We start from the raw sequence: 230,686 nt of genomic DNA on the forward strand, positions 1-230,686 counted from the left end.
CCGCCGTCTTCACGGCAACCAGACCCGTAGCGCGCCTGTCCATCCAAGGGCGGAGACGCCGCAAGCGAGTTCGGCCTGCTGCGAACTCTATTCACGGGTGGACAATAATTATCTTCCTCTTGAGGGGGAGTGGTTATCCCGGGCGGGTTTTATTAACGGGATGCCGGTCAAAATCCGGGTGATGAAAGACTGCATTGTGATTACGCCACAGCATACAAGAGAATTATGGGGATGCCTGGATGGTATGAGTGTGGTGAATATAAATAAGCAGAAAGTCGCGCAGTGGTTAAAAACATTTCCAGGCGTTTTAAATGATACCGGCGATATTCCGGTGATTAAGCGTAACGCCTGATAAATATCCCGGCCGGGTGCCGGGATTATTTTTTAATTTCAGACCACCTTCAAAACACCGGCACCCCCAGCCCCATCTTCACCTCTCGCAGTGTCCCCTGCGTCACTCCCTGAGCCCGTTCCGTTCCGCGTTTCAGCATCGCCATCAATTCCCCCTTGTCCTGCATATACATCGCCCGCCGCTCGCGCATAGGGGCGATCAGCTCCTGCAAGCACGCTTCCAGTTCGTTCTTACACACCCGGTCACCCAGCCCGCCCGCCTGATAGTGCGCCTTCATCGTGGCAACCTTGTCTTTGTCCGGATGAAACGCGTCGAGGTAAGTAAACACCACATTCCCCTCAATCTGCCCCGGGTCGTTCACCTTCAGGTGGTTAGGGTCGGTGTACATGGCGCTCACTGCGCGGTGGATGGTCTCTTCGCTGGCGGAAAGGTGCAGCGTGTTGCCGAGCGATTTCGACATCTTGGCGCTGCCGTCGATGCCGGGCAGGCGGCTGGTGTCGCTCAGCATTGCCTTGCAGTGGCGCAACACCGGGGCGGGCAGCAGGCTGTTCATCTTGTGCACAATCTCGTTGGTCTGTTCAATCATCGGCAACTGGTCGTCGCCCACGGGCACACATTCGGCCTTAAACGCGGTAATGTCCGCCGCCTGGCTGATGGGGTAGGCCATAAAGCCGACCGGCAGCGAGCGGGCAAAGCCTTTCTGCGCGATCTCATTTTTCACCGTCGGGTTACGCTCCACGCGGGCAACGGTGACGATGTTCATATACAGCATCGTCAGCTCGGCAAGGGCGGGCAGGGCGGATTGCAGGCAGATGGTGGTCAGGCTCGGGTCGATGCCCGCGGCCAGATAATCGGCCAGTACTTCAGGAATGTTATCGCGGATCTTCTGCGGGTTGCTGCCGTTGTCAGTCAGCCCCTGCAAATCGGCAATCAATACGAACTGGTTGTGCGTCTGTTGCAGCGCCACGCGCTGGCGCAGTGAACCGACATAGTGACCAAGGTGCAGCGGGCCGGTCGGGCGATCGCCGGTAAGAATAGTGGTGCTCATAAAGACTCCTTAACGTATCAATGCCGAAAGGGGTCTTTAAAACATAATAGCCGCCTTTCGGCGGCTATCTGAAAATAGAGAAAACAACTCCAGGCCGCCTTAAGAAGGCTGCCACCAACGGTTTACGGTGAGCACGGCGTGGTTTATGTTCATCTGGTTACCGTACCATGTCTCACACAAAAAACAACAGGGCATGTCATGCTGCAATCGCTCAACCACCTGACCCTCGCGGTCAGCAACCTGCAAAAAAGTCTGACCTTCTGGCACGATGTACTGGGCTTAACGCTCCATGCCCGTTGGAATACCGGGGCGTATCTCACCTGCGGCGATCTGTGGCTCTGCTTGTCTTTCGATGAGACGCGCCGTGTCGTGCCGCCGCAGGACAGTGACTATACCCATTACGCGTTTAGCGTGGCGGAACAGGATTTTGCACCGTTCTCGCGTAGGCTTGAACAGGCGGGCGTCACCGTCTGGAAGCAGAACAAAAGCGAGGGTGCATCGTTCTATTTTCTCGACCCGGACGGGCACAAGCTGGAGCTGCACGTGGGCAACCTCGCCGCACGGCTGGCGGCGTGTCGGGAAAAACCCTACGCAGGGATGACGTTCTATCCGCAGGGCTAATCCTGCGTCATCTCAAACTGGGTGATTGCCAGTGGCTGATACCCGGCCGAGGCAAACAGCGGAGCAAACCGCTCAGGTACGGCAACGGGCGTGCAGATGCCTGGATACAGGGCGCTGAGATTTTGCAGCATCCGTCGCGCGTGACCCTGGCCACGCGATCCCGGCTCCACAAACAAGAACCGCAGCAGCGGTTTCGTGTTGTGCGTGGTGATGGCGGCCCAGGCTCCGGCGCCATCGCTGATAATTTCACAAGGCATCAGGGGCAGCGAAAGCGGATCAAGCTGCCACGGCGTGCGTTCACCGGGGGCTGACCACACCGCCCGCAGCAGGTCGTTAAGCGTGGCTTCGCGAAGCTCCCCGTTCATCCGCACATCTGTTGTTTCGCCTTTAAAGCCCCACAAACCCTGAGATACGCGAAAACCCAGCGCTTTATACAAGGCGATCGCGGCCGTATTTTCGTGGATCACTTCCAGATAAAACGGGCTGATACCTTTGGCTTTCAGCGTGGTGAACAGTGGTGTCAGCATTCCTCGTGCCAGCCCTTTGCCACGGTATTCTGGGAGGATGGCAAACGCACCCAGCCGTGCCGCACCTGCACGGCGCATAATCAGGGCGATGGCTACAGGCTCGTCGCCACGAAGCCAGACGCACGAGTCCTCATAACTTAACCCTTCAGAGCCAAAACGCAGGGCAAAGGCTTCGGGCGTCAGCGAAAACGGGACGAAATAGTCCTGAAAGCAACGCTCCAGAATGTCGGTAAGAATGGCGGCACTAAAGTGAAGAGCGCTCACGGCGGTCAGTTCCATTACCATTGCCCTGTGTCGTGGGGAGACAATCAGTGTAGTGGAAGCTCCGCGTTCTTTCTCACTGAACTTCCAGCGTTTTTAGCTCATCGGTGATGGCTTTATTGCGTTCAACAAGCGAATCACACATCGCCTGATCCGTTTTTTTACCGCTACAGTAAATGTTCATCTGCGCGTTGTTCAGCAACATGCGGTTGTTGAGAGTATTGATTTTGTTTTCTGTCGGGTTTTGTGTGCCATTCGCCAGCGCAAGGCGTAACCCTTCCATAAACGAACAGCTGTTGTGATAGGCCATAAAGTCGTTCAGGGCGCGGCTAAGCGGGTAATCTTTCATGCTGTCGGTTTTTAAATGCTGGACGATAGCCACCGCTTTGGTGTTGCGTGTTTGCTGGATTTTGGTATCCACGGCAGTGACGATCATCTGCTTATAGACCACTTCGTTGACCAGCGATCGTTCTGAATTAGAGAACATCGCCAGCGCCGAGAAAATAGATTTGCTGACCGTTGGCGTCACCACGGTGGCAACGCCGGCGAACAGGCTGGTGAGGGTGCCGGCGGAAATATTAAACATCGCGTCATTGCCATAAATGCTCCGGCGATGGGCCAGGCAAACCTGCTCCGAACCGGTCATCAGGGTGTAAATGGCATCGTTGCGCTGGGCCTGGCATCCCTTTTCATCGTCGACGGCAGTCCCTGCATTGGCACATTCTTTTGTGATAATGGCATCCCGATCATTGAGGTCAGCGGGCTTTGTCGTGCCTTCCGGTACAGCTGGCGGGTTGAGCAGGATCTGCATCAGCGTGTCAGACGTCGTCGTGATGGTGCTATCCACCTCAGGGCTGGAAAACCCCTGATACAGAGGGTTGTTCTGGACGCAGCCTGCCAGGAGCAGGCCGGAGAAGAAAACTAACCCAATGTGTTTCACCATGATAGCGCCCCGGGCGGATTCGTGGAGTCACGATGCCCAATGAGATTTGAGATCTGCCAGCGTTCCCGGGAAATAATTGCAATCCAGGTGACCACGCGAATTACCAGGAATGCCGGGAACCGTGCGACATCCCGCCGGGCCCGTGGGGCCGTCCGTGTATTGCCAAAGCCAGTAGTTATCCCAGTGCACCGGCAGAGTAGGATGCGCGCCATACTGCGCGAGCCATAAACGATGGCCGTGGTAGAACGCATCGCGTGTTGAACCCAGCGCTTCCCGTAGCAAATTGCTGCCGTAAATCACCGGGCGGCGATTCAGTTTTGCAAAGATAGCGTCACTAAAGTCCCTTACTCCCTGGGCCGTCATTTGATTACCGGGAGTGGTTTCAAAATCCAGGGCAACCAGCGTGTTCTGATCCGGGTTGGCATAGGTTAAAAAATTGTCCACCTGCTCCGCGATGTTTGCCGCTGTACCCCAGTGATAGGCTCCCCACAGCAGGCCTGCGGCCAGGGCATCACTCCTGCGATTATCGTATTGATCGTCCCGGCCTTTCCTCCCGGTGGTGGCTTTATGGATCACCGCCGCCAGCCCGGCATTTTTCGCCTGTTGAAAACTGGTCACACTATCCCCGTGGTAAAGATCCACCACCAGGGGAACAGGGCTTAAGTCGATGCTGTTTTCCTGAAGGGGCGCGGTAATACTGTGCGCCGAAGCGGGAGTGCAGGCTCCGGCCCAGATAAAGGTGCTGATGGAAATGCGATACCAGTGGGCATTACCTTCAAAGGCATCGCCAATGACAGCAGCCAGAACCGCCAGCGTTTGCCCGGCGGCCAGCTTTTGAACCACCGGTGCCTGGAGCGACGGTGCGCCCTGGCGAACATTGACCAGCACGGTGGTTGTCACACTGCCTGTTAAGGGAATTTCAGGATAGTTGCTCATCGCTACCTCGCACGCAGTCTGTGTTAACCCGCACCGGATGACGTTGTGTTGTTTGTTGAGGGAGGCGGCGTGGATGCATCACCGTGCGGCGCAGCTTTATAGGCAAGGTATCCCGCATGGCTAATGCCCAGCAGCCAGGACATGTGGTCGGAGACATCAGGGAAGGTGTTGAGTTCTGCCACGGGGTGGGAAAAAAAGTCCCAAAGCGACATTCCGTATATCGCTAACAAAATAAACGTGATGACGAACTGCTGTATTTTTCCCAGATCAGCCGAACCCGCATTGGTATTTTCCTCGCCACGAAAAAGATCCAGCCAGCTGGCCAGCTCAGCGCTTGAGAAAGAAAAGATTTTCCCGGCAGGAATAATGTCTTCTACCGGTTTATTCAGCGCCTGAGAAACCTGCTGTGCAGCCTGAGCGGTGACATTATTATCGGCTTTGGCATTTAAAATGGCGGGCGCCGCCGCCAGTGAGGTCAGTGATATCCCCATAATGGCCAGCAAAGGCTCATTCAGCGTTATTTCGAGTGGGTCTGGTATATCTCCCCGGATCCTCAGCAATGCTGCGGTATATATCGCAGACAAAATCAGCATGGACCAGCACAGCGCCTGTAATTTAGACAGGCTCAGACGGTTGCGGTAATCAATAAAAATGCCATTGAGGCGGCCATTGATGGCATATCCAACCCCCATACAAAAAATAATCATCGCGACGAGCGTCAGGAGCCAGGCAAACTGTTGGTCTTCGATAATGACCGGTGCAGCAATAAATAAAATCAGGCTACCGAGGATCCAAAATAACGTGCCAGAGGATGCTTTAGGCATACACCATACCTTTTTCATAACAGGCGATGTTAATACCCTACTCGGCAGGCATTTTTCCGGCTGTAACAACAAAGCATGAAATAAAAAGGGTTTTTCATGCTTAAGGCTGAAAGGGGATTATCTTCGATCAGGCCTTTATTGGCGGCTGCGCGATGGATCCTGATATGGGGCTGAGGACTTTGACCTATAAAACAGGCTACACTCTGCTTTTGAGCGCTAAATGCTGAGGAAATAACAATGCACTACACCATGAAAGAAAGCGACAACAAAGATAAAGCGGAAGGGACACACGGCGCGGGCGCTTTACAGCAGAAGTTGCTGGATTCCCGTTCGATTGTTATCTCCGGCGAGATTGACCAGGCGCTGGCCGAGAAAGTGATCACTCAGCTGATCCTGCTGCAAAGCATCAGCAACGATCCTATTAAGCTGTATATCAACAGCCAGGGTGGCCACGTTGAAGCGGGTGACACCATCCATGACTTCATCAAGTTCATCCGTCCGGAAGTATACGTGATCGGCACCGGTTGGGTTGCCAGCGCGGGGATCACCATCTTCCTGGCCGCGAAAAAAGAGCACCGTTATTCACTGCCAAATACCCGTTTCATGATCCATCAGCCGCTGGGCGGTGTACGTGGTCAGGCGACGGATATTGAAATCGAAGCCCGCGAAATCATCCGTATGCTGGATCGCGTGAACAAGCTGATTGCTGACGCTACCGGTCAGCCGCTGGAAAAAGTGAAAAAAGACACCGACCGCAACTTCTGGATGTCTCCGGCAGAAGCGCTGGATTACGGCATTGTGGGTAAAATGATCACCCATTATGACGATCTGAAGCTCGATTAAGCCTCACCCAGCGCCCGGCAACGGGCGCTATCTCACCTCAAACACCACCGCCATCCAGTTCACCCTGTTATTTTCCGGAAACGCCGGATAGGGATCGAGCCGCGTACAAGCACCCGCCCAGATAAACGTATTCTCATCAATGCGATACCAGTGTGCATTGCCTTCAACGGCATCGCCCACCACCGCTCCCAGAACCGTGACGCGGCTTCCCGCGGGCAGTTCACAGGCGACAGGCGAGAACACGGATGGATTATCCCTGCGCGTATAGACCCCCGTGGTGGTCTTCACGTTGCCCGTTGCCGGGAATTCAATGAAATCGCTCATCTCAGGCCTCATGACACGCTCTCTTAAGGTAACGATATAAGTCGCTGTAAATCTGGCGCTCACGATAAAGCGTGAAACTGCCAGGCTGTGTCATACGAATGGCTGAATGTGGCGACTTTTTACCCCCCTTTGACCCACGACAAGGCAACCCGGCTTCGGTTTGCGCATAATCGCGCCTGTTTACCTTTTCACTGGTGCTAACCATGGCGTATCAACTGAACCTGAACTGGCCGGAATTTCTTGAAAAATACTGGCAAAAACAACCCGTTGTGCTGAAAAATGCCTTCCCGAATTTTGTCGATCCGATTACGCCTGACGAGCTTGCAGGTCTGGCGATGGAGCCGGAAGTCGATAGTCGTCTGGTGAGCCATTTCAACGGTAAATGGCAGGCCAGCAATGGCCCGTTTGAGCATTTCGACGATCTGGGCGAAACCGGCTGGTCACTGCTGGCGCAGGCGGTGAACCACTGGCACATGCCGGCGGCTGAGCTGGTGCGTCCGTTCCGCGTATTGCCGGACTGGCGTCTTGATGACCTGATGATCTCTTTCTCTGTACCGGGCGGTGGCGTTGGCCCGCATATCGATCAGTACGATGTGTTTATCATTCAGGGAATGGGAAGCCGCCGCTGGCGCGTGGGGGATAAGCTGCCAATGCGTCAGTTCTGCCCGCATCCGGCGCTGCTGCACGTCGATCCTTTTGAGCCGATCATCGACGAAGATCTGGCCCCGGGCGATATCCTTTACATCCCACCTGGATTCCCGCACGACGGTTTTACCCATGAAACCGCGCTGAACTACTCCGTGGGATTCCGCGGGCCAAACGGCCGCGATCTGATCAGCAGCTTTGCCGATTACGCCCTGGAAAACGATCTGGGCGGCGAGCATTACAGCGATCCGGATCTGACCTGCCGCGAACACCCAGGCCGTGTGGAGCAGTACGAGCTTGATCGTATTCGCCAGATGATGATCGACATGATCAGTAAACCTGACGATTTCACGAAATGGTTCGGCAGCTTTGTCTCTACGCCGCGTCACGAGCTGGATACTGCCGCTGCGGAACCACCGTATTCGCCAGAAGAGGTGCTTGATGCCCTTCAGGGCGGTGAAACCCTCACCCGTCTGAGCGGGCTGCGTGTGCTGAATATTGGCGGCAGCTTCTTTATCAACAGTGAGCAGCTGGAAACGGTGGATGCAAACGCTGCTGATGCGCTGTGCCGCTTCACCAGTCTTGGGCAGGCTGAACTCGGCGCGGCATTGCAAAATCCGGCGTTTGTGGAAGAACTGACAGACCTGATTAACCAGGGTTACTGGTACTTCGAGGAGTAATCCTGACTGTGCCTGGTTTTCTCCCTCTCCCTGTGGGAGAGGGCCGGGGTGAGGGCATCAGGCCGCACAAGGTAAAAGCAAAACGGCAACCTCGGTTGCCGTTTTTAGTGTTTTCTCCCTCTCCCTGTGGGAGAGGGCCGGGGTGAGGGCATCAGGCCGCACAAGGTAAAAGCAAAACGGCAACCTCGGTTGCCGTTTTTAGTGTTTTCTCCCTCTCCCTGTGGGAGAGGGTTGGGGTGAGGGCATCAGGCCGCACTATGCCTCCATCGCAATATGGATCGCCTCGCCCATTTTTTTCAATGCATCGCGATTTTTATCTGTTGGCGGCAACGCCACGTTGATCCGCAGGCAGTTGCGGTATTTCCCGGATGCGGAAAACAACGACCCGGCTGCGGCCTGGATTTTCAGGCGGCACAGCTGCTTACTCACGCAGACCATGTCCACTTTTTCCGGCAGCTCCACCCACAGTAAAAAACTCCCCTGTGGGCGCGTCACGCAAATTTCTGCCGGGAAAAACTGCCGCACCCAGCAGGTGTAGGTTTCCATATTCTGCTGATAAATCTGGCGCATTCGCCGCACATGCCGGTGGTAATGCCCGTCACGGATAAACACCGCCACCGCCATCTGCGTGCCCGGCACGTTAAATCCGCCTGCGGCATATTTCATGTGCATCACCCGGTCGTAATAACGCCCCGGTACAATCCAGCCTACGCGCAGCCCTGGTGCCACGGTTTTGGTAAACGAGCTACACAGTATCACGCGGCCATCAATATCAAATGAGTGGATCGTTCGTGGTCGCGGATACTCTGCCGCCAGCTCGCCGTAAATATCATCCTCAACTATCGTGATATCGTGGCGTTGTGCCAGCGCCAGCACCTGGCGTTTGCGCGCCTCTGGCATGATAAATCCCAGCGGATTATTGCAGTTGGGCACCAGGATCACCGCCTTGATGGGCCACTGTTCCAGTGCCAGTTCCAGGGCTTCAATGCTGATCCCCGTTTCAGGATCGGTCGGGATTTCAATGGCCTTGATGTCATACCCGCGCAGCATCTGCATGGTGCCGTGAAACGACGGAGACTCCACCGCCACAATATCTCCCGGTTTGCACACCGAGAGCAGGGCAATCGACAGCGCGCCGTGGCAACCGTTGGTGATCACAATCTCGTTGGGGGCAACGGTTGAACCACCGTCCAGCATCAGGCGGGCAATTTGCTCACGCAGTTCAAACCGCCCGTCCAGCACGTCGTAGCTCAGCACATCGCTGGGGTTGTGCTGCACAATGCGGCTCATTTCCCGCCACAGCGGTTTCAGGCTCGGCTGGTTCAGGTCTGGCGAGCCGCCGCCAAAAGAGATCATCTCTTTGTCGGCACGCGCGTCCAGCAGCATCATCACTTCATCCCACTGGGTGACATCCACCGGGCGCTGCACCGGGCGCGTCATCGCCGGAACGGGGGGCTGGGCTTTGCGCTGCGAAACAAAATAACCGGAACGTGGCTGTGGGGTAATGAGTTGAAGGTTTTCGAGGATCTGATAAGCCTGCTGTATGGTGCTGATACTGACGCCGTGTTCCTGGCTCAGGGCGCGCACGGAGGGCAAACGCTCGCCGCTGCGATACAGCCCTTGTTCAATGCGTTCGGCCAGAATATTGGCCAGATGTTGATAGCGCGTCATGCTGTATCCTCTTTTTACACCATACAGATTGTCAAACCAGTACAGATCGCCGCAAAAAACGACATTCAGATTCTGTTTTAGCGGATCTGTATGTTAAATAAAAGTTGTTTTTGAGTCTGTATTGCATACACCGATTTCCACGATGATAACCCCACTGGCACAGCGAGGAGAACATCATGGAATTTCACGAGAATCGTTCAAAACGTCCGTTTATTGCATTTGTCTGGATTTGGAAAACGGTGAAGAACTGGTATCGCATCAACCGTACTCGCCGCATTTTGAGCCGCATGAGTGATGAACAGCTCAAGGATGTTGGGTTGTCGCGGTTTGATGTGTAGATCGTAGGCCGGGTCAGGCGCAGTCGCCACCCGGCGATTTTTAGCCCAGCAGCTCAAGCGTCTGCTGTTTCGGCCGTTCCAGCAAATCCAGTGCTTCCTGATACGTCCGCACGTTGTTATAGCCCATCACCAGTCCATAGCGTTTGCCCGACCCACGATACCACTCGGAAAGCGCATTCACCTGTAGCTGGTGCTGTTGCCAGCAGCGCGCCACCTCGCGATCGCCGCTGCCTTTGGATAAAAACGCCACAATGTGCATTCCGCCGTCGTTCTGCTCGGTGAAAAACAGATCGCCGTACACCTCCTGCAAGGCAGCGATCATCCAGTCACGGCGGATCTGATACAGCGCGCGCATCTTTTTGAGATGGCGGAAAAAATGCCCCTCATTCAGGAATGTGGTCAGGATTTTTTGCGTGAGTACCGGCTGGCCGCTGGTCACGATGTCGGCGCAGTCGGTAAACGCCGCCACGGTGCTGGCGGGCATCACCACATAGCCCATACGCAGTGACGGCATGATGGTTTTACTGAAGGTGCCCATAAAGATCACCCGGTCGTGCTGGTCGAGGCTTTTCAGTGATGGCAGCACCTTGCGGGTGTAGTGAAATTCACCGTCGTAATCATCTTCGATAATCCACGCCTCGTTCTGGCTTGCCCAGTCGAGCAGCTGCTGTTTACGCGGCAGAGAGAGTGTGACTGCCAGCGGGCTCTGGTGTGATGGCGTGACGATAGCAAAACGGGCATCGTGATGGTGGCGCAGCAGGTATCCGGTATCCATGCCCGAACGATCGACCGGCACGGTGTGCAGACGCGGGACGATGCGCTTGAGCAGCTGTTGCCCCATAAAATAGCCAGGGTCTTCAAACACCACTTTGTCGCTGCGGCTGGCAAGGGTATCGAGGATCAGGCGCAGGCTGCCGCTATAGCCACTGGTGATCAGCACCTGCTCGGCGGTGCAGGACAACCCGCGCGAGATATTCAGGTAACGGGCAATGGCCTGGCGCAGCGGATACCAGCCCAGGACCGGCGGGTTGAGCATCTCTTCCTGGCGCATGGAGCGGGTCGCCTGGCCTGCGAGCAGCAGCCATTTCTTGTACGGAAAGCTGTCGAGCGCCGGGATGCCCGGGCGTAAAAATCCACTGCGTTCACGCTGGCTAATCAGTGATTCCGGGAGCGTGCCGGTGGCCTGTTCCGCAGGCGCGTCGTGCCCGGGTAACAGCAGGTCAGGATTTACCCGCGTGCCGCGTGCGCCCTGGCTGACCAGATACCCTTCTCCGGTGAGAATGGCATAGGCCGTTTCAACCGTTTTGCGCGCCACTTTCAGCTCTTCGGCCAGCACGCGGATCGCGGGCACTTTGTCGCCGGGTTTCAGCACGCCGCGCGTAATGTTGTCGCGGTAGCGGGTATAGATATCGTGATAGCCCGGCTTCATGTCCTACCTCGTTTTGTGGTTTTTGTATCTTTTTACTATGTCATGAACGGCGTAGATTTACCTCATCGCATTACCTGGGCCGCATACAAAAGAGGAAAGACTATGAGCACTCGCGTTAACCACCATAAAGCTACACCTGCACTCGCAAAAGCGCTGTCCGACCTGAGCATGGAAGTGGCAAAAACCTCCATCGACCCGGCGCTGAAACACCTGATTGATATCCGTGTTTCTCAGCTGAACGGCTGTACTTTCTGCCTGGACATGCACTCGAAAGAGGCCAAAATTGCCGGCGAGCGTGAGCTACGCCTGTACCATCTGGCGGCATGGCGCGAATCCCCGCTGTTCAGCGCCCGTGAAAAAGCCGCCCTGGCGTTTACCGAAGCGTTGACCCAGATCGGTGTTCACGGCGTGAGTGATGCCCTGTACCGCAGCGTGGCGGAGCATTTTTCCGATGTCGAAATTTCAGAGCTGAATTTCGCGATTGTGGCCATCAACGCCTGGAACCGCCTGGGGATCACGTCCCGCATGGAGCCCGGCTCGCTGGATGTGGCGTATGGCCTGAATAAGGCTAACCTGGAGTAATTCCGCGCTCACGTACCAGGGCGACGAAAGCCCGTAGCCCGGGTGGGACATGGCGATGCCCGGGGTAGTAAAGACGCAGTCCGGCAAAGGGCTGCGTCCAGTCTTCCAGCACGCTCACCAGTTCCCCGCTTTCCAGCTCTTGCCGGATATAAAGTTCCGGTAAAAATCCCACTCCCAGGCCGGCTTTCACGGCGCGTATTGATGCAAACAGATCGGATGTGGCAAAGCGTGGCGGAACCGCCAGAGCATATTGCTCACCACGTCGCTCCAGCTCCCAGCGATAAAGCCCGCCGTGAGACATCCTCATGCCAATCCCCTGATGATGCAGCAGATCGTCGGGCGTTTGCGGAATACCGTAACGGGCAAAGTGGTCAGGCGTGGCGACGATTAACTGGCGGATGTCTGGCGTGAGTGCCACCGCCACCATGTCCTGCGGCACCGATTCCGCCAGGCGGATCCCGGCGTCATACCCTTCGGCCACAATGTCGATCATCCGTGCTTCGCTGACCGTTTCGACGCGCATTTTCGGGTAACGCTGCATATAGGCAATTAGCAGATTATCCAGAAACAGCGGGCCAATATTATTGGGAACGTTCAGACGCAACGTACCAGCAGGATCGTCGTTATCACTGTGGATCTCTTCGCTGGCCTGGCGGATCTCCTGAAGCGCAGGCCCCACGCGCGCCACAAACCGTTGCCCGGCATCGGTGAGCGCCACGCTGCGGGTGGTGCGGTTAAACAGGCGTGTTTGCAGGCGACTTTCCAGCCCGGCCACCGCATTGCTCACCGCCGTAGCCGACATGCCCAGCTCCTGAGCAGCCGCGCGAAAGCCTCCACGGCGTACCACGGCCAGTACCACTTCCAGCTCAGTAAGTCCTGAACGATGCATAGATTGTCCTGATAATCGAAACAACCCTTGCAGCATAGCGTGGATTATCGAAACGTAAAAGGCGTGCCAGACTGTGTTCACACAGCCTGAGGAGGCCTTATGCGTCACATCGAACAGATCTTTATCAACGGTGAATTTGTCACCCCGCACGGCACTGAACGTTTTGATTTGTACAATCCGGCGACGGCACAGGTGATTGGCCAGGTGCGTCTGGCGGATGAGGTTGATGCGGAGCGTGCCATTGCAGCCGCCAAAGCGGCGTTCCCGGCGTGGGCAAACACCACCCGGCAGGAACGTATTGCGGCGCTGAAGCGGATGCACGCGGCGGTTGTTGCCCGCCACGACGAACTGCTGGAGGCCATTATCGAGGAGTACGGTGCGCCCGCGTCGCGTTCGGCGTGGATGGCCAGTTACCCGGCGGATGTTATCGCCCAGGCGATCGATGCACTGGAATCCTTTGCATTTACGACCACGGCAGGTGCAGCCAGGGTGCAGATGACGCCGCTTGGCGTCGCTGGGCTGATCACCCCGTGGAACAGCGATGCAGGTTTTATCTGCGGCAAACTGGCGGCCGCACTGGCGGCGGGCTGCACGGCGGTTATCAAACCCAGCGAGATGAGTGCCCTGCAAACCCAAATTATCACTGAGGCGCTGCGCGATGCCGGATTGCCGCCGGGCGTGTTTAACATTGTGACCGGGCGCGGCGACACGGTGGGCGAGACGATCAGCCGCCACCCGGATGTGGCGAAAATCTCCTTTACCGGCTCTACTCACACCGGAAAAGCCATTTTGCGTAATGCCGCGGAAAGCTTTAAGCGTGTGACGCTGGAGTTAGGCGGTAAATCGCCGACGATCATGCTGGATGACGTTGATTTAGCGCAGGCGGTGCCGCTGGTGATTCAGGCGGGTTTCATGAACAGCGGGCAGGCCTGTGTTGCCGGAACCCGTATTCTGGTGCCGCAGTCGCGTAAAGCGGAGATGGAACACGCGCTGGCACAGGCTGTTGCGGCGGTGCGGTCTGGCGACCCGCGTGACAGCGCCACCGAGGTGGGGCCGATGGTCAGCGCAAAACAGTGGCAGCGTGTTCAGGGGTACATCCGCAAAGGGACAGAAGAGGGCGCGCGCCTGCTGGCGGGCGGTGAAGGGCGACCAGAAGGTACGCAAGATGGCTGGTTTGTCCGTCCCACGCTGTTTGCCGATGTGAATAACCAGATGGCGATTGCCCGCGAAGAGATCTTCGGCCCGGTGCTGTGCGTGATCCCCTATCGCGATGAAGAAGAGGCGATCGCCATTGCGAACGATACCGACTACGGCCTGAGCGCGCTGGTGCTGGGCAGCGATGCCGGGCGTGCGCAGCGGGTGGCGGAGCAGATCCAGTCCGGCCGGGTGCTGGTCAACACGCTCGCCCATGAGCCAAAAGCCCCGTTTGGTGGGTTTAAACATTCTGGCGTGGGCCGCGAGATGGGCACGTGGGGGATCAGCGCGTTTATGGAGCCGAAGTCGATCCTGAGCTAAAACCTGCCCGGTGGCGCTGCGCTTACCGGGCCTACTCGGGCCAGCGCTCTCCGGCAACAACACTTCGCCATCCACCGAAGCATCCCGTTCTTCCTTCCTGCATTCTCTCCTTAACACCACAACGGAGAGACCATCATGATCGCAGTCCTTTTCGAAGCCAAAGCGGAACCTGCACACCAGGCGCGCTACCTGCAACTCGCGGCTGAACTCAAACCCCTGCTGGCCGATATCGACGGATTTATCGATATCGAACGTTTCCAGAGCCTGACCAACGACGGCAAAATCCTCTCCCTCTCCTGGTGGCGGGATGAAGAGGCCATCCGCAACTGGAAGCACAACGAATACCATCTTGCTGCACAGCAGGAGGGGCGGGCGTCGATTTTTACCTTTTATCGCATTCGCGTTGCGCAGGTGGTACGGGAATATTCCTCCGAAACCGGAGGACACGCTGATGTATGACATTCACGTGATTTTCGAGAATGCCCCCGGTGAACTGGCGCGTTTCGGGCAACTGCTCGGGAGTAATGGCGTGGGGCTGGAGGGCGGCGGGGTATTTGGCGTTGATGCACATTTTCTGGTGGAAGAGGGGGAGAAAGCCCGGCGCGTGTTGCTGGCTGCCGGATTCCGGGTGCAGTCGGTAACAAAACCGTTGATCCGTAAGCTAAAACAGGAGCGCCCGGGGGAACTGGGTGAGATTGCCTCCGCGCTGGCAGTGCAGGGGGTGTCTATCCTTACTCAGTACAGCGACCATGCGAATCACCTTATTCTGCTGACGGATAATGATAAGCTGGCCGCAGAGATAACCGAACCCTGGGCTGCCGATGTTAAAGACCCAATTACCTCCCGATAACAGCGCTGCACTGGAGCAAGCCGTTGCTGCCGTGGCGGCGGCGATGGCCGATCCGTCGCGGGTAAAAATGCTCTGTGCGCTGATGGACGGGCGGGCGTGGACGGCTACCGAGCTGAGCACGGCGGCAGATGTTGCACCGTCGACCGCCAGCGGGCACCTCGCCCGGCTGGTGGAGGGAAGGCTGATTACCTGCCTGTCTCAGGGCAGGCATCGCTATTATCACCTTGCAGGGCACGACGTGGCAGCGCTGGTTGAGCAGATGATGGGGCTTTCCTGGAGCCGCATTACGCCGCCGGAAACCACCGCGCCAAAAGGCATGCGCGAAGCCCGCACCTGTTACGACCATCTTGCCGGAACCGTGGCGGTACAGATCTATGATTTTATGCAGGCGGAAGGCTGGCTGGAGGCAGACGGTTCAGCGCTCACGCTGTATGGCCGTGAGCAGTTCCTGAAACTCGGTATTCTGTTGAGTGCTCATCCCCGTCGCAAGGCCTGCTGCGCCTGCCTGGACTGGAGCGAGCGGCGGTTTCATCTGGGCGGTGAGGCTGGCGCGGCGCTGCTCACGCATCTGGAAAACAAAGGCTGGATCCAGCGGGTGGCGGGGTACAGGGAAGTGGTGGTGACGGCATCCGGGAGGTCTGCCGTCAGGAAGTATTTTAGTCGCTAAATACCTCTGCGCTCTGGTGCCCCTCACCCCAGCCCACAGGGAGAGGGAGAACGTCGCTTTCGCAATTCTTGCTCTTTCACCTCTCGTTTCTTGATACTTACCCTGATAACTATTATCTTGCTCCTGTGAGATGAGAGGACTCCCCCTATGAGTGAAGACGATCTGTTTAGCCGCCGGCCAATGGGCATGAGAATGGCGATGATCGTGCGTCAGTGGCGCGCAGTGATTGACGATGCCATCGTCGATACCGGGTTAACCCAGTCGAGCTGGACGGTGATGATGCAACTTCAGCAACTGGGGGATAACGTCTCTGTCAGCGAGCTGGCGGAAGTGCAGGGCATTGAACTGCCGCCGCTGATGCGCACGCTCACCCAGCTGGAAAAGCAGGGCTATCTGCTGCGCACCACATCGCCTTATGACAAGCGCATCCGGTTGTTAACGCTGACCCCTGAGGGCAAGGCTATCCTGAAAACGCTTACTCAGGTGATAGAAACCTTCCAGGCCCGTGTCTCGCAAAATATCGCACCTGAACATATCGAGATTTTCAGCGCCACTTTGAATCAAATCGCCTGCAATTTGCGGACAATCCGCGAAGAAGATAACAAGACTGAATAACCATGACTCCTGAACAGAAATTTGCCCGCTGGGTAAGGGTGAGTATTGCCTCTTTCCTGCTGATGTTTGTCTATTTTATCCTCGCCGATATCTGGATCCCGCTGACGCCGGACTCCACCGTAATGCGCGTGGTCACGCCCGTGTCGGCACGTGTCTCCGGCTATGTCGCGGCGGTGCATGTGCACAACAACAGTCAGGTGAAGAAAGGCGACCTGCTCTTTGAGCTTGATGCCACGCCGTTTCTTAACAAGGTTGAAGCGGCGCAAATTGCGCTGGAACAGGCGCGTCTGGCTAACGACCAGCTGGATGCCCAAATCAGTGCCGCGCAGGCCAGCCTGAAAACGGCCGAGCTGACTGCCCGCAACGATAAAGTGACGTTTGAGCGCTACCAGAAACTCAGTACCTTACAAAACGTCTCCCAGTCCGATCTGGATAACGTGCGGACCACCTGGCAGAGCAGCGAGCAGTCTGTCAGCTCGTTGAATGCCAATATCCGCAACCTGCGTATTCAGCGCGGTGAGCGGGATGAGCACCGCAACGTCACACTGCAAAAATACCGCAATGCGCTGGATGACGCGGAGCTGAACCTCGGCTGGACGAAGGTCTACGCCGAAGCGGACGGCACGGTCAGTAACCTCCAGCTCAGCCCGGGATTTTATGCTTCGTCGGGCTCTGCTGCGCTGGCACTGGTGAACAACCAAACCGACATCGTGGCGGATTTCCGTGAAAAGAGCCTGCGTCATACCCATCAGGGAACGGACGCTGCCGTGGTGTTTGATGCCTTCCCGGGCCAGGTTTTCCGCGCCCATGTTGCCAGTAGCGATGCGGGGATCTTAGCGGGGCAGGAAGCGGTGAACGGCGAGCTTTCCGAGCCAGAAACCTCTAACCGCTGGGTGCGTGATGCCCAGAGAATGCGTATTCACCTGGCGCTGGATGAGACGCTGCCGAAGCATCTGCCCACTGGCGCGCGTGCCACCGTACAGCTCTATAACAGCGAAGGCCCGTTTGCGCGCTTTTTCTCCGGGATGCAGATCCACCTGGTGAGCCTGCTGCACTATGTCTATTAGCACTCTGGCGCGGGTCTTTACCCCGCACGACAACATTGTCTACACGGCAAACGACTTTCGCCAGACATTGCGCATCGTCTTTGCCGGGATGATTGCGCTCAGCATCTCCAGTTTTTACAACACCAGTTACGGCGTGTTTTTTGTCGTTTATCCCATCATGCTGTTGTCGCTGGTGCCAGTATTTAACCGCCACGTGGCGAAGCAGTTTATCTTCAGTGCGTCGTTAAATTGCATCGAAATGGTGATTATCATCGGTTATTTGTCGCAATGGCCGCTGATCATGACTCTGGTGGTGTTTGCCCTGTACGTGATGCGTTTTCGCTTTATGAGTAAAGGGCCGCTGTTCCTGTTCGGCTCAATGGGCGTGGTGTGTCAGAGCGTAATGCTCAATTTTATGAGTTACCCCACAACGAACTGGCACACGCTGATTTTTTCCAACATCGAAGCCAGCGTGATGGCGGTGTGCCTGAGCGCGCTGATGAACTATCTGCTGCCGGACGTTGAACCCCGCAGGCCGCCACCGTTGATTGAGAAAGACGATGCCCGCGTGCGCCACGAGTCGCTTCTTTCCGGAACCGTGGCGACGCTTATCTTCGTGGTTTTTCAGATTAGCGACCTGAGCGACTCTCTGTCGGCTCTGATGGCCGGGATTTTGATCCTGTTCCCGATGCACTATCGCGGTTCGGTCATGAGCTCTATCTGGCGTGTGGCAGGCGTGGTGCTGGGTTGTCTCTATATTCTGGTGGTGCAGCTCATTCTTTACGATCATAGCAGCCACATGCTGCTGATGATGCCGCTTATCGGCCTGGGGCTGGCGTTTGGCGCGCGTTTGCATGTGATGGAGAAAGTGGGCGCCGGGGTGGGCTTTGCCAGTATCACCACCATCGGCATTATGTTCGGGCAGAACATGCACCCGGACAGCGACCTGGTCTTTAGCGACCTGTATCGCATCACCTCCGTGACCTTTTCACTGGTCGCCACGCTGACGCTGGTTTTTCTGGTGCATCTGATACTTAACTGTTTTGCGCCAACGCGATACGTGATCCGCAATACGTGACACACATATTTATTTCGTTCTGTGCTATCACTGTCGGCCGGTTAATCTGGCGGCAAAAGGAACGGATGAATGTGGCAGACGCGAGCGCTTGAGCTAAATAATCAGGCTTACTGGAACTGGGAAAAGGCCTGCGAGCTGGTCGACTACGCCGTCGCGCATGATTTCAATACCGTGATTGTCGGGCAGGTTGATCTGTTCGACAAACTGGTTTCCCCCAAAGGTTACACGCCGCACCATTACAACGATCGTCTCTCAAGCCAGCAGCGTGCCCGCTGCGTGTATCTCAACCGCCTGGGGCTGTTGTGCCAGCAGAAAGGGCTGCGATTTTATCTTCAGGCGAAAGAGTTCAACTTCCCGACCGATCTGTTGCTGGCACACCCGCATCTGTTTGAAGCGGGCCAGGGCGTGCGCTTTGACGTGGACTTCTGGTGCGGCTATCTGTCTGAAAAAGTCTCCCTGATTTGCCAGCGCATTCCCTCGCTAAACGGCCTGCTGGTGGCCATTTCCAATACTGACGGGCTGTTGCCGATTTCGCGCCCGAACTGGGAACTGTCGGCGCAGGATGATGAAAGCCGCGCGAAACGCGATGATGAACGCAGCTGTTCGCTCTACAGCCGCTGTTTCAATGCGCTATCCCGGGCGATGCAAAACGAGGATAAACATCTGGTACTGCGCGTGTTTCCGGCCGGGAATCACGATCTCGGTAACGTGCTGGAGGCCATCCGCCCGCTGCCCGAAAGCGTGAGCGTGTCTATCAAACTGACCCCGGAACGCTTCTGGCCGTCATTCCCCAATAACCCGGCGCTGCTGGCAGTGCGCGAACGCGAAGTCTGGGCGGAAATCGATCTGGTGGGTGAAGAGGTGGGCTGGGGCATTTTTCCCTTCCCGCGCATTGACGAACTCCAGGGGCGGTTGCTTTGGTGTCGCAGTAATCCGGCTATCCGCGGCGCAGTATGCAAAACCAGTTGGGAAGGGGTCGATAACCACTGGATTATCGGCACCCTCAGCGAGTGCAACCTGGTAGCCTGTAGCCAGATGCTGATGAGCGACGGTGCTCACCAGACCCAGGCGCAGCTGCTGACGCACTGGCTGGACGAATGCTACGGCTGGCGGCCGGACGAGCAGACTCTCGGCACGTTCCAGTCCTTGCTGGAGCAGGCCGGGCAGGTGCTTTATCAGGCCATCTATGTGCGTGACCACGTTTTTCATCGCCACAGCCAGGTGCCTGAAAGCTATGGCCAGGCGGTGTGGAGCCTGTTTGGGCAGCTAAACCGCAACCACTGGCTGCCCGGCTCTGAGCGTGATGTCTTCTTTAGTGCCAGCGATGTTGAGGCTTCTGCGGCCTCCCTTTCACGTATTGCGAAAGAGAAAGACGACGCGGGGGCGGCATCTGCCTCCTTGCGTGAAGAGGCGTTACGTTTTGCTGAAACCGCCGCGTTCCCGTGGGCGCTTAAACAGCGCTGGCTGGAAGAGTGGCAAGGACTGGCGCTTTATTGCCACCTGTTTTTACACGCCCAGAAGGCTTTCTTCACCCTGCGCTTTGCCCGTGAGGTGGAGAACGGCTGGAGCATGAGAGAGATTTGCCAGATCAATATTCAGGAGCTGTATCGCTGTGCCTCCGAAATGGAAGATTACTGCGCGAAACACGCGGAGGCTTCCCCGGGGCTGCATGTGCTGTTCGATGCCTCCCGGGTGCGTGCACTGGCCGACAGCCTTGGCGATGAGCTGAAAGGACTGAAGTAGTTTGATGCGCGTCACATAAAAATCCCGACCGGATATTTTTGTGTGACGCTTCTCGCATCACACCTTTCCCTGCCCGCAAATAGCGTGACGCATGTCACGCGACATTCCTGACCTCTTCCCGCTTTGTGAGTGACCAGGCAGATCGCGACAATCTGCGTGAATGGCCTCTCGCGGCATTGATCAAACTCGCTGATGATACCTGCGTAATGTATTGATTCTGCTTGATATGAGGAAGCTATGTCTCAGGGTGAAGGGCGGTTGGAACAGGGTGATGCAATAACGCATTTTCGTGTCAGCATCGCCAAAGAAGAGCGTTTTGCTGAGTTTTATACGGGAGAAGGGGCTGACGGGCGTTTGCATGATGCCTGCGGGCAGCCAGGCGTATCGTTTTGTCGGCAGATTTTCTGCCAGACTCACGCTCAGCGCAGTGTGGATCCCTCGCAGGCAATGCCTCTGAATCACATCGCCGAAAGCGGTGACAGCGGCATTGTCTCTTTCTCTGGTTTCCGCGCTCTGCCCTTTCACGTCCAGCGCTGGCTGGCCGTCGATATTGTCGCGCCGCATGATGGTGAATATGCCTTTCGACTTGGTACCTGCGGCGGCGTGCGGGTGTGGCGTTCGGGCGAACAGCTCGCCTGCTTTACGCCGTTTACCCGCAATCAGATGCAGCACGTGCTCGTGCGGCTGGCACTGTGCGAGGGGGAAAACAACCTGCTTATCCATCTCGATGAGCTGTTTGAGCGCGACACCGAGTGTTCACTGCACATGGCCTATCTTGATGAGCCCGCGCTCGGCATCATGCCGGTGGCGGGAAACCCACTCCCGGCAAACCCCGTATCGCCTGCGCCTGATGGCAGTCGCCTGCTGGCACTGATAGCGCAACGCGAGTACGGCCCCGAGGCCGAGGCGCTGCTGTATCGCCTGCTAAAACAGGTGAGCGCGCGGGAAGAGGGGTCGGTGTTTTCCCTGCTCACGCTTTTACAACTGTGGAAAAACGCACGGCAGGCGGATTTCCCGGAGCCGCTGTGGCGAAGGGTGAAATCGACCATTCTGGGTTATCGCTACTGGCACGATGAGCGCGGTTGCGATGCGATGGATTTCTGGGGTGAAGATAAAACCCCAGCGTTTCACGCGGCCCAGATGCAGGCCGGGGCGCTTTTCCCTGACGAACGTTTTATTGCCTCTTCACGCTTTGGCCATCAGCAGCAGCGGCTGGGTGAAATGCGCCTGAAAGGAGTCAACGCATGAATAAACAACAGCTGATGAGCACCCTGGAGCGCGTGGTGCGTGGTTTTTGTCGCCTGAAAAATCTTGATGAAGTGGGCGTGAGTGACGGCTTTGCTATCCATTTTGAAGAGTGGGAGTGGGAGGTCGGCGTGGGGCTGTACGGTTTCTGGCGCTTTGCCGATCTCCAGAATGACGCTGTCCTGCAACAGTCGATCCTCGAATGGTATGAAACCCAAATCGGTAAAGGCCTGCCGGAGATGCAGATCAATACCACGGCACCGATGATCGCCCTGGCGCTGGTGGCCGGGCATCATCAGCGCCAGGATCTGCTGGCAACGGTCAATGACTGGGCGGATGCCCTGCTGCGCGACCTGCCCAGAACCGAAGAGGGCGGTTTTCAGCATGTGGTGAAGGAGCAACCCAACACCGGACAGCTGTGGGACGACACGCTGTTTATGACCTGCCTGTTCCTGGGCGTGGCAGGCATTGTGCTCAAAAGACGCGACTTGATCGACGAAGCGGGATACCAGTTTTTGCTGCACACGCGTTATCTCAGCGACCCGGTGACAGGGCTCTGGTATCACGGCTGGACGTTTGTGGATAAACACCACTTCGCGGGCGCGTTCTGGGCACGTGGCAACGCGTGGATAACCGTTGCCATCCCGGAATTTATTGCCCTGATGGGCGAGCATCTTGATGCCAGTGTTCGCCGGTATCTGTCGCAGGTGGTGGCCCGGCAGGTACGCACGCTTTGCGCGTTGCAGGCTGATAACGGCATGTGGCACACGGTGCTGGACGATCCTCTTTCCCCGCAGGAATCCTCCGCGACCGCGGGGATCGCCTACGGGATGCTGCGCGCGGTACGCATGGGGATCCTCGATGAGTCCGTAAGCAGCTCTGCCCTGCGGGCGTTTGAGGCGGTGATCGCGCGGATCGACGACGGCGGGCTGGTGCTTGAAGCCTCACGCGGTACGATGCTCGGCTGGGATCTTCAGTACTATTGCGATATTGCGATGGCACCGGTGCCTTACGCGCAGGCGCTCACGATGCTGCTGTTGCTGGAGATGGAGCAGGGAGGCTGGCTGGAAGAGAAAAGTGGGGCGTAATGCCCCGCTTTTTACAGATGCAGCACCGTCGGGATTTGCGAGAGCAAAAACAGAATCAAACCAATGGTCCCGCCCACCAGCGTGCCGTTGACGCGGATGAACTGCAAATCCTTACCGATATTCAGCTCAATCTGGCGCGACATATCTTCGGCGTCCCAGCTTTTTACCGTGTCGCTGATGTGGCGGGTAAGGAACGCGGCAAAATCCGGTGCAACTCGGTGTGCTGCCTGTTCCAGATGCTCATTAAGCGAAGCCTGCAGGCTGGCATCCGCCATCAGCGTTTCGCCAAACCACTGTCCGGCGTTGGCGATGCGTTGCTTCACGCGCGAGTCTTCGCTTTGCATATCGGTCTTCAGCCACTGGCGAAGGTCGGCCCACATCTCCCCCAGATAGCGGTTAAACGCTTCGTCATTTTTCAGGTAATGCTTGATATTCCCGGCTCTGGCGGCCATTTCCGGATCGTTTTTCAGGTTGTCGATGAGCTTTAGCGTGGCCCTGTCAAACGCCTGGCGGATCTGGTGTGTACGATCGTGGCTGATATCGTCCAGCAGGGTATTCACCGCGTTGGAGATCATCTCTGCGCTCTGCTCCCCCAGCCACTCGGTTGGCAACACCATCGCTTTGCGCGGGTGTTCCGTCTCCAGCCAGTGAACAACCTGTGTGGCGATAAATTCCCGCGAGCTTTCCCGCTGAATAAGTGTAATCAGCCGATTGATGATGGCGTCCAGCAGCACCTGATGGCGATTGTTTCTGGTCATGCTCTCAAGGATGACGGCGCTGGTTTCGGTGAAATCCACCTTGTCGATGGCCTTATGCACGGCGCGTTTGAGCAGGCGTTGGATGCGCCCGTCGTCAGTGAGTTCGAGAAACCCGCTCATCACCTGAATCAGATGCTGCCCCACGCGGCGGGCGTTGTCGGGCTGGCTGAACCAGCCGCCAATCATTTTTGCCGGTTCATAGCGGCGGATCAGCGCCACCAGGGACTGCGTATCAAGAAACTTCTCCTGCACGAACTGGCCGAGATTATCGCCGATCCGGTCTTTATTCCGCGGGATAATCGCCGTATGGCGCGAGATAAACGGAACCGGCACACGGCGAAACAGCGCCACCACCGCAAACCAGTCCGCCAGCGCGCCAACCATTGCTGCCTCGGCAATGGCCTTCACACCCCGCACCCAGAGGGTCTGAGGCAGGAAGAGTGTCGCGATAAATGCTGCGCCAGCAATCAGCAGCAGCGACAGCGCCAGCAGCTTGGCGCGTTTGAGTTCGGTATGTTTTTCCATGGGTTAAGGATAGAGGGAAGCGGGGGGGTTGTGCAAAGTGGGTGAAACATCATTTATTTGCGATTCTGGAATACGGCTTCAGGAACGGGAGCGTACCGAGGGAAATATCGTTTAATTTAACATCGTTTTGTATATTCTTTTTTGTATATACAATCAGGGAAGGGTACACTATGCCTACGGAGTTTGAATGGAATAGCAGCAAGGCGAAAAGCAACCTGCAAAAGCACGGGATCCGTTTTGAAGAAGCGGTTTTGGTTTTTGACGATCCCTGCCATTTGTCTGTGCAGGAGCGTTATGAGAACGGCGAGTTTCGCTGGCAAACAATCGGACTTGTGCATGGCATCATTGTTATTCTGGTTGCGCATACGATCCGTTTTGAAAGCGGGAATGAAATCATTCGTATCATCAGCGCACGTAAGGCAGACCGTAAAGAAAGGAGCCGTTATGAGCATTGTTAAACATAAACGCGGTAGTGCTGCTGAAGTTAGCGTTCATCGCGAGGCTGAACTTCACGCGTTAGCGGAAAAACCCGACACGGAAATTGACTATAGCGATATTCCGGCAACGGATGGGGCGCTGTGGAACGACGCGGTGCGCGGCAAGTTCTATCGACCCTTAAAAACCCAGGCGTCTGTGCGTATCGATGCAGATGTTATGGAATGGCTTAAACGCCCGGGAAAAGGGTATCAGACGCGACTCAACGCTATTTTACGCGAGGCGATGCTGCGCGATCAGAACAAAAAATAGCGCTTAACGGGCAGCGCCAATGGCTGCCCATTCGCTCAGAAGGCGCTTCCCAGTAATCGCCACAGCACCCACCCGCCAAATACCATCAGCACTCCACCCGCGACACGCTCGATAATCCAGACCGAGTGGCTTAACCTCTTCTGCACGGCGGGCAGCCCGATCAGTGACACCACGGCTAAGTCCCACACCAGCACAACCATCACCATCCAGATGCCGCTCACCGCTTGCTGTAGCAAGGTCACGTCCGGTCCCAGTAACGCAGTCATTAACGCCAGGTAGAACAGCGCATTTTTCGGGTTCAGCAAGGCGGAGCCAAGCCCGAGCAGGATCTGTCTGCGCCATGTGGGGATGTGCGGGGTTGTTTCTGTTAGCGAAAGCGGCTGCGGTGTACTGCGCAACAGATGAGAACCTATCCACAGCAGATACAGCGCTCCGCAAAGCTCGATAAGAGTAAACAGCCACGAAAACTGGCGCAGCGCGGTCCATCCCACTATCACCAGCAAAATATACAGCCCGTTGCCTGCGGCAATCCCTATACACAGCCCGGCGCTGCCGCGCAGACGGTAGCGCGCGGCGAAGCCAACCAGCAGGAAGAAGTCCGGACCCGGGCTTAACAGGGCGACAAAATGTGCCAGCGCCAGGGCGAGAAATGCGGAGGGGAAGAACAGTTCCATAGTGACCTCATCATAAAAACAGAGGTCAGGTTAAGGCGATCCAGAATCTATTTATTGTCTGATATTGATCGGCCCGTTGCGTACTGGCGAGGTGTGGCCGCCGTATAGCTCACGAAGGTTTTGTGGAAATGGCTCTGATCGGCAAAACCGCTCTGGTAGCCAACGTCGGCAATGTTATCCCCGACGCGCAGGCGCGCTTTGGCAAACTCCACGCGGGAGATGTTGAGGAAGCTGCCCGGTGTCAGGCCGGTGTCCTGCCTGAAGGTGCGGATCAGCGTCTCCTTGCGCAGCGAGAATCGTTGGGCAAGTTCGTCAAGCGAAGGCGGTGCGGACAGGTCGGCAAGAAACGCCTGCCGTACGCGCTGACTGGTAGAGCGAAGCGCCTCTGCGTTATCCACGCTACGGGGAAGGGCAGAAAGCAGCCTGTCCACGGACGCAGGGGAAAGGGTTTCAACCACCTCCAGGTAATATGTGAAGAGGGCAGGATTGCGAATCACCTGAAGCGCCAGAGGAAGATCGGTGTCGATATAGAGCATATGGTAGCTGCGCGGTTGTCCGGCGACGGGATTGCAGCTATGGGGGGCATAGGCCGGGATCACGATGAGGTCTCCCGGGCTAAGGATGTACTCTCTGTCGTGACACACGCAGCAGGTCTGGCCTTCCACAATCGCGCCGATGGAGAGCTGGGGGTGGCAATGACGTTTGTACGCCTGCGTGCTCTGCCACGTACTGCGCAGCTCAAGGCCTGAGGTGCGATGAAAAGTCTGCCGGATGTGTCGGGTATCGGTCATGGGAACTCCTTCTGGACATTTTTTATACCACGTCAGCGAACCGTATGGCAGCGCTTCATTAAGAACCTTCTGGATATCCCCAACTTTACGTCCACAGTCAGTCATGTTGACTACCCTTTATTCCCTAAGCGGTAAAACAAGGAGATTCGACATGGCTTATCAGACAGTAAATCCTGCCACTCACCAGCTCATCAAAGAATACCCCTCACATACCGACGCGGATATTGAAGCGGCGCTGAAGGCGGCTGATGTGCTCTACCATTCAGAATGGGCGAAGGGCGATATTAATCAGCGTCTGCCGGTGCTGCATAAGCTTGCTGACCTGATCGAAGAGCGCACCGAGGATCTGGCGAAAATCGCCAGTCAGGAAATGGGTAAACTCATCGAGCAGAGCCGCGGCGAGGTGAAGCTATGCGCGCAGATCGCCCGCTATTACGCCGACAACGCGAAGCAGTTCCTGGCCCCGGTGAAGTACGATTCTGAACTCGGTGAGGCGTGGGTGGAGCATCATCCCATCGGCGTGCTGATGGCCGTTGAGCCGTGGAACTTCCCGTATTACCAGTTGATGCGGGTTCTGGCGCCAAACCTGGCGGCGGGCAACCCGGTGATCGCCAAACATGCCAGCATCGTGCCGCACTGCGCCGAGACCTTTGCGCATCTGGTACGCGAGGCGGGCGCGCCAGAAGGGGCGTGGACGAACCTGTTTATTTCGTCCGATCAGGTGGCGAACATTATTGCTGACGATCGCGTGCAGGGTGCCGCGCTAACCGGTTCTGAAAAGGCGGGCAGCGTGGTGGCCGCGCAGGCGGCGAAGCACATCAAGAAATCCACGCTGGAGCTGGGCGGTAACGACGTGTTCGTGGTGCTGGATGACGCAGACCTTGAGAAGGTCGTAAAAATTGGTGTGAATGCGCGACTCAACAACGCCGGGCAGGTATGTACCGCGGCGAAACGGTTTATCCTGCACGAGAAGATTGCCGATGCCTTCCTTGCGAAATTCACCGAGGCGTTTAAGCAGGTGAGGATTGGCGACCCGCTGGATGAAAGTACCACGCTGGGGCCGCTGTCGTCGAAAGATGCGCTGGAAACACTCACTAAGCAGGTTAACGAGGCGGTGAAAAACGGTGCGAAATTGCACTATGGCGGGAAGCCGGTGCAGCGCGACGGGAGCTTCTTCGAACCGACGATCCTGACGAATATCTCGCGCGACAACCCGGCGTACTTCGAAGAGTTCTTCGGCCCGGTGGCGCAGATGTATGTGGTGAAAAACGACGACGAGGCAGTCGTGCTGGCGAACGACTCCCACTATGGCCTCGGTGGAGCAGTATTCAGCCAGAATATTGAACGCGCGAAGAAAATGGCGTCCCGGATCGAGACCGGGATGGTGTACATCAACTGGCTCACCGATACCGCGCCAGAGCTGCCGTTCGGCGGCGTGAAGCGCTCTGGTTACGGACGCGAGCTGTCAGATCTGGGGATCAAAGAGTTTGTGAACCAGAAACTGGTGGTGGTGCATAAGTAATGGCGCAATAAAAAACCTGCCATCTGGCAGGTTTTTTATCTCTGAGGTGGCTTAGAAGCTCACGCCGCCGCCAACATAGGCACCGTCGATCAGAGTGTGATTTGGACGACCGTCTTTACCATCAACGCTCACGTGGCGGTAACCGACTTTCAGCGTCACAGGTTTGATCGGCGTCCAGCTCACGCCGCCGTTTGCTTCCACGTAGTTTTTCACGCTGTTGTTCAGGCCGTCTGGTGCCACATAGCCCTCACCGAACACGTTAATGCTGTCGGTTAAAGCAACGCTCACGCCGCCACCGATTGGGAATGCCACACCGTTATCGCCTTTTTTCGGGCCAACGTAGAGGGCTTTCGCGCCAGCGTTCAGCATCACCGGGCCAACTTCAAAGTTGTAACCTGCGCCAACGCCACCGGTCGTGGTGCCGTCATCGGTATTTTTCAGCCAGTTACCTTCGGTGTACAAACCAGAGGTCGATTTACCCATTTCAACATTCAGGTTGGTGAAGTTTTTACCCTGCTCAATACTCCCGCCCATTGCCAGTGCGGAACCCGATACAGCAGTCAGAGCAGAAAGGATAAGAATGTTAAGTTTTTTCATGAGTATTTCCTCGTCATCAAATTAATCTGAGGACACCTTAACAAGCGATGTTTATGACTGCAAATGTGATGTGGCTCGCAATTTTATGCTGATTTTGTTAATGAATTTATCTTTTGGTGTTGGTGAAAGGTTGGTTTGTCGCGGCGTCAATGCGTAATGTTTTAGCGTTTAGAGTCAGTTTAATTTTTTTCCTAAACAGACGTTGAACAGGCAAGGGATAGTGGTTTGATATGAATTAATTGCGTTTCTTATAATTTCCAAAAATGTTTCAAATGTCACATATGAAAGCGTAAATTTACATTTCTATGCTTTTCGTGACCAATAAAGCAAAGATGTAACTGAGGTCAAAATCTAACGTTCTTCCGAGCTAATAAGCGTTTTTCTACTAAAAGAAGTAGCCGAAATCGTTATCCTTCTTGGATATAATATTTTTTTATAAAATGCAGGTAGGTTTATCATACATTCAGTGTAATTGGTTAAGGATGGGTATGGCAACGACACGGGATTGGAAAGAAGGTTGGGAACATGTTAAAAAAAGAAAATTAGATGTGGCAATATTTATTTATTGTACTATTGGCGTGATCTTGGCTCCAAAGGGAATTCCATGTGGTAATTATATTATGGCAGCCACCTCAGTTATTTTTGTTATTTTTAGCTGTACGCAAAGCAGACGGTTAGCGGAATATTATAAATTCTTTATCAAAGAAAATAACGAAACGACTTTGTCGAAGTCAGCAGGTTGGCTAGTTTTGACATCATGCTTCTTATTCCTGGTATTACTTTTTTCAGTAAACATACTTCTAAATATAGTAACATACTGGATTGCTTTTTTATTCGCCTTAAGTGTTCTCATTAGCTCTGTTTTAACTATATTCGATCTTGAGAAAGAAAAAAACAGTAAAGCTATCGGAATAAGAGTGATCGTTTTTTCAGTCATTCCACTCATTTACATGCTAACAAGCAGTTATTCGGCTAGCCTATTTTTACAGATTAGCAATCTAAATATTACACTCTCACCATGGCTTGAGTATTGTTGGAAGAGTGCAGCTTTTCTAATGTTGTTTTTAATGCTGTCTCAGCCGTTTTGTTATATTTTATTCTTGGCTTTCAGTGATAAGGCGAAAGGATACAGGATTTTTACACTTTTCGGGGCCTTAATCACTTCCATATTTCTAGCTGTTCTTATTCCATCACTTCTTGGTGGCGTGGCTTATTATGTCATAAATTCGGCTACAAACAGTGAATGGCACAACAAGGCTAAGTGTGGTCAATTGACAATCAGTAATCCATGGGAAAGATATTTCGGATTTAATACCGAAAAATATACTGTTTTTTATTCCTTCAGAAATGGCATGTGGGGTTTTGAAGAATTTACATGTAAAAAAAGGCCGAATGGTGATGACTATTATGTCATTGAGTCTTTACCCACTAATAATGTACCCAAGTGGTTAAGATAAAATTCTCTGAGCCTACAGAACATTGTAGGCTCCATGCTTAACAGACTTGTCACATCTTCAAACCCGCAAACGCCGCCCGGATCTCATCTTCCGGCAACTCCAGGCCAATAAACACCATCACGCTCCGCGGTGTTTCGTCACCCCATGATCTGTCCCAGTCGGCGCTGTACAGGCGCTGCACGCCCTGGAACAGCAGGCGGTTTGGCTCGCCGTCTATCCACAGCATCCCTTTGTAGCGCAGCAGCTTGTCGGCGAACGACAGCAGCAGGTTTTCCATGACGCGGGACACGTCGCTGATATCCACCGGGTAATCCAGCTCGACCACAATCGATGACACATCATTTTGCTTGTCGGCCATAAAGTGAAAGCGCGGCTTCGAGGTGACATTCTCTTCCAGCATAAAGCCGTTGGTGTTGAACAGCTGAGACAGGTCGATATCGCCAAAGGTCACGGTATAAACCGGTGCGCGTGAGTTAATGCGCGCCAGGCGCTCGCGCAGTTTTTCGCTCTCGCCCGCCACATCGGTTTTGGTCAGCAGGATGCGGTCGGCGTAGCCCACCTGGGACTGGGCGATGGTGAACTGGTTCATCTGTTCGTCAGCGTGTACCGCGTCGACCAGCGCAATCACGCCGTCCAGCAGGTAGCGCTGGCAGAGGATCTCATGTGAAAAGAAGGTCTGAATAATCGGGCCGGGGTCGGCCATGCCGGTGCATTCAATTACCAGGCGGTCAAAGTCGATCTCCCCGCGATCGCGGCTGTCGAGCAGGTCCAGCAGGGCATCTTCAAGTTCGTTAGAGCGGGTGCAGCAGATGCAGCCGTTGGTCAGGGTTTTGATCTGCGTGGCGCGATCGCCAATCAGCTGATCGTCAACCGAGACTTCGCCGAATTCGTTTTCGATAACGGCGATTTTGAAGCCGTGCTGCGCGTTCAGAATGTGGCGCAGGAGGGTGGTTTTGCCCGCACCCAGAAAACCGGTCAACAAGGTGACAGCAATCGGTGTCATGTATTCTCCTTTAGCAGCAGCGAACGCCGCCTTCTCCACTTCCGCCGTAGCGCGCTTCCTGACGCTCGCGGAAGAATTCGGTGTAGGTCATGTACGGCTTATCCGGATGGTTGGTCTTCATATGCTCAACATAGTTGTCATAGTCCGGGATGCCAATCAGCATTTTCGCCGCCTGACCGAGGTATTTTTTCGCTTCACCTAAGTTACCAAACATTGCAGGTTCCAGATAGAAAAAGCCCGGCAGGGGGCGCCGGGCAGTGTTACCCCTCACCCCAACCCTCTCCCAAAGGGAGAGGGGGAGGAGAATGGATTAATGGTGTGAAGAAGTCTTCACGCCGCCTTCAGGAACCGGCACATACGGGGTTTCTTTATCCGTACGACCACTCGCGTTGCGCACACTCATCCAGGTTTTGATGCCGTAGAAGATGATGCTGTACACCACCACCAGGAACAGAATACTCAGGCCTGCGTTGGTGTAGTTGTTCACCACGATATGGTTCATGTTGGCAATCTGCTGCGCAGTCAGGTCTGCGCCGCCTGCGGCAATCTTCTCTTTGTACTGATTAGCCATGAAGAAGAAGCCTTCCAGCTGCGGGTTGGCGCTGAACAGTTTCAGGCCAAGCGCCCAGGTGGTACAGAGCAGCAGCCACAGCGCAGGTACCACGGTCACCCAGATGTATTTGGTGCGTTTCATTTTCACCAACACAACGGTACCCAGTACCAGGGCAACAGCCGCCAGCATCTGGTTAGAGATACCGAACAGCGGCCACAGGCTCTTCACGCCGCCCAGCGGGTCGACAACGCCCTGATACAGCAGGTAACCCCACAGGCCAACACAGCCCGCGGTTCCCAGCACGCCAGCTACCAGAGAGTCGGTTTTCTTCAGGAACGGCACGAAGTTGCCGAGCAGGTCTTGCAGCATAAAGCGGCCCGCACGGGTACCGGCGTCCAGCGCGGTCAGGATGAACAATGCTTCAAACAGAATACCGAAGTGGTACCAGAAGCCCATGTCCGCCCACGGCAGCACTTTGTGGAACACGTGGGCGATACCCACTGCCAGCGTTGGTGCGCCACCTGCACGGTTCAGAACCGACGGTTCGCCGATGTCCTTCGCCGTCTGCATGATCTGCTCAGGCGAAATCACAAAGCCCCATGAGCTGACGGTTGCCGCAGCGTGTGCGCTCGCATCTTTCAGCTGCGCCATGATCAGCGCCGCGTTATCACCGCCCATCTCATGCAGGTTTGGCATGGTGATGCCCAGACCGGCTGGTGGGGTGTTCATCGCGAAGTACAGACCTGGCTCGATAATGGACGCTGCCACCAGCGCCATGATCGCCACGAAAGACTCCATCAGCATGGCGCCGTAGCCAATCAGACGCGCGTCTTTCTCGTTCGCCAGCAGTTTCGGGGTGGTACCGGATGCAATCAGCGCGTGGAAGCCTGATACCGCGCCACAGGCGATGGTGATGAACAGGAACGGGAACAGTGCGCCTTTCCACAGTGGACCAGTACCGTCGATGTACTGCGTCACGGCTGGCATTTTCAGATCCGGGTTAATCAGCAGGATACCGATCGCCAGACCGACGATAACGCCGATTTTCAGGAAGGTGGCCAGGTAGTCACGCGGTGCCAGAATCAGCCACACCGGCAGCAGGGCAGAGATAAACGCATAACCGATCAGCGCGAAGGTGATGGTGGTGTCTTTGAAGGTCAGCGCCGGGCCCCAGTACGGGTCGTGCGCAATCACACCGCCGAAGTAGATGGATGCCACCAGCAGCACAATACCAATCACCGACACTTCGCCCACACGTCCTGGGCGCAGGAAGCGCATGTAGATACCCATGAACAGCGCAATCGGCACGGTAGAGCAGACGGTGAACACACCCCACGGACTTTCGGCCAGCGCTTTCACCACGATTAACGCCAGCACCGCAAGGATGATGATCATAATCAGGAAGCAGCCGAACAGGGCGATAGTCCCCGGTACACGGCCCATCTCTTCTTTGACCATCTCACCCAGAGAGGCACCGTTACGGCGAGAAGAGATAAACAGCACCATAAAGTCCTGCACCGCACCCGCCAGCACTACGCCTGCGAGCAGCCACAGAGTCCCTGGCAGGTAACCCATTTGCGCCGCCAGCACCGGGCCGACCAGCGGACCTGCACCTGCAATTGCGGCAAAGTGGTGGCCAAACAGCACGTAGCGGTTGGTTGGCACGTAGTTCAGGCCGTCATTGTTGATGACTGCCGGAGTGGCACGCGTCGGGTCGAGCTTCATGACCTTCTGCGCGATGTACAAGCTGTAGTAGCGATAAGCCACAAGGTAGACGGAAACAGACGCGACCACGATCCACAGGGCGCTTACGTGTTCGCCCCGGCGTAATGCGACAACCGCCAGACAGAAAGCGCCGAGGATCCCGAGTAAGGCCCAGGGCACGTGCTTCAGTAGTTTTTTAGTATCCATAGTAAGACCTGGTTTTTTATGTAAAGAAAAAAGGGTCAGGGTTCGTTGTGAGGAGGTATTGATTAATGCTGGAGGGATCGTGCCAGATCCTCGCGCATGTAAAGGAAGGTAAATGGGCGAGTGGTTGTAAGTCGTGGGTAAGCGGTCAAAGATGCGGGCGAGTGGTTCAGACTCGCCTCAAACGGTAAAAATTATGTGATTTAGATCACTATGTTAGCGTCGCTGTCTCTTTCGCCAGGTAGCCTTCCAGCGTATCCAGAAGCTTATCTTTCAGCCATTGCGGCTCCAGAACCTGAATGTCGGGCAGCCAGTAGAATATCAGCGGCAGGATCTGATTCTCGTGCGCAGCCTGGCAACGCAGCGTTGTGCCGCTGTGTTGTTCGGCTATCAGCTCTTGCTCTGGCAGTAAATTTCGGCGTCTGAAGTAGTGTGAAATATTATTGTTTATGAATATTTTCACCTCGAAAGTATCTTCCGAGGCCCACGGGCCGGGACTTTTTTCCAGCAGCGCAAGGGTGCTTTCTTCAGGGGTAAATGTGGCGCTATGAATATCAAACCAGCTTATCTGGCTCAGTGAAAAGGATTTCAGCCTGCTATTTTCGGTGGCTTGTAAATACCATATATTTTTTTTGTTAATGAGTTTGTATGGGTTAATTAGACGCGTTTTGCCTTTATAAACGATCTGGCAAACATTACAGTTTTTAATCGATTTCTCAATATTAGGTAAATGACGGCGAATATCCATTTTCACGGTATGTTCGGCATTGTTGCCCAGAATGAGAATATGATTGTCATCTACGCGAGTTTCGAGCTGTTGCCAAAAGTCGGCATTTCGCTCTGGGAAAAAGTTATCAGCATTCAGGAAGTTAGCAATGGTGTGATGCAACCCCTGCCCGGAGGGTGCTTGTGGTGAGTGGATCAGGCGATATTGCCCATTACCGGTGTGCTCAACGATGGGTGAAAGTGCATTCAAATCACGATACACGGTGCGCTCAGTAATTTTAAATTTTTCCATCAGTGCACTTCGGTTTACCACACCGTTTAAATGTAGCTCTACCAGAATATCGACCAGACGTTCAGCCGAGCGGCTCCGCGTCGCATTAGCCATAAGGTATTCCTGTTAATTTAATGGATCTACGCTGAATTATGCGGGCAGCACTGACACGGGATGTCAGTATTCAGACGCAGTAAATTTCTCTTATGGTTATATAACGGCGTGATTTAGCGGAAACCTTAATATTTTTTGCGGGAAGCCGCGCTGGCCGGGGGATAGCCAGCGCGTAGAGGGGTCAGATGACAGCGTCCATCTCCATCATTACCGGGTGGAAACGGCGTTTAAAATAGATCAGGCCGTGGCCCTCCTGGCTCAGAATGATATTTTTAATTTCAACCAGATAGACCAGATGTGTGCCAATGGTCTGCACCTGGCTTATCTCTCCTTCAAGGCTTGCCAGCGCACCTTTGAGCACCGGTTGTGCCAGCGGGCCTTTTTGCCAGCAGGAAAGCGTAAAACGCTCTTCCATCGCCATACCGGTCATCCCGGCGAAATGACGAGCCATGATCTCCTGCTCGTGGTTCAGCACGTTAACGCACAGTCTGCCGTTCCCCTGAAAAACCGGATTCATGGCGCTGTTGGCGTTGATGCACACCATCAACGAGGGCGGCGTATCCGTTACCGAGCAGACTGCGGTGGCAGTAATGCCGCAGCGACCCGCATCGCCTTCGGTGGTGACAATATTGACCGCGGCCGACAGGCTGGCCATCGCGTCGCGAAAACGCAGGCGTTGTTCATCTGATTGCATTGAAACCTCCCGCTGCGTTATTTCAGCAGCTTGTCCAGCATGTTGATATCGGTGTTGTTGTGCAGGTGCGGTACCGTCCAGCCGTGCTGGTCGTACTCAGACATGCAGCGGTCGACCATCGCCATCATTTTGTCCATGTTGCCGGAGCTCTGCGCCTGACGCAGGCATTGCAGGCGAATTTCGTCCTGGCTGCCGGAGTAGTTGATCTCATACAGCTCATGACGGCCGCCAAACTCGCTGCCGATGGCATCCCACATCAGTTTTAAAATCTTGATGCGTTCAACGTGATCCATACCGTTCGAGCCGCGCACGTACTTCGCCAGATACTGGTCGATCTGCGGGTTGTTCAGGTCACGGGCGCTGGACGGGAGGTAGATCAGGCCGGACGTCACGTTACGCTCGATGATGTTTTTGATCTTCGCATAGGCCATCGGCGCCATCACGCGATAGGTTTGCAGCGCGGCATGATCTGGCAGATACGCGCCGTTCACCCACGGGGTCGCTTCTGAACACATGGAGTCGCTCAGCGCCCAGAACATATTGCGCCAGGCCACCACTTCACCCAGGTCTGCCTGCACGCCACGGAACTCCAGCGTCCCGGTGCACTCCAGCGATTTCTTCAGCAGGGCAGTGATAAAGTCGAGTTTGACCGCCAGACGCACGCAGGCTTGCAGCGGATACATGCGGGCAAAACCACCCTCCATGGTCCAGCGACGGCAGCGGTCGAAATCGCGGTAGATAAGCACGTTTTCCCACGGGATCAGCACATGATCCATCACCAGAATGGCGTCGTTCTCATCGAAGCGGCTGGAGAGCGGGTAGTCGTACGGGGAGCCGGTTGCGCCGGCCACCATCTCGTAAGAGGCGCGGGAGATGAGCTTCACGCCTTCGGCATCCATCGGGGCGACGAACATCAGCGCGAAGTCCGGGTTTTCACCCATCACCTGTGCAGAGCCAAAGCCAATCATGTTGTAGTGGGTCAACGCTGAGTTGGTTGCCACCACTTTTGCACCGCTGACGATGATCCCGGCGTCGGTCTCTTTCTCCAGCTTGATGTAGACATCTTTCACTTCATCGGCGGGTTTGTGGCGATCGATCGGTGGGTTAACAATCGCGTGGTTAAAGTACAGGCCGGTTTCCTGAATGCGGGTGTACCAGTTACGGGCGTTCTGCTCGAACTGGCCGTAGAAGGCTGGGTTAGCACCAAGCGCGCAGCCAAATGCCGCTTTGTAATCCGGCGTGCGTCCCATCCAGCCGTAGCTCAGGCGCGACCACTCAGCGATGGCGTCGCGTTGCTGGCGCAGGTCGTCGGCACTTTTCGCCACGCGGAAGAACTTATGGGTATAGCCACCGCTGCCGGTGTCGGTGCCCCAGCACAGCGTGTCCTGCATGTCCGGTTTGTGCAGGGCGTCGTACATCTGCGCGATGGAGGCCGCCGCATTACGAAACGCCGGATGGGTGGTGACGTCTTTGACGCGCTCGCCGTAGATATAAATCTCACGGCCGTCCTGGAGGCTTTTTAAATACTCTTCGCCGGTTAATGGACGTTTGGTATCAGCGCGGAAATCTTCAGGCTTCATAGGGACCTCGTATCGGAATAGGGTTGTTAAATTTATGTTTTGTTTTTGTTGTTTAATTGAAGCGTGAGAGAGGGGCGGCGTGAAGGGACGATTGGGACAACGGCGGGTACTTTTCGGGTGGGTATTGGAATTGTGATCGGTGTCCCCTCACCCCGGCCCTCTCCCCAAAGGGGCGAGGGGGTAATCGTTCCCTCTCCCCTTTGGGGAGAGGGTTAGGGTGAGGGGAAATTACGACACCGGTACTTTCTGCGCCCGGTAGCTGCTGGGCGAACACCCCACTAAGCGGTTAAAAAAGCGGGCGAAATAGGCCGGATCTTTAAACCCCAGCTGCCAGGCAATCTCGTTCACCGCGCTGTCGGAAAAAAGCAGTAGCCGTTTGGCCTCGCGCAGTTGCCGGTCGAAGATCAGCCGTTTCGGCGGACGGTTGGCGAAGCGGCGGCAGATATCGGTCAGGCGGGATTCGGTGAGATGCAGTTCGCAGGCGTAGTCCGGCACCGTCCAGTGCTGGTGGTAGTGGGTGTCGATCATCTGGTTAAAACGCTGGAACAGCTTCAGCTCGCCGCGTATCCCACTGGCGGCGTGGTCGTCGAGCTTTGCATTGCGCAATAGCAAAGTGAACACCGCCTGGGCCAAAAGTACCAGCGTATGTTCGCGTCCGGGCAGCTGTTCCGTGGATTCACGTTCGATCAGCTGCCAGTAGTGTTTCAGCGCCGCCAGCTCGTCCGGTTTGTCGGCCAGGGACAGGCAGATCCCCGGCAGGCCGAAGGTTTCCCGCGTGCCAGGGTAGAGCACCTCCAGCAGTGGCCAGATCAGATCTTCGCGTACCGTCAACACATGCCCGTCGCTGTCGGATTCGGTGATAAAGGCGTGCGGCACCGACGGCGGCGTGAGCACAAACAGCGGTGCCTGCACCGAATAGCGATGATCGTCGAGCTGAAGCTCAATCTGCCCGGTATCAAGAAAGTGCATCTGAAAGAACTGGTCGTGGCGATGCGCCTGCATGTCGCGGCCAAAAAAGGCCGCCATGCGGGCAAACGACTGATAATGCACATCGTCGGTGCCCAGACTTTCGTCGTACTCCTTGCTGATATCAATGTTGGCGATAGGGCTCTGGCACATGATCGTTCCTCTGTTGATCCCGCTGCGTCATCGGAATGCGCGTCAGCACCAGCGCGCCCACCACCAGCAGTCCGGCCACGAACCACAGCCCGGAGCTAAAGCTGCCGGTCGCGTCGCGCAGAATGCCGATCAACAGCGGGCTGACGGCCGAACCCACATTCCCGATGGCGTTGATCACTGCCAGCGCCACCGCGCGGGATTGCAGGCTAATAACCTGATCCGGTGTGGTCCAGAATATCGCCATAGCGGTAAAGGATCCGGTTGAGGCCATGATGATGCCAAGCAGCTGGATCAGGCTGTGGTCGGTCGCCGAGGCCAGCATCCATCCCGCCGCCGCGAAGAGATACGGCAGGATGGTGTGCTTTTTTCGTTCTTTCAGCCTGTCGGAACGACGGCTCCACCAGATCATCCCGAGGATGGTACAAAATTGCGGGATCGCCGCCAGCAGGCCGATCACGATATTGCTGCTGTGGCTGTTAAAGCTTTGCAGGATCTGCGGCGTCCAGATGTTGATCGCACTCAGCGTGTTGGTCAGACAGAAATAGGCCAGCGTGTAGAGCAGCACCGCCGGGGTCAGCACTTCACGCAGCGTCGAGCGCGGGGTCGCGGCATGCGCAACGGCGTGCTCCTGCTCGCGGGCGATCATTGTTTTCAGCGTCTGTTTTTCTTCATCATCAAGCCAGGTGGCCTGATCCGGCGTGTCGTTAAGGAAAAACCAGGTCACGACGCCGAGCACCACCGACGGCAGCCCTTCCAGCAGGAACAGCCACTGCCAGCCTTTCAGGTTCCACAGCCCGTCCAGGGCCAGAATATAGCCCGACAGGATCGAGCCGAGCATCATGGTCACCGGCATGGCAATCATAAACAGGGCGTTGGCGCGGGCGCGGTGATAGGCGGGGAACCACCAGGTGAGATACACCAGGATCCCCGGCAGGAAACCGGCTTCGGCAATACCGACCAGCATTCGCAGCACGTAGAGCGTCTGCGGGCTGGTGGCAAACATGGTGCAGGTAGAGGCGATTCCCCACACCACCATGATCCCGGCGATCCAGCGGCGTGCGCCGACTTTCGCCAGCATGATGTTGCTCGGGATCCCGCACAGTACATAGGTGACGTAAAACAGCGTTGCCGCCAGGCCAAACATGGTGGATGTCAGGCCCAGATCTTTGCCCATCGTCAGCCCGGCAAAGCCAATGTTAATGCGGTCAAGAAACGAGAAAACAAACAGGATAAAGAGAAACACGATCAAACGAAGGAACAGCTTGTTAATCACGCGATGTTCTACAGCTTTATTATCTTGCAGGGTAGAGGTCGTCATGTTGCGCTCCACATCGTCCGTTCAGTAGACGGATTTATTGTTATTGGTTGATGTAACAGGTCTGTCGATAAAACGGGCTGCCAGCGCTTCGGCGCTGCGGGCCAGCAGGGTGGTATCTACGCCAACGGCGACAAACAGCGCGCCGAGTTCGAGATAGCGTTTTGCCAGGGTTTCGTTAGCCATCAGGATGCCGGGCGCTTTACCTGCGCTCAGGATCTGCCTGATGGCCTGTTCGATGGCGGCCTGCACCTCCGGGTGCTGCGGGTTACCCGCAAAGCCCATGTCGGCGCTGAGATCTGCCGGGCCGATAAACACCCCGTCGACCCCTTCCACATCCAGGATCTGCGGCAGGTTTTTCAGCGCCTCGCGAGTTTCTATCTGCACCAGCACGCACATGGCATCGTTCGCCTGTTGCAGGTAATCAGGAATGCGGTTCCAGCGCGACGCGCGAGCCAGTGCGCTGCCCACTCCGCGGATCCCCGCTGGGGGATAACGGGTGGCGCTCACCGCAAGACGGGCTTCGTCGGCATTTTGTACCATGGGCACCAGCAGGGTTTGTGCGCCCACGTCCAGCAGTTGCTTAATCTGTACCGGGTCGTTCCACGACGGGCGCACCACCGGCTGGCTGGCGTAAGGCGCAATCGACTGCAACTGCGTTAAGATGGTTTGCACGTTGTTTGGCGCGTGTTCGCCGTCGATCAGCAGCCAGTCGAAACCTGCGCCTGCCAGCAGTTCTGCGCTGTAGCTGCTGGTCAGCCCCAGCCACAGGCCGATTTGCGGCTTTCCGGCTTTCAGCGCGGTCTTAAATGCGTTTTCCATGATGCACTCCTACACAAAGCGGCAGCTAATCGAGCCCATGTTGCCGTAGTCCACGTGGAAGGTATCGCCCTTGCTGGCGGTCACCGGGCGGGTAAACGAGCCGCCGAGGATGATCTGCCCCGGTTCAAGCTGCACGTCGTACGGTGCCAGTTTATTTGCCAGCCACGCCACGCCGTTTGCCGGGTGGTTGAGCACGCCTGCGGCGACGCCGGTTTCTTCGATCACGCCGTTGCGATAGAGCAGGGCGGAGATCCAGCGCAGATCCAGTTCGTCGGGTTTAATTGGCCGTCCGCCGAGGATCACTCCGGCGTTGGCGGCGTTATCGGAGATGGTGTCGAACACCTTGCGCGGGCGCTGGGTGTCGGGATCGATGTTGTGGCAGCGGGCGTCGATCAGCTCCAGCGCCGGGATCACATAGTCCGTGGCGTTGTAGACATCGAAGATCGTGCAGTTAGGGCCGCGCAGCGGTTTGGCCAGCACGAAGGCCAGCTCCACTTCAATGCGCGGGACGATAAAACGATCGGCGGGAATGTCGCTGCCGTCGTGGAAAAACATGTCGTCCAGCAGTGCGCCGTAATCCGGTTCGCTTATCTGCGAGCTGGCCTGCATGGCTTTGGAGGTAAGGCCGATTTTATGGCCTTTCAGCACGCGGCCTTCGGCGATTTTCAGGCTTACCCATTCGCGCTGGACGGCATAGGCATCGTCGATGGTGATCGTCGGGTAATCCAGCGAGATCTGACGGATCTGCTCGCGGGATTGCTCCGCCTGATGCAGACGATGCGCGATCAGGGTATGGGTATGTTTGTCGAGCATGGCGATATCCTATTGTATTGTTTTCTCCCTCTCCCCGTGGGAGAGGGCCGGGGTGAGGGCATCAGGCCGCGGAGAACTCCCCTCACCCTAACCCTCTCCCGGAGGGAGAGGGGACTGGCTGTGCCGGTATTACTTAAACAACGCGTGCACGTTGTTCTGTTTGTAATTGAGCGTCGGGTGCAGCTCGTCGAGCTCAAACGACAGCGCCAGGTAGCGCGCCGCCATCAGCTCTGCAAAATGCGTTTTGATCAGCGCAAACAGCATCTCTCCCACCGCCTCGCGGCTTTCCAGGCTGCGCCCGGCCCCGATTTTCAGCGTCATATGGACAAAGGCGTAATCGTGCTTTCCGTCAGCCATCTGCCAGGTGTCCAGCCAGTGCGCGCGGCTACGGATACCGCCGAGCGGGAAAATGCCCGTGGCGGCGAGCGCCTCGTTCACTTTGGCAAACAGACCCGGCAGGTCGGCCTGCTCGCGGATATTGTCAGTACATTCAGCGATAAAATGCGGCATGGTGGTTCCTTAAGCGGGCAGCGGGAAAACAGCGTTGACCTGGCCGGTGCCGGAGCTGGCGAACAGCTCGGTGAGAAACTCCACCTTGCCGTCGTATTTGTCCCAGCCGAGCATCCCCAGCAGCATCACCGTGTCGTGCATATTGCCCTCGCCGTAGCAGTAGTCGGCGTACTCCGGCAACATGCTGCAAAACTCCCTGAACTGGCCTTCGCGCCACAGCTTCACCACGCGCTCGTCCATCTGACGGTCGAACTCGCGGGTGTAGCTGTTCATCCCTTCTTCCGCACGCTGGTCGTCAATAAAACGGTGCGACAATGAACCGCTGGCCAGCACCGCCACCGTGCCGTCGTACTGCTTAATGGCGCTGACGATGGCCTCGCCCAGCTTGCGGCTATCGGCAAAATCGTGAACGGTGCAGAACGCCGAAATGGAGATCACTTTGAAGTGCTTATCGCTGTTCATGTAGCGCATCGGAACCAGCGTGCCGTACTCCAGCTTCAGGCTTGGAATGTTGTGCGCTTTGGCCCGCACGCCGAGCTTCACCGCTTCATCGGCAATCAGCTGGCCGAGCTCCGGGTTGCCGTCGTAGTCGTAGGTCATGTCACGGATAAAGTGCGGCAGCTCGTTGCTGGTGTAGATACCGGAAAAATGATCCGCACAGTTAATGTGATACGCGCTGTTCACCAGCCAGTGGGTGTCGAAAACGATAATGGTATCGACGCCCAGCTCGCGGCAGCGCTTGCTGATCTCTTTATGCCCGTCGATGGCCGACTGACGGCAGCCGTGGTTTTTCCCAGGCAGCTCAGAAAGATACATCGACGGAACGTGGGTGATTTTTGCTGCTAACGCTAAGGTGCCCATATCAGATACCCCACTTTGGAATCGGATGGTTGCCCATCGAGATGCAGACGTTTTTCATCTCAGCGAACACTTCAAAGCTGTACTCGCCACCTTCGCGCCCGGTGCCGGAGGCCTTCACGCCGCCAAACGGCTGGCGCAGGTCGCGCACGTTCTGGGTATTCACAAACACCATCCCGGCTTCGATATTGCGCGCCAGGCGCAGTACTTTGCTCACGTCCTGCGTCCAGATGTACGACGCCAGACCGTACTCCACGTCGTTGGCCAGGCGCAGGCCTTCCGCTTCGTCTTTAAACGGCAGCAGGCAGGCGACCGGCCCAAAGATCTCTTCCTGGGCCACGCGCATCCGGTTGTTCACATCTGCCAGCACGGTCGGGCGCAGGAAGTTACCGCCTTTCAGGTGCGCAGGCAGGTCGGTGGGTTTGTCCGGGCCACCCGCCAGCAGGGTGGCTCCCTCTTCAATGCCGAGGCGGATATAACCCGAGACTTTTTCCCAGTGTTGCTGGCTAATCAACGCGCCGACCTGGGTGTTCGGATCGGTGGGGTCACCCACGCGCAGACGGTTGGCGCGCTCGGCGAAGCGTTTGACGAATTCCGGGTAGATGCTCTGCTGAATGAAGATGCGCGAGCCGGCGGTGCAGCGCTCGCCGTTGATGGAGAAGATGGTGAACAGAGCGGCATCCAGTGCGCGCTCGATATCGGCATCTTCAAAAATCAGCACCGGTGATTTGCCGCCCAGCTCCATCGAGTACTTTTTCAGCCCGGCGTTTTTCATGATGTTGCGCCCGGTGGCGGTGCCGCCGGTGAAGGAGACGGCGCGCACATCGTGATGACGCACCAGCGCATCGCCCGCTGTCGCGCCATAGCCCTGAACCACGTTCAGCACGCCCGCCGGAATGCCGGCTTCCAGCGCCAGCTCGCCCAGACGATCTGCGGTCAACGGGGAAAGTTCAGACATCTTCAGCACTGCGGTATTGCCCAGCGCCAGACACGGCGCCACTTTCCAGGTGGCGGTCATAAACGGCACGTTCCACGGCGACACCAGCGCACACACGCCCACCGGCTGCACCAGGGTGTAGTTCAGCATCGTGTCATCGACCGGGTAGGTTTTGCCGTTCATCTGCTGGCACACTTCGGCGAAGAACTCGAAGTTGTGCGAGGCGCGAGGGATCAGCACGTTTTTGGTCTGATGGATAGGCAGGCCGGTGTCGGCGGTTTCCATCGCGGCGATCTCAGGTACGTTCTGGTCAATCAGATCGCCCAGGCGGCGCATCAGGCGCGCGCGCTCTTTCATCGGCAGGTTAGCCCATTTCGGGAACGCCTCTTTGGCAGCCGCAACGGCCTGGTTTACCTCAGCTTCACCGCCGGAGGCCACTTCTGCCAGCACCTCGCCAGAGGCTGGATTAGTGGTGTGGAAGTACTCGCTTCCCGCCACTTTTTTGCCGTTGATCCAATGGTTTATCTTTTTCATTTTGTCGTCTCCTCACTGACAATTCGGTTTACCAGGCGGCCCACGCCTTCCACTTCCACCACCACTTCGTCGCCAGGCACTACGTCGGAAAGCCCCTTCGGCGTGCCGGTGGCAATCATGTCGCCCGGTTGCAGGGTCATAAATTCGCTCAGGTACGCAATCAGGAACGGGATGCTGAAGATCAGGTCTGCCGTGGTGCCTTGCTGGCGTAATTCGCCGTTTACGAAGGTGCGCAGGGCCAGGTTGTGCGGGTCGGGAATGGCTGCTTTCGGCACGATGTTGGGGGAAATTGGCGTCAGCCCGTCGCGGCTTTTGACGCGCAGATTCGGGCGATAGTAGTTTTCGAGGTAGTCGCGGATGGCGTAGTCGTTACAGACCGTATAGCCCGCGACATAGTCCATCGCGTCGGCTTCACTCACCTTGTGCGCGGTTTTGCCAATGACCACCACCAGTTCAGCTTCGTAGTGCATGTATTCCACGTTGTCCGGGCGTACCGACGTCTGGTGGTCGCCGTTAAAGGTGTTTGGGGCTTTGATAAACACCAGCGGCTCGGTGGGCGGTTTGAAGTCCAGTTCGCTGGCGTGATCGGCGTAGTTCAGCCCCAGGGCAAACAGCGTGGGGTGTGAATGCGGGTTTTGCGCAGGGGTGATATCGCGTTCGTTGACGACCGGGTTTTCCAGCGTCGGGAAACCTTCGGCCAGAATGCGCACCCGATCGCCCGGACGCAGTGCCACGCGGGCCTGCGGTGTGCCGACCAAAATGGCATCGCCAGGATTCAGGGTGGCAAATTCGCTCAGGGCGCTGAGCAGTTCGGCTGCGCTGCGCTGTAAATCTGCGGTGTTCCAGTGGTCTGCTTCGCGGCCATTGATTTCGGTAATGATGGTCAGGTTATCGACGTTATCAACGGCGACAAGCTCACCCAGAGGGCAGAAGCCGTCACGGCATTTGGCTTTGATGGCCGGGCGGTAGAAGCTCTCTTCTGGCAGGCTCACTTCGTTGGCGAGTGCGTATCCTGCGATGTACTCCGCCGCGTCTTCAGCCTGCACCTTGCTGGCGGTTTTCCCCACCACCAGCGCGACCGTGGCCCCGCTTAACACCGTTTCACCTTCCGGGAACGGGATGGGTTCGCCGGCACGGATAACGGTGTTGCCCGGTTTAATAAACCAGACGGCGGTTTTCGGCGGGGTGTTATAGGGGGCTTTTTCAAATGCTTCGCGCCAGGTTTCACGCTGGCTTTGATGATTCAGCGCGACGGCAAAAACAGTACCTTTCATTGACTACTCCTCAGGCCGGAGGTCCGGATTTTGATTTCATTAATATGTTAATGATCTGGTTTTATGCTTTTGCTGTTTGTTTCGCAATCAGAAGTGAAGATTTTGTGATAGGAATAACAATAAACTTACATATAAAATTAAAATTATTTATTTATCATTGTGTTAACAAAATCGCGTTGTTTCTGTTAGACTTTTTGGCAAAAAACGTGTTGTTTATAAAAACAGCTTTTTTGAATTGTTTACTTGTTAATGATTTCCGGGAGTGGCTATGCATGACTCATTAACCATCGCGTTATTACAGGCGCGGGAAGCGGCGATGTCTTACTTCCGCCCGATTGTGAAGCGGCATAACCTGACCGAACAGCAGTGGCGCATTGTGCGCGTGCTGGCTGAACATCCGTCGATGGATTTTCACGATCTGGCGTTTCGGACCTGCATTCTGCGCCCGAGCCTGACGGGCATTCTCACGCGTATGGAGCGCGACGGGCTGGTGCTGCGCTTAAAGCCGGTGAACGACCAGCGCAAGCTGTACGTGTCGCTGACCAAAGAGGGTAACGCGCTGTATGAACACGCCCAGGCGCAGGTAGAAGAGGCTTATCAGCAGATTGAGGCGGAATATACGCCGGAGAAAATGCAGCAGCTGACGGCGCTGCTGGAAGAGTTTATCGCGCTCGGCAACCGCCATATCGCAGAGCGCGGGGAAGAAGAGTAACTCAGGCCTCTGGTTTTGCCAGATGGATGAGCGTGTCGATACGCGCAGGGGAAAGTGGCTCGCGCGGGTGCGGCAGCGGCCAGCCGTACAGCCAGCGGGCGCTGGTGGCGCAGGTTTTCCCCTGGCAGGCACCCATGCCACAGCGCGAGGCGAGCTTCGCCGCCTGCCAGCTTTCGGCATTTTGCACATCGCCACAGCGCACATCTTCGCAGCGGCACAGCAGGGTATCCGCTGTGATAACGTCTTTTAGCGATTTCGGTAAGGCGAATGTGGCATGAAGCGCCCGGGCGAAACGCTGCCAGCGGGCACGGGCGGCAAGAGCTTTTTCTGCCTTCCCGGGGTTATCTGCCGCCATATAGCCCGCAACTTCCCCCTCGGCCAGCGCCAGCTCGCTGCCGCCAAAGCCGGTGCACTCCCCCGCAGCATAGATATCCTCCACGCTGGTGCGTTGAGACGCATCGACCCGGATAGCCTGATTTTCGGTTGCGCAGCCGAAGATAAGACCCGGCTCGAGATTGGGCACCAGTCCGTAGCCGATCGCCAGCCTGTCACAGGCTATTTCCTGATTTTTCCCGCCGTGGCGTACGGTCACGGACTGAAGATGTGCATCTCCCCTGGCATGGATAACCTGGCTTGCCGGGCGATAGTGGGCCGGAAAAAGCTCGCTGAGCTGGAGCAGCTTTTCCGGCCAGCGCCAGAGCCCTGCCGCGAACCGGGCCAGCGCGCTGACCGGCGCCTGTTCGATGATGGCAACGATATTCCCGCCTGCGCGTTTCACCGTACTGGCAACCGCCAGCAGCAGCGGCCCGCTTCCGGCGATGACCACCCGCTCACCGTTGAGCGGCAGGCCATGTTTAATCTGCGCCTGTAACCCACCGGCACCCGTTACGCCGGGAAGCGTCCAGCCGGGAAAAGGCAGGGAGAGCTCCCGCGCGCCGCAGCATAAAATTAATCGCTGCCAGCGGATCGCGCCGCATGTGTCTGCGGTTTCAAACACCACGGAATGCGGTGCAGGGCGGGCAATCAGCCGGGCACCGTTAAGCAGCGTTATGCCTGGCTGTTCCGCCACCGCCTGACGCAGACGTAAGGCGCGCGGAGGCAGCGAAACCTGCGGGCCATCGCGCCAGATTTGCCCGCCAGGACGCGGGTTGTCGTCCAGGACGATAACTGATTTTCCGCAGCGTGCGGCGGCCAGTGCCGCCGATAGTCCGGCTGGACCTGCGCCGAGGACAAGGATCTCGCAGTCAAACGTTCGCATGTTGGCTCCTTTCTATCACCATGTCGGGCTGGCATTCCGTCTGGCAGGCCAGCACTCGCCGTCCATTCACCGTGACGCGGCACTCCTGGCAAACGCCCATGCCGCAGAAAGGCGCGCGCGGCTCACCGCTGACCGAACGGCGCGTCACGCCATCGCCCGTCAGTGCCAGCGCCGCTGCGACGCTGATGCCCGCAGGAACATCACAGGGTTCACCTTCGATAATCAGGTTCAGGGTTGTCATGCGATGGCCTCCTGTTTGTGCAGCCGCGCGGGGAGCCAGGCATCCGGAGAAACGGCCGGATGTTCGCCGAGGATCTGCGCGCAGAGCAGTTCGGCGGTTGCGGGGGCGGTGGTGACGCCCAGCCCTTCGTGCCCCAGCGCCAGCCAGATCCCCGGGCGCGTGGGGTGCGGGCCGATGAGCGGGTTGCCGTCTGCCGATGCAGCCCGAAAACCGCTCCAGCAGCGGATGATATTCAGACTCTCCAGCCAGGGTAAAAAATGACGCGCACGCGCCAGCATGGTTGCCAGAAGGGGCAAATCTATCTCGCGGTCGGTGTTGTCAAATTGGCGGGAAGAGCCAATCAGCAGTTGTCCGGTCGGGCGCGGCTGGATATTAAATGCCACCGAGGTGCCGCCCGCATGGGCGCTGGCACCGTATCCCAGTTCCACCAACTGGTGGCTGAGCAACGGGCCGTAGCGATCGGTGATCGCCAGCTGGCCTTTTTTCGCCCGCAGCCAGTTTTCATCCAGCAGCCTGTTGGCGCCCAGCCCGCAGGCGATGACGATGGCGCCCGCGCGCAGGCGTTTGCCGCTGTGCAGGGTGACGTAAGGGGCATCGACCGCGAGGGCGCGGTCACGAAGATGCGTGACACCGGCATCTTCAATAAACCAGCGGGCGACGTTCGGCGCGTAAACAATTCCGTCTCCGGGCACCCACAGCCCGCCGCGAAGCCGGGAGGTGAGCAGTGGCTCACGCGCGGCAAGCTGGTCGCGGGTCTGTAAGTCGCTGGCGACCTGGTATTGCGCCATCCGCTGTTGTTTTTCCTCTGCCAGCGCAAGCTCCTGCGGCGTTTCCGCCAGCCACAGCGTGCCGCATCCGCGCCAGGCGCAGCTTTCCGGCATGTGGGGCGTCAGTTCCCGCCAGCGCGCCAGAGACCAGGCTGAAAGGGTCAGTTCGGCGGGATCGTCATCCATACACACCAGATGGCCCATTCCTGCCGCCGTTGCGCCTGCGTTGCCGTCGTCTACCAGCGTGACCCGTTGCCCACGCTTTGCCAGTTGCCAGGCGCAGGCGGAGCCGATGATCCCGGCACCTATGACAATGACGTCGGTTTCGGTCACAACGTGATCCCCCAGCGGAACGGATCGTCAGGATTGAGGATCAGCCGGTTGTCGCCGCAGACCCACGCCTCACCGCGGATCGTCGGGATGATTTTGTTGCCCTGTGGCACGAAATGGGCGGTAAATTCGCTGCCGATGATGCTCGCCTGCCGCCAGCTTTCCCCGGGCCGGAGTTTGCCGTCCTCTGCCAGACAGGCCAGCTTGGCGCTGGTGCCGGTGCCGCAGGGAGAGCGATCCCAGGCTTTTCCTGGGCAGAGCACAAAGCTGCGGCTGTCTGCCCGGTCATCTTCTGCGAAGAGTTCAATATGGTCGATAATGCCGTCATGTTCGCCGCGGATCCCCGCGCGTTCTAACCCTTCCCGGATTGCCCATGCATACTCCGTTAACTGCGGGATCTGGTCCGGTATCACGGCGAACGGATGATCGTTGACGAGGAAGAACCAGTTCCCGCCCCAGGCGATATCGCCCGTTACCGTGCCGTGCGCGGTTTCAACCTGCACCTGTTTGCGCCAGCGATACGCCGGGACGTTTTCTACCGAAACGCTGCCGTCTTCGTGCAGCGTGGCGGTCACATCACCCACCGGAGTTTCAATCAGATGTTTACCCGGCTGAATGCGCCCAAGCCAGGCCAGTGAGGCGATCAGGCCGATCGTGCCGTGGCCGCACATGTTCAGAAAACCGCTGTTGTTGAAGAAGATAACCCCCGCCGTGGCCTGCGGTGAAACCGGCTTACAGAGCAGGGCGCCGACCAGGACGTCGTTGCCGCGTGGCTCAAGAATGATGGCTTTGCGCCAGTCGTCATAGTCGTGCGCGAAGCGATCCCGGCGTTCGGCCATGTTTCCTGTGCCCAGGTCCGGAAAACCGTCGATGACCAGGCGGGTCGGTTCGCCGCCGGTGTGGGAGTCAATTACTCTCAGTTCGCTATGCTGCGCTGTCATGGGATCTCCGGAAAGTTAACACCTTGTTGCTAAATGCTGGCGTAAGGCTGGCATTCCTGCTTGATCGCTTTCGCCACCAGAAATGACGAAATCGGCACAGTGACCGGTTTCATTCTTAAGTGAAATTCATATTTATTTCTTATTAATCATTCTGTTGGTGTTGTGGTAAACCAAAAAGGGCAGCTGCGCCAGTGGATGAAACAGGGTAAATCATAAACCTGTGTCAGGATCGCAAAACGCGGAAAGGGCGCTTGATGAGTTAACGAAAAGTTAATAAAGATCCAGCTCACTAATCGGGAGGAAGCGTTATGTCCTGTGTTATTGATGATGTGCTGGCACCCTCGCCAGCGCTGGAAGTGGCTGAACTGAGCCAGATTTGTGAAGGGCTGGCGCGCCAGCGTCCGGACAATATTCAGACGTTGCTTCATGCAATGGCGTTGATTGCGCCGTTGCTGAATGCCATTCCTAATGTGGTGTTTTTTGTCAAAGACGTGCAGGCGCGTTATCTGATGGTCAATATGACCCTGGCGCGTCGCTGCGGGTTTAAGACGGTGGTTTCTCTGCTGGGGAAAACCTCGGCCGATGTTTTCCCTTCCGCGCTGGGGCAGGGCTATACCGAGCAGGATATGCGGGTGTTGCGCGAAGGGGTGACGTTGCGCGACCAGCTGGAAATGCATCTCTATAACGGCCGCGAGCGCGGCTGGTGTCTGACCCAGAAGCTGGCGCTGCGGGATGCGCAGGGCCAGGTGATCGGTATGGCGGGTATTTCGCACGACTTGCAGGAAGCGCAGGCACGGCACCCGGCGTGGCAGCGGCTGGCGATCGTCGACGATCATATCCGCAATCATTACCACCGGCCGATCGCGATGGAGGAGCTCACCGCGCTGAGCGGTATGTCGGTGGCGCAAATCGAACGCTACTGTAAGCGCATTTTCCATCTCACCCCGCGTCAGATGATCCACAAAGTCCGCCTGGAAAAAGCGACTGAATTGCTGGCGGGCGATACGCCGATTACCGATATTGCCCTGCAATGTGGCTATACCGATCACAGCGCCTTTAGCCGCCAGTTCAAGGCCATGACCGGCTCCACACCGCGTGATTTTCGCGTCACGCTGGTCGGGTAAGAGAAACGCACTGTGCTAATTTCGTCATCAAAGGGGAGGAAAACCACCAAGCCGTCGGCCGCCTGAAACGTCAATCTGTCAGTGAATATTCACCATTCATTCACTTTGATTTAACAAATTGACGACAAGGAACCGAACATGAGCAAGAAAGCCATTCACTGGAGCGGTGTATTCCCGGCAGTCAGCACCCAGTTTCGTAGCGACTATTCTGTCGATCTGGATGCCACCCATGCGGTGATGAAAAACCTGGTCAAGGATGGTGTTTCCGGCCTGGTGGTATGCGGCAGCGTGGGCGAGAACACCTCTCTGACCACGCAGGAAAAGCTGCAAATTATCGAAGTGGCGAAAGACGCAGCAGGCGGCCAGATCCCGGTTATTGCCGGCGTCGCAGAATTTACCACCGCCTTCGCGCAGAAGATGGCGAAAGAGGCCGAGCGTGTGGGTGTGGACGGCATTATGGTGATGCCTGCGCTGGTGTACTCGTCAAAACCGTATGAAACCGCGGCCCACTTCCGCAGCGTGGCAACCGCCACTGACCTGCCAATCATGGTCTACAACAACCCGCCAATTTACAAAAACGACGTGACGCCGGACATCCTGGCGACGCTCGCCGACTGCGACAACATCGTCTGCTTTAAAGACTCTTCCGGCGATACCCGCCGTTTTATCGACCTGCGTAACTCCGTTGGCGACCGCTTTGTGCTGTTCGCCGGGCTGGATGACGTGGTGGTCGAGAGCATCGCCGTGGGGGCAGAAGGCTGGATCTCCGGGATGTCGAACGCCTTCCCGCGTGAAGGGGAGACGTTGTTCCGTCTGGCAAAACAGCAGCGCTATGAAGAAGCGATGGCGCTTTACCGCTGGTTTATGCCACTGCTGCATCTGGATGCGCGCCCGGATCTGGTGCAGTGCATCAAGCTTTGCGAAGAGCTTCTCGGTCGCGGCAGCGCCATTACCCGTCCGCCGCGCCTGGCGCTGGAAGGCGAAACCCGTGCGGAAGTGGTAGCGATTGTAGAGAAGGCGCTGGCGACCCGACCACAGCTGCCTGACGTTGGCCTTTAAGAAAAGGAGTGACGATGACTTTACCTCTCTCTGTAACAGGCCAGCAGTTTATCGCCGGACGCCGCGTGGCAAGCGGTGAGGCGACGCTGCCGGGCCTGCGTGCCGCTGACGGTGAACCCACCGGATACCGTTTTTACCCGGCCTCCCGCGAGGAGGCCGCCGCTGCGGCACTGGCGGCGGAACAGGCATTCCCTGTTTATTCGCAGACCTCGCCTGAGGTGCGCGCCCGCTTTCTCGATACCCTCGCCGACGAGCTGGATTTACTCGGCGAGGACTTTTTTGCCATCGCGCAACAGGAGACGGCGCTGCCGCTGGCGCGCTTGCAGGGAGAGCGCGCCCGGACCAGCAATCAGCTACGCATGTTCGCCGGCGTGCTGCGTCGCGGGGATGCCTTCGGCGTGCGTATCGATACCGCGCTGCCTGCGCGCCAGCCGCTGCCGCGCCCGGATCTGCGCCAGTACCTGACGGCGCTGGGCCCGGTGGCCGTCTTCGGTGCCAGCAATTTCCCGCTGGCGTTTTCCACCGCAGGGGGCGATACCGCCTCCGCGCTGGCGGCGGGCTGTCCGGTGGTGGTGAAAGCCCATCCGGGGCATATGGCGACGGCTGAACTCACCGCCCAGGCCATTGTGCGTGCGGTGGAGAAAGCCGCCCTTCCTGCGGGCGTGTTTAACATGATTTTCGGCACCGATATTGGCGCGGAGCTGGTGCGTCATCCGGCGATCCAGGCGGTTGGGTTTACCGGCTCGCTGCGCGGGGGTAAGGCGCTCTGGCAGCTTGCGCAGCAGCGTCCGCAGCCGATCCCGGTCTTTGCGGAAATGTCGGCCATTAACCCGCTGCTTATTCTGCCGCAGGCGTTAGCCACCCGGGCAGAGGTGCTGGCGAAGGAACTGGTGGCCTCTTTTACTCTAGGCTGCGGCCAGTTTTGTACCAAGCCCGGGCTGATCCTCGTCTTGCGGGGCGAAGGTATGGCCCGCTTCACGCAGACGCTGAAAGAAGCGGTGGATCAGGCTCCGGCGCAGACCATGCTCAATACCCCAACGCTTGCCCATTATCAAGACGGCGTCAGCGCGTTTGAGGCACATCCCGATATGCAACGGCTGGCGGGCAATGATGAGGCGGTTCGCGGGCAGGCGCAGGCTCGTCTGTATCAGGCTCCGGTTTCGCTGCTGCTGGCGCAGGATCCGCTGTTGCAGCATGAGGTGTTTGGCCCGCTGGCGGTGCTGGTGGAAGTGGCTGACGAGGCTGAAATGCAGGCGGTTCTGCGCGCCATTCAGGGTCAGCTGACGGCAACGGTTCACGCGGAATCTGACGACGGCCCGCTGGCACAGCGACTGTTGCCTGCCCTGAGCGAAAAAGCCGGGCGCGTGCTGTTCAACGGGTATCCGACCGGCGTGGAAGTGTGTGATGCGATGGTGCACGGCGGCCCGTGGCCTGCCACCACCGATTCACGCGGAACCTCCGTCGGAACAAAATCCATCGAACGTTTTTTGCGTCCGGTGTGCCTGCAAAATGTGCCCGCCGCACTGCTGCCGCCTGCTGTCCAGGATGCTAACCCTCTGAACCTGCTGCGCCTGATTAACGGGCAGTGGACCCGGGAAGCCATTTCCCCCTCTGTTGACTGAAGGGCATGACCATGACGATTCACTCTACGCATCAAACATCGTCCCGCGTTGTTGAGTCGGGGAAATTTAAAAAGCAGCTTACGCTAACTGACCTGACGTTTATTGGTCTTGGGGCGATATTCGGCTCCGGCTGGCTGTTTGCCGCAAGCCATGTGGCCTCAATTGCCGGGCCAGCGGGGATTGCCTCGTGGATTATCGGCGGGATTGCCGTGCTGCTGCTGGGGATTGTCTATTGCGAACTGGGGGCGGCGCTGCCGCGTGCCGGGGGGATTATCCGTTATCCGGTGTTTTCCCACGGTGAGCTGATGGGGTATCTGCTGGGCTTTATTACGCTGATTGCGTTCTCCAGCCTGATCTCCATTGAGATTGTTGCCGCGCGCCAGTATGCGGCGGCCTGGTTCCCGATGCTGACGCAGCCAGGCTCAAGCGACCCGACGCTGCTGGGCTGGGTAGTGCAGTTTTTACTGCTCTGTTTCTTCTTTGGACTGAACTACTACAGCGTCAAAACGTTTGCTCGCTCCAACAACATTATCAGTATTCTGAAGTTTCTGGTGCCGCTGGCGGTTGTCGTCACCCTGTTTACCTTTTTCAAGCCTGAAAACCTGCACGTGCAGGGGGTTGCGCCGTTTGGTATGTCCGGCGTTGAGGCGGCGATCAGCGCCGGGGGGATTATTTTTGCTTACCTGGGGCTGACGCCGATTATCTCGGTGGCGAGCGAAGTACAGAACCCACAGCGGACAATCCCGGTGGCGCTGATTTTATCGGTAGTGTTGTCGACGATTATTTACGTGCTGCTGCAACTGGCGTTTCTTGGCAGTATCCCAACCGAAATGCTTGGTAGCGGCTGGGCGGAGATCAGCAAACAGTTCTCGCTGCCGTACCGCGATATTGCCATTACGCTCGGGATGGGCTGGCTGGCGTTTATGGTGGTGTGCGACGCGATTGTCTCCCCAAGCGGCACCGGCAATATCTACATGAACGCCACCCCGCGCGTGATTTATGGCTGGGCGAAAGCGGGGACGTTTTTTAAGGCGTTCACCCATATTGATAAAGAGTCGGGTATTCCGCGTCCGGCGCTGTGGCTGACCTTCGCCATGTCTATCTTCTGGACGCTGCCGTTCCCGTCCTGGGAGCAACTGATTAGCGTGGTGTCGGCCGCACTGGTGCTGAGCTATGCCATCGCCCCGGTCACGGCGGCGGGGCTGCGCCGTAATGCGCCGGATCTGCCTCGTCCGTTCCGTGTGCGTGCCTTCGGGATTATCGGCCCGGTGTCGTTTGTGATTTCAGCACTGATTGTCTTCTGGTCTGGCTGGGGTACGCTGTCATGGTTGCTGGGATTGCAGATTGTGATGTTTGTGGTCTACGTGATGTGTAAATCAAAAGTGCCTGTCCACACCGTGAGCCTGGCGCAGCAGGTGAAATCTTCCCTGTGGTTAATCGCTTTCTACGCGCTGATTATGCTTTTCTCGTGGCTTGGCAGTTTTGGCGGCACAGGGGTGATTGGTCATCCGTGGGATACGGTGCTGGTGGCGGTGATGTCGCTGGGAATTTACTACTGGGGCGAGCGAACCTGCCTGCCACAGGCTAACTTTACCGGAGACGAAGAAGAGTAGAGGAGTCGGTAATGGAGATGGTAAACCTCTCGTTAACAGAGGCTTATGCGCTGGCACATAAGGTGCTGCGCGGGAACGGATTCAGCGAGGCGCACGCCGCCGCGGTGGCGAAAAACGTCACCCACGGCGAGCGCGATGGCTGCGCTTCGCACGGTTTGTGGCGGTTACTGGGCATTGTCGAAACGCTGCGTAAAGGGAAGGTGTCGCCAGACGTCGAGCCGGTGATCACCGATACCGCCCCCGCCATCGTGAAAGCGGATGCTGGCGGGGCATTTTCCCTGCTGGCGTTCGAACGTGCGCTGCCGCTGCTGATGGAAAAGGCACGGCACAGCGGGATTGCCGCGCTGGCAATCAACCGCTGCGTGCACTTTTCCGCCCTGTTTGCGGATGTTGAACCGCTGACGGAAGCAGGCCTGGTGGCGCTGGCGACCACGCCGAGCCATGCATGGGTGGCTCCTGCGGGCGGCACACAACCGCTGTTTGGCACCAACCCGATCGCTTTTGGCTGGCCGCGCGGCGATAAACCGCCGTTTATTTTTGATATGGCCACCAGTGCGGCGGCGCGTGGTGAGATACAGCTACATCAACGTGCGGGTAAAGCGGTGCCGGAAGGGTGGGGTATCGACAGCGACGGTCAGGCCACCACGGATGCGCAAGCGATTCTCGACGGCGCGATGCTGACCTTCGGCGGGCATAAAGGCTCGGCGCTGGCGGCGATGGTGGAACTGCTGGCCGGGCCGCTGATCGGCGATATGACCAGTGCGGAATCGCTGGCGTGGGATAACGGCGCAGGCGGCCTGCCTTATGGTGGAGAGCTGATCCTGGCGCTCGACCCGACGCGTTTTCTGGGGGATGACGCCGCAACCCATCTGGCACGCGCCGAAACACTCTTTAGCGGAATGCAGCAGCAGGGGGCGCGATTGCCAGGAGAGCGTCGCTACCAATCCCGCGAGCGGGCAAATCGCGACGGCGTGGAGATAACCCATTCACTTTTCAGGGATATATCGGCATTGCTGAAATAATCATCGGGTTCATCAACATAACAAGGGGGATTTTGTCCCTCTTGTTAGTACGTTTTTCGTAAAGTTTTCCTTTTCCAGGCCGAAAATTCTGTTATCTGTCTGATGGAAAGAGAAAACATGTTAAACCGTATCAAGATTGTCACCAGTTTATTGCTGGTCTTAGCTATTTTTGGCCTCTTACAACTCACCTCCGGTGGTCTTTTCTTCAATGCCCTGAAGCATGACAAAGAGAACTTCACCGTCCTGCAAACCATTCGCCAGCAACAATCCACGCTGAATGGCAGCTGGGTGGCGTTGCTGCAAACCCGTAACACCCTGAACCGCGCGGGCATCCGCTACATGATGGATCAGAGCAATATCGGCAGCGGCGCGACCGTTTCTGATTTAATGCAGATTGCCTCTGCGTCCCTGAAACAGGCGGAAAAAAACTGGGCGGATTACGAAGCCCTGCCACGCGACCCGCGTCAAAGCGATGCGGCGGCGATGGAAATCAAACGTAACTACGATATTTATCACGGTGCGCTGGCTGAGCTGATCCAGCTGCTGGGTGCAGGTAAAATCAACGCCTTCTTCGACCAGCCGACCCAGAGCTACCAGGACGGTTTTGAGAAGCAGTACGTAAACTACCTGCAACAGAACGACCAGCTTTACAAAACCGCCGTTGAGGACAGCAACAGCTCTTACACGCAGGCTATCTGGGTGCTGATTAGCGTGCTGATCGCCGTGCTGGTGGTGATTGTTGCCGTCTGGCTGGGTATCAAGCAGGCGCTGATCTCCCCGCTGAACCGTCTGATCGACAGCATTCGCCATATCGCCAGCGGCGACCTGGTGAAGCGCATCGACGTGGAAGGCACCAACGAGATGGGCGAACTGGCCGACACGCTGCGTCATATGCAGGGTGAGCTGGTGCGTACCGTGGGCGACGTGCGTAACGGCGCGAATGCCATCTACAGCGGCGCGAGCGAGATCTCAATGGGCAACAACGATCTCTCTTCCCGTACTGAACAGCAGGCGGCTTCCCTGGAAGAAACGGCTGCCAGCATGGAACAGCTGACCGCAACCGTTAAGCAGAACGCCGAGAACGCCCGTCAGGCGAGCAACCTGGCGCTGAGCGCGTCTGAAACCGCGCAGAAAGGCGGCAAAGTGGTGGATAACGTGGTGCAAACCATGCGCGACATCGCGGGAAGTTCGCAGAAAATTGCTGACATCATCAGCGTGATCGACGGTATTGCGTTCCAGACCAACATCCTGGCGCTGAACGCCGCAGTAGAAGCCGCGCGTGCGGGTGAACAGGGTCGTGGTTTTGCGGTTGTTGCCGGTGAAGTGCGTAACCTGGCACAGCGCAGCGCCCAGGCGGCCCGTGAAATTAAGAGCCTGATTGAAGACTCTGTTGGCCGTGTGGAAGTGGGCTCTACCCTGGTAGAAAGCGCCGGTGAAACCATGGGCGAGATCGTGAATGCCGTCACTCGCGTCACCGACATCATGGGTGAAATCGCCTCTGCGTCTGACGAGCAGAGCCGCGGTATCGACCAGGTTGGCCTGGCGGTGGCGGAGATGGATCGCGTGACCCAGCAGAACGCCTCGCTGGTGGAAGAGTCTGCTGCGGCCGCTGCGGCGCTGGAAGAGCAGGCGAGCCGTCTGACCCAGGCTGTTGCGGTGTTCCGCATTCAGCAGGAGCAGATGAAATCGCGCGAGTTCGGTTCGGCAAAAACCGTTGCGACCCCGGTGATGGCGCGTAAAACCGCGACCGCCGATGCGGGCGATAACTGGGAAACGTTCTAATCCTGCACGCTGTGCCGGGTGGCGGCTTCGCCTTACCCGGCCTACGAATCAGGATGTTGTAGCAATATCAAAGAGGCAGCCGCATCGCGCAGCGAGAGTCATATGCGAAACCGTGCGCGGCCTCTTCCTCTCTTTTCTGCCGCAGTTCAGGCGTTAACGCATCCACCCTTTCAAATCCCAGCCGCGTGTAAAACGGGGCATTCCACGGCACATCACGAAATGTCGTCAATGTCAGTGAAGCCAACCCCAACGCGCGGGCATGTTCTCCTGCACAGGCGATGAGCTGCCGACCGATTCCTTTTCCCTGCCAGTCCAGATGCACCGACAGTTCCACAATAAACAGCGAGGAGGGATGTGCTTCTGCAAGAAGAAAACCCACAGGCTGGTCGTCTACCAGTGCCAGCCAGCTTAACCCGCGTTCGGCGAAAGCGAGATGCTGCGCAACGGCAATGCCGTCACCGTCTGCAAGCCAGGCCAGTTCCGGGTAATCACGAAAGCGCTGGCCTGCCGCGCGCTCGATGGCGGGCAGGCAGGCAACGTCATTCTCTGTGGTAGGGCGAAATGTCATTTTCATGGCGGCAAGTATAGCGGGATTTGCCTGCGCTTAACGGTTTCCCGGATCGCTAATCGGCTGGCGCACAAGGAAAATATACGCAAGCGCCCCAATGGCCGTGACGCATCCGCAGATGATCAGCGCCAGGCGGAATGAATGCGTGGTATCCACGATAAAACCGGTCACGACAGGCGCGAACGATGCGCAGATAAAGCTCGCGAAGTTCTGAATACTCCCGACGGACGCCGTCATGCGGGAAGCCACGGCAACGTGGATCAGTCCCCAGCAGGAGGTGCCGGCAAAATGGATGCAAAACAGCGCCATACCAATCAGCAGCACCGCTCCCATTGAGGTGGTGGCATTGGGCACGACAAAGGTAAATGCAGCCGAACACAGCATTCCGGTGATGATACAGATTTTACGGCTCCTGACGGGGGCCATACCGCCTTTTACCAGCCAGTCGGTGACGAAACCGTTTATCAGCATCCCGGCTGCGCCAAACAGGAACGGGATGGCTGCCATCAGGCCGGTGCTTTTTAAATCCAGGTTATAGGCGGTTTGCAGGTAGCCCGGCAGCCACGCCAGATACAGCCATGCGGTGTAGTTAATGCCGCTGAAGCCCAGCATCATCCCCCACATGGTGCGATTGCGAAACAGGCTGCGCCATTCGGCAAAACTCAGCGGATCGCGGCGGGTATTCACGCTACCGGCATTCAGATAAGCCTGCTCGACGCCGGTGAGGTCGATTTGCTCACGGTTACGGTAGAGCATGTACCAGCCAATCGCGAGAAAGATCCCCAGCACACCGATGGTGATAAACATGCCGCGCCAGCCCATTACCAGCATCATCGCTGCCAGGATGGGTGGGCTGATTGCTACGCCAATGGTCGATGCCGCATTGAACAGCCCCATCGGGCGACCGCGCTCTTTGATGTTAAACCAGTCGTTGATCACCTTGACGCCGCACGGGTTCATCGGCGCTTCACCGATGCCCATCCCGATACGCACCAGCACAAACTGCGTAAAACTGTGCACCAGGCCGGAACAGGCCTGAAACAGCGACCAGAAGAACATCCCGAGGCCGAGCATAATCCGCGGACCTTTGCGATCCAGCAGAGGGCCACAGGGCAGCTGGGCTATCCCATAGGCCAGTGAGAAAACGGACAACAGCACGCCGATTTGCGTTGCGCTGAGCCCGAGTTCATCGCGAATGGTTAAATTCGCCACCGACAGCGAACTGCGGTCGAGATAATTTATGACAGCCGCAAAAAATAAAAGGAACATGGCGGTTGTCTGAATGCGTTTTATTCTGCTACTGCGTTGAACCATTCCCTCTGGCGGGACGGGAATATCGCTTGGTGAGGCCGTATCAAACGACGACCGTGGATCCAGGGTAATATTGTTCTTTTCCACGCCGGACTCCTGAATGTTATATTTTTATTGTTCGGGCAATCTGTTGTTGCCCGAAATGGATTATTAAAATCAGTAGTAAAATAACCTTCACCACCGCTCACGAAATGTTTTTAAATTCAGTCGACTGTTCGTGAGCATAGGTAAGGGATATTTATCCGGCGTTTTAAATTTGATGAAACCGTGCGGTTGATAGACATTTGCTGTTTTTAATCTGTTCTTAATGCGCACCGGCAGTGCTCTGATTGATCGACCGAATCATCGATTGTTTGGCTGAATTCAAATGGTTACACAGTGCCAGGGTGGCATCGAGGTCGCTGCGGCAGATCAACGCGCTTAGAATGGTCATGTGCTCGTCTATCGCGATGATGTTGCGCTGTTTGAGATCGCTTTCATCCCACTGATAGTGGAAGTGGAAGATCACCGAAATTATCTCAAGAGACTGATTAAAAAAGATATTTCCGGCAGCGGAAAGCAACAGGGCGTGAAAGTCGCGGTCAAGCTGGGAAAACATGCGAAAACTGCTGCCGATGCTGTCGCGCAGCATCCGGTGGCGTTCCAGTAGGGTTTTCGCTTCCAGCCAGCGGGGGTCATCGTCAGGCAAATTGAGAAAGTGCTGCAAGGCATGAGTTTCGAGCATTTCCCGCAGCTCAAACAGTTGCTCTGCATAGGCCTGGTCAAACTGCTTCATGCTCCACTGACCGCGTTTTTCACTCTGGATAAGATTGTAACGTCCGAATTTTAAAAGATATTCTCTTACCACTACCGGACTGACGCCTGCGGCTCTGGCCAGCTGTAACTCCGAGAATGTCTCGCCGGCCCGTAGCTGACGCTGATTGATCATGGTGAAAAAAGCCTGTTCAAACAGCCGGGTCTGTTCGGTGAGTGACTGGCTGGTGCAGGCAAAACCATCGTCAGGATCGGGTTTGCGGGTGATGACGTAGTCGCTGCCCACCGGGGTCAGCACGCCGCATTCGTGCAGATGGCTCAGGATGTGGCGCACCGTGGTGCGGCTGATGTTGTACATTTCTGCCAGCGCGCTCTGGGATGGCAACGGCGAGGGGATATGGCCGCGGGCCATATCGTCAATCACCTGGTTAATCACATTGTGGCGTAAATTTTGTGAACGACTCATGCTGGCCTCCGTTTTTGGGTATTAAAACCCGATTTAAAACATTTTTATGAGTGGCTTTTCACAATTTATGTTTTCGGTTTCTCCCGCAATTTATTTTTCATCGATATCTGAGGCAACAGAAAAACGGGAGAGAAAAACCATGTCCACAATGAATGTGCTGATTTGTCATGAGCCAAAGAAATTAATCTGGAAAGAAAGAAAAATTCCAGCGCCAGGCAACGGTGAGGCATTAATTAAAATAAAAACGGTAGGCATTTGTGGCACGGATATACATGCGTGGGGCGGGAATCAACCCTTTTTCAGCTACCCTCGGGTGCTGGGTCATGAAATATGTGGTGAGGTTATAGCACTGGGTGGAAATATTAAAAAAATTAAACCCGGGCAGCAGGTTGCGGTTATTCCCTACGTTGCCTGTCAGCAGTGTCCGGCCTGCCTCAGCGGGCGTACCAACTGCTGTGAGAAGATTTCAGTGATTGGCGTTCACCAGGATGGCGGCTTCAGTGAGTATCTGTCTGTGCCGGTTGATAATTTACTGGTTGCAGAAGGCATTGATCCCCAGGCCGCGGCGCTGATTGAGCCTTACGCCATCAGTGCTCATGCGGTGCGTCGGGCCGCTATTGCCGTGGGTGAGCAGGTTCTGGTGGTGGGCGCCGGGCCGATTGGCCTGGGCGCGGCGGCAATTGCCAAAGCCGACGGTGCGCAGGTGGTGGTGGCAGACACCAGCCCGGCAAGGCGGGAACATGTTATTGCCAGGCTGGGTGTGCCGGTTATCGACCCGTCAGCCGATGATTTTGATGCCCTGCTGCGCGCGCAGTTTGGCGGTTCGCTGGCGCAAAAAGTCATTGATGCCACGGGCAACGCCCGCGCGATGAATAACACCGTGAACCTGATCCGCCATGGGGGAAGCATTGTTTTTGTTGGCCTGTTTAAAGGCGACTTACAGTTCTCCGACCCTGAGTTCCACAAGAAAGAAACCACCATGATGGGCAGCCGAAACGCCACGCCGGAAGATTTCGCCAAAGTGGGGCGGCTGATGGCGGAAGGCAAACTGACCGCCGATATGATGCTGACCCACCGCTACCCGTTTGCTACCCTTGCTGAACATTATGAGAACGATGTGATTAACAACCGCGAGCTGATAAAAGGGGTGATCACCTTCTAGTTGCCATGCAGCGCCCGGGGGTGGGTTGGGCGCTGTTTTTTTCTTTTTCCGATCTGAGCGGCTTAATCTGCGCAGATCAGCAGTGGCGAGTAGAAGTTACTGATCACCATCGCATCTTCAGGCGTGCGCTCCAGCGTGATCAGCCTTTTCTTGCCCAGCGTTAAACCCGCAATGTACTTCTCAAAAATGCCAGCTGGCAGTTCATCGTGACCAAATTTTTCAATCTTCAGGATGGTGATTTCATAGAGCGAATTTTGCATTTTCTGCCAGCTAAACGTTTCCTGGCGGGACACCTGCCACTGATGCTGGTCATTGAAGACGTCCCCATTAAGGGTGAAATACCCGGTGCCATCGGTATGAAAACGCAGGGTAACGCCCCCTTCAAAGCGGAACGAGCTGGTAGCACGCAGGTCGGAAAAAGTTATATTTCCCTGGCAGACAAGGGAAAACGGCGGCGTGTGGCGATACCAGAGCAGCGCCACAACGGCAAGGATCAGATTGAAGGCGATAATCAGCGCCATTTTTTTGCGCGTCATGGTTACCACTCGTAAGTGTAAAGCGTGCGGCAGGCGCTGGCTTTACCCTGTGTCAGGGAGCATTGAGAGAGCACTAACCGCCCTTCGTGACCATAGAAAAGCGTATTTTGAATGTGCAGATAAAAGATGGAGTTCTTCAGACAGGGAAGGTTGCCATCATGCTGGATATTCTGAGCAAGTGTGATGGCCTTGCTGTGAAACACATCTGCCAGCGGGGAAAAGGTGTAGACCGGGCACTCGCCGATGTGGGTCAGCAGGTGCATTTTCGCGTGATCCTGGTTTTGCTTGATCACCAACGACCAGATGCACAGCGCCAGCACGCAAAGGGTCAGCGCACTGCAAAACAGCAGTTCGTAGCGCCAGCGGCGCGGTTTTTTAACCGGCAGACTCTGCGTTTCGGCACTGCGTAGCGGGGTGACCGGAATATCTGCACTCAGCATAAACCCCATTTTGGGCACGGTGACGATGAACCCGGTATCAGGGACAAGACTTGCCAGCATTTTGCGCAGGATGCTGATGTACTGGTTGAGCGAATTATTTGAGCCCTGAAGGCCGCGTTCGTCCCAGACGTCGCGCAAAAAGCCTTCGCGCTCAATGACATTGCCGTGGTGGGCGACCAGCAGTTTCATGATGGCGTTCGCCGTGCCGGTGAGCATCTGAGGCTCTTCTTCTGGCGCACCGATAAGAGAAAACGATCCGTCTTCGTCGCTATAGACGAGGACATCAGCAAGCAGGTATTTCATAGATAATGGCAAAACAGACAGAGAGAATGGAATACAAACGGTGAGTGTTGAGCGCACAGTTCATCAGGTCAGGTTATTATTTTAACTGACTTGTTACCGATAACATTGATCCAGGCGGGTTTTTATTCAGATTAATAAGTGAGCGTTACCACCACGTCATCGCTGAACTCCCCTGTGCCGGTCAGAGGCTGTGCGGGGACCACTCCGTAGATGCTGTAGCTCTGAGTTCCTCCTTGTTCGTTTGACACATTCATCGTGTTACCGCTGCTTTGATCTCCCCAGCTTTGTGTAGCGCTGGCGTCCTGCCACAGCCCGTAGCGCAGACACTGTCCTGTGTTGTTACAGACCTGGCGTTGGTTACCGCTGGAGTGCGCGCCCGTGCTCAGGCCAAGCGAAAAGGCGGTTCCCGCCGGGCAGCGTGCCGTAAGGGTGGCGGTCGAACGGCTGGCGCTGAGTGTGGCAGAGCTGGTGAGCGTGCCAAAGTTGAGTGGGGTGACACGCTGAATGAAACACCCGTCCGTAAGGGTTGCTTCTGCCCGGCTGGAGCCCTGGATTTGTTCGCCGTCAGCAGAGCCGTCCTGGCAGCTTTTTAACGTTTCCTGCGAGCTGGCGCTGTGCCAGGCGATACGCAAATCCATGTTGTATTTGAAATAGCTGCGAGCCGGGAGCTGGCTTTGCCCGCCAGGAATGGTGGCGAGCAACGGGAAACTGCCGCTGACGGTTGTGTTGCTGGCCGCAACCAGGGTTTGCTGCATCAGGTTGCCGCTGGTGGGCAGGCTAAGTTCCTGCGCACGGTCGGTGGCGCTGAATATCCGGAACAGCAGGGTGTATTGCTTTCCCTGGCCATCGCCCACCGACATCATCTGAAACGGCGGGGTGTCGGTACTGCTCAGACAGACATTGATGTACTGCGTGGTGCCGTAGTCGGCCTGGCAGCTGAATTTCACTTTTGTACTGGCTGAGACGGCTTCCCCTGCCACCATATTGCCGAAGTTTATGTCCGCCCCGGATGTCATCCAGCAGCTCATGGCCAGAGCGTGCAGCGGCGTGAACAGTATCAGGAAAATCAGCGTTTTTACCGGCATGGTTGCTCTCCGAGGTTGAAGCGTGATGCCGATGACAGCGTTGGGAGAAGGGCGACGTGGCATGTCCCCTGAGCCATTGTTACCACCAGTTCGCCGGGGAGCGGGGGATCTTCGAGCCAGATAAAGCCATCGCGCCCAACGATGGTTGCCCCGCGTGGCGTGGAGACAACGCTACCCATCGGCAAGGGCTGGTGCCGGGAATTGACCAGCCGGGCCTGCACGGACACCGCGTGATGCACATCGAAATCGACTTTCACCGCCGTCGCCGTGCCGGGCCGGGCGTAGATATTAGTCACCGGGGTCATCACATCCGCAGGCAGGCTCAGCGGATCGATGGTCACTTTACTGTTGTGGTAGCGCGGCAGGTCGGTCAGCAGCAGATAGCCTTCGTCATCGGTTTCACCTGCTGGTCTGTTTTCCAGCAGCACAGGGACATGGCCGATACCGCGCGTGGAGATCAGCGCCAGCCCTTGCTCGTTGTAGCGCAATGCGTGAAGGGTACTATCAAGCAGCGTCAGGCTGCCTTCGCCGGTGGCATACTGGCTGCGGGTATGGTCGCCCCTTTCCATCCCGATGTGCCATTCACCGTAGCGGCTCAGGTTACCCACATCGGCATACTTTTCGCCGTTTTCACCAAAGGATTGCCCCGCCTGCCACGACCAGCCGCCGGTTTGTTCGTTCGGTTGATGGCGATAATCCAGCCGGGGAGTATTACGGCTCGCCTGCACGGAGAGGGTATCGTGGCTGCCAAACGGAATGGTCATCATCAGCTGAACGGTATGGCTGGCGTCTGAGAGAGAGCGGGTGTAGCTCAGCGTGGCCGAGATTTGCAACGGGAGCGTTGCGGACCAGGAGGCGTTGAGATAGCGCTGTTTGCTGCCTTGCAGATTTTGCTGCACCCAACCCGCACCCAGAGTGCCAGCGTGGCGAAACGAATGGCTAACCCACAGGGTATCGCTGCGTCTGGCGGGCAAAGTCCCGCTCATGCGGGCATTATCGGCAAAGTTTTCCTCACTGCGAACGGTGCTGGCAGAAATGCCCGTGCCGTTGCCGTTCCATTGCCAGCCCGTCCCCCATTTTATGCCCTGGCCGTACTGACTGTCGCTGTAGGCAATATGCTGGCTGACAATGCCAGCCCGGGGGGAAATCAGCCAGTCGCTGCCGATACCGGCGTTATGCATTCTGCGCTGCTGCTCGGTATGCAGCGCCAGCGTCAGATGGTTGTTTACGCCGTAACGCCAGCCTGAATCGAGCATTGGCGAAGCGGCATAATCGTCTGAGCGTACCGCGTAGTTTTGCCGGGCCCAGCCAAGATCCAGTGCGCCGCTGCTCAGCCCTTCGGCCAGCATTCCCGGCGCACCGTACAGATCGAGCAGCACGGTACGGCGCTGCCCGTTGATATCGGTGACCACAACCTGCGTCTGCCCGCTACCGGTAAATGTGGGAAGGGTGTCCAGGAGGTAGTCGCCCGGCGCAACGTTCTGGCTGCTCTGCTTTAGTCCGTCAATATAGAGATCGACCGTTGAAGGTAACACCACGCTGTCGCTGTATTGCGCCCGCGGCGCGGTGTTGAGCTGCGGATTGAGCTGGAAGTTCCGCGCGAAATGAAGCCCGCCAAAGCGGACCTGGCGGCTCCAGCTTGTGCCGGTGGTGATGCTATCCCCAAGCGTCAGACTGGTGAGCGACGCCGGGTTATCCCATTGCCATTGCGTCATCAGCCGCGTGTTCGTGCTGCTGCTCTCATCCCCCGCGCGGCTGGAAAAACTGCTGCTCAGCACACCGGGCATCACGCCGGAGGCGGTGAGCGTGGTTTGCGCGCTGGCCTGACGGGCAGCATAAGTTTCGCTGGCATACAGTGAGTAAGCCAGCGTCAGGGCGCTGATGGGTTCGGCCAGCGGATAGCCGGACATATGCTCAGGGGCTTCACTGACCAGATGTTGTTGATTATCCAGCGCGCTGGCGCTCGCCAGGATCGTCGCCTGTTGCGCCAGCGCATCCACGCTGACCTGCACACCGGGCAGTGCCGACAGCTCAATCCACTCGTGGTTATCCGCCGGTGCCCGCAGCCCCAGTTTTTTGATATCGCTGCGGGCTATCCACAGCGCATCACCCGCCACGCGGCAGGCCCAAAGCCCGTCGCGCTCTGCGTGATTCAGGGTGATGGTCAGCCACTGCGTTTGCTCAGCCAGGGGCTCAGCGCGGGCTGAGTGCACTATCGCGAGCCAGAGAAGTAACGCCAGCAGTAAACGGGCGTAAATCAATCTTGCTGGGCTGGTGGTTTTCATTGAGCCAGGCCCGCAACGCGCTGAGCGGATGGCGTGGAGTCTTCTTGAGTGTAAGGACATACATCTGCCCCGGCAGCACGTAGCCTGCCAGGCCTTTCAGTGTTTCGACGACCTGCCCATCAGCTGCCAGAGCCTGCACGTTGCTCAGACGAATATGGTGGTCACCGGTGTTATGGCACTGGATGGTGGCGCCGGAGCTGGCCACTTCGCAGCGCAGGGCGCTGTCGTTGCTGCCGGGTGCCAGAATCCCGGCGATAAACACCGGGATGGAGTAGCGCAGCAGGAAGTGCACCGCATTGCGGTGCGACGCGTCAGGCGCCTCGGCCGGTAGCTCATCAATCACCAGGCGATAGCTCTGCTCCTGCGCGCGTGCGCCAGGCTGCAAAACAATGATGCGCACCAGCTGCTGCTGGCCGGGCGCCAGGCTGGTCATGGCCGGGCTGCTGACCACAGCATCCGTCTGGGTGAGGCGATCCTGGCCGTTTTCCTGCGTCCAGTCATAGACGCGGATCTGCGCATGGATGGGGGTGTTGCCACTGTTGGTGAGGTACAGCGCCGTGGCCCGCTGATCGTTGTCCAGATCCAGCGTCACCGGCGCAACCTGAAGGGTTGCGGCAAGCGCGTAGCGTGAGAGCAGCATCAGCGTCAGCAGCCACAGGGCTACCAGAAGAAAAGGGCGTCGCATGTTCAGTACACCAGATTCAGGGTGATGTCATCGCTGTATGAGCCTGCCTGAGCGGTCGCGAGTGCGCCTGCCTCAATCACGCCATACAGGGTTTCCGATTGCTCCTGACCGTTACCGGTTCCGGTGAGCCCCTCGCTGCCGGTTATCTGGGTCTGTTTGTTTTCGTCGGCGTAGAGTTTCCAGGCGATGCTCTGCGCGCCGCTGCCGGAGTCATCCGGTTTTAGCCAAAAGGTGCCGTTTTCGCTGGTGTCACGGCTGAGGGCTGAGAGGGTAAACGGAGTGCCATTGGTGCAGGTGACGTTAAGTTGCGTACTGGCCTGAATCTCAGCGGTTTCATCAGAACTGTGACGCGAAAAATTCAGGTCGTTGGCGTTAATGGTGCAGGATTTTACGACTTCGAGCGTGACGTGCATGGTCGCCGTTGCGGTGGTATCCGCAGACATCACCGTGGCAGGAAGTAAAAGCGTGGTGCAGCAGAACAGCGCGGGGACAAGTTTCATGGTCTTTTTCCGTTAAAAATAGAGCGACTGCTGTTCCAGCAGGCAGATTTTGCGGTGAAACTCCGCCAGGGTGTGGCAGTGGAATTTTGTCATCGCATTACGCTTGTGGGTGTAGATGGTTTTGGGCGATTTGTTCAGCAGCTGTGCGATGCGCACCAGGCTTATCCCTTTGCTGATAAGCGTGCAGACCCGCAGCTCTGAACGGGTCAGGGTGGCGTTGGGTACGCTTGCGTTGGTGAAATTTTCAGTGCTTAAGCGCAGGATCAGCTGCGACACCGACAGGTTGGTCGGCATCACTTTCACCCGCTCAGAAGGCAGGTAGATCTGGATGTCATTGACTCGCGAGGCTTCGGTAAAAACCAGACTGTGTTTATAGGGCGAACTTTTCATGACCTGTTCGCGCATTCGCAGAATGCTTTCCGGGCTTACGCCATTGCTCCAGAAAATATCTGGCCGGGGGGCCATCATCGTCGAAATAAGCGCTTTAAGGCCGAGCCACAGGAAATAGTTGTCGCTCAGAATGATGATTTGATAATCGGCGTGTGTGGTGTGAGACATGTTCATTTACTTATTCCACAGGTAACCCTGGCCGTAATCCGCCGCGCTGGCGCGGGCAAGTGCAAAGTCGGCAAAGGTTTCAATGCCTTCAATCAGCACCTTGCTGGCCAGCGATTTGCAGCGCTGCGTCAGGTGCAGGAAGTGTTCTGTTTCCGTCCTGCCGGACCAGAACGCCTGTTTGTCGATTTTTACGCCGTAGAATAAAAACTGGCAGGCCAGCAGCTGCGGCAAAATGGCTTCGTAAACATCGTCCGCCCACACCTCAACTCCCCACTGGCGCAGGGACGCTATCCGCTGGCGCAGGGTGCGGGTGTCTTTCTGGTTGAGCTGCACGATTTGCTCAAGATCGGTCACTTCGATGGCAAGCAGTTCCGGGCGCGGTGTTTCCAGGATCAGGCGGGTGTAGAAGTCCTCTTCCAGCAGCAGATCGGAGGTAGCGTTCAGGTAATATTTCCCCCGCGCGTTGCAGTTCATTGCATGACGAAGCTGGGTAAAAAAATGCTGTTTACGCTGGGCAAAGGACATCGCTCTGAAGTAGTGCTCAAGATTGACGTGCGGTTTTGCCGTGGACAACATTTCCCAGGCAATCACATTTTCAGTATGTAATGCCCGGATGGATTCGAATTTGTAGCCAGTTAACATGATGGGGTTGCGTGAGTTCTCGTCGTAAGTTGATGAGTTACGCAGTGTAGGGATAGGGAGTGTCCCAGGATATTTATAAATAAATTTGTCTTATATAAAGAGTTTTAATCTGATTTATAAATTATCTATAGGATTTTGAGCGGTGCTTTGTGCGCCCGACACGATGCCGGGCGCGGAGTGTGATTAACCTTCGTTGCTCACAATTTTGATTTCTACCATCCCGATACCCAGCTTACGTGGCGAGTGGCCGAGGATATTGCCTTCATTGGTAGACTGCGGGTCTGGCGGCGCAATGACCAGGGTATTGCTGCGCGACGGGTTGTCGAAATGCAGCGTGGTGGTGGTGACATCATTGCCGAGCGTCAGCGCCTGAACGGTATCACCGACCCGCACCGGGATTGGATGATGGGCGTTAGGGCCAAATGCCTTCGCGGTGATCACCAGATCGAATTTTTCCGGTAGCGGATGGGCGTATTCGATTTTCACTTCATCACCCAACTGGGCATTGGACCAGCGACCCCAGGATTCAGGGCGCGAGATCCCGCTGAACTGCTTCACCTCTTCCGGCGCGCCGGCCACGTTAAAGATAAAGCTGTCGGCTTTATAACGAATATCGTTGTCGACGATTTTCAGCATGTCGACGTTGCGCTGGTAGCGGGCTGTGTCGATGACCGTATCTTTAAAGGCGGTTTTACCTTTCCACTGGGCTTTATCGACGTGCTGAACGATCTGTTCCCCACCAAGCTGCCCCTGGGAGACACACCAGTCGGTTGAGAGCGACAGCGGCTGCGACCAGAGCTGGCCCATTTTGTAGCATTGGTCTACCCAGACGAAGTTATCGCGCGGGGCGAAATCCGCCAGCTGGTAACGCAGTGGCGCAGAGTATTCACTTTCCGGCAGCGGCTCTACGCGGTTATCCGACACGCGAAGCAACAGCGGCAGGCGGAAATGGCTGCCCGAGAAGGCAATCATGCCTTTCTGCTGATCGATGGTGAAGTCTTTCATCTCTTTCGGGAAGTTCCACAGGCGGATGATATCCGGCTTCCACGCGAGGATTTTTTCCTTCATGTTGAGGAACACTTCCGACAGCGACTGCCCGGACAGGGTGCTGCGGCCCAGGCCAATAAAGTTATCGCCGCCCAGGATATCCAGCACGGTGGCGCCGTTATCCATCGAGTTACGTTTGGTGGCAATCACATCCTGCTGCGGCTGGTCGCCACGCAGAATGAAGAACAGATTGCTACGGTCCTGTTTGTTGAGCTCATCCCATGCGCTGTTTTTCATCGCCAGATGGTCAGAGGAGACAACAATCACCGTATTTTTAAAATAGGGTGAGGATTTGATTTTTTCGATCAGCGCGGCGATATGTTCCTGGCTGCACGTTACGGCGCTAAAGGACTTATTGTTTTTACCGTCGATTTCGTAGCTTTTGCGCTGACAGGTGCGGGACACAAATCCGTCAGGATGGTGTGTATCCACCGTCAGGGCGAACAGCGAGAAGCGCTGGCCTGAGCGGGAAAGTTCTTCAAATTTCTTCCAGGTTTCATCCAGCACGGTATCGTCGTAGAAGCCCCAGTCGTTACGATAGGTGGGGTCGGCTACCGTGGTTTTTAACTCTTCTGAGCCATAAAGATGATCAAAACCGTGTGATTTCAGGAACACGTCTTTCCCGGCAAAACGCAGGTTAGCGCCCTGCACGAAATAATTTTCGTAGCCGGAGTTTTTCAGGATATCGCCAAGACAGATATTCTGCGGGAAGAAGCTCGACATGGACGCCGACGCGTTGCCTTCAAACGGGGCAAACAGCGGAATACCACACTGGGACGCGACCATCCCGGCGATGGTGTAATCGGTGCCGGGTAACTGCATGGTGTGGCTGAAATCAAGACCTTCGTCTTTCAGCGGGCCAAGGTCGGGAGTCAGATTCGGGAACGCGTCGTTATCAAAGTAGGTCCGCTCCAGGCTCTCACCGTAGATGTAAACCAGATTGAGCTTCGGACTGGCGATTTTCTTCGACGGCTCTTTGTAGTACGCAGCAAAATCAGGATCGCCATCGCGCGACTGGGATTTGACCAGCTCGGTGATTTGGTGGAAGGCCGGGCTGGCATCCACTGAGGCCAGTGCCAGGAACAACGCCAGCAGGCTGTAGCCAAAATGATGTGGATGATGCCGGCGACGACGCAGTACCCAGGCAAGCGCACTGAAGATGACGACCAGCGATACCACAATACCCAGGCCAGGAAGTATGTACTTACCAACACCAGCGCCAGTCAGGCTGTTCGTCAGAGTATAAAGCACCGCGTCATTAATGCCGTCGCCCGTAAAGTAATCGCTCGCATATAAGGTAATGTTGAGAACAATAAAAATACCAAGCACCACCAGCGTGGCGATAAACCACCAGGTGTTGCGTCCGGCTTTCCAGGCGTAGACGCCCACGGAGGCAAGAAAAAGGGTTAGGGACATTAACTCTGACAACAGCATATCCTCATGACGCCAGGCGCTTAGCTGGCTAACTGGTTATTTTTTGGTAATACAATGTAATTGCGATGTCGTCTAGCTGCAATTTTAGTGTCACTAAAATGTGCTGTTGTTAGGATTTGGTTTAGAAAACCAATTTTTTGAAGGCGGTCGCATCCTGGCTGGCGGACGCTGAGACTGTGGCAGGTGGTGAAAACGCTCATTTAGCGCCGCGTTGTAAGACTAACGTATTAAACGCGGCGTGTTGTGGCAGAAAATGGGGTCGATCAGGAGATGAAATTCATGCCCTGTTTCAGCACCAGATCGCAGGCTTTGGTTTTCACTTCTTTCGCCAGCGAAGAGTTACCGAGGGTGCTGAGGTTAAGCTGCTGGCCGTTTTGCGCATTCAGCAGGCCCTGAATACCGTCCATATAGTTGGTATCTTGTTTTTGCTCCTGCGTATCCAGACCCAGTTTGCCAAGCACCTGGTTTTTAATGTTCTGGGTGTCGGTCACGGAAGCCAGTTTTTGCTTCGCGCAATATTCCAGAATACCTGCCGCGTTGTTCATGGTGCCTGCGCTCAGGCTCTGGCTGCTGCTACCTAACAAGCTGGTGAGGGAAGAGGCGGACAGGCCACCCTGAGAGCTGCTGCTGCTCTCTTTGGTAAGCTCGTTGGCGGCGCTGGTCAGTGAATCTTGCCATGATGCGGCCTGCGCAACGCCGGATACCAGCAGCGCGCCTAATACTGTGCTGAGAAGAACGTGTTTTTTCATAATTGCTTACTCGAACAAAGCCCGTTTTGGGCCGAAAGTGGAGTCAGTATATACCTCTTGTCGCGCCGGTATTTCCTGGAAATTTCCTAATACTCTTTGCCGGTAACGCGACTGCGATAACTATCCCAGTCAAAGATGACATACAGGCTGTTACCGAGCTTCATACGATCCATCACGCGTTCACCCAGCAGACGGGTCATTTCGTCGATATTGTGGTTAGTCAGCATTCCGGTTGGGCGTTTTGACGAGGAACGGCGGTCGACAATCTGGTTGATGATCACCTTTTCATAGCGAGATTCGGTCTGAACGCCAATCTCATCAATGACCAGTAAATCGACGTTACTCAGGTCGTTAAGCAGCTGTTCTTCGCTGGTTTCGCGGTTGCTGAAGGTGTCTTTCATGGCGGACATGATATCGGCCACAGTGATAATCAGCACCGATTTACCGCGCAGCAGCAGCTCGTTACAGATGGCGGCTGCAAGATGATTTTTCCCGGTGCCGGGCTTACCGCTGAAAATGAAGCTGGCGATGTTACCGTCGAATTCGTCTACATACTGACGTGCGGCGGCCAGGGCGTTCATCTGCCCCTGTGATTCCACTTTGTAGTTTTCAAACGAGCAGTTCTGGTGCAGCGGGCGGATGCCGGAGCGGTTGAACGTGCGCTGCATTTTCATGGCCCGGTTTTCACGGGCGAGGGCAGCGGCGCGGATTTCACCTTGCTCTTTCTGCCAGGCCAGAAGTTCTTCACCGGTCGTAAACGCGGGTTTGACATTGGCAGGCATCATTTTTTGCAGACGTTTCATCAGGTCGCCGACGTTTTTCATTTAGCACCTCGGAATCCATTGGGGATCTGTTTGTCTGGTTCGGAAAAGGCGTTGATATCGCGCTTTGGCTGGCCGCCGTTACTGGCGCGGTTCATCTGAATGCTGCGCGCAAGTTTTTGCTGCCACTGGACATGATGGAACACTTTGCCTTCAGCCTGCCAGTAGGCGGTGAATGCCGCCAGCTCTTCGGGGGTAACGGTTTGCGCGAGCGCAATCCCCCATAACGCGGCCTGGCGCTGGAAATCGGCGTCAGGTTGCCATCCGGCGTACATGGCAAATTTCCCCATCGGCACGGCGACCGGGGCGCTTCCCGGCTCTTCAAAGAACTGGTTATCCAGAGTCACATCGCTCGCTGGGCGCGACAGACGCGCTTCGAGATCCAACAGCTGCGCCAGACGTTCAGGCGTGATCGCATAAAACGCGGGTGCGTTATCAGCGAATACCGCGAGCGTGCCGTTTTCGGCGTTGGTCAGTACACCACGGGGATCGTGCATAAACGCATCGATACCCGCAATGCTGGTGGTCAGGATTCTGGAAGACATAACACTTTCTCTACTGATTACTACGGGCGTGATATGGGCTTATGGTAGCACAGAGAGGAAGAGGGGATGGAGGGGGAAAGTGCAGGTGACCCTCTCCCACCGGGAGCCCGGGTCGCCAGGGTAGCGGCGGTGAGCTACCCTGGCACGTTCATGGGTATTGTGGTGACAGAGTAGCAAGGAACATAAAGTGAACGGAGTAACCACTACAGCCGTATGTTCCCCCTCACCCCAACCCTCTCCCCAAAATGGAGAGGGAGCCTTCCGTGCTCGTATTTTTTGTGGGGATCCCTCAACCCACCGGTAGAGGGAACCAATCGGCCGTGATTACGCGATGATATTCAGCGTCACGTCGATATTGCCGCGAGTGGCGTTAGAGTACGGGCAAACAATATGCGCAGCATCAACCAGTTTTTTCGCTTCGGCTGCATCCATACCTTCAACGTGAATGTTAAGTTTCGCTTCGATACCAAAACCAGTTGGCAGCGGGCCAATACCCACTTCGCCTTCGATAAACGCATCTTTCGGCAGGGAGAATTTATCGCGGGCTGCAACGAACTTCATCGCACCCAGGAAGCAGGCAGAATAGCCGGCTGCGAAAAGCTGTTCCGGGTTAGTCACTTCACCACCCATGCCGCCCATCTCTTTTGGCACACCCAGTTTCACATCCAGTACGCCGTCGGAAGAGGTTGCACGGCCATCGCGGCCTCCGGTTGCTTTTGCTTTGGCAGTGTAGACAACTTTTTCTAAAGACATGGCAGGTTCCTCATCTTGCATTTATACGTGCTATTAAATAGCGTGCGATATATATATGTAAATAAATACGCGTAAAGTATAGCCTTACGCGCGCTGTAGCTGTTGTCGCAAAAGTTCAAGCTGTTGCTTAAGCTCTGCCAGGGTGGCGGTATCACATTTTGCCGCACAACCCACCGCCTGCGGAATACCTACGGCCTGTTGTTGCAGGCTACTTCCCGCGTCGCTCAGGGTTACCACAACCTGACGTTCATCTTTACGGGAGCGATGGCGGTTAATCAGCCCGGCGCTCTCCAGACGTTTCAGCAAAGGCGTGAGCGTGGCGGAATCAAGAAACAAACGTTCGCCAATCTCCGACACCGTAATATCATCCTGCTCCCACAGCACCAGCATCACCAGGTATTGTGGGTAGGTCAGGTTAAGCGGTGCCAGCAGTTGCCGGTACAGCTTGTTAAGCGCCAGGTTTGCCGAGTAAAGGGCAAAACAGAGCTGGTTATCCAGCAGCAGCGCGGGGGTGGTGTCGTTCGTTTTTGCGTTCATGAGATGAATATAGGTAGTGCACGATATAATTGCAAGCTATTTTATGGGCAGGTATAGCGGAGCGCCACCTGAACTGCCATTTTACGATAGTGCTGGCGTTGCGCCTGCTCGTCTGCGCCATCTTCAAACAGCAGCGTAAAGGTGTAGCTGTTAGCAACGTAGTGGAAGCTAAAACTGCTGATAAGACGGTGAAGATCGCGCGCGTCTACCGTCTGATTAAACAGCTGCTTTTCTTTTCCGCGTTGCAGGATCCCGGCGAGAAGTTCCAGCGCACTGCGGTTGACCTGACGCAGGTAGCTCGACTGCTGCATAAAGCGGCCGCGCTGCATGTTTTCCATGCAGATAATACGGATGTAGTCCGGGTGGTCGGCGTGATAATCAAAGGTGGACTCAACCAGGTGCACCAGCGCTTCAACAGGCGGCATTCCAGCCAGGCTCAGCTCTTTTTCACTGGCGCGGATTTGCGTATAAACGTGCTCCAGCGCCAGTAGATAGAGATTTTCTTTGTTTTTGAAGTGGTACACCACCATGCGTTTGGTGGTGCCTGCCTTTTCCGCAATCTGTTCCATGCGGGCGCCGTTCAGCCCATACTCGGCAAAAAGCTCGATGGCGCTGTGAAAAATTTTATCCTTCAGGCTGCCTTCATTGTGGTCGGGGAATTCGCTGCCAGGGTTAGCCACTTCATTTCCTTATCGTCACCAAACGGAATGCAGGGATTATCACCACGGCAGCGCGAGAACACAAATCAAACGCGCGGGCGCTTGCGATACAGCCATAATCCAGGGATAGACAGCCCGATGGAGAGCGCGCCGACAATGGATGAGGCTTTGAGGAAATTACTGAGCAGCAGGATCATTTGCGGCTCGCTGTAGCCGAAGTGGCTGATTTTCACCGCCGAAATCATCGCTGTGTAGGCTGAAATACCCGGGAACATGGGGATAACCGCCGCCACGGTGAAGACCTTCGGATGTGCCAGATACCAGCGCGACCACTGAATGCCAATGCAGCCGACCAGCATCGAGGCCATAAAGGTCGACCATTCGATGTTAAAGCCCGTTGTCATCATGACCATGCGCGAACCGTGGCCGATAGCACCCAGCAGGGCACACCAGGGTAACGCCCGACGCGGCACGTTGAACACCATGGCAAAGCCAACGGCAGGAATGGCGGCCAGAACCATGTCCTGGGCCAGTGCTAACAGAAAATCAATCACGCCCATCCCCGTAACCCCCACAGTGTCATTGCCATTACTACGCCGATACAGGTTGCCAGGGTCAGCAAGCTGGCTATAGCCCATCGTGCGAGGCCGGTATTGATGTGCCCTTTAAACATATCGGCAACGGAGTTTATCAACGGGAACCCCGGCACCAGCAGCAATACGCTGGCTGCCATTGCAATGGTCGGCGTGCTGGCGAACGTGGGCAGGCGCAGCAGCAAACCTGACACGGTTGTCGCGACAAAGGCGGTGATGCAAAAGTTAATTTGCGGGTGCAACTGCCGGTGTGTCAGAAGCTGGCGAACATACATGGCAATACTGCTGGCGAAAAAGGTGATGACTGCTCCGTCCCAGCCGCCATTATTCAGTTTGCAAAAACAGGCGCAGGAGAGCCCAACCATCAACACCACAGCCCAGCGAGGGTAACGTAACGGTTTGATTTGGTTGAAGCGTTTTTCTATCTCGTGCAAATCCAGCAGCTTGTGCTCAGCGAGGATAACAATGTGCTGCACCTCGGTGACGACGTGCATGTTAATGCCGCGATCGTGGTTTTTGCGGGTTGAGGTTAAGCATTGACCGTCTTTAATCGTCGTTAGCACAATGGCGTTGGAGGAGATGGAGCTTTCTACGCTGTCCATCCCTAACGCCAGCCCAAGACGAGTAGAGAGTTCTTCCACCAGGGCGCTTTCTGCACCGTGTTGTAATAGAAAAAGCCCACACTGAATACATAGCCGCGTTACGGCACGTTGCGTTGACTGATCTGCCTGCATGTTTACCCTGAAAAGAAGAAGGATTGCTTGCCTGATGGCCCTGAATGTTTACTTTTAGCACAAAGTGCGGGATCGCTGGCTCTGGGTCAGATCAAGATTTGTGCAAAGAGTTGCAGCGATGATGTGCCGGGGCGTCAGGCGAATAATCATTCGTAATTTGAATATTTAATTCTGGAATATTCAAATTATATATTTAGTTTTGCTAATTTTATATTTTCAATATTATAACGGTAGTGTAATTAAAATTTATTTCTATTTGTGAGATATTAGACCTGTTTGGGGCAATTCTTATACCATCGAGCTTTATCTTAATATCTGCCAGTAAAAATCGTCTTTTCATTCAGGAATGAATAAACATTTATCTGAATGCGTTTAACACTATTTAGTAAAAGAAAGGATTCGGAGGATCTATGTTGCCATTGAATGGTAAACACGGAGTAGTCATCAGCAAGATACCTGTTATGCAGTCTGGCCTGGGCGGGGTAATGGCACGTAATTTCCCTGACTATGAACTGACCTATTGTTGTTCGTTACAAGAACTCACGTTGCTTCAGCTGCGCAGGGCTGACGTTATTATTGCGGATATTTCTGGTGATTACAGGAACCCGCGCGGCACCCTTGAGCAATATTATGGGTTGTTAAATCAATACCGGGGGATCCACTGGATATTCCTGGTTTCTCGTCCGCTTTACGCAAGCGCGGTTGAGCTGCTCATGCGGCCTGAAACAACGCTATTGTCCGATATGGAACCGATAGAAGGCGTCATTACTGCGATTCGTGCTGGCAGAGAACGTGCCGAGCGAATAAGCCAAACCTTACTCACGCCGGATTCCCAGGAGTTCGGTGAAAAGAGTGAATCGTTTATCGCGCTAACCCATTCGGAACGTAAGGTACTGCGTCTGCTGGGTAAAGGTTGGGGAATTAATCAAATTGCTACATTGCTCAAGAAGAGCAACAAAACGATCAGTGCTCAAAAAAACAGTGCCATGCGACGGTTGTCATTGCGCAGTAATGCGGACATGTACGCATGGATCAGCAGTGTACAGGGAATGAGAGAGCTGAGTCTGATGTCAGCCTATGGGGAGTTTGAGGAATGGAAAAGACCACTGCAACAAGACATATCGCCCTCATCGAAAATTGCACAATGAGTGCGATTGGGCTGATGCATCTCTTCGCTATGCCACAACTCAGTGATTATAAGCTGCATCTGTTTACATGTGCCGATAGTTTAAAAGCTGCATTTTCCCATACTTCCTTTTTTTCGGTTATTTATTCACTCTCAGATGCGCGTGAAGAACGCCGGAATTGTCTTTCCTGTATGCGGGAGCTTGCCCTGACTCATAACGATATACAGCGGATTGTATTGGCATCTGATGAGATGGAGGCGAAGCTGGTTAGCCACCTTTTTCCATCCCGTCTTCACGGCATCATCAACAAAGCGGTTCCGCTGATTGAGCTACTGGATGAACTGTCGGCATTGCTGAGTGAAACCCGGCGTGTGAATGACAATATGCTCAATCACTGGTACGTGAGCCATAACCGGCTGTTGAGTCCTACCGAGCGGGCTATTTTGCGTTTTATGTCTTTTGGGTACTCCATCCCGGAAATCGCGACCCAGCTTGAACGCAATATTAAAACGATCCGGGCACATAAGTTTAATGCCATGGTGAAGCTGGGGGTGAATTCGGATGTGGGGTTGCTGGATGCAGCCGATCTTCTTACACATCTTCCTGTTGGGGAAGGTCGCCGAACCGCATTAACTGTTCCGGCGTTTTCGTAATGCTATCCAGCGCCAGATGAGCTCTGGCGCTGCGATTAAATGCAGACATCTACCCATTTTGCCGAGGTTAGCTCAGCCATTCTCTCCGGGGAAATGCGCACTGCGCTGTGAATGGCCCCCGCAGCAGGTAGCACTTCCGGGTATTGTTTTAAGGAGACATCACAATAGACCGATAGAGGGTTTTCCAGCCCAAATGGGCAGACGCCTCCTACAGGATGGCCAGTGACGGTGACCACTTCATCACTGCTGAGCATTCGCGCTTTTGCGCCAAATGTGTCCTTCAGTTTTTTGTTGTCCAGGCGCGCATCTCCCTTCGCGACAACCAGGATCACTTCGTTTTTCACTTTTAACGATAGCGTTTTGGCAATTTGCCCCGGTTCAACGTGATGAGCGGCAGCAGCCAGCGCAACGGTCGCAGTGCTTTGGCTAAGCTCAATCACTTCTATCTCGGGTGCGTTGTCGGCAAAAAACTGCTGTACAGACTGCAAACTCATTGTTTCCTCCTGACAAATATCCTGCGTAATCTGTCATAAGAAATTATGCTCTGTAAATATCTCTTAAGTAACAAATATCCCATATGGCCGATTTCTGGATCGCCTTCACATTCACGGAAACCGGTTACAGTAACCGGTTGCAGAGCGTGAGTGAGAGATTAATACTGATTACGTAACGTCCCCTGTATCCAATAATAAGAGCAAATTATGAAACCATTCCGTTTGAGCAGTACTGCTGGTAAACGACCCGGCAAGGTTGTGAAGCTGATGTATGGAACAACGTGTGGCGTGAATGCGCCCGAAACGAACGTCTGACAGGAGATCTGCTATGTCTGCCAACCATGCTGCGTTTAATCTGATTTTCCGTTTCGTTGAGAACTATGTCAGCCCGATTGCCGGGCGGATCTCCTCCCAACGTCATGTGATGGCTATCCGTGACGGGTTTATCTCCGCCATGCCATTCATGATCGTCGGTTCATTCTTGTTAGTGTTTGCTTACCCACCATTCTCGCCAGATACCACCTGGGGCTTTGCCCGCGCCTGGCTGGATATGGCGAAGCAATTTGAAGGCCAGATCCTGACGCCGTTTGATATGACTATGGGCATTATGTCCATTTATATCTGTGCGGCCATCGCCTATAACCTGGGCAAACATTACGTTAAGTCGCATCAGCTTGACCCGTTCATGTGCGCCATGCTGTCGCTGATGGCATTTCTGCTGGTAGCTGCGCCGAAAACCAAAGGCACGTTGCCGGTAGACAGCCTGGGCGGCACAGGGATCTTTACCGCCATTCTGGTTGCCGTTTACTGTGTGGAATTGATGCGTTTCCTGAAAGCGCACAACATCGGTATCCGCCTGCCGGATCAGGTGCCACCGATGATCAAAAACTCGTTCGACCTGCTGATCCCGGTCCTGGTTGTGGTGTTGACGCTTTACCCTCTGAGCCTGTTGATCCAGTCTGAGTTTGGGATGCTGATCCCACAGGCCATTATGTCTATCTTTAAACCACTGGTTTCTGCGGCGGACTCATTACCGGCGATCCTGCTGGCGGTACTGATTGGCCACTTGCTGTGGTTTGCGGGTATCCACGGGGCGGCAATTGTCTCCGGGATGCTGCAAATGTTCTGGCTGACCAACCTCGGTGCAAACCAGACGGCACTGGCAGCCAGCCAGCCGCTGCCACATATCTTTATGGAAGCGTTCTGGACGTTCTTTATCGTGATCGGCGGTTCGGGCGCCACGATGGGGTTGGTTATCTGCTACCTGCGCAGCCGCTCCGCACACCTGCGTTCGATTGGCCGTCTGAGCGTTGTACCAAGCTTCTTTAACATCAACGAACCCGTTATTTTCGGTACGCCAATTGTCATGAACCCGGTGTTCTTTATTCCTTTCCTGTTGGCACCGATGGTTAACGCCGTGCTGGCGTGGGCGGCAATGAAGCTGGATCTGATTGGACGCGTGATTTCAGTTGTTCCCTGGACGGCTCCAGCTCCTGTCGGCGCGGCCTGGGCACTCGGCTGGGACTTCCGTGCTGCGGTGCTGGTGATTCTGCTGGCGCTGGTTTCCGCCATCATCTACTTCCCGTTCTTCAAAGTGTACGAGAAGCAGCTGCTGGAGCAGGAAGCAGAAGAAGCACAGCGTAATGCCGGAGAGGACAACCAACAGGTTGCCTAGGTAAAAGCAAAACGGCAACTTCGGTTGCCGTTTTTGATGTTTGTACCCTCTCCCGGTGGGAGAGGGCATCGCCGGGAAAATCACACCATTACTTCAGCGTACAATCCCCACATTGCTGAACATCCGGCAAGCGATAGCGCTGACAGCAGGTACGACGAACCAGAAGCCCGTCACGTGGCACAACGGTGCGGAACAGCGGGTTATCGCGGCCATCGGAAAGTTGTTTGGCAAAGAAACAGGACTGGCGCAGGGCTTCGACTTTCTCATCGCCGAGCAGCGGTTTCATCTCCGTCAGATACCAGTGAATTAAATAACCAGTATTACTCCAGATTAGCTTCCCGTTAATTTCACCTGTCTCTTCCAGTGCATCAATCACCGGGATCAACGCGCGAGTGACAAGGCTCTCCATGCGCTCCTGGGCAGAAAGGTGTCCCGCGTGTTTATCTTCATGGAGATCAATCCAGAAACAGGCCGCTCGCCCGGTTTCGTGGAACTCTACGTGGAAAAATTCCGGGGAGAGGTCCAGCATCGCGTCCTGGGTTAACAGGGCCAGCATCATCGGAGGAACCATTAACCCGACATACCACTGCGCCCAGAGGGAGAGCAGCGGTTTGTTTTCCCGCGCCATAGTGGGCTGGTTACGATAGATATGGTCTGAATAGGCGGCAAACAAGGATTGCCGCTCTACCGGAGTACGCCATTGAGCAAGCGTCATGGCGTGATGTGGGTGCGGTTCATCCAGCTTTATGAAATCCAGCAGATGAGCGCGCGTTTCGGCGATTTTCTCCCGAATGGCGTCCGCAAGCGTAACACTCCCCGTGGAGAGACTGGCTCGCCAGAGTAGAGGCTCAACGGCTTGTGCGGTACGAGTGGCCATAGTTTCGGATAGGAATCTAAATGATAATGATTGCCAATCCTAACTATAGATAATACCGATCGCAAGACTTTTGTCCGGGATGTGCGACAGCGCGGTTAAGTCGTTTGCAGCTCTTCGCTGTACAGGATGTTGTTACGCCCCATATGCTTGGCTTCATAAAGCGCTTTATCCGCTTTTTCCAGCGCCGCTTCGACGTCTTCCCCTTCAAAAATGGCAATACCAATACTGATGGTGACATTGGTTGCCACGCTTTCATTAAACATATGCGGGATTTTTAAATCGTACACTTTCTGGCGGATGCGCTCAGCCGTCAGTCGCGCATTCTCAAGTGAGATGTTGGTCAGCAGCACCATAAACTCTTCGCCACCAAAGCGGGCAACGATGTCGCGCGAACGCACAGCGTCACGGATCGCCGCAGAGACGCGGATCAGCGCCTGATCGCCCATCATATGACCGTAGTGGTCGTTGTATGCCTTGAAGTGGTCGATATCCAGCAGCAGAACAAAATGCTCGCCGTTTTCCACCGTTGGCAGGTTATCGAGCCTGGTTTGCAGGCCACGTCGGTTATACAGACCAGTGAGCGGGTCCACCAGGGTGAGGTCGGTAAGGGTTTCTCGCTCTTCCAGTAAGCGGGTAAGCAATTCCTGGGCGAAATTGTCATTACGTCTTTGTAAAACGTGATGAATACCAATAGCCACCATCGGCAGGGCAAAGGAGTAGGCCATTCGCAGCCAGCTGTCATGATTGCTTAACCACAGGCAGACGACAAAAGTTGGCAACGAGTGCAACGTAAATGCTTTGATATTACTGACAAATGCCAGCGAACCAATAAAAAGCACCGTTAATAATGCCATGACCAGATAGGTGGCCTGATCGTGCGTAAGCAACGAAAATTTAGCGGTGATTTGCCAGGCCCATAAAAGACCAAATATCGCTGAAACAACAGGAATATTTATTTTTCGTTTTTTGTTTTTCCAGTGCCAGATGAGCAAACCGATGCTGAGCGTAAAAATAGCGAACAAGGGGATGGATAACAGGCGGACAGAATAGAGCGGGTTTGTTACCGAGAACAGTGCAGAAGCAGCATTCAAGGATAAAAACAAACGTAAAGATAATTGATATTTCTTGTTGACCAAAGAACGCCAGGATTGTGATGTCATATTAGTGCGTTTATTAATATTATTTAATTAAAACAAACAAATAGGTGTTGGTTTGGAATTGTGAGTGCAAAAAAATTCGAATTATAATTATCAGAAAACGGTTACGGCAGTTAACAGGTGAGCAATTTATCACCTTAGACATTTCCTGTCATTATGGGAAAGGTAAAGGTCGATGAATTCTTGTTCCGCGTGCTGACAGGTGATAATTATTATCATATGATATTGATTATCATTATTGGTGTGAGAGAGCTAACCATGTTGAGTAAAGCGCTGGGAAGTGCCTGGGGTGTGTTGTTGCCTGGGGTGATCATTGGCGGTCTGATGTTTGCCGATCTCTCTGTCGACATCTGGAAACTGATTATTGTGTCAGGGTTACTGATGACATCGGCGATGATCTGGCATAAGCAATTACGGCACTTTGTGTTGTTGCCATCATGCGTTGCGCTGGTCAGCGGAATGCTGGTGATACTGATGAGTTTGAAATAAAGAAAAAAACGGAAGGAACATCAGAGGGATAATAAGATAATTGGTGCGAGGGGGGGGACTCGAACCCCCACATCCTAAGGACACTAACACCTGAAGCTAGCGCGTCTACCAATTCCGCCACCTTCGCACAGTCATCTTACTATTTTTTGATATCGCCTCGTTGGTGCGAGGGGGGGGACTCGAACCCCCACATCCTAAGGACACTAACACCTGAAGCTAGCGCGTCTACCAATTCCGCCACCTTCGCCCAGTGCGAGCAATATCAACGTGATTTATGGTGCGAGGGGGGGGACTCGAACCCCCACATCCAAAGGACACTAACACCTGAAGCTAGCGCGTCTACCAATTCCGCCACCTTCGCATACCATCGATACTGTAAAAGTATCGTAACCACGGAGGCGCATTCTAGATGTTTTCAGCTTTTCGTCAACAGAAAAGTGCGCGCTATGCCTTGATTGATGCAAAAATGGTCGGAACAGCGACGTCTGTTTGCCGGAAGGTGCTGACGCTTATCCGGCAAACAGATCCGGGGATTACTTTTTGGCCTGACGCGTCATCACGGTGCGGTACACCTTAAAGCGTCCGGTCTGGGCAATCACTTCGTGGAAGCCGAAGGTTTCATCCAGCACTTTCGGGTACGCCAGGAAGGCGTTGGCGACGATACGCAGTTCACCGCCGCTGTTCAGGTGACGTACTGCGCCGCGGATCAGGGTTTGCGCCGCTTCAAGGCTGGTTTCCATCCCGTCGTGGAACGGCGGGTTAGAGATGATCATGTCAAAGCGACCGGTCACGTCAGAGAAGACGTTGCTGGCGATCACTTCACCTTCAAAACCGTTTGCGGCAAGCGTTGCACGGCTGGCTTCAACCGCTGGCGCACTGACATCACACAAGGTTAAGCGTACTTTTGGTGAATGGCTGGCCAGCACTGTTGCCAGCACGCCCGCACCACAGCCCACGTCCAGCACTTTACCTTTGGTATGCGGCGTCAGGGTGGATAGCAGCAGTTTGCTGCCTACATCCAGATAGTCGCGGCTGAAAACGCCCGGCAGGGTTTTGATGGTCAAATCATCAAGTTGGTATTCGCCCCAGAATTTATCTGCATCAAACGATGGCTGTTTTTCCAGGCGACCGTGGTACAGGCCACAGCGGCGGGCGCTGTCGACTTTGTTCAGAGGCGCGTACTCTTCCAGCATCTGTTCAGCACTGCGCACGCCGCTGCGGTTTTCACCCACCACGAAGATGTCGCAACCCACTGGCAGCAGGGAGAGCAGGTTCATCAGCTGGAACTGGGCTTCCGGTTTATTCTTCGGCCAGTAGTAGATCAGCGTATCGCAGTCGGCGATATCGCTCTGCTCTGCCACCAGGCTAAAGCGCGCGCGCTCGCCCATCTGGCGGCTCAGCACCTGCCAGTGGTGGTAATATTGGGTGTGGGCACGGCTTTCAGCACAGTCGAAACGCGCAGGCAGGTCATCCTGCATATCTCCGGCAAACAGAATACGGCTTTCTTCGAAATCATCACTGTGACGCAGCAAGACTTCACTTGCCGGGGTAAATGCAGACATGAATTGTTCCTCAATAAACTCAGGCGGGGATTATAGTAGGTAGATGGCGCACTTTCGACACATTTGCTATATTTGCGCGCCTGAGAGACAGGAGCTTTCCCTATGACATCCCGACGAGACTGGCAGTTGCAGCAACTGGGTATTACCCAGTGGGCCTTGCGTCGCCCGACGGCGTTGCAGGGTGAAATTGCTATCGCTATTCCTGCGCATGTTCGCCTGGTGATGGTGGCGGAGGCGCTGCCTGCCCTGAATGAAGCCCTTATTGGCGATGTTCTTCTTAGCCTGAAGCTCACGCCCGATCAGGTATTACAGCTGACGCCAGAACGGGTCGCGATGCTGCCTCCTGACAGCCGCTGTAACAGCTGGCGGATGGGAGAGGTAGACGAACTCGCCCTTGAGGGAAGCCAGATCAGCTCTCCCGTACTGGAAGAGCTAAAAGCAAACCCAAAAGCGCGCAGCGCGCTGTGGCAACAAATCTGCAAATATGAACACGATTTCTTCCCTCACGACGCCTGATCTGACGACAGCGTTCGCGATTGAAACACGCGCCCACGCATTTCCGTGGAGTGAAAAAACATTCGCCAGTAACCAGGGCGACCGCTATCTGAACTACCGTCTGGATGTCGATGGCACGATGGCAGCATTTGCCATCACTCAGGTCGTTCTGGATGAAGCAACGCTGTTTAACATCGCGGTCGACCCGGCGTTTCAGCGCCGTGGGCTGGGAAGGGAGCTGCTGGAGTATTTAATTCGCGAGCTTGAAACCCGTGACGTTTTCACCCTGTGGCTGGAAGTACGCGCATCGAATGTCGCCGCCATCGCACTCTATGAAAGCTTAGGCTTTAACGAGGCGACAATCCGCCGTAACTACTACCCCACCGCAGAGGGACGTGAAGACGCCATCATCATGGCTCTGCCGCTTGGATAACTAAAATAAGGTTGTAACGATGAAATGGGACTGGATTTTCTTTGATGCCGACGAAACGCTGTTTACGTTTGACTCGTTCGGTGGCCTACAGCGGATGTTTCTGGATTATAGCGTTACCTTCACCGCTGAGGATTTTCAGGACTATCAGGCGGTTAACAAACCGCTGTGGGTGGATTACCAGAACGGTTCTATCACCGCGTTACAGCTGCAACATCAGCGCTTTGATGTGTGGGCAGAGCGTCTGAAGGTGAGCCCAGGTTCACTGAATGATGCCTTCCTGAATGCGATGGCCGATATCTGCGCGCCGCTGCCGGGTGCAGTTTCCCTGCTGGATTCCCTGAAAGGCAAGGCGAAACTGGGCATCATTACCAACGGGTTTACGGCACTACAGCAGATCCGTCTTGAACGTACCGGCCTGCGCGATCATTTCGATGCGCTGGTGATTTCCGAAGAAGTGGGCGTACCAAAACCCGATCCGCGTATTTTTGATTACGCGCTGGCGCAGGCAGGCAATCCTGACCGCGAACGCGTGCTGATGGTCGGGGACACCGCCGAGTCGGATATTCTGGGTGGCATGAACTCGGGCTTGTCGACCGTCTGGTTGAATGCGCACGGTCGCGTGCAGCCTGAAGGTATCCAGCCGACCTGGACCGTCTCGTCATTGAACGAACTGGAGCAACTCCTGTGTAAACAATGATTGCCTGCCCCCTGTTGATGGGTAAAATAGCCGCAATTTTGTATTCCATGATGCGTGGCGTGCTGCCGCGCTTATAAAAGAAGATTTGATTATGACGTTGTCTCCTTATCTGCAAGAGGTGGCCAAGCGCCGCACTTTTGCCATTATCTCTCACCCGGATGCCGGTAAAACGACCATCACCGAAAAGGTGCTGCTGTTCGGACAGGCTATTCAGACTGCCGGTACGGTTAAAGGCCGTGGCTCCAGCCAGCACGCGAAATCCGACTGGATGGAGATGGAAAAGCAGCGTGGTATTTCGATTACCACCTCCGTGATGCAGTTCCCGTATCACGACTGCCTGGTGAACCTGCTGGACACCCCGGGCCACGAAGACTTCTCTGAAGATACCTACCGTACGCTGACGGCGGTTGACTGCTGTCTGATGGTGATCGACGCCGCAAAAGGTGTAGAAGACCGTACCCGTAAGCTGATGGAAGTTACCCGTCTGCGCGATACGCCGATCCTCACCTTTATGAACAAACTCGACCGTGACATCCGCGATCCGATGGAAGTGATGGATGAAGTGGAAAGCGAGCTGAAGATCGCCTGTGCGCCAATTACCTGGCCAATCGGCTGCGGTAAGCTGTTTAAAGGTGTTTACCACCTTTATAAAGATGAGACTTACCTGTATCAGACCGGTAAAGGCCACACCATTCAGGAAGTGCGCATTGTTAAAGGCCTGGACAACCCGGAGCTGGACGTAGCGGTAGGCGAAGAGCTGGCCGCACAGCTGCGCGACGAGCTGGAGCTGGTGAAAGGCGCGTCTCACGAGTTTGACAAAGAACTGTTCCTCGCAGGCGAAATTACCCCGGTCTTCTTCGGTACCGCGCTGGGTAACTTTGGTGTTGACCATATGCTCGACGGTCTGGTGGAGTGGGCGCCACGCCCGATGCCACGCAAAACCGACACCCGTGAAGTGGTCGCGCAGGAAGAGAAATTCACCGGTTTTGTGTTTAAAATTCAGGCCAACATGGACCCGAAACACCGCGACCGCGTGGCCTTTATGCGCGTTGTGTCCGGTAAATATGAGAAAGGCATGAAGCTGCGCCAGGTGCGTATCGGTAAAGACGTGGTGATCTCCGACGCTCTGACCTTTATGGCGGGCGATCGTTCTCACGTTGAAGAAGCCTATCCGGGTGACATCATCGGCCTGCATAACCACGGCACGATCCAGATTGGTGATACCTTCACCCAGGGCGAAATGATGAAGTTCACCGGCATCCCGAACTTTGCGCCGGAGCTGTTCCGTCGTATTCGTCTGCGCGATCCTCTGAAGCAGAAACAGCTGCTGAAAGGCCTGGTACAGCTTTCCGAAGAGGGTGCGGTACAGGTGTTCCGCCCAATCGCGAACAACGATCTGATCGTGGGTGCGGTCGGTGTGCTGCAGTTTGACGTGGTAGTTGCGCGTCTTAAGAGCGAGTACAACGTTGAAGCGATTTACGAATCTGTAAACGTGGCGACCGCGCGCTGGGTTGAGTGTTCTGACGTGAAGAAATTCGAAGAATTTAAGCGTAAGAACGAGATCCAGCTGGCGCTCGATGGCGGCGATAATCTGACGTACATCGCCCCAACCATGGTTAACCTGAACCTGACGCAGGAACGCTATCCTGACGTTCAGTTCCGCAAAACGCGCGAACACTAATCCCCTCTCAGAGCACGGTTTTCACCGTGCTCTTCTTAATTCCCTGCCTTATTAGACCCTTGCGGAATGTTCTTAAATCATCCCGTTCTTCGTTGTTTCGCCTGTTTTTTGACCGATTCTGAATGCGACACCGCGAGACTGTTCTATATTTAACTCAGTGTTTAACCTCGTCGTCGGGTGAATTGACTGTTTTGTTACATGAAATTGGTTTCCCTTACTGACTGTTGGTTTATTCACAGCATTTACAACTAACGAAAAGGAACGTTAGCCGCTCAAATAGCGAGCAAACTACAGGAACACATCGATGAATATGACAAGACCTAAGATTTCAAAATCTCTGCTGGCCATAGCCCTGGGGTGCATCGTGACAAGTGGTTCTGCTTTTGCAGAAAACACCACGATGGATAAAGCTCAGTCCGCGGCGACAAGCACGGGGGAAAAAATCGATAGCTCGATGAATAAAGTCGGTAACTTCATGGATGACAGCGCCATCACTGCCAAAGTGAAAGCCGCGCTGGTGGACGATAAAAACATCAAGAGTACCGATATCTCAGTCAAAACAGAGCGCAGCGTCGTTACGCTGAGCGGTTTTGTGGAAAGCCAGACCCAGGCTGAACAGGCTGTTGCGGTTACGAAAGGGGTAGAAGGCGTGACCTCTGTCAGCGACAAATTGCATGTCCGCGACAGTAAAAATGGCTCTATGCAGGGCTATGCCGGTGATGCTGCAACCACCAGTGAAATCAAAGCCAAACTGCTGGCTGATGACGTCGTACCGTCACGCAAAGTGAAAGTAGAGACAACCGACGGTGTGGTTCAGTTGTCCGGTACTGTTGATTCCCCGGCGCAAGTTGAGCGTGCCGAAGCCATTGCGAAAGCGGTTGATGGTGTCAAAAGCGTCAAAAACGACCTGAAATCGAAGTAACACATCGCAATTCGTTCTTCTGACTGAGGCCAGAAGACGGAATAACAATTACACCTGGAATCATTAGCAGTGAATGCTCGCGACTTGCGGTCGACATTAACTATGGTAAAGGAGAGTCTTATGTTTCGATGGGGCATTATATTTCTGGTTATCGCGTTAATTGCCGCCGCGCTGGGCTTTGGTGGTCTGGCGGGTACAGCGGCAGGTGCAGCGAAAATTGTCTTCGTTGTCGGTATTATTCTGTTCCTGGTCAGCCTGTTTACCGGACGACGCCGTCCGTAGCGACACACACTCTGACAGCAACATTAAAGCCAGTCTCCGGACTGGCTTTTTCTGGTTTGAGCCTGGCGTAAGGTGTAGGTTACTGTGTATTCACAAAACAAATAACACAGGAAAGCAGAGGTGGGGCAACGAATTCCCGTTACGCTCGGCAATATTACGCCGCTGGCGCTTAAGCCGTTTCATCCCGGCCAGCTTGCACTGGTGTGCGAGGGCGGTGGGCAGCGCGGCATCTTCACGTCCGGCGTGCTGGACGAGTTTATGCGTGCGCAATTCAACCCATTCGACCTTTTTTTAGGCACCTCAGCGGGGGCGCAAAACCTCTCTGCCTATGTCTGTAACCAGCCGGGCTATGCCCGCAAAGTGATCATGCGTTACACCACCTCGCGGGATTTCTTTAATCCTGTGCGCTTTGTTCGCGGGGGAAATCTTATCGATCTCGACTGGTTGTTAGATTCCACCTCCAGCCAGATGCCGCTGGCGATGGACACGGCGTCGCGGCTATTCGACACCGGCAAAGAGTTTTGGATGTGTGCCAGTCGGGGCGACGACTACACGCCGGGGTATTTTTCACCGCAAAAAGAGAACTGGCTCGATATCATTCGTGCTTCCAGCGCCATTCCGGGGTTCTATCGTACTGGCGCAATGCTTGATGGTGTGAGCTATCTTGACGGCGGTATCAGCGATGCGGTACCGGTGCAGGAAGCCGCGCGCAGAGGCGCTAAAACCATTGTGGTGATCCGCACGGTGCCTTCACAAATGTACTACACCCCGCAGTGGTTCAAGCGCATGGAGCGCTGGCTGGGGGAGAGCAGCCTGCAACCGCTGGTGAATATCGCCCAGCGACATGAAGCGAGCTACGGCGCAATGCAACGCTTTATCGAAAAACCGCCGGGTAAGCTGCGGATCTTTGAGATCTATCCGCCGAAACCGCTGCTGAGTATGGCGCTGGGCAGCCGTTTACCTGCCCTGCGTGATGACTACAAAACGGGGCGACTCTGTGGGCGCTACTTCCTGGCAACGGTAGGTAAACTGCTGGCCGAGCACCCGCCTTTCCACCGGCATAAACGGATCATTACGCCGCCTGCTATTGTGGCTAATGACGCGCTGGCTATGCCGGGAGTCGACATTCCACAGGCGAATGACACAACATTTGATAACGAGGATCTGGCGTGACGCACCGCTTTGTCGATACCCATTGCCACTTTGATTTTCCGCCCTTTACCGGTAATGAAGAACAGAGCATCGATCGCGCCGCACAGGCTGGCGTTCAGGCGATCATCGTGCCTGCTATTGAAGCGGCTTACTTCGACCGTGTGCAGGATCTCGCCCGGCGGCATGATGCGCTGTACGCCGCGATAGGCCTGCATCCGATAGTGATTGAGCACCATCTGGACGAGCACATCGACAGGCTGGATGAGATATTACGCACGCCGGAGAAGAAGCGGGTGGCGATTGGAGAGATCGGCCTGGATCTCTATCGCGAAGATCCGCATTTTGAACGCCAGCAGACGATCCTCGACGCGCAGCTCCGGCTGGCAAAGCAGCACGATCTGCCGGTGATCCTCCACTCGCGCCGTACCCACGACAAACTGGCTTTGCACCTGAAACGCATGAATTTACCCCGTACCGGTGTGGTGCACGGGTTTTCCGGCAGTTTGCAGCAGGCAGAACGCTTTATCGGGCTGGGCTATCGCATTGGTGTTGGTGGGACGATTACCTACCCGCGAGCCAGTAAGACCCGGGATGTAATGGCACAGCTACCGCTGACGGCGTTATTGCTGGAAACCGACGCTCCCGACATGCCGCTGAACGGTTTTCAGGGGCAACCTAATCGCCCGGAACAGGCGGCGCGCGTGTTCGACACGCTATGCGAACTGCGCAGCGAGCCAGCGGATGTGATTGCAGATGCCTTGCTCAACAACACCCGCTCGCTGTTTGGCATTGCGCTATAGATAGAGCGCCGGGCGGATCACAGTGATCTGCTCGTTTTCCAGCGCCAACGCCAGTGGCTCAATATCGGCGGGCGTTGCACTACGCCAGCTGGCCGCCTCACCGTAAACCCCCTGGGCATGAAACGCGTTGATCCTCACCGGGACATTGCCCAGCGAGCGAATAAACACGATCAGCGCCTTCACATGTTCCAGATAATCGCACTGGTCAGGGATAACCAGTAACCGCAGTTCGGTCAGCCGGTTATGCTGCGCCAGCAAGCGGATGCTGTGCTTAATTTGCGGGTTTTCACGCCCGGTCAGGTAGCGGTGATGTTCGTTCCCCCAGGCTTTGAGATCCAGCATGGCACCATCGAAAACCGGCAATAACTTCTGCCAGCCGGTTTCCCCGAGCAGGCCGTTACTGTCAACCAGACGGGTCAGATGATGAAGGGCTGGCTCTGCTTTCATCGCCGTGAACAGTGCCACCAGAAACGGTAATTGCGTTGTGGCCTCACCGCCGCTCACGGTGATGCCATCAATAAACGGTGCGACTTTGCGAATGTGCGCGAGGATATCGTCCACGCTGAAGCGTTGCGCCATCGGTGTGGCCTGCTGCTGGCAAAGATGCAGGCAGGTATCACACTGCTTACAGTCGCTTTCCTGCCACCAGACTCGCCCGGCCTGAATATTCAGCGCATCGTGTGGACAATGGGGAACGCAATCGCCGCAGTCGTTGCAGCGGCCGATGGTCCACGGGTTATGGCAGGTTTTACAACGCAGGTTACAGCCCTGAAGGAACAGGGCCAGGCGGCTGCCTGGCCCGTCCACGCAGGAGAAGGGGATAATCTGACTAACTAAAGCGCATCTGTTGTTCATGGCTTACCACCCGTGGCTGGCGATCCAGGATACGCGTATTGCGTGCGGCTTCTTCTCCAAGCCACGTGGTTTGGGTGCGCGACCCTTCCTCGCGGTATTTTTGCAGGTCTGATAATCGCACCATGTATCCGGTCACGCGGACCAAATCGTTGCCCGCCACGTTGGCCGTAAACTCGCGCATTCCGGCGTTAAAAGCCCCCAGACACAGTTGCACTACTGCCTGCGGGTTACGTTTTACCGTCTCTTCCAGGGTCAGAATATCGCTGATGCCTGAAGGATAATGCTGATGATGTGGCGCAACCGCCAGCAGATGGCTAATTGGGTCGGGTTCATCACCGTACGGCAGACGCGCGCCTGGCGTTGTCCCAATGTCTGAACTTATCCCGGACTGCGCGTGCAGCAGGGCATGGTGATTCCAGCCATGCTTCACCGGCGTATTTTCGACAAAGGCGGCGAGCTGTGCGCTGATGCGATAACCCAGCGCGTTGGCCTGTTCATCTTTACCGTAACGCCCGTCGATCCCGGCTTTTTCACACAGCGTATTTACCGCCTCAGCAAGGCCATACATGCCAAACATCGGTACAAAACGATCGGCATCTATCAGCCCCTCTTTCACCAGGAAGCTATTCTCAAAGAAGCCCGATTGTTCATACAGGAAGTCGCAGCGTGCGTTGATGATGGCGATTTGCTGCTGGCAGTAGTGTGGAAGCGTGCGGGTGAAGAAATCATCAGGTGAATCACTCTGTTCAGCAATGGCTTTCAGGTTGAGGCGTACCAGCGTGCTACCGCCACCTGCCAGCGGTAGAGAGTTGTAACAACTGACCACCCCATAACGACCTTTTGTGAAAATTTTATCATTCATCGGGCCGTTAGAAATATGAGGTTTACTGCACTCACAAATATTTTTCGCCACCTCAAGCAGCAGGTCATCTGGTGTAATTTCAGGATCATAAATAAAGGTTAAATTCGGCGCAACCTGCTTCAGTTCAGCATCTGCGCGCAAAATTGCCCGTGTGACAGGTGTATCCATCGGGCCGATATTGGCGTGCATAAAGGCATCCGGTAGTGTTCTGTCGAGATAGCGCCAGAAACGTTTTATTCTGCTATCGATTTCTTCTTGTGTTAGAATTTTAACATACGGTTGCAATAGCGCATCAAGTTGGCCCAGATACACGGGCATTGATGTGACGGATGGAACATGGTGGTAAAGGATGGTTAACAGTGAGAGGGCATCATCAAGATCTTTCGCCCCTTCCAGCTCCAGCCATTCTGAACCGTTTGCCAGAAATTTTGCGTAATCCGGCAGAACATACCGGGGTTTGTAAGGCGCGTGGCCTTCGAACATGTCGCAGATAAATCCCGCGTCCAGCGCCGCTCTGGCGGCCTGTGGCAAAGCAGGATAGGGAAGGGCGTTTTCCGCCTCCAGCGCCAGAAAATGACGTTTTTGCTCAGGTGTGAGTACCGGGCTTGTCACAATGTGCTGGCAACGTTGTTGCAGGGCGTCAGGGCTGGAGTGGGACATATTCACTTCCTTTATTGTTCTGCGATTGATGAGCGGATTGTAGGAAGTCACCCCACGGAGGCTTTTGATCCGACAGGGGTAATCGCTGCTTTAGTCAGCAGTTTGAGTAAAAAAATTTGAAGTTGATCTCGTTACAGCAATGCAAATTTGTACGAAGTTTTCATTAACTGTGATGAATGTCGAAGTGTGAATGCGAGTGGATGTTAGAATACTAACAGAACCGCAAGGTGAAATTTTATACGGCGATGCCGTTGGAGAATGTTATGACCGATTTAACTGCAAGCAGCCTGCGCGCGTTGAAACTGATGGACCTGACCACCCTGAACGATGACGACACCAATGAGAAAGTCATCGCTCTGTGCCATCAGGCGAAAACGCCTGTCGGTAACACCGCAGCTATCTGTATCTACCCACGCTTTATCCCGATTGCACGTAAGACTCTGAACGAGCAGGGCACCCCGGATGTGCGTATTGCAACCGTGACTAACTTCCCGCACGGCAATGACGATATCGACATTGCGCTGGCAGAAACCCGCGCGGCGATTGCTTACGGTGCTGACGAAGTTGACGTGGTGTTCCCGTACCGCGCGCTGATCGCGGGCAACGAACAGGTTGGTTTTGACCTGGTGAAAGCCTGTAAAGACGCCTGCGCAGCGGCAAACGTGCTGCTTAAAGTGATCATCGAATCCGGTGAGCTGAAAGAAGAATCTCTGATCCGCAAGGCCTCTGAAATCTCCATCAAAGCCGGTGCCGATTTCATCAAAACCTCTACCGGTAAAGTGCCGGTTAACGCCACTCCGGAAAGCGCACGCATCATGATGGAAGTGATCCGCGATATGGGCGTGTCCAAAACCGTTGGTTTCAAACCAGCAGGCGGCGTACGTACCGCAGAAGACGCGCAGACGTTCCTGGCCATTGCTGATGACCTGTTCGGCGCAGACTGGGCGGATTCCCGTCACTACCGCTTCGGCGCATCCAGCCTGCTGGCAAGCCTGCTCAAAGCACTGGGTCACGGCGACGGTAAGAGCGCAAGCAGCTACTAATATTTGAATGGCCGGGAGCGCATAGCGATCCCGGCCAACTTCGGGAGGTTACCGTGTTTCTCGCACAAGAAATTATTCGTAAAAAACGTGATGGTCATGCATTAAGCGACGAAGAGATCCGCTTCTTTATCAACGGCATTCGCGATAACACCGTCTCTGAAGGGCAAATTGCTGCTCTGGCGATGACCATCTTCTTCCATGATATGTCGATGCCTGAGCGTGTCTCGTTGACCATGGCGATGCGAGATTCTGGGACCGTTCTGGACTGGAAAAGCCTCAACCTTAACGGCCCGATTGTTGATAAACACTCTACCGGCGGTGTGGGTGACGTTACCTCACTGATGCTTGGCCCAATGGTTGCGGCCTGCGGTGGTTATATTCCGATGATCTCCGGTCGCGGCCTGGGTCATACCGGCGGCACGCTGGACAAACTGGAAGCCATTCCGGGCTTCGACATCTTCCCGGATGACAATCGCTTCCGCGAAATTATTAAAGACGTTGGTGTGGCAATTATCGGCCAGACCAGCTCTCTTGCACCGGCAGACAAGCGTTTCTACGCCACCCGCGATATTACCGCGACCGTTGACTCCATCCCGCTGATCACCGCCTCGATCCTCGCCAAAAAACTGGCGGAAGGCCTGGATGCGCTGGTGATGGACGTGAAAGTGGGCAGCGGTGCGTTTATGCCAACCTATGAACTTTCTGCCCAGCTTGCCGAAGCGATCGTTGGTGTCTCCAACGGTGCTGGCGTGCGCACCACTGCGCTGCTGACGGACATGAATCAGGTGCTGGCCTCCAGCGCAGGTAACGCCGTTGAAGTGCGTGAAGCCGTACAGTTCCTGACGGGTGAATACCGTAACCCACGTCTGTTCGACGTCACCATGGCGCTGTGCGTTGAGATGCTTATCTCCGGCAAGCTTGCCAAAGATGACGCCGAGGCGCGGGCGAAATTGCAGGCCGTGCTGGATAACGGCAAAGCGGCGGAGATCTTCGGTCGCATGGTTGCCGCGCAGAAAGGCCCAACCGATTTCGTAGAAAACTACGCGAAATACCTGCCTACCGCGACGCTCAGCAAAGCGGTTTATGCCGATACCGAAGGCTTTATTTCTGCAATGGACACTCGTGCGCTTGGTATGGCTGTGGTGTCGATGGGCGGCGGTCGCCGTCAGGCTTCGGACACGATTGATTACAGCGTTGGCTTTACCGACATGGTTCGCCTGGGCGACAGCGTTGACGGCCAACGTCCGCTGGCGGTTATCCACGCGAAAGATGAAAACAGCTGGCAGGAAGCGGCGAAGGCGGTGAAAGCGGCCATTACGCTTGACGATAAAGCACCAGAAAGCTCACCTTCGGTCTATCGTCGCATCACTGAATAACTGTATACTGATCTGATCGCTATTTTTTGAAGCACTAAGTACGGAGAACAATTATGAAACGTGCATTTATTATGGTGCTGGACTCATTCGGCATCGGCGCAACCGAAGATGCAGAACGTTTTGGTGACGTGGGTTCCGATACCATGGGTCACATCGCTGAAGCCTGTGCCAAAGGCGAAGCGGACAACGGTCGTAAAGGCCCTCTGACTCTGCCAAACCTGACCAGCCTCGGCCTGGTGAAAGCGCATGAAGGTTCTACCGGCAAAATCGCAGCCGGTATGGACGGCAACGCGGAAGTGGTGGGCGCATACGCCTGGGCGCATGAGCTCTCTTCCGGTAAAGATACCCCGTCTGGCCACTGGGAAATCGCCGGTGTGCCGGTTCTGTTCGACTGGGGCTACTTCTCCGATCACCAGAACAGCTTCCCGCAGGAACTGCTGGATAAACTGGTGAAGCGCGCAAACCTGCCGGGCTACCTCGGTAACTGCCACTCCTCCGGTACCGTTATTCTGGATGAGCTCGGTGAAGAGCATATGAAAACCGGCAAACCGATTTTCTATACCTCTGCTGACTCCGTGTTCCAGATTGCCTGCCACGAAGAGACCTACGGCCTGGATAAGCTATACGAGCTGTGCGAAATCGCCCGTGAAGAGCTGACCGAAGGCGGTTACAACATCGGCCGTGTTATCGCGCGTCCGTTTATCGGCGACAAAGCGGGTAACTTCCAGCGTACCGGCAACCGTCATGACCTGGCCGTTGAGCCGCCAGCACCGACTGTGCTGCAAAAACTGGTTGAAGAGAAAGACGGCCACGTGGTTTCCGTGGGTAAAATCGCGGACATCTATGCCAACTGCGGTATCACTAAAAAAGTGAAAGCTACCGGTCTGGATGCGCTGTTCGATGCCACTATCAAAGAGATGAAAGAAGCGGGCGACAAGACCATTGTCTTTACCAACTTCGTGGACTTCGACTCCTCCTGGGGACACCGTCGCGATATCGCCGGTTATGCTGCGGGTCTGGAGCTGTTCGACCGCCGTCTGCCAGAGCTGATGGAGCTGGTGGGTGAAGATGACATTCTGATCCTGACCGCTGACCACGGCTGTGACCCAAGCTGGACCGGTACTGACCACACCCGTGAGCACATTCCGGTGCTGGTGTATGGTCCAAAAGTGAAACCGGGTTCTCTGGGCCACCGTGAAACCTTCGCGGATATTGGCCAGACAATTGCAAAATACTTTGGTACGTCTGACATGGAATATGGCAAGGCTATGTTCTGATGTCATTGCCCGGTGGCGCTTCGCTTACCGGGCCTACGGTTTTGTAGGCCGGGTAAGGCGCAGCCGCCACCCGGCAAAAACAACAATATAAAAGGAACTGAAGATGGCAACTCCACACATTAACGCAGAAATGGGCGATTTCGCTGACGTTGTTCTGATGCCAGGCGACCCGCTGCGTGCGAAGCACATTGCTGAAACTTTCCTGGAAGACGTGCGTGAAGTGAACAACGTGCGCGGCATGTTGGGCTTCACCGGGACTTACAAAGGCCGCAAGATCTCTGTCATGGGTCACGGTATGGGTATCCCATCCTGCTCCATCTACACCAAAGAGCTGATCACCGATTTCGGCGTGAAGAAAATCATCCGTGTAGGCTCCTGCGGCGCGGTTCGTATGGACGTTAAGCTGCGTGATATCGTTATCGGCATGGGTGCATGTACCGATTCCAAAGTTAACCGTATGCGTTTCAAAGATCATGACTTCGCAGCAATCGCTGACTTCGGTATGGTCCGTGACGCGGTTGACGCGGCGAAAGCGCTGGGCGTTGATGCTCGTGTAGGTAACATCTTCTCTGCCGATCTGTTCTATGCACCAGACGGCGGCGAAATGTTCGACGTGATGGAAAAATACGGCATCCTGGGCGTGGAAATGGAAGCGGCAGGCATCTACGGCGTAGCGGCTGAGTTTGGTGCAAAAGCGCTGACCATCTGCACCGTGTCTGACCACATCCGTACGCACGAGCAGACCACGGCTGCTGAGCGTCAGACCACCTTCAACGACATGATCAAAATCGCGCTGGAATCCGTTCTGCTGGGCGATAAAGAGTAATTCTGTCTCTTCCCTCCCTCTCCCTGTGGGAGAGGGCCGGGGTGAGGGCACCAGGCCGCACCTAGCGCACCGCCCGCGCAATCCACGCTGACAATTCACGTAGCTCTTTTTCCTGTTCCGGGAAATCCACCAACAACGCATCACATTCCTGTTGAAGTACGTCCGGGTGATAAAGACAGCCCTGCAAACGCGCCGCCAGCGCTTCTAACGGGGCCGGGTTCAGGCTATCGGTAAAGACCTGCGTCCGGGTGATATGGCCTTTCTCAACGTCAAAATGCAGCTCCACGCCGCCCCAGGTAAAGCGCTCATCCAGCAAGTGTGAAAACGCCGGGGCCTGACCGAAGTTCCACTCCCAGCTGCTCTGGCGGGCAAAGGTTTCAGCGAAGTTTGGCAGATCGGGCGTTTTGTCGGGTGAAATCACCTCTGCTTCGACGCGTTCACCGTAATGGGCAAAGAACGCCTCGCGGATAGCATCGCAAATCTGTTCGTGCGTGACGCCAGGCAGCAGCTCAACCAGATTCGCCACGCGACCGCGCACGGAAGTGATGCCTTTCGCCTGTAGCTTTTTCTTGTCCGGATTGAGGTAGTTGGCCAGACGGCTGAGATCGGCGTTGAGCAACAGCGTGCCGTGATGGAAACCGCGGTCTTTGGTTTCGCGATACGCCGAGCCGGAAACCTTGCGATCGCCTTCCTCAGTACTGACCACCAGATCGTTACGCCCGGACGCTTCAGCCTGAACGCCAAGCGCATTCAGGGCGTTGAGCACAACGGCCGTGGAGATGGTCTTGTCGTACTCCGGTTTACCCGCCATAAAGGTAAAGCAGGTATTACCCAGGTCATGAAACACCGCACCGCCGCCGCTGCTACGGCGTGCAAGACGGACGTTATCCTCTTCCATACGCCGCGTGTTGCACTCTTTCCACGGGTTTTGCGCCCGGCCAATGACCACGGTATCGGCGTTACGCCACAAGAAAAGCACGCGTTGAGTGGCGGGCATCTGGCGGAAGATGCACTCTTCTACTGCCAGATTGAACCAGGGATCGTAAGAGTCAGAGATAAGCAGGCGTAACGTCGTCATGGCAAAGTTCCTTTTCCGAATCATTCGCCTACTTTATCACTAATCTTTCTTCTCGCTCTCTTCCTCTTCGGGAATCGATTTGCTGGCGGTCAGCAGGAAGGGCGATTGCTGCCAGCGCGTGCGTTTTCCCTGCAACAGGGTACGCGCCAGTACCACGCCAATGGCCAGCGAAAGCAGCAACATCAGGCGCAGAATATTGGTGGTGTTATCCACCTGTTTGGCTTCGGTAGGCAGTGTGTGGGTGTCGAGCGTCAGGCGCAAATACCCCAGTGGGCCATTTTTCCCCTGAATAGGTTCGACGATTTGCTGGTTGAAGTAGCCCCCGGCTTTTTTACCGTCCAGCGCCAGCCTGTCGCGCACGTCGACGTGCTCGCCTGCGCGGGCGATCAGGTCGCCCTGTTCGTCATAGACCCCGGCGTCCAGAATGCGGCTGTTCTCCGTCAGCAGGCGTAATACCTGGCTTATCCGCTTGTCGTCCGGCGTTTCAGTTCGCATAGACGGCGCAACGTTGAGCGTCACCTGACGCGCCAGCGTGCGGGCCAGTTCTTCCAGTTGCGGATTGCGTTGCCGTTGATGATTCTGGCTAAACCATGATGCCCCTTGCATCAGCGCCACCAGGAGCGCCAGACAGATAAGGACAATCACGGCACGATGAAGCCGGAATTTCAGTTTTGCGCGAGCCATATTCCACCTGCTGAAAATTTACGGCTTAATGTTGCCAGAAGTGATGGTTACAGGGTAGCCTCATGCGTTATTTTCCCTCTGGAACCTTCCGGCGCGAACGAAATTACAGGAGCTTCAATGCCGAACATTACCTGGTGCGACCTGCCAACGGATGTCTCTTTATGGCCAGGATTGCCGCTCTCTTTAAGTGGTGATGAGGTGATGCCTCTGGATTACCACGCCGGGCGTAGCGGCTGGCTGCTGTACGGACGCGGCCTGGACAAGCAACGCTTGACGCAATATCAAACCAAACTGGGTGCTGCGATGGTGATTGTCGCGGCCTGGTGCGTGGAAGATTACCAGGTTATTCGCCTGGCCGGCTCCCTGACGCAGCGCGCCACACGCCTGGCACACGATGCCGGGCTGGACGTAGCCCCGCTGGGCAAAATCCCGCATCTGAAAACGCCGGGTTTACTGGTCATGGACATGGACTCTACCGCCATCCAGATTGAGTGCATCGACGAAATCGCCAAACTGGCCGGCAGCGGCGAGCTGGTGGCAGAAGTGACGGAGCGTGCGATGCGCGGCGAACTGGACTTCACCGCAAGCCTCAGACAGCGCGTAGCGACCCTCAAAGGAGCTGATGCCAACATTCTGCGCCAGGTGCGTGATGAGTTGCCGCTGATGCCAGGGCTGACGCAACTGGTGCTGAAGCTGGAAACGCTGGGCTGGAAAGTGGCTATCGCGTCTGGCGGTTTCACGTTCTTTGCGGATTATCTGCGCGACAAGCTGCGCCTGACCACCGTGGTGGCGAACGAGCTGGAGATCATGGACGGTAAACTGACCGGCCAGGTGATCGGCGATATCGTGGATGCGCAGTACAAAGCCAATACGCTGAATCGCCTGGCAGAGAAATATGAAATTCCGGTCGTGCAGACCGTGGCGATTGGTGATGGTGCCAACGATCTGCCGATGATCAAAGCAGCGGGTCTGGGCATTGCTTACCATGCCAAGCCAAAAGTGAATGAAAAGACGGAAGTTACTATCCGTCATGCTGACCTGATGGGGGTGTTCTGCATTCTCTCTGGCAGCATCAATCAGAAATAGTTTTGCGTTTGTAGGCCGGGTAAGCGTGAGCGCCACCCGGCTCGCAGGCGGCACTGAAATAACGAGGTAAACCGTGGCGAAAGCTCCAAAACGCGCATTTGTCTGTAATGAATGTGGTGCGGATTATCCGCGCTGGCAGGGGCAATGCAGTGCCTGTCATGCCTGGAACACCATTACCGAAGTGCGTGGTGTGGCGGCCTCGCCGAGCGTTGCCCGCAATGAACGCCTGAGCGGCTATGCGGGAAATGCCGGTGTGGCGAAAGTCCAGAAGCTTTCCGACATCAGCCTGGAAGAGCTGCCTCGTTTCTCTACCGGATTCAAAGAATTCGACCGCGTGCTGGGCGGCGGTGTGGTGCCGGGGAGCGCCATTCTTATCGGTGGTAACCCGGGGGCGGGCAAATCGACGCTGCTGCTGCAAACCCTGTGCAAACTCGCCGAGCAGATGAAAACCCTGTACGTCACGGGGGAAGAGTCATTGCAGCAGGTGGCGATGCGTGCGCACCGTCTTGGTCTGCCGACCGGCAACCTGAACATGCTCTCGGAAACCAGCATCGAACAGATCTGCATGATTGCCGAAGAAGAGCAGCCGAAGCTGATGGTGATCGACTCCATCCAGGTGATGCACATGGCGGATATCCAGTCTTCGCCGGGCAGCGTGGCTCAGGTGCGTGAAACCGCCGCCTATCTGACGCGCTTTGCAAAAACGCGCGGCGTGGCGATTGTGATGGTCGGCCACGTGACCAAAGATGGGTCGCTTGCCGGGCCGAAAGTGCTCGAACACTGTATCGACTGCTCCGTGATGCTCGACGGTGATGCGGACTCTCGTTTCCGTACGCTGCGTAGCCATAAAAACCGCTTTGGTGCGGTGAATGAGCTTGGCGTGTTTGCCATGACCGAGCAGGGGCTGCGCGAAGTCAGCAACCCCTCCGCCATTTTCCTGAGCCGCGGGGATGAAATCACCTCCGGCAGCTCGGTGATGGTGTTGTGGGAAGGAACGAGACCGCTGCTCGTCGAAATTCAGGCGCTGGTCGATGTCTCGATGATGGGCAATCCAAGGCGCGTGGCAGTTGGTCTGGAGCAGAACCGCCTGGCGATCCTGCTGGCCGTGTTGCACCGTCACGGCGGCCTGCAGATGGCGGATCAGGACGTCTTTGTTAACGTGGTGGGCGGCGTCAAGGTGACGGAAACCAGTGCCGACCTGGCGCTGCTGCTGGCGATGGTCTCCAGCCTGCGTGACAGGCCACTGCCGCAGGATCTGGTGGTATTTGGCGAAGTGGGGCTGGCCGGTGAAATCCGCCCGGTACCGAGCGGGCAGGAGCGTATCTCTGAGGCGGCCAAACATGGCTTCCGCCGGGCGATTGTTCCGGCGGCCAACGTGCCGAAAAAGATCCCGGAAGGGATGCAGGTCTTTGGCGTGAAAAAACTCGCGGATGCGTTAAACGTCTTTGACGACTTATAATTACGTATTCGATTTTGCAGGAGGCACCGTAATTTATGTCAGCATTTGACTATCTCAAGACCGCAATCCGCCAGAAAGGCTGCACCTTGCAGCAGGTGGCGGATGCCAGCGGTATGACCAAAGGCTATCTGAGCCAACTCCTGAATGCCAAAATCAAAAGCCCTAGCGCGCAAAAACTGGAAGCACTGCATCGCTTCCTGGGGCTTGAATTCCCGCGTATGCAAAAGAACATCGGCGTGGTTTTCGGCAAATTTTACCCGCTGCATACAGGGCATATCTATCTGATCCAGCGAGCCTGTAGTCAGGTTGATGAGCTGCACATCATCATGGGTTACGACGAAAAACGTGACCGCGAATTGTTCGAAGACAGCGCCATGTCGCAACAGCCGACGGTGCCGGATCGCCTGCGCTGGCTGCTCCAGACCTTTAAGTATCAAAAAAATATTCGTATTCATGCGTTCAATGAAGAGGGCATGGAACCGTATCCGCACGGCTGGGACGTGTGGAGCAATGGTGTGAAAGCCTTTATGGAAGAGAAGGGGATCGCGCCTAACTGGATCTACACCTCTGAAGAGCTTGATGCCCCGCAGTTCCGCGAGCATCTGGGTACCGAAACGGTGCTCATCGATCCAAAACGCACCTTTATGAGCATCAGCGGGGCGCAGATCCGTGAAAACCCGTTCCGCTACTGGGATTACATTCCGACCGAAGTGAAACCGTTCTTTGTGCGTACAGTAGCCATTCTGGGTGGTGAATCGAGCGGTAAGTCGACGCTGGTCAACAAGCTGGCGAACATCTTTAACACCACCAGTGCCTGGGAGTACGGGCGTGATTATGTCTTCTCCCATCTGGGCGGCGATGAGATGGCACTCCAGTATTCCGACTACGATAAGATTGCCCTTGGACACGCGCAGTACATTGATTTTGCTGTGAAATATGCCAATAAGGTAGCGTTTATCGATACCGATTTCGTCACCACGCAGGCGTTCTGTAAAAAGTACGAAGGGCGCGAGCACCCGTTCGTCCAGGCGCTGATTGATGAATATCGCTTCGACCTGGTGATCCTGCTGGAAAACAACACGCCGTGGGTGGCCGATGGGATGCGCAGCCTTGGCAGCTCGGTAGACCGAAAAGAGTTCCAGACTATGCTGGTGGAGATGCTGCGCGAGAACAACGTGGAGTTTGTCCATGTCGAAGAGTCAGACTATGACAACCGCTTCCTGCGCTGCGTGGAGCTGGTGAAGGAAATGATGGGCGAGCAGGGGTAACTTACCCCTCACCCTAACCCTCTCCCCAAAGGGGAGAGGGGATTGCACAGAGCCGTCTTTTCCCCCTCGCCCCTACGGGGAGAGGGCCGGGGTGAGGGGGAAACAAGCAACTCAAAAAGCCACCACCACTTTCCCGCGCATATGCCCGTCCAGCACTTTACGGTGTGCCTCACTGATGCTTTCCACGCTCAACCCGCGCAGTGTTTCGCTAAGTGAGCTTTCCACCACGCCGTTATCTACCAGCTTCGCCACCTCGTTTAAGATCTCGCCCTGGCGTGCCATATCGGCGGTCTGGTACATGCTGCGGGTATACATAAACTCCCAGTGCAGCGCGGCGGATTTGGATTTGAGTTTGCTCTGATCCAGCGGGTGTTCATTCTCGACGATGGTGCAGATATGCCCCTGAGGCGCGATCAGGTCGCTCACCGCATCCCAGTGGCCGTCGGTATCATTGAGGATGAAAATATAATCCACAAAGTTGATGCCCTGTTTTGCCAGTTCGCCCTTCAGATCGCGGTAGTTCACTACCATGTCTGCACCGCGATCGAGGCACCATTGAGCCGAATCTTCCCGCGAGGCGGTGGCGATCACTTTTACCTTGCTGTTGTGCTTCGCAAAGGGGATCGCAAGCGATCCCACGCCGCCCGCACCACCGATGATCAACAGCGTTTTATCCTGCCTGCCATCCTGAATGTTCAGCCGCTCAAACAGCCCTTCCCACGCCGTCAGGGCGGTGAGTGGCAATGCAGCCGCAGCGGCCCAGCTCAGGCTAGCGGGCTTGTGCCCGACAATCCGCGCATCAATCAGCTGATGCGTGGTGTTGCTGCCCGGGCGGGTGATATCACCTGCGTACCATACTTCATCGCCCGGTTTGAATCCGGTCACACTTGTGCCCACTGATTTAACGATGCCGCTGGCATCCCAGCCAAGAATGCGTGGTTCTTTCAGGCCATTTCTGGCAATGCCCGCGTGCACTTTGGTATCGACCGGATTAATGGACACGGCTTTCACCTCGACCAGCAGGTCGTGTTCGCCGGGCTGTGGCATTGGCTGGGAAATTTCAATAAAAACGGCAGGGTTTTCTGGGTTAACGGCAATGGCTTTAACTGACATGGTGAGCTCCTTAATGGAATGCGTTTTGTTGAGGCTAGTCTATTAAGTGGTCAGTTGCGTGATAAGATGGACAATCAAGAACGAAGTGTTCGTACAGGATGAACAATCATGTTTAAGCAGCTTCAGGATATGGCGCTGTTTGCGCTGGTGGCAGAAATGGGCAGTTTTACTGCGGCAGCGCAAAAGGCCGAGCTGCCAAAATCCAGCGTGAGCCAGCGTATCAGCCAGCTTGAACAGCAGGTGGGGATCAGGCTGTTGAATCGCACTACGCGCAAGCTCAACCTGACCTTTGCGGGCGAGCATTATCTGGTGCATTGCCGCGAGATGCTGGCGGCGAGTGAAAGGGCCGAGTACGCTATTCAGCGGCTGCGGGAAAACCCCAGCGGGCGGCTGCGGATCACCTGCCCGGCAGGGATTGGCGCGACGCTGCTGGCGCATATGAATGCTGAGTTCCAGTTGCGCTACCCGGATGTCTCACTGGATGTTTCTATCTCTGACGATGTGCTCGACCTGGTGGAGTCCGGGTTCGACGTGGCGCTGCGTACCGGCAAACCGCAGGATTCTTCGCTGATTGGCCGTATGATTGGGCACTGCCCGCGCTATATGCTGGCCTCGCCGGTCTATCTGGCGCAGAGGGAGCCACTTAGCCATCCCCGTCAACTGGTGGAGCATCGCTGTATTACCCATAAGTCGTGGTCAGAATGGCTGTTGCAAAGCGAGAGCGAGGATTACCGCTATCTGCCGGATAACGCCCATATGACGGATAACCTGGTGTATGCCCGCGAATGTGCCATTGCTGGCGCGGGGATCACGCTGTTACCCGCGTTTCTTCTGGAGGATAAGATCGAGAAGGGTGCGCTGGTGAAGGTGTTGCCCGAGTGGAACGTTGAAGGGAACGATCTCTGGCTGGCGTACCCAAGCCGCAAGCTGAACTCGCCCGCGCTGATGAGCTATATCGACTTTGCGATGCAGTTTGATGAGGTGAAGCGGTTTTACGTGGGGCGGTGAAACTGTGCGGCCTGATGCCCTCACCCTGGCCCTCTCCCACGGGGAGAGGGTACAAACATAAAAAACGGCAACCGAGGTTGCCGTTTGTTGTTTATTTTGCAATACGCTTGTACTTAATACGCTTCGGCTCCAGCGCGTCGGCGCCCAGCGTGCGTTTCTTGTACTCTTCGTATTCGGTGAAGTTACCTTCGAAGAACTCCACTTTACCTTCATCCTGGTAATCCAGAATGTGGGTCGCGATACGGTCAAGGAACCAACGGTCGTGCGAGATAACCATTGCACAGCCCGGGAACTCCAGCAGGGCGTTTTCCAGTGCGCGCAGGGTTTCGATGTCCAGGTCGTTGGTTGGTTCATCGAGCAGCAGAACGTTGCCGCCAACCTGCAACAGTTTTGCCAGATGCAGACGACCACGCTCACCACCGGACAGCTCGCCTACGCGTTTACCCTGGTCGGTGCCTTTGAAGTTAAAGCGGCCAACATAGGCGCGGCTTGGCATCTCGGTGTTACCGATACGCATGATATCCAGACCGCCGGACACTTCTTCCCACACGGTTTTGCTGTTATCCATCGCATCACGGAACTGGTCAACGGAGGCCAGCTTCACGGTATCACCCAGGGTGATAGAACCGCTGTCAGGCTGTTCCTGGCCAGACATCATGCGGAACAGGGTAGATTTACCCGCGCCGTTCGGACCGATAATGCCCACGATGGCGCCTTTCGGTACGGAGAAGGTCAGGTCGTCGATCAGCAGGCGGTCGCCGTAAGACTTACGCAGGTTGCTGACTTCAACCACTTTATCCCCCAGACGTGCTCCAGGTGGAATAAACAGTTCGTTGGTTTCGTTACGTTTCTGGTATTCGGTGTTGTTCAGCTCTTCGAAGCGTGCCAGACGGGCTTTACCCTTAGACTGACGGCCTTTCGCGCCCTGACGAACCCACTCCAGCTCTTTCTCGATAGACTTGCGACGCGCCGCTTCAGCCGAAGCTTCCTGCGCCAGACGCTGATCTTTCTGCTCCAGCCAGGAGGAGTAGTTACCTTCCCACGGAATACCTTCACCACGGTCCAGCTCCAGGATCCAGCCTGCTACGTTATCGAGGAAGTAACGGTCGTGGGTAATCGCCACAACGGTGCCTTCGAAGTCGTGCAGGAAGCGTTCCAGCCATGCCACGGATTCTGCATCCAGGTGGTTAGTTGGTTCGTCGAGCAACAGCATGTCTGGTTTTTCCAGCAGCAGGCGGCACAGCGCCACGCGGCGGCGTTCACCACCGGACAGGTTCGCGATTTTCGCATCCCAGTCTGGCAGACGCAGTGCATCCGCGGCACGTTCCAGCTGCACGTTCAGGTTGTGGCCGTCGTGTGCCTGGATAATCTCTTCAAACTTACCTTGCTGTGCGGCCAGCTTATCGAAATCTGCATCCGGTTCAGCGTATTTAGCGTACACCTCGTCCAGACCTTTCAGAGCGTTAACCACTTCGGATACCGCTTCTTCAACGGATTCACGGACAGTGTGTTCCGTGTTCAACTGAGGTTCCTGCGGCAGGTAGCCGATTTTGATACCAGGCTGCGGACGGGCTTCACCTTCGATGTCTGTATCGATGCCGGCCATGATGCGCAGCAGGGTGGACTTACCGGCACCGTTGAGACCCAGAACACCGATTTTTGCGCCCGGGAAGAAGCTCAGCGAGATATTTTTAAGAATATGACGTTTCGGCGGGACAACTTTGCCGACACGATGCATGGTATAAACGAATTGAGCCACGTTGGACTTCGCCTCTTTTATCGTAATGAAAATAGGTTTCAGCTGCGAAGTGTAGCCTTTTTCCCGGCCTAATCACAGCCAGGAACGTCAGGAGTGTTAAAACGCGCAAGAAAGGTAAAAAAGTGTCCATGACGTGGCGCGTTGCCGGATGCCTGGTTAGCATAAGTTGATTAGACTTTGACGTGGCAAGACGCTGCAATTGATGAAAAAACAATGAGGAAGAGCTTGTGGAAAAAGCCAAACAGGTGGTCTGGCGTCTGCTGGCTGCCAGCGTATGCGTGATGACGGTAAGCCAGGCGGTACATGCCGATTCACTGGATGAACAACGTAACCGCTACGCGCAAATCAAGCAGGCGTGGGACAACAAGCAGATGGATACCGTGCAGGCACTGATGCCAACACTCAAAGATTATCCGCTGTATCCGTATCTGGAGTATCGCCAGATTACGGACGATCTCATGAATCAACCGACGGTGACCGTGAATAACTTTATTCAGGCCAACCCAACATTACCCCCGGCGCGCACCTTGCAGTCTCGTTTTGTGAACGAACTGGCGCGCCGTGAAGACTGGCGCGGGCTGTTAGCGTTCAGCCCGGAAAAACCGACTACCACAGAAGCGCAGTGTAACTTCTACTACGCAAAATGGGCCACCGGGCAGCAGGATGAAGCCTGGGCAGGGGCAAAAGATCTGTGGCTGACCGGGAAAAACCAGCCTAATGCCTGTGATTCCCTCTTTGGCGCCTGGCGCGCATCCGGCAAACAAGATCCATTGGCCTATCTTGAGCGTATTCGTCTGGCGATGAAGGCCGGTAACACGCGTCTGGTGACAACGCTTGCCGGGCAAATGCCGCCGGACTACCAGACCATCTCAACCGCGGTTATCGGTCTTGCGAACGATCCTAATTCGGTCATGACATTTGCCCGTACTACCGGTGCCACCGATTTTACCCGCGAGATGGCGGCAGAGGCCTTTACCAGCGTAGCGCGTGACGATGTGGAAAACGCGCGACTGATGATCCCACAGCTGGTGCAGGCGCAGCAGCTTAATGAAGAGCAAACCCAGGCGCTGCGCGATATCGTGGCGTGGCGGTTAATGGGGACGGATGTCACTGACGATCAGGCGCGCTGGCGCGATGACGCGGTGATGCGTTCGAACTCAACCTCGCTGGTGGAGCGCCGTGTGCGGATGGCGCTGGGCAGTGGCGATCGTCGTGGGCTGAATACCTGGCTGGCGCGTCTGCCAATGGATGCGAAAGAAAAAGATGAATGGCGCTACTGGCAGGCCGACCTGCTGCTGGAGCGCGGGCGTGATGATGAAGCAAAAGAGATCCTCCACTCTCTGATGCAGCAGCGCGGCTTCTACCCGATGGCTGCGGCGCAGCGGCTGGGCGAAGAGTACACTTTCCGCATCGACAAAGCGCCAGGCAACCCCAATGCACAGCTGATTCAGGGGCCAGAAATGGCACGCGTACGTGAGCTGATGTACTGGAATATGGATAACACCGCGCGCAGTGAGTGGGCGAACCTGGTCACCAGCCGCACGACGGACGAAAAAGCGCAGCTGGCCCGCTATGCCTTTGATAATCACTGGTGGGATCTGAGCGTGCAGGCGACGATCGCCGGTAAGTTGTGGGATCATCTCGAAGAGCGTTTCCCGCTGGCGTATAAAGATCTGTTCGATCGCTATACCAGCGGCAAAGATATCCCGCAAAGCTATGCCATGGCGATTGCCCGACAGGAGAGCGCCTGGAACCCGAAAGTGCGCTCCCCGGTTGGGGCCAGCGGGCTGATGCAGATAATGCCGGGCACGGCCACGCACACCGTGAAGATGTTCAATATTCCAGGTTACAGCAATCCTGTCCAACTGCTTGACCCGGATACCAACATCAACATCGGTACCAGCTATTTGCAGTATGTTTATCAGCAGTTTGGTAACAACCGCATCTTCTCTTCGGCGGCGTATAACGCCGGGCCTGGGCGTGTGCGGACCTGGCTTGGTAACAGCGCTGGTCGTATTGATGCTGTGGCGTTTGTCGAGAGTATCCCGTTCTCTGAAACCCGCGGATATGTGAAGAACGTTCTGGCTTATGATGCTTACTATCGCTACTTCATGGGGCAGAAAGATACCCTGATGAGCGACGCCGAGTGGCAGAGACGTTACTGATCGGCATGGGTTGTGTTATGCTGTACTCGCTAATGAGTACAACAGGCGGCATAACATGACCCAGCATTCCCCTTATTCATCGGCGATGGCCGAACAACGCAACCAGGAGTGGCTTCGTTTTGTGGAGTTGCTCCGTCAGTCTTATGCAGAAGATCTGCATTTACCGCTATTACAGCTGATGCTGACGCCCGACGAGCGTGAAGCTCTGGGCACGCGCGTGCGCATTATCGAAGAGTTACTGCGGGGCGAAATGAGCCAGCGCGAGCTGAAAAACGAGCTGGGCGCAGGTATCGCGACGATCACCCGTGGATCAAACAGCCTGAAGTCTGCGCCAGTTGAACTGCGACACTGGCTTGAGGCGATATTGCTGAAAAACGCCGGATGACGGCTTCGCCTTATCCGGCCAACATATTCAACGATAAATCGCGTTATGGAACGGGCTTAATGCCAGGATCACCGCCTGGTGGTACACGCTTGAACGCGTCAATGCGCCAGCGGTGAACACGCCAATTGCCCCTTCCTTACGACCAATCTCATCGATGCCGGTGTACTGTGACATCACCGGCCCGAGCGCTTCACCCGCACGCACTTTTTCCAGAATAATGGCCGGCAAGGGCAGCGTGGCTGAGCGCGCTTCGCCACTCAGTTCCCGGTTTTCGATAACCACCCAGCTGAATGTCGCGCCTTCGTCGATACCCGCTTCAATCGCGACCCAAAAGTCGGCCCCAGGGCAAGCAGCCTTTGCATTGGCAACGCGATTTCGTGCGCCAGCGCGCGTTTCCTCGCTTCCAAACGGTTGTTCAGGGACACCGCTCTCGACGGATACGGCGTCAATATGGCAGGATCCTTCGCCGAAGATCTCTTCAAATGCCCTTAGAATTGCCTGAATTTTGGCAGGATTAGTGGTAGCAGAGACAACATGGTGCATAATTAAGCTCGATTCAAAAAAACTCATCGCAGTATAACGGAAAAAAAGCATGTTACAGGTATACCTTGTTCGCCACGGTGAAACGCAGTGGAACGCCGAGCGACGTATTCAAGGCCAGTCAGACAGTCCTCTCACCGAAAAGGGTGTGCAACAAGCGTGGCAGGTGGCGGAACGCGCCAAAACGCTGGGCATTACTCACGTTATCGCAAGCGACTTAGGTCGCACACAACAGACCGCGCGTATCATCGCTGATGCCTGCGGCTGTGACGTTACCCTGGAGTCGCGCCTGCGCGAGCTGGATATGGGCGTGCTGGAAAAACGCCATATTGATTCTCTGACTGAACAAGAGGAAGGCTGGCGTCGCACGCTCGTTAACGGTACCGAAGACGGTCGAATTCCTGAAGGTGAATCGATGCAGGAGCTGAGCGTGCGCATTCATGCCGCGCTGGCGGAGTGCCTGAAGCTCCCGGCCGGAAGCCGCCCGTTGCTGGTGAGCCACGGTATCGCGCTGGGCTGCCTGGTGAGTACGATTCTGGGCTTGCCTGCTTATGCAGAGCGCCGTTTGCGCCTGCGTAACTGCTCAATTTCCCGTATCGACTATCAGGAAAGTCAGTGGCTGGCGTCTGGCTGGATTGTGGAGATGGCAGGGGACATTTCGCATCTTGATGCCCCTGCGCTGGATGAATTACAGCGTTAGTGCCTGATAGGGATTAAGAATTCCATCCGCAGATTGATTGGGCGTTCTTCCGGCTTTACATCGCTTGCCGGGTAGTAACGCTCAATATCCTGACCTTTACGACGATTCAGATTCAGCATCGGCATACAGGTGCCGTAAACGGTCAGGATAAACTCCTGAACGCCCGTCCCCAGGCCTTCATACGTGAACATGACGTACTCGCCACCTTCCAGCACGACAGGTTTAGAACCCTGGATATAGCCATTGGCCATTTCCGGCGTTAACGCCGTGGTGTAGAACACTTCCTGCTCGTCATCTTTTTCAAGGCTAGGATGCGTTTCGTTCAGGCCATACAGCAGCGGAGGAATGGCGGGCGCATGGCTCAGGAAATCGCGCCAGAACTGTACGCGCATCTGGTGACGGAATTCGGAAATCTGCTCCAGAGAACAGGAGTAGCTTTGCGTTGTCCCAATCAGATGGGTTTCTGGCAGCGTAATAATTTCATATTTAGGCATGGCGAACTCGCCCAGACGCAGCGGCGGACGCATACCAAAAGAGCTCCAGTCAGGCGAGCGGCGATAGAGCGCAGGCGTCAACGAGAACTGTTTTTTGAAGGCGCGGGTAAAGGTTTGCTGTGAATCAAAGCGGTATTGCAGGGCAATATCCAGAATCGGCCGCGCGGTAAGACGCAACGCGACAGCAGACTTTGACAGACGACGTGCGCGAATATAAGCACCGATAGCATGACCGGTGACATCTTTGAACATCCTTTGCAGATGCCACTTGGAATAGCCTGCTTTTGCCGCCACATTATCCAGTGACAAAGGCTGGTCCAGATGACCTTCCAGCCAGGTAAGCAGATCGCGAATAATTCCAGCCTGATCCATATACTATCCTCATCCTTAAAACAGCAGGTGCCTGATAACAGGTTAGCGGATAATAGCATTTTTTGATGTTTTAGCATTCAGTGTTTTTTTTGCTCATTAATGCTTTTTGCCGCACATTATGGGCGAATATATTCTAATCCTGTGATCTTGCTACATTTTTATCTATCCTGTTGAATAATCGCTCAGCGTAATTTTAAAGAATGGTAACAATATGAAATACAAGACATTGATCTTAACCGCCGCCTTGCTGATGGTTGGCCGTGTGGCCCAGGCAGAACAGATTGGTTCTGTCGATACGGTGTTCAAAATGTTCGGCCCCGACCACAAAATCGTGGTGGAAGCCTTCGATGATCCTGACGTGAAAAACGTCACCTGCTACATCAGTCGGGCGAAAACGGGCGGTATTAAAGGCGGTCTGGGGTTGGCTGAAGATACTTCTGATGCGGCTATCTCGTGCCAGCAGGTCGGCCCGGTAGAGCTGAGTGATAAAATCAAAAACGGTAAAGCGCAGGGGGATGTGGTGTTCCAGAAACGCACGTCTCTGGTGTTCAAAAAGCTGCAAGTGGTGCGTTTCTATGATGCCAAACGCAACACCCTGGCGTACCTGGCGTACTCCGACAAAGTGGTGGAAGGGTCGCCGAAAAATGCGCTGAGTGCGGTGCCGATTATGCCGTGGCATTAATTCAGGGACGAATCATGCAGCAACCTGTAGTCTGGCTGGTTGAAGACGAAATCAGCATCGCCGATACGCTTATCTACATGCTCCAGCAGGAAGGATTCGCGGTGAAGGCGTTTGAGCGCGGTTTGCCGGTGCTGGAAGAGGCGCGGCGGCAGGTTCCTGCGCTGGCTATTCTGGACGTCGGCTTGCCGGATATCAGCGGCTTTGAACTCTGTCGCCAGCTACTGGCGCTGCATCCGTCGCTGCCAGTGCTGTTTCTGACGGCTCGCAGTGATGAAGTGGACAAACTCCTCGGCCTGGAAATGGGCGCGGATGACTACGTTGCCAAACCTTTCTCGCCGCGTGAAGTGTGCGCCCGGGTAAGGACAATCCTGCGACGGATGCAAAAATCTGCCGCGCCCTCTGAAATCGTGCGAATCGGGCAGTTCGAGCTGAACGAGCCTGCGGCCCGAATCAGCTGGTGCGGAGAGCCTCTGCTGCTGACCCGCTACGAGTTCCTGCTGCTCAAAACGCTATTGCAGGCGCCGGGGCGCGTGTTTTCGCGCCAACAGCTTATGGATAAAGTCTGGGGTGACGACGGCGACAGTTTTGATCGTACCGTAGATACCCATATCAAAACCCTGCGTGCCAAGCTGCGGGCGGTGAATGACACGCTTTCGCCCATCAGCACCCATCGCGGAATGGGCTACAGTCTGGGGCTTTATTAATGCGCATTGGAATGCGGCTGCTGCTTGGGTATTTCCTGATCGTCGCCATCGCCGCGTGGTTCGTGTTGTCGATCTTCGTCCAGGAAGTGAAGCCCGGCGTGCGCAGAGCAACGGAAGGCACGTTGATCGATACCGCGACGTTGCTGGCCGAAGTCGGGCGGGATGATTTGCTCTCGGGTAATGCACAGCAGGGCAAACTGGCGCAGGCGTTTTCACAGCTTCATCAGCAGCCATTTCGCGCCAACATTGGCGGCATTCACAAAGTCCGCAACGAATATCATGTCTACATGACCGACGCGCAGGGCAGGGTGGTGTTTGATTCCGCCGGTCTGGCCGTAGGGAAAGATTACTCCCGCTGGAACGACGTCTGGCTGACGCTGCGTGGTGAATACGGTGCGCGCAGCACCCTGAGCATCCCTGACGACCCGGAGAGTACGGTGATGTACGTTGCCGCGCCGGTCAGGGATCAGGGCAAGATTATCGGCGTGCTCTCGGTCGGGAAACCGAATATGGCAATGGCTCCCGTGATCCACCGTAGTGAACGGCGGATACTGTGGGCAGGTGGCGCGCTGCTCGGCATTGCGTTGCTGATTGGCCTGGCGGTTGCGTGGTGGATTAACCGTTCGATTGGCACCTTGTCACGCTATGCTGACTCGGTGACCACCGATGCGCCGCTGCCGTTACCCAATCCGGGGAGCAGTGAACTGCGCAAGCTGGCGCAGGCGCTGGAAAATATGCGCATCCGTCTGGAGGGGAAAAACTACATTGAACACTATGTCCATGCGCTCACTCACGAGCTGAAAAGCCCAATTGCCGCCATTCGTGGGGCGGCCGAAATTCTCACAGAGCAACCTCCGCCGCAGGTGGCCGCGCGGTTTATTGACAATATCCTGGTGCAAAACGCGCGTATGCAGTCGCTGGTGGAAAAGCTGCTCACGCAGGCGCGGCTTGAAAACCGGGTGGAGATTGTGCCGGTGAGTGTCAGTGTTGATACGCTGTTTACGCGCCTGGCTGACACGCGCGCAGCAATGCTGGCGGCGAAAAATATTACGCTTATCTGTGACAACACTTCCCTCAGTGTCGCGGGCGATCCGGACCTTCTCGAACAGGCGCTGGGCAATTTACTGGATAACGCTATCGATTTTACACCGCCGGGTGGCGCCATTAGCCTGATTGCGCGCGAAGCACAAAAGCAGGTGCAGCTTATTGTGACCGATAGCGGAAGTGGGATCCCGGACTATGCGCTGGCGCGCGTTTTTGAACGCTTCTATTCACTGCCGCGTGATAACGGGCTGAAGAGTAGCGGGCTGGGGCTGGCATTTGTTCAGGAGGTGGCTCGTCTGCATCAGGGCGAGATAACGTTGCACAACCGGGAAGAGGGAGGCGCTATTGCGACGCTGACACTTCACCCTCACTTCACATAACTTCAAACTGGCCCCACATAGCCTCGTTACGCTCTCTTCATCACAAAGGAGACGTAATGATGAAATCCCCCCTGTTCTGGAAAGTAAGCACCCTGCTGGGGTGCATCCTGCTGCTGTTAGTTCCGCTGTTTATGGTCAGTAACCTGATTTCGGAGCGCGAGAGCTACCGCAATGACGTTGAAAATACCCTTCGCCAAAGCACTAGCGGACCACAAAAACTGGTTGGCCCGCTGATTGCCATTCCGGTAACGGAGATTTTTTACAAGCTTGAAGATGAGAAGCAGGTTGAATACAAGAAAAGTTATCTGCATTTCATTTTGCCGGAGTCCCTGCTTGTTGATGGCAATCAGCATGTTGAGTCCCGGAGCATCGGCATTTATGACGGGCAGATCTGGAATACGGATCTGAAAATCAAAGTGCAATTCTCAACAGAAAAAATGGCGCAGCTGAAAGGGGAAACCATGACCCTCGGACAGCCATTTATCATGGTCGGGGTTGGGGATTCTCGCGGAATTGGTACGGTGAAGGTGTCAAAAATTAACGGTGAGACGCTGAGCGTTGAGCCGGGTTCGGGCGTTTACGGGGCACTTTCCGGTATCCATATCCCGCTGACGGATAAAGCGCTGGAAGCGAAAACCTTTACGCTGGAGATGTCACTGAATCTGGCAGGAACCGGCAGTTTTGCCGTGGTGCCGGTCGGTCGTAACAGTGAATTGACGCTTACCAGCAACTGGCCGCATCCGGGATTTATGGGTGATTACCTGCCGGTTAAGCACACGATTAGCGAAACGGGTTTCCAGGCGAACTGGCAGAGCAGTTGGTTTGCAAACAATATGGAGAACTGGTTTAGCGAACAACCGTCACCCGAATGGCGCGGCATTCCGGCCTTCAGCGTCACGGTTGCTACGCCTGCGGATCAATACCAATTGACCGACCGTGCCGTGAAGTACGCTATTTTGCTGATTGTGCTGACGTTTATGGCCTTCTTTGTCTTCGAAACCTTAACCGGTCTGCGTCTGCATCCGATGCAGTACCTGCTGGTGGGGCTCTCACTGGTCCTGTTCTATCTGGTGCTGCTTGCCTTGTCTGAACATGTCGGGTTTGGCCCCGCATGGATTATTGCAAGCCTGGTGGGGGCGGCGATGAACGGGATGTATTTGCAGGCGGTACTGAAAAGCTGGCAGAGAAGCGGGGTGTTTGTCCTGGCATTGCTGGGGCTGGATATGGTGATGTGGTTCCTGCTGCGTTCAGAAGACAGCGCGCTGCTGTTGGGGTCTGCGGTTCTGGCGCTCGCACTGTTCGCGGTGATGTACCTGACGCGCCACTTCGACTGGTACTCGCTTTCTCAACCTAAGCATCCGAAGCCGCCCGCAGAGCCGGATGATGAAGCAATGCGGATCTGGAAATAAAAAAACGGCGCGTTAAGCGCCGTTTTTTAATTCGTTATGTACAGGATCACTCCTGTAAGTCACCGCAGAAACGATAGCCTTCACCATGGATGGTGGCGATGATTTCTGGTGTATCTGGCGTTGATTCGAAGTGTTTACGAATACGACGGATAGTCACATCGACGGTACGGTCATGAGGCTTCAGCTCGCGACCGGTCATTTTCTTCAGCAGCTCAGCACGGGACTGGATCTTGCCTGGGTTTTCGCAGAAGTGCAGCATGGCGCGGAATTCACTGCGCGGCAGCTTGTACTGCTCACCGTTCGGGCTGATCAGGGAACGGCTGTTGATATCGAGTTCCCAGCCATTAAATTTGTAGCTGTCTACGCTACGACGCTCTTCGCTGACCGTACCCAGGTTCATGGTGCGGGACAGCAAGTTGCGTGCACGAATGGTTAACTCGCGAGGATTAAACGGTTTGGTGATATAGTCATCCGCACCGATTTCCAGGCCAAGAATTTTATCAACTTCGTTGTCACGGCCTGTCAGGAACATTAACGCAACGTTCGCCTGTTCACGCAGTTCGCGCGCCAGAAGAAGGCCGTTTTTGCCCGGCAGGTTGATATCCATAATGACCAGGTTGATATCATTTTCAGAAAGGATCTGATGCATCTCTGCGCCATCGGTCGCTTCAAAGACATCGTAGCCTTCTGCTTCGAAAATGCTCTTTAACGTGTTGCGTGTTACCAACTCGTCTTCAACGATAAGAATGTGCGGGGTCTGCATGTTTGCTACCTAAATTGCCAACTAAATCGAAACAGGAAGTACAAAAGTCCCTGACCTGCCTGATGCATGTCGCAAATTAACATGACCGGCCTAACGTGACTAAAGTACGTAATTGCGTTCTTGATGCACTTTCCATCAACGTCAACAACATCATTAGCTTGGTCGTGGGTACTTTCCCTTTGGACCCGACAGTGTCAAAAACGGCTGTCATCCTAACCATTTTAACAGCAACATAACAGGCTAAGTGACACCGGACACCCAATAAAACTACGCTTCGTTGACATATATCAAGTTCAATTGTAGCACGTTAACAGTTTGATGAAATCATCGTATCTGAATGCTAGCCTTTGTCACAATTTTTCAATAAACCAACTAGTTGCGGACATTGATTGATAAACAACACGAATCCAATCATTAAAGGGTATTCACACGGCCATTATCATTACAAAACATAAGGATAAGAGGGTTCTGTTAACATTCTAACTGATTGTTCAGTCACAAAATAGTTTAGCGATTTTAATTTGTTAAGAAACGCTATTTCGGTGATTTGTGTTGCAAATTTGTAAATTCGTGCTGCGTAATATGTTGAAGTGCATCACATTTTTACCCGCTAACTGATTAAAAAGAGAGCATAAATGCATCTGTCGATTGTGCTGGTAGCCCCAGCAAGAGCAGAAAATATAGGCGCTGCGGCGCGTGCCATGAAGACCATGGGTTTTACCGATTTGCGTATTGTGGACAGCACGGCGCACCTGGAACCCGCAACCCGTTGGGTTGCACATGGATCAGGCGATATTATCGATAATATAACGACTTACGACACTCTGGCGGATGCGCTGCACGACATTTCCTTCACCGTTGCGACCACCGCGCGCAGCCGGGCGAAGTTTCATTACTACGCGACACCAGCCGAACTGGTGCCATTGCTGGCTGAAAAAAGCGAATGGCTGACGAAAGCGGCGCTGGTGTTTGGCCGCGAAGATTCGGGATTAACCAACGAAGAGCTGGATCTGGCCGATGTACTGACCGGGGTGCCGATGGTTGCTGATTATCCGTCGCTGAATTTAGGGCAGGCGGTAATGGTCTACTGCTATCAATTAGCATCCTTAATGCAAACCACACCGGCTCAGATAACGGGCACCGATGAAAATCAGCTGATGGCGTTACGCGCCCGTTTGCAGAATTTGTTAACGGCACTGGACGTGGCCGACGATCAAAAAATGGCTGACTGGTTGCATCAGCGTCTGGGGCGTCTTGAGCAGCGAGACACAGCAATGTTGCATCGTTTGCTTCATGATATTGAAAAAAAATTAGCCGAGTAAAATGCTGTCATAAGTTTTTACTATGGCGAATGTGTCTGTCTGGAAGGGTTGCATTCGGGAGAATCGGATGAAAATAAATCTGCAAGCAGCGGGAGACGAGAGTGTCCCGAATTGTGATCAAATTAAAAATTCATTGACTTAAGGGGCCCGATCCTTTAACCCTAAAAGAATACAGCACAGACAGATAATAATTACAGAGTACACAACATCCATGAAACGCATCAGCATCACTACCATTACCACAACCATCATCATTACCACAGGTAACGATGCGGGCTGACGCGTACAGGAAAAACAAAAAAAAGCCCGCACCTAAACAGTGCGGGCTTTTTTTTCGGCTATAGGAAACGAGGTAATCCCATGCGAGTGTTGAAGTTCGGCGGTACATCAGTGGCAAATGCAGAACGTTTTCTGCGTGTTGCCGATATCCTGGAAAGCAACGCCAGGCAGGGGCAGGTTGCAACCGTGCTCTCTGCCCCGGCGAAAATCACAAATCACCTGGTGGCGATGATTGAAAAAACCATCGGTGGCCAGGATGCACTCCCGAACATGAGTGACGCAGAGCGGATCTTCGCCGAGCTGCTTCAGGGGCTGGCCGATGCGCAGCCTGGCTTCCCGCTCGCGCAGCTGAAAGCCTTCGTCGAACATGAATTTGCCCAGATCAAACATGTCCTGCACGGCATCAGCCTGCTGGGTCAGTGCCCGGATGGCATCAATGCGGCATTGATCTGCCGCGGCGAGAAGCTCTCCATCGCCATTATGGCGGGTCTGCTGGAAGCGCGCGGTCATAACGTCACGGTTATCGACCCAGTCGAAAAACTGCTGGCAGTAGGTCATTACCTCGAATCTACTGTTGATATTGCCGAATCTACCCGCCGTATTGCCGCAAGCAAAATTCCGTCTGACCACATGATCCTGATGGCCGGTTTTACCGCCGGGAACGAGAAGGGCGAGCTGGTGGTGCTGGGGCGTAACGGCTCTGATTACTCTGCTGCCGTGCTGGCGGCCTGTTTACGCGCCGACTGTTGCGAAATCTGGACTGACGTCGACGGCGTTTATACCTGCGACCCGCGCCAGGTTCCTGATGCCAGATTGCTTAAATCGATGTCGTATCAGGAAGCCATGGAGCTGTCCTACTTCGGCGCCAAAGTGCTTCACCCGCGTACCATCTCTCCGATTGCCCAGTTCCAGATCCCTTGCCTGATTAAAAATACCGGTAACCCGCAAGCGCCAGGTACGCTGATTGGTGCGAGCACTGACGAAGACGGCCTGCCGGTGAAAGGCATTTCTAATCTGAACAACATGGCGATGTTCAGCGTGTCCGGCCCGGGCATGAAAGGCATGGTTGGCATGGCGGCTCGTGTGTTCGCGGCAATGTCGCGCAATGGTATTTCCGTTGTGTTGATTACCCAATCCTCTTCCGAGTACAGCATCAGCTTCTGTGTGCCTCAGGGCGACTGCCTGCGCGCTCGTCGTGCGCTGGAAGACGAATTCTATCTGGAGCTGAAAGAAGAGTTGCTGGAGCCGCTGTCCATCCAGGAGCGTCTGGCCATTATCTCCGTGGTGGGTGATGGGATGCGTACCCTGCGCGGCATTTCCGCCAAATTCTTTGCGGCGCTGGCGCGCGCCAATATCAACATCGTGGCGATTGCTCAGGGTTCGTCAGAGCGCTCCATCTCCGTGGTGGTTGATAATGATGATGCCACCACCGGCGTTCGCGTTGTCCACCAGATGCTGTTCAACACCGATCAGGTGATTGAGCTGTTCCTGATTGGCGTGGGCGGTGTTGGCGGCGCGCTGCTGGAGCAGGTAAAGCGTCAGCAGGCATGGCTAAAGAAGAAACATATTGATTTGCGCGTTTGCGGTATCGCGAACTCGAAAGCCCTGTTGACCAACGTCCACGGCCTGAATCTGGAAAACTGGCAGGGCGAGCTGAGTGATGCAAAAGAGCCTTTCAACCTGGGGCGTCTGATCCGCCTGGTGAAAGAGTATCACCTGCTAAACCCGGTGATTGTTGACTGTACCTCGAATCAGGCCGTAGCGGATCAATACGCTGACTTCCTGCGTGAAGGATTCCACGTGGTCACGCCGAACAAAAAGGCCAACACCTCGTCGATGAATTATTACCATCAGCTGCGTCTGGCGGCGAGCAAGTCACGCCGCAAGTTCCTCTACGATACCAACGTGGGCGCAGGGCTGCCGGTTATCGAGAACCTGCAAAACCTGCTGAACGCCGGTGATGAACTGCAACGTTTCTCTGGCATCCTTTCTGGTTCGTTGTCGTTTATCTTCGGTAAGCTGGATGAAGGCATGAGCCTGTCGGAAGCGACGCGTGCGGCGCGTGAGCTGGGCTACACCGAGCCGGATCCGCGCGATGACCTTTCCGGAATGGACGTGGCGCGTAAGCTGCTGATCCTGGTTCGTGAAACCGGACGCGAGCTGGAACTTTCAGATATCGTGATTGAACCTGTGTTGCCGGCAGAATTTGATGACAGCGGCGATGTCAGCACCTTTATGGCCCGTCTGCCGCAACTTGATGATGCATTTGCTGCGCGTGTTGCGAAAGCCCGTGATGAGGGTAAGGTATTGCGCTATGTTGGCAACATTGAAGATGACGGCGTTTGCCGCGTGAAGATTGCTGAAGTAGATGGCAACGATCCGCTATTCAAAGTCAAAAACGGCGAGAACGCCCTGGCGTTTTACAGCCACTATTATCAGCCATTACCGTTGGTGCTTCGCGGTTATGGCGCGGGGAACGATGTTACAGCTGCGGGCGTATTTGCCGACCTGCTTCGTACCCTGTCATGGAAGTTAGGAGTTTAACATGGTGAAAGTTTATGCCCCGGCTTCCAGCGCCAATATGAGCGTCGGATTTGATGTGCTGGGTGCGGCGGTAACGCCGGTTGATGGCTCGCTGCTGGGCGATACGGTGACGGTTGAGACGGCTGACAGTTTTAGCCTGAATAACGTGGGCCGTTTTGCCAACAAGCTTCCGGCCGACCCGCGCGAAAACATCGTTTATCAGTGCTGGGAAAGATTCTGTCAGGAGATCGGTAAAAACGTGCCGGTCGCCATGACGCTGGAAAAAAGTATGCCGATTGGCTCCGGGCTTGGCTCGAGCGCGTGTTCGGTGGTGGCTGCCCTGGTGGCCATGAATGAACACTGCGGCAAACCGCTGAACAATAATCGTCTGCTGGGGTTAATGGGCGAGCTGGAAGGGCGTATCTCCGGCAGCATTCACTATGACAACGTCGCGCCGTGTTTCCTTGGTGGAATGCAGTTGATGATTGAAGAAAATGGCATCATCAGCCAGCAGGTGCCAGGGTTTGATGAATGGCTGTGGGTGCTGGCTTATCCAGGTATTAAAGTCTCGACCGCAGAAGCGCGCGCGATCCTGCCTGCGCAGTACCGTCGTCAGGACTGTATTGCTCACGGGCGTCATCTGGCTGGCTTTATTCATGCCTGTTACACCCGTCAGCCGCAGCTTGCGGCAAAATTGATGAAAGATGTGATCGCCGAACCGTATCGCACCAAACTGCTGCCTGGCTTTAACGAAGCGCGCCAGGCATCGCTGGATATCGGCGCGCAGGCGTGCGGTATCTCCGGCTCTGGCCCGACGCTGTTCGCATTATGCGATAACCCAGACACCGCGCAGCGCGTGGCGGACTGGCTCTCTAAACACTACCTGCAAAATCAGGAAGGCTTTGTTCATATTTGCCGTCTGGACACGGCTGGCGCACGAGTACTGGGATAAATAATGAAACTCTACAACCTTAAAGATCATAACGAGCAGGTCAGCTTCGCACAGGCGGTAACGCAGGGCCTGGGCAAAAACCAGGGGCTGTTTTTCCCCCACGACCTGCCGGAATTTCCGCTGACCGATATCGATGAACTGCTGAAGCAAGACTTTGTCACCCGCAGCGCCAAAATCCTGTCTGCGTTTATCGGCGACGAAATCCCGCAAGAGCTGCTGGAAGAGCGTGTGCGTGCGGCGTTCGCCTTCCCGGCGCCGGTTAACCACGTAGAGCCTGATGTGGGCTGCCTTGAGCTGTTCCACGGCCCGACTCTGGCCTTTAAAGACTTCGGCGGCCGCTTTATGGCGCAGATGCTGACGCACATCAGTGGCGACAAACCGGTGACCATTCTGACCGCGACCTCTGGTGATACAGGCGCCGCTGTGGCCCATGCGTTCTATGGCCTGAAAAATGTCCGCGTCGTTATCTTGTATCCGAAAGGTAAAATCAGCCCGCTTCAGGAAAAACTGTTCTGTACCCTTGGCGGTAACATCGAAACGGTAGCGATTGACGGCGATTTTGATGCTTGTCAGGCGCTGGTTAAACAAGCTTTCGATGATGAAGAGTTGAAAGTCGCTCTGGGTTTGAACTCGGCGAACTCCATCAACATCAGCCGCCTGCTGGCGCAGATTTGCTACTACTTCGAAGCCGTCGCGCAACTGCCGCAGGAAGCCCGTAACCAGCTGGTGATCTCTGTCCCAAGCGGTAACTTTGGCGACCTGACGGCTGGTCTGCTGGCGAAATCTCTGGGCCTGCCGGTGAAGCGCTTTATCGCAGCAACCAACGCGAACGACACCGTGCCGCGCTTCCTGGAAGACGGCAAATGGGCGCCAAACGCGACCCAGGCAACGCTGTCTAACGCCATGGACGTCAGCCAGCCAAACAACTGGCCGCGTGTGGAAGAGCTGTTCCGCCGTAAAGTGTGGCGTTTGGGCGATCTCGGCTATGCCGCGGTGACGGATGAAACCACCAAAGCCACCATGCGTGAGCTGAAAGCGGTGGGGTATACCTCTGAGCCGCACGCCGCTATCGCTTACCGCGCGCTACGCGACCAGCTGAACCCGGGCGAATATGGTCTGTTCCTGGGGACCGCGCATCCGGCGAAGTTCAAAGAGAGCGTGGAAGAGATTCTGGGTGAAACCCTGCCGCTGCCAAAAGAGCTGGCGGATCGCGCCGACCTGCCGCTGCTGTCTCACGAACTGCCAGCGGACTTTGCCGCGCTGCGTAAGTTGATGATGACCCGAGCGTGATTTTTGTCGGGTGGCGGCTACGCCTTACCCGACCTACAACTGCTCTGAACGTAGGCCGGGTAAGCGCAGCGCCACCCGGCAATAGCAGCACTGAACCGAGGCCGGGTGAGCGAAGCCGCCACCCGGCTTTTTTATGGAGAAATTAAGGAGAAAATAAGCAGTAAAAATGCAGGAATTCCCACTAAATGCGGTCGCTCAGAGATTAGGATTGCAGAGAATAACAACCCCGGTTCCCCTCACGTAATCTCCTTACATCGGCCCACGTTGGGCAAGAATAATAAGGAGTCACCTATGTCTAAACTGAAACCTGCACTCATCGCGCTTTCACTGATGCTGGTCGCTCCCATGGCGGTACAGGCAGCTGAAATCACACTCGTGCCTGCGGTAAAACTGCAAATTGGCGACCAGGATAACAACGGACACTACTGGGATGGTGGCCGCTGGCGCGACCATGACTGGTGGAAGGCGCACTATGACTGGCGTGATAACCACTGGCGCCCGCATGATGAGCATCGCGATCATGATGATCACCGCGACCGTCACGATGATCGTCATGATGACCGCCACGACGACCGTGGCCCAGGGCCAGAGTGGAAGCACCACTAATTAAAAACCCCCGCCATCTGGCGGGGGTTTTGCTTTACTGCTCGTGACGTTTAAACACCATCTCGCCTTTCCCTGACGCTTCTTCGTCAAAGAAATACCCTTCGCTGTTAAACCCGGTGAGTTGTTCGGGCTTTGTCAGACGGTTTTGAATAATAAAGCGGCTCATCAACCCGCGCGCTTTCTTGGCGTAGAAGCTGATCACTTTAAACTTGCCGTTTTTCTCATCCAGGAAGACAGGCTTGATAATTTGGGCATCCAGCTTTTTCGGCTTCACCGATTTGTAGTACTCATCGGAGGCCAGGTTGATCACGATGTTATCGCCCTGCGCGTGTAACGCCGCATTCAGTTTGTCGGTAATGATATCGCCCCAGAAATGGTACAGGTCTTTACCTTTGGCATTTTCCAGGCGGATACCCATCTCCAGGCGATATGGTTGCATCAGATCCAGCGGGCGCAGCACGCCATACAGGCCAGAGAGCATACGCAGGTGCTGCTGGGCAAAATCGAAATCGGCTTCGCTAAACTCTTCCGCCTGTAAACCGGTATAAACATCACCTTTGAAGGCCAGCAGCGCCTGGCGCGCATTGGTCGGGGTGAAATCCGGGTGCCATTCGTGAAAACGCGTGGCGTTCAGATCGGCGAGTTTGTCGCTGATGCTCATCAGCGTGGCAATTTGTGGCGCAGAGAGCTTACGAGCCTCATGAATCAGCTGTTGCGAATAGTCCAGCAGTTCAGGCTGGGTATAACGCTCAGTGGCAAGAGGGCTCTGGTAATCGAGCGTTTTTGCAGGTGAAATCAGAATCAGCATATCCAGTCCTTGCAGGAAATTTAGAGCGACTTTAGCAAAAAATCGCCCTGAATTGATCGATAGCTGTTATCGCCGGGGCAAATCATCCCAGCTGCCCGGGGCGATTTGCGCTTCAATTTCGGGGTAGCGCGAGGCATCAAACACCGGCTGAACGCCAAGCTTGCGCTGGCGAAGGTAATCGCGGGCGATAAGCGTAACCACCGGAGAGAGCAGCAAAATAGCCGTCAGGTTAGTGATCGCCATCAGCGCCATAATGACATCGGCCAGCTGCCAGACCAGCGGCAGGCTGAGTAAAGAGCCCGCCATCACCATCAACACGACCCCGATACGTAGCAGCCACAGAGTACCGCGCGAGTCACGCCTGAGGAAAATGAGGTTGTTCTCGGCATAGAGGTAATTGACGACTATCGAGCTGAAGGCAAACAGGATAACAATAACCGAGACAAAACCTGCCCCCCAACTGCCAGAAAGATTCACCAGCGCCTGCTGAACCAGTTGAATGCCCGCGGCCCCGGGCGTGTGCGACATTGGGCCTGCCAGCAGCACAATCATGGCGCTGGCGGAGCAAATAATAATGCTATCCGTGAACACGCCAATCATCTGCACGATACCTTGCGCAGCGGGGTGAGGGGGCCAGGACGCCGCGGTGGCGGCGGCATTTGGCGTTGACCCCATACCGGCTTCGTTCGAGAACATTCCCCGCTGAAAGCCTGCCGTCAGCGCCTGGCTAATGGTATAACCCAGGGCGCCAGAGGCCGCTTCCCGCCAGCCGAAGGCACTCTGGAAAATAGTCGTAATCACTTTCGGCACCATGCTGAGGTGCGTGGCCACCACGAACAGGCTTGCCGCTACCCACAGAAGTGCCATTATCGGTACCAGCCATTGCATCAGACGGGCAACACCCTTCAGACCCGTGGTGATGGTCAGCAAAATGAAAATCGCCAGCGCCGCGCCTGTTAACCATTCCGGGCACTGGAAGGCGTAACGCATCGCATGGGCCACGGAGTTGGCCTGCACGGTGTTGAAAATCAGCCCGTAGGCGATGAGCAAAAAGACAGAAAACAGCACGCCCATCCAGCGCATTCCCAGTCCCCGGGCCATATACCACGCCGGGCCACCGCGAAACTGGCCGCTTTTGTCCTTCTCTTTGTAGAGCTGGGCGAGGGAGCATTCGGCAAAAGAGGTCGCCATGCCGATAATCGCCGTGACCCACATCCAGAACACCGCGCCGGGGCCGCCGGCGCTAATCGCCAGCGCCACGCCCGCCAGGTTGCCACTGCCAACCCGAGCCGCAAGGCTGGTACACAGCGCCTGGAACGACGTTAATCCTCCCGGTTGCGGGGTGATACTGTTTTTCAGACTTTTGCCAAACTTGCGAATATAACGAAACTGGATAAAACCGCTGCGCAGCGTAAACCATATACCTGCTCCCAGCAGCAGGTATATCATTATCGAACCCCAGAGGATTTCGTTGATAAATGAGAGAAAATCAGGCATTAACGTCCCTCTTGTTGATGCCAATGTGAATATGTAAGCGCTACCACTGATTGACCATGCTGTTACTTAGCACGCTGTTAATATTCCGAGTTTATCATACTATGGCTAAGCGCACTGTCTGCGGTTGCGCTACCTTTCCACCGTGTTATCATCAGAGGCAGACCGGTTACATCCCCCTAACAAGTAAACCTGTCATTTTTCCGCTGCTGGCAAGCTGTCGGTAGTGTGAATTATCCAGGGCACGTTAAAAGAGAAACACTATCATGACGGATAAATTAACCTCCCTTCGTCAGTTCACCACTGTAGTAGCTGACACCGGAGATATCGCGGCAATGAAGTTGTACCAGCCGCAGGATGCCACAACTAACCCTTCTCTGATCCTTAACGCCGCGCAGATCCCTGAGTATCGCAAACTGATCGACGACGCTGTGACCTGGGCGAAAGGCCAGAGCAACGATCGCGCGCAGCAGGTTGTGGATGCAACTGACAAACTGGCTGTAAACATCGGTCTGGAAATCCTGAAACTGGTTCCGGGTCGTATCTCTACTGAAGTTGATGCGCGTCTGTCCTACGACACCGAAGCGTCAATCGCGAAAGCAAAACGCCTGATCAAAATGTACAACGATGCTGGCATCAGCAACGACCGTATCCTGATCAAACTGGCTTCTACCTGGCAGGGCATCCGCGCTGCTGAGCAGCTGGAAAAAGACGGCATCAACTGTAACCTGACGCTGCTGTTCTCCTTCGCGCAGGCACGTGCATGTGCGGAAGCAGGCGTGTACCTGATTTCTCCGTTCGTGGGCCGTATTCTGGACTGGTACAAAGCCAACACCGACAAGAAAGAGTATGCACCTGCTGAAGATCCAGGCGTGGTTTCTGTGACTGAAATCTACGAATACTACAAACAGCACGGCTACGAGACTGTGGTTATGGGCGCAAGCTTCCGTAACGTCGGTGAAATCATCGAGCTGGCTGGCTGTGACCGCCTGACTATCGCACCTGCTCTGCTGAAAGAGCTGGCAGAAAGCGAAGGCGCGCTGGAGCGTAAACTGTCCTACACCGGTGAAGTGAAAGCACGCCCAGAGCGCATCACTGAATCCGAGTTCCTGTGGCAGCACAACCAGGACCCAATGGCTGTAGACAAACTGGCGGACGGTATCCGTAAGTTTGCAGTAGACCAGGGTAAACTGGAAAAAATGATCGGCGACCTGCTGTAATCATTGCGCGTGGCCGGGCTCCCGGTCACGCTACTTCTTTTGTACCCTGTCTGAATCTCCCCTCTGCGTGTATCATTCCCTTTAATCAGTACTTTTTGAATGGAATGGATATGAATACCTTACGCATCGGCTTAGTGTCGATTTCTGACCGCGCCTCCAGCGGTGTTTATCAGGACAAAGGCATCCCCGCTCTGGAAGAGTGGCTGGGCAGTGTGCTGACCACCCCGTTTGAAATCCAGACCCGTTTAATCCCTGACGAACAGCCGATCATTGAGCAGACGCTGTGCGAGCTGGTGGATGAGATGAGTTGCCACCTGGTGCTGACCACAGGCGGTACTGGCCCTGCGCGCCGCGACGTTACCCCGGATGCCACTCTGGCGATTGCCGACCGTGAAATGCCGGGCTTTGGTGAACAGATGCGTCAGATAAGCCTGCACTTTGTGCCAACGGCTATCCTCTCCCGCCAGGTGGGCGTGATCCGCAAGCAGGCATTGATCCTGAACCTGCCGGGCCAGCCGAAATCGATCAAAGAGACGCTGGAAGGGGTAAAAGCCGAAGATGGCAGCGTGGTCGTGCATGGGATCTTCGCAAGTGTACCGTATTGTATACAGCTGCTGGATGGCCCTTATGTGGAAACCGATGCCAAAGTTGTAGCAGCATTTCGCCCTAAAAGCGCACGTCGCGAAACAATCTCCTGAAATTAACAAATATGTGACATTAGCTACAGCCAGGATAGCGTGCAGATAGATTTACGGTATAGTAATTTTTTCTTTACGATCGCCGTAAATATAATTCCACTACTCTGAACACATGGCACGCTATGTCACATAACACCCGACCTCTGAACCGACAGGATTATAAAACGCTCACTCTTGCTGCTCTTGGCGGGGCGCTGGAGTTTTATGATTTCATCATCTTTGTCTTCTTCGCCGCCGTGGTGGGGGAGCTGTTCTTCCCGGCTGATATCCCTGAGTGGCTGCGCCAGGTGCAAACCTTTGGCATTTTTGCGGCCGGGTATCTTGCGCGTCCGCTGGGCGGCATTGTGATGGCCCACTTTGGCGATCTGGTCGGGCGTAAGAAGATGTTTACGCTCAGCATTCTGCTGATGGCCGTACCGACGCTTGCCATCGGCCTGCTGCCAACCTATGCCTCGATGGGCCTTGTTGCTCCTCTGCTGCTGTTGCTGATGCGAATCCTTCAGGGCGCCGCAATTGGCGGTGAAGTGCCTGGCGCATGGGTGTTTGTGGCAGAACATGTCCCGGCGCGTCGTATCGGTATTGCCTGCGGGACGTTAACCGCAGGGTTGACCGTTGGGATACTGCTGGGTTCGGTTGTCGCGACGATTATCAACACCAGCATGACGCAGCAGGCTGTTCACGACTGGGGCTGGCGAATTCCGTTCCTGCTGGGCGGGGCCTTTGGTCTGGTGGCAATGTATCTGCGCCGCTGGTTGCAGGAAACACCTATCTTCCTCGAAATGCAGCAGCGTAAAGCGCTGGCTCAGGAGCTACCGGTAAAAGCGGTGGTGGTGCGTCATAAGAAAGCGGTTGTGGTCTCGATGCTGCTGACCTGGCTGTTGTCGGCGGGCATTGTGGTGGTGATTTTGATGTCTCCGGTCTGGCTGCAAAAACAGTACGGCTTTGCGCCTGCGGTAACGCTTCAGGCCAACAGTATCGCCACCATTATGCTCTGCTTCGGCTGTCTCGCCGCCGGACTTGCCGTTGACCGGATTGGCGCCAGCCTGACCTTTATCGTTGGCAGCCTGCTTCTGGCCGCGTCAAGCTGGGCGTTCTACCATCTTGCGGGAAGCCATCCTGAGCAGCTGTTCTTGCTGTACGGCGTGGTGGGATTATGCGTTGGCGTCGTGGGTGCTGTGCCGTATGTGATGGTGCGCGCCTTCCCGCCGGAAGTGCGCTTCACCGGTATTTCATTCTCGTATAACGTTTCTTATGCCATCTTCGGCGGGTTGACGCCCATTGCCGTGACGGTGCTGATGGGCGTCTCGCCGATGGCACCTGCCTGGTATGTCCTGGCGCTCTCGGTGATGGGGCTGGTGTTAGGTTTCTGGCTGCGTCAGAAACCGGTTGAAGCGCCAGTGCTGGCCCGTTAAACCTGCTTTCGCTCCCTTGCTGCCCGTTTGCCCAGCACAAAGCAGAGCATCGGCAGGGGAAGCGTCACGATAAGCAGCATCCACAGCAGGGTATATACGGCGTCCACACCGTCGTTTTGCAGGTTGGTGTAGAGTTTCACCGGTATTCCCTGCGGGAAGTACGCAAAAATCATCACGATGCCAAACTCGCCCACGGCACGTACCCAGGCAAGCGTGGTTGCTGACGCAAGGCCGGGCAGGGCCAGCGGCAGGGTCAGAAAGCGAAAGCGATTCCAGCCCGACGCCCCCAGCGTTTGCCCCGCTTCGAGAATATTTTTAGGCACCGTTGCGAAGGCCGAACGCGCCACCACGATAAAGTAAGGCAATGCGCCATAAACCTGCGCCAGCACAAAGGCGGCAGGATTGTTTACCAGTGTTGCGCCAAGCAGCGACAGCCACCGGCCAAACACTCCGTAGGGCCCGAACGCCGATACCAGCAAAATCCCCATCGCCAGCGGCGGAGTGAGCAGCGGGATCATCACCAGCAGTTCGCCAATGATCCGCCTGCGCCCGGTGGCCTGAGAAAGCCACCATGCCACCGGAATGCCAATAATGATGATTATCGCCAGCGCCAGAATGCCAAGCCCCATCGATACGGCAATGGCATTGTCGTCCCGCCAGGCCAGCTGCAAGTGCCGCCACGGCGTGACGCTCACAAGCGTAATGAAGGGAATGCAGAGCAACAGCATCGCGGGCAGTGAAAGCCAGCCCGCGACCCAGCCCGGACGTCTTAGCGGGCGTATACGCTATCTCCTTTCGGTGCAGCGTAACCGAACGTTTTGAAGACTTTCTGGCCTTCTGCGCTCTGCATAAAGGTGACGAACTTCTGCCCTTGTTCCACACCGTTTGGCGCGTTTTTCAGTACCGCTGCGTAGAACACCATTGGCTGAGTATGGAGTACCTGATCCTGGCCTTTACTGTCCTTAATAGTGAAGCTGACGGTGTCATACCATTGCTTCGCCATGGCCGGGTTGCTCAGGTTAATTTCGTCCGGCAGGGCGACATACGGCAGATGTGCAGAGCGGACTTCACTTTCATAGCCTGCCGCAGCATCCACCTGGCCGCTTTCAAGGCGCGCTAACAGACCGCCTTCCTGATGGGTTTGCTCCGGGTTTTGCAGTGAGCCTAAGACCTTATCGGCGATGCCTGGCATGTTGTAGTACTTCTCGGCCAGCATCAGGGTGAAGACAATATTCTGGCCTTTCGGATCAACATACGGATCGGTGCGGCCAAAAGAGACATCTTTTTGCGCCAGCAGATTCAGCCAGGAGCCATCTTTTTTCTGGCTGGCTTGTTCAAACTGAGCCGCGTGTTTGCCCTTCGGACTGTAGGCCACCACCATGCTGGTGCTGGCAACCGGTACGGCATCGTCAATCAGCCCGGCGTCTTTGAGGATCTGCATGGGCCCAGGGGTGATAGAGACGAACACGTCGGCCTCGATTTTGTGGCTTGCCAGCAGGCGCGCCATCCCGTACGCACCCTGGCCCTGACCCTGGTATTCACCGTTGTCTGCTTTGGCGAAGGCCGGGCCTAAGCCCTGATCCATAACCTTGCCCATTGAACCGGCGTAGGTCACGCGGATGTCTTTCGCCAGCGCCACGGACGACATTTGCAGCAGCGCAACCGCTGCCAGGGCGTACTTCATTTTTCCATTAGCCATAAAATTATCTCGTTATATATTATTTTGCATAACGAGTGTCCTGGAAAGGTGTAGCGATGACAATGCTTGCGTGGGCGTTGTTGAGATTAGGTTGATGAAACGCAAAAAGCCGGGCGGATGCCCGGCTTTTTGTTAGTGCGAAGGGGTATAGCTCAGGACGATGTTGTCATCCGGGATGTGGGTGAAGTTTGTGATGATCGCGTGGTAATCCGCCAGCGGGTCAACATCCTTAAACAGCGTTGGATAGAAGATTTTGCTCAGTGTCTCAATCGCCACGATGTTGTACGGGTTGTTATAGAAGTGATGGTAGAGCGCCCCGGTATGGCCGGCAGCTACCGCCGGAATGCTGGCAACACCCTGGCGCGCCACTAAGGCATTAAACGCCGTTGCTACGTCGCCTGCCGGTACGTTATAGCCAAACGGGATAATCGCCGTGCCTTTACCCGGGCGTTTAGAGCCGGTCATCAGGTAGTAATCCGGGTTCAGGGAGATAATTTTTTCCACGGAAATATTACCGGTAGCCCCTGGCAGCAGCTGTGAGCCAATGTTCGTGCCGCCAGCGGCTTCAACCAGCCCACCCCAGCCGTTGCGCGCGTGAGTGAAGCAGCAGCCGTTATCCAGCCCGCCGACACCCGCGATAGGTTCGATAAAGACCAGCGGCTTTTTGCTGACGTTCGCCAGGCGCTGGTGGATTTTATCCAGACGCTGTTGATAGAAATCGATATACGCCTGCGCGCGGTCGGTCTGGCCCATGACCTTGCCCAGTAAAGCAATGCTCGGCAGAGTGTTCTGCACCGGATGCAGTTCGTAGTCGACGAAGACTACCGGGATATGCAGCGCCTCAAGCTTCGCCAGCACGCCGGTCTGCACCAGCGACGGTTTAGCGCGAAGCTGGGCGATCATCAGGTCAGGCTGGCGGGAGATCACCGTTTCCAGATCCACATTTCCCTGGTCGGAAAACTTCATGTCGAGGATCTTTTCTGCTTCCGGCCATTTACGCTTCAGCACGTTCCAGGTTTCGGTGTCCTGTTTTTTCGGCAGGTTGTTCCACGCCACCACTTTGGCGAACGGGTTGTCGCGCTCCAGCAGGGCAAGGGTGAAAATGTCGCGACCATCCTGCAAAATGATGCGCTGCGGCTCGTGCTCAATGGTTACTGAGCGGTTATCAAGATCCTTCACCGTCACCGGCCAGTTCTGCGCCTGGGCGAGCAGTGGCGAAAGCAACAGTGCCAGACCGCCTGCGGCAGCGATGATTTTTTTTAGCGTCATGTTTTCCCCGTCTTCTTTTTTCTTATGGTGTTAATCCGTCGACCACCACATGCGGTAGCCCACGGGAACAGTATTCAACCCGACCATCCACGCCATACACGCGCGCCAGGCTGGCTGGCGTGACCACTTCGCCAGGCACTCCACTGGCAATCAGCTCGCCGCTTTTGAGCATCAGGGCATATTCGGCGTGGCGCAGCGCAATATTGATGTCGTGGATAACCACAACGGTGACGATATTGCGTTGCCGCGTTTCCCGGGCAACGATATCCATCACATGAAACTGGTAGTTAAGATCCAGCGCGCTTAAGGGTTCATCCAGCAACAGTAAATCCGGCTCGCGGATCAGCGACTGGGCCAGGCCTATCAGCTGTTTCTGCCCGCCAGAAAGCTGGTCAAGGAAGCTCATTGCCAGATGCGCAACGCCCAACTTGTCGAGAATGGAATAGGCTTCCTGCTCAACGTTATGGCCCGCGCTATTACCGCTGGCCCGTTTCGCCACAATCACCGATTCCAGCGCGTGCAGATGCACGCCCTGAGGTAAAGACTGCGGCAGGTAAACCACCTTTTGCGCCCGCTTTGCCGATGGCAGCGTCATCAGGTCTTCGCCGTTAAGCAGCAGTTTCCCCTCGGCGGGGTTTAAGTCAGCCAGTGCACGCAGCAGCGTTGATTTGCCTGAGCCGTTTGGCCCCAGCAGGGCGGTTATTTTCCCGCGAGGGAGTAGCGGAGTCGTTAACCCATCAATGATCTTTTTCTTGCGATAACCCGTGTGCAGGTCGAGTACGCGAAGGCCGTCGGTCATACGTTCCCCCGGTTACGAATAATGATGCTAAGGAAGAACGGTACGCCAACCAGTGAGGTCACAATGCCTACGGGGATAATGACGCCGGGAACGATGTTCTTGGAAAATACTGACGCCAGAGAGAGCACCAGCGCGCCAATCAGCATACTGCCGGGCAGGTAAAACCGGTGATCTTCACCGAACATCATGCGCGAGATATGCGGCGCGACCAGGCCAATAAAACCGACCGGCCCCACGAAGGCCACCGTTAAGGCAGAGATAATGCTGATGCGTAACAACGTCGTCATGCGCAGCTTTTTCACGTTGATACCAAAGCTGACGGCGCGATCTTCACCCAGACGCAGGGCGGTAAGCTTCCAGGCGTTTTTCAGCGACAACGGCACAATAATCACCAGCGCTACGCCCAGAATGGCAAGCTTATCCCAGGAGGCGCGGGCCAGGCTGCCCATCGTCCAGAAGACCAGCCCTTGCAGGGTATCTTCGCTGGCCACAAATTGCAGGATGGAAATCAGGGCGTTAAATGTAAACACCAGCGCGATGCCAAACAACACCACGCCGGAGGTTGCCACCCTCGTCCAGCGGCTGATGCCATCGAGAATAAAACAGGCAAGCAGCGCAAAGACAAAGGCATTGGCGGGAATAAACCACTTATCGGCAATGCCGGGAATACCCAGACCCAGCACAATTGCCAGCGCGGCACCAAATGAGGCGGCAGAAGAGACGCCAAGCGTAAACGGGCTGGCGAGCGGGTTATTCAGGATGGTTTGCATTTCCGCCCCGGCAAGCCCCAGCGCCATACCCACCGCGATAGCCATCAGAGCAAATGGCAGACGAATGTCCCAGACAATGACGCGTGTGCCGGCATCGGCGGCGGCGGAATTGACCAGCGTATGCCAGAGCGTAGAAACGGAGATACCAGACGGCCCGATGGTGAAATCAAGGAGCAGTGAGCAAATAATGAGGGTAAACAGAACGCCTGCCAGCGCGAAGCGTCTGACGAGAATTTTACGGTAATGTAACGCGACAGTAGTTTCGCCAGACTGATTGCTGGCGGCAAGGCTGGAATTCATCAGATAACCTTATGCAACACAACAGAATCGTTTTATCCCTCTAACGTTCCTTTACGGGTGCTGCCTGATATCCAATATCCGGGATCTGCCAGGCAACACTAATCGCAATGATAATGCTTATCAATTAAATGGAGTGATTATTCGAATTCCGTTTAATAATCGTTGTTTTTGTGATTAAAAAATCAACTCTTTTGCCAGCATTCAAGCTGCCTGCTGGTCATGTACGCACCTGTTACACAGAGCGCGAGCGGGACTAAAAAACTATGATCCATCCGGGTAAACTCCATCATCAGCGTAATGGCCGTCACGGGCATTTGCATGGAGGCAGACAGGAATCCTGCTGCGCCAGTCAGTGCAAAACCGGCCATATCACTGCCCGGAAATAGTCTGCCCAATACAATAAATAACAGCGAACCGAGTAGCGCGCCAATCGTCAGGCCAGGCGTCAGTAAACCCCCTTCGGCACCACCACGTAATACCGCCCAGATAACAAAGATTTTGATGCACACAATCGCCAGCGCCAGTTGCAGCGTCACACTGCCGTCGAGGGTTAACTGCGTCGGGCCTTTGCCGTTACCGGGCAACTGCGGGAACCATATTGATAATGCGCCCAGTGCGGCAAAGGCGACCAGGCTGAAAACGGGCATTTGCCAGTTGCTGCGCACTTTGCTGCGCGCCCGCTGCGTGAGGCGGCGGAAAAGAAAGGCCGCGGCCCCCATTATCGGGCCGGACAGCGCGCCCCAGAAAACCAGCGAGGTCGAGGCAAGTTCGGTGGTGAAGCGATACTGATGCTCATCGCCAAGCCCGAGGGTGGCAATCCAGGCTGCCAGGGCTGATGTGACTACTGCCGCAATCGCGGCGTCCCAGCTAAAGCTGACCAGCAGGACTTCAAGGGTAAATACGGCACCTGCCAGCGGAACATTATACACCGCTGCAAGCCCGGCTCCGGCACCGCAGGCAATCATCAGTTGAATATCGGTAGGGGTAAGCCGCAGATAACGTGCGACGCCGCCTGCAAAGAGCGACCCCACTTCCCGTGGCGCAACTTCTCGTCCGAGCGGGGAGCCCATCGCCACGGTGATGATTTGCAGCAGGGCGTGAATTAAGGTGGTGATGCCAGGCATGGGTTTGCCGGGATCTTTTACCGCGGCACTGATGCTCACGCGTTTTTTGCCATAGCGACCGAGCAACCACCACCCGCACCCGGCAACGATACCCGCGCTCAGAATCACAAAAAACCGGCGCCGGGCGCTGGCATCGGTCACGCCCTGTAAAAAGGTCTGTGGGCCAGTCAGGCTGTCACGGCTGTAGCCGTAGGCCAGGTGTTGAATTTCGTGAAGCAGTAGAGCGAGCAGCATCCCGCCAAGGCCTGCCAGGACTCCGGTGAGAAGAAGAGCGGCCCAGCGTTGCAGCCAGTAAGTTCGGGTTGGAAGGGTTGTCATGATGCGTTGTCTTTATGAAAGGCGGTAAGCCCATCATTTCACAACGTACTTTAACGGAAAATCAATCGGAGCGGGGATTTCGTGCCCGCGAGCGGGCACGAAAGGGGATCAGTGTTTTTCACCAATCGGCAGAACGGTACGACCAAACTGCTCGTTCAGGACTTCGCCCATTGCCAGGTAGATAGCGCTCGCGCCACACACCAGGCCAATCCAGCCAGCAACGTGAACGATGCCTTCGTTATCCACCAGGTGACCAATCGCCAGCAGGGCGAACAGCACGGTCAGGCTCAGGAAGACGAACTGAAGTGCGCGGTTAGCCTTCAGGGTACCGAAGAACATGAACAGGGTGAATACGCCCCACAGGCCCAGATAGACGCCCAGGAAGTGCGCGTTAGCGGCATCTGCCAGGCCCATTTTAGGCATCAGCAGAATGGCGACCAGGGTCAGCCAGAAAGAACCGTAAGAGGTAAAGGCGGTTAAACCGAAGGTATTGCCTTTTTTATATTCCAGCAGACCCGCGAAGATTTGTGCGATACCGCCGTAAAAAATGCCCATCGCCAGGATAATGCCATCCATCGGGAACATCCCGATGTTGTGCAGGTTCAGCAGGATGGTGGTCATGCCAAAACCCATCAGGCCCAGCGGAGCCGGATTAGCCAACTTAGTGTTGCCCATAAGTCCTCAAAAAAATCATCATTAATATGGTGAAATGGTTAAACCCGCGTCAATTCTCCCTGACGGGGCGCGGCATCATAATGGGCGCAATCGATGCCGTCTATGATCTAATCAGGGTGAAATTAAAAATTTTTTTATCCTTCCCCCTTGATGGATGCTGTTGCGACCCCATCTTGTAAGCAACCGCAGTGTGTGGACCTGAAAAAAATCAAATCTGGGCAGTTGAAAAAGCACGTTCTGCCCTTATTACAGGTACACAACCACATGTTGACTGAATTTTTAGTGGAGACGTTTAGATGGGTAAAATTATTGGTATCGACCTGGGTACTACCAACTCTTGTGTAGCGATTATGGACGGCACTACTGCACGCGTGCTGGAGAACGCCGAGGGCGATCGCACCACGCCTTCTATTATTGCTTATACCCAGGATGGTGAAACTCTGGTTGGTCAGCCGGCTAAACGTCAGGCAGTGACAAACCCGCAAAACACCCTGTTTGCGATTAAACGCCTGATTGGCCGCCGCTTCCAGGACGAAGAAGTACAGCGTGATGAAGCCATCATGCCGTACAAAATCATCGGTGCTGACAACGGTGATGCATGGATTGATGTTAAAGGTCAGAAAATGGCACCACCGCAGATCTCTGCTGAAGTGCTGAAAAAAATGAAGAAAACGGCTGAAGATTACCTGGGCGAACCGGTAACTGAAGCGGTTATCACCGTTCCTGCATACTTCAACGATGCTCAGCGTCAGGCAACCAAAGATGCTGGCCGTATCGCAGGTCTGGAAGTAAAACGTATCATCAACGAACCAACCGCAGCGGCACTGGCCTACGGTCTGGATAAAGAAGTTGGCAACCGTACTATCGCGGTTTACGACCTGGGTGGTGGTACCTTCGATATCTCTATTATCGAAATCGACGAAGTTGATGGCGAAAAAACCTTTGAAGTTCTGGCAACCAATGGTGATACCCACCTGGGTGGTGAAGACTTCGATAGCCGTATGATCAACTACCTCGTTGACGAGTTTAAGAAAGATCAGGGCATTGACCTGCGTAACGACCCGCTGGCAATGCAGCGCCTGAAAGAAGCCGCTGAGAAAGCGAAGATCGAACTGTCTTCCGCTCAGCAGACCGACGTGAACCTGCCGTACATCACCGCAGACGCGACCGGTCCAAAACACATGAACATCAAAGTGACTCGTGCGAAACTGGAAAGCCTGGTAGAAGACCTGGTGAACCGTTCTATCGATCCACTGAAAGTTGCACTGCAAGATGCTGGCCTGTCTGTGTCCGACATCCAGGACGTTATCCTGGTAGGTGGTCAGACTCGTATGCCAATGGTCCAGAAGAAAGTGGCTGAGTTCTTTGGTAAAGAGCCACGTAAAGACGTTAACCCGGACGAAGCTGTTGCTATCGGTGCAGCGGTTCAGGGCGGCGTGCTGACCGGTGAAGTTAAAGACGTACTGCTGCTGGACGTTACCCCGCTGTCTCTGGGTATCGAAACCATGGGCGGTGTGATGACTGCGCTCATCAACAAAAACACCACCATCCCAACGAAGCACAGCCAGGTGTTCTCTACCGCTGAAGACAACCAGTCTGCGGTAACCATCCATGTGATTCAGGGTGAGCGTAAGCGTGCGTCTGATAACAAGTCTCTGGGTCAGTTCAACCTGGACGGTATCAGCCCGGCACCACGCGGAATGCCGCAGATCGAAGTGACTTTCGATATCGATGCTGACGGTATCCTGCACGTGTCTGCAAAAGACAAAAACAGCGGTAAAGAGCAGAAGATCACCATCAAGGCATCTTCTGGCCTGAACGAAGCAGAAATCGAAAAAATGGTTCGCGATGCTGAAGCTAACGCTGAATCCGACCGTAAGTTCGAAGAGCTGGTTCAGACCCGTAACCAGGGTGACCATCTGCTGCACAGCACCCGTAAGCAGGTTGAAGAAGCAGGCGATAAACTGCCAGCGGAAGATAAAACTGCTATCGACGCTGCACTGAGCGCGCTGGAAACTTCCCTGAAAGGTGAAGACAAAGCGGACATCGAAGCGAAGATGCAGGAGCTGGCACAGGCTTCTCAGAAGCTGATGGAAATCGCACAGCAACAGCACGCACAACAGCAGGCGGGCGCTGATGCTTCTGCGAACAACGCGAAAGACGACGACGTTGTCGATGCTGAGTTCGAAGAAGTGAAAGACAAAAAATAATCGCCCTTTGAACGGGTAATTACTGGCACGGGCGAAGAGGTTTCCTCTCCGCCCGTGCACGCATGTTAGGGGCAGATAAATAAAGATGGCAAAGCAAGACTATTACGAGATTTTAGGCGTTTCCAAAACAGCGGAAGAGCGTGAAATCAAAAAGGCGTATAAGCGTCTGGCCATGAAATATCACCCGGATCGCAATCAGGGTGATAAAGAGGCTGAAGCCAAATTTAAAGAGATCAAAGAAGCCTACGAAATCCTGACCGATGCACAAAAACGTGCGGCCTATGACCAGTACGGTCACGCAGCCTTTGAACAGGGCGGCATGGGCGGCGGTGGATTCGGTGGCGGCGGCTTTGGCGGCGGCGCTGATTTCAGCGACATCTTCGGCGACGTATTCGGCGACATCTTTGGTGGCGGTCGTGGTCGTCAACGCGCGGCCCGCGGTGCAGATCTGCGCTACAACATGGATCTGACGCTGGAAGAAGCGGTCCGTGGTGTCACCAAAGAGATCCGTATCCCGACGCTGGAAGAGTGTGACATTTGCCACGGCAGCGGCGCGAAGGCGGGAACTCAGCCACAGACCTGTCCAACCTGTCACGGCTCCGGCCAGGTACAGATGCGCCAGGGCTTCTTCGCGGTACAGCAGGCCTGTCCACACTGTCATGGTCGCGGTACGCTGATTAAAGATCCGTGCAACAAGTGTCATGGCCACGGTCGCGTAGAGAAAACCAAAACCCTGTCCGTTAAAATCCCTGCCGGTGTCGATACGGGCGACCGTATTCGTCTGACCGGTGAAGGTGAAGCGGGCGAGCACGGTGCACCAGCAGGCGATCTGTATGTTCAGGTCCAGGTGAAACAGCACGCCATCTTTGAGCGTGAAGGTAACAACCTGTACTGTGAAGTGCCGATCAACTTTGCGATGGCAGCACTCGGTGGCGAAATCGAAGTGCCTACGCTTGATGGTCGTGTGAACCTGAAAGTGCCTGGTGAGACGCAGACCGGCAAACTGTTCCGGATGCGCGGCAAAGGCGTGAAATCGGTTCGCGGTGGTGCTCAGGGTGACCTGCTGTGCCGCGTGGTGGTAGAAACACCGGTCGGGCTGAACGACAAGCAGAAACAGTTGCTGAAAGAGTTGCAGGAAAGCTTTGGCGGCCCAACGGGTGAGAAAAACAGCCCACGCTCCAAAAGCTTCTTCGATGGCGTCAAAAAGTTCTTCGATGATTTGACCCGCTAACACTCGACAGCAGCGCGACATTCTAAAAAGCCCGGAAGCGATTCCGGGCTTTTTCTATTTGTGGGTATATTTCGGGAAAAGCGAATATATACTCAATGTTAATCTGTTTTTGCCGAGTTGTTGGGCTTGGTATTATGGTTTTATCGAGGTATTGTTGTAAAAGAGAGAACTTAAGTGAAATTACTGCACCGTTTCTTTAGCAATGAGGCGTCTGGCGGCATCATTTTGATTATTGCCGCTGTGGCGGCCATGGTGTTGGCCAATCTGGGGGCAACGCGCGAGCTCTATCATGCATTTCTGGAAACGCCGGTCGAGTTACGGGTCGGTGTTCTGGAAATTAATAAAAACATGCTGCTGTGGATCAATGATGCACTGATGGCGGTGTTTTTCCTGCTGGTAGGTTTAGAGGTGAAACGTGAGCTGGTACTCGGCTCGCTGGCCAGCCGTCAACGTGCGGCGTTCCCGGTGATTGCAGCGCTGGGCGGGATGGTTATTCCTGCGCTGCTGTTCCTGGCGTTTACCTGGCAAGATCCGATGGCGCGCCACGGATGGGCGATCCCAGCCGCAACGGATATCGCTTTTGCCCTTGGTGTGCTGGCATTACTGGGTAGCCGCGTTCCCGTGGCACTGAAAATATTCCTGATGGCGCTGGCGATTATTGATGACCTGGGTGCCATCGTGATTATCGCGCTGTTCTACACCAGCGAACTGTCGATACTGTCGCTGAGCGTGGCCGCAGGGGCCATTGCGGTACTGGCGTTGCTGAATATCTGCAACGTGCGCCGTATCGGCATTTATGTGCTGGTGGGTATGGTGCTGTGGACGGCGGTTCTGAAATCCGGCGTGCACGCCACACTGGCGGGGGTGATTGTCGGTTTCCTGGTGCCGCTGAAGGCGCAGGATGGCAAGTCACCGGCAAAACAGCTGGAGCATGTGCTTCACCCGTGGGTCGCCTTTATGATCCTGCCGCTGTTTGCGTTTGCTAACGCAGGGGTTTCTCTGGAAGGGGTCACGCTGGATGGATTGACCTCTATGCTGCCACTCGGGGTGATTGCCGGGCTGTTTATCGGTAAGCCGCTGGGGATCAGTCTGTTCTGCTGGCTGGCACTGAAACTGAAGCTGGCGTCATTGCCACAAGGCACGACGTTTAAGCAGATCATGGCGGTGGGTGTGCTGTGCGGGATTGGATTTACGATGTCTATCTTTATCTCGACGCTGGCCTTTGGCGCACATGCGCCTGAGCTTATCATCTGGGCAAAACTGGGCATCCTGATTGGATCATTACTGGCTGCGGTTATCGGTTATACCTTGTTGAAGGTGAAATTGCCCGGACAGGTTGTTCAGGCATAACAGGAAACCGGGAGAAGGGGAGCCTTCTCCCGATACACTATCAGGGAGAGAAGACGCGATGTCTCATATCAATTACAACCATCTTTACTATTTCTGGCACGTCTACAAAGAGGGCTCGGTGGTCGGTGCGGCAGAGGCGCTCTATCTGACGCCACAAACCATAACCGGGCAGATCAAAGCGCTGGAAGAGCGTTTACAGGGCAAGCTGTTTAAGCGTAAAGGTCGCGGTATCGAGCCAAGTGAACTGGGCGAGCTGGTTTTTCGCTACGCCGACAAGATGTTCACCCTAAGCCAGGAGATGCTGGATATCGTCAACTACCGCAAAGAGTCGAATCTGCTCTTTGATGTCGGTGTGGCGGATGCCCTGTCAAAACGGCTGGTGAGCGGCGTACTGGATGCCGCGGTGGTGGAAGATGAGCAGATCCACCTGCGCTGCTTTGAGTCCACTCACGAGATGCTGCTGGAGCAGCTGAGCCAGCATAAGCTGGATATGATTATTTCGGACTGCCCGATTGATTCAACCCAGCAGGAAGGGTTGTTCTCGGTGAAGATTGGCGAATGTGGTGTGAGCTTCTGGTGCATCAACCCACCGCCGGAAAAACCGTTCCCGGCCTGCCTGGAAGAGCGTCGTTTGCTGGTACCAGGCAGACGTTCCATGCTCGGACGTAAGCTGCAAAACTGGTTTAACTCGCAGGGTCTGAACGTGGAGATCCTCGGGGAGTTCGATGATGCCGCACTGATGAAAGCCTTTGGCGAAGCGCATAACGCCATCTTCGTTGCGCCAACGCTTTATGCGCACGATCTCTACTCGGATAACAAGATTACGGAGATTGGCCGGGTGGATAACGTGATGGAAGAGTATCACGCGATCTTTGCCGAAAGGATGATCCAGCACCCTGCGGTGCAGCGTATCTGTAACCGGGACTACTCGGCGCTGTTTACGCCACCGGCAATCTGAAGACATAAAAAAACCCGCGTTAAGCGGGTTCTTTAAACAAGCAACAACAAGCGGCGATTAAGCCAGTTTGTTGATCTGCGCGGTCAGGTTTGCTTTATGACGCGCTGCTTTGTTTTTGTGGATCAGACCTTTAGCAGCCTGACGATCCACGATTGGTTGCATTTCGTTAAATGCGTTCTGCGCTGCAGCTTTGTCGCCAGCTTCGATAGCTGCGTATACTTTCTTGATGAAAGTACGCATCATAGAGCGACGGCTTGCGTTGTGCTTACGAGCCTTTTCAGACTGTACAGCACGTTTCTTAGCTGATTTGATATTAGCCAAGTCCAACTCCCAAATATGATCTATGTGGACAATTCAAAGGCCGAGGAATATGCCCTCTTTGCCTTCTTTTGTCAATGGATTTGTGCAAATAAGCGCCGTTAATGAGCGACGCTACGTTACGTAGTGATGGCGCAGGATTCTACCAGCTTGTCTGTCGTGAATACAGCTTTTCGGCACAAAAATCGCAGTTCGCGGGCAGATTTTTTCACTCCGAAAGGTCAGCATGATGAAATCATTACGGCTTTCTGTTTTGCGTGAACAATCGTCGGTTAACCTTAACCGCTGTACAAGGTATACTTTGGCGATTTTCACTGTTTTGAGCCAGTCATGAAGCTGATACGCGGCATACATAATCTCAGTAAAGCCCCGCACGGGTGCGTTCTGACCATTGGTAATTTCGACGGCGTGCATCGTGGGCATCAGGCGCTGTTACAAGGATTGCGTAAAGAGGGGGAGGCGCGTGGCCTGCCCGTTGTGGTCATGATTTTTGAGCCACAACCGCTGGAGCTGTTTGCGGGCGAGAAGTCGCCTGCTCGCCTGACCCGGCTACGCGAGAAATTGCGCTATCTTGCCGAGTGCGGCGTGGACTACGTGCTGTGCGTACGATTCGATCGTCGCTTTGCAGCGCTGACAGCACAAAATTTTGTCGGTGAGCTGTTAGTCAAGCGTCTTGGCGTGCAGTTTCTCGCAGTGGGTGATGATTTCCGCTTTGGCGCTGGCCGTCAGGGCGATTTCTTGTTATTACAGAAGGCTGGCCTGGAGTACGGTTTTGACGTCACCAGCGCCATGACCTTCTGCGAAGGTGGGGTTCGGGTCAGCAGCACGGCGGTGCGCCAGGCGCTGGCGGATGATGACCTGGACACGGCAGAAAACCTGCTTGGGCACCCCTTCACCATTTCCGGGCGCGTGGTACATGGCGATGCTCTGGGCCGCACTATTGGTTTCCCGACGGCGAATATCCCGCTGCGTCGTCAGGTTTCCCCGGTAAAAGGGGTCTATGCGGTGGAAGTGGCCGGACTGGGCGAAAAGCCTTATTTCGGTGTGGCCAACATTGGCACGCGTCCAACGGTTGCCGGCGTGCGACAGCAGCTGGAAGTGCACCTGCTGGACGTTGTAATGGACCTCTACGGTCGCCATATAGATGTAATACTGCGTAAAAAGATACGCAACGAGCAGCGATTTGGTTCGCTGGATGAACTTAAGGCGCAAATCGCGCGAGATGAATTAACGGCCCGCGAGTTTTTTGGGCTTTGAACCCGGCTTAAATGCCTACGTGATAAATACGGAACCGAGAATCTGATGAGTGACTATAAATCAACCCTGAATTTGCCGGAAACAGGGTTCCCGATGCGCGGCGATCTCGCCAAGCGTGAACCGGGAATGCTGGCGCGTTGGACCGATGATGACCTGTACGGCATCATTCGTGCAGCCAAAAAAGGCAAAAAAACCTTCATTCTGCATGATGGCCCTCCATATGCGAATGGCAGCATTCATATTGGTCACTCTGTAAACAAGATTCTGAAAGACATTATCGTGAAGTCCAAAGGACTCGCGGGATATGACTCGCCTTACGTTCCGGGCTGGGACTGCCATGGTCTGCCAATCGAGCTGAAAGTGGAGCAGGAATTCGGTAAGCCGGGCGAGAAGTTTACCGCCGCAGAATTCCGCGCGAAATGCCGCGAATACGCCGCCACTCAGGTTGACGGTCAGCGTGCTGACTTCATCCGTCTGGGCGTGCTGGGCGACTGGTCGCATCCGTATCTGACCATGGACTTCAAAACTGAAGCCAACATCATCCGTGCGCTGGGTAAAATCATCGGCAACGGTCACCTGCACAAAGGCGCGAAGCCGGTGCACTGGTGCGTTGACTGCCGCTCTGCGCTGGCAGAAGCAGAAGTCGAGTATTACGACAAAACTTCTCCATCTATCGACGTGGCGTTCCACGCGGTCGATCAGGATGCGGTGAAAGCCAAATTTGGTGTGACCTCCGTTAGCGGCCCAGTATCACTGGTTATCTGGACCACCACGCCGTGGACCCTGCCAGCCAACCGTGCGATCTCCCTGTCTGGTGAGTTTGAGTACGCGCTGGTGCAGGTTGAAGGTCAGGCGCTTATCCTGGCGAAGGATCTCCTTGAAAGCGTGCTGAAACGCGCACACATCTCCGACTACACCGTGCTGGGCACCGTGAAAGGCGATGCGCTTGAACTGATGCGTTTCAAACACCCATTCCTGGACTTCGATGTTCCGGCAATTCTGGGCGACCACGTCACGCTGGAAGCCGGTACCGGTGCGGTACATACCGCCGGTGGCCACGGTCCTGACGACTACAACATCAGCCTGAAATACGGCCTGGAAATCGCTAACCCGGTTGGCCCGGACGGCTCATACCTGCCTGGCACCTACCCGGCGCTGGACGGTATCAACGTCTTTAAAGCGAACGACATCATCGTCGACATGCTGCGCACCAGTGGCGCGCTGCTGCATGTAGAGAAAATGCAGCACAGCTATCCGTGCTGCTGGCGTCACAAGTCACCGATCATCTTCCGTGCGACCCCGCAGTGGTTCGTCAGCATGGATCAAAAAGGCCTGCGTGCGCAGTCCCTGAAAGAGATCAAAGGCGTGCAGTGGATCCCGGACTGGGGTCAGGCGCGTATCGAATCCATGGTCGCTAACCGTCCTGACTGGTGTATCTCCCGTCAGCGTACCTGGGGCGTGCCAATGTCTCTGTTCGTGCATAAAGAGACGCAGGAACTGCACCCGAATACTCTGGAACTGATGGAAGAAGTGGCTAAGCGTGTTGAAGCTGACGGCATTCAGGCGTGGTGGGATCTCGACTCCCGCGACATCCTGGGCTCAGACGCAGACAACTACGAGAAAGTGCCAGATACCCTGGACGTGTGGTTCGACTCCGGTTCAACCCACTCTTCCGTCGTTGACGTGCGCCCGGAATTTGCCGGTCACGCTGCCGACATGTATCTGGAAGGTTCTGACCAACACCGTGGCTGGTTCATGTCATCTCTGATGATCTCCACCGCGATGAAGGGCAAAGCGCCGTACCGTCAGGTACTGACCCACGGTTTCACCGTTGATGGTCAGGGTCGCAAGATGTCCAAATCCATCGGTAACACCGTTTCTCCTCAGGATGTGATGAACAAACTGGGCGCAGACATTCTGCGTCTGTGGGTGGCATCAACCGATTACACCGGCGAAATGGCGGTGTCTGACGAGATCCTGAAACGCGCTGCCGACAGCTATCGTCGTATCCGTAACACCGCGCGTTTCCTGCTGGCGAACCTCAATGGTTTCGATCCAGTGAAAGATATGGTGAAACCGGAAGAGATGGTGGTTCTGGATCGCTGGGCGGTAGGCTGCGCGAAAGCGGCACAGGACGATATCCTGAAGGCCTATGAGTCTTACGATTTCCACGAAGTGGTGCAGCGCCTGATGCGCTTCTGCTCCATCGAAATGGGCTCGTTCTACCTCGACATCATCAAAGACCGCCAGTACACCGCGAAAGCGGACAGCGTGGCACGTCGTAGCTGCCAGACTGCGCTGTATCACATCGCAGAAGCGCTGGTGCGCTGGATGGCGCCGATCATGTCCTTCACCGCAGATGAAATCTGGGGCTACCTGCCAGGCGACCGTGAGAAGTATGTCTTCACCGGCGAGTGGTACGAAGGTCTGTTCGATCTCTCTGCCACTGAAGCAATGAACGATGCCTTCTGGGACGAGCTGCTGAAAGTGCGTGGCGAAGTGAACAAGGTTATCGAGCAGGCGCGTGCTGACAAGAAAGTCGGTGGCTCTCTGGAAGCGGCAGTAACCCTGTACGCGGAACCTGAGCTGGCGGCGAAACTGACGGCACTGGGCGATGAATTGCGATTTGTCCTGTTGACCTCGGGTGCGAAAGTTGCGGATTATGCCGAAGCTTCTGCGGATGCCCAGCAGAGCGAACTGCTCAAAGGGCTGAAAGTCGCACTGAGCAAAGCCGAAGGTGATAAATGCCCGCGTTGCTGGCATTACACCACTGATGTCGGCCAGGTGGCGGAACACGCAGACATCTGCGGACGCTGTGTAAGCAACGTCGCCGGTGACGGCGAGAAACGTAAGTTTGCCTGATGAGTAAATCTCTCTGTTCAACAGGACTGCGCTGGCTGTGGCTGGTTGTGGTAGTGCTGATTATTGATCTGGGCAGCAAGTACCTGATCCTCCAGAACTTTGCTCTGGGGGATACGGTGTCGCTGTTCCCGTCCCTTAACCTGCATTACGCACGTAACTACGGCGCGGCGTTTAGTTTCCTTGCTGACAGCGGTGGCTGGCAGCGCTGGTTCTTCGCGGGTATCGCTATCGGTATCTGTGTGATTCTGGCGGTGCTGATGTACCGTTCGAAGGCAACGCAAAAACTGAATAACATCGCCTACGCGCTGATTATTGGCGGTGCGTTAGGTAACCTGTTTGACCGCCTGTGGCACGGCTTTGTGGTCGATATGATCGACTTCTACGTCGGCGACTGGCACTTCGCAACCTTTAATCTGGCCGATAGCGCAATTTGTATCGGTGCGGCGTTAATCGTGCTGGAAGGCTTCCTGCCGAACGCCGCCGCGAAGAAGCAGGCGTAACAAAACCAGCCGGGTGGCGCTGCGCTTACCCGGCCTACGGTTAATGTAGGCCCGGTAAGCGCAGCGCCACCGGGCAAAACAAGCGAGCAATTTGCATGTCTAAATCCGTACAGAGCAACAGCGCAGTCCTCGTTCACTTCACGCTGAAACTGGATGATGGCTCCACAGCTGAATCCACCCGCAACAATGGTAAACCTGCCCTGTTCCGTCTGGGTGATACCACTCTCTCCGAAGGTCTTGAACAACAACTTCTGGGTCTGAAAGAGGGCGAGAAAAAGGCGTTTGCGCTGGAGCCCGATGCGGCGTTTGGTGTGCCAAGCCCGGATCTGATTCAGTATTTCTCGCGTCGTGAGTTCATGGATGCGGGTGAGCCTGAAATCGGGGCTATTATGCTCTTTACCGCTATGGATGGCAGCGAAATGCCTGGCGTGATCCGCGAAATCAACGGCGACTCCATCACCGTAGATTTCAACCATCCGCTTGCCGGGCGTACCGTCCATTTTGATATTGAAGTGCTGGAGATTGATCCGGCACTGGAGGCCTGAAATGCAGATCCTGTTGGCTAACCCGCGCGGTTTTTGCGCCGGTGTAGACCGCGCTATCAGCATTGTTGAAAACGCGCTGGAAATCTACGGCGCGCCAATTTATGTGCGTCATGAAGTGGTGCACAACCGTTACGTGGTTGATAGCCTGCGCGAGCGTGGCGCTATCTTTATTGAGCAGATCAGTGAAGTGCCGGACGGCGCGATCCTGATTTTCTCTGCGCACGGGGTTTCTCAGGCGGTACGTAACGAAGCGAAAAGCCGTGATTTGACTGTGTTCGACGCCACCTGTCCGTTAGTGACCAAAGTGCATATGGAAGTGGCGCGCGCCAGCCGTCGCGGTGAAGAGTCGATCCTGATTGGCCATGCGGGTCACCCGGAAGTCGAAGGCACCATGGGGCAGTACAGTAACCCGGAAGGGGGCATGTACCTGGTCGAATCACCGGAAGATGTGTTTACCCTGGACGTGAAAAACGAAGCCCGTCTGTCGTTCATGACCCAGACCACGCTCTCTGTGGATGACACCTCTGACGTGATTGATGCGCTTCGCCAGCGTTTCCCGAAAATCGTCGGGCCGCGTAAAGACGACATCTGCTACGCCACCACCAACCGTCAGGAAGCGGTACGCGCCCTGGCTGAACAGGCTGACGTAGTGCTGGTTGTCGGGTCGAAGAACTCCTCTAACTCCAACCGCCTGGCCGAGCTTGCGCAGCGTATGGGGAAAGCGGCATTCCTGATTGATGATGCAACAGACATTCAGGAAGCGTGGGTTAAAAACGCCACCTGCGTCGGCGTCACTGCCGGGGCATCTGCACCGGATATTCTGGTTCAGAACGTGATTGCCCGCTTGCAGGAGCTGGGTGGTGGCGAAGCGATACCGCTGGAAGGACGCGAAGAGAACATCGTTTTCGAAGTCCCGAAAGAACTGCGTATCGATGCTCGCGAAGTGGAATAATCCCTTTTCAGATAAAAGGCCAGCACCTCCTGTGCTGGCCTTTTTTTTTGCCAATCTTTTATCGTGATGACTAAATCATGTCTTTTACTGATATTTAAGTCGGTTTCACGTTAAATTCTAATTATCGGTGTTTTCAGTTGGCAGCCTTCACTCAGGCTGGTTAATCTGAAAACGGTTTACATCATTTTAACGTAAGAGAATAACTATGCATGATGCACAGATCCGTGTCGCCATTGCGGGCGCGGGTGGACGTATGGGTCGCCAGCTGATTCAGGCGGCACTACAGATGGATGGCGTGGCACTTGGCGCGGCGCTGGAGCGTGAAGGTTCATCGCTTCTCGGAACCGATGCCGGTGAGCTGGCAGGTGCAGGCAAGACGGGCGTTAGCGTACAGAGCAGCCTGGATGCCGTAAAAGATGACTTTGATGTGTTCATCGATTTCACGCGCCCGGAAGGGACGCTGAACCACCTGGCGTTTTGCCGCCAGCACGGTAAAGGTATGGTGATCGGCACCACCGGTTTTGATGATGCCGGTAAGCAGGCCATCCAGGATGCGTCAAACGAGATTGCGATTGTCTTCGCCGCTAACTTCAGCGTGGGCGTAAACGTCATGCTGAAGCTGCTGGAGAAGGCGGCGAAAGTGATGGGTGACTACACCGACATTGAGATTGTCGAAGCTCACCACCGCTATAAGGTCGATGCACCATCGGGCACGGCACTGGCGATGGGTGAAGCGATTGCTCATGCACTGGATAAAGATTTGAAAGACTGCGCGGTGTACACCCGCGAAGGGCACACCGGCGAACGCGTTCCAGGCACGATTGGTTTTGCAACCGTTCGTGCAGGTGACATCGTCGGCGAACATACGGCGATGTTCGCCGATATTGGCGAACGTGTGGAGATCACGCATAAAGCCTCCAGCCGCATGACCTTTGCAAATGGTGCCGTACGTTCGGCTTTGTGGCTAAAAGGCAAAGATAATGGTCTTTTTGACATGCGAGATGTGCTCGATCTCAACAATTTGTAAGATTTATTACCCATCGTGATGTGGTTATTGCAGTCGTAATGTGTTGATTGCATAGGGCAATAATTTATTGCCCTTTTATTTTGTCTTTTAATCCTGTTTTGTTTATTGAAGCGCTCAAATATCACATTTTTCCTCTGATTTTGTGTTGCGGTTCTGTAAATTTTGACCATCTGGTCTACTTTTTATTGTGCCAGGACGAAAATTTCCATTAAACTTGCCGCGCAAGCGTTTTCTGATGTGATTTACTTGATCTTTTTGTCGCTTAAACCGCATTCCAGCCACCAGGCTTGCAAAAGAATAAACAAAATATCCGTTTTAAGTTGACTTTTACCCTCTGAATACCCAGAATGCCGCCGTTTGCCAAAAATCCGCTGGCAACACATTTGCATTGCTTCATGACGTGGTTATGAATTAATATGCAAATAAAGTGAGTGAATATTCTCTGGAGGGTGTTTTGATTAAGTCAGCGCTATTGGTTCTGGAAGACGGAACCCAGTTTATCGGTCGGGCCATAGGGGCAACGGGTTCGGCGGTTGGGGAAGTCGTTTTCAATACTTCAATGACCGGTTATCAAGAAATCCTCACTGATCCTTCCTATTCTCGCCAAATCGTTACTCTTACTTATCCTCATATCGGCAATGTCGGCACCAATGCTGCTGACGAAGAATCCTCTCAGGTACATGCGCAAGGTCTGGTCATTCGCGACCTGCCGCTGATTGCCAGCAACTTCCGCAATACCGAAGACCTCTCTTCTTACCTGAAACGCCATAACATCGTGGCGATTGCTGATATCGATACCCGTAAGTTAACGCGTCTGCTGCGCGAGAAAGGTGCACAGAACGGCTGCATCATCGCGGGTGATAACCTGGATGCGGCACTGGCGCTTGAAAAAGCGAAAGCCTTCCCGGGTCTGAACGGTATGGACCTGGCGAAAGAAGTGACGACAGCCGAAGCCTACAGCTGGACGCAGGGGAGCTGGACGCTGGAAGGCGACCTGCCGGAAGCGAAACCAGAAAGCGAGCTGCCGTTCCACGTGGTTGCCTACGATTTCGGTGCCAAGCGCAATATCCTGCGCATGTTGGTTGACCGTGGCTGCCGCCTGACCGTGGTTCCGGCGAAAACCTCTGCCGAAGACGTGCTGAAGATGAACCCGGATGGCATCTTCCTCTCAAACGGTCCTGGTGACCCGGCGCCGTGCGATTACGCTATCGACGCGATTCAGTCCTTCCTGGAAACCGATATCCCGGTCTTCGGTATCTGCCTCGGCCATCAGCTGTTGGCGCTGGCGAGCGGTGCGAACACCGTGAAGATGAAGTTCGGTCACCACGGTGGTAACCACCCGGTGAAAGATATCGACAACAACACCGTAATGATTACGGCGCAGAACCACGGCTTCGCGGTGGATGAGGCTTCCATGCCTGCTAACCTTCGCGTAACGCACAAATCGCTGTTCGATGGCACCCTGCAAGGTATCCACCGTACCGATAAGCCTGCGTTTAGCTTCCAGGGGCACCCGGAAGCCAGCCCTGGCCCGCACGATGCTGCGCCGCTGTTCGATCACTTCATCGAACTTATTGAGCTTTACCGTAAGACCGCTAAATAATCAGGAGCCGAGAAGACAATGCCAAAACGTACAGACATAAAAAGCATCCTGATCCTTGGCGCTGGCCCGATCGTTATCGGCCAGGCCTGTGAATTTGACTACTCCGGTGCGCAGGCGTGTAAAGCGCTGCGTGAAGAGGGCTACCGCGTCATTCTGGTGAACTCTAACCCGGCAACCATCATGACCGACCCGGAAATGGCTGATGCAACTTACATCGAGCCGATTCACTGGGAAGTGGTTCGCAAAATCATCGAAAAAGAGCGCCCGGATGCGGTGCTGCCAACGATGGGCGGCCAGACTGCACTGAACTGTGCGCTGGAGCTTGAGCGTCAGGGCGTGCTGGCAGAGTTTGGTGTGACCATGATTGGCGCCACCGCCGATGCGATTGATAAAGCAGAAGACCGTCGTCGCTTCGACGTGGCGATGAAGAAAATCGGCCTCGACACCGCGCGTTCCGGTATTGCACATAACATGGAAGAAGCGCTGGCTGTTGCGGCTGACGTGGGTTATCCGTGCATCATCCGTCCTTCCTTCACCATGGGTGGCACCGGCGGCGGTATCGCTTACAACCGCGAAGAGTTCGAAGAGATTTGCGAACGCGGTCTGGACCTTTCCCCAACCAAAGAGCTGCTGATTGATGAGTCGCTGATTGGCTGGAAAGAGTACGAGATGGAAGTGGTACGTGATAAAAACGACAACTGCATCATCGTCTGCTCCATCGAAAACTTCGATGCGATGGGGATTCACACCGGTGACTCCATCACCGTTGCGCCAGCCCAGACCCTGACTGACAAAGAGTATCAAATCATGCGTAACGCCTCGATGGCGGTACTGCGTGAAATCGGCGTTGAAACCGGCGGTTCTAACGTTCAGTTCTCGGTGAACCCGAAAACCGGCCGTCTGATTGTTATCGAAATGAACCCGCGTGTATCCCGTTCCTCTGCGCTGGCCTCTAAAGCAACCGGCTTCCCGATTGCTAAAGTTGCCGCGAAACTGGCGGTGGGTTACACCCTCGACGAGCTGATGAACGACATCACCGGCGGCCGCACCCCGGCGTCCTTCGAACCGTCTATCGACTACGTTGTGACGAAAATTCCTCGCTTCAACTTCGAGAAATTTGCTGGCGCGAACGACCGTCTGACCACCCAGATGAAATCTGTGGGCGAAGTGATGGCAATTGGCCGCACACAGCAGGAATCCATGCAGAAAGCGCTGCGTGGCCTGGAAGTGGGTGCGACCGGCTTTGACCCGAAAGTGAGCCTGGATGACCCGGAAGCGCTGACCAAAATTCGCCGCGAGCTGAAAGACGCGGGCGCAGAGCGTATCTGGTACATCGCCGATGCCTTCCGTGCTGGCCTGTCCGTAGACGGTGTGTTCAACCTGACCAACATCGACCGCTGGTTCCTGGTGCAGATTGAAGAGCTGGTTCGTCTGGAAGAGCAAGTGGCGGAGCTGGGCATCACTGGCCTTGACGCTGATTTCCTGCGCGTGCTGAAGCGTAAAGGTTTTGCCGATGCGCGTCTGGCAAAACTGGCAGGCGTACGCGAAGCAGAAATCCGCAAGCTGCGTGACCAGTACAACTTGCACCCGGTTTACAAGCGCGTGGACACCTGTGCGGCAGAATTTGCGACCGACACCGCGTACATGTACTCCACGTATGAAGATGAGTGCGAAGCGAACCCGTCAGTCGACCGCGACAAGATTATGGTGCTGGGTGGCGGGCCAAACCGTATCGGCCAGGGCATCGAGTTCGATTACTGCTGCGTACACGCCTCTCTGGCGCTGCGTGAAGACGGTTACGAAACCATCATGGTTAACTGTAACCCGGAAACCGTATCGACTGACTACGACACCTCTGACCGTCTGTACTTCGAGCCGGTAACGCTGGAAGACGTGCTGGAAATCGTGCGCATCGAGAAGCCAAAAGGCGTCATCGTGCAGTACGGCGGCCAGACCCCGCTGAAACTGGCACGCGCGCTGGAAGCGGCCGGTGTACCGGTTATCGGTACCAGCCCGGATGCGATTGACCGTGCAGAAGACCGTGAGCGTTTCCAGCAGGCGGTTGACCGTCTGAAACTGAAACAGCCTGCGAACGCCACCGTGACCGCGATTGAGATGGCCGTAGAGAAGGCAAAAGACATTGGCTACCCGCTGGTGGTGCGTCCTTCTTACGTACTGGGCGGCCGCGCAATGGAAATCGTCTACGACGAAGCCGACCTGCGTCGCTACTTCCAGACTGCGGTAAGCGTCTCTAACGATGCGCCAGTGCTGCTCGACCGCTTCCTGGACGACGCGGTAGAAGTGGACGTTGACGCCATCTGCGATGGCGAAATGGTGCTGATTGGCGGCATCATGGAGCACATCGAGCAGGCGGGTGTTCACTCTGGTGACTCTGCATGTTCTCTGCCAGCGTATACGCTGAGCCAGGAAATTCAGGACGTGATGCGCCAGCAGGTACAGAAACTGGCCTTCGAGTTGCAGGTTCGTGGTCTGATGAACGTCCAGTTCGCCGTAAAAGACAACGAAGTGTACCTGATTGAAGTGAACCCGCGTGCGGCACGTACCGTACCGTTCGTCTCCAAAGCGACCGGCGTTCCGCTGGCGAAAGTGGCGGCGCGCGTGATGGCAGGCCAGACGCTGGCTCAGCAGGGCGTGACGAAAGAAATTATCCCACCGTACTACTCGGTGAAAGAGGTGGTACTGCCATTCAACAAATTCCCGGGCGTTGACCCGCTGTTAGGGCCAGAAATGCGCTCTACCGGGGAAGTGATGGGCGTAGGCCGCACCTTCGCAGAAGCGTTCGCAAAAGCGCAGCTGGGCAGTAGCTCCACCATGAGAAAATCAGGCCGTGCATTGCTCTCCGTTCGTGAAGGCGATAAAGAGCGCGTGGTTGACCTGGCCGCTAAGCTGCTGAAACAGGGCTTCGAGCTGGATGCAACCCACGGTACGGCGATTGTGCTGGGTGAAGCGGGTATCAATCCACGTCTGGTGAACAAGGTGCATGAAGGTCGTCCGCACATTCAGGACCGTATCAAGAATGGCGAATACACCTACATCATCAACACCACGGCGGGCCGCCAGGCGATTGAAGACTCCAAGCTGATTCGCCGCAGCGCACTGCAATACAAAGTGCACTACGACACCACCCTGAACGGCGGTTTCGCAACAGCCATGGCGCTGAACGCGGACGCGACCGAGAAGGTGATTTCGGTGCAGGAAATGCACGCGCAGATTAACAAGTAAGTACAAATGCCCGGCGGCATTCCGCTGCCGGGCATTATCCCCACCTTCAGAACCTTCTGGTTTTCCATCCGCTTTCAGTCAGTTAGCCTAAAATGGTTAGGTCGATAATGAAATCCAACTGAATGCAGGGGAAAACACCATGCAAAATAAATTACTTATCACTTCTGTCTTTGCTGCCGCAGCACTGTTCACTGTCGCGGGCTGTTCCTCTAATCAGGCAGTAAAAACCACCGATGGCAAAACCATCGTCACAGACGGGAAACCGCAGGTTGATGAAGATACTGGCCTGGTGTCATACAAAAATGCTGAAACCGGTAAAACGGAGCAGATTAATCGTGACCAGGTGAAATCGATGGGTGAGCTGGATAACTGATTGATGACGCTGGCCCCTGCGGGCCAGCGTTGTGCTCTAGAGCAGGTCGTTATTGATTTTGACGACAATCTTGCGCAGTGGAGCGCCGGCATCAAGTGCACTCATCGGGCGGTGTAATTCCCCCGGGAACAGGATAGCCAGCTCCAAAGGATGGAGATGGATCAGCGATTCACTGCTGATGTCTTCGCAAAAACCAATGTCGTGAGCCGCATTAAACGGGCCATCGGGTGTGATGGTCAGCCCCTTATTGCCTGCGCCAATAATCTCTTCCCCTACCAGAACGATATGAATATCTATGTACTGACGATGGTACTCCGGGCGCTGTTCGGCCAGCGGGCACGTTTCGCCTTCGGCGACGGTAAAAAAGAGATTATCGCCATCAACGGTATATTTACCCGCAGGCAGGCTAAGCGGATCCTGGGCGATAACCGCCTGTAACGCGTTGCGGATAACCGGCGGATAGAGTGCATTTTTAGCCGCTGCGGTTAAGGTATCGATAATCATGCCAGCACCTCCCTGGAGTGCGCTTGTTCGAGTAACGTTAAGGCGTTCGCCACGATCTGCGCGACCGTCGGGGCAATATCAATGGCGACAATATCGGTTTCGCTGCTGTCGGGGGCTTCCAGTGCCGCAAACTGGCTGCGCAGTAATGCCTCCGGCATAAAATGCCCTTTACGTTGCTGCATTCGGGCCAGAATGCAGTCGTAATCGCCCGTCAACCAGAGGAAGCGGACCTTGTTGCTGCCTTTGCGCAGCTGGTCGCGATAGCGTTTTTTGAGCGCCGAACAGACCAGCACGCCGGATTCATTCTTCTGCTCAAGGCTAAAAATGACGTCAGAGATACGCTCAAGCCACGGCTGACGATCGTTATCATCAAGCGGCTGGCTGGCCGCCATTTTGACAATATTCTGCCGGGGGTGAAGGTCATCGCCATCGATGAATTTAGCCCCCATCTGCTGTGCAATGGCATGTCCGACCGTTGTTTTCCCGGTGCCTGATACGCCCATCAGGATGATACATTGCCCTGTCATAGCGCCTCCGGATTCACACTGCCACCAACATGCCGCCATCCACGAACAACAGATGGCCGTTGACGAAGTTGGACGCACTGGAAGAGAGAAACACCGCCGCGCCAACCAGCTCCTGCGGGTTGCCCCAGCGCGCCGCCGGGGTGCGTTTGCACAGCCAATCGGTGAAGGCTTTATCATCGACCAGCGTCTGCGTCATCGCCGTTTTGAAGTAGCCTGGCGCGATACCATTAACCTGAATGTTATGGCGCGCCAGCTCAACGCACATACCGCGTGTCAGCATTTTGACTGCCCCTTTAGCGGCGGCATAAGGGGTGATGGTGTCGCGGCCCAGCTCACTTTGCATGGAGCAGATGTTGACGATTTTGCCCTGCTGGCGGGTGATCATCCGTTTAGCAACGGCCTGCGACACTAAAAATACCGCCGTCTGATTCACGGAAATAACGTCATTCCATTCCTGAACCGGGAATTCAGTAAAAGGATGGCGGCGCTGAATGCCGGCGTTATTAAATAATACGTCGATGGTGCCTATTTCTTTTTCAATCTGGCTAATTGCATTTTCTACGCTGTCCGCATCCGTGACATTAAATACGGCAGGATATGCCGTCGCGCCTTCATCACGTAATTTCATGACCGCATCGTTCGCCCGGGTTTCAGAAATATCGTTAATAATAATTTCCGCGCCATATTGCGCCAGACCCTGAGCCATGACAAAACCAATTCCCTGACCTGCACCTGTAATTAAAATGCGTTTACCTTGTAAGCTGAAAAGATCTTTCATCTTGATACCCTGATTAACGGCTGAAAACGGAAAACGTTGTGGGTTCTATCTCACGGATTTTCGGCCGGTGAAACTGTGATGAGGATCACTTCAAATCGTGTTACGAAAAGGGGTTACATTAAACGTGAGGCGGGGCGGTAAATCCCGCGCCTGGAGAGGGTGATAGCGGCCTCGTGCGATTCTCTTTTCCTGCGCTGGCAGGCATAATGGCCTGATGTGGTAGCGGTTATTGACGGGTTAACTGATGAAGGCACAACGTATTACGCTTAATGATATCGCTGAGTTGGCTGGCGTAACGAAGATGACCGTTAGCCGCTATTTACGCACGCCGGATAAAGTGAAACCCGAAACCGCCGAGCGTATTGCCAGCGTGATTGCCGAAATTGGTTACGAACCTGACCCGGATAACCCCGCCATGAGCAGTATCGTGGTGCCGCGCATTGGTGTGCTGATCCCTTCTTTTCATAATCAAATATTTGCCGATCTGTTAGCCGGTATTGAGTCGGTTACGGCGGCGCACGGCTATCAGACGCTGGTGGTGAACTACGATTACGACCGCCAGCGTGAAGAGGAGCAGATTGCAGCAGTGCTGGCGTTTAATGTCAAAGGCCTGTTATTGACCGAGTCAGTGCATACCCTGCGGGCAGAAAAATACCTCAACGCCGCGAAAATCCCCGTTGCAGAAGTGATGGGGCTGTCGGATAACCCCGGGCGCATTAACGTGGGTTTTGACAATTTCAAAGCGGGTCTGGATATGACTAACATGCTGCTGGCAAGCGGAAAGCGGCACATCGTCTATTTTGGATCGATGTCGGACGTCCGTGATGAGCAGCGTTACGCAGGGTATTGTCATGCGATGGAAGCCGCAGGGCTGACGGTAGGGCGCATTGCGCCCAACAAGGTTTCGTCAGTCTCTATCGGGACGGGTATGATGACGCTGGCGCGCCAGATGTACGCGGATATGGACGGTATCCTGTGTACCAACGACGATCTCGCCGTTGGCGTGTTACAGGAGTGCCTGGCATCGGGTATTCGCGTCCCGCAGACGCTGGCGATCGCCGGTTTTCATGGGCTGGAGATTGGCCAGGTTGTCTCCCCACGTCTGGCAAGCGTACTGACGCCGCGCGCTGAAATGGGGAAGGTCGCCACTGAAATCCTGATCAAGAAAATTAAAGGGCTACCGACTATTGAGAAGGTCGACCTGCACTACCGCCTGTCGATGGGTGAAACTATCTAATTTGTCTTACCGATCACGGAGGCTGTAACAGCGCTTTTTAACACGATTCAGCGTGACGAAGATCGCAAAAAACCCTACAAAAAACCCGTTTGATAGTGACCACTGTCGTTATGAACTTCAAACAGGTGATCCCATGAATACTCTTTCTCGCGCCGTCCTTCTGGTGGCTCCCGTTATTGATACCCTGCAAGCCCAGCTTGCCGCTGAGTTCCCGCTGTTTCGCCTGTATGAACAAGATGATCCCATCGCGTTTCTGCGTGAACAGGGGGAGAACATTGCCGCCGTGGTCACGCGGGGTGATATCGGTGTGCAAAACAGCGTGCTGGAGCTGCTGCCGCACGTGGGGCTGGTGGCAATCTTTGGCGTGGGGACCGATGCGGTGGATCTGGACTATGTGCGCTCCCGCCAGATTGCCGTCTCGATAACGTCTGGCGTGTTAACCAATGATGTCGCCGATCTGGCAATGGGGCTGCTGCTCAGTGGCGCGCGCCAGCTGTGTCAGGGCGATCGTTTTGTCCGGGAAGGGCGCTGGCTTAACGGCGGTCTGCCGCTGGCAACCCAGGTGAGCGGTAAACGGATTGGCTTGCTGGGGATGGGGAATATCGGCCAGGCCATTGCCCGCCGTGCCGCGGGTTTTGATATGCAGGTGCTGTACCACGACCGTAAGCCTGTCGAGGGGCTTGGGTATCAGTGGTGCGCGGACCTGCACACCCTTGCGCACGAGAGTGACTTCCTGGTGATTGCCGCATCTGGCGGCGAGGCCAACCGGGGGATCATCGATGCTTCGGTATTCAATGTGATGCCGACACACGCATGGTTAATCAACATCGCCCGTGGCTCGCTGGTGGATGAGCAGGCACTGATTAAGGCGTTACAAAACGGTGTTATCGCCGGGGCTGCCCTGGATGTTTTTGAAGATGAGCCACATGTTCCGGCCGAACTGATCGCACTTGAGAATGTGGTTTTGCAACCACACGTCGCCAGCGCCACCCATGAAACCCGCCAGAAAATGAGTGACGTGGTATATGCCAACGTGGCGGCTTATTTTGCGGGTGCAAAATTACCTAACGCGATTAATTAATTCTTCACGTTTTATCTCTGTACCTGGTTCTCATGTAATGACAACAATAACCTCTGCATAGAGAGTACGAAATATGAGCGATAACATTCCCAGCACCCGTTGGTTACGTATTATTACGCCGGTATTAATTGCCTGCATTATTTCGTTTATGGATCGGGTTAATATTAGTTTCGCCCTGCCCGGAGGAATGGAAGCTGATTTAGGTATTACCAGCCAGATGGCGGGTGTTGCCAGCGGTATATTTTTTATTGGTTATTTATTCCTGCAAATACCGGGTGGGCGTATTGCCGTAAATGGTAGCGGAAAACGCTTTATTGCCTGGTCGCTGGTAGCATGGGCGATAGTGTCGGTCGCGACGGGTTTTGTCACCCATGAATATCAGCTGCTGGTACTGCGCTTTATTTTGGGTGTATCGGAGGGCGGGATGCTGCCCGTGGTGCTGACGATGGTCAGCAACTGGTTCCCTGAGAAAGAACTCGGACGCGCCAATGCGTTTGTGATGATGTTTGCGCCGCTGGGCGGGATGCTGACCGCCCCCGTATCAGGTGCCATCATTGCCGCGTTCGACTGGCGCTGGCTGTTTATCATCGAAGGTCTGCTGTCGCTGGTGGTACTGGCCGTGTGGTGGTTTATGATTAGCGATCGCCCGGAAGAAGCGCGCTGGTTGCCGCAGGCTGAACGGGAGTATCTGGTGAAAACACTCGCGGCGGAGCGGGCGGCAAAACTGGCCGAAGCACCAGTGAGTAAAGCACCGGTGAAGGATGTCTTCCGTAACCCCGGCTTGATGAAACTGGTTATTCTTAACTTCTTCTACCAGACCGGTGATTACGGCTACACCCTCTGGCTGCCGACCATCCTTAAAGGGTTGACGGGCGGTAACATGGCGAGCGTGGGGTTCCTGGCGGTTCTGCCGTTCGTGGCAACGCTTGCCGGGATCTATGTGATTTCACTCTTCAGCGATCGCAGCGGAAAGCGCCGCCTGTGGGTACGCTTCTCACTGTACTGTTTCGCCGCTGCGCTGATTGCATCGGTGGTGCTGCGTGAGCATGTGGTGGCCGCCTATATCGCGCTGGTTATCTGTGGGTTCTTCCTGAAAGCGGCGACCAGCCCGTTCTGGTCAATGCCGGGGCGGATTGCCGCTCCTGAAGTGGCCGGTAGCGCCCGTGGGGTCATCAACGGCCTGGGGAACCTTGGGGGATTCTGTGGTCCGTATCTGGTTGGGGTGATGATTTATCTTTATGGTCAAAACGTTGCCGTGTGCGCGCTGGCAGGATCGCTGCTGATTGCCGGAACCATGACCTTCCTGCTGCCGAAAAAATGCGATCTTGCCGCAGAGGTAGCGGATGACGCCGTCGGAAAAGAGCCGCGCAGTGCCTGAGCGCGGGATACATAAATAACAGTTATCATTGTAACCAGATCAATTAACTGTCTACACTCTTGCTGAAAGGCAATATGCGCAAAGACAGGCAAAACAATGATTCTGATAATTTATGCGCATCCTTATCCGCAGCACTCTCATGCGAATAAACGGATGCTTGAACAGGCAGGGACGCTCGAAGGAGTGGAAATCCGCTCTCTTTATCAACTTTACCCCGACTTCAATATCGACATCGCCGCCGAACAGGCGGCGCTCTCTCGTGCTGACCTGATTATCTGGCAACACCCGATGCAGTGGTACAGCACTCCTCCGCTACTTAAGCTGTGGATCGACAAGGTCTTTTCACACGGCTGGGCGTATGGTCACAACGGCAAGGCACTGAAGGGCAAAAGCCTGATGTGGGCTGTGACCACCGGCGGCGGTGAAAGCCACTTTGATATCGGCTCCTTCCCGGGATTTGACGTGCTGGCCCAGCCTTTACAGGCAACCGCGCTCTATTGTGGGCTCAACTGGGTACCTCCTTTTGCGATGCACTGCACCTTTGTGTGTGACGATGAAACATTGCAGGCGCAGGCGCGTCACTATAAACAACGCTTAATTGAGTGGCAGGAGATGCACAATGGATAGTCATACGCTCATACAGGCGCTGATTTACCTTGGCGCGGCAGCACTGATTGTGCCGGTTGCGGTGCGTCTGGGGCTGGGTTCCGTACTTGGCTATCTGATTGCCGGGTGTGTCATCGGGCCGTGGGGCTTCCGCCTGGTGACGGACGCCGAATCTATTCTGCATTTCGCGGAAATTGGCGTGGTGCTGATGCTGTTTGTGATTGGCCTTGAGCTTGATCCACAGCGGCTATGGAAGCTTCGCGCCTCGGTCTTTGGCGGCGGTGCATTACAGATGGTGGCCTGCGGGGTGCTGCTGGGCGGCTTCTGTATTTTGCTGGGCATGGACTGGAAAGTGGCTGAGCTTATCGGCATGACGCTGGCGCTTTCTTCTACCGCGATTGCCATGCAGGCGATGAACGAACGTAACCTGACCGTCTCTCAGATGGGGCGTAGCGCGTTTTCAGTGCTGTTGTTCCAGGATATTGCCGCCATTCCGCTGGTCGCGATGATCCCGCTGCTGGCGGCAAGCGGCTCTTCAACCACGCTCGGTGCCTTTGCGCTGTCGGCGTTAAAAGTAGCCGGTGCGCTGGCACTGGTGATTTTGTTAGGTCGTTATGTTACGCGTCCACTGCTGCGGTTTGTCGCCCGCTCAGGCCTGCGTGAAGTCTTCAGTGCTGTGGCATTGTTCCTGGTGTTTGGTTTTGGTTTACTGCTGGAGGAAGCCGGGCTGTCGATGGCAATGGGGGCATTCCTGGCAGGCGTACTGCTGGCGAGCTCTGAATACCGTCATGCGCTGGAAAGCGATATCGAGCCGTTTAAAGGGTTGTTGCTGGGGCTCTTTTTCATCGGCGTGGGGATGTCTATCGACTTTGGCACACTGGCCACGCACCCGCTGCGGATCATCATTCTGCTGGTGGGCTTCCTTGTTATCAAAATGGGGATGCTGTGGCTGATTGCCCGCCCGCTGAAAGTGCCGAACAAACAGCGTCGCTGGTTTGCCGTGCTGCTGGGGCAGGGAAGTGAATTCGCCTTTGTGGTCTTTGGTGCCGCGCAAATGGCAAATGTGCTCGACCCGGAGTGGGCGAAAGCGTTAACCCTTGCGGTGGCACTGTCGATGGCGGCGACGCCGGTCCTGCTGGTCGTACTGACGCGTCTGGAAAAATCGGGCAGTGAGCAAGAGCGCGAAGCCGATGAAATAGATGAAGAACAGCCGCGCGTCATCATCGCCGGATTCGGGCGTTTCGGGCAGATCACCGGTCGTTTGCTGCTTTCCAGCGGGGTGAAAATGGTGATCCTCGACCACGATCCTGACCACGTGGATACCCTGCGTAAATTCGACATGAAAGTCTTCTACGGCGATGCGACCCGTGTCGATCTGCTGGAGTCCGCAGGTGCGGCAAAAGCCGAAGTGCTGATTAACGCCATTGACGATCCGCAGGCCAGTATGGAGATGGTGGCGCTGGTGAAAGAACACTTCCCGAACCTGACGATAATCTCGCGGGCGCGCGATGTGGATCATTACATCCAGCTGCGCCAGGCTGGGGTTGAAGCGCCGGAACGTGAAACATTCGAAGGGGCGCTTAAGTCTGGCCGCATGGCGCTGGAAAGCCTGGGGCTGGGGGCGTATGAGGCCCGCGAGCGTGCTGACCTGTTCCGTCGTTTCAACACTGACATGGTGGAAGAGATGGTGGCAATGGCCGGCAGCACGGCATCCGAGCGGGCGGCGGTCTTTAAACGCACCAGTGCGATGCTGACGGAAATCATCAATGAAGACCGTAATCATCTGTCGCTGGTGCAGCGTCACGGCTGGCAGGGGACGGAAGAGGGTAAGCATACCGGTAACCCGGAAGACGAACCGGAGAGTAAACCTTCAGCGTGAAGTGGTGTTGCCAGCAATATTAAAAAATTTCTATTTCTTTACCATGCCGCCAGTCGACGAAAGATTAAGCTTTCCGTATAGTGGCGGCAATTTTTTGCATCCGGGAAATTTTCAATGATCAGTCTGATTGCAGCGCTGGCGGTAGACCGCGTTATCGGTATGGAAAACGCCATGCCGTGGAACCTGCCTGCCGATCTCGCATGGTTTAAACGTACTACGTTAAACAAGCCGGTAGTGATGGGCCGCCTGACCTGGGAGTCGATTGGTCGTCCATTACCTGGCCGTAAGAATATCGTTATCAGTAGCCAGCCGGGCACTGATGATCGTGTTGAATGGGTGAAATCCGTAGACGAGGCCATTGCTGCCTGCGGTAACGCCGAAGAGATCATGGTTATCGGTGGCGGTCGTGTGTATGAGCAGTTCCTGCCAAAGGCGCAGAAACTGTATCTGACGCACATTGATGCGGAAGTGGAAGGGGATACGCATTTCCCGGACTACGATCCTGACGAGTGGGAATCCGTATTCAGTGAATTCCACGACGCGGATGCGCAGAACTCACACAGCTACTGCTTCGAAATTCTGGAACGTCGTTAAGTGTTTTTCCCTCTCCCGCCGGGAGAGGGAATTATCCTCAGGAGGCGACGGCCTCATCTGCCCCTAAGTCACGCTGTCGGTTAGATGGCTGCACAAAGTAAGCTTTATCTTCCCAGCGCAAGCAGGTCAACACCCCGCCCCAGCAACATCCCGTATCCAGACCGTAGATACCTTCAGGCGTGCCTTTACCCTCAAGTGAAGCCCAATGCCCGAATACCACGCTGTACTCGTTGGTCACCGGCCCGGGAATGGCAAACCAGGGTTTGAGCGGCGCAGGCGCACTTTCCGGTGTCTCTTTGGAGTACATATCCAGCTGCCCGTTCGGGAAGCAGAAGCGCATCCGCGTGAAAGCGTTAGTAATAAAACGCAGGCGCGCCAGCCCACTGAGATCTTCACTCCAGTGGTTCGGCATATCGCCGTACATCGCATCGAGGAAGAACGGATACGAGTCGCTTGCCAGCACCGCTTCAACGTCGCGTGCACAGGCTTTAGCCGTTTCGAGATCCCATTGCGGGGTGATCCCGGCGTGCGCCATGAGCAGTTTTTTCTCTTCATCGATTTGCAGCAGCGGCTGGCGGCGAAGCCAGTTGATCAGGTCATCGGCGTCCGGTGCTTCGAGCAGAGGGGTTATCCTGTCTTTCGGCTTATTACGGCTGATCCCGGCATAGACCGCCAGAAGATGCAGATCGTGGTTGCCCAGCACCATCCGTACATTGTCGCCCAGAGATTTTACAAAGCGCAGAACGTCAAGAGAGCCTGGACCGCGAGCTACCAGGTCACCCGTTAGCCAGAGCGTGTCCTGGCCAGGTGCAAAGTCGACCTGTTTTAACAATGCGATCAGTTCATCGTAGCAACCGTGAACGTCGCCAATCAGATATGTAGACATTGGATTAGTGAATGAGTGTTGTAACGGCAAGACGGAACACAGGAATAGCAATGCGGAAGGCATTACCGTCGGCGTCGACCATTTCGTAATGGCCTTGCATGGTACCCAGCGGTGTTTCAATAACCGCACCGCTGGTGTACTGATACTCTTCGCCAGGATCGATGTGTGGCTGTTCACCTACCACACCTTCACCCTGAACTTCGATTTCGCGGCCATTGCCGTTAGTGATAAGCCAGTAGCGCCCAAGCAGTTGCACAGGCATCCGCCCCAGATTGCGAATGGTTACCGTGTAGGCAAAGACAAAACGCTCTTCATCCGGTGTGGACTGGGACTCGATATAGACGCTTTGTACATGGACACAGACGCGGGGCGAATCAATCATGGCTTAGCTCTCCTTCGGCGGGGCATTTTCGCTGATGTAATTAGCCAGCTTGCAATACTGCTCTACGGAAATGTTCTCCGCACGCATTGCCGGGTCGATCCCTAACTCAGCTAACACCTCAACGCTAAACGAGTTGCTCAGGCTGTTACGGATCGTTTTACGGCGCTGGTTAAAAGCTTCAGTAGTAATACGGCTCAGCACGCGCAACTCTTTGACCGGATACGGTTTCACTTTATGTGGGACAAGGCGCACAACGGCTGAATCCACTTTTGGCGGTGGCGTAAAGGCGGATGGCGGTACTTCAAGCACCGGGATCACGTTGCAGAAATATTGTGCCATTACGCTTAAACGACCATACGCTTTACTGTTCGGCCCTGCAACCAGACGATTCACCACCTCTTTTTGCAGCATGAAGTGCATGTCGGCAATGGCATCAGTATAGCTAAACAGGTGGAACATCAACGGCGTGGAGATGTTGTACGGCAGGTTACCAAACACGCGCAGCGGCTGACCCATTTTTTCTGACAGCTCGCCAAAGTTCATGGTCATGGCATCTTGCTGATAAATGGTCAGCTTTGGCCCCAGGAACGGGTGCGTTTGCAGACGTGCCGCCAGGTCGCGGTCAAGTTCGATAACGGTCAGTTCGTCAAGGCGTTCGCCTACTGGCTCGGTCAGCGCGGCAAGGCCCGGGCCGATTTCGACCATAGCCTGGCCTTTCTGCGGATTAATGGCAGAAACGATGCTTTCGATCACAAACTGATCGTTGAGAAAGTTTTGCCCGAAGCGTTTACGGGCTAAGTGGCCCTGATGGACTCGATTAGTCATTGAGTATTAACAATCATTTTGATGGCGAGATTAAGCGCCGTAATAAAACTGCCGACATCCGCTTTTCCCTGGCCTGCCAGATCCAGCGCAGTACCGTGGTCAACGGAAGTTCGAATAAAGGGTAAACCGAGGGTGATATTCACGCCACGGCCAAAGCCCTGGTATTTTAGCACGGGCAAGCCCTGATCGTGGTACATCGCGAGCACGGCATCGGCATTATCCAGGTATTTGGGCTGGAAAAGGGTATCCGCAGGCAAAGGCCCGCTAAGATTCATCCCTTTCGCACGCATTTCATCGAGCACCGGAATGATCGTGTCGATCTCTTCCGTACCCATGTGCCCACCTTCTCCGGCATGGGGATTTAACCCGCATACCAGCACGTGCGGCTGCTTGATGCCAAATTTTGTTTGCAGGTCATGATGCAAAATCCCGATGATCTCGCGCAGGAGCTCAGGGGTTATGGCATCAGGGATCGCCTTGATGGGCAGATGCGTTGTCACCAGTGCAACCCGCATCTCTTCGGTTGCCAGCATCATCACCACTTTCGGGCTGTGCGAGCGCTCTTCGAAGAACTCGGTATGCCCGGTAAAGGGAATACCCGCTTCGTTGATCACACCCTTGTGCACCGGGCCGGTGATTAACGCGGCAAATTCGCCCTTCATGCAGCCATCACAGGCACGTGCCAGTGTCTCGACAACATAGTGGCCGTTTTCAGTGCTGAGCTGACCTGGGGTAACGGGCGTACGAAGGGGAACAGAAAGAAGGGTTAATGTACCGGCTTGTTGCGGTGCTGGCTGTTGGTCTTCAACGTAAGGGAGCAATGTTAAAGGCAGACCGAGCAATGTTGCCCGGTCTTGTAACAGTGTTGCATCAGCACAGACGACCAGTTCCACCGGCCAGCTGCGTTGAGCCAGCTGGACGACGAGGTCGGGACCAATCCCGGCGGGTTCGCCGGGAGTGATAACAACACGATGTTGTTTCATTAGTTGCTCAGTATTTTCACGTAAGCGCTGGCGCGTTGTTCCTGCATCCAGGTTGCCGCTTCTTCAGAGAATTTACGGTTAAACAGCATACGGTAGGCTCTGTCTTTCTGCGCCGCATCGGTTTTATCGACGTTGCGGGAATCAAGCAGTTCGATCAGGTGCCAGCCAAAGGATGAGTGCACTGGTGTGCTCATCTGGCCTTTGCTGAGCTTCATCAGCGCATCGCGGAACGCAGGATCGTAGATATCCGCAGCCGCCCAACCAAGATCGCCGCCCTGGTTTGCAGAGCCTGGATCCTGGGAGAACTCTTTCGCTGCGTTAGCAAACGAGGTTTTACCGCTCTTAATATCTGCTGCAATTTGTTCCAGTTTTGCTCGGGCCTGATCGTCAGTCATGATTGGTGACGGTTTCAGGAGGATATGGCGTGCGTGCACTTCCGTGACGGAAAGGCTCTGGCTCTGACCACGCAGATCGTTCACCTTAAGAATGTGGAAACCCACACCAGAACGGATTGGACCGATGATATCGCCTTTCTTCGCCGTGCTCAGTGCCTGAGCAAAGATGGATGGCAGTTCCTGAATACGCCCCCAACCCATCTGGCCGCCTTTCAGCGCCTGCTGGTCAGCAGAGTAAGTGATCGCCAGTTTACCGAAGTCACCGCCGTTACGCGCCTGTTCAACGATAGAACGCGCCTGGCTTTCCGCTTCAGCTGCCTGATCGGAGGTTGGGTTTTCCGGCAGTGGGATCAGGATGTGGCTCAGGTTCAGCTCGGTGCTGGCATCGTTCTGATTACCAACCTGCTTCGCCAGGGCATCCACTTCCTGAGGCAGGATGGTGACGCGACGACGAACTTCGTTGTTACGCACTTCCGAAATCAGCATCTCTTTACGGATCTGGTTACGGTAAGTTGGGTAGTTGATGCCATCGTAGGCCAGACGGCTGCGCATCTGATCCATGGACATGTTGTTTTGCTTAGCAATGTTCGCAATTGCCTGATCGAGTTGTTCGTCAGTGATCTTCACGCCCATTTTCTGACCCATCTGCACGATAATCTGATCCATGATCAGACGTTCGAGGATCTGATGGCGCAGCGTGGTGTCATCAGGAAGTTGCTGACCTGCTTCGCCCGAGTTGAGCTTCACAGATTTCATCAAACCGTCAACGTCACTTTCAAGCACAACGCCGTTGTTAACCACAGCAGCGACTTTATCGACAACCTGGGGGGCTGCGAAGCTGGTATTCGCAACCATGGCGATACCGAGCAGCAGCGTTTTCCAGTTCTTCATACTTTTTCCATTTCAATTAACCGCAAAGCGGATTACGTGGTAAATCAAGCACATTACAAAGAAGTACGGTACGGCAGAATGTTCGAGCGCAGCATCTGCTGTGTGCCCAGGCCATAGTTGGAGCTCAGGCCGCGCAACTCGATATTGAAGCCAAACACGTTATCGTATTCGCTTTGATTATTTTTGGTATCCCAGCCGTTAAGTTTGCGTTCGTAACCGACACGCAGCGCGTAACAGCAGGAGTTGTATTGCAGCCCTAACATCTGGTCTGCTGCTTTATTCGCATTGGTATCGAAGTAGTACGCCCCGACAATAGACCAGCGATCGGCGATAGGCCAGCTTGCGACTGCACCCACCTGCGAGATACCGTCTTTGTACTGAGCTTTAGTCCAGGTCGTATCACTGCTGTTTTTCGGCAGCGTTGCCTGAATATACTCAGGACTGGCGTAACGATAGTTCAGCTGAAGCAGTCGGTCTTCATCACGGCGGTACTCGATAGTGGCAGTACTGTTGGCAATATTATCCAGACGGGTATCATACTGCACACCACCTCGCAGGCCCCAACGGTCAGTCATACGCCAGTAAGTATCACCAGCCCAGACAACAGAACCTGTTTTGTCATTATTCTCCCACTGAATGTTTTGCGCATCTCCTGTACGTGACTCGGTGAAATAGTAGATTTGACCAACAGAAACGTTAAAACGTTCAACGGCTGCGTCATCAAATACACGCGTTGTCACACCCGTGGTGAGCTGGTTAGCCGAAGCGATACGGTCAAGACCACCATAGGTACGGTCACGGAACAGGCCGCTGTAGTCAGATTGCAGCAGCGAGGAGTCATAGTTGTTGATGTTACTTTGGTCGCGATATGGCACGTACAGGTACTGCATACGTGGCTCGAGCGTCTGGGTATAGCCGTCAGCCAGTAGGCCCATATCACGTTCGAAGATGAGCTTACCGTCCATCTTGAATTGCGGCAGCGTACGGTTTACGGACTCTTCAAGATGAGTGCCATTGCTCGTGTTGTAATCATCAATATTTTTCTGCTGATAGTGGGTCGCCATCAGCTTGGCTTCGGTATTCAGACTCGCCCAGTCGTTAGACCACGGCAGGTTAATCGTCGGCTCAATGTGAAGACGCGTGGCTTCCGGCATATCGGAACTGGTATTCACGAAATGCACCGCCTGGGCGTAAACGCGGGTATCGAAAGGCCCGACGTCGTTTTGGTACCAGTTAACATCAAGCTGTGGCTCCGCGCCGTAGGTGCTGTTTGTCTGGTTCGAGAATACCTGGAACTGTTTGGTCGATACGGTGGCGTTGAAGTTCTCAATGGCATAACCCGCACTGAATTTCTGCGTGGCGTAGCCATCGGTACTTGAACCGTACTTGGAATCGAAGTCGTTGAAATAATAAGAGTCGCTGACCTTGGTATAGTCAACGTTGAAACGCCAGACCTGATCCATCACCCCGGCATGACGCCAGTAGAACAGCCAGCGGTGGCGATCGTCACCCGACGGGTTCTTGACGCTGTCGTCTTTGTAGACGTTATCCGACGGCAGGTAATCAAACTCCATCAGGCCTGTGCCTGCCTGGGTCAGATAACGGAATTCGTTCTGCCACTGAATGTTACCGCGCTTGTGGATATAGTGCGGGGTAATCGTGGCGTCCATGTTTGGCGCAATGTTCCAGTAATACGGCAGGTAGAACTCAAAGTAGTTCGTGGTGCTGTATTTGGCATTCGGGATCAGGAAACCTGAACGGCGTTTGTCGCCAACCGGTAGTTGCAGATATGGGCTATAGAAAACTGGAACCGGGCCGAGTTTGAAACGTGCGTTCCAGATCTCAGCAACCTGCTCTTCGCGGTCGTGGATAACTTCACTGCCCACCACGCTCCAGGTGTTAGAACCTGGCAGACACGAGGTAAATGTCCCGTTTTCCAGAATGGTGTAGCGGTTTTCGCCGCGCTGTTTCATCAGGTCTGCGTCACCACGTCCCTGACGTCCTACCATCTGGTAGTCACCTTCCCAGACGTTAGTATCTTTGGTATTCAGGTTTGACCAGGCTTTCGGACCTTTCAGGATGACCTGATTGTCGTCGTAGTGCACATTACCCAGTGCATCCACCGTACGTACGGGCTCGGCCGCACCTTCTGGCTGCTTCTGATGCAATTGCACTTCATCTGCCTGCAAGCGGCTGTTACCCTGGTTAATATCCACATTGCCCGTAAACGTGGCATTGTCGGGGTAAGTACCTTTTGAACTGTCGGCAGTAATGGTTACCGGCAAGCTATTCGTATCGCCCTTCACCAGTGGGCGATTATAACTTGGGACGCCAAGCATACACTGCGAGGCGAGATCGGCGGCCAGCCCCTGGTGGCTATACAGGGCGGTGCCAATCATTGTGGCCAGGAGGGTGGGGATACGTTTTTTCATACGTTGTATTTATTGTTCCGTCATCAGTGGCTACGGCTTACAAACGCTCAGAGACTATCTTACTCATCAGCGCAGTACCAGCGTTAATCCTGCCCGTTTGCGTGCCAGAGTGTTAGGCTCGCTATCGAATGACGAGTATGATAATGCAAATTATAGGCGATGTCCCTCAATTGACCGTGGCTCGACCACTGTAATGATGGAGTTACGTCGAACCAGGAACATGACTATACGGGGAGTATATGCAGTATTGGGGTAAAATAATCGGCGTTGCGTTCGCAATAATGATGGGAGCAGGGTTCTGGGGAATCGTTCTCGGCCTCATTATTGGCCATATGTTTGACAAGGCGCGCAGCCGTAAAATGGCCTGGTTTGCTAACCAGCGCGAGCGCCAGTCACTGTTTTTCTCCACCACGTTTGAGGTTATGGGGCATTTAACCAAATCAAAAGGGCGTGTGACGGAGGCGGATATTCAGATTGCCAGCGTGTTTATGGACCGCATGAATCTGCATGGTGAGTCTCGCCTGGCGGCGCAAAACGCGTTTCGCATCGGTAAGGCGGACAATTATCCGCTGCGCGAAAAAATGCGTCAGTTCCGCAGCATCTGCTTCGGGCGTTTTGATTTAATTCGGATGTTTCTGGAGATCCAGATCCAGGCGGCGTTCGCTGACGGTTCCCTGCATCCTAATGAACGTGATGTTCTTTATGTCATTGCGGAAGAGTTGGGGATTTCCCGCGTTCAGTTCGACCAGTTCCTGCGCATGATGCAGGGCGGCGCGCAGTTTGGCGATGGGTATCAGCAGCAACAGTCTGCGGGGGGCGGAGGCTGGCAACAGGCGCAGCGCGGCCCAACACTTGAAGATGCCTGCAACGTGCTGGGTGTGAAGCCAACGGACGACGCGACGACCATTAAACGTGCGTATCGCAAGCTGATGAGTGAGCACCACCCGGATAAACTGGTCGCCAAAGGCTTGCCGCCAGAGATGATGGAGATGGCCAAGCAAAAAGCACAGGAAATCCAGAAGGCGTACGAGCTGATAAAAGAGCAGAAAGGATTTAAATAAAAAATGGCCCGACAGTATCGGGCCATTTTTTTAGAAGTCTACCGGAGCCTTAAACGTCATGGCATTACCGAAAACCGGATGGGTAATAGTCAGCGTCTGGGCATGGAGTTGCAGACGTGGAGCCATCGCCAGCGCTTCTGGCGGCGCGTAGAAACGGTCACCCAAAATCGGATGCCCCATGGCGAGCATATGCACGCGCAACTGGTGAGAGCGTCCGGTAATCGGCTTTAACAAGACGCGCGCGGTGTTATCCGGCGCGTACTCCAGCACTTCATACTCGGTTTGCGCGGCCTTGCCGGTTTCATAACACACTTTCTGCTTTGGCCGATTCGGCCAGTCGCAGATCAGCGGTAAATCAACCAGCCCTTCTTCCAGCGCAGGGTGACCCCAGACGCGTGCCACGTACTGCTTTTTCGGCTCGCGCTCGCGGAACTGCCGTTTTAACTCGCGCTCCGCGTCTTTGTTAAGCGCCACCACAATCACGCCGCTGGTTGCCATGTCCAGACGATGTACGGACTCCGCCTGCGGATAATCACGCTGAATACGCGTCATCACACTGTCTTTGTGCTCATCAAGACGTCCCGGCACGGACAACAAGCCGCTAGGCTTGTTGACCACCATAATGTGTTCATCCTGATACAGAATGACCAGCCAGGGCTCCGTCGGTGGATTGTAGGGCTCCATAACCATTTTGCGCTCCGTTTACTGATGCGTCACAACGATGAGACGCAGGGCATCCAGACGCCAGCTTGCCTGATCAAGGCTTTCCATGACCTGCTGGCGGTTGCTTTCAATCGCTGCAAGCTCATCGTCACGGATGTTTGGGTTCACCGCTTTCAGCGCTTCCAGACGGGAAAGTTCAGCAGACAGCTTTTCGTCAGCTTCGCTACGCGCAGCATCAATCAGCGCTCTGGCCGCTTTTTCTATCTGGCTTTCACCCAGTTGCAGAATGCTGTGCACGTCCTGCTGCACCGCATTCACCAGCTTACTGCCGGTGTGGCGATTCACCGCGCTCAGCTGGCGGTTAAAGCTCTCGAACTCGACCTGGGCTGCCAGGTTGGTGCCGTTTTTGTCCAGCAGCAGACGCACAGGCGTTGGCGGCAGGAAGCGGGTGAGCTGAAGCTGTTTTGGCGCCTGCGCTTCAACAACGTAAATCAACTCTACCAGCAGCGTACCCACTGGCAGCGCCTTGTTTTTCAACAAGGAAATGGTGCTGCTGCCGGTATCGCCAGAGAGGATCAGATCCAGGCCGTTGCGAATAAGCGGGTGTTCCCAGGTAATGAACTGCGCATCTTCGCGGGACAGGGCAACATCACGCTCAAAAGTGATGGTGCAGCCATCTTCCGGCAGACCCGGGAAATCCGGGACCAGCATATGATCGGATGGCGTCAGGACGATCATGTTCTCGCCGCGATCGTCCTGGTTAATTCCGACGATGTCGAACAGGTTCATGGAGAAACTGATCAGGCTGGTGTCATCATCCTGCTCTTCAATGCTCTCAGCGAGCGCCTGCGCTTTCTCGCCACCGTTGGAGTGGATCTCCAGCAGACGGTCACGGCCCTGCTCCAGCTGGGCTTTCAGGGCGTCATGTTTTTCACGGCAGGATTTAATCAGATCGTCAAAACCTTCCGTCTCTTCTGGTGCCGCCAGATAACCGATCAAATCGCTGTGAACCTGATCGTAAATGGTACGGCCCGTCGGGCAGGTATGCTCGAAAGCATCCAGACCTTCGTGGAACCACTGCACCAGTACGGACTGGGCGGTTTTTTCCAGGTAAGGCACGTGGATCTGAATGTCGTGCGCCTGGCCGATACGATCCAGACGGCCGATACGCTGCTCCAGCAGATCCGGGTTAAACGGCAGATCGAACATCACCAGGTTGCTGGCGAACTGGAAGTTACGGCCTTCAGAACCGATTTCGGAACACAGCAGAACCTGCGCGCCGCTGTCCTCTTCGCCAAACCATGCTGCTGCACGGTCACGCTCAACGATGGACATGCCTTCGTGGAATACCGCAGCGCGGATCCCTTCACGCTCGCGCAGCACTTGCTCCAGCTGGAGCGCGGTTGCCGCTTTGGCGCAAATCACCAGAACCTTCTGCGAACGGTGTGCAGTCAGATACCCCATCAGCCACTCAACGCGCGGATCGAAGTTCCACCATGTGCCGGTATCGCCTTCAAATTCCTGGTAGATCTGTTCCGGATAGAGCATGTCGCGTGCGCGCTCTTCCGCAGTTTTGCGCGCGCCCATAATCCCGGACACTTTGATCGCCGTCTGGTACTGGGTTGGCAGCGGCAGCTTGATGGTGTGCAGTTCGCGTTTCGGGAAGCCTTTCACACCGTTACGGGTGTTACGGAACAGCACGCGGCTGGTGCCGTGGCGGTCCATCAGCATGTCGATCAATTCCTGACGCGCCGATCCGGCATTGTCGCTGTCGCTATTCGCGGCCTGCAACAGCGGCTCGATATCCTGCTCGCCAATCAGATCGCTCAGGGTATTCAGTTCGTCATTAGAAAGATGTTTACCCGCCAGCAGCAGCGCAACGGCATCGGCGACCGGGCGATAGTTTTTCTGTTCTTCAACAAACTGCTCAAAATCATGGAAACGGTTTGGATCCAGCAGACGCAGACGGGCAAAGTGGCTTTCCAGACCCAGCTGTTCCGGCGTTGCGGTCAGCAGCAGCACGCCAGGCACGCGCTCGGCGAGCTGTTCAATAGCCATGTACTCACGGCTTGGGGCATCTTCGCTCCAGACCAGGTGGTGCGCTTCATCGACCACCATAATGTCCCATTCGGCATCACACAGGTGCTCAAGGCGTTGCTTGCTGCGGCGCACGAAGTCCAGCGAACAAATCACCAATTGTTCCGTTTCGAATGGGTTATCCGCATCATGCTGGGCTTCGGCATAGCGTTCGTCGTCGAACAGGGAGAAACGCAGGTTAAAGCGGCGCAGCATCTCAACCAGCCACTGATGTTGCAGCGTTTCAGGAACGACGATCAGCACACGCTCGGCTGCGCCAGAGAGCAGCTGTTGATGCAGGATCATCCCGGCTTCAATGGTTTTACCCAGACCCACTTCATCAGCCAGCAGTACGCGCGGTGCATAACGACGACCGACGTCATGGGCGATGTTCAACTGGTGCGGGATAAGGCTGGTGCGCTGACCGCGCAGGCCGCTCCACGGCATCCGGTATTGTTCACTCTGGAACTTACGGGCGCGATAGCGCAGTGAAAAGCGATCCATGCGGTCGATTTGCCCGGCGAACAGGCGGTCTTGCGGTTTGCTGAAGACCAGTTTGCTGTCGAGCAGCACTTCGCGCAGGATGACATTGGCTTCGTCAGTGTCCAGACGAGTACCAATATAGGCGAGCAGTCCATTCTCTTCTTTTACGTCTTCAACCTTCAGCTGCCAGCCATCATGGCTGGTAACGGTGTCGCCCGGATTAAACATCACGCGGGTAACAGGGGAGTCATTGCGAGCGTACAGGCGGTTCTCACCGGTTGCAGGGAAGAGGAGGGTGACCATGCGCGGATCTATCGCAACCACGGTTCCCAATCCAAGTTCGCTTTCTGTATCGCTGATCCAGCGTTGACCAAGTGTAAAAGGCATATATGTTCGGCTCTAATCTTTAATTGCAGGCAATAGTTCGACCACCGTCAAAAAGACAGTCATCGAAAAATGGGTCCGGGAATGGAAAGGGCGCTATGGTACTGGATGGCAGCGATTTCGTCACGCGTCAAAATAGGCCAAGTTGCCCTGTCACTAGTGTAGCAAAATCGTCGTCGATGAAGGGCAAAATTCCTTCCGCAACGGGCTGAAGCTGGCGAGTCAGGTAATGCTCGTAGTCAAGTGGCGATTGCTGATAATCCACGGGCTCCGGGCCGCTGGTGGTCCAGACGTATTTGATGGTTCCCCGGTTTTGATACTGCTGAGCACGCCCGCGGCGGACGTTCTCTTCGTCGGCCAGACGCGCCGCACGAACATGTGGCGGCACGTTACGCTGATACTCCGCCAGCGGGCGGCGCAGGCGCTTACGATACACTAGTTGGTCATCCAGTTCGCCGGCCATCAGACGGGCTATGGTTTCTCGCACATAGTCCTGATAGGGCTCGTTGCGAAATACCCGCAGATAGAGCGTTTGCTGGAACTGCTGCGCCAGCGGCGTCCAGTCGGTGCGTACTGTTTCCAGCCCTTTAAACACCATGCGCTGTTTTTCACCTTCCTGGATTAACCCTGCATAACGCTTCTTGCTGCCCTGGTCGGTACCGCGAATAGTCGGCATCAAAAAACGGCGGAAATGGGTTTCAAATTCCAGCTCTAGCGCGCTGGTTAACCGCTCTTTTTGCAAATGGGTTTGCCACCAGTCGTTCACGAAAGCGACCAGCGATTTGCCAATCCGCGCGGCGTCGTCTTCGGAATGTGCCCTTTTCAGCCACACGAAGGTGGAGTCCGTATCGCCATAGATGACGTCATATCCCTGGGATTCAATCAGCGCTTTGGTCTGACGCATTATTTCATGCCCGCGCATGGTAATAGACGATGCCAGGCGTGGATCGAAGAAGCGGCAGGCGCTGGTGCCCAGCACGCCATAAAACGCATTCATAATAATTTTCAGCGCCTGGGAAAGCGGTTTGTTGCCGTGACGTTTGGCCTCGTCGCGCCCGTGCCAGATTTGCCCCACAATTTCTGGCAGGCAGTGTTTCTCGCGCGAGAAATGCGCCCCAAGAAAGCCTTCGGTGCTGTGCACAGCATCCGGTTGCGCCATGCCCTCAACCAGCCCCACCGGATCGATGAGAAACGTGCGGATAATTGATGGGTACAGGCTTTTGTAATCCAGCACCAGCACCGAGTCATATAATCCCGGTCGGGAGTCCATGACATAGCCGCCAGGGCTGGCCTGCGGGGGGATTTCCCCGAGATTTGGCGCAACATAGCCCGCCCGGTGCATCCGGGGAAAATAGAGGTGACCAAACGCCGCAACTGAGCCGCCGTGCCGGTCGACGGCCAGGCCGTTCACCGTCGCGCGCTCCAGCAGGAAAGGCATGATCTCCGTTTTGTGGAAAATCTGCGTTACCAGCTCACAATCTTTCAGGTTGTAAGTGGCGAGCGCCGGTTTGTTTTCATTAAAGCGCCGGTCAATCTCGTCCATCCTGTCCCACGGATTGTCGATGGATTTACCTTCACCGAGCAGCTCCTGCGCCACCGTTTCCAGCGAGAAAGAGGAGAAATTCCAGAAAGCGGATTTCAGGGCTTCGATGCCGTCGATTATCAGGCGTCCGTTGGCCTGGGCGAAGAATACGCCGTTTTTAAAACCATGTTCGCGCCATTCGATCTCAGTGTTACCGCGCCCCAGCATCAGCGGAATTCGATACCGTTCGGCGTGTTTTTGCAGCACCCGCAGGTCAAATTGCACCACGTTCCAGCCGATCAGGACATCGGGGTCGTGCTCGGCAAACCACTGATTCAGTTTTTCCAGCAGCTGGGGGCGGCTATTGACGTACTCAAGTTGAAAATCCAGTGCGGAGGCATCGCCATTTGGCGGCCCGAGCATATAGACAATCCGTTGCCCGCAGCCTTCAAGACCGATGCAGTACAACTCACCGTGGCGGGTGGTTTCAATATCCAGCGAGACCCATTTGAGTGGTGGACGATAGTGCGGGTTCGGTTTCAGGCGCGCATTGACCAGCCTGGCGCCTTGCTCAGTGCCATCGACCCAGACGGGGGCGGTAATAAAGCGTTCCATCAGAAAGCGTTCAGGTGGACGAACGTCGGCTTCATACAGCGTGACGCCGGCCTCGCGCAGCAGTTTTTCATAGCGCATCAGCTGACGATGGGCGCGGCAATAAAGACCGTAGACCGGCTGACGATGGAAATCTTTAAGCTCAAGCGGGGTGATGCGCCAGCCGTTTTCGCCTCGCAGCAGCTGTTTGGCTTTTTCAACCTGAGGTTCGGGGATAAAGGCCACGGACTCTTGCGGCGGCAGCGTGACGTTCAGCGGGCCGTTATCCGTCGCCAGCCAGAACTCAACTTCCGTCCCCTGAGGTGTATCCCGCCAGTGTCGGGTCAGTAAAAAGCCTTCTTGCGCCTGCGCCACGCCGATATCCCATAAAACAAAACCAGGCGTGATTATAGCCTGGTTGCGTGTTTTGTGCTGGGTATATATACAGTTTATTGTCCGTAATAGGCTTTCGCGCCGTGCTTACGCAGGTAATGTTTATCCAGCAGGGTTTGCTGCATATCCGGTAATTGCGGTGCCAGCTGGCGGCAGAAGATCCCCATATACGCCACCTCTTCGAGAACGATAGCGTTATGCACGGCATCTTCGGCGTTTTTTCCCCAGGCAAACGGGCCATGGGAGTGCACCAGCACGCCGGGCATTTGTGCCGCATCGATTCCCTGTTTTTCAAAGGTTTCAACGATAACGTTGCCGGTTTCCCACTCATACTCACCGTTAATTTCTGCATCGGTCATTAACCGGGTGCAGGGAATGGTGCCGTAAAAGTAATCTGCGTGGGTGGTGCCGGTTGCCGGGATGGACTGACCCGCCTGCGCCCAGATAGTGGCGTGGCGTGAATGGGTGTGAACAATGCCGCCAATGGTCGGGAATGATTGGTACAGCAGGCGATGGGTTGGCGTATCGGAAGAGGGCTTTTTCTTCCCTTCAACCACTTCACCGGTGGCGATACTGACCACCACCATATCCTCTGCCGTCATCACGCTGTAATCGACGCCGGAAGGTTTGATAACAAACACGCCTTTATCACGATCAACGGCGCTGACGTTACCCCAGGTCAGGGTAACTAGGTTGTGTTTCGGCAGCGCCAGGTTGGCTTCAAGCACCTGACGTTTGAGTTCTTCTAACATGCAATCCTCCAGGAAAAGAGGCCTGCCCTGCGGCAGGCCAAAGGTTCCCCTGTTAACGTTTTGAACCGTAATAAACTTCGTTCCAGCGCAGCGCGTCTTTGAACGCTGGCAGGCGGGTGTCGTTATCGATAACGGTCAGTTCGATGTCGTGCAGTTCAGCGAACTGGCGCATGTCATTCAGGTCCAGCGCGTGGCTGAACACGGTGTGGTGTGCACCACCGGCAACGATCCAGGCTTCAGACGCCGTTGGCAGATCCGGCTGAGCTTTCCACAGCGCGTTGGCAACCGGGAGTTTTGGCAGTGAGTGTGGAGTTTCGACGGCATCCACGCAGTTCACCAGCAGGCGGAAACGATCGCCCAGATCGATCAGGCTGGCGTTAATGGCCGGGCCGGTACGGGTGTTGAAGATCAGGCGCGCCGGATCGGCTTTGCCGCCGATGCCGAGGTACTGAACGTCGAGGATCGGTTTCTCATCAACGGCGATCGAAGGACACACTTCCAGCATGTGAGAGCCGAGCACCAGATCGTTGCCGTTCTCAAAGTGGTAGGTGTAGTCCTCCATGAAGGAGGTGCCGCCCTGTAGACCGGTTGACATCACTTTCATGATGCGAAGCAGGGCGGCGGTTTTCCAGTCGCCTTCACCAGCAAAGCCGTAGCCCTGCTGCATCAGACGTTGTACGGCCAGGCCTGGCAGTTGTTTCAGGCCGTGAAGATCTTCAAAGGTGGTGGTGAAGGCATGGAAACCGCCCTGTTCCAGGAAGCGTTTCATCCCCAGTTCAATGCGCGCTGCATCCAGCACGTTCTGGCGTTTGTCGCCGTGGATTTGCGCTGCCGCCGTCAGGCGATAGCTGCTTTCGTATTCATCAACCAGCGCGCTCACGTCGCCATCGCTGATTTCGTTCACAACCTGCACCAGGTCGCCCACCGCCCAGGTATTCACGGAGAAGCCAAACTTGATCTGCGCAGCGACTTTATCGCCGTCGGTAACGGCCACTTCACGCATGTTGTCGCCAAAACGCACCACTTTCAGGTGACGGGTATCTTGTTTAGAGACCGCCTGGCGCATCCAGGAGCCGATACGTTTTTGCGCGTGCTGATCCTGCCAGTGACCGGTTACCACCGCATGTTGCTGGCGCATACGCGCGCCGATGAAGCCGAACTCACGGCCGCCGTGCGCGGTCTGGTTCAGGTTCATAAAGTCCATATCAATGCTGTCCCACGGCAGGGAGGCGTTGTACTGGGTATGGAACTGCAACAGCGGTTTGTTGAGGATAGCCAGGCCGTTGATCCACATTTTGGCTGGCGAGAAGGTATGCAGCCACACTACCATCCCGGCACATTTGTCGTCGTAGTTAGCGTCGCGGCAGATGTTGGTAATTTCATCTGGCGTGGTGCCCAGTGGTTTCAGCACCAGTTTGCAGGGCAGTTTGGCTTCTGCGTTCATCGCGTTAACCACATGTTCTGCGTGTTTCGTGACCTGCTGCAGCGCTTCCGGCCCATACAGATGCTGGCTGCCAATGACAAACCACACTTCATAATTATTAAAAATGGTCATTATCGTGTCCTTAATGTGTCAGGGTTGCCGGAGTATCCGCGGTGTGTTTGGCCGGGGCGGCGACAGGGAGATAGTGGAGTTCTGCGCTTTTCGACCATTGCTGGTAGCGCTGATAAAGTTGCTCAAAGCGTTGGGCCTGCTGGGTGCGCGGCTGAAGCGTGTTTTCAACAGCACTGGCCATATGCTGCTGCGCGGTCGGGATATCGGTGTGAACCCCTGCGGCGACGGCGGCGAAAATCGCCGCCCCCAGGGCGCAGCACTGATCGGAGGCCACAATTTGCAGCGGACGGTTTAAGACATCGCAGCAGGCCTGCATGATCACCGGGTTTTTACGGGCAATACCGCCCAGCGCCATGACATTGTTAACGTCGATACCTTGCTCGGTGAAGCACTCCATAATGGCGCGCGCACCGAAAGCGGTTGCCGCAATCAGGCCGCCGAAGAGAGCCGGTGCGTCAGTGGCCAGGTTGAGGTCGGTAATCACCCCTTTCAGGCGCTGGTTGGCAAACGGCGTACGGCGGCCGTTAAACCAGTCGAGCACGACCGGCAGGTGATCAAGGGACGGATTTTTTGCCCAGGCCTCGGTGAGTTGTGGCAGCAGTTGTTTTTTGCTTTCGGCAATCTGCGCTTTCAGTTCCGGGTGTGCCGCAGCCAGTTGATCCAGCGGCCAGCCGAGCACGCGGCCAAACCAGGCGTAGATATCACCAAACGCAGACTGGCCGGCCTCCAGACCGATGAAATCAGGTACTACGCTGCCGTCAACCTGGCCGCAGATACCTTTCACTGCGCGCTCGCCGACGCTGGCTTTATCCGCCGTCAGGATGTCGCAGGTTGATGTACCGATAACTTTCACCAGCGTGTTCGGCTGCGCGCCTGCGCCCACGGCGCCCATATGGCAGTCAAATGCGCCGCCGGAAATCGCCACATTTTGCGGCAGCCCCAGTCGCTTCGCCCATTCTCCGCAGAGCGTGCCCACCGGGATGTCTGCGGTATAGGTGTCGGTAAACAGCGGGTATTTCAGGTTCTGGTTGATGATCGGGTCGAGTTCATCGAAGAACGCCGCGGGTGGCAGGCCACCCCAGCTTTCGTGCCACAGTGATTTATGCCCGGCGCTACAGCGGCCGCGACGAATATCCTGCGGGCGCGTCGTACCGGATAGCAGCGCCGGAACCCAGTCGCAAAGCTCAATCCATGACACGGCAGCCTGTGCGACAGCACGGTCAGCACGCGTTACGTGCAAAATCTTCGCCCAGAACCATTCGCTCGAATAAATGCCGCCGATATAGCGCGAGTAGTCGGTTTTACCTGACTGATGGCACAGACGGGTGATGGCTTCGGCTTCTTCAACGGCGGTATGGTCTTTCCACAGCACGAACATGGCGTTCGGGTTGTCGGCGAACTCAGGACGCAGCGCCAGTACGCGGCCTTCAGCATCCACTGGCGCAGGCGTTGAGCCGGTGCTGTCGACGCCAATACCGACGATTTGCGCCCGCTGGGCATCGCTCAGTTCGGCCAGCACGGTTTTGATCGCCGCTTCCATCGATTCGATGTAGTCACGGGGATGGTGACGGAACTGGTTGTTTGGCGCATCGCAGTAGCGCCCCTCTTGCCAGCGCGGGTACCACTCAACGCTGGTTGCTATTTCCTGGCCGGTCGTACAGTCCACTGCCAGTGCGCGAACCGAGTCGCTGCCAAAATCGAGGCCAATCGCAATTGCCATGGTGTTGCTCCATCAAAAAACAGGTATGAAAGAACATTAGAGATTGAGGGGAAAAATCGTCAGGCAGGATCCGCTAATCTTATGGACTAAATTGCTGTTGCGATTGAAAGTGTGACGCCGTGCAAATATTCAATGTGGACATTTCTGCCGCACTTATAGACACTTTTGTTACTGCTTATCCGCACGTGTCGACGGAGAAATCAGGGGCAAAAGCTGAAATTGGGCGGACGTAAAAGAAGCGTGATGCTTTTTGGATCTTTTCGCGGGCCGTTTTTATACTGCTTTTATCGATATGGACAATTGGTTTCCTTAAAGACCGTTGGGAGTACTGAATCTATGGCCGAAACGCAAAGCGATCCCTTACTGCCGGGCTACTCGTTTAACGCCCATCTGGTAGCGGGGCTGACCCCTATCGAGGCCGAGGGTTATCTCGATTTTTACGTTGACCGACCGCTGGGGATGAAAGGATTCATTTTGAATCTCACCGTGCGGGGTGAGGGGGTGATTAAAAATAACGATCAGCAGTTTATCTGCCGCCCTGGCGATATGCTGTTGTTCCCGCCAGGAGAGATCCACCACTACGGGCGTCATCCTGATGCGAAAGAGTGGTATCACCAGTGGGTTTACTTCCGCCCGCGCGCCTACTGGCAGGAGTGGCTCTCGTGGCCTGCCATTTTTGCCCATACCGGTTTCTATCGCCCGGATGATGTCCATCAGTCCTTATTCCGGGAGCTGTTTGCGCAGATTATTGAAGCGGGACAGGCAGGCGGGCGTTACGCCGAACACCTGGCTATTAACTTGCTGGAACAGGTGTTGTTACGACGCATGGAAGCGATTAATGAATCGCTTAACCCGCCGCTTGATAACCGCGTGCGCGATGCCTGTCAGTACATTAGCGACCACCTTGCGGACAGCCAGTTTGATATTGCCAGCGTCGCGCAACATGTGTGTCTGTCGCCGTCCCGGTTATCGCACCTGTTCCGCCAGCAACTGGGGGTGAGCGTTCTGAGCTGGCGCGAGGATCAACGTATCAGTCAGGCTAAGCTGTTGCTCAGCACAACCCGGATGCCAATTGCCACCGTAGGGCGCAATGTGGGCTTTGAAGATCAACTCTATTTCTCGCGCGTCTTTAAAAAATGTACCGGGGCCAGCCCGAGTGAATTCCGTGCCGGATGTGAATGAAACGTAAAATAAGATAAACGATCAGGTGAAGTTTGGTGACTGCCAGTAAACTATTCAGACAATTGTTGTCTTGACGTGGTGAGGGGCTCTTTGCAGAATCCCTGCTTCGTTTTCTGACCGGAATAGTTATGCAGGCATTGCTGGAACATTTTATTACCCAGTCCGTTATGTATTCGCTCATCGCCGTTGCGCTGGTGGCGTTCCTGGAATCGCTGGCGCTTGTCGGGCTGATTTTACCTGGCACCGTGATGATGGCGGGGCTTGGTGCGTTAATCGGTAGCGGTGAGGTCAACTTCTGGCAGGCATGGCTGGCCGGGATTGTGGGGTGCTTGCTCGGGGACTGGATCTCTTTCTGGCTGGGCTGGCGCTTTAAGAAACCGCTGCATCGCTGGTCGTTCATGAAAAAGAATAAAGCGCTGCTGGATAAGACCGAGCACGCGCTACATCAGCACAGTATGTTTACCATTCTGGTCGGGCGCTTTGTTGGCCCAACCCGCCCGATAGTACCGATGGTGGCCGGGATGCTGGATCTACCCGTGACCAAATTCGTGGTGCCGAATATTATCGGCTGCGTGTTCTGGCCGCCGTTTTACTTCCTGCCGGGGATCCTGGCCGGCGCGGCGATTGATATTCCTGCCGATATGCAAAGCGGACAATTCAAATGGCTGTTGCTGGCAACGGCACTGCTGCTGTGGCTGGCGGTGTGGTTGTGCTGGCGCCTGTGGCGCAGCAGTAAAGCGGGAGTGGATCGTCTGACGCACTACCTTCCTCGCCAGCGGTTAATCTGGCTGTCTCCCCTGATGCTCGGCATTGCGGTTGTGGCGCTGGTCGCGCTGATTCGCCATCCGCTGATGCCGGTGTATGGCGAGATCCTGTTGAAGGTTGTAAGCCGTTAAGGTGTTTTCCCTCTCCCTGTGGGAGAGGGGCAGGGTGAGGGCATCAGACCGCACGAATGCCCAGCAATGAAGATGCCCCCGCTTTACCGCTAAGCAGTTCTTCTGTTTCACCATCCCACATAATACGTCCCTCCGCGATCACCACCGATCGCGGCGCAATGCGCGCGGCATCTTCAATGCTGTGAGAAACCATCAGCATGGTGAGTTGCTGGTGCTTGCAGACGTCCTGCACCAGGGTGAGCATCTCCTGGCGCAGCGCCGGGTCGAGTGCGGAAAACGGTTCATCAAGCAGCAGTACCGGCTGTTCACGCACCAGACAGCGGGCCAGGGCAACGCGCTGGCGCTGGCCGCCAGACAGCTCACCCGGCAGCCTGTCGATAAACGCTGTTAACCCCATCTGCACGGCGATGGTGTCCAGTTTCTGACGCTGTACGGCGTTGAGTTTTAGCCCCGGGTTCATCCCCAGCGCGATGTTTTGCCACACCGTCAGGTGGGTAAACAGGTTGTTTTCCTGAAACAGCATCGACACCGGGCGTCGTGCCGGTGGCGTGTAGGTATGATCCTGGCCTTCAATGAGAATCGACCCGCTTGCCGGTTGCAGGAAACCGGCAACCAGGTTAAGCAACGTGCTCTTTCCGGCTCCGCTTGGGCCAAGCACGGCAATCATCTCACCCTGTCGCGCGGAAAGGGTGAAACGCATTGGCAGATGCTGGTAAAGCCAGGTGACATCAATCAGTTTTAACATCTCGCCCCGGGAGTTTTTCGATAACGGTAAATAAGGCAAAGCACAGTAGCAGAAGTAACAGTGCCGTCACGGCGCCATCCTGGCTGCGATAAGAGCCAATTTGCTGATACAGCCAGAACGGTAGCGTGCGGAAATCCTCGTTACCAAATAACGCCACAACGCCAAAATCACCAATCGACAATACGCTGGCGAAGGCTAACGCCTGTGCCAGCGGGCGCTTCAGCGCGCGAAGTTCTACAACTTTCAGCCGCTGCCAGCCCTGCATTCCCAGAGACTGACACAACAAACTGTAGCGGCTGTTGATATCGCGCATGGGGTTTTCCAGCACCTTGAGTGCATAGGGAATAGCCATCAGCGCGTTGGTGAAAATCACAATGCCGTCTGCGCTTTCGGGCAGGCCAACGGTGGTGTTGAAGAGTAAAAAGAAACCTGTCGCCAGCACAATACCGGGCATTGCCAGAATCAGCATTCCTGTCAGTTCCAGGGCTTGCCCGGCTTTGCGGGCCTGGCGGGCATAAAGCTCGCGGCTACTCCAGAGCAACATCATGGTCAGGATAACGCACAGCAACCCCGCCGCCATCGCGATTCGTAATGAGGTAAAGGTCGCCTGCCAGAGCACCGGCTGTTGTAATACGGCCAGGATATTCAGGTTCAGGCCATCCACCACCACCGCCAAAAGAGGCGGCAGCAGAAGCAAGAGCGCCAGCGTAATCAGTGCGAAATCGGTGAGGCGGCTGTGCAGGCTATCCTGCGGATCGCGCCAGCCTGAAATCTGATTCGCCCCAGGCGGGATGGCTTTGCTCAGTCGCTGGCTCAGGAATACCAGCACCAGGCAGCAGAGCATCTGTACGATCGCCAGTAGCGCCGCGCGCCCGGGATCGTAGTCGTAGCTCAGGGCCTGGTAGATAGCCAGCTCAATCGTGGTGGCCTGCGGGCCGCCGCCAAGCGAGAGTACGGTCGCGAAGCTGGCAAAACAGAGCATAAAGATCAGGGCGGCGACCGGCGGAATTTGCCGACGTAGCCAGGGCCATTCAACGAAACGGAAGAACGACCACCCGCGCATATCCAGCTGGGCGGCAAGCTGGCGTTGCTCTCCGGGGATGCTCTCCAGCGCCTGCAAAAAGAGCCGCGTGGCCATCGGCATATTGAAAAAGATGTGTGCCAGCAGAATGCCTTTTAGCCCGTAAGGGGAGAAGGTCCACTCCAGGCCCAGCAGGGTAAAGAGCGAGGCCAGCCAGCCCTGACGGCCATAGACGCTGAGAATACCGAAAACGGCGACCAGCACGGGCAGGATCAGCGTCATCGCACACAGGCGCAACAATGCTTGTCTGCCAGGAAATCGTCTTCGGTAAAGTGCTCGCGCCAGAAAAATGGCGGGAATAACCGACAGCAGCGCCGAGAGAAATGCCTGCCAGAAAGAGAAACGGATGACGTGCCAGAGATAGCTATCGTGCCAGAGAGAGAGCAGATCGCTCTCTGGCGCGTTTAACCATAACGCAAGAAATGCCCCCAGGCTTACCGCAACCATCAGGATGGCGGCGAGCAGCCCGGGGAGTAACCAGCCTGCAATTAGCGGCTGACGGCGCGTTGCCATTCACTTACCCATGCTGCACGCTGTGCAGCAACCTGCTGCGGCGTAAACTCCAGTGAGGTTTGCGGTTTAGAAAGCTGATCAAAACCTGCCGGTAGCGCAACGTGGGTGACTGGGTACATCCAGTTGCCCGTCGGGATAGCATTCTGGAACGCAGGAGAAACCATAAATTTCAGGAACTTCTCTGCCAGTTCCGGCTGCTTGCTGGCGGCGGTACGTGCTGCCACTTCAACCTGCAAGTAGTGGCCTTCAGCAAAGTTCGCCGCCGCGTAGTTATCTTTCTTCTCGGCAATAATGTGGTAAGCCGGAGAGGTGGTGTAGCTCAGCACCAGGTCGCTTTCCCCTTTCAGGAACAGGCCATAGGCTTCACTCCAGCCTTTCGTGACGGTGACGGTTTTCGCGGCCAGCTTCTGCCAGGCTTCCGGCGCTTTATCGCCATAGACTTTTTGCATCCACAGCAGCAGGCCGAGACCTGGAGTACTGGTGCGCGGATCTTCGTAAATCACGCGCCATTTCTGATCGCTTTCAACCAGCTCTTTCAGGCTTTTTGGCGGGTTCTTCAGCTTGTTTTTGTCATAAACAAAGGCAAAGTAGCCGTAATCAAAGGGAACGAAGGTGTCGTTTTTCCAGCCGCCAGGGACACTGACGGCATCGGTTGCCACGCCGCTTTTGGCAAACAGCTTCGTTTGTGTGGCGGCGTCCAGCAGGTTGTTATCAAGGCCAAGCACCACGTCGGCTTTGCTGTTTTTCCCTTCCATACGCAGACGGTTAAGCAGCGAAACGCCATCTTCCAGCGCGACAAATTTCAGCTCGCAGTTACAGTCGGCTTCAAAGGCTTTTTTTACCACCGGGCCTGGGCCCCAGTCGGCCGAGAAAGAGTCGTAGGTGTAGACCGTCAGAACAGGCTTAGCAGCAGCAGGCAGTGCAAACAGCACCAGCAGGGGAAGAACTTTTTTTAACACTTTGCACCTCATAGTTGAGTGGCAAAGGATTTTGAGCGACAGCCTCAAATCCCTTCGCCGGCGTTATCCGGATCAGGTTCGACGGGTATTATCTCAGCGCACATCAGTGATGCAGCACCCCGTTGAGAACGGCGGTATTGTAATGATTTGGTGAATATTACGAAAGTGTTATGGCTCAGGCGGTGCAAACCACGCCGATTTAAAGTCAAACCAGCCCAGCGTGTTCATGCGTAAGCCGCGCATACTGCGTTGCCCCTGTATCATCAGCCAGTGGTGGATCAACGGCACAATGGCCTGCTGCGCCAGTAATTGCTGGCACCACGAGGCCAGATTCATCTCACCTGCGCGCCACTGGGCGGCGTCTTGCTGCCAGTCCCGGTCGATACAGTGCTGGATCAACGGCACCTCGTACAGGTGCGAAAAGAGCGAGAAATCGAGCGGCAGGGTGAAGTTTGCACTGTTCAGCCAGATGTCGCTTACCACATCGCCGCGGTGCCACTCGTCATAATCAACTTCCTGGATCTCCAGCGTGACCCCTACGGCTGCCAGCAGTTTCGTCATGATTCGGGCAATAAAGCGATGCTCTACGTGTTCGCGGTAGAAGGTCAGGGTGATGGACTCCAGTCCGGCGGGTTTTTCGCATTGCACCGGGCGAGCATGGTGCCAGCGTGGCAGCAGCCCATACGCCGGGAACCAGTAGGTCTGATACTGCTCTTCTGCATGGTAAATCAGGTTAGAAGGGGCAAGCACATGGCTTATCCACTGGCGTACCTCCTGATTGGCTCCGCGATGGGTGCGGCTATCAAACAGCAGATAGTAGCAGCCCTCTTCAAGACGACTTTCGACCGCTTTCTCACCTGTGGTGGGGCCTTCGAGCGTCAGGCCAACGCTGAGTTCTTCGCTGATATCCGGCAATACCCAGACGTTTACTTCGTCGATCAGCGCCCGGTAGCCAAAATAGTCATCGAAAGCGCGGATCTTAAGCTGGTTATTATTATTGCGTGAAACGGCGTAAGGCCCGGTGCCAATCGGCTGGCTGGCAAAATTATTCAGGGAATTCCATTCGCCAGGCAAGATCATTGACGGCACATAACCCAGAAGCCAGGGTAGCCATTTGTCCGGCTGCGACAGTTCGATATCCAGCGTCCAGGCGGTCGGCGAATGGATGTGGTGGATGTGCGAGTAGAGCGGCAACTTACGGGCGCGATCCAGCGAAGCGATAACATCGGCCATTTCCAGTTCACGACCGTGGTGGAAATGGATACCGGGGCGTAAAAAAAAGCGCCAGTGGAGAGGGGAAAGTTGCTGCCAGTGGTGAGCGATATCCGCTTCCAGTTCCCCGTTTTCCTCATTTATGCGCGTCAGGCCGCTGAAAATTTGTCGCGCCATATGGGTTTCTGAACGCCGTAACGCCGTGCCGGGTAACAGATTTTTCATTGGTCGATAGTAGAGCACCCGCAGAATATGCCGCCCCTGGCGAAAGCTCCGCCCGAGATGTGAAACCAGCATCTGACGTACGGCCGCCTTGTCGCCCACCAGTTGCACCAGCTGATCGATTCGGTCCTGCTCCAGCAGGTCTTCCGCGCGCTGCTGTTGCAGCGCAAGGCCGGTGTAGAGGAAGGTCAGGCGTGAACGTTTACCGCGCCCGGCCTCTGCTTCCCAGTTCAGCCAGCCCTGCTGCTGCATGGTGTTGAGCAGGGTACGCATATGGCGGCGAGAGCAGTTCAGTAAATCGGCCAGCTCATTCAGCGTAGTGTCCTGGGATTGCCCTTCGCAGCATTGCCAGAGGCGGATAAATTGTTGTTGCAGACGACCAGAAGGCATAAAAGGGGAACTCCTGACAAAAAATCAGCAATTTATTTATCCCTATATTAAGCCAATAATTCTTCCCGATGAAGCGAGGAGGTAAATTATGAAGAGGTCTACCGCACGTCAGTTTTATCAGCAGTATTTTTCAGCGACAAAGGGAGTGTCCTGGCTGGCCCGCCAGTGTGCAGAGCAACGGCTGAAAATTTTGGAAGAATTGATGCAGTGGGATGTTACGAAATCGACCTCTTCTCGCTAACTCGCCTCGATCATGTGTGACTGAGTATTGGTGCTAATCACCCGCCAGCAAAATGTTTTTGCTGGCTTTTTTCGTTTACTATCTCACCCAATTTCGAACCGCTTTCACAAGGATTTGCGTATGCTCTGGTTGATGACGATGGGGCGACGCCTGAATGGCGTGTATGCCGCATTTATGCTGGTGGCTTTTATGATGGGTGTGGCGGGGGCGCTCCAGGCGCCTACGCTGAGCCTGTTTCTCAGCCGCGAAGTAGGGGCGCAACCCTTCTGGGTTGGCCTGTTTTATACCGTCAACGCCATTGCCGGGATCCTGGTCAGCCTGTGGCTCGCTAAACGTTCCGACAGCCAGGGCGATCGCCGAAAGTTGATTCTGTTTTGTTGCGCCATGGCCATTGGTAATGCCTTGCTGTTTGCCTTTAATCGTCACTATATGACGCTGCTCACCTGCGGCGTGTTGCTGGCGGCGCTGGCCAATACTGCCATGCCGCAGCTGTTTGCGCTGGCCCGTGAGTATGCGGATAGTTCTGCCCGCGAAGTGGTGATGTTCAGCTCGGTGATGCGTGCGCAGCTCTCTCTCGCGTGGGTTATCGGCCCTCCACTGGCGTTCATGCTGGCGTTGAGTTATGGCTTTACGGTTATGTTTTCGATTGCGGCAGGGATTTTTGCCATCAGCCTTGTCCTGATTGCCTTTGCGCTGCCTTCTGTTGAAAGGGTTGAGCAAACGCCAGACAAACTGGTTGCCCAGGTCAGCGGCTGGAAGGATAAAAATGTCCGGATGCTGTTTATCGCCTCCACGCTGATGTGGACCTGTAACACCATGTATATCATCGATATGCCTTTGTGGATCAGTAGTGAGCTGGGTTTACCGGACAAACTTGCGGGCATCCTGATGGGGACGGCCGCAGGGCTTGAGATCCCGGCGATGATTCTGGCGGGTTACTACGTTAAGCGTTTCGGAAAACGCCCAATGATGATTGTCGCCGTGGCGGCAGGGGTGTTGTTCTATCTGGGGCTTATCTTCTTCCATTCGCGCGAGGCGCTGCTGGCGTTGCAGTTGTTCAATGCCGTGTTTATCGGGATTGTGGCCGGGATAGGGATGCTCTGGTTCCAGGATTTAATGCCGGGGCGTGCGGGTTCGGCCACGACGTTGTTTACGAACAGTATTTCAACCGGTGTGATACTGGCAGGGGTGATTCAGGGGGCGATTTCGCAAAGCTACGGGCATGGGGCAGTGTACTGGATGATTGCGGCGATATCAGTCGTGACGCTGGGGCTGACCTGCCGGGTGAAAGATGTCTGAATCTGGAAGGCGGCTTCACGAAAAGAAACGACTTTCTGACAGGTGCAAATAAGGCGCATAGAGTGCGTGGCGGGTGCTTGAGGCTGTTTGCCTCACGCTTTCGCAAGAGGCAAACAGTGGAGAGTCCCACATCAAAAACTGATGGGGAGACCAACTTCACAACCCACATTGCGAGGTTAGTCTCTTCATCGCCGAAAAGCAATAAGGAGGCTGGAATGCCAAAACGTACTCTGCTGTTAAGTTTGTTTTTGATCTGTACGACGCTGTTGATCTTCACCTGGATGGTGCGCGACTCGCTGTGTGAGCTGCACTTCAGACAGGAGAAAACAGAGCTGGCGGCAGTGTTGGCTTACGAAGCAAAACGTTAGCGGTGTAGGCGGGGGAAGATTCCCCGCCTCTCCAGAGTGGTTGAGCCTCAACGCACCCTTATCAATGGCCCGCGCGCTGCGGGCCATTGCCTTTAGCGCATAAACGCAGGCTGTTTTTTCTCGTAGGCCGAAATGGCGTCTTCATGCTGCAATGTCAAACCAATGCTGTCCAGACCATTGAGCATACAATGGCGGCGGAACGCATCAATACTAAAGCCAAAGGTTTTATCACCGGCTTTAACCTCTTCAGCTTCCAGATCCACTTCAAAGGAAATGCCCGGGTTTGCCTGAACCAGGCTGAACAACTCATCAACCTGCTCATCACTGAGCGTGACAGGCAGTAACTGGTTGTTAAAACTGTTGCCGTAGAAGATATCGGCAAAGCTTGGTGCGATTACGACCTTAAAGCCGTAGTCAGTCAGCGCCCAGGGGGCGTGTTCACGTGATGAACCGCAGCCAAAGTTTTCCCGGGCCAACAGAATTGATGCTCCCTTATATTCCGGGAAGTTCAGCACGAATTCCGGGTTAGGGACTTCGCCTTTATCGTCCAGGAAACGCCAGTCATTAAACAGGTGAGCGCCAAAACCTGTGCGTGTGACTTTCTGTAAAAACTGCTTAGGAATGATTGCATCGGTATCTACGTTGGCCGCATCCAGTGGGACAACCAGGCCTGTATGTTGGGTAAATTTCTCTGCCATGATTGTCTCCTTATTTCAGGCTGCGAATGTCGGCGAAATGGCCGGTAACTGCCGCAGCGGCGGCCATAGCCGGGCTGACCAGGTGGGTGCGCCCACCACGGCCCTGACGGCCTTCAAAGTTACGGTTACTGGTAGAAGCACAGCGCTCGCCCGGATTCAGACGGTCGTTGTTCATCGCCAGACACATGGAGCAGCCAGGCAAGCGCCACTCAAAACCGGCTTCGATAAAGATTTTGTCCAGACCTTCTGCTTCTGCCTGTGCTTTAACCGGGCCAGAGCCAGGCACAACCAGTGCCTGAACGCCTGGCGCGACTTTACGGCCTTTGGCAATCTCAGCGGCTGCACGCAAGTCTTCAATACGGGAGTTGGTACAAGAGCCAATAAACACTTTGTCGATTGCAACGTCGGTCAACGGTACGCCGGGTTTCAGCCCCATGTAGGCCAGTGCTTTTTCTGCGCTGGCGCGCTCAACCGGGTCAGCGAATGATGCCGGGTCAGGGATAGTGTCATTGACGGAAATGACCTGGCCTGGGTTAGTTCCCCAGGTAACCTGCGGAGCAATGTCTTCTGCCTGGAGAGTAACAACCGTATCAAAGGTTGCACCGTCGTCGGTGCTCAGGGTTTTCCAGTATTCAACGGCGCTGGCAAAATCCTGATCTTTCGGTGCGTGCAAACGACCCTTCACATAGTTGAAGGTGGTTTCGTCAGGTGCGACCAGACCGGCTTTGGCACCCATCTCAATGGCCATGTTACACAGGGTCATACGGCCTTCCATGCTTAACGCCTGAATAGCGTCGCCACAAAACTCGACAACGTGGCCTGTGCCGCCCGCGCTACCAGTTTTACCGATAATGGCCAGCACGATGTCTTTTGCGGTAATGCCTGGCGCGGCTTTACCCTTCACTTCAATCTTCATGGTTTTGGCACGGCCCTGTTTCAGGGTCTGCGTGGCCAGCACGTGTTCGACTTCAGAGGTACCAATACCGAAGGCCAGTGCGCCAAACGCGCCGTGTGTTGCCGTATGGGAGTCGCCACAGACAATGGTCATCCCCGGCAGGGTGATGCCCTGTTCCGGCCCCATAACGTGCACAATGCCCTGATATGGGTGGTTCAGGTCATACAGCTCAACACCAAATTCGTTGCAGTTCTTAATCAGCTCCTGCATCTGGATACGCGCCATCTCACCCGACGCATTGATGTCTTTGGTCTGAGTGGAAACGTTATGATCCATGGTGGCGAAGGTTTTGCCTGGCTGGCGTACCGGGCGCTTGTGTGCACGCAAGCCGTCAAAGGCCTGCGGAGAGGTCACTTCGTGCACCAGATGACGGTCGATGTACAACAGTGGTGTTTCGTTGGCTGCCTCATAAACCACGTGGGCATCGAACAACTTTTCGTATAACGTCTTCGCCATGATTACACCCCTTCAGCGACATAGCGGGCAATGATATCGCCCATTTCATCGGTACTGACTGCCGCCGTGCCACGTGCTAAATCACCGGTACGGACGCCTTCTTCCAACGCACGGTTAATGGCATTTTCAATTGCCGTTGCGGCATCGCCCGCATCCAGGCTGTAACGCAGCAACAGTGCCAGCGACAGGATCTGTGCAATAGGGTTGGCAATGTTTTTACCTGCGATATCCGGTGCAGATCCGCCAGCCGGTTCGTACAGACCAAACCCTTCTTCATTGAGGCTTGCGGAAGGCAACATCCCCATAGAGCCGGTGATCATCGCGCACTCATCCGACAGAATGTCGCCGAACAGGTTGGAGCACAGCAGCACATCAAACTGGGAAGGATCCTTGATCAGCTGCATGGTGGCGTTGTCGATGTACATGTGTGACAGCTCAACGTCCGGGTACTCTTTTGCGATTTCGCTGACGATTTCACGCCACAAAATAGAAGACTGCAACACGTTCGCTTTATCAATTGAGGTCACTTTATGACGGCGTTTGCGCGCAGACTCAAAAGCGATGTGGGCGATACGTTCGATTTCAAAGCGGTGATACACCTCGGTATCAAAGGCTTTCTCATGTTGACCGCTGCCTTCGCGGCCTTTCGGCTGACCAAAATAGATCCCGCCGGTCAGTTCACGCACGCACAGAATGTCGAAACCATTTGCGGCGATGTCTGCACGCAAGGGGCAGAACTCTTCCAGCCCCTGATACAGCTTCGCCGGACGCAGGTTACTGAACAGCTTAAAATGCTTACGCAGGGGCAGCAGTGCGCCACGCTCCGGTTGCTCTGCCGGTGGCAGGTGTTCCCATTTTGGGCCGCCAACGGAGCCGAACAGTACCGCATCTGCATTTTCGCAGCCTTCAATGGTTGCTTTCGGCAGTGGCGTGCCGTGGTTATCAATAGCAATGCCGCCGACATCGTAGTGGCTGGTGGTGATTTTCATCGCAAAACGCGAACGAACGGCTTCCAGTACTTTCAGCGCCTGTGCCATCACTTCCGGGCCAATTCCATCACCCGGCAACACAGCAATATGGTAATTCTTCGACATTACACGGTTTCCTTATTGTTCTCTTTATTCTGAGCTTTGCGTTGCAATTCTTTTTCGACTTCAGCGGCACGCCAGATGTTGTTCAGGACGTGAACCATTGCTTTTGCGGAGGATTCAACGATATCGGTCGCCAGACCTACACCATGGAAACGACGTCCGTTATGGGTGACAACGATATCCACCTGGCCCAGGGCATTTTTACCCTGACCTTTGGCCGTCAGGTCATATTTAACCAACTCGACGTCATACTCGGTGACGCGATTGATAGCCTGGTAAATGGCATCAACAGGCCCGTTACCGTTAGCCGCTTCAGCTTTAATTTCATCCCCGCAGGCCAGTTTGACGGAGGCTGTTGCGATGTCGCTGGAGCCGGACTGCACGCTGAAGTAATCCAGGCGGAAATGCTCTGGCTCTTCCTGCTGTTTGTTGATGAAAGCCAGTGCTTCCAGGTCGTAGTCGAATACCTGGCCTTTTTTGTCTGCCAGCTTCAGGAAGGCGTCATACAGCTGATCCATGTTGTAGTCGCTGTCTTTGTAACCCATCTCTTCCATGCGGTGTTTCACTGCCGCGCGGCCAGAGCGGGAAGTCAGGTTCAGCTGTACCTGGTTCAGACCGATGGATTCCGGGGTCATGATTTCGTAGTTTTCGCGGTTCTTGATGACGCCATCCTGGTGAATACCGGAGGAGTGTGCGAACGCGCCCGTGCCCACAATCGCTTTGTTTGCCGGGATTGGCATGTTGCAAATCTGGCTGACGGTCTGGCTGGTGCGCCAGATTTCATTGTGATTAATGCGCGTGTTCACGTTCATGATGTCTTTGCGCACTTTAATCGCCATGATCACTTCTTCCAGTGAACAGTTACCCGCACGTTCGCCGATACCGTTCATTGCACCTTCTACCTGACGTGCACCGGCGTGGACGGCAGCAATGGCATTACCGACGGCCAGGCCCAAATCGTCATGGGTATGAACGGAGATAATCGCTTTGTCGATGTTTGGTACGCGGTCATACAGGCCAGTGATGATGTTGGAGAACTCAAACGGCATGGTGTAGCCGACGGTGTCCGGGATGTTGATGGTTCTGGCACCGGCATTGATCGCCGCTTCAACCACACGCGCCAAATCTTCAATTGGCGTACGTCCAGCATCTTCACAGGAGAATTCCACATCGTCCGTGTAGTTGCGTGCACGTTTAACCATGTACACGGCGCGTTCGATGACTTCATCCAGCGTGCTGCGCAGCTTGGTGGCAATGTGCATTGGTGAGGTGGCAATAAAGGTATGAATACGGAAGGCTTCCGCCACTTTCAGCGATTCGGCAGCCACGTCGATATCTTTCTCAACGCAGCGCGCCAGGCCACACACACGGCTGTTTTTGATGGTGCGTGCGATGGTTTGTACAGATTCGAAATCACCCGGAGAAGAGACAGGGAAACCGACCTCCATAACGTCAACACCCATACGTTCGAGGGCCAGCGCAATCTGGAGTTTTTCTTTTACACTCAGGCTTGCCTGCAATGCCTGTTCACCGTCACGCAAAGTTGTATCGAAAATAATGACTTGCTGGCTCATGGGTTAGGTCCTTGTCTGTCTTAGGGCGCCTTGCTACGAGCATAAAAAAACCCGCGCAGTGGCGCGGGTTTCTTGTATTACTGGTGACGATTCAACGCTGAATTTCGCCCGCCAGTCTACCGCGCACAGTGGATGCGTTTAGTAGTAGTAGACCGGTGAAACGAATGGTGCGAATCATGAATCGTGCTCCAGATAAAATCGATATGCTTTTAGTGGTACTGGATACGACGATTCATGTCAACCCCTGGCAGGGAAAAAGGGGCGCAGTCCGGGTGAAAAAGAGAATGTTAACTTTAGCTTATTGTGCTGGTTTTCTCTTTTGCGACCAGGTTAATTGTCTTATTTTGGACTGATCATTCACTTGACGAATGATTTAATAATACTTTGTAGCAATTAAACATATCATTTATTTAACCAAACATTGAGCATAAATTCTTTTCATTTCACTGAGTTAGATAATTCCTCGGCAGTGATATTTAGCCTGATGATCGCAGGTTGTTAATTGTTTTTTATTTGGAGTGGTTAATAGTTTAATAATACTTAAGTCATCATTAACCTGAGAGGTGATTGTTTATTGGTGTAGATTATGGTTTCATTTCAATCCTAATGTCATTCATATCATTTGAACTGATTTTAATCTCATCAGAACAAGAATCTCACTGTATTTATTTTGAGGTGTGCTCTTTATGTATTCTGAATTTTAAACATTTCTCTTTCTCTGGTTCTATATGCATGGTAAATCATATTTCACGATGTTCTTGCAACATTCTGATTAAAGGATATTGGCGTGACAGTGGAGTTAAAAGTGTCAAAAAATAATATTAAACAATCTCAAATTACTGATGGGATGAAACCCCAGTTACGCACAGTTGATCTCAATCTGTTAACCGTATTTGATGCGGTGATGCAGGAGCAGAATATCACTCGGGCCGCACACTCTCTGGGAATGTCTCAGCCTGCGGTAAGTAATGCGGTATCCAGACTTAAGGCGATGTTTAACGATGAGCTTTTTGTTCGCTATGGGAGGGGAATTCAACCTACCGCGCGAGCATACCAGCTGTTTGGCTCTATTCGTCAGGCACTCCAGTTAGTGCAGAATGAATTGCCTGGTTCGGGGTTTGAACCCTTGAGCAGCGAACGTGTTTTTCACCTTTGCGTATGTAGTCCGTTAGATAATTATTTGACATCGATGATATACAATAAAGTTGAAGAGATCGCTCCCAATATTCAACTGGTGTTTAAATCATCGCTGAATCAAAACACCGAGCATCAGTTGCGTTATCAGGAAACTGAGTTTGTTCTGGGCTATGAAGAATTCCGCCGCCCTGAGTTTTCCTGTATTTCGCTGTTTAAAGATGAAATGGTGTTGGTGGCCAGTAAAAAACATCCCCGGATGAATTCACCGTTACGTGAAGCGGATGTTTATAGTGAACAGCACGCGGTTGTTTCCCTGGACAGATATGCCTCTTTTAGTCTGCCGTGGTATGACACTGTTGATAAACAAGCATGTGTGGCCTATCAGGGAATGGCGATGGTAAGCGTTTTAAATATCGTTTCCCAGACACAGTTGGTTGCTATTGCGCCGCGTTGGTTAGCAGAGGAATTTGCAGAGCAGCTTGATCTCCAGATTCTGCCATTGCCGCTGAAGTTAAATAGCCGTACTTGCTATCTTTCATGGCACGAAGCTGCGGGTCGGGATAAAGGTCATCAGTGGATGGAAGAGCTGCTTATCCGCGTTTGTCACCGATAAACTCATCGGGATAAATCATCCAGTTTTAGATGAATTATCCCGAGTTTATTCATATTCATGAAGTTTTATTCTGTTCTGTTTTTTTTCTGCGTGCCGTTACGTCCTCAAAAATAGATGAATTCCTGATTCTGTTCATTTTTAAACGATGATTAAGTATCGTGTTCACTTATTCCAGATGAATTCACCAGATCCTCTCGTAATGCCTGTTTTTTCTGCTTTAATCTCCATTTGAGGCCTTCGGTTTGCTAATTGCCTGCCTCATAGCGAGCGGTTAAGGTAAATGACACTCTGCAAAATATAAGATTGGGTTAGCCCAGTCAGAAGACGGCGCGGAAATGAATTCTGCGGTCTGTCTATAACAAAGCCTGGAGGCAAAGCATGGAGATGTTGTCTGGCGCGGAAATGGTTGTCCGATCGCTTATCGATCAGGGCGTGAAGCAAGTATTCGGCTATCCTGGGGGCGCTGTTCTCGATATTTATGATGCGCTGCATACCGTGGGTGGCATTGACCATGTGCTGGTACGCCATGAACAGGCCGCCGTGCATATGGCTGATGGGCTGGCCCGCGCAACCGGTGAAGTGGGCGTTGTGCTGGTGACGTCTGGCCCTGGAGCGACCAACGCTATCACCGGTATTGCCACTGCGTATATGGATTCTATCCCGCTGGTGATCCTCTCCGGGCAAGTGGCGACCTCGCTGATTGGTTATGACGCCTTTCAGGAATGCGACATGGTGGGGATTTCCCGTCCTGTTGTTAAGCACAGTTTCCTGGTTAAACAGACCGAAGACATCCCTGGAGTGCTGAAAAAAGCGTTCTGGCTGGCGTCAAGCGGACGCCCTGGCCCGGTTGTTGTCGACCTGCCAAAAGATATCCTGAACCCGGCAAACAAGCTGCCCTATGCCTGGCCGGACTCAGTCAGTATGCGTTCCTACAACCCCACTACTCAGGGGCACAAAGGGCAGATTAAACGTGCATTACAGACGCTGCTTGCCGCGAAAAAGCCCGTTGTCTATGTCGGTGGCGGCGCGGTCAACGCTGCCTGTGAAGAGCAGCTTCGTACGTTGATCGAGACGCTGAACCTCCCGGTAGCCTCTTCTTTGATGGGGCTGGGGGCGTTCCCTGCGACGCACCGTCAGGCGCTAGGCATGTTGGGGATGCATGGTACGTATGAAGCCAACATGACGATGCATAATTCGGATGTGATCTTCGCCGTTGGCGTACGTTTTGACGATCGAACAACGAATAACCTGGCAAAATATTGTCCTGATGCAACCGTGCTGCATATTGATATTGACCCAACATCTATCTCTAAAACGGTGCCGGCAGATGTGCCGATTGTGGGCGATGCGCGTCAGGTTCTGGAACAAATGCTGGAGCTGCTGGCACAAGAAACGGCTTCGCAACCCCTCGATGACATTCGCGACTGGTGGCAGCAAATTGAACGGTGGCGTGCGCGTCAGTGCCTGAAGTACGACACGCACAGTGAGAACATCAAGCCGCAGGCCGTCATCGAAGCGATTTGGCGACTGACGAAAGGCGAAGCGTATGTGACGTCAGACGTTGGTCAGCACCAGATGTTTGCTGCGCTTTACTACCCGTTTGACAAACCGCGCCACTGGATAAACTCAGGCGGTTTGGGGACGATGGGCTTTGGCCTGCCAGCCGCGCTGGGGGTGAAACTGGCGCTGCCAAATGAAACCGTCATTTGCGTGACCGGCGATGGCAGTATCCAGATGAACATTCAGGAACTCTCCACCGCGCTGCAATATGAGCTTCCGGTTCTGGTGCTGAATCTTAACAACGGTTATCTCGGCATGGTGAAACAGTGGCAGGATATGATCTATTCTGGCCGCCACTCTCAGTCGTACATGACCTCGCTGCCGGACTTTGTTCGCCTGGCTGAGGCTTACGGCCATGTGGGGATGCGGGTGTCCGATCCGGCAGAGCTGGAAACAAAACTCGGCGAAGCGCTTGAGCACGTGAAAAACAACCGCCTTGTCTTTGTGGATGTCATTGTGGACGGTGCAGAGCACGTTTACCCGATGCATATTCGCGGTGGCGGTATGGACGAAATGTGGTTAAGCAAAACGGAGAGAACCTGATATGCGCCGGATATTATCTGTATTACTGGAAAACGAGTCGGGCGCATTGTCTCGCGTCATTGGGCTGTTTGCTCAGCGCGGCTATAACATTGAAAGCCTTACCGTTGCGCCAACCGACGATCCCACGCTTTCACGCATGACGATTCAGACCGTTGGCGATGCCAAAGTTCTGGAGCAGATCGAAAAGCAGCTGCATAAGCTGGTTGATGTACTACGGGTCAGCGAGCTGGGGCAGGGTGCCTATGTTGAACGTGAAGTGATGCTGGTGAAAATTCAGGCCAGCGGCTACGGGCGTGAAGAGGTCAAACGCAATACAGACATCTTCCGTGGGCAAATTATTGATGTAACGCCTTCTATATATACGGTTCAGCTTGCAGGAACGAGCGATAAACTGGATGCTTTCCTGGCGTCCGTTCGCGATGTCGCAAAAATTGTTGAGGTAGCGCGCTCAGGCATCGTGGGACTTTCCCGCGGCGAGAAAATCATGCGCTAGTTGTCAAAAAGGTTCGCCTCTTTCTGCCCGGTCACCAAAGCCGGGCTTTTTTTTGCGTAATCGACCGCCAACGCAGATAAAAGCGGTTGCCGCGAGGGCTATTCTGCGTTTAGATGTTAAAAGATTTAACCATAACCTTGACAGGGCCATGGACTCTTTTCTTTTTTTAAGGGGCAATTGTGAAACTGGATGAAATCGCCCGGCTCGCCGGCGTGTCACGAACTACGGCGAGCTATGTGATTAACGGTAAAGCAAAGCAGTACCGTGTCAGCGATAAGACCGTTGAAAAAGTTATGGCGGTGGTTCGTGAGCATAACTACCATCCGAATGCTGTCGCAGCCGGCTTACGCGCCGGGCGCACCCGCTCTATTGGCCTGGTGATCCCAGACCTGGAAAACACCAGCTATACCCGTATTGCCAACTACCTTGAACGCCAGGCGCGTCAGCGTGGTTATCAGTTGTTGATCGCCTGCTCGGAAGATCAGCCAGACAACGAGATGCGTTGCATTGAACACCTGCTGCAACGCCAGGTAGATGCGATCATCGTCTCAACCTCTTTACCGCCAGAGCATCCGTTCTATCAACGCTGGGCAAATGATCCGTTCCCTATCGTCGCGCTTGACCGTGCGCTTGACCGGGAACACTTCACCAGCGTCGTAGGGGCCGACCAGGACGATGCAGAAATGCTGGCAGCTGAGCTGCGCACCTTCCCGGCTGAAACCGTACTTTACCTGGGAGCCTTACCTGAGCTTTCCGTGAGCTTCCTGCGTGAGCAGGGGTTCCGCACGGCCTGGAAAGATGATCCGCGTGAGGTGCATTACCTCTATGCCAACAGTTATGAACGTGAAGCGGCAGCCCAGTTATTCGAAAAATGGCTCGAAACGCACCCGATGCCGCAGGCGCTGTTCACCACTTCGTTTGCGCTGTTGCAGGGCGTAATGGACGTGACCTTGCGTCGTGATGGAAAGCTGCCTTCTGATCTGGCGATTGCGACGTTTGGTGATAACGAGCTGCTCGACTTCCTTCAGTGTCCTGTTCTGGCTGTGGCTCAGCGCCACCGCGATGTGGCAGAGCGCGTGCTTGAGATAGTCCTGGCAAGCCTTGATGAGCCACGTAAGCCGAAACCGGGTCTGTCCCGAATCAAACGTAATCTCTATCGTCGTGGAATTCTGAGCCGTCATTAATGAATTAGCCGGGCCGTGAAAACGGCCCTTTTTTGACAAATTAATGAGAAGAATAATTCCCGGATAAAATTTAGGATAATTCCTTAGGAATCATAGCCTGCTATTTTTCTTAATTCGTTTTGGCTTTTAAATTGCCTTTAAAAGAACATTTTTAGACTTTTTAAATGCTGACTTTGTATTATTTTGTTACAAAGGTCATTCAGGCGATGAATTATCAGACGTTTTTCCAGCCAGCCCATCAGCCCGTAAGCCCGCCTGCGCGCCCGCATGACACCTTGATGAATCTGGCGCTGTTATCCCCTGAGAATATGTCTTAAAATGCTGCCCGCGTCGCAAACTGACACTTTATATTTCCCTGCGATGATATTGAGTGATTTTTAACGCTAGTGTGCATATTCGGTTTTTTTCTTACAAATATTCATGACGTTAATTTTGCCTCGCCAGTTGTTCAGTTATTAATCAGGTCGGGATATATCTGCAAATCGAGGGCTTTCGGGTCCATATAGCGATAGTCCTGGCTTGACAAGCTTTTCCCTCGCTCCGTAAACTCCTTTAGGTGGGAATTTGTGGGTTAAAGTGGTGAGGAGGGGTGAGGCTGGCATGTTCCGTGGAGCAACGTTAGTCAATCTCGACAGCAAAGGGCGTTTATCGGTTCCAACACGATACCGCGATCGGCTGATTGAGAACGCTTCAGGTCAAATGGTTTGCACCATTGACATCAACCACCCCTGCCTGCTGCTTTACCCCTTGCCTGAATGGGAAATTATTGAGCAAAAGCTGTCGCGACTGTCGAGCATGAACCCGCAGGAACGCCGTGTGCAGCGGCTGTTATTGGGACATGCCAGTGAGTGTCAGATGGATAACGCGGGGCGATTACTGATTGCGCCTGTGTTGCGGCAACATGCCGGTCTGACAAAAGAAGTGATGCTGGTCGGCCAGTTCAACAAGTTTGAACTGTGGGATGAAACGACCTGGTATCAACAGGTCAAGGAAGATATCGACGCTGAGCAATCTGATTCCGCAACCTTGTCGGAACGATTGCAGGACTTGTCTCTATAAATATGATGGAAAATTATAAACATACAACGGTGTTGCTGGATGAGGCCGTTAATGGCCTGAACATTCGTCCGGATGGCATCTACATTGATGGCACTTTTGGTCGCGGTGGTCACTCGCGTTTGATCCTCTCCCAACTTGGAGCGGAAGGACGCCTGCTGGCAATCGATCGCGATCCGCAGGCGATTGCCGTTGCGCAAACCATCGATGACCCTCGCTTTTCCATCGTGCATGGACCTTTCTCTGCGCTGGCTGATTACGTGGCCGAGCGCGGATTGACGGGCAAGATCGACGGAATTCTTCTCGATCTTGGCGTTTCTTCACCTCAACTTGATGACGCAGAGCGTGGCTTCTCCTTTATGCGTGATGGCCCGCTGGACATGCGCATGGACCCGACTCGCGGTCAATCTGCTGCTGAATGGCTACAAACTGCTGACGAAGCGGATATCGCCTGGGTGATAAAAACCTTCGGTGAAGAGCGTTTTGGCAAACGTATTGCGCGCGCCATCGTTGAGCGTAACCGTATAGAACCAATGACCCGCACCAAAGAGCTGGCAGAAGTCATCGCCGCGGCCACTCCGGTGAAGGACAAACACAAACATCCCGCGACCCGTACCTTCCAGGCGGTTCGCATCTGGGTAAACAGTGAACTGGAGGAAATAGAGCTGGCGCTAAAAAGCTCGCTCGACGTGCTGGCCCCAGGTGGGCGGTTATCCATCATCAGCTTCCATTCGCTGGAAGATCGCATTGTGAAGCGCTTTATGCGTGAGCAAAGTCGCGGTCCACAAGTTCCAGCGGGCCTGCCGATGACGGAAGAACAACTCAGGAAACTGGGTGGCCGTCAGTTGCGAGCATTAGGCAAGTTGATGCCGGGCGAAGAAGAGGTGGCAGAGAATCCACGTGCCCGTAGTTCAGTGCTGCGTGTTGCAGAGAGGACGAACGCATGATCAGCAGAGTGACAGAGACCCTAAGCAAAGTTAAGGGATCGTTAGGAAGCAACGAGCGCCATGCCTTGCCTGGCGTGATCGGCGACGATCTTTTGCGGTTTGGGAAGCTGCCACTCTGCTTGTTCATTTGCATCATCGTGACGGCAGTAACGGTGGTCACAACGGCCCACCATACCCGTTTATTAACGGCGCAACGCGAGCAGATGGTACTGGAACGCGATGCGCTTGATATTGAATGGCGAAATCTGATCCTTGAAGAAAACGCGCTCGGCGATCACAGCCGGGTTGAACGGATCGCAACGGAAAAGCTGCAATTGCAGCATGTTGATCCTTCTCAGGAAAATATCGTAGTACAAAAATAAGGGAAAACGCGACGCATGAGAGTAGCGGCAAAAACGCAAAAACCAAAACGTCAGGAAGAGCAGGCCAACTTTATCAGTTGGCGTTTTGCGTTGCTGTGCGGCTGCATTTTACTGGCGCTGACTTTCCTGCTGGGGCGTGTCGCCTGGCTGCAAATCGTCGCGCCTGACATGCTGGTGCGTCAGGGGGATATGCGTTCCCTGCGCGTACAGGAAGTTTCGACCTCTCGCGGGATGATCACCGATCGCTCTGGCCGTCCGCTGGCGGTGAGCGTACCGGTTAAAGCTATCTGGGCCGATCCTAAAGAGCTTCATGACGCGGGCGGGATCACGCTCGATAACCGCTGGAAAGCACTTTCAGATGCCCTGAAAATGCCGCTGGACCAGCTGGCGTCGCGTGTTAACGCCAACCCGAAAGGGCGCTTTATCTATCTGGCGCGTCAGGTGAACCCTGATATGGCCGACTACATCAGAAAACTGAAGCTTCCGGGGATCCATCTGCGTGAAGAATCACGTCGTTATTATCCTTCCGGCGAAGTAACCGCTCACCTCATCGGTTTCACCAACGTTGATAGCCAGGGGATCGAGGGCGTAGAGAAAAGCTTTGATAAATGGCTAACCGGCCAGCCTGGCGAGCGTATTGTGCGTAAAGACCGCTACGGCCGTGTTATTGAAGACATCTCTTCAACGGATAGCCAGGCGGCGCACAACCTTGCGCTGAGTATTGATGAGCGCTTGCAGGCGCTGGTCTATCGCGAACTGAACAACGCTGTGGCTTTCAACAAAGCGGAATCAGGAAGCGCCGTGCTGGTGGATGTGAGCACGGGTGAAGTCCTGGCGATGGCGAATAGCCCGTCCTATAACCCGAACAACTTTACGGGCACCGCGAAAGACGCTATGCGTAACCGGGCGATCACTGACGTGTTCGAGCCCGGTTCAACAGTCAAACCCATGGTAGTGATGACTGCGCTACAGCGCGGCATCGTGAATGAAAGTACGGTTCTGAATACGATCCCTTACCGAATTAACGGTCACGAAATCAAAGACGTGGCGCGTTACAGCGAATTGACCCTGACCGGGGTTTTGCAGAAGTCGAGTAACGTCGGTGTTTCAAAACTGGCGTTAGCGATGCCGTCCTCAGCGTTAGTAGAGACTTACTCACGTTTTGGGCTAGGAAAGGCGACCAATTTGGGGTTGGTCGGAGAACGCAGTGGCTTATATCCTCAAAAACAACGGTGGTCTGACATAGAGAGGGCCACCTTCTCTTTCGGCTACGGGCTAATGGTAACTCCGTTACAGCTAGCGCGAGTCTACGCAACGATTGGCAGCTATGGCGTTTATCGTCCGCTGTCGATTACCAAAGTTGATCCACCGGTTCCGGGAGAGCGTATCTTCCCGGAATCTATCGTTCGTACCGTTGTTCATATGATGGAAAGCGTGGCACTGCCTGGTGGCGGTGGCGTGAAGGCGGCGATTAAAGGCTATCGCATCGCCATTAAAACCGGTACGGCGAAAAAAGTCGGGCCAGACGGCCGCTATATCAACAAATACATTGCCTATACCGCAGGCGTTGCGCCTGCAAGCAATCCGCGTTTTGCGCTGGTGGTCGTCATTAACGATCCACAGGCGGGTAAATACTACGGCGGCGCCGTCTCCGCGCCTGTGTTCGGGGCTATCATGGGCGGTGTTTTACGCACCATGAACGTTGAACCGGATGCGCTGGCGACGGGCGAAAAAAGTGAATTTGTAATTAATCAAGGCGAGGGTACAGGTGGCAGATCGTAATTTGCGCGACCTTCTCGCTCCGTGGGTGCCAAATGCACCGGAGCGAGCACTGCGGGAGATGGTACTGGACAGCCGTATGGCTGCTTCTGGCGATCTTTTTGTAGCGGTGGTCGGTCATCAGGCGGACGGGCGTCGATATATCCCGCAGGCGATTGCGCAAGGTGTAGCTGCCATTATTGCTGAGGCAAAAGATGAAGCAACCGACGGTGAAATCCGTGAAATGCATGGCGTGCCGGTCATCTATCTCAGCCAGTTAAGCGAACGCCTTTCCGCACTGGCGGGGCGTTTCTATCATGAACCTTCTGACCAGTTACGCCTGATTGGCGTGACCGGGACCAACGGTAAAACCACGACCACCCAGTTAATGGCGCAGTGGGCGCAGCTGCTGGGTGAAACCAGTGCGGTGATGGGGACCGTGGGCAATGGCCTACTGGGCAAAGTGAACCCAACGGAAAATACCACCGGTTCTGCGGTAGACGTGCAGCATGTGCTGGCGGGTCTGGCAGGGCAGGGCGCAACGTTCGCCGCAATGGAAGTCTCCTCACACGGGCTGGTACAGCACCGCGTAGCGGCACTGAAGTTTGCAGCTTCCGTGTTTACTAACCTGAGCCGTGACCACCTCGACTATCACGGTGATATGGAGCATTACGAAGCGGCAAAATGGCTGCTCTACTCCACGCATCACTGCGGACAGGCAATCATCAACGCCGACGACGAAGCGGGCCGCCGCTGGCTGGCTAAGCTGCCGGATGCGGTTGCGGTCTCCATGGAAGATCATATTAACCCTAACTGTCACGGCCGCTGGCTGAAGGCGGTTGAGGTGAACTATCACGACAGCGGGGCCACCATTCGCTTTAGCTCTTCATGGGGTGACGGCGAGATTGAAAGCCGCCTGATGGGGGCGTTTAACGTCAGCAACCTGTTGCTGGCACTGGCAACGTTACTGGCGCTCGGCTATCCGATGGCTGAGCTGCTGAAAACTGCCGAGCGCCTGCAACCCGTTTGTGGCCGAATGGAAGTGTTCAGCGCACCGGGTAAACCGACCGTGGTGGTGGATTACGCTCATACACCAGATGCCCTGGAAAAAGCGCTGGAAGCGGCCCGTCTGCACTGTGCCGGTAAACTCTGGTGTGTCTTTGGCTGCGGCGGCGATCGCGATAAAGGCAAACGTCCGCTGATGGGTGCCATTGCTGAACAGTTCGCGGATATTCCGGTTGTGACCGATGACAACCCGCGTACTGAAGAGCCGCGCGCCATCATCAATGACATTCTGGCAGGAATGCTGGACGCAGGCCGTGCGCGTGTTGTTGAAGGCCGTGCCGAAGCAGTGACGAATACCATTATGCAGGCCCAGGAGAACGACGTGGTTCTGCTGGCCGGTAAAGGCCATGAAGATTATCAGATTGTCGGGGCTCGCCGTCTGGATTATTCAGACCGCGTGACCGCAGCACGTCTGCTGGGAGTGGTGGCATGATTAGCATAACGCTAAGCCAGGCCGCTCAGGTCTTACAAGGGACGCTGCATGGTCAGGATCTGACCATTGACGCTGTGACAACGGATACCCGTAAGGTCACTTCCGGCTGCCTGTTCATCGCGCTGAAGGGCGAACGTTTTGACGCGCACGACTTTGCCGAGCAGGCAAAAGAGAGCGGGGCAGGCGCGCTGCTGGTGAGCCGCAAACTGGATACCGATCTGCCGCAGATTGTGGTGGCTGATACGCGTCTGGCATTTGGCGAACTGGCGGCATGGGTTCGCCAGCAGGTCCCGGCCCGCATCGTGGCGCTGACCGGCTCATCTGGCAAAACGTCAGTAAAAGAGATGACGGCTGCCATCCTGAGCCAGTGCGGCAACACACTTTATACGGCAGGCAATCTAAATAATGACATTGGTGTGCCGATGACATTACTTCGTCTGACCAAAGAGCATGAATTTGCCGTAATCGAGTTAGGGGCAAACCACCAGGGTGAAATCGCCTGGACCGTGAGTTTGACTCGCCCGGAAGCCGCGCTGGTAAACAACCTGGCGGCTGCGCACCTGGAAGGCTTTGGCTCTCTGGAAGGTGTCGCGAAAGCGAAAGGCGAGATCTACACCGGTCTGCCGGCTGACGGCATTGCCATTATGAATGCCGACAACAATGACTGGCTTAACTGGCAGAGCATTATTGGTTCACGTAAAACCTGGCGCTTCTCACCGAATGCGGCCAACAGTGATTTTACCGCAACCAATATCCATGTGACCTCGCATGGTACGGAGTTCACTCTCAATACCCCTACGGGTGGCATTGAAGTGCTGCTGCCGTTACCGGGCCGTCATAACATCGCTAATGCGCTTGCGGCTGCCGCGTTGTCTACGGCGGTGGGTGCGACTCACGAAGCGATTAAAACCGGGCTGGCTGATCTGAAAGCCGTGCCGGGGCGTCTGTTCCCTGTCCAATTGGCTGAAAACAAACTGCTGCTGGATGACTCGTACAACGCGAACGTGGGTTCGATGACCGCAGCGGTTCAGGTGTTGTCAGAGATGCCGGGCTATCGCGTGATGGTTGTTGGCGATATGGCTGAGCTGGGTGATGAAAGTGAAGCCTGCCACATTCAGGTGGGTGAAGCGGCGAAAGCGGCAGGCATTGATTGCGTGTTGAGCGCAGGAAAACTGAGCCAGGCGATTAGCCATGCCAGTGGCGTGGGTGAACATTTTGCCGATAAAACGCCACTGATTGAACGTCTTAAATCGTTGATTGCAGAAAAACAAATTGTGACAGTGCTTGTGAAAGGTTCACGTAGTGCCGCCATGGAAGAGGTTGTGCACGCATTACAGGAGAACGGAACATGTTAGTTTGGCTGGCCGAACATTTGGTCAAATATTATTCAGGCTTTAACGTCTTTTCCTATCTGACGTTTCGCGCCATTGTCAGCCTGCTGACCGCGCTGTTCATCTCATTGTGGATGGGCCCGCGCATGATTGCCCGTTTACAAAAGCTCTCTTTCGGCCAGGTTGTTCGTAACGATGGTCCGGAGTCGCACTTTAGCAAGCGTGGCACCCCGACCATGGGCGGGATCATGATCCTGACCGCCATTGTCGTTTCGGTATTGCTGTGGGCGTACCCGTCTAACCCGTATGTGTGGTGTGTGCTGACGGTGCTGGTCGGGTACGGGATCATCGGCTTTGTTGATGACTATCGCAAAGTAGTGCGTAAAGACACTAAAGGCCTGATCGCTCGCTGGAAGTACTTCTGGATGTCGGTGATTGCGCTGGGCGTGGCCTTTGCGCTGTACCTGGCAGGAAAAGACACGCCAGCCACTGAGCTGGTTGTTCCGTTCTTTAAAGACGTGATGCCGCAGCTGGGCCTGTTCTACATCCTGCTGGCGTACTTCGTGATTGTGGGCACCGGTAACGCCGTTAACCTGACCGATGGCCTGGACGGCCTGGCCATTATGCCAACTGTCTTCGTGGCTGCTGGTTTCGCGCTGGTGGCGTGGGCGACCGGGAACATGAATTTTGCTAACTACCTGCACATTCCTTACCTGCGTCATGCGGGTGAGCTGGTGATCGTCTGTACGGCGATTGTCGGGGCGGGTTTGGGCTTCTTGTGGTTTAACACTTACCCGGCTCAGGTCTTTATGGGTGATGTCGGTTCTCTGGCGTTGGGCGGTGCTCTGGGTATTATTGCCGTGCTGCTGCGTCAGGAGTTCCTGTTGGTGATCATGGGCGGCGTGTTTGTGGTTGAAACCCTGTCGGTGATTTTGCAGGTCGGTTCGTTCAAGCTGCGCGGTCAGCGTATCTTCCGTATGGCGCCGATCCACCACCACTATGAACTGAAAGGCTGGCCAGAGCCGCGCGTCATTGTGCGCTTCTGGATTATTTCGCTGATGCTGGTGCTGATTGGCCTGGCAACGCTGAAGGTACGTTAATCATGGCAGATTACCAGGGCAAAAAAGTCGTCATCATCGGGTTGGGCCTTACCGGCCTTTCCTGCGTGGACTTTTTCCTCGCACGTGGCGTGACGCCGCGCGTGATGGATACGCGTGTCTCTCCGCCGGGTCTGGACAAACTGCCGGAACAGGTTGAACGCCACCTTGGTGGTCTGAATGATGACTGGCTGCTGGCAGCCGATCTGATTGTTGCAAGCCCGGGTATGGCGCTGGCGCATCCTTCACTGAGCGCTGCTGCTGACGCGGGTGTTGAGATTGTTGGTGATATCGAGCTGTTTTGCCGCGAGGCGCAGGCGCCTGTTATTGCCATCACCGGCTCTAACGGCAAAAGCACCGTGACCACGCTGGTGGGCGAGATGGCGAAAGCCGCGGGCATGAACGTCGGCGTTGGCGGGAATATCGGCCTGCCTGCACTGATGCTTCTGGATCAGGGCTGTGAGCTGTATGTTCTGGAACTTTCCAGCTTCCAGCTGGAAACTACCTCAAGCCTTCAGGCTGCCGCCGCGACAATCTTGAACGTGACCGAAGATCATATGGACCGCTATCCGTTTGGTCTGCAACAGTACCGCGCCGCTAAGTTACGCATCTATGAAAATGCCAAAGTGTGTGTCGTCAACGCTGATGATGCACTGACGATGCCGGTGCGCGGTGCAGATGAGCGCTGCATCAGCTTTGGTATCACCATGGGTGATTATCATCTGAACCGCCAGCTGGGCGAAACCTGGCTGCGCGTGAAAGGTGAGAAAGTGTTGAACGTGAAAGAGATGAAACTTTCCGGCCAGCATAACTACACCAATGCGCTGGCGGCACTGGCACTGGCGGATGCCGTTGGTTTACCGCGCTCTTCCAGCCTGAAAGCACTGACCACCTTCACCGGCCTGGCGCACCGCTTCCAGCTGGCGCTGGAGCACAATGGCGTGCGCTGGATTAACGACTCCAAAGCCACTAACGTGGGGAGCACAGAAGCCGCGCTGAACGGTCTGCACGTTGATGGCACGCTGCATCTGCTGCTTGGCGGAGACGGTAAATCGGCCGATTTCTCTTCGCTGAAGCGTTACCTTTCCGGGGATAACATCCGCCTTTACTGCTTCGGCCGGGACGGTAGCGAACTGGCTGAACTGCGTCCGGACATTGCTGAACAGACCGATACAATGGAACAGGCAATGCGCCTCATTGCTCCACGCGTGAAACCGGGGGACATGGTGCTGCTTTCTCCGGCCTGTGCCAGCCTCGATCAGTTTAAGAATTTCGAACAGCGTGGTGATGTCTTTACCCGCCTGGCGAAGGAGTTAGGCTGATGCGTTTATCTCTCCCTCGCCTGAAAATGCCGCGCTTGCCAGGATTTGGGATCCTGGCGTGGCTGTTTGCGGCACTTAAAGGCTGGGTGATGGGCTCTCGTCAGAAGGATAACGACAGCCTGATCATGTACGATCGCACGCTCTTCTGGTTAACCATGGGGCTGGCAGCGGTCGGTTTTATTATGGTGACGTCGGCATCAATGCCCGTGGGGCAGCGACTGGCGAACGATCCGTTCCTGTTTGCCAAGCGTGATGGTCTGTACATCATTCTGGCGTTCTGCCTGTCGCTGGTGACCTTACGTCTGCCGATGGAGTTCTGGCAACGCCACAGTACGGCGATGTTGATCGCCTCGATCATTATGCTGTTGATCGTACTTGTGGTGGGTAGCTCCGTAAACGGGGCATCGCGCTGGATTGCGTTTGGCCCGCTGCGTATTCAGCCTGCGGAATTCACCAAGCTTTCACTGTTCTGCTATCTGGCTAACTACCTGGTCCGTAAAGTGGATGAAGTGCGTAATAACCTGCGCGGCTTCTTAAAACCGATGGGCGTTATCCTGGTTCTGGCAGTGTTACTGCTGGCTCAGCCGGACCTCGGTACGGTGGTGGTACTGTTTGTCACCACGCTGGCGATGCTGTTCCTGGCAGGCGCGAAGCTGTGGCAGTTCATCGCCATCATCGGCATGGGGATTTCAGCGGTTGTCCTGCTGATCCTCGCCGAGCCGTATCGTATCCGCCGCGTAACCTCATTCTGGAACCCATGGGAAGACCCGTTCGGCAGCGGCTATCAGCTGACCCAGTCTCTGATGGCGTTTGGCCGTGGTGAAGTCTGGGGGCAAGGCTTGGGGAATTCCGTTCAAAAGCTGGAGTATTTACCCGAAGCGCATACTGACTTCATCTTCTCCATTATTGCGGAAGAACTGGGTTATATCGGTGTGGTACTCGCGCTTTTAATGGTATTCTTCGTCGCTTTCCGTGCCATGTCGATTGGCCGAAAAGCGCTGGAAATCGATCACCGCTTCTCAGGTTTCTTAGCCTGCTCAATTGGTATTTGGTTTAGCTTCCAGGCACTGGTAAACGTAGGGGCCGCAGCAGGTATGCTGCCGACCAAGGGCCTGACGTTGCCGTTAATCAGTTATGGTGGTTCCAGTCTGTTAATCATGTCGACGGCCATCATGTTGTTGTTACGCATAGATTATGAAACGCGTCTGGAAAAAGCCCAGGCGTTTACACGAGGTTCACGATGAATCAACCGAAGCGGTTAATGGTGATGGCAGGCGGTACCGGCGGACATGTATTCCCGGGGCTTGCGGTTGCGCACCATTTAATGGATCAGGGCTGGCAGGTACGCTGGCTGGGAACCGCAGACCGCATGGAGGCCGATCTGGTACCCAAACACGGTATCGAGATCGACTTCATTCGTATTTCCGGACTTCGTGGCAAAGGTATCAAAGCTCAGCTTCTGGCTCCGGTGCGTATTTTTAACGCCTGGCGTCAGGCGCGCACCATCATGAAGCGCTTTAAGCCGGATGTGGTGCTGGGGATGGGCGGTTATGTTTCGGGTCCTGGTGGTCTGGCCGCGTGGTCGCTGGGTATTCCGGTTGTACTGCATGAGCAAAATGGGATTGCCGGGCTCACCAACAAATGGCTGGCAAAAATTGCCACCAAAGTGATGCAGGCATTTCCGGGTGCTTTTCCGAAAGCTGACGTGGTGGGTAACCCCGTACGCGTCGATGTGCTGGCTCTGCCGTTGCCCGATGCGCGCCTGACTGGGCGTGAAGGTCCGGTACGTGTGCTGGTGGTGGGCGGCTCTCAGGGGGCGCGCATTCTTAACCAGACGATGCCGCAGGTTGCCGCAAAACTGGGTGATGCCGTTACCATCTGGCATCAGAGCGGAAAAGGCGCTCAGCAGACCGTTGAGCAGGATTACGTTGCCGCAGGTCAGCCGCAACATAAAGTCACCGAATTTATCGATGATATGGCCGCAGCCTATGCCTGGGCCGATGTCGTTGTCTGCCGTTCTGGCGCGCTGACGGTGAGTGAAATCGCCGCCGCAGGTCTGCCAGCGCTGTTTGTGCCGTTCCAGCACAAAGACCGACAGCAGTACTGGAATGCGCTGCCGCTTGAGAAAGCCGGTGCCGCGAAAATTTTCGAGCAGCCACAATTTACCGCTGATGCGGTCGCCACCACCCTGGCGGGCTGGAACAGAGACGCATTGCTGGAGATGGCACAACGCGCACGCGCGACCGCTATCCCCGATGCGACGGAGCGGGTGGCAAATGAAGTGAGTCTGGCAGCTCAGGCTTAACCCTCGCAGCGCGTGTTGCGCTGCACGATTTTTTTGAAGTAGTCGATGGCGTTTAGAGAATGAATACACAACAACTGGCGAAACTGCGTTCAATCGTGCCCGAGATGCGTCGCGTCCGGCACATTCACTTCGTTGGCATCGGTGGTGCTGGCATGGGCGGTATTGCCGAAGTGTTAGCTAACGAAGGTTACCAGATCAGTGGTTCTGACCTGGCTCCAAACCCTGTTACGCAGCAGCTGGCGTCGCTTGGGGCGACTATCTATTTCAACCATCGCCCGGAAAACGTGCGCGATGCGAGCGTTGTTGTGGTTTCCAGCGCAATTTCTGCGGATAACCCGGAAATTGTTGCCGCGCATGAAGCGCGTATCCCGGTGATCCGCCGTGCGGAAATGCTGGCGGAGTTAATGCGTTTCCGTCACGGCATTGCCATTGCCGGCACGCACGGTAAAACCACCACCACAGCGATGGTTTCCAGCATTTATGCTGAAGCGGGTCTTGATCCAACCTTCGTTAACGGTGGCCTGGTGAAAGCGGCCGGTGTACATGCGCGCCTGGGTCACAGCCGTTACCTGATTGCAGAAGCAGACGAAAGCGATGCATCGTTCCTGCACTTGCAGCCAATGGTGGCGATTGTCACCAACATCGAAGCTGACCACATGGATACCTACCAGGGCGACTTCGAAAATTTAAAACAGACTTTTATCAACTTCCTGCACAACCTGCCGTTCTATGGTCGTGCGGTGATGTGTGTTGACGATCCGGTGATTCGCGAGCTGCTGCCGCGCGTAGGGCGTCAAATTACCACGTATGGTTTTAGCGAAGATGCTGATGTTCGCGTGGAAGATTACAAGCAAATTGGTGCGCAGGGGCATTTCACTCTGGCGCGTCAGGATAAAGAGCTGCTGCACGTTACGCTCAACGCCCCAGGACGCCATAACGCCCTGAACGCGGCGGCAGCGGTTGCGGTAGCCACTGAAGAAGGCATTGATGACAACGCGATCCTGCGTGCGCTGGAGAGCTTCCAGGGTACCGGGCGCCGTTTCGACTTCCTGGGGGAATTCCCGCTGGAAGAAGTGAACGGTAAAACGGGCTCTGCAATGCTGGTGGACGATTACGGACACCATCCGACCGAAGTGGACGCGACCATCAAAGCCGCACGTGCAGGCTGGCCGGATAAGAATCTGGTGATGATCTTCCAGCCACACCGCTTCACCCGTACCCGCGATCTGTATGACGATTTCGCTAACGTGCTGTCGCAGGTGGATACGCTGCTGATGCTGGATGTTTACTCCGCGGGCGAAACGCCTATCCCGGGTGCGGACAGCCGTTCATTGTGTCGCACTATTCGTGGTCGCGGAAAAGTTGACCCAATTCTGGTGTCTGACCCTGCCCAGGCGGCGGAGATTCTGGCTCCGGTTCTGACGGGGAACGATCTGATTCTGATTCAGGGTGCGGGAAATATCGGCAAAATCGCCCGTACCTTAGCCGAAATCAAACTGAAGCCGCAAACTCAGGAGGACGAGCGTCATGGCTGATAAGATTGCTGTCCTGTTTGGCGGCACCTCCGCCGAGCGCGAGGTTTCCCTGAATTCTGGTGCTGCCGTACTGGCGGGCCTGCGTGAAGGTGGCGTCAATGCCCATCCGGTCGATCCGAAAGAGACGGATGTGACGCAACTGAAAGCGATGGGCTTTGATAAAGTTTTTATCGCGCTGCATGGCCGTGGCGGCGAAGACGGCACCCTGCAAGGGCTTCTGGATTTAATCGGGATGCCATACACCGGCAGCGGCGTGATGGCATCCGCGATTTCTATGGATAAACTGCGCAGCAAACTGCTGTGGCAGGGGGCCGGTCTTCCTGTCGCACCATGGGTTGCGCTGACTCGTCGTGATTTTGAAATGGGCCTGTCGGACAGCGTTAATACCCGCATTGCCGAACTAGGGTTACCGGTTATTGTAAAGCCGAGCCGTGAAGGGTCGAGTGTAGGGATGTCCAAAGTCGACAAAGCGCAGGATTTATCTTCCGCTTTAGCGCTGGCATTTCAACATGATGAAGAAGTTCTGATAGAAAAATGGCTCAGCGGACCGGAATTTACCGTTGCGATGCTTGGTGAAGAAATTTTACCGTCAATTCGTATCCAACCCGCCGGAACCTTCTATGATTATGAAGCGAAGTATCTCTCTGATGAGACGCAATATTTCTGCCCAAGTGGTCTTGAAGCTGAACGTGAAGCAGATTTACAGTCCCTGGTGCTTAAAGCCTGGAATGTATTGGGCTGCCGCGGATGGGGACGCATTGATGTGATGCTCGACAGCGACGGGCAATTTTACTTGCTGGAAGCAAATACCTCCCCTGGCATGACCAGCCATAGCCTTGTGCCGATGGCCGCGCGTCAGGCGGGAATGAGCTTCTCGCAATTAGTCGTACGTATTCTGGACCAGGCGGGCTGATATGTCTCAGGCTGCATTGAACACGCGCAACCGCGATGACGAAGAAGAATATTCTTCTTCACGGCGGAGTAATGGAACGCGTCTTGCAGGGATTATATTCCTGCTCGGTGTGCTGTGTACCGTGTTTATCAGCGGCTGGATGGTGCTGGGCTGGATGGAAGATGCGCAGCGTTTACCGCTCTCGAAACTGGCGGTAACGGGTGAGCGTCACTACACGCGTAACGATGATATTCGCCAGTCGATTCTGGCACTGGGCCCGCCTGGGACCTTTATGACGCAGGACGTCAATATTATCCAGAGCCAGATTGAACGTCTGCCGTGGATAAAACAGGCGAGTGTAAGAAAGCAATGGCCTGATGAATTGAAGATTCATCTGGTTGAATATGTGCCCATTGCGCGTTGGAATGATCAGCACATGGTTGACGTAGATGGAAATTCCTTCACCGTCCCAGGCGATCGTGTCAACAAGCAAAATTTACCGATGTTGTATGGCCCGGAAGGTAGCGAAAACGAAGTCTTGCAAGGTTTTCGCGATATGGGGCAGGTGCTGGCTAAGGACCGGTTTACGTTAAAAGATGCAGCAATGACGGCGCGCCGTTCATGGCAACTAACATTAACGAATGGCATCAAGCTCAACCTTGGCCGCGGCGACACGATGAAACGTCTGGCGCGTTTTGTAGAACTTTACCCGGTTTTACAGCAGCAGGCACAGACTGACGGCAAACGGATAAGCTACGTTGATTTGCGCTATGACTCAGGCGCAGCAGTCGGTTGGGTACCGGCTCCGGTCGAGGAACCTAATCAGCAACAGAATCAGGCACAGGTACAGGCAGAACAACAATGATCAAGGCGACGGACAGAAAACTGGTAGTTGGACTGGAGATTGGCACCGCGAAGGTTGCCGCTTTAGTAGGGGAAGTTCTGCCCGACGGTATGGTCAATATCATTGGCGTGGGCAGCTGCCCGTCCCGTGGTATGGATAAAGGTGGGGTAAACGATCTTGAGTCGGTGGTGAAGTGCGTACAGCGCGCCATCGATCAGGCGGAATTGATGGCTGATTGCCAGATTTCATCTGTCTATCTGGCCCTCTCTGGTAAGCACATCAGCTGCCAGAACGAGATAGGTATGGTGCCTATCTCAGAAGAAGAAGTGACGCAGGAAGACGTTGAAAACGTAGTGCATACGGCGAAATCCGTCCGTGTTCGCGATGAACATCGCGTGCTGCACGTCATCCCGCAGGAATATGCGATTGACTACCAGGAAGGGATCAAGAACCCCGTCGGTCTTTCCGGCGTGCGAATGCAGGCAAAAGTGCACTTGATCACATGTCACAACGATATGGCGAAGAACATCGTGAAAGCCGTTGAACGTTGTGGCCTGAAAGTTGACCAACTTATTTTCGCCGGTCTGGCGGCAAGCTATTCCGTGCTGACCGAAGACGAACGTGAACTGGGCGTCTGTGTGGTCGATATTGGTGGTGGTACTATGGACATGGCCGTTTATACCGGCGGTGCTCTGCGCCACACCAAAGTGATCCCTTACGCAGGGAACGTTGTGACCAGCGATATTGCTTATGCCTTTGGTACGCCACCGAGCGATGCAGAGGCGATCAAAGTGCGCCATGGCTGTGCACTGGGGTCCATCGTTGGCAAAGATGAGAGCGTTGAAGTGCCAAGCGTAGGTGGTCGTCCACCGCGTAGCCTGCAACGCCAGACGTTGGCAGAGGTGATTGAGCCGCGTTATACCGAGCTGCTCAACCTGGTCAACGAAGAGATTTTGCAGTTACAGGAACAACTTCGCCAGCAGGGTGTGAAACATCATCTTGCAGCGGGGATTGTATTAACCGGCGGTGCAGCGCAAATTGAAGGTCTTGCGGCCTGTGCTCAGCGCGTGTTCCATACCCAGGTACGTATTGGCGCACCACTGAATATCACCGGTTTAACGGATTACGCTCAGGAGCCGTACTATTCAACGGCCGTGGGCCTGCTTCATTATGGGAAAGAATCCCATCTCAGTGGCGAAGCAGAAGTGGAAAAGCGCGTATCAGTGGGGTCGTGGGTCAAACGACTTAACACTTGGTTGCGAAAAGAGTTTTAATTTTTTTAAGAGACCGGAGAGAATTAGCGGTCTCGGGCGACAGGCACAACGGAGAGAGAAATTATGTTTGAACCTATGGAACTGACCAACGACGCGGTGATTAAAGTCATCGGCGTCGGTGGTGGCGGCGGTAACGCTGTAGAGCATATGGTGCGTGAGCGTATCGAAGGCGTTGAATTCTTTGCGGTCAACACTGATGCACAGGCACTGCGTAAGACGGCTGTAGGCCAGACTATTCAGATCGGTGGTGGTATTACCAAAGGTCTGGGCGCGGGGGCTAACCCTGAAGTCGGCCGTAATGCAGCTGAAGAAGATCGTGAAGCACTGCGTGCCGCGCTGGACGGTGCGGACATGGTGTTTATTGCAGCAGGTATGGGCGGCGGTACTGGTACTGGCGCGGCACCTGTTGTTGCCGAAGTGGCAAAAGATTTAGGTATCCTGACCGTTGCTGTCGTGACGAAGCCTTTCAACTTTGAAGGCAAGAAGCGTATGGCATTCGCGGAGCAGGGTATCACTGAGCTGTCCAAACATGTGGACTCTCTAATCACTATCCCGAACGATAAGCTGTTGAAAGTTCTGGGTCGCGGTATTTCCCTGCTGGACGCTTTTGGCGCGGCAAACGACGTGCTGAAAGGTGCGGTTCAGGGTATCGCTGAACTGATTACCCGTCCTGGTCTGATGAACGTTGACTTTGCAGACGTTCGCACCGTGATGTCCGAAATGGGCTACGCGATGATGGGCTCTGGCGTGGCGAGCGGTGAAGACCGTGCTGAAGAAGCGGCTGAAATGGCTATCTCTTCTCCACTGCTGGAAGATATCGACCTGTCTGGTGCGCGCGGCGTGCTGGTCAACATCACCGCTGGCTTTGACCTGCGTCTGGATGAGTTCGAAACGGTGGGTAACACCATTCGTGCGTTCGCTTCTGACAACGCGACTGTGGTAATCGGTACTTCCCTTGACCCGGAAATGAACGACGAGCTGCGCGTAACGGTTGTTGCCACCGGTATCGGTATGGACAAGCGTCCTGAGATTACCCTGGTAACCAACAAGCAGACTCAGCAGCCAGTGATGGACCGCTACCAGCAGCACGGTATGGCTCCGCTGACTCAAGAGCAGAAACCGGCCGCGAAAGTGGTAAACGACACGACTCCGCAAACGGCGAAAGAACCAGATTATCTGGATATCCCAGCGTTCCTGCGTAAGCAAGCTGACTAAGAATTGGCTGGAATTTGGGGATTTTCGCTCTTTGTGCTAAACTGGCCCACCGTTAGTGATATACACTCTCGGTTGGATAGTTAATTTGGCGAGATTATACGATGATCAAACAAAGGACACTTAAACGTATCGTTCAGGCGACTGGCGTCGGTTTACATACCGGCAAAAAAGTCACACTGACGTTGCGCCCTGCGCCGGCCAATACCGGGGTCATCTATCGTCGCACCGACTTGAATCCACCGGTAGATTTTCCGGCTGATGCCAAATCTGTGCGTGATACTATGCTCTGTACTTGCCTGGTGAACGAGCATGACGTGCGGATTTCTACCGTAGAGCACCTGAATGCCGCCCTGGCGGGTCTGGGTATCGACAACATCATTGTTGAAGTCGATGCGCCAGAAATCCCGATCATGGATGGTAGTGCTGCTCCGTTCGTTTATTTGCTGCTGGATGCCGGCATCGAAGAACTGAACTGCGCGAAGAAATTTGTTCGCATCAAAGACACCGTTCGTGTCGAAGATGGCGACAAATGGGCTGAATTCAAGCCGTACAATGGTTTCTCGCTGGACTTTACCATCGACTTTAACCATCCGGCGATTGATGCCAGTACTCAGCGTTATGCGATGAACTTCTCTGCTGATGCGTTTATGCGTCAGATCAGTCGTGCTCGCACGTTTGGCTTCATGCGTGATATCGAATATTTGCAGTCCCGTGGCCTGTGCCTGGGCGGCAGCTTCGATTGTGCCATCGTTGTTGACGATTATCGCGTACTGAACGAAGACGGCCTGCGTTTTGAAGATGAATTCGTTCGTCACAAAATGCTGGATGCAATTGGCGACCTGTTCATGTGTGGTCACAACATCATTGGTGCATTTACCGCGTTTAAATCCGGTCATGCATTGAACAACAAATTGTTGCAGGCAGTCCTGGCTAAACAGGAAGCCTGGGAATATGTGACCTTCGAAGACGAAGCTGAACTGCCACTGGCGTTCAAAGCACCGACTATGGTCCTGGCGTAACGGTTCGAGCCGTTTCGTAAAAAATCGACTGGTTAACCTGGTACTCTCTCCGACCAGGGAGACCAGTCGTTTTTATTTTTACCCTTCTTCATTTTTGCCCCTGGCCCCTCAATCCTTTACCATACGTTGAAAATCTGTGCGTTAGCTGCATTCTTGACCGTTTTTGCCTGCTGCAATACGTCATTCCTGCTGATGTGCTTTGGCTTTAGTGGTAATATCTGGGCGCTAAAAAGAATAACTGAACTCAGCCTGTACGGGCTGGCTTATGTGGTGGAGCAAGTGAGCGGAATACTGACGCGCTGGCGACAATTTGGCAGACGTTACTTCTGGCCGCATCTCTTATTAGGGATGGTCGCGGCGAGCTTCGGCTTGCCTGCGCTCAGCAACAGCGCTGAAGCGGCGACGCCGACAAAGACCACCACCACAAAACACGACCTCTCCACGCGGGTTAATTTTACTAATCTCGCGTTGCTTGAAGCAAATCGCCGGCCAAATTTCTCGGTTGATTACTGGCACCAGCACGCCATTCGTACGGTTATCCGTCATCTTTCGTTTGCAATGGCGCCACAGGCAATGCCTGTTGCCGAAGAAACGCTGCCGGTTCAGGCCCAACATCTCGCACTGCTGGACACGCTCAATGCGCTGCTGACGCAAGACAGCCAGCCGCCAGTTATTGTTCGCCAGCAGGCAAAAAACCGTTTTGTTCCTCCCGCGACGTTTACCGTCTCAACATGGATTAGCCAGGTTCAGGGCATCCGTGCCGGGCCTCAACGCCTCAGCTAAATTAACGCTTTTTCAATACCTTAATTTATCTGCCCACAATGGGGCGTTTGAGAATTTATTATGTTAATCAAATTATTAACCAAAGTTTTCGGTAGTCGTAACGATCGTACCCTGCGCCGTATGCGCAAAGCTGTCACCGTCATCAACGGTATGGAACCGGCGATGGAGAAGCTCTCTGATGACGAGCTGAAAGCCAAAACCGGGGAATTCCGTGCGCGTCTGGAAAAAGGTGAATCCTTAGAAAGCCTGATTCCGGAAGCCTTTGCCGTCGTCCGTGAAGCAAGTAAGCGTGTGTTTGGAATGCGCCACTTCGACGTACAGCTGCTGGGTGGTATGGTTCTGAACGAACGCTGCATCGCAGAAATGCGTACCGGTGAAGGTAAAACCCTGACCGCAACCTTGCCTGCTTACCTGAACGCGTTGTCTGGCAAAGGCGTTCACGTTGTTACCGTCAACGACTATCTGGCGCAGCGTGACGCCGAAAACAACCGTCCACTGTTCGAATTCCTCGGTATGACCGTCGGCATCAACATGTCTGGTCTGCCTGCGCCGGCCAAACGCGAAGCGTACAATGCGGATATCACCTACGGTACCAACAACGAATACGGCTTCGACTACCTGCGCGACAACATGGCATTTAGCCCTGAAGAGCGTGTACAGCGTAAACTGCACTATGCGCTGGTGGATGAGGTGGACTCCATTCTGATCGACGAAGCGCGTACCCCGCTTATCATCTCTGGCCCGGCTGAAGACAGTTCCGAGATGTACCGTAAAGTCGACAAAATCATTCCGCACCTGCTGCGTCAGGAAAAAGAAGACTCCGATACTTTCCAGGGCGAAGGCCACTTCTCCGTGGATGAAAAAGCGCGTCAGGTTAACCTGACTGAACGCGGCCTGGTGAAAATTGAAGAGCTGCTGGTTGCTCAGGGCATCATGGACGAGGGCGAGTCGCTGTACTCCCCGAGCAATATTATGCTGATGCACCACGTAACTGCGGCACTGCGCGCTCATGCGCTGTTTACCCGCGACGTGGATTACATCGTAAAAGACGGTGAAGTTATCATCGTTGATGAACACACCGGTCGTACCATGCAGGGTCGTCGCTGGTCCGATGGTCTGCACCAGGCTGTTGAAGCCAAAGAAGGTGTGGATATTCAAAATGAAAACCAGACGCTGGCATCCATCACCTTCCAGAACTACTTCCGTCTGTACGAGAAGCTGGCAGGTATGACCGGTACCGCAGATACCGAAGCGTTTGAATTCAGCTCCATCTACAAACTGGATACCGTGGTTGTTCCAACTAACCGTCCGATGATCCGTAAGGATATGCCGGATCTGGTTTACATGACTGAAGCGGAAAAAATCCAGGCGATCATTGAAGACATTCGCGATCGTACCGCGGCTGGCCAGCCGGTTCTGGTGGGTACCATTTCTATCGAGAAATCCGAAGTGGTCTCCAATGAGCTGACCAAAGCGGGCATTAAACACAACGTACTGAATGCCAAGTTCCACGCCAAAGAAGCAGATATCGTTGCGCAGGCGGGTTACCCGGCGGCGGTGACCATCGCCACCAACATGGCGGGTCGTGGTACCGATATTATGCTCGGCGGTAGCTGGCAGGCTGAAGTTGCTGAGCTGGAAGACCCAACGCCAGAACAGATTGCTCAGATCAAAGCTGACTGGCAGGTGCGTCACGATGCGGTTCTGGCTTCCGGTGGTTTGCACATCATTGGTACCGAACGTCACGAATCTCGTCGTATCGATAACCAGCTGCGTGGTCGTGCCGGTCGTCAGGGTGATGCCGGTTCTTCCCGCTTCTACCTGTCTATGGAAGATGCACTGATGCGTATTTTCGCCTCTGACCGTGTATCCGGCATGATGCGTAAACTGGGCATGAAACCTGGCGAAGCGATTGAACACCCGTGGGTCACTAAAGCGATTGCTAACGCTCAGCGCAAAGTTGAAAGCCGTAACTTCGATATTCGTAAGCAGCTGCTGGAATATGATGACGTGGCTAACGATCAGCGTCGCGCCATCTACACCCAGCGTAACGAACTGCTGGACGTGTCCGACGTGAGCGAAACCATCAACAGCATCCGTGAAGATGTGTTCAAAGCGACCATCGATGGCCACATTCCACCGCAGTCTCTGGAAGAAATGTGGGATATCGAAGGCTTGCAGGAGCGTCTGAAAAACGACTTCGACCTTGAACTGCCAATCAAAGAGTGGCTGGACAAAGAGCCGGAACTGCATGAAGAAACCCTGCGCGAACGTATTTTCGAAACCGCGCTGGAAGTTTACAAGCGTAAAGAAGAAGTGGTTGGCGCTGAGATGATGCGTCACTTTGAGAAAGGCGTAATGCTGCAAACGCTGGACTCCCTGTGGAAAGAGCACCTGGCGGCAATGGATTACCTGCGCCAGGGTATCCACCTGCGTGGCTATGCGCAGAAGGATCCGAAACAGGAATACAAACGTGAGTCCTTCTCCATGTTTGCTTCCATGCTGGAGTCACTGAAATATGAAGTGATCAGCACCCTGAGCAAGGTTCAGGTGCGGATGCCGGAAGAAGTAGAAGCGATGGAGCAGCAGCGTCGTGAAGAAGCGGAGCGTCTGGCACAGATGCAACAGCTGAGCCACCAGACAGACGACAGCGAAGCGGCTGCGGCTATCGCGGCACAAACCGGTGATCGTAAAGTCGGGCGTAACGATCCGTGCCCATGCGGCTCCGGTAAAAAATACAAGGCGTGCCACGGTCGTCTAAGCTAAGAACGTAACATAATCTAAAAGGCGCAGAAATCTGCGCCTTTTTTATGGAAGTCACACTATGAAAACACTGCAAATTGCCGTCGGGATCATTCGCAACCCACAAAACCAGATCTTCATTACCCAGCGGGCAGCCGATGCTCATATGGCGAATAAGTGGGAATTTCCGGGGGGAAAGATTGAATCAGGTGAAACGCCGGAACAGGCGCTGATTCGCGAGCTTCAGGAGGAGGTCGGGATCACACCCGTTGGAGCAACACTTTTCGATAAGCTTGAGTACCAGTTCCCTGACCGCCACATCACATTGTGGTTCTGGCTTGTCGAAAACTGGGAAGGGGAACCCTGGGGAAAAGAGGGGCAGCCTGGTCACTGGGTTGAACTTCAGGCAAGTGATGCTGATAAATTCCCGCCAGCTAATGAGCCTGTGATCCTGAGATTAGCCGCACAGCCGTAGGCCTGCTAAGCGAATCGCCAGCAGGCTTTACAAATTACTGCTGGTTTTCGCTCCAGTCATCGCTGTCAGAGAGATCGCCTTCGCTTGGAATGCGCTTCTCTTCCGCCGCCCATTCGCCCAGGTCAATGAGCTGGCAGCGTTTGCAGCAGAACGGGCGAAATGGACTCACTTCGCCCCAGACGACAGTTTTCCCACAGGTCGGGCAGCTTACGGTTGTTACGTCAGACATCAATACTCCTTAACAGCAGGCCAGCTCAAAATCGAGGCGCTCAGGCACGAGGCCATTTTCGCTGTCCAGAGGCATAAATCTAATCGCAAAGCGGCTTTTGTGGCCGGAGATTTGCGGGTAAAGCTGATCGCTCAGGGACAAATTCAGGCGCAGCAGATCGGCATCATCACCGTTATCCTGGTAAAAACCATTCAGGCTGGTTTGCTTGCGGAAAGGCGCTGAATTGCGTACCAGGTCGAGAATGAGTGATAACGTCTGGTTCATTGGCTCCAGGCTTGCAAGCCAGCTATTCACTTGCGCATCGCGCTGGGTTTGCGGCATGTGCAACCACATATGGAGTGTCGGCAGGTCAAAGCTGCAACAGCCGCCAGGAATGCTCAGACGCTGACGGACCAGGCCGATAAGCCGGTCTTCACGCAAGAATTGCCCCACGCGGGGAGCGGCCATCAGCACACTGCTGCTGGTTTTGAGCTGCTGGCGAAGCGAATCAATACGACTCTGATCAACGCCCGGCACTTCAGCCCAGGCCTGCAATTTACGCTGCTGGCGCTCAAGCTCTTTTAATAACTCGGTGCGAACATCACCGCGTTCAATGACATCCAGCAGATCGCCAACATTGCGGAAAAAATGCAGCGCAGTGGCGTGATCGTTAACAGGCAGATGGTGTGAAAGCTGTTGAACTAAAAACTCGATACGCAGCCAGGTACGCATTTTTTCGTTAAGCGGGTGCTCAAAAAGGATATGAGTAGACATTATGGTTTTTCCTGTGCAACGGCCTGCGCGGCGAACGTCAGATACTGCGCGTGCAGACGGGCAACATCCGATGCAAGAGCATCTGGTGCGCCGTTATTATCAATAACATCATCCGCAACAGCAAGGCGCGCTTCACGCGTGACCTGAGCAGCAAGAATTTGTTCAGCATGTTCACGCGAGACATGGTCGCGCGTCATTGTTCGCTCGATCTGCGTTTCGGGGGAAACATCGATAACCAGAACCCGGTCGGCTTTTTTGTGAAGCTGATTTTCCACCAACAGCGGCACAACCCACAGTACGTAGGGTGAGTGGGCTTCAGCAATCTGACGCTGGGTTTCCTGGTGGATAATGGGGTGGAGCAGGGCATTAAGCCAGGCTTTTTCTGAAGAATCAGAAAAAATGCACTCGCGAAGCTGGCGACGATTGAGCGTGCCATCAGCATTGATCACTTCACGCCCGAAATGCGCTTCAATGGCCTTTAATGCGGGTGTATTGGGTTCTACCACCTGACGGGCAATAATATCGGCATCAATAATCGGGATGCCCAGACGAGAAAAAGCGTCTGCAACGGTGCTTTTGCCACTACCGATGCCGCCGGTTAACGCGACGATGTACCCCATTAAATCAAATCCTGGGAATTATTCATTATTAAAATCAGTTGCTTAAAATTTAAACTTAGAGCAGCGAACGGTTAACTCTCTTTACCTGCTTTCTACCAGGTAAATTTATAGGATTGTAGCGTAAAAAAAGAGAATTTCGCAGTCTTGCGGAGCAGGTATTAGTGCGTATGATAGCGTCACTGGAGTTGTGCTTTTAACATATTTGCCTCTAACCCCAGGAATCCGCACATGCGTATCGAAGAAGATCTGAAGTTAGGTTTCAAAGACGTTCTTATCCGCCCTAAACGCTCTACACTGAAAAGTCGCTCAGACGTTGAACTCGAACGTCACTTCACCTTTAAACATTCCGGTCAGACCTGGTCTGGTGTGCCAATCATTGCTGCCAACATGGACACCGTGGGTACCTTTGCAATGGCAACGGCGCTGGCTAAATTCGATGTCCTTACCGCCGTGCATAAGCACTACAGCCCTGAAGAGTGGAATGCCTTTGTGGCGTCCTCGTCTGACGATGTTGTTAAACATGTCATGGTGTCTACCGGTACATCCGATGCGGATTTTGAAAAGACCAAACAGATCCTGGCGGCTAACCCGGCGCTGAATTTCGTTTGTATTGATGTCGCGAATGGTTACTCCGAGCACTTCGTACAGTTCGTCAGCAAAGCGCGTGAAGCCTGGCCGACCAAAACCATTATCGCGGGTAACGTTGTGACCGGCGAAATGTGTGAAGAGCTGATCCTCTCCGGCGCGGATATCGTGAAAGTGGGCATTGGCCCGGGTTCCGTGTGTACCACACGTGTGAAAACCGGCGTGGGCTACCCGCAGCTTTCTGCGGTGATTGAGTGTGCTGATGCAGCCCACGGTCTTGGCGGCCAGATTATCAGCGACGGCGGTTGTACCATGCCGGGCGATGTGGCTAAAGCCTTTGGTGGCGGTGCCGATTTCGTGATGCTCGGCGGAATGCTGGCGGGTCACGAAGAGAGTGGCGGTACGGTGGTTGAAGAGAACGGCGAGAAATTTATGCTGTTCTACGGTATGAGCTCTGAATCCGCGATGACCCGTCATGTGGGTGGCGTGGCAAAATATCGTGCAGCTGAAGGTAAAACCGTGAAGCTGCCACTGCGCGGCCCGGTGGATCTTACTGCGCTGGATATCCTCGGTGGCCTGCGTTCTGCTTGTACCTACGTTGGTGCATCTCGCCTGAAAGAGCTGACGAAACGTACCACGTTTATCCGCGTTCAGGAGCAGGAAAACCGCGTATTCAATAGCCTGTAATGGCTCATGCTGGCGCACCTCTGTGCGCCAGCACTATTCAGCACTAACCCGCACTCATCGCATCCCCCAGATGGAAAATCGGTAAGTACATCGCAACCACCAGCGTACCGATAATGACTCCCGTCACAATCAACAGTATTGGCTCCAGCAGTGCCGCCAGGTTATCTGCTTGCTGGAACGTTTGCTCCGTGTGGTGATGAGCAAGATTCTCCAGCATGATATCCAGAGCCCCGGAAACTTCCCCGGTGCGTATTAGTTGAATACAGAGTGGTGTAAACACCGCAGCATGGTGAAATGCTGACCAGACCGGCATTCCCTGTTCGATTTTCTCCCGCATCCCCTGAATCACATCCCGCCAGAATGGATTTTCAACAGTCTCTTCCGCGCTTTCCAGACCTTGTAAAAAGGCGATACCAGCCTGCTGAGTGAGTGACAGCACAGTAAAGATCTGCCCCAGTTTTTGCCCCCTGGCCAGTGCACCCATAACGGGTAAATTCAGCACTATCCGCTGACTCACTCGCTGCCATCGCACATGGCGCCGAAGACGATAAATAACAACGGGCGGAATGAGCACTAATGTGGCCAGAATTATTGCCCATTCCTGAATGAACACAGCCAGCCCCATTACCATCTGCGTTAACAGCGGCAGAGGGGTATTAAATGTTCTGTAGATAGCCGCGAACTCTGGCAAAACCAGCGTGACCATTGCCAGTACAACGGCAACGGCCAGCGTCAGGATTATCACCGGGTAGCGCAGTGCTTTTTTTACCTTTGCATTAAGCAGCTGCTGCGATTTTTGTTGTTGTGCGAGCTGGCGGCAACACTCTTCCAGCTTGCCCGTGAGCTCGCCTGTTTTCACCATTGAAACGTAGAGCGGGCTGAATACCTCTGGCCATTTTTTTAATGCCGTAGACAAGGCACATCCCTCGCTAAGATCGTCAGCCAGACTTTGCAATAGTGCCTGCCACTGCGTGACCGGGTGCTGCTGCGCCAGCATCTCGAGACTGTGAGACAGCGTAAGCCCTGCCTTCAGAAGCGTCGCGAGCTGTCGAAAAATGTCATAGCAGTGGTGGGACTGCCACCGACGACGCTGCGAACAGCGCACCAGCGCCAAAGGATGCAGCGCTTTTCGCATTAATGCAGTGAATGCGGCTTCACGGTTGATGGCCCACATCACCCCGTTTTGTAACTCGCCCTCATCTGTAAGCGCCCGCCAGCGCCAGAGCTGATTAGCCGCCATTGGGCATACCCAGCACTCGCACCAGCTCTTCCACGGTGGTTAGCCCTTGCTCAACCGCCATACAGCCATGTTCAAACAGGCTGGTCATCCCGGTCTGCCGGGCGCTTGCTTCGATAACCTCAATTGCGGCACCACTGGAAATGGCCTGACGCAAGTCGTTGTCGATGGTCAGCACCTCAAACAGGGCAATTCGGCCATAAAAACCGTGATAGCAACGATCGCATCCAGTTGGTCGCCACTGCGGAAGCTCTCGCGACCAAAGTGTGTGAGGCAATACGGCTTTGTTCTGCCCCTGCTGTCGACAATGGGGGCACAAGCGGCGAACCAGACGCTGTGCTACGACCAGAGAGAGTGCAGAAGAGATCATCCAGCGAGCGACACCCATTTGCTGCAAACGGATCAGCGTCTCTGCCGTAGAATTGGTATGAAGAGTGGAGAGCACCAGGTGCCCGGTCTGTGCGGCATTGATGGCAATTTCTGCCGTTTCGCCATCACGAATTTCACCCACCATGATGATGTCAGGATCCTGGCGTAGCAGGGCGCGCAATACGCTTTGAAAGGTGAGCCCGGAACGCGGGTTAATTTGGGTCTGATTGAGCCCAGTGAGGGGGATCTCGATAGGATCTTCTACGCTGCAAATGTTCACATCCGGCGTATTACGCGCCTGCAAGGCGCTGTAGAGGGTGACGGTTTTACCACTCCCCGTTGGCCCGGTGACCAGGATCAACCCCTGTGGCTGGTACAGCATGTCGGTAAATCGGGCCTGCTGCTCTGCACTCATGCCCAGCTGCGCAATATCCAGCGCCTGCTGTTCCTGCTGTAGCAGACGCAGAACGATTTTCTCCCCGCCACTACAGGGCAGGGTGGCGATACGAAAAGAGACCGGTTCGTTTGCCAGTTCGACCGTAAACTGCCCATCCTGGGGCAGACGTCGTTCCGCAATATCCAGGTTACCCAGCACTTTTAACCGTGCGGTGAGCAAGGTTGCCAGCCCGGCGTTGAGGGTGGTGTGCGGATTGAGTACCCCATCGATACGCAGGCGAATATGGCAAGCGTGTTCCGACGGCTCAATATGAATATCTGACGCCCGTTGACGCATGGCCTGCAACAACGTGTGGTTGAGAATATCCACCGCGGAGTGGGCCGTTGATGCCACAGGCAGATGTGATTGCGATGCCAACTGCCGGTGTTTTTCCATGCGCTCGCTCGTCCAGCATTCGATATCAATGCGCTTTTGCGTCGCGAAACGTAAGGCTTCCATCAGTTCTGCGGCAGGCGTGCCCACCACCGCGATGTTAACCATACTCGCATCGCTTGTGAGCAGCTGTGCATGGTGGCGCTGACAGAGCGCCATAAGTTGTTCCGTATTCATTTCATCCGCTCCGCTTAATGACTGTCGAAGCGGAAGACATCTTCGCAGGCTTGCTTAAGCGCGCTATCGTTCGCGATGCTGCATGTCCGTGTCCAACTGGTCATGCCGTTGCTGTTGTCCCAAACCGGAATCATACTGACGTCAAGACCGTTCAGGCTCTCCTGCCCTGTAAGGGTAATCGTGCCTTTTGTCACGCTCATGGCAGAAACATAGCGAGAGGTAACAGGCGAGGGGATACCATTACTTCCCCCATCGCAGCTGTCTACGCCGCCGTGCTCCAGGGCACAAAGCTCAACGGCGGTACGGTACGGGACAAAGGTTTGCAGCATATCGGTGAGTGCGGCTTTCCGAAGGTAGTTCTGGTAAGCGGGTACGCCGATCGCACTTAAGATGGCAATAATGCCGATGACCACCATTAACTCAATCAGCGTGAAGCCTTGTTGTCTGTTCATATCTGCTCCTTAGAAAAAGTGGCGCTACTGTGGCAGCGTGGAGGAGCACAGACGAGGGGCAAAAAAAGAAGTGTGAAGGCGCTTTCAGCGAATTAATGCGGGGTTGCAGCGCGGGACAACAGAGTTGCGAGCGGCTTCGTATTTCCCCTCTCCGGGCGGAGAGGGGAAAGGTGGTATCACTTAAAGCGCATAGAGAGGTCGAGTGCGCGGATGTGTTTGGTCAGCGCGCCAACGGAGATGAAATCGACACCCGTTTCAGCGAATTCGCGGATTGTCTCAAACGTCACATTTCCGGATACTTCCAGCTGCGCCTTACCGTCAGTGCGTTTCACTGCTTCGCGCATCTGGTCAGTTTCGAAGTTATCCAGCATGATGATATCGGCCCCGGCTTTGATGGCTTCATCCAGCTCGTCGAGGTTTTCCACTTCCACCTCAACTGGCACGTCCGGGTGTAGCCAGAAGGCTTTCTCCACCGCCTGACGCACGGAGCCAGAAGCAATAATGTGGTTCTCTTTAATCAGGAAGGCATCGGATAAACCCAGACGATGGTTTGCGCCACCGCCACATAACACCGCATATTTCAGGGCGGTGCGCAGGCCTGGCAGCGTTTTACGGGTATCCAGTAACTGGGTACGCGTGCCTGCCAGCAGATCGGTGTAGCGGCGCACTTCACTGGCTACGCCTGACAGCGTCTGCACAAAGTTCAGTGCGGTACGTTCGCCGGTCAGCAGCACGCGGGAAGGGCCATCAAGCTCAAACAGCGGCTGATTTGCGCTGATGGTGTCGCCATCGTCAACATGCCAGGTGACCTGAACATCGTCACCCGCGAGCTGAGTAAAGACCTCTTCAACCCAGCGTTTTCCGCAAAATACGCCGTCTTCACGGGTAATGATGACGGCGTGGGAGCGTGTCTCTTTTGGCAATAATTGCGCGGTAATATCGTTGTCGGCATTGACGTCGCCGCCCAGGTCTTCTTTCAAAGCATGGGCAACGCTTGCCGGAATATCCATGTTAATACGTTCCAGAAGCGCGTCACGTCGGTGGTCGGGGTTGTAGCGGCGAGGCGGCATGATAAAACTCCAAATTGGTAACGAATCATAATATTGAAACATGCTACTCTGAACCGAGTAATAGCACCATACAGAAGGAGTTCCAGCATGTTGTTAGAGAACGGATGGCTGGTGGATGCGCGGCATGTGCCCTCGCCGCACCACGATTGCCGCCCGGAGGATGAACAGCCCTCACTGCTGGTGGTTCATAATATTAGTTTGCCGCCGGGTGAGTTCGGCGGTCCGTGGATCGATGCATTATTCACGGGAACGATTGATC

The 230,686-nt window shown here is 55.0% G+C and carries 219 protein-coding genes, 3 tRNA genes, 1 pseudogene, 1 riboswitch and 1 other annotated feature (2 of these 225 only partly in view); of the genes and pseudogenes, 116 read left to right on the forward strand and 107 right to left on the reverse strand.

The annotated features are described in order from the left end of the window. On the forward strand, positions 1–352 hold the 3' portion of the coding sequence (locus F3J30_RS15045; RefSeq protein WP_166717749.1) for a SymE family type I addiction module toxin. Its footprint begins 104 nt before the window's first position; the window shows 352 of its 456 coding nt (coding positions 105–456); its start codon lies off the left edge, out of view; the stop codon is at positions 350–352. A gap of 49 nt (positions 353–401) precedes the next feature. Here the strand turns inward: F3J30_RS15045 and trpS are convergent, their stop codons facing one another. Next, a complete protein-coding gene (gene trpS / locus F3J30_RS15050; RefSeq protein WP_166717750.1) occupies positions 402–1,400 on the reverse strand; it encodes a tryptophan--tRNA ligase in 999 nt (332 codons plus the stop codon). Positions 1,401–1,598: 198 nt separating this feature from the next. On the opposite strand from trpS, the gene fosA reads away from it, so the two are divergent. Further along, a complete protein-coding gene (gene fosA, locus F3J30_RS15055) occupies positions 1,599–2,021 on the forward strand; it encodes a FosA/FosA2 family fosfomycin resistance glutathione transferase (RefSeq protein WP_166717751.1) in 423 nt (140 codons plus the stop codon). On the opposite strand, the gene F3J30_RS15060 is transcribed toward fosA, so the two are convergent. The 4 genes from F3J30_RS15060 to F3J30_RS15075 are packed head-to-tail and all read right to left on the reverse strand — an operon-like array spanning position 2,018 to position 5,512. Then, positions 2,018–2,827 carry a GNAT family N-acetyltransferase gene (locus tag F3J30_RS15060; RefSeq protein WP_166717752.1) on the reverse strand — a complete coding sequence of 270 codons (810 nt, stop codon included), beginning with the start codon at positions 2,825–2,827 and terminating at the stop codon, positions 2,018–2,020. The two genes, fosA and F3J30_RS15060, sit on opposite strands and share 4 nt — an antisense overlap. Before the next feature lie 58 nt (positions 2,828–2,885). Continuing rightward, positions 2,886–3,752 (reverse strand): hypothetical protein, encoded by an 867-nt coding sequence (locus F3J30_RS15065; RefSeq protein ID WP_166717753.1) that lies wholly within the window; start codon positions 3,750–3,752, stop codon positions 2,886–2,888. Between the two features lie 27 nt (positions 3,753–3,779). After that, complete coding sequence (locus F3J30_RS15070; protein WP_166717754.1) at positions 3,780–4,688, reverse strand: GH25 family lysozyme; 909 nt, start codon at positions 4,686–4,688, stop codon at positions 3,780–3,782. 23 nt (positions 4,689–4,711) lie between these two features. After that, positions 4,712–5,512, reverse strand: coding sequence for a hypothetical protein (locus F3J30_RS15075; RefSeq protein WP_166717755.1), 801 nt, complete (start codon positions 5,510–5,512; stop codon positions 4,712–4,714). A 237-nt stretch (positions 5,513–5,749) separates the two neighbouring features. Here F3J30_RS15075 and F3J30_RS15080 point away from each other — a divergent pair, with 237 nt between their 5' ends. After that, a complete protein-coding gene (locus F3J30_RS15080; RefSeq protein WP_166717756.1) occupies positions 5,750–6,355 on the forward strand; it encodes an ATP-dependent Clp protease proteolytic subunit in 606 nt (201 codons plus the stop codon). A gap of 27 nt (positions 6,356–6,382) precedes the next feature. Here F3J30_RS15080 and F3J30_RS15085 read toward each other — a convergent pair whose 3' ends face one another. Beyond that, positions 6,383–6,679: an SH3 domain-containing protein gene (locus F3J30_RS15085; protein WP_166717757.1), complete on the reverse strand. Its 297-nt coding sequence runs from the start codon at positions 6,677–6,679 to the stop codon at positions 6,383–6,385. Between the two features lie 203 nt (positions 6,680–6,882). Between F3J30_RS15085 and F3J30_RS15090 the strand changes: the two genes are divergently transcribed. Further along, entirely contained in the window at positions 6,883–8,004 is a 1,122-nt protein-coding gene (locus tag F3J30_RS15090; RefSeq protein ID WP_166717758.1) for a cupin domain-containing protein, read from the forward strand. Positions 8,005–8,259: 255 nt separating this feature from the next. Here the strand turns inward: F3J30_RS15090 and F3J30_RS15095 are convergent, their stop codons facing one another. Then, the gene (locus F3J30_RS15095; RefSeq protein ID WP_166717759.1) at positions 8,260–9,675 is read right to left on the reverse strand and encodes a PLP-dependent aminotransferase family protein; all 1,416 of its coding nucleotides are present in this window, start codon (positions 9,673–9,675) and stop codon (positions 8,260–8,262) included. Between the two features lie 176 nt (positions 9,676–9,851). Between F3J30_RS15095 and F3J30_RS15100 the strand changes: the two genes are divergently transcribed. Beyond that, positions 9,852–10,013, forward strand: a complete 162-nt coding sequence (locus F3J30_RS15100) for a DUF1127 domain-containing protein (RefSeq protein ID WP_166717760.1) — start codon at positions 9,852–9,854, stop codon at positions 10,011–10,013. A 40-nt stretch (positions 10,014–10,053) separates the two neighbouring features. On the opposite strand, the gene F3J30_RS15105 is transcribed toward F3J30_RS15100, so the two are convergent. Beyond that, positions 10,054–11,442 (reverse strand): PLP-dependent aminotransferase family protein, encoded by a 1,389-nt coding sequence (locus tag F3J30_RS15105; RefSeq protein ID WP_166717761.1) that lies wholly within the window; start codon positions 11,440–11,442, stop codon positions 10,054–10,056. Between the two features lie 102 nt (positions 11,443–11,544). On the opposite strand from F3J30_RS15105, the gene F3J30_RS15110 reads away from it, so the two are divergent. Then, complete coding sequence (locus tag F3J30_RS15110) at positions 11,545–12,024, forward strand: carboxymuconolactone decarboxylase family protein (protein ID WP_014068724.1); 480 nt, start codon at positions 11,545–11,547, stop codon at positions 12,022–12,024. Here the strand turns inward: F3J30_RS15110 and F3J30_RS15115 are convergent. Then, positions 12,011–12,913 (reverse strand): LysR family transcriptional regulator, encoded by a 903-nt coding sequence (locus tag F3J30_RS15115; protein ID WP_166717762.1) that lies wholly within the window; start codon positions 12,911–12,913, stop codon positions 12,011–12,013. The genes F3J30_RS15110 and F3J30_RS15115 overlap by 14 nt on opposite strands. Positions 12,914–13,012: 99 nt before the next feature. Here F3J30_RS15115 and F3J30_RS15120 point away from each other — a divergent pair, with 99 nt between their 5' ends. The 10 genes from F3J30_RS15120 to F3J30_RS15165 all read left to right on the forward strand — a co-directional run bounded on the left by F3J30_RS15120 (position 13,013) and on the right by F3J30_RS15165 (position 22,760). Continuing rightward, complete coding sequence (locus tag F3J30_RS15120; RefSeq protein ID WP_166717763.1) at positions 13,013–14,428, forward strand: aldehyde dehydrogenase family protein; 1,416 nt, start codon at positions 13,013–13,015, stop codon at positions 14,426–14,428. A 135-nt stretch (positions 14,429–14,563) separates the two neighbouring features. Beyond that, entirely contained in the window at positions 14,564–14,887 is a 324-nt protein-coding gene (locus F3J30_RS15125) for an antibiotic biosynthesis monooxygenase (protein WP_166717764.1), read from the forward strand. Then, positions 14,880–15,278: an amino acid-binding protein gene (locus F3J30_RS15130; protein ID WP_166717765.1), complete on the forward strand. Its 399-nt coding sequence runs from the start codon at positions 14,880–14,882 to the stop codon at positions 15,276–15,278. Before F3J30_RS15125 ends, F3J30_RS15130 begins: the two co-directional genes overlap by 8 nt. Further along, positions 15,250–15,945: a winged helix-turn-helix domain-containing protein gene (locus tag F3J30_RS15135; RefSeq protein ID WP_166717766.1), complete on the forward strand. Its 696-nt coding sequence runs from the start codon at positions 15,250–15,252 to the stop codon at positions 15,943–15,945. The genes F3J30_RS15130 and F3J30_RS15135 overlap by 29 nt, the downstream gene beginning before the upstream one ends. 147 nt (positions 15,946–16,092) lie before the next feature. Next, on the forward strand, positions 16,093–16,560 hold the full coding sequence (locus tag F3J30_RS15140; RefSeq protein WP_166717767.1) for a MarR family transcriptional regulator: 468 nt from the start codon (positions 16,093–16,095) through the stop codon (positions 16,558–16,560). 2 nt (positions 16,561–16,562) lie between these two features. Continuing rightward, on the forward strand, positions 16,563–17,627 hold the full coding sequence (locus tag F3J30_RS15145; RefSeq protein WP_166717768.1) for an HlyD family secretion protein: 1,065 nt from the start codon (positions 16,563–16,565) through the stop codon (positions 17,625–17,627). Continuing rightward, positions 17,617–18,684, forward strand: a complete 1,068-nt coding sequence (locus F3J30_RS15150) for a DUF2955 domain-containing protein (protein WP_166717769.1) — start codon at positions 17,617–17,619, stop codon at positions 18,682–18,684. Before F3J30_RS15145 ends, F3J30_RS15150 begins: the two co-directional genes overlap by 11 nt. 69 nt (positions 18,685–18,753) lie before the next feature. Then, the gene (locus tag F3J30_RS15155; RefSeq protein WP_166717770.1) at positions 18,754–20,427 is read left to right on the forward strand and encodes a hypothetical protein; all 1,674 of its coding nucleotides are present in this window, start codon (positions 18,754–18,756) and stop codon (positions 20,425–20,427) included. Between the two features lie 237 nt (positions 20,428–20,664). Beyond that, positions 20,665–21,675 carry a hypothetical protein gene (locus tag F3J30_RS15160; RefSeq protein ID WP_166717771.1) on the forward strand — a complete coding sequence of 337 codons (1,011 nt, stop codon included), beginning with the start codon at positions 20,665–20,667 and terminating at the stop codon, positions 21,673–21,675. Further along, complete coding sequence (locus F3J30_RS15165; protein ID WP_166717772.1) at positions 21,672–22,760, forward strand: glycoside hydrolase family 88 protein; 1,089 nt, start codon at positions 21,672–21,674, stop codon at positions 22,758–22,760. The genes F3J30_RS15160 and F3J30_RS15165 overlap by 4 nt, the downstream gene beginning before the upstream one ends. An 11-nt stretch (positions 22,761–22,771) precedes the next feature. On the opposite strand, the gene F3J30_RS15170 is transcribed toward F3J30_RS15165, so the two are convergent. Then, positions 22,772–24,043: a DUF445 domain-containing protein gene (locus tag F3J30_RS15170; RefSeq protein ID WP_166717773.1), complete on the reverse strand. Its 1,272-nt coding sequence runs from the start codon at positions 24,041–24,043 to the stop codon at positions 22,772–22,774. Positions 24,044–24,213: 170 nt separating this feature from the next. Between F3J30_RS15170 and F3J30_RS15175 the strand changes: the two genes are divergently transcribed. After that, entirely contained in the window at positions 24,214–24,501 is a 288-nt protein-coding gene (locus tag F3J30_RS15175; protein ID WP_166717774.1) for a BrnT family toxin, read from the forward strand. After that, positions 24,488–24,790, forward strand: coding sequence for a BrnA antitoxin family protein (locus F3J30_RS15180; protein ID WP_166717775.1), 303 nt, complete (start codon positions 24,488–24,490; stop codon positions 24,788–24,790). The genes F3J30_RS15175 and F3J30_RS15180 overlap by 14 nt, the downstream gene beginning before the upstream one ends. 35 nt (positions 24,791–24,825) lie before the next feature. On the opposite strand, the gene F3J30_RS15185 is transcribed toward F3J30_RS15180, so the two are convergent. Together F3J30_RS15185 and F3J30_RS15190 are read right to left on the reverse strand one after the other, a co-directional pair. Next, the gene (locus F3J30_RS15185; RefSeq protein WP_166717776.1) at positions 24,826–25,464 is read right to left on the reverse strand and encodes a LysE family translocator; all 639 of its coding nucleotides are present in this window, start codon (positions 25,462–25,464) and stop codon (positions 24,826–24,828) included. 47 nt (positions 25,465–25,511) lie between these two features. Next, a complete protein-coding gene (locus F3J30_RS15190) occupies positions 25,512–26,255 on the reverse strand; it encodes an AraC family transcriptional regulator (RefSeq protein ID WP_166717777.1) in 744 nt (247 codons plus the stop codon). Between the two features lie 151 nt (positions 26,256–26,406). On the opposite strand from F3J30_RS15190, the gene F3J30_RS15195 reads away from it, so the two are divergent. Further along, a complete protein-coding gene (locus tag F3J30_RS15195) occupies positions 26,407–27,777 on the forward strand; it encodes an NAD-dependent succinate-semialdehyde dehydrogenase (protein WP_166717778.1) in 1,371 nt (456 codons plus the stop codon). Between the two features lie 51 nt (positions 27,778–27,828). On the opposite strand, the gene F3J30_RS15200 is transcribed toward F3J30_RS15195, so the two are convergent. After that, complete coding sequence (locus F3J30_RS15200) at positions 27,829–28,374, reverse strand: YfaZ family outer membrane protein (protein ID WP_014068738.1); 546 nt, start codon at positions 28,372–28,374, stop codon at positions 27,829–27,831. 488 nt (positions 28,375–28,862) lie between these two features. Here F3J30_RS15200 and F3J30_RS15205 point away from each other — a divergent pair, with 488 nt between their 5' ends. Next, the gene (locus F3J30_RS15205; RefSeq protein WP_166717779.1) at positions 28,863–29,831 is read left to right on the forward strand and encodes a hypothetical protein; all 969 of its coding nucleotides are present in this window, start codon (positions 28,863–28,865) and stop codon (positions 29,829–29,831) included. A 49-nt stretch (positions 29,832–29,880) separates the two neighbouring features. Here the strand turns inward: F3J30_RS15205 and yjiA are convergent, their stop codons facing one another. From yjiA to hpaG, 14 genes are all read right to left on the reverse strand, one after another. Further along, on the reverse strand, positions 29,881–30,834 hold the full coding sequence (gene yjiA / locus F3J30_RS15210) for a GTPase (protein ID WP_166717780.1): 954 nt from the start codon (positions 30,832–30,834) through the stop codon (positions 29,881–29,883). A 10-nt stretch (positions 30,835–30,844) separates the two neighbouring features. After that, positions 30,845–31,048, reverse strand: a complete 204-nt coding sequence (locus tag F3J30_RS15215; RefSeq protein ID WP_003856610.1) for a YbdD/YjiX family protein — start codon at positions 31,046–31,048, stop codon at positions 30,845–30,847. A gap of 96 nt (positions 31,049–31,144) precedes the next feature. Continuing rightward, positions 31,145–33,298 carry a carbon starvation CstA family protein gene (locus F3J30_RS15220; protein WP_166717781.1) on the reverse strand — a complete coding sequence of 718 codons (2,154 nt, stop codon included), beginning with the start codon at positions 33,296–33,298 and terminating at the stop codon, positions 31,145–31,147. Between the two features lie 208 nt (positions 33,299–33,506). Next, a complete protein-coding gene (locus F3J30_RS15225; protein ID WP_166717782.1) occupies positions 33,507–34,406 on the reverse strand; it encodes a WYL domain-containing protein in 900 nt (299 codons plus the stop codon). Positions 34,407–34,587: 181 nt separating this feature from the next. Beyond that, complete coding sequence (locus tag F3J30_RS15230; protein ID WP_014068743.1) at positions 34,588–35,100, reverse strand: 4-hydroxyphenylacetate 3-monooxygenase reductase subunit; 513 nt, start codon at positions 35,098–35,100, stop codon at positions 34,588–34,590. Between the two features lie 17 nt (positions 35,101–35,117). Further along, a complete protein-coding gene (gene hpaB / locus F3J30_RS15235) occupies positions 35,118–36,680 on the reverse strand; it encodes a 4-hydroxyphenylacetate 3-monooxygenase, oxygenase component (RefSeq protein ID WP_166717783.1) in 1,563 nt (520 codons plus the stop codon). 228 nt (positions 36,681–36,908) lie between these two features. Continuing rightward, positions 36,909–37,799, reverse strand: a complete 891-nt coding sequence (gene hpaA, locus F3J30_RS15240; RefSeq protein WP_166717784.1) for a 4-hydroxyphenylacetate catabolism regulatory protein HpaA — start codon at positions 37,797–37,799, stop codon at positions 36,909–36,911. Further along, on the reverse strand, positions 37,771–39,117 hold the full coding sequence (gene hpaX, locus F3J30_RS15245) for a 4-hydroxyphenylacetate permease (RefSeq protein WP_166717785.1): 1,347 nt from the start codon (positions 39,115–39,117) through the stop codon (positions 37,771–37,773). The genes hpaA and hpaX overlap by 29 nt, the downstream gene beginning before the upstream one ends. 21 nt (positions 39,118–39,138) lie before the next feature. Then, entirely contained in the window at positions 39,139–39,936 is a 798-nt protein-coding gene (gene hpaI, locus F3J30_RS15250) for a 4-hydroxy-2-oxoheptanedioate aldolase (RefSeq protein ID WP_166717786.1), read from the reverse strand. A 9-nt stretch (positions 39,937–39,945) separates the two neighbouring features. After that, on the reverse strand, positions 39,946–40,749 hold the full coding sequence (gene hpaH / locus F3J30_RS15255; protein WP_166717787.1) for a 2-oxo-hept-4-ene-1,7-dioate hydratase: 804 nt from the start codon (positions 40,747–40,749) through the stop codon (positions 39,946–39,948). A gap of 129 nt (positions 40,750–40,878) precedes the next feature. Next, positions 40,879–41,259, reverse strand: a complete 381-nt coding sequence (locus F3J30_RS15260) for a 5-carboxymethyl-2-hydroxymuconate Delta-isomerase (protein ID WP_166717788.1) — start codon at positions 41,257–41,259, stop codon at positions 40,879–40,881. A 9-nt stretch (positions 41,260–41,268) separates the two neighbouring features. After that, positions 41,269–42,120 (reverse strand): 3,4-dihydroxyphenylacetate 2,3-dioxygenase, encoded by an 852-nt coding sequence (gene hpaD / locus F3J30_RS15265; protein WP_014068750.1) that lies wholly within the window; start codon positions 42,118–42,120, stop codon positions 41,269–41,271. Position 42,121: 1 nt separating this feature from the next. After that, positions 42,122–43,588: a 5-carboxymethyl-2-hydroxymuconate semialdehyde dehydrogenase gene (gene hpaE / locus F3J30_RS15270; RefSeq protein WP_166717789.1), complete on the reverse strand. Its 1,467-nt coding sequence runs from the start codon at positions 43,586–43,588 to the stop codon at positions 42,122–42,124. Then, positions 43,585–44,862, reverse strand: a complete 1,278-nt coding sequence (hpaG, locus tag F3J30_RS15275) for a 4-hydroxyphenylacetate degradation bifunctional isomerase/decarboxylase (RefSeq protein ID WP_166717790.1) — start codon at positions 44,860–44,862, stop codon at positions 43,585–43,587. Before hpaG ends, hpaE begins: the two co-directional genes overlap by 4 nt. A 268-nt stretch (positions 44,863–45,130) precedes the next feature. On the opposite strand from hpaG, the gene hpaR reads away from it, so the two are divergent. Further along, positions 45,131–45,574, forward strand: a complete 444-nt coding sequence (hpaR, locus tag F3J30_RS15280) for a homoprotocatechuate degradation operon regulator HpaR (RefSeq protein WP_166717791.1) — start codon at positions 45,131–45,133, stop codon at positions 45,572–45,574. 1 nt (position 45,575) lies between these two features. Here hpaR and F3J30_RS15285 read toward each other — a convergent pair whose 3' ends face one another. The 4 genes from F3J30_RS15285 to F3J30_RS15300 are packed head-to-tail and all read right to left on the reverse strand — an operon-like array spanning position 45,576 to position 49,111. After that, positions 45,576–46,832, reverse strand: coding sequence for an FAD/NAD(P)-binding oxidoreductase (locus F3J30_RS15285; RefSeq protein WP_166717792.1), 1,257 nt, complete (start codon positions 46,830–46,832; stop codon positions 45,576–45,578). Beyond that, positions 46,819–47,073, reverse strand: a complete 255-nt coding sequence (locus F3J30_RS15290) for a (2Fe-2S)-binding protein (RefSeq protein ID WP_166717793.1) — start codon at positions 47,071–47,073, stop codon at positions 46,819–46,821. The genes F3J30_RS15285 and F3J30_RS15290 overlap by 14 nt, the downstream gene beginning before the upstream one ends. Beyond that, positions 47,070–48,173: an FAD-binding oxidoreductase gene (locus F3J30_RS15295; protein ID WP_166717794.1), complete on the reverse strand. Its 1,104-nt coding sequence runs from the start codon at positions 48,171–48,173 to the stop codon at positions 47,070–47,072. The genes F3J30_RS15290 and F3J30_RS15295 overlap by 4 nt, the downstream gene beginning before the upstream one ends. Next, positions 48,170–49,111 (reverse strand): 4-hydroxyproline epimerase, encoded by a 942-nt coding sequence (locus F3J30_RS15300; RefSeq protein ID WP_166717795.1) that lies wholly within the window; start codon positions 49,109–49,111, stop codon positions 48,170–48,172. The genes F3J30_RS15295 and F3J30_RS15300 overlap by 4 nt, the downstream gene beginning before the upstream one ends. Before the next feature lie 308 nt (positions 49,112–49,419). Here F3J30_RS15300 and F3J30_RS15305 point away from each other — a divergent pair, with 308 nt between their 5' ends. The 6 genes from F3J30_RS15305 to tsr all read left to right on the forward strand — a co-directional run bounded on the left by F3J30_RS15305 (position 49,420) and on the right by tsr (position 57,333). Continuing rightward, positions 49,420–50,235 carry an AraC family transcriptional regulator gene (locus F3J30_RS15305; RefSeq protein WP_166717796.1) on the forward strand — a complete coding sequence of 272 codons (816 nt, stop codon included), beginning with the start codon at positions 49,420–49,422 and terminating at the stop codon, positions 50,233–50,235. A gap of 138 nt (positions 50,236–50,373) precedes the next feature. Further along, positions 50,374–51,294: a dihydrodipicolinate synthase family protein gene (locus F3J30_RS15310; protein WP_166717797.1), complete on the forward strand. Its 921-nt coding sequence runs from the start codon at positions 50,374–50,376 to the stop codon at positions 51,292–51,294. A gap of 14 nt (positions 51,295–51,308) precedes the next feature. Beyond that, the gene (locus F3J30_RS15315) at positions 51,309–52,916 is read left to right on the forward strand and encodes an aldehyde dehydrogenase (NADP(+)) (protein ID WP_166717798.1); all 1,608 of its coding nucleotides are present in this window, start codon (positions 51,309–51,311) and stop codon (positions 52,914–52,916) included. A gap of 11 nt (positions 52,917–52,927) precedes the next feature. After that, the gene (locus tag F3J30_RS15320) at positions 52,928–54,529 is read left to right on the forward strand and encodes an APC family permease (RefSeq protein WP_166717799.1); all 1,602 of its coding nucleotides are present in this window, start codon (positions 52,928–52,930) and stop codon (positions 54,527–54,529) included. Between the two features lie 11 nt (positions 54,530–54,540). Beyond that, positions 54,541–55,551, forward strand: coding sequence for an Ldh family oxidoreductase (locus F3J30_RS15325; RefSeq protein ID WP_014068762.1), 1,011 nt, complete (start codon positions 54,541–54,543; stop codon positions 55,549–55,551). Positions 55,552–55,668: 117 nt separating this feature from the next. Further along, positions 55,669–57,333, forward strand: a complete 1,665-nt coding sequence (tsr, locus tag F3J30_RS15330; RefSeq protein WP_166717800.1) for a methyl-accepting chemotaxis protein — start codon at positions 55,669–55,671, stop codon at positions 57,331–57,333. A 67-nt stretch (positions 57,334–57,400) separates the two neighbouring features. Here tsr and F3J30_RS15335 read toward each other — a convergent pair whose 3' ends face one another. The 3 genes from F3J30_RS15335 to F3J30_RS15345 form a co-directional block, all read right to left on the reverse strand. Beyond that, positions 57,401–57,907, reverse strand: a complete 507-nt coding sequence (locus F3J30_RS15335) for a GNAT family N-acetyltransferase (protein WP_166717801.1) — start codon at positions 57,905–57,907, stop codon at positions 57,401–57,403. Between the two features lie 30 nt (positions 57,908–57,937). Next, complete coding sequence (locus F3J30_RS15340) at positions 57,938–59,299, reverse strand: MFS transporter (protein WP_166717802.1); 1,362 nt, start codon at positions 59,297–59,299, stop codon at positions 57,938–57,940. 217 nt (positions 59,300–59,516) lie between these two features. Further along, positions 59,517–60,431, reverse strand: a complete 915-nt coding sequence (locus tag F3J30_RS15345) for a GntR family transcriptional regulator (protein WP_166717803.1) — start codon at positions 60,429–60,431, stop codon at positions 59,517–59,519. 139 nt (positions 60,432–60,570) lie between these two features. Between F3J30_RS15345 and F3J30_RS15350 the strand changes: the two genes are divergently transcribed. Beyond that, the gene (locus F3J30_RS15350) at positions 60,571–61,593 is read left to right on the forward strand and encodes a zinc-binding alcohol dehydrogenase family protein (RefSeq protein WP_166717804.1); all 1,023 of its coding nucleotides are present in this window, start codon (positions 60,571–60,573) and stop codon (positions 61,591–61,593) included. Between the two features lie 62 nt (positions 61,594–61,655). Here F3J30_RS15350 and F3J30_RS15355 read toward each other — a convergent pair whose 3' ends face one another. The 17 genes from F3J30_RS15355 to F3J30_RS15435 form a co-directional block, all read right to left on the reverse strand. Beyond that, positions 61,656–62,129 (reverse strand): hypothetical protein, encoded by a 474-nt coding sequence (locus tag F3J30_RS15355; protein ID WP_166717805.1) that lies wholly within the window; start codon positions 62,127–62,129, stop codon positions 61,656–61,658. Between the two features lie 2 nt (positions 62,130–62,131). After that, positions 62,132–62,872 (reverse strand): helix-turn-helix domain-containing protein, encoded by a 741-nt coding sequence (locus F3J30_RS15360; RefSeq protein ID WP_166717806.1) that lies wholly within the window; start codon positions 62,870–62,872, stop codon positions 62,132–62,134. 131 nt (positions 62,873–63,003) lie between these two features. Continuing rightward, positions 63,004–63,957: a spore coat protein U domain-containing protein gene (locus F3J30_RS15365; RefSeq protein ID WP_166717807.1), complete on the reverse strand. Its 954-nt coding sequence runs from the start codon at positions 63,955–63,957 to the stop codon at positions 63,004–63,006. Next, on the reverse strand, positions 63,948–66,242 hold the full coding sequence (locus F3J30_RS15370; RefSeq protein WP_247650593.1) for a fimbria/pilus outer membrane usher protein: 2,295 nt from the start codon (positions 66,240–66,242) through the stop codon (positions 63,948–63,950). Before F3J30_RS15370 ends, F3J30_RS15365 begins: the two co-directional genes overlap by 10 nt. Continuing rightward, a complete protein-coding gene (locus tag F3J30_RS15375; protein WP_166717808.1) occupies positions 66,151–66,927 on the reverse strand; it encodes a fimbria/pilus periplasmic chaperone in 777 nt (258 codons plus the stop codon). The genes F3J30_RS15370 and F3J30_RS15375 overlap by 92 nt, the downstream gene beginning before the upstream one ends. 2 nt (positions 66,928–66,929) lie before the next feature. After that, positions 66,930–67,427: a spore coat protein U domain-containing protein gene (locus F3J30_RS15380; protein WP_014068773.1), complete on the reverse strand. Its 498-nt coding sequence runs from the start codon at positions 67,425–67,427 to the stop codon at positions 66,930–66,932. A 12-nt stretch (positions 67,428–67,439) separates the two neighbouring features. Further along, complete coding sequence (locus F3J30_RS15385; RefSeq protein WP_166717809.1) at positions 67,440–67,991, reverse strand: helix-turn-helix transcriptional regulator; 552 nt, start codon at positions 67,989–67,991, stop codon at positions 67,440–67,442. After that, a complete protein-coding gene (locus F3J30_RS15390; RefSeq protein WP_166717810.1) occupies positions 67,992–68,627 on the reverse strand; it encodes an EAL domain-containing protein in 636 nt (211 codons plus the stop codon). 183 nt (positions 68,628–68,810) lie between these two features. Beyond that, entirely contained in the window at positions 68,811–71,102 is a 2,292-nt protein-coding gene (gene opgB, locus F3J30_RS15395; protein WP_166717811.1) for a phosphatidylglycerol--membrane-oligosaccharide glycerophosphotransferase, read from the reverse strand. Positions 71,103–71,371: 269 nt separating this feature from the next. Beyond that, a complete protein-coding gene (locus F3J30_RS15400; protein WP_014068777.1) occupies positions 71,372–71,857 on the reverse strand; it encodes a DUF2501 domain-containing protein in 486 nt (161 codons plus the stop codon). Between the two features lie 86 nt (positions 71,858–71,943). After that, a complete protein-coding gene (gene dnaC, locus F3J30_RS15405) occupies positions 71,944–72,681 on the reverse strand; it encodes a DNA replication protein DnaC (protein ID WP_166717812.1) in 738 nt (245 codons plus the stop codon). Further along, complete coding sequence (gene dnaT / locus F3J30_RS15410; RefSeq protein ID WP_166717813.1) at positions 72,678–73,223, reverse strand: primosomal protein DnaT; 546 nt, start codon at positions 73,221–73,223, stop codon at positions 72,678–72,680. The genes dnaC and dnaT overlap by 4 nt, the downstream gene beginning before the upstream one ends. Before the next feature lie 324 nt (positions 73,224–73,547). Further along, a complete protein-coding gene (locus F3J30_RS15415) occupies positions 73,548–73,976 on the reverse strand; it encodes an organic hydroperoxide resistance protein (RefSeq protein WP_014068780.1) in 429 nt (142 codons plus the stop codon). An 84-nt stretch (positions 73,977–74,060) separates the two neighbouring features. Further along, entirely contained in the window at positions 74,061–74,513 is a 453-nt protein-coding gene (locus tag F3J30_RS15420; RefSeq protein ID WP_014068781.1) for a MarR family transcriptional regulator, read from the reverse strand. Between the two features lie 41 nt (positions 74,514–74,554). Beyond that, the gene (locus tag F3J30_RS15425) at positions 74,555–75,193 is read right to left on the reverse strand and encodes a TetR family transcriptional regulator (RefSeq protein WP_166717814.1); all 639 of its coding nucleotides are present in this window, start codon (positions 75,191–75,193) and stop codon (positions 74,555–74,557) included. Between the two features lie 65 nt (positions 75,194–75,258). Beyond that, positions 75,259–75,732, reverse strand: coding sequence for a threonine/serine exporter (locus F3J30_RS15430; RefSeq protein ID WP_014068783.1), 474 nt, complete (start codon positions 75,730–75,732; stop codon positions 75,259–75,261). Continuing rightward, positions 75,723–76,499 carry a threonine/serine exporter ThrE family protein gene (locus tag F3J30_RS15435; protein WP_166717815.1) on the reverse strand — a complete coding sequence of 259 codons (777 nt, stop codon included), beginning with the start codon at positions 76,497–76,499 and terminating at the stop codon, positions 75,723–75,725. Before F3J30_RS15435 ends, F3J30_RS15430 begins: the two co-directional genes overlap by 10 nt. A 410-nt stretch (positions 76,500–76,909) precedes the next feature. Between F3J30_RS15435 and F3J30_RS15440 the strand changes: the two genes are divergently transcribed. Both F3J30_RS15440 and bglJ read left to right on the forward strand, forming a co-directional pair. Beyond that, positions 76,910–77,647, forward strand: a complete 738-nt coding sequence (locus F3J30_RS15440; protein ID WP_014068785.1) for a LuxR C-terminal-related transcriptional regulator — start codon at positions 76,910–76,912, stop codon at positions 77,645–77,647. Then, the gene (bglJ, locus tag F3J30_RS15445; RefSeq protein ID WP_166717933.1) at positions 77,644–78,279 is read left to right on the forward strand and encodes a DNA-binding transcriptional activator BglJ; all 636 of its coding nucleotides are present in this window, start codon (positions 77,644–77,646) and stop codon (positions 78,277–78,279) included. Before F3J30_RS15440 ends, bglJ begins: the two co-directional genes overlap by 4 nt. Before the next feature lie 35 nt (positions 78,280–78,314). On the opposite strand, the gene F3J30_RS15450 is transcribed toward bglJ, so the two are convergent. Next, entirely contained in the window at positions 78,315–78,773 is a 459-nt protein-coding gene (locus F3J30_RS15450; protein WP_014068787.1) for a YbaK/EbsC family protein, read from the reverse strand. 328 nt (positions 78,774–79,101) lie between these two features. Between F3J30_RS15450 and F3J30_RS15455 the strand changes: the two genes are divergently transcribed. Beyond that, the gene (locus tag F3J30_RS15455; protein ID WP_166717816.1) at positions 79,102–80,448 is read left to right on the forward strand and encodes a PTS sugar transporter subunit IIC; all 1,347 of its coding nucleotides are present in this window, start codon (positions 79,102–79,104) and stop codon (positions 80,446–80,448) included. Between the two features lie 88 nt (positions 80,449–80,536). Here the strand turns inward: F3J30_RS15455 and fhuF are convergent, their stop codons facing one another. After that, a complete protein-coding gene (gene fhuF / locus F3J30_RS15460) occupies positions 80,537–81,325 on the reverse strand; it encodes a siderophore-iron reductase FhuF (RefSeq protein ID WP_166717817.1) in 789 nt (262 codons plus the stop codon). A 95-nt stretch (positions 81,326–81,420) separates the two neighbouring features. Next, the gene (locus F3J30_RS15465; RefSeq protein ID WP_166717818.1) at positions 81,421–82,485 is read right to left on the reverse strand and encodes a diguanylate cyclase; all 1,065 of its coding nucleotides are present in this window, start codon (positions 82,483–82,485) and stop codon (positions 81,421–81,423) included. Between the two features lie 216 nt (positions 82,486–82,701). Here F3J30_RS15465 and F3J30_RS15470 point away from each other — a divergent pair, with 216 nt between their 5' ends. After that, on the forward strand, positions 82,702–82,971 hold the full coding sequence (locus F3J30_RS15470; protein ID WP_074392804.1) for a DUF1435 domain-containing protein: 270 nt from the start codon (positions 82,702–82,704) through the stop codon (positions 82,969–82,971). Positions 82,972–83,012: 41 nt separating this feature from the next. On the opposite strand, the gene F3J30_RS15475 is transcribed toward F3J30_RS15470, so the two are convergent. The 4 genes from F3J30_RS15475 to rsmC form a co-directional block, all read right to left on the reverse strand. Beyond that, positions 83,013–83,098: transfer RNA gene (locus tag F3J30_RS15475), tRNA-Leu, on the reverse strand. A 34-nt stretch (positions 83,099–83,132) separates the two neighbouring features. Continuing rightward, a tRNA-Leu gene (locus F3J30_RS15480) sits at positions 83,133–83,218 on the reverse strand. A gap of 28 nt (positions 83,219–83,246) precedes the next feature. Beyond that, a tRNA-Leu gene (locus F3J30_RS15485) sits at positions 83,247–83,332 on the reverse strand. A 172-nt stretch (positions 83,333–83,504) separates the two neighbouring features. After that, entirely contained in the window at positions 83,505–84,533 is a 1,029-nt protein-coding gene (gene rsmC / locus F3J30_RS15490) for a 16S rRNA (guanine(1207)-N(2))-methyltransferase RsmC (protein WP_166717819.1), read from the reverse strand. Positions 84,534–84,635: 102 nt separating this feature from the next. Here rsmC and F3J30_RS15495 point away from each other — a divergent pair, with 102 nt between their 5' ends. The 8 genes from F3J30_RS15495 to F3J30_RS15530 all read left to right on the forward strand — a co-directional run bounded on the left by F3J30_RS15495 (position 84,636) and on the right by F3J30_RS15530 (position 90,995). Further along, entirely contained in the window at positions 84,636–85,049 is a 414-nt protein-coding gene (locus F3J30_RS15495; protein ID WP_014068793.1) for a DNA polymerase III subunit psi, read from the forward strand. Continuing rightward, positions 85,018–85,461 (forward strand): ribosomal protein S18-alanine N-acetyltransferase, encoded by a 444-nt coding sequence (gene rimI, locus F3J30_RS15500; protein WP_014068794.1) that lies wholly within the window; start codon positions 85,018–85,020, stop codon positions 85,459–85,461. The genes F3J30_RS15495 and rimI overlap by 32 nt, the downstream gene beginning before the upstream one ends. Before the next feature lie 19 nt (positions 85,462–85,480). Beyond that, positions 85,481–86,158 (forward strand): pyrimidine 5'-nucleotidase, encoded by a 678-nt coding sequence (yjjG, locus tag F3J30_RS15505; RefSeq protein ID WP_014068795.1) that lies wholly within the window; start codon positions 85,481–85,483, stop codon positions 86,156–86,158. Between the two features lie 91 nt (positions 86,159–86,249). Next, a complete protein-coding gene (gene prfC, locus F3J30_RS15510) occupies positions 86,250–87,839 on the forward strand; it encodes a peptide chain release factor 3 (RefSeq protein WP_166717820.1) in 1,590 nt (529 codons plus the stop codon). Between the two features lie 304 nt (positions 87,840–88,143). Next, on the forward strand, positions 88,144–88,761 hold the full coding sequence (osmY, locus tag F3J30_RS15515) for a molecular chaperone OsmY (RefSeq protein ID WP_166717821.1): 618 nt from the start codon (positions 88,144–88,146) through the stop codon (positions 88,759–88,761). A 120-nt stretch (positions 88,762–88,881) separates the two neighbouring features. Then, positions 88,882–89,043 (forward strand): DUF1328 family protein, encoded by a 162-nt coding sequence (locus F3J30_RS15520; RefSeq protein ID WP_002887716.1) that lies wholly within the window; start codon positions 88,882–88,884, stop codon positions 89,041–89,043. Between the two features lie 120 nt (positions 89,044–89,163). After that, the gene (locus F3J30_RS15525; RefSeq protein ID WP_166717822.1) at positions 89,164–90,216 is read left to right on the forward strand and encodes a patatin family protein; all 1,053 of its coding nucleotides are present in this window, start codon (positions 89,164–89,166) and stop codon (positions 90,214–90,216) included. Further along, a complete protein-coding gene (locus F3J30_RS15530) occupies positions 90,213–90,995 on the forward strand; it encodes a TatD family hydrolase (RefSeq protein WP_166717823.1) in 783 nt (260 codons plus the stop codon). The genes F3J30_RS15525 and F3J30_RS15530 overlap by 4 nt, the downstream gene beginning before the upstream one ends. On the opposite strand, the gene F3J30_RS15535 is transcribed toward F3J30_RS15530, so the two are convergent. Together F3J30_RS15535 and F3J30_RS15540 are read right to left on the reverse strand one after the other, a co-directional pair. Next, entirely contained in the window at positions 90,990–91,850 is an 861-nt protein-coding gene (locus F3J30_RS15535; RefSeq protein ID WP_014068801.1) for a YjjW family glycine radical enzyme activase, read from the reverse strand. The two genes, F3J30_RS15530 and F3J30_RS15535, sit on opposite strands and share 6 nt — an antisense overlap. Then, positions 91,825–93,372 (reverse strand): YjjI family glycine radical enzyme, encoded by a 1,548-nt coding sequence (locus F3J30_RS15540; RefSeq protein ID WP_166717824.1) that lies wholly within the window; start codon positions 93,370–93,372, stop codon positions 91,825–91,827. Before F3J30_RS15540 ends, F3J30_RS15535 begins: the two co-directional genes overlap by 26 nt. A gap of 263 nt (positions 93,373–93,635) precedes the next feature. Between F3J30_RS15540 and deoC the strand changes: the two genes are divergently transcribed. The 4 genes from deoC to deoD all read left to right on the forward strand — a co-directional run bounded on the left by deoC (position 93,636) and on the right by deoD (position 97,894). Next, positions 93,636–94,415, forward strand: coding sequence for a deoxyribose-phosphate aldolase (deoC, locus tag F3J30_RS15545; RefSeq protein WP_211053279.1), 780 nt, complete (start codon positions 93,636–93,638; stop codon positions 94,413–94,415). Between the two features lie 53 nt (positions 94,416–94,468). Continuing rightward, on the forward strand, positions 94,469–95,791 hold the full coding sequence (gene deoA, locus F3J30_RS15550; protein WP_166717825.1) for a thymidine phosphorylase: 1,323 nt from the start codon (positions 94,469–94,471) through the stop codon (positions 95,789–95,791). Between the two features lie 53 nt (positions 95,792–95,844). After that, positions 95,845–97,068 carry a phosphopentomutase gene (gene deoB, locus F3J30_RS15555; protein ID WP_166717826.1) on the forward strand — a complete coding sequence of 408 codons (1,224 nt, stop codon included), beginning with the start codon at positions 95,845–95,847 and terminating at the stop codon, positions 97,066–97,068. 103 nt (positions 97,069–97,171) lie between these two features. Further along, positions 97,172–97,894 (forward strand): purine-nucleoside phosphorylase, encoded by a 723-nt coding sequence (gene deoD / locus F3J30_RS15560; protein ID WP_014068806.1) that lies wholly within the window; start codon positions 97,172–97,174, stop codon positions 97,892–97,894. Between the two features lie 61 nt (positions 97,895–97,955). On the opposite strand, the gene lplA is transcribed toward deoD, so the two are convergent. Both lplA and F3J30_RS15570 read right to left on the reverse strand, forming a co-directional pair. Beyond that, on the reverse strand, positions 97,956–98,972 hold the full coding sequence (lplA, locus tag F3J30_RS15565) for a lipoate--protein ligase LplA (RefSeq protein WP_166717827.1): 1,017 nt from the start codon (positions 98,970–98,972) through the stop codon (positions 97,956–97,958). Between the two features lie 39 nt (positions 98,973–99,011). Beyond that, a complete protein-coding gene (locus F3J30_RS15570; RefSeq protein WP_166717828.1) occupies positions 99,012–99,656 on the reverse strand; it encodes a YtjB family periplasmic protein in 645 nt (214 codons plus the stop codon). A 117-nt stretch (positions 99,657–99,773) separates the two neighbouring features. Here F3J30_RS15570 and serB point away from each other — a divergent pair, with 117 nt between their 5' ends. The 3 genes from serB to nadR all read left to right on the forward strand — a co-directional run bounded on the left by serB (position 99,774) and on the right by nadR (position 103,469). Next, a complete protein-coding gene (gene serB, locus F3J30_RS15575) occupies positions 99,774–100,742 on the forward strand; it encodes a phosphoserine phosphatase (RefSeq protein ID WP_014068809.1) in 969 nt (322 codons plus the stop codon). Positions 100,743–100,815: 73 nt separating this feature from the next. Then, the gene (gene radA, locus F3J30_RS15580; RefSeq protein WP_014068810.1) at positions 100,816–102,201 is read left to right on the forward strand and encodes a DNA repair protein RadA; all 1,386 of its coding nucleotides are present in this window, start codon (positions 100,816–100,818) and stop codon (positions 102,199–102,201) included. A gap of 35 nt (positions 102,202–102,236) precedes the next feature. Continuing rightward, positions 102,237–103,469: a multifunctional transcriptional regulator/nicotinamide-nucleotide adenylyltransferase/ribosylnicotinamide kinase NadR gene (gene nadR, locus F3J30_RS15585; protein ID WP_014068811.1), complete on the forward strand. Its 1,233-nt coding sequence runs from the start codon at positions 102,237–102,239 to the stop codon at positions 103,467–103,469. A 111-nt stretch (positions 103,470–103,580) separates the two neighbouring features. Here nadR and F3J30_RS15590 read toward each other — a convergent pair whose 3' ends face one another. Next, the gene (locus tag F3J30_RS15590) at positions 103,581–104,582 is read right to left on the reverse strand and encodes a zinc-binding alcohol dehydrogenase family protein (RefSeq protein ID WP_166717829.1); all 1,002 of its coding nucleotides are present in this window, start codon (positions 104,580–104,582) and stop codon (positions 103,581–103,583) included. 108 nt (positions 104,583–104,690) lie between these two features. On the opposite strand from F3J30_RS15590, the gene F3J30_RS15595 reads away from it, so the two are divergent. Further along, entirely contained in the window at positions 104,691–105,590 is a 900-nt protein-coding gene (locus F3J30_RS15595) for a LysR family transcriptional regulator (protein WP_166717830.1), read from the forward strand. A gap of 91 nt (positions 105,591–105,681) precedes the next feature. Here F3J30_RS15595 and ettA read toward each other — a convergent pair whose 3' ends face one another. Beyond that, positions 105,682–107,349, reverse strand: a complete 1,668-nt coding sequence (ettA, locus tag F3J30_RS15600; protein ID WP_014068814.1) for an energy-dependent translational throttle protein EttA — start codon at positions 107,347–107,349, stop codon at positions 105,682–105,684. A 227-nt stretch (positions 107,350–107,576) separates the two neighbouring features. Here ettA and sltY point away from each other — a divergent pair, with 227 nt between their 5' ends. Both sltY and trpR read left to right on the forward strand, forming a co-directional pair. After that, positions 107,577–109,514, forward strand: coding sequence for a murein transglycosylase (sltY, locus tag F3J30_RS15605; RefSeq protein ID WP_166717831.1), 1,938 nt, complete (start codon positions 107,577–107,579; stop codon positions 109,512–109,514). 55 nt (positions 109,515–109,569) lie between these two features. Then, a complete protein-coding gene (trpR, locus tag F3J30_RS15610) occupies positions 109,570–109,899 on the forward strand; it encodes a trp operon repressor (RefSeq protein ID WP_014068816.1) in 330 nt (109 codons plus the stop codon). Positions 109,900–109,926: 27 nt separating this feature from the next. On the opposite strand, the gene yjjX is transcribed toward trpR, so the two are convergent. After that, entirely contained in the window at positions 109,927–110,442 is a 516-nt protein-coding gene (yjjX, locus tag F3J30_RS15615) for an inosine/xanthosine triphosphatase (RefSeq protein WP_166717832.1), read from the reverse strand. A 49-nt stretch (positions 110,443–110,491) separates the two neighbouring features. Here yjjX and gpmB point away from each other — a divergent pair, with 49 nt between their 5' ends. After that, on the forward strand, positions 110,492–111,139 hold the full coding sequence (gpmB, locus tag F3J30_RS15620; RefSeq protein ID WP_166717833.1) for a 2,3-diphosphoglycerate-dependent phosphoglycerate mutase GpmB: 648 nt from the start codon (positions 110,492–110,494) through the stop codon (positions 111,137–111,139). Here the strand turns inward: gpmB and robA are convergent. Then, positions 111,136–112,005 (reverse strand): MDR efflux pump AcrAB transcriptional activator RobA, encoded by an 870-nt coding sequence (gene robA / locus F3J30_RS15625; protein ID WP_014068819.1) that lies wholly within the window; start codon positions 112,003–112,005, stop codon positions 111,136–111,138. The two genes, gpmB and robA, sit on opposite strands and share 4 nt — an antisense overlap. Positions 112,006–112,216: 211 nt before the next feature. Here robA and creA point away from each other — a divergent pair, with 211 nt between their 5' ends. From creA to creD, 4 genes are read left to right on the forward strand one after another with little or no spacing between them, the layout of a single operon-like run. Then, positions 112,217–112,687, forward strand: a complete 471-nt coding sequence (gene creA, locus F3J30_RS15630; RefSeq protein WP_014068820.1) for a protein CreA — start codon at positions 112,217–112,219, stop codon at positions 112,685–112,687. Between the two features lie 14 nt (positions 112,688–112,701). Further along, positions 112,702–113,391 carry a two-component system response regulator CreB gene (creB, locus tag F3J30_RS15635; protein ID WP_166717834.1) on the forward strand — a complete coding sequence of 230 codons (690 nt, stop codon included), beginning with the start codon at positions 112,702–112,704 and terminating at the stop codon, positions 113,389–113,391. After that, positions 113,391–114,815: a two-component system sensor histidine kinase CreC gene (gene creC / locus F3J30_RS15640; protein ID WP_166717835.1), complete on the forward strand. Its 1,425-nt coding sequence runs from the start codon at positions 113,391–113,393 to the stop codon at positions 114,813–114,815. Before creB ends, creC begins: the two co-directional genes overlap by 1 nt. Before the next feature lie 56 nt (positions 114,816–114,871). Continuing rightward, positions 114,872–116,224 (forward strand): cell envelope integrity protein CreD, encoded by a 1,353-nt coding sequence (creD, locus tag F3J30_RS15645; RefSeq protein WP_166717836.1) that lies wholly within the window; start codon positions 114,872–114,874, stop codon positions 116,222–116,224. A 46-nt stretch (positions 116,225–116,270) separates the two neighbouring features. Here the strand turns inward: creD and arcA are convergent, their stop codons facing one another. Further along, positions 116,271–116,987, reverse strand: a complete 717-nt coding sequence (arcA, locus tag F3J30_RS15650) for a two-component system response regulator ArcA (protein ID WP_003856501.1) — start codon at positions 116,985–116,987, stop codon at positions 116,271–116,273. A 95-nt stretch (positions 116,988–117,082) separates the two neighbouring features. On the opposite strand from arcA, the gene yjjY reads away from it, so the two are divergent. The 7 genes from yjjY to F3J30_RS15685 all read left to right on the forward strand — a co-directional run bounded on the left by yjjY (position 117,083) and on the right by F3J30_RS15685 (position 123,959). After that, positions 117,083–117,223, forward strand: coding sequence for a protein YjjY (gene yjjY, locus F3J30_RS15655; RefSeq protein WP_001541509.1), 141 nt, complete (start codon positions 117,083–117,085; stop codon positions 117,221–117,223). 399 nt (positions 117,224–117,622) lie between these two features. Next, positions 117,623–118,309, forward strand: a complete 687-nt coding sequence (locus F3J30_RS15660; RefSeq protein ID WP_166717837.1) for a tRNA/rRNA methyltransferase — start codon at positions 117,623–117,625, stop codon at positions 118,307–118,309. A 211-nt stretch (positions 118,310–118,520) separates the two neighbouring features. Then, entirely contained in the window at positions 118,521–118,589 is a 69-nt protein-coding gene (thrL, locus tag F3J30_RS15665; protein WP_015572623.1) for a thr operon leader peptide, read from the forward strand. Beyond that, positions 118,528–118,645: a sequence feature (Thr leader region), on the forward strand. It overlaps the preceding gene by 62 nt. Positions 118,646–118,669: 24 nt before the next feature. Beyond that, positions 118,670–121,132 (forward strand): bifunctional aspartate kinase/homoserine dehydrogenase I, encoded by a 2,463-nt coding sequence (gene thrA, locus F3J30_RS15670; RefSeq protein WP_014068825.1) that lies wholly within the window; start codon positions 118,670–118,672, stop codon positions 121,130–121,132. A 1-nt stretch (position 121,133) separates the two neighbouring features. Next, positions 121,134–122,063, forward strand: a complete 930-nt coding sequence (gene thrB / locus F3J30_RS15675; RefSeq protein WP_014068826.1) for a homoserine kinase — start codon at positions 121,134–121,136, stop codon at positions 122,061–122,063. A 3-nt stretch (positions 122,064–122,066) separates the two neighbouring features. Continuing rightward, entirely contained in the window at positions 122,067–123,353 is a 1,287-nt protein-coding gene (gene thrC, locus F3J30_RS15680; RefSeq protein ID WP_166717838.1) for a threonine synthase, read from the forward strand. A 291-nt stretch (positions 123,354–123,644) separates the two neighbouring features. Further along, positions 123,645–123,959 carry a DUF2502 domain-containing protein gene (locus tag F3J30_RS15685; RefSeq protein ID WP_014068828.1) on the forward strand — a complete coding sequence of 105 codons (315 nt, stop codon included), beginning with the start codon at positions 123,645–123,647 and terminating at the stop codon, positions 123,957–123,959. Positions 123,960–123,993: 34 nt separating this feature from the next. On the opposite strand, the gene yaaA is transcribed toward F3J30_RS15685, so the two are convergent. Both yaaA and F3J30_RS15695 read right to left on the reverse strand, forming a co-directional pair. Next, complete coding sequence (gene yaaA / locus F3J30_RS15690) at positions 123,994–124,767, reverse strand: peroxide stress protein YaaA (protein ID WP_014068829.1); 774 nt, start codon at positions 124,765–124,767, stop codon at positions 123,994–123,996. 66 nt (positions 124,768–124,833) lie between these two features. After that, entirely contained in the window at positions 124,834–126,264 is a 1,431-nt protein-coding gene (locus F3J30_RS15695) for a sodium:alanine symporter family protein (RefSeq protein WP_166717839.1), read from the reverse strand. A gap of 263 nt (positions 126,265–126,527) precedes the next feature. On the opposite strand from F3J30_RS15695, the gene tal reads away from it, so the two are divergent. The 3 genes from tal to F3J30_RS15710 all read left to right on the forward strand — a co-directional run bounded on the left by tal (position 126,528) and on the right by F3J30_RS15710 (position 129,591). Beyond that, the gene (gene tal / locus F3J30_RS15700; RefSeq protein WP_014068831.1) at positions 126,528–127,481 is read left to right on the forward strand and encodes a transaldolase; all 954 of its coding nucleotides are present in this window, start codon (positions 126,528–126,530) and stop codon (positions 127,479–127,481) included. A 110-nt stretch (positions 127,482–127,591) separates the two neighbouring features. Then, on the forward strand, positions 127,592–128,179 hold the full coding sequence (gene mog / locus F3J30_RS15705) for a molybdopterin adenylyltransferase (RefSeq protein WP_166717840.1): 588 nt from the start codon (positions 127,592–127,594) through the stop codon (positions 128,177–128,179). 122 nt (positions 128,180–128,301) lie between these two features. Continuing rightward, complete coding sequence (locus F3J30_RS15710; protein ID WP_014068833.1) at positions 128,302–129,591, forward strand: MFS transporter; 1,290 nt, start codon at positions 128,302–128,304, stop codon at positions 129,589–129,591. Here the strand turns inward: F3J30_RS15710 and F3J30_RS15715 are convergent. The 7 genes from F3J30_RS15715 to satP all read right to left on the reverse strand — a co-directional run bounded on the left by F3J30_RS15715 (position 129,588) and on the right by satP (position 136,545). Further along, entirely contained in the window at positions 129,588–130,319 is a 732-nt protein-coding gene (locus tag F3J30_RS15715) for an ABC transporter permease subunit (protein ID WP_166717841.1), read from the reverse strand. The two genes, F3J30_RS15710 and F3J30_RS15715, sit on opposite strands and share 4 nt — an antisense overlap. A gap of 41 nt (positions 130,320–130,360) precedes the next feature. Continuing rightward, entirely contained in the window at positions 130,361–131,275 is a 915-nt protein-coding gene (locus tag F3J30_RS15720; protein ID WP_166717935.1) for an extracellular solute-binding protein, read from the reverse strand. Positions 131,276–131,422: 147 nt separating this feature from the next. Next, entirely contained in the window at positions 131,423–132,559 is a 1,137-nt protein-coding gene (locus F3J30_RS15725; RefSeq protein ID WP_166717842.1) for an ABC transporter substrate-binding protein, read from the reverse strand. Between the two features lie 22 nt (positions 132,560–132,581). After that, the gene (locus F3J30_RS15730; RefSeq protein WP_014068837.1) at positions 132,582–133,358 is read right to left on the reverse strand and encodes an ABC transporter ATP-binding protein; all 777 of its coding nucleotides are present in this window, start codon (positions 133,356–133,358) and stop codon (positions 132,582–132,584) included. Continuing rightward, positions 133,355–134,428 (reverse strand): iron ABC transporter permease, encoded by a 1,074-nt coding sequence (locus F3J30_RS15735; protein WP_166717843.1) that lies wholly within the window; start codon positions 134,426–134,428, stop codon positions 133,355–133,357. The genes F3J30_RS15730 and F3J30_RS15735 overlap by 4 nt, the downstream gene beginning before the upstream one ends. A gap of 182 nt (positions 134,429–134,610) precedes the next feature. Beyond that, on the reverse strand, positions 134,611–135,870 hold the full coding sequence (locus F3J30_RS15740) for a chloride channel protein (RefSeq protein WP_166717844.1): 1,260 nt from the start codon (positions 135,868–135,870) through the stop codon (positions 134,611–134,613). Between the two features lie 108 nt (positions 135,871–135,978). Then, positions 135,979–136,545: an acetate uptake transporter gene (gene satP / locus F3J30_RS15745; RefSeq protein WP_166717845.1), complete on the reverse strand. Its 567-nt coding sequence runs from the start codon at positions 136,543–136,545 to the stop codon at positions 135,979–135,981. A gap of 296 nt (positions 136,546–136,841) precedes the next feature. Between satP and dnaK the strand changes: the two genes are divergently transcribed. The 4 genes from dnaK (at position 136,842) to nhaR (ending at position 142,294) form a co-directional block, all read left to right on the forward strand. Further along, on the forward strand, positions 136,842–138,755 hold the full coding sequence (gene dnaK / locus F3J30_RS15750; protein WP_014068841.1) for a molecular chaperone DnaK: 1,914 nt from the start codon (positions 136,842–136,844) through the stop codon (positions 138,753–138,755). An 85-nt stretch (positions 138,756–138,840) separates the two neighbouring features. Continuing rightward, positions 138,841–139,986 (forward strand): molecular chaperone DnaJ, encoded by a 1,146-nt coding sequence (gene dnaJ, locus F3J30_RS15755; protein WP_014068842.1) that lies wholly within the window; start codon positions 138,841–138,843, stop codon positions 139,984–139,986. Between the two features lie 174 nt (positions 139,987–140,160). Then, positions 140,161–141,336: a Na+/H+ antiporter NhaA gene (gene nhaA / locus F3J30_RS15760; protein WP_166717846.1), complete on the forward strand. Its 1,176-nt coding sequence runs from the start codon at positions 140,161–140,163 to the stop codon at positions 141,334–141,336. Positions 141,337–141,394: 58 nt separating this feature from the next. Further along, complete coding sequence (gene nhaR / locus F3J30_RS15765) at positions 141,395–142,294, forward strand: transcriptional activator NhaR (RefSeq protein ID WP_014068844.1); 900 nt, start codon at positions 141,395–141,397, stop codon at positions 142,292–142,294. Positions 142,295–142,351: 57 nt separating this feature from the next. On the opposite strand, the gene rpsT is transcribed toward nhaR, so the two are convergent. Beyond that, entirely contained in the window at positions 142,352–142,615 is a 264-nt protein-coding gene (rpsT, locus tag F3J30_RS15770) for a 30S ribosomal protein S20 (RefSeq protein WP_003856458.1), read from the reverse strand. Between the two features lie 101 nt (positions 142,616–142,716). Here rpsT and F3J30_RS22680 point away from each other — a divergent pair. The 10 genes and pseudogenes from F3J30_RS22680 (at position 142,717) to F3J30_RS15820 (ending at position 154,974) form a co-directional block, all read left to right on the forward strand. After that, positions 142,717–142,935, forward strand: a pseudogene (locus F3J30_RS22680) (DUF2575 domain-containing protein). Between the two features lie 7 nt (positions 142,936–142,942). Continuing rightward, positions 142,943–143,869 (forward strand): bifunctional riboflavin kinase/FAD synthetase, encoded by a 927-nt coding sequence (ribF, locus tag F3J30_RS15780; RefSeq protein WP_166717847.1) that lies wholly within the window; start codon positions 142,943–142,945, stop codon positions 143,867–143,869. Positions 143,870–143,914: 45 nt separating this feature from the next. Continuing rightward, a complete protein-coding gene (gene ileS, locus F3J30_RS15785) occupies positions 143,915–146,731 on the forward strand; it encodes an isoleucine--tRNA ligase (protein ID WP_166717848.1) in 2,817 nt (938 codons plus the stop codon). Further along, the gene (gene lspA, locus F3J30_RS15790; protein WP_014068847.1) at positions 146,731–147,231 is read left to right on the forward strand and encodes a signal peptidase II; all 501 of its coding nucleotides are present in this window, start codon (positions 146,731–146,733) and stop codon (positions 147,229–147,231) included. The genes ileS and lspA overlap by 1 nt, the downstream gene beginning before the upstream one ends. Before the next feature lie 95 nt (positions 147,232–147,326). Beyond that, positions 147,327–147,776, forward strand: a complete 450-nt coding sequence (gene fkpB / locus F3J30_RS15795; RefSeq protein WP_014068848.1) for an FKBP-type peptidyl-prolyl cis-trans isomerase — start codon at positions 147,327–147,329, stop codon at positions 147,774–147,776. Between the two features lies 1 nt (position 147,777). Beyond that, positions 147,778–148,728 carry a 4-hydroxy-3-methylbut-2-enyl diphosphate reductase gene (gene ispH / locus F3J30_RS15800; RefSeq protein WP_166717849.1) on the forward strand — a complete coding sequence of 317 codons (951 nt, stop codon included), beginning with the start codon at positions 147,778–147,780 and terminating at the stop codon, positions 148,726–148,728. Positions 148,729–148,933: 205 nt separating this feature from the next. Next, positions 148,934–149,755: a 4-hydroxy-tetrahydrodipicolinate reductase gene (dapB, locus tag F3J30_RS15805; protein WP_166717850.1), complete on the forward strand. Its 822-nt coding sequence runs from the start codon at positions 148,934–148,936 to the stop codon at positions 149,753–149,755. Between the two features lie 454 nt (positions 149,756–150,209). Next, positions 150,210–151,358: a glutamine-hydrolyzing carbamoyl-phosphate synthase small subunit gene (gene carA / locus F3J30_RS15810; RefSeq protein WP_166717851.1), complete on the forward strand. Its 1,149-nt coding sequence runs from the start codon at positions 150,210–150,212 to the stop codon at positions 151,356–151,358. Between the two features lie 18 nt (positions 151,359–151,376). Next, a complete protein-coding gene (carB, locus tag F3J30_RS15815) occupies positions 151,377–154,601 on the forward strand; it encodes a carbamoyl-phosphate synthase large subunit (protein ID WP_166717852.1) in 3,225 nt (1,074 codons plus the stop codon). 139 nt (positions 154,602–154,740) lie between these two features. After that, positions 154,741–154,974, forward strand: coding sequence for a YgdI/YgdR family lipoprotein (locus tag F3J30_RS15820; protein ID WP_014068853.1), 234 nt, complete (start codon positions 154,741–154,743; stop codon positions 154,972–154,974). Positions 154,975–155,010: 36 nt separating this feature from the next. Here F3J30_RS15820 and F3J30_RS15825 read toward each other — a convergent pair whose 3' ends face one another. The 3 genes from F3J30_RS15825 to idnO are packed head-to-tail and all read right to left on the reverse strand — an operon-like array spanning position 155,011 to position 156,783. Then, on the reverse strand, positions 155,011–155,478 hold the full coding sequence (locus tag F3J30_RS15825) for a YhcH/YjgK/YiaL family protein (protein WP_166717853.1): 468 nt from the start codon (positions 155,476–155,478) through the stop codon (positions 155,011–155,013). After that, positions 155,475–156,005, reverse strand: coding sequence for a gluconokinase (locus F3J30_RS15830; RefSeq protein ID WP_166717854.1), 531 nt, complete (start codon positions 156,003–156,005; stop codon positions 155,475–155,477). The genes F3J30_RS15825 and F3J30_RS15830 overlap by 4 nt, the downstream gene beginning before the upstream one ends. Before the next feature lie 13 nt (positions 156,006–156,018). Then, positions 156,019–156,783, reverse strand: a complete 765-nt coding sequence (idnO, locus tag F3J30_RS15835) for a gluconate 5-dehydrogenase (RefSeq protein WP_166717855.1) — start codon at positions 156,781–156,783, stop codon at positions 156,019–156,021. A gap of 244 nt (positions 156,784–157,027) precedes the next feature. Between idnO and F3J30_RS15840 the strand changes: the two genes are divergently transcribed. The 6 genes from F3J30_RS15840 (at position 157,028) to folA (ending at position 163,558) form a co-directional block, all read left to right on the forward strand. After that, positions 157,028–158,020, forward strand: coding sequence for a LacI family DNA-binding transcriptional regulator (locus F3J30_RS15840; protein ID WP_014068857.1), 993 nt, complete (start codon positions 157,028–157,030; stop codon positions 158,018–158,020). Positions 158,021–158,153: 133 nt separating this feature from the next. Continuing rightward, positions 158,154–159,101, forward strand: a complete 948-nt coding sequence (locus F3J30_RS15845; protein ID WP_166717856.1) for a 2-hydroxyacid dehydrogenase — start codon at positions 158,154–158,156, stop codon at positions 159,099–159,101. A gap of 73 nt (positions 159,102–159,174) precedes the next feature. Next, the gene (locus tag F3J30_RS15850; protein ID WP_166717857.1) at positions 159,175–160,479 is read left to right on the forward strand and encodes an MFS transporter; all 1,305 of its coding nucleotides are present in this window, start codon (positions 159,175–159,177) and stop codon (positions 160,477–160,479) included. A 96-nt stretch (positions 160,480–160,575) separates the two neighbouring features. Then, on the forward strand, positions 160,576–161,106 hold the full coding sequence (gene kefF, locus F3J30_RS15855) for a glutathione-regulated potassium-efflux system oxidoreductase KefF (RefSeq protein ID WP_166717858.1): 531 nt from the start codon (positions 160,576–160,578) through the stop codon (positions 161,104–161,106). Beyond that, a complete protein-coding gene (gene kefC, locus F3J30_RS15860) occupies positions 161,099–162,964 on the forward strand; it encodes a glutathione-regulated potassium-efflux system protein KefC (protein ID WP_014068861.1) in 1,866 nt (621 codons plus the stop codon). The genes kefF and kefC overlap by 8 nt, the downstream gene beginning before the upstream one ends. Before the next feature lie 114 nt (positions 162,965–163,078). After that, the gene (folA, locus tag F3J30_RS15865; RefSeq protein ID WP_008502023.1) at positions 163,079–163,558 is read left to right on the forward strand and encodes a type 3 dihydrofolate reductase; all 480 of its coding nucleotides are present in this window, start codon (positions 163,079–163,081) and stop codon (positions 163,556–163,558) included. Positions 163,559–163,595: 37 nt separating this feature from the next. Here the strand turns inward: folA and apaH are convergent, their stop codons facing one another. From apaH to lptD, 6 genes are read right to left on the reverse strand one after another with little or no spacing between them, the layout of a single operon-like run. Then, positions 163,596–164,444: a bis(5'-nucleosyl)-tetraphosphatase (symmetrical) ApaH gene (gene apaH, locus F3J30_RS15870; protein WP_166717859.1), complete on the reverse strand. Its 849-nt coding sequence runs from the start codon at positions 164,442–164,444 to the stop codon at positions 163,596–163,598. 4 nt (positions 164,445–164,448) lie between these two features. After that, positions 164,449–164,826, reverse strand: coding sequence for a Co2+/Mg2+ efflux protein ApaG (gene apaG / locus F3J30_RS15875; RefSeq protein ID WP_014068863.1), 378 nt, complete (start codon positions 164,824–164,826; stop codon positions 164,449–164,451). A gap of 3 nt (positions 164,827–164,829) precedes the next feature. Further along, positions 164,830–165,651: a 16S rRNA (adenine(1518)-N(6)/adenine(1519)-N(6))-dimethyltransferase RsmA gene (rsmA, locus tag F3J30_RS15880; protein WP_166717860.1), complete on the reverse strand. Its 822-nt coding sequence runs from the start codon at positions 165,649–165,651 to the stop codon at positions 164,830–164,832. Next, positions 165,648–166,634 (reverse strand): 4-hydroxythreonine-4-phosphate dehydrogenase PdxA, encoded by a 987-nt coding sequence (pdxA, locus tag F3J30_RS15885; protein WP_166717861.1) that lies wholly within the window; start codon positions 166,632–166,634, stop codon positions 165,648–165,650. The genes rsmA and pdxA overlap by 4 nt, the downstream gene beginning before the upstream one ends. After that, complete coding sequence (surA, locus tag F3J30_RS15890) at positions 166,634–167,920, reverse strand: peptidylprolyl isomerase SurA (protein ID WP_014068866.1); 1,287 nt, start codon at positions 167,918–167,920, stop codon at positions 166,634–166,636. Before surA ends, pdxA begins: the two co-directional genes overlap by 1 nt. A 53-nt stretch (positions 167,921–167,973) precedes the next feature. Beyond that, complete coding sequence (gene lptD / locus F3J30_RS15895; RefSeq protein ID WP_166717862.1) at positions 167,974–170,352, reverse strand: LPS assembly protein LptD; 2,379 nt, start codon at positions 170,350–170,352, stop codon at positions 167,974–167,976. 239 nt (positions 170,353–170,591) lie between these two features. On the opposite strand from lptD, the gene djlA reads away from it, so the two are divergent. Then, a complete protein-coding gene (gene djlA / locus F3J30_RS15900; RefSeq protein WP_166717863.1) occupies positions 170,592–171,413 on the forward strand; it encodes a co-chaperone DjlA in 822 nt (273 codons plus the stop codon). A gap of 30 nt (positions 171,414–171,443) precedes the next feature. Here djlA and rluA read toward each other — a convergent pair whose 3' ends face one another. The 6 genes from rluA to araB all read right to left on the reverse strand — a co-directional run bounded on the left by rluA (position 171,444) and on the right by araB (position 181,552). Continuing rightward, positions 171,444–172,103 carry a bifunctional tRNA pseudouridine(32) synthase/23S rRNA pseudouridine(746) synthase RluA gene (gene rluA, locus F3J30_RS15905; protein ID WP_166717864.1) on the reverse strand — a complete coding sequence of 220 codons (660 nt, stop codon included), beginning with the start codon at positions 172,101–172,103 and terminating at the stop codon, positions 171,444–171,446. A 12-nt stretch (positions 172,104–172,115) separates the two neighbouring features. Next, the gene (gene rapA, locus F3J30_RS15910) at positions 172,116–175,022 is read right to left on the reverse strand and encodes an RNA polymerase-associated protein RapA (protein ID WP_014068870.1); all 2,907 of its coding nucleotides are present in this window, start codon (positions 175,020–175,022) and stop codon (positions 172,116–172,118) included. 127 nt (positions 175,023–175,149) lie between these two features. Further along, complete coding sequence (polB, locus tag F3J30_RS15915; protein ID WP_166717865.1) at positions 175,150–177,507, reverse strand: DNA polymerase II; 2,358 nt, start codon at positions 177,505–177,507, stop codon at positions 175,150–175,152. A 74-nt stretch (positions 177,508–177,581) separates the two neighbouring features. Then, positions 177,582–178,277: an L-ribulose-5-phosphate 4-epimerase gene (gene araD / locus F3J30_RS15920; protein ID WP_014068872.1), complete on the reverse strand. Its 696-nt coding sequence runs from the start codon at positions 178,275–178,277 to the stop codon at positions 177,582–177,584. Positions 178,278–178,329: 52 nt separating this feature from the next. Then, positions 178,330–179,832, reverse strand: coding sequence for an L-arabinose isomerase (gene araA, locus F3J30_RS15925; protein ID WP_166717866.1), 1,503 nt, complete (start codon positions 179,830–179,832; stop codon positions 178,330–178,332). 10 nt (positions 179,833–179,842) lie between these two features. Further along, positions 179,843–181,552, reverse strand: coding sequence for a ribulokinase (gene araB / locus F3J30_RS15930; protein WP_166717867.1), 1,710 nt, complete (start codon positions 181,550–181,552; stop codon positions 179,843–179,845). Between the two features lie 336 nt (positions 181,553–181,888). Here araB and araC point away from each other — a divergent pair, with 336 nt between their 5' ends. Beyond that, a complete protein-coding gene (gene araC / locus F3J30_RS15935) occupies positions 181,889–182,734 on the forward strand; it encodes an arabinose operon transcriptional regulator AraC (RefSeq protein ID WP_014068875.1) in 846 nt (281 codons plus the stop codon). A gap of 128 nt (positions 182,735–182,862) precedes the next feature. Next, positions 182,863–183,630, forward strand: coding sequence for a DedA family protein (locus F3J30_RS15940; RefSeq protein ID WP_166717868.1), 768 nt, complete (start codon positions 182,863–182,865; stop codon positions 183,628–183,630). 43 nt (positions 183,631–183,673) lie between these two features. On the opposite strand, the gene thiQ is transcribed toward F3J30_RS15940, so the two are convergent. From thiQ to sgrR, 4 genes are all read right to left on the reverse strand, one after another. Next, a complete protein-coding gene (gene thiQ / locus F3J30_RS15945; RefSeq protein WP_014068877.1) occupies positions 183,674–184,375 on the reverse strand; it encodes a thiamine ABC transporter ATP-binding protein ThiQ in 702 nt (233 codons plus the stop codon). Next, positions 184,359–185,969, reverse strand: coding sequence for a thiamine/thiamine pyrophosphate ABC transporter permease ThiP (gene thiP / locus F3J30_RS15950; RefSeq protein ID WP_166717869.1), 1,611 nt, complete (start codon positions 185,967–185,969; stop codon positions 184,359–184,361). Before thiP ends, thiQ begins: the two co-directional genes overlap by 17 nt. Next, entirely contained in the window at positions 185,945–186,928 is a 984-nt protein-coding gene (gene thiB, locus F3J30_RS15955) for a thiamine ABC transporter substrate binding subunit (RefSeq protein WP_166717870.1), read from the reverse strand. Before thiB ends, thiP begins: the two co-directional genes overlap by 25 nt. A gap of 31 nt (positions 186,929–186,959) precedes the next feature. Then, a riboswitch (TPP riboswitch) is annotated at positions 186,960–187,060 on the reverse strand. Positions 187,061–187,096: 36 nt separating this feature from the next. Beyond that, positions 187,097–188,752 carry an HTH-type transcriptional regulator SgrR gene (gene sgrR / locus F3J30_RS15960; protein WP_166717871.1) on the reverse strand — a complete coding sequence of 552 codons (1,656 nt, stop codon included), beginning with the start codon at positions 188,750–188,752 and terminating at the stop codon, positions 187,097–187,099. A gap of 88 nt (positions 188,753–188,840) precedes the next feature. Between sgrR and sgrT the strand changes: the two genes are divergently transcribed. The 3 genes from sgrT (at position 188,841) to F3J30_RS15975 (ending at position 190,660) form a co-directional block, all read left to right on the forward strand. Then, positions 188,841–188,993: a glucose uptake inhibitor SgrT gene (sgrT, locus tag F3J30_RS15965; protein WP_014068881.1), complete on the forward strand. Its 153-nt coding sequence runs from the start codon at positions 188,841–188,843 to the stop codon at positions 188,991–188,993. 120 nt (positions 188,994–189,113) lie between these two features. After that, positions 189,114–190,292: a sugar efflux transporter gene (locus F3J30_RS15970; RefSeq protein ID WP_166717872.1), complete on the forward strand. Its 1,179-nt coding sequence runs from the start codon at positions 189,114–189,116 to the stop codon at positions 190,290–190,292. A gap of 215 nt (positions 190,293–190,507) precedes the next feature. Beyond that, complete coding sequence (locus tag F3J30_RS15975; protein ID WP_014068883.1) at positions 190,508–190,660, forward strand: Hok/Gef family protein; 153 nt, start codon at positions 190,508–190,510, stop codon at positions 190,658–190,660. Positions 190,661–190,752: 92 nt separating this feature from the next. Here the strand turns inward: F3J30_RS15975 and leuD are convergent, their stop codons facing one another. From leuD to leuA, 4 genes are read right to left on the reverse strand one after another with little or no spacing between them, the layout of a single operon-like run. Further along, positions 190,753–191,358 (reverse strand): 3-isopropylmalate dehydratase small subunit, encoded by a 606-nt coding sequence (gene leuD, locus F3J30_RS15980; RefSeq protein ID WP_166717873.1) that lies wholly within the window; start codon positions 191,356–191,358, stop codon positions 190,753–190,755. A gap of 10 nt (positions 191,359–191,368) precedes the next feature. After that, positions 191,369–192,769, reverse strand: coding sequence for a 3-isopropylmalate dehydratase large subunit (gene leuC, locus F3J30_RS15985; protein WP_166717874.1), 1,401 nt, complete (start codon positions 192,767–192,769; stop codon positions 191,369–191,371). A 2-nt stretch (positions 192,770–192,771) separates the two neighbouring features. After that, entirely contained in the window at positions 192,772–193,863 is a 1,092-nt protein-coding gene (gene leuB, locus F3J30_RS15990) for a 3-isopropylmalate dehydrogenase (RefSeq protein WP_166717875.1), read from the reverse strand. Beyond that, a complete protein-coding gene (gene leuA / locus F3J30_RS15995; protein ID WP_014068887.1) occupies positions 193,863–195,434 on the reverse strand; it encodes a 2-isopropylmalate synthase in 1,572 nt (523 codons plus the stop codon). Before leuA ends, leuB begins: the two co-directional genes overlap by 1 nt. 805 nt (positions 195,435–196,239) lie before the next feature. On the opposite strand from leuA, the gene leuO reads away from it, so the two are divergent. From leuO to mutT, 23 genes are all read left to right on the forward strand, one after another. Then, complete coding sequence (gene leuO / locus F3J30_RS16005; protein WP_166717936.1) at positions 196,240–197,184, forward strand: transcriptional regulator LeuO; 945 nt, start codon at positions 196,240–196,242, stop codon at positions 197,182–197,184. Positions 197,185–197,562: 378 nt separating this feature from the next. After that, positions 197,563–199,287 (forward strand): acetolactate synthase 3 large subunit, encoded by a 1,725-nt coding sequence (ilvI, locus tag F3J30_RS16010; protein ID WP_166717876.1) that lies wholly within the window; start codon positions 197,563–197,565, stop codon positions 199,285–199,287. A gap of 1 nt (position 199,288) precedes the next feature. Then, positions 199,289–199,780 (forward strand): acetolactate synthase small subunit, encoded by a 492-nt coding sequence (gene ilvN, locus F3J30_RS16015; protein WP_014068890.1) that lies wholly within the window; start codon positions 199,289–199,291, stop codon positions 199,778–199,780. A 179-nt stretch (positions 199,781–199,959) separates the two neighbouring features. Next, entirely contained in the window at positions 199,960–200,964 is a 1,005-nt protein-coding gene (gene cra / locus F3J30_RS16020; protein ID WP_014068891.1) for a catabolite repressor/activator, read from the forward strand. Positions 200,965–201,564: 600 nt separating this feature from the next. Next, positions 201,565–202,023: a division/cell wall cluster transcriptional repressor MraZ gene (mraZ, locus tag F3J30_RS16025; RefSeq protein ID WP_041161997.1), complete on the forward strand. Its 459-nt coding sequence runs from the start codon at positions 201,565–201,567 to the stop codon at positions 202,021–202,023. 2 nt (positions 202,024–202,025) lie between these two features. Then, positions 202,026–202,967, forward strand: a complete 942-nt coding sequence (gene rsmH / locus F3J30_RS16030) for a 16S rRNA (cytosine(1402)-N(4))-methyltransferase RsmH (RefSeq protein ID WP_014068893.1) — start codon at positions 202,026–202,028, stop codon at positions 202,965–202,967. Then, on the forward strand, positions 202,964–203,329 hold the full coding sequence (gene ftsL / locus F3J30_RS16035) for a cell division protein FtsL (RefSeq protein WP_014068894.1): 366 nt from the start codon (positions 202,964–202,966) through the stop codon (positions 203,327–203,329). The genes rsmH and ftsL overlap by 4 nt, the downstream gene beginning before the upstream one ends. Positions 203,330–203,344: 15 nt before the next feature. Then, a complete protein-coding gene (locus tag F3J30_RS16040) occupies positions 203,345–205,111 on the forward strand; it encodes a peptidoglycan glycosyltransferase FtsI (protein WP_014068895.1) in 1,767 nt (588 codons plus the stop codon). Next, positions 205,098–206,585 (forward strand): UDP-N-acetylmuramoyl-L-alanyl-D-glutamate--2,6-diaminopimelate ligase, encoded by a 1,488-nt coding sequence (murE, locus tag F3J30_RS16045; protein WP_166717877.1) that lies wholly within the window; start codon positions 205,098–205,100, stop codon positions 206,583–206,585. Before F3J30_RS16040 ends, murE begins: the two co-directional genes overlap by 14 nt. After that, a complete protein-coding gene (murF, locus tag F3J30_RS16050; RefSeq protein WP_166717878.1) occupies positions 206,582–207,940 on the forward strand; it encodes a UDP-N-acetylmuramoyl-tripeptide--D-alanyl-D-alanine ligase in 1,359 nt (452 codons plus the stop codon). The genes murE and murF overlap by 4 nt, the downstream gene beginning before the upstream one ends. Beyond that, entirely contained in the window at positions 207,934–209,016 is a 1,083-nt protein-coding gene (gene mraY / locus F3J30_RS16055; protein ID WP_008501985.1) for a phospho-N-acetylmuramoyl-pentapeptide-transferase, read from the forward strand. The genes murF and mraY overlap by 7 nt, the downstream gene beginning before the upstream one ends. Positions 209,017–209,018: 2 nt before the next feature. Beyond that, the gene (gene murD / locus F3J30_RS16060; RefSeq protein ID WP_166717879.1) at positions 209,019–210,335 is read left to right on the forward strand and encodes a UDP-N-acetylmuramoyl-L-alanine--D-glutamate ligase; all 1,317 of its coding nucleotides are present in this window, start codon (positions 209,019–209,021) and stop codon (positions 210,333–210,335) included. Continuing rightward, positions 210,335–211,579: a cell division protein FtsW gene (gene ftsW / locus F3J30_RS16065; RefSeq protein WP_014068899.1), complete on the forward strand. Its 1,245-nt coding sequence runs from the start codon at positions 210,335–210,337 to the stop codon at positions 211,577–211,579. The genes murD and ftsW overlap by 1 nt, the downstream gene beginning before the upstream one ends. Then, on the forward strand, positions 211,576–212,640 hold the full coding sequence (gene murG / locus F3J30_RS16070; protein ID WP_014068900.1) for an undecaprenyldiphospho-muramoylpentapeptide beta-N-acetylglucosaminyltransferase: 1,065 nt from the start codon (positions 211,576–211,578) through the stop codon (positions 212,638–212,640). Before ftsW ends, murG begins: the two co-directional genes overlap by 4 nt. A 59-nt stretch (positions 212,641–212,699) precedes the next feature. Beyond that, the gene (gene murC / locus F3J30_RS16075) at positions 212,700–214,175 is read left to right on the forward strand and encodes a UDP-N-acetylmuramate--L-alanine ligase (protein WP_014068901.1); all 1,476 of its coding nucleotides are present in this window, start codon (positions 212,700–212,702) and stop codon (positions 214,173–214,175) included. After that, positions 214,168–215,088 (forward strand): D-alanine--D-alanine ligase, encoded by a 921-nt coding sequence (locus F3J30_RS16080; protein WP_014068902.1) that lies wholly within the window; start codon positions 214,168–214,170, stop codon positions 215,086–215,088. Before murC ends, F3J30_RS16080 begins: the two co-directional genes overlap by 8 nt. 1 nt (position 215,089) lies before the next feature. Continuing rightward, on the forward strand, positions 215,090–215,932 hold the full coding sequence (gene ftsQ, locus F3J30_RS16085) for a cell division protein FtsQ (protein ID WP_166717880.1): 843 nt from the start codon (positions 215,090–215,092) through the stop codon (positions 215,930–215,932). Next, a complete protein-coding gene (gene ftsA / locus F3J30_RS16090; RefSeq protein ID WP_010426970.1) occupies positions 215,929–217,185 on the forward strand; it encodes a cell division protein FtsA in 1,257 nt (418 codons plus the stop codon). Before ftsQ ends, ftsA begins: the two co-directional genes overlap by 4 nt. A gap of 63 nt (positions 217,186–217,248) precedes the next feature. Beyond that, a complete protein-coding gene (gene ftsZ, locus F3J30_RS16095; protein ID WP_166717881.1) occupies positions 217,249–218,400 on the forward strand; it encodes a cell division protein FtsZ in 1,152 nt (383 codons plus the stop codon). A 101-nt stretch (positions 218,401–218,501) separates the two neighbouring features. After that, complete coding sequence (gene lpxC, locus F3J30_RS16100; RefSeq protein WP_014068905.1) at positions 218,502–219,419, forward strand: UDP-3-O-acyl-N-acetylglucosamine deacetylase; 918 nt, start codon at positions 218,502–218,504, stop codon at positions 219,417–219,419. 279 nt (positions 219,420–219,698) lie between these two features. Then, positions 219,699–220,202: a secA translation cis-regulator SecM gene (gene secM / locus F3J30_RS16105; protein ID WP_166717937.1), complete on the forward strand. Its 504-nt coding sequence runs from the start codon at positions 219,699–219,701 to the stop codon at positions 220,200–220,202. Positions 220,203–220,262: 60 nt separating this feature from the next. Beyond that, on the forward strand, positions 220,263–222,968 hold the full coding sequence (gene secA, locus F3J30_RS16110) for a preprotein translocase subunit SecA (protein WP_166717882.1): 2,706 nt from the start codon (positions 220,263–220,265) through the stop codon (positions 222,966–222,968). A 58-nt stretch (positions 222,969–223,026) separates the two neighbouring features. Continuing rightward, positions 223,027–223,419 carry an 8-oxo-dGTP diphosphatase MutT gene (gene mutT, locus F3J30_RS16115; protein WP_166717883.1) on the forward strand — a complete coding sequence of 131 codons (393 nt, stop codon included), beginning with the start codon at positions 223,027–223,029 and terminating at the stop codon, positions 223,417–223,419. A 34-nt stretch (positions 223,420–223,453) separates the two neighbouring features. Here mutT and yacG read toward each other — a convergent pair whose 3' ends face one another. The 3 genes from yacG to coaE are packed head-to-tail and all read right to left on the reverse strand — an operon-like array spanning position 223,454 to position 225,021. After that, positions 223,454–223,648, reverse strand: a complete 195-nt coding sequence (yacG, locus tag F3J30_RS16120; RefSeq protein WP_006810106.1) for a DNA gyrase inhibitor YacG — start codon at positions 223,646–223,648, stop codon at positions 223,454–223,456. 9 nt (positions 223,649–223,657) lie between these two features. Then, positions 223,658–224,401: a cell division protein ZapD gene (zapD, locus tag F3J30_RS16125; RefSeq protein ID WP_166717884.1), complete on the reverse strand. Its 744-nt coding sequence runs from the start codon at positions 224,399–224,401 to the stop codon at positions 223,658–223,660. Further along, a complete protein-coding gene (gene coaE / locus F3J30_RS16130; protein WP_166717885.1) occupies positions 224,401–225,021 on the reverse strand; it encodes a dephospho-CoA kinase in 621 nt (206 codons plus the stop codon). The genes zapD and coaE overlap by 1 nt, the downstream gene beginning before the upstream one ends. 228 nt (positions 225,022–225,249) lie before the next feature. Here coaE and F3J30_RS16135 point away from each other — a divergent pair, with 228 nt between their 5' ends. Continuing rightward, positions 225,250–226,293, forward strand: a complete 1,044-nt coding sequence (locus F3J30_RS16135; protein WP_166717886.1) for a GMP reductase — start codon at positions 225,250–225,252, stop codon at positions 226,291–226,293. A 43-nt stretch (positions 226,294–226,336) separates the two neighbouring features. Here the strand turns inward: F3J30_RS16135 and hofC are convergent, their stop codons facing one another. The 4 genes from hofC to nadC all read right to left on the reverse strand — a co-directional run bounded on the left by hofC (position 226,337) and on the right by nadC (position 230,427). Next, entirely contained in the window at positions 226,337–227,533 is a 1,197-nt protein-coding gene (gene hofC, locus F3J30_RS16140; protein ID WP_166717887.1) for a protein transport protein HofC, read from the reverse strand. After that, the gene (gene gspE, locus F3J30_RS16145; protein ID WP_166717888.1) at positions 227,523–228,905 is read right to left on the reverse strand and encodes a type II secretion system protein GspE; all 1,383 of its coding nucleotides are present in this window, start codon (positions 228,903–228,905) and stop codon (positions 227,523–227,525) included. Before gspE ends, hofC begins: the two co-directional genes overlap by 11 nt. Positions 228,906–228,919: 14 nt before the next feature. Then, entirely contained in the window at positions 228,920–229,357 is a 438-nt protein-coding gene (ppdD, locus tag F3J30_RS16150; protein WP_166717889.1) for a prepilin peptidase-dependent pilin, read from the reverse strand. 176 nt (positions 229,358–229,533) lie between these two features. Then, positions 229,534–230,427, reverse strand: coding sequence for a carboxylating nicotinate-nucleotide diphosphorylase (gene nadC, locus F3J30_RS16155; protein ID WP_166717890.1), 894 nt, complete (start codon positions 230,425–230,427; stop codon positions 229,534–229,536). Positions 230,428–230,514: 87 nt separating this feature from the next. On the opposite strand from nadC, the gene ampD reads away from it, so the two are divergent. Beyond that, positions 230,515–230,686, forward strand: partial view of a 1,6-anhydro-N-acetylmuramyl-L-alanine amidase AmpD gene (gene ampD / locus F3J30_RS16160; protein WP_166717891.1) — the 5' portion only. Its footprint extends 392 nt past the window's final position; 172 of the gene's 564 nt are visible here — the first part of the coding sequence; it begins with the start codon at positions 230,515–230,517; its stop codon lies off the right edge, out of view.

Origin of the sequence: Enterobacter sp. Tr-810 (assembly GCF_011752765.1) — a bacterium.
In the GTDB taxonomy this organism is placed as follows: domain Bacteria; phylum Pseudomonadota; class Gammaproteobacteria; order Enterobacterales; family Enterobacteriaceae; genus Enterobacter; species Enterobacter soli.

Coding starts and splice junctions, on each gene's coding strand:
- trpS (WP_166717750.1), bottom strand. CDS start 1,400: ATGAGCACCACTATTCTTACCGGCGATCGCCCGACCGGCCCGCTGCAC.
- fosA (WP_166717751.1), top strand. CDS start 1,599: ATGCTGCAATCGCTCAACCACCTGACCCTCGCGGTCAGCAACCTGCAA.
- F3J30_RS15060 (WP_166717752.1), bottom strand. CDS start 2,827: ATGGAACTGACCGCCGTGAGCGCTCTTCACTTTAGTGCCGCCATTCTT.
- F3J30_RS15065 (WP_166717753.1), bottom strand. CDS start 3,752: ATGGTGAAACACATTGGGTTAGTTTTCTTCTCCGGCCTGCTCCTGGCA.
- F3J30_RS15070 (WP_166717754.1), bottom strand. CDS start 4,688: ATGAGCAACTATCCTGAAATTCCCTTAACAGGCAGTGTGACAACCACC.
- F3J30_RS15075 (WP_166717755.1), bottom strand. CDS start 5,512: ATGCCTAAAGCATCCTCTGGCACGTTATTTTGGATCCTCGGTAGCCTG.
- F3J30_RS15080 (WP_166717756.1), top strand. CDS start 5,750: ATGCACTACACCATGAAAGAAAGCGACAACAAAGATAAAGCGGAAGGG.
- F3J30_RS15085 (WP_166717757.1), bottom strand. CDS start 6,679: ATGAGCGATTTCATTGAATTCCCGGCAACGGGCAACGTGAAGACCACC.
- F3J30_RS15090 (WP_166717758.1), top strand. CDS start 6,883: ATGGCGTATCAACTGAACCTGAACTGGCCGGAATTTCTTGAAAAATAC.
- F3J30_RS15095 (WP_166717759.1), bottom strand. CDS start 9,675: ATGACGCGCTATCAACATCTGGCCAATATTCTGGCCGAACGCATTGAA.
- F3J30_RS15100 (WP_166717760.1), top strand. CDS start 9,852: ATGGAATTTCACGAGAATCGTTCAAAACGTCCGTTTATTGCATTTGTC.
- F3J30_RS15105 (WP_166717761.1), bottom strand. CDS start 11,442: ATGAAGCCGGGCTATCACGATATCTATACCCGCTACCGCGACAACATT.
- F3J30_RS15110 (WP_014068724.1), top strand. CDS start 11,545: ATGAGCACTCGCGTTAACCACCATAAAGCTACACCTGCACTCGCAAAA.
- F3J30_RS15115 (WP_166717762.1), bottom strand. CDS start 12,913: ATGCATCGTTCAGGACTTACTGAGCTGGAAGTGGTACTGGCCGTGGTA.
- F3J30_RS15120 (WP_166717763.1), top strand. CDS start 13,013: ATGCGTCACATCGAACAGATCTTTATCAACGGTGAATTTGTCACCCCG.
- F3J30_RS15125 (WP_166717764.1), top strand. CDS start 14,564: ATGATCGCAGTCCTTTTCGAAGCCAAAGCGGAACCTGCACACCAGGCG.
- F3J30_RS15130 (WP_166717765.1), top strand. CDS start 14,880: ATGTATGACATTCACGTGATTTTCGAGAATGCCCCCGGTGAACTGGCG.
- F3J30_RS15135 (WP_166717766.1), top strand. CDS start 15,250: ATGTTAAAGACCCAATTACCTCCCGATAACAGCGCTGCACTGGAGCAA.
- F3J30_RS15140 (WP_166717767.1), top strand. CDS start 16,093: ATGAGTGAAGACGATCTGTTTAGCCGCCGGCCAATGGGCATGAGAATG.
- F3J30_RS15145 (WP_166717768.1), top strand. CDS start 16,563: ATGACTCCTGAACAGAAATTTGCCCGCTGGGTAAGGGTGAGTATTGCC.
- F3J30_RS15150 (WP_166717769.1), top strand. CDS start 17,617: ATGTCTATTAGCACTCTGGCGCGGGTCTTTACCCCGCACGACAACATT.
- F3J30_RS15155 (WP_166717770.1), top strand. CDS start 18,754: ATGTGGCAGACGCGAGCGCTTGAGCTAAATAATCAGGCTTACTGGAAC.
- F3J30_RS15160 (WP_166717771.1), top strand. CDS start 20,665: ATGTCTCAGGGTGAAGGGCGGTTGGAACAGGGTGATGCAATAACGCAT.
- F3J30_RS15165 (WP_166717772.1), top strand. CDS start 21,672: ATGAATAAACAACAGCTGATGAGCACCCTGGAGCGCGTGGTGCGTGGT.
- F3J30_RS15170 (WP_166717773.1), bottom strand. CDS start 24,043: ATGGAAAAACATACCGAACTCAAACGCGCCAAGCTGCTGGCGCTGTCG.
- F3J30_RS15175 (WP_166717774.1), top strand. CDS start 24,214: ATGCCTACGGAGTTTGAATGGAATAGCAGCAAGGCGAAAAGCAACCTG.
- F3J30_RS15180 (WP_166717775.1), top strand. CDS start 24,488: ATGAGCATTGTTAAACATAAACGCGGTAGTGCTGCTGAAGTTAGCGTT.
- F3J30_RS15185 (WP_166717776.1), bottom strand. CDS start 25,464: ATGGAACTGTTCTTCCCCTCCGCATTTCTCGCCCTGGCGCTGGCACAT.
- F3J30_RS15190 (WP_166717777.1), bottom strand. CDS start 26,255: ATGACCGATACCCGACACATCCGGCAGACTTTTCATCGCACCTCAGGC.
- F3J30_RS15195 (WP_166717778.1), top strand. CDS start 26,407: ATGGCTTATCAGACAGTAAATCCTGCCACTCACCAGCTCATCAAAGAA.
- F3J30_RS15200 (WP_014068738.1), bottom strand. CDS start 28,374: ATGAAAAAACTTAACATTCTTATCCTTTCTGCTCTGACTGCTGTATCG.
- F3J30_RS15205 (WP_166717779.1), top strand. CDS start 28,863: ATGGCAACGACACGGGATTGGAAAGAAGGTTGGGAACATGTTAAAAAA.
- yjiA (WP_166717780.1), bottom strand. CDS start 30,834: ATGACACCGATTGCTGTCACCTTGTTGACCGGTTTTCTGGGTGCGGGC.
- F3J30_RS15215 (WP_003856610.1), bottom strand. CDS start 31,048: ATGTTTGGTAACTTAGGTGAAGCGAAAAAATACCTCGGTCAGGCGGCG.
- F3J30_RS15220 (WP_166717781.1), bottom strand. CDS start 33,298: ATGGATACTAAAAAACTACTGAAGCACGTGCCCTGGGCCTTACTCGGG.
- F3J30_RS15225 (WP_166717782.1), bottom strand. CDS start 34,406: ATGGCTAATGCGACGCGGAGCCGCTCGGCTGAACGTCTGGTCGATATT.
- F3J30_RS15230 (WP_014068743.1), bottom strand. CDS start 35,100: ATGCAATCAGATGAACAACGCCTGCGTTTTCGCGACGCGATGGCCAGC.
- hpaB (WP_166717783.1), bottom strand. CDS start 36,680: ATGAAGCCTGAAGATTTCCGCGCTGATACCAAACGTCCATTAACCGGC.
- hpaA (WP_166717784.1), bottom strand. CDS start 37,799: ATGTGCCAGAGCCCTATCGCCAACATTGATATCAGCAAGGAGTACGAC.
- hpaX (WP_166717785.1), bottom strand. CDS start 39,117: ATGACGACCTCTACCCTGCAAGATAATAAAGCTGTAGAACATCGCGTG.
- hpaI (WP_166717786.1), bottom strand. CDS start 39,936: ATGGAAAACGCATTTAAGACCGCGCTGAAAGCCGGAAAGCCGCAAATC.
- hpaH (WP_166717787.1), bottom strand. CDS start 40,749: ATGCTCGACAAACATACCCATACCCTGATCGCGCATCGTCTGCATCAG.
- F3J30_RS15260 (WP_166717788.1), bottom strand. CDS start 41,259: ATGCCGCATTTTATCGCTGAATGTACTGACAATATCCGCGAGCAGGCC.
- hpaD (WP_014068750.1), bottom strand. CDS start 42,120: ATGGGCACCTTAGCGTTAGCAGCAAAAATCACCCACGTTCCGTCGATG.
- hpaE (WP_166717789.1), bottom strand. CDS start 43,588: ATGAAAAAGATAAACCATTGGATCAACGGCAAAAAAGTGGCGGGAAGC.
- hpaG (WP_166717790.1), bottom strand. CDS start 44,862: ATGAAAGGTACTGTTTTTGCCGTCGCGCTGAATCATCAAAGCCAGCGT.
- hpaR (WP_166717791.1), top strand. CDS start 45,131: ATGCATGACTCATTAACCATCGCGTTATTACAGGCGCGGGAAGCGGCG.
- F3J30_RS15285 (WP_166717792.1), bottom strand. CDS start 46,832: ATGCGAACGTTTGACTGCGAGATCCTTGTCCTCGGCGCAGGTCCAGCC.
- F3J30_RS15290 (WP_166717793.1), bottom strand. CDS start 47,073: ATGACAACCCTGAACCTGATTATCGAAGGTGAACCCTGTGATGTTCCT.
- F3J30_RS15300 (WP_166717795.1), bottom strand. CDS start 49,111: ATGACAGCGCAGCATAGCGAACTGAGAGTAATTGACTCCCACACCGGC.
- F3J30_RS15305 (WP_166717796.1), top strand. CDS start 49,420: ATGTCCTGTGTTATTGATGATGTGCTGGCACCCTCGCCAGCGCTGGAA.
- F3J30_RS15310 (WP_166717797.1), top strand. CDS start 50,374: ATGAGCAAGAAAGCCATTCACTGGAGCGGTGTATTCCCGGCAGTCAGC.
- F3J30_RS15315 (WP_166717798.1), top strand. CDS start 51,309: ATGACTTTACCTCTCTCTGTAACAGGCCAGCAGTTTATCGCCGGACGC.
- F3J30_RS15320 (WP_166717799.1), top strand. CDS start 52,928: ATGACGATTCACTCTACGCATCAAACATCGTCCCGCGTTGTTGAGTCG.
- F3J30_RS15325 (WP_014068762.1), top strand. CDS start 54,541: ATGGAGATGGTAAACCTCTCGTTAACAGAGGCTTATGCGCTGGCACAT.
- tsr (WP_166717800.1), top strand. CDS start 55,669: ATGTTAAACCGTATCAAGATTGTCACCAGTTTATTGCTGGTCTTAGCT.
- F3J30_RS15335 (WP_166717801.1), bottom strand. CDS start 57,907: ATGAAAATGACATTTCGCCCTACCACAGAGAATGACGTTGCCTGCCTG.
- F3J30_RS15345 (WP_166717803.1), bottom strand. CDS start 60,431: ATGAGTCGTTCACAAAATTTACGCCACAATGTGATTAACCAGGTGATT.
- F3J30_RS15350 (WP_166717804.1), top strand. CDS start 60,571: ATGTCCACAATGAATGTGCTGATTTGTCATGAGCCAAAGAAATTAATC.
- F3J30_RS15355 (WP_166717805.1), bottom strand. CDS start 62,129: ATGACGCGCAAAAAAATGGCGCTGATTATCGCCTTCAATCTGATCCTT.
- F3J30_RS15360 (WP_166717806.1), bottom strand. CDS start 62,872: ATGAAATACCTGCTTGCTGATGTCCTCGTCTATAGCGACGAAGACGGA.
- F3J30_RS15365 (WP_166717807.1), bottom strand. CDS start 63,957: ATGCCGGTAAAAACGCTGATTTTCCTGATACTGTTCACGCCGCTGCAC.
- F3J30_RS15370 (WP_247650593.1), bottom strand. CDS start 66,242: ATGAAAACCACCAGCCCAGCAAGATTGATTTACGCCCGTTTACTGCTG.
- F3J30_RS15375 (WP_166717808.1), bottom strand. CDS start 66,927: ATGCGACGCCCTTTTCTTCTGGTAGCCCTGTGGCTGCTGACGCTGATG.
- F3J30_RS15380 (WP_014068773.1), bottom strand. CDS start 67,427: ATGAAACTTGTCCCCGCGCTGTTCTGCTGCACCACGCTTTTACTTCCT.
- F3J30_RS15385 (WP_166717809.1), bottom strand. CDS start 67,991: ATGAACATGTCTCACACCACACACGCCGATTATCAAATCATCATTCTG.
- F3J30_RS15390 (WP_166717810.1), bottom strand. CDS start 68,627: ATGTTAACTGGCTACAAATTCGAATCCATCCGGGCATTACATACTGAA.
- F3J30_RS15400 (WP_014068777.1), bottom strand. CDS start 71,857: ATGAAAAAACACGTTCTTCTCAGCACAGTATTAGGCGCGCTGCTGGTA.
- dnaC (WP_166717812.1), bottom strand. CDS start 72,681: ATGAAAAACGTCGGCGACCTGATGAAACGTCTGCAAAAAATGATGCCT.
- dnaT (WP_166717813.1), bottom strand. CDS start 73,223: ATGTCTTCCAGAATCCTGACCACCAGCATTGCGGGTATCGATGCGTTT.
- F3J30_RS15415 (WP_014068780.1), bottom strand. CDS start 73,976: ATGTCTTTAGAAAAAGTTGTCTACACTGCCAAAGCAAAAGCAACCGGA.
- F3J30_RS15420 (WP_014068781.1), bottom strand. CDS start 74,513: ATGAACGCAAAAACGAACGACACCACCCCCGCGCTGCTGCTGGATAAC.
- F3J30_RS15430 (WP_014068783.1), bottom strand. CDS start 75,732: ATGGGCGTGATTGATTTTCTGTTAGCACTGGCCCAGGACATGGTTCTG.
- F3J30_RS15435 (WP_166717815.1), bottom strand. CDS start 76,499: ATGCAGGCAGATCAGTCAACGCAACGTGCCGTAACGCGGCTATGTATT.
- F3J30_RS15440 (WP_014068785.1), top strand. CDS start 76,910: ATGTTGCCATTGAATGGTAAACACGGAGTAGTCATCAGCAAGATACCT.
- bglJ (WP_166717933.1), top strand. CDS start 77,644: ATGAGTGCGATTGGGCTGATGCATCTCTTCGCTATGCCACAACTCAGT.
- F3J30_RS15450 (WP_014068787.1), bottom strand. CDS start 78,773: ATGAGTTTGCAGTCTGTACAGCAGTTTTTTGCCGACAACGCACCCGAG.
- F3J30_RS15455 (WP_166717816.1), top strand. CDS start 79,102: ATGTCTGCCAACCATGCTGCGTTTAATCTGATTTTCCGTTTCGTTGAG.
- fhuF (WP_166717817.1), bottom strand. CDS start 81,325: ATGGCCACTCGTACCGCACAAGCCGTTGAGCCTCTACTCTGGCGAGCC.
- F3J30_RS15465 (WP_166717818.1), bottom strand. CDS start 82,485: ATGACATCACAATCCTGGCGTTCTTTGGTCAACAAGAAATATCAATTA.
- F3J30_RS15470 (WP_074392804.1), top strand. CDS start 82,702: ATGATATTGATTATCATTATTGGTGTGAGAGAGCTAACCATGTTGAGT.
- rsmC (WP_166717819.1), bottom strand. CDS start 84,533: ATGTCTGCATTTACCCCGGCAAGTGAAGTCTTGCTGCGTCACAGTGAT.
- F3J30_RS15495 (WP_014068793.1), top strand. CDS start 84,636: ATGACATCCCGACGAGACTGGCAGTTGCAGCAACTGGGTATTACCCAG.
- rimI (WP_014068794.1), top strand. CDS start 85,018: ATGAACACGATTTCTTCCCTCACGACGCCTGATCTGACGACAGCGTTC.
- yjjG (WP_014068795.1), top strand. CDS start 85,481: ATGAAATGGGACTGGATTTTCTTTGATGCCGACGAAACGCTGTTTACG.
- prfC (WP_166717820.1), top strand. CDS start 86,250: ATGACGTTGTCTCCTTATCTGCAAGAGGTGGCCAAGCGCCGCACTTTT.
- osmY (WP_166717821.1), top strand. CDS start 88,144: ATGAATATGACAAGACCTAAGATTTCAAAATCTCTGCTGGCCATAGCC.
- F3J30_RS15520 (WP_002887716.1), top strand. CDS start 88,882: ATGTTTCGATGGGGCATTATATTTCTGGTTATCGCGTTAATTGCCGCC.
- F3J30_RS15535 (WP_014068801.1), bottom strand. CDS start 91,850: ATGAACAACAGATGCGCTTTAGTTAGTCAGATTATCCCCTTCTCCTGC.
- F3J30_RS15540 (WP_166717824.1), bottom strand. CDS start 93,372: ATGTCCCACTCCAGCCCTGACGCCCTGCAACAACGTTGCCAGCACATT.
- deoC (WP_211053279.1), top strand. CDS start 93,636: ATGACCGATTTAACTGCAAGCAGCCTGCGCGCGTTGAAACTGATGGAC.
- deoB (WP_166717826.1), top strand. CDS start 95,845: ATGAAACGTGCATTTATTATGGTGCTGGACTCATTCGGCATCGGCGCA.
- deoD (WP_014068806.1), top strand. CDS start 97,172: ATGGCAACTCCACACATTAACGCAGAAATGGGCGATTTCGCTGACGTT.
- lplA (WP_166717827.1), bottom strand. CDS start 98,972: ATGACGACGTTACGCCTGCTTATCTCTGACTCTTACGATCCCTGGTTC.
- F3J30_RS15570 (WP_166717828.1), bottom strand. CDS start 99,656: ATGGCTCGCGCAAAACTGAAATTCCGGCTTCATCGTGCCGTGATTGTC.
- serB (WP_014068809.1), top strand. CDS start 99,774: ATGCCGAACATTACCTGGTGCGACCTGCCAACGGATGTCTCTTTATGG.
- nadR (WP_014068811.1), top strand. CDS start 102,237: ATGTCAGCATTTGACTATCTCAAGACCGCAATCCGCCAGAAAGGCTGC.
- F3J30_RS15590 (WP_166717829.1), bottom strand. CDS start 104,582: ATGTCAGTTAAAGCCATTGCCGTTAACCCAGAAAACCCTGCCGTTTTT.
- F3J30_RS15595 (WP_166717830.1), top strand. CDS start 104,691: ATGTTTAAGCAGCTTCAGGATATGGCGCTGTTTGCGCTGGTGGCAGAA.
- trpR (WP_014068816.1), top strand. CDS start 109,570: ATGACCCAGCATTCCCCTTATTCATCGGCGATGGCCGAACAACGCAAC.
- yjjX (WP_166717832.1), bottom strand. CDS start 110,442: ATGCACCATGTTGTCTCTGCTACCACTAATCCTGCCAAAATTCAGGCA.
- gpmB (WP_166717833.1), top strand. CDS start 110,492: ATGTTACAGGTATACCTTGTTCGCCACGGTGAAACGCAGTGGAACGCC.
- robA (WP_014068819.1), bottom strand. CDS start 112,005: ATGGATCAGGCTGGAATTATTCGCGATCTGCTTACCTGGCTGGAAGGT.
- creA (WP_014068820.1), top strand. CDS start 112,217: ATGAAATACAAGACATTGATCTTAACCGCCGCCTTGCTGATGGTTGGC.
- creB (WP_166717834.1), top strand. CDS start 112,702: ATGCAGCAACCTGTAGTCTGGCTGGTTGAAGACGAAATCAGCATCGCC.
- creC (WP_166717835.1), top strand. CDS start 113,391: ATGCGCATTGGAATGCGGCTGCTGCTTGGGTATTTCCTGATCGTCGCC.
- creD (WP_166717836.1), top strand. CDS start 114,872: ATGATGAAATCCCCCCTGTTCTGGAAAGTAAGCACCCTGCTGGGGTGC.
- arcA (WP_003856501.1), bottom strand. CDS start 116,987: ATGCAGACCCCGCACATTCTTATCGTTGAAGACGAGTTGGTAACACGC.
- F3J30_RS15660 (WP_166717837.1), top strand. CDS start 117,623: ATGCATCTGTCGATTGTGCTGGTAGCCCCAGCAAGAGCAGAAAATATA.
- thrA (WP_014068825.1), top strand. CDS start 118,670: ATGCGAGTGTTGAAGTTCGGCGGTACATCAGTGGCAAATGCAGAACGT.
- thrB (WP_014068826.1), top strand. CDS start 121,134: ATGGTGAAAGTTTATGCCCCGGCTTCCAGCGCCAATATGAGCGTCGGA.
- thrC (WP_166717838.1), top strand. CDS start 122,067: ATGAAACTCTACAACCTTAAAGATCATAACGAGCAGGTCAGCTTCGCA.
- F3J30_RS15685 (WP_014068828.1), top strand. CDS start 123,645: ATGTCTAAACTGAAACCTGCACTCATCGCGCTTTCACTGATGCTGGTC.
- yaaA (WP_014068829.1), bottom strand. CDS start 124,767: ATGCTGATTCTGATTTCACCTGCAAAAACGCTCGATTACCAGAGCCCT.
- F3J30_RS15695 (WP_166717839.1), bottom strand. CDS start 126,264: ATGCCTGATTTTCTCTCATTTATCAACGAAATCCTCTGGGGTTCGATA.
- tal (WP_014068831.1), top strand. CDS start 126,528: ATGACGGATAAATTAACCTCCCTTCGTCAGTTCACCACTGTAGTAGCT.
- mog (WP_166717840.1), top strand. CDS start 127,592: ATGAATACCTTACGCATCGGCTTAGTGTCGATTTCTGACCGCGCCTCC.
- F3J30_RS15710 (WP_014068833.1), top strand. CDS start 128,302: ATGTCACATAACACCCGACCTCTGAACCGACAGGATTATAAAACGCTC.
- F3J30_RS15715 (WP_166717841.1), bottom strand. CDS start 130,319: ATGCTGTTGCTCTGCATTCCCTTCATTACGCTTGTGAGCGTCACGCCG.
- F3J30_RS15720 (WP_166717935.1), bottom strand. CDS start 131,275: ATGAAGTACGCCCTGGCAGCGGTTGCGCTGCTGCAAATGTCGTCCGTG.
- F3J30_RS15725 (WP_166717842.1), bottom strand. CDS start 132,559: ATGACGCTAAAAAAAATCATCGCTGCCGCAGGCGGTCTGGCACTGTTG.
- F3J30_RS15730 (WP_014068837.1), bottom strand. CDS start 133,358: ATGACCGACGGCCTTCGCGTACTCGACCTGCACACGGGTTATCGCAAG.
- F3J30_RS15735 (WP_166717843.1), bottom strand. CDS start 134,428: ATGAATTCCAGCCTTGCCGCCAGCAATCAGTCTGGCGAAACTACTGTC.
- F3J30_RS15740 (WP_166717844.1), bottom strand. CDS start 135,870: ATGACAACCCTTCCAACCCGAACTTACTGGCTGCAACGCTGGGCCGCT.
- satP (WP_166717845.1), bottom strand. CDS start 136,545: ATGGGCAACACTAAGTTGGCTAATCCGGCTCCGCTGGGCCTGATGGGT.
- dnaK (WP_014068841.1), top strand. CDS start 136,842: ATGGGTAAAATTATTGGTATCGACCTGGGTACTACCAACTCTTGTGTA.
- dnaJ (WP_014068842.1), top strand. CDS start 138,841: ATGGCAAAGCAAGACTATTACGAGATTTTAGGCGTTTCCAAAACAGCG.
- nhaR (WP_014068844.1), top strand. CDS start 141,395: ATGTCTCATATCAATTACAACCATCTTTACTATTTCTGGCACGTCTAC.
- ribF (WP_166717847.1), top strand. CDS start 142,943: ATGAAGCTGATACGCGGCATACATAATCTCAGTAAAGCCCCGCACGGG.
- ileS (WP_166717848.1), top strand. CDS start 143,915: ATGAGTGACTATAAATCAACCCTGAATTTGCCGGAAACAGGGTTCCCG.
- lspA (WP_014068847.1), top strand. CDS start 146,731: ATGAGTAAATCTCTCTGTTCAACAGGACTGCGCTGGCTGTGGCTGGTT.
- fkpB (WP_014068848.1), top strand. CDS start 147,327: ATGTCTAAATCCGTACAGAGCAACAGCGCAGTCCTCGTTCACTTCACG.
- ispH (WP_166717849.1), top strand. CDS start 147,778: ATGCAGATCCTGTTGGCTAACCCGCGCGGTTTTTGCGCCGGTGTAGAC.
- dapB (WP_166717850.1), top strand. CDS start 148,934: ATGCATGATGCACAGATCCGTGTCGCCATTGCGGGCGCGGGTGGACGT.
- carB (WP_166717852.1), top strand. CDS start 151,377: ATGCCAAAACGTACAGACATAAAAAGCATCCTGATCCTTGGCGCTGGC.
- F3J30_RS15820 (WP_014068853.1), top strand. CDS start 154,741: ATGCAAAATAAATTACTTATCACTTCTGTCTTTGCTGCCGCAGCACTG.
- F3J30_RS15825 (WP_166717853.1), bottom strand. CDS start 155,478: ATGATTATCGATACCTTAACCGCAGCGGCTAAAAATGCACTCTATCCG.
- F3J30_RS15830 (WP_166717854.1), bottom strand. CDS start 156,005: ATGACAGGGCAATGTATCATCCTGATGGGCGTATCAGGCACCGGGAAA.
- idnO (WP_166717855.1), bottom strand. CDS start 156,783: ATGAAAGATCTTTTCAGCTTACAAGGTAAACGCATTTTAATTACAGGT.
- F3J30_RS15840 (WP_014068857.1), top strand. CDS start 157,028: ATGAAGGCACAACGTATTACGCTTAATGATATCGCTGAGTTGGCTGGC.
- F3J30_RS15845 (WP_166717856.1), top strand. CDS start 158,154: ATGAATACTCTTTCTCGCGCCGTCCTTCTGGTGGCTCCCGTTATTGAT.
- F3J30_RS15850 (WP_166717857.1), top strand. CDS start 159,175: ATGAGCGATAACATTCCCAGCACCCGTTGGTTACGTATTATTACGCCG.
- kefF (WP_166717858.1), top strand. CDS start 160,576: ATGATTCTGATAATTTATGCGCATCCTTATCCGCAGCACTCTCATGCG.
- kefC (WP_014068861.1), top strand. CDS start 161,099: ATGGATAGTCATACGCTCATACAGGCGCTGATTTACCTTGGCGCGGCA.
- folA (WP_008502023.1), top strand. CDS start 163,079: ATGATCAGTCTGATTGCAGCGCTGGCGGTAGACCGCGTTATCGGTATG.
- apaH (WP_166717859.1), bottom strand. CDS start 164,444: ATGTCTACATATCTGATTGGCGACGTTCACGGTTGCTACGATGAACTG.
- apaG (WP_014068863.1), bottom strand. CDS start 164,826: ATGATTGATTCGCCCCGCGTCTGTGTCCATGTACAAAGCGTCTATATC.
- rsmA (WP_166717860.1), bottom strand. CDS start 165,651: ATGACTAATCGAGTCCATCAGGGCCACTTAGCCCGTAAACGCTTCGGG.
- pdxA (WP_166717861.1), bottom strand. CDS start 166,634: ATGAAACAACATCGTGTTGTTATCACTCCCGGCGAACCCGCCGGGATT.
- surA (WP_014068866.1), bottom strand. CDS start 167,920: ATGAAGAACTGGAAAACGCTGCTGCTCGGTATCGCCATGGTTGCGAAT.
- lptD (WP_166717862.1), bottom strand. CDS start 170,352: ATGAAAAAACGTATCCCCACCCTCCTGGCCACAATGATTGGCACCGCC.
- djlA (WP_166717863.1), top strand. CDS start 170,592: ATGCAGTATTGGGGTAAAATAATCGGCGTTGCGTTCGCAATAATGATG.
- rluA (WP_166717864.1), bottom strand. CDS start 172,103: ATGGTTATGGAGCCCTACAATCCACCGACGGAGCCCTGGCTGGTCATT.
- rapA (WP_014068870.1), bottom strand. CDS start 175,022: ATGCCTTTTACACTTGGTCAACGCTGGATCAGCGATACAGAAAGCGAA.
- araD (WP_014068872.1), bottom strand. CDS start 178,277: ATGTTAGAAGAACTCAAACGTCAGGTGCTTGAAGCCAACCTGGCGCTG.
- araA (WP_166717866.1), bottom strand. CDS start 179,832: ATGACCATTTTTAATAATTATGAAGTGTGGTTTGTCATTGGCAGCCAG.
- araB (WP_166717867.1), bottom strand. CDS start 181,552: ATGGCAATTGCGATTGGCCTCGATTTTGGCAGCGACTCGGTTCGCGCA.
- araC (WP_014068875.1), top strand. CDS start 181,889: ATGGCCGAAACGCAAAGCGATCCCTTACTGCCGGGCTACTCGTTTAAC.
- F3J30_RS15940 (WP_166717868.1), top strand. CDS start 182,863: ATGCAGGCATTGCTGGAACATTTTATTACCCAGTCCGTTATGTATTCG.
- thiQ (WP_014068877.1), bottom strand. CDS start 184,375: ATGTTAAAACTGATTGATGTCACCTGGCTTTACCAGCATCTGCCAATG.
- thiP (WP_166717869.1), bottom strand. CDS start 185,969: ATGGCAACGCGCCGTCAGCCGCTAATTGCAGGCTGGTTACTCCCCGGG.
- sgrR (WP_166717871.1), bottom strand. CDS start 188,752: ATGCCTTCTGGTCGTCTGCAACAACAATTTATCCGCCTCTGGCAATGC.
- sgrT (WP_014068881.1), top strand. CDS start 188,841: ATGAAGAGGTCTACCGCACGTCAGTTTTATCAGCAGTATTTTTCAGCG.
- F3J30_RS15970 (WP_166717872.1), top strand. CDS start 189,114: ATGCTCTGGTTGATGACGATGGGGCGACGCCTGAATGGCGTGTATGCC.
- F3J30_RS15975 (WP_014068883.1), top strand. CDS start 190,508: ATGCCAAAACGTACTCTGCTGTTAAGTTTGTTTTTGATCTGTACGACG.
- leuD (WP_166717873.1), bottom strand. CDS start 191,358: ATGGCAGAGAAATTTACCCAACATACAGGCCTGGTTGTCCCACTGGAT.
- leuC (WP_166717874.1), bottom strand. CDS start 192,769: ATGGCGAAGACGTTATACGAAAAGTTGTTCGATGCCCACGTGGTTTAT.
- leuB (WP_166717875.1), bottom strand. CDS start 193,863: ATGTCGAAGAATTACCATATTGCTGTGTTGCCGGGTGATGGAATTGGC.
- leuA (WP_014068887.1), bottom strand. CDS start 195,434: ATGAGCCAGCAAGTCATTATTTTCGATACAACTTTGCGTGACGGTGAA.
- ilvI (WP_166717876.1), top strand. CDS start 197,563: ATGGAGATGTTGTCTGGCGCGGAAATGGTTGTCCGATCGCTTATCGAT.
- ilvN (WP_014068890.1), top strand. CDS start 199,289: ATGCGCCGGATATTATCTGTATTACTGGAAAACGAGTCGGGCGCATTG.
- mraZ (WP_041161997.1), top strand. CDS start 201,565: ATGTTCCGTGGAGCAACGTTAGTCAATCTCGACAGCAAAGGGCGTTTA.
- rsmH (WP_014068893.1), top strand. CDS start 202,026: ATGATGGAAAATTATAAACATACAACGGTGTTGCTGGATGAGGCCGTT.
- ftsL (WP_014068894.1), top strand. CDS start 202,964: ATGATCAGCAGAGTGACAGAGACCCTAAGCAAAGTTAAGGGATCGTTA.
- F3J30_RS16040 (WP_014068895.1), top strand. CDS start 203,345: ATGAGAGTAGCGGCAAAAACGCAAAAACCAAAACGTCAGGAAGAGCAG.
- murF (WP_166717878.1), top strand. CDS start 206,582: ATGATTAGCATAACGCTAAGCCAGGCCGCTCAGGTCTTACAAGGGACG.
- mraY (WP_008501985.1), top strand. CDS start 207,934: ATGTTAGTTTGGCTGGCCGAACATTTGGTCAAATATTATTCAGGCTTT.
- murD (WP_166717879.1), top strand. CDS start 209,019: ATGGCAGATTACCAGGGCAAAAAAGTCGTCATCATCGGGTTGGGCCTT.
- ftsW (WP_014068899.1), top strand. CDS start 210,335: ATGCGTTTATCTCTCCCTCGCCTGAAAATGCCGCGCTTGCCAGGATTT.
- murG (WP_014068900.1), top strand. CDS start 211,576: ATGAATCAACCGAAGCGGTTAATGGTGATGGCAGGCGGTACCGGCGGA.
- murC (WP_014068901.1), top strand. CDS start 212,700: ATGAATACACAACAACTGGCGAAACTGCGTTCAATCGTGCCCGAGATG.
- F3J30_RS16080 (WP_014068902.1), top strand. CDS start 214,168: ATGGCTGATAAGATTGCTGTCCTGTTTGGCGGCACCTCCGCCGAGCGC.
- ftsQ (WP_166717880.1), top strand. CDS start 215,090: ATGTCTCAGGCTGCATTGAACACGCGCAACCGCGATGACGAAGAAGAA.
- ftsA (WP_010426970.1), top strand. CDS start 215,929: ATGATCAAGGCGACGGACAGAAAACTGGTAGTTGGACTGGAGATTGGC.
- ftsZ (WP_166717881.1), top strand. CDS start 217,249: ATGTTTGAACCTATGGAACTGACCAACGACGCGGTGATTAAAGTCATC.
- lpxC (WP_014068905.1), top strand. CDS start 218,502: ATGATCAAACAAAGGACACTTAAACGTATCGTTCAGGCGACTGGCGTC.
- secA (WP_166717882.1), top strand. CDS start 220,263: ATGTTAATCAAATTATTAACCAAAGTTTTCGGTAGTCGTAACGATCGT.
- mutT (WP_166717883.1), top strand. CDS start 223,027: ATGAAAACACTGCAAATTGCCGTCGGGATCATTCGCAACCCACAAAAC.
- yacG (WP_006810106.1), bottom strand. CDS start 223,648: ATGTCTGACGTAACAACCGTAAGCTGCCCGACCTGTGGGAAAACTGTC.
- zapD (WP_166717884.1), bottom strand. CDS start 224,401: ATGTCTACTCATATCCTTTTTGAGCACCCGCTTAACGAAAAAATGCGT.
- coaE (WP_166717885.1), bottom strand. CDS start 225,021: ATGGGGTACATCGTCGCGTTAACCGGCGGCATCGGTAGTGGCAAAAGC.
- F3J30_RS16135 (WP_166717886.1), top strand. CDS start 225,250: ATGCGTATCGAAGAAGATCTGAAGTTAGGTTTCAAAGACGTTCTTATC.
- hofC (WP_166717887.1), bottom strand. CDS start 227,533: ATGGCGGCTAATCAGCTCTGGCGCTGGCGGGCGCTTACAGATGAGGGC.
- gspE (WP_166717888.1), bottom strand. CDS start 228,905: ATGAATACGGAACAACTTATGGCGCTCTGTCAGCGCCACCATGCACAG.
- ppdD (WP_166717889.1), bottom strand. CDS start 229,357: ATGAACAGACAACAAGGCTTCACGCTGATTGAGTTAATGGTGGTCATC.
- nadC (WP_166717890.1), bottom strand. CDS start 230,427: ATGCCGCCTCGCCGCTACAACCCCGACCACCGACGTGACGCGCTTCTG.